Raw genomic sequence first — 214,100 nt, 5'->3', positions numbered from 1 at the left:
CCTCAAGGTGCTCAAGGTAACACGGGTGCCACTGGATCTCAAGGTATTCAAGGTAACACGGGCGCTACCGGTGCCACTGGACCTCAAGGTGTTCAAGGTAACACAGGTGCTACTGGACCTCAAGGTGCTCAAGGACCAACCGGTGCTACTGGTATAGGAGTTACCGGACCTACTGGACCTTCTGGTGGGCCTCCTGGACCTACCGGACCTCAAGGTGCTCAAGGTAACACAGGCGCTACTGGACCTCAAGGTACTCAAGGTAACACAGGCGCTACTGGACCTCAAGGTGTTCAAGGTAACACGGGCGCTACTGGACCTCAAGGTGCTCAAGGTAACACGGGCGCTACTGGACCTCAAGGTGTTCAAGGTAACACGGGCGCTACTGGACCTCAAGGTGCTCAAGGTAACACAGGCGCTACTGGACCTCAAGGTGTTCAAGGTAACACGGGCGCTACTGGACCTCAAGGTGCTCAAGGACCAACCGGTGCTACTGGTATAGGAGTTACCGGACCTACTGGACCTAGCTTCCCAGTAGCGACAATCGTTGTAACAAACAACATCCAACAAACAGTACTCCAATTTAATAACTTTATTTTTAGTACTGCAATTAACGTAAACAATATTATCTTTAACGGCATAAATACAGTTACTGTTATTAACGCTGGTATTTATGTAATTAGCGTATCTATTTCTACAACTGCTCCAGGATGCGCTCCACTTGGAGTAGGAATTTCAATTAACGGGGCAGTTGCTACTGACAACTTCTCTTCAAATCTCATAGGCGACTCACTTTCATTTACTACAATCGAAACATTAGCTGCTGGAGCAAACATTTCTGTCCAATCTACTCTTAACGAGATTACGGTCCCCGCAACAGGAAACACTAACATTCGTCTTACTGTATTTAGAATCGCTTAAATTTCACCATTTATTGTTTATGACAAATAAAAAAAAGAGCGAGAAATTCGCTCTTTTTTTGTTATGTACAGTAATTCATTACTACTCTAGTTCAATCGAAACATTTTTTTGTGGTACAAATGTAGAAATTGCATGTTTATAAATAAGCTGTTGCTTACCTTCTGTTTCCAGTAGGACTGTAAAATTATCAAATCCTTTAATTAATCCACGAAGCTGGAAACCATTTAATAAGTACAGCGTAACGAACGTATTCTCTTTACGGAGTTGATTTAAAAACTGATCTTGAATATTGATTGATTGCTTCATGTCGAATCCTCCTCTTTTTCTCTACTTACTATTATTCGACTTTAGTTGTAACTTTCCTTCTATGTATCGTAAAATTTCTGACGTTTTTTCACCGTCTGTAACATCAAACCATGTGACATCCATCTTATTACGGAACCACGTTAATTGACGCTTTGCATAACGACGTGAATTCGTCTTTAATTGTGATACCGCTTCTTCTAAAGAGACACGATCCTCAAAATGATCATATATCTCTTTATACCCAATCGCTTGAATAGATTGACAATCTCGTATCCCTCTATTATACAATCCTTCTACTTCTTCTAATAAACCTTGGTCCATCATTATATCAACTCGTAAGTTAATGCGATCGTATAGCATTTCTCGATCCATTGTCAAGCCAATCAAGGAAACATCGTATAATAACTCGTTTTCTTGTTTTCCAAGTTGATCACTCATTTTTTCACCCGTCGTGTGGAAGATTTCTAACGCACGAATGACACGTCGCACATTATTTGCATGAATACGCTCCGCGCTTTCTGGATCTACTTCTTGCAATTTTTTATGTACATATTCCACACCACGTTCTAAAGCTAACTTTTCCATTTGTTCTCGGTATGTAGCATCACCAGCATCATCCGTAAACTGATAATCGAATAAAACAGATTGTATATAAAGACCGGTTCCACCAACTATAATTGGCAATTTACCACGCTTTGTAATGTCTCGAATATGTTTACGAACACGTTCTTGAAATTCCGCAACGGAAAATGATTCTTCCGGATCTTTTATATCGACCATATAATGTGGAATTCCATCCATCTCTTCTTTTGTTACCTTTGCAGTACCAATATCCATCGTGCGATAGATCTGCATGGAATCGCCACTTATAATTTCACCGTTCAACGCTTTTGCAAGATCGATACTTAACTTCGTCTTCCCAACAGCAGTGGGTCCAATTATGACAGCAACTTTTTCACGTTGCACTTCTCCCATATCATTCAACTCTCTTTATGTAATGTACTCCATCTATTGATTATACCCAATCTTACCAATTTTAACGACATGATTGCAAGTTCTTTCATTTCGGTAAATGAAATTATAAATAAAAAAAGAACATAGTTTGTCCAATTCTGCATATACATGATAAAAATCGCTCGGAGGGGATGGTTGACTATGAAACAATCCACTATCAATTTTTCAACACTTACAAATGACCTCATTTTGGCTACAGCTACAAAAGAACAAAATTGTTCACAAGACGAATTATACTTCGCCTTAAATTGTTTACTACGTTCTTTTCATTCTACTCTTCAAGAAACAACGTTACATTCAGAAGACACACATACAGAGTATATGCAAACTCAATTTTGCAGCGCATATAAAATTATTACAGGTAAAACAATTTATCCATTTCAATAACCATTCTTTTAGGCGATATTGTTATTACAAAATGATAAAAAGCGGTTGCTTACATATTTTCAAGCAACCGCTTTTTATCATTAATAAAGATAAACTATTTTATAACTTTCACTTTAACGGATTTACGACCCCAACTATCAGCATTGCTATCTGAACCAACTAAAACATCAATACGGTTTCCTTTAATCGCGCCACCAGTATCTCCAGCAATCGCTTCTCCATATCCTTCCACCCACACTTTTGATCCAAGAGGGATTACTTTTGGATCCACAGCAATTACTTTCATATTTGGATTTGCTGTTAAATCATGACCCATCGCAGTTAATACACGACCACCATACGTACCATTCTCACTTGGATGCGCTGTATATGCTGTCGCTTCTACTGTTATTTCGCGTCCACCAGCAGGCTCACTTGTTTCAGTAGATTTCACAACTGGTTTCACAGCTGACTTCTCTTTTGCCACAGGTTTACTTGATTCTACACTCTTAACTGCTTCTTTACTCTTAACTGCCGTATTATTTTTAACCGACGTTTTCACTCTAGCCGGTGCTTCTTCTTGCGTTACCACTTCTTTCGTTTCAATCACAGGTGCCGTTCCTGTTAAAAATGGAACGTGAACATATGCCGCTTTCCCATTATATTCGAATTGTAACCATTCATTTTGAACTTGATTTGTCGTTTCAATCACATCATCTTTATTAAGTTTGCCAATAATTTCAGAGTCAGTATTCGCTCCAGCACGAACATTTAATACGTTCGCCGCTACATAATAAGTACTTTTTGTAAATTCAGCACTTACAAACGCTTCTTTACCATCTAACTTAATTTTTGTCCATCCGTTTTCTGTATTTATCACATCTAATTTATTCCCATTTAACATTTTACCTACAAGCTTTGACTCTACATTTGGGTTTTCTCTAACGTTTAATACATCCGTTGTTACAATCGTTTCCGCTTTCGCAGAACCTACAAAAATCCCAAGACCAAAAACTGCTGCTGTTGCTATACCTAATAATTTTTTCATGAATAGCCTCCATTTGCTTTGTTTTCGTATTTTCATTATAGCAACAGATTTTGGTGATTTTTAGAAATCACACAATTACAAAGCATTCGTAATATACGATTAATGAGCTGTAACATAAATTTCCATATTCATAAAGTGCATTTTCAATAGAATCCCCAATAGTTTTCATATATTTTCCACATAGAAGCATGAGAATTTTTTCCAGAAAAAATTACAGTATTACTGTTTTGTTACAAAAAAATCACGTTTCATTACATCTTTTACCAAAATTCATCATTCTCCAACTATTAACCTACTTTTTTGTAATAAAAAAGGAACAACCCCTATTAGCTGTCCCTTTTATCATTTATTTAACTTTCTTTTTCCAAACACCTATCATAACCGCTGAAACAATCGTTCCAATTAATATAGAGAAAATATATAGCAACGGTTTATTTACTAATGCGATAACAAACAACCCACCATGCGGTGCTGGTAATGTAATTTGGAATAACATAGATAACGCACCCGCAATACTTGAACCAACAACACAACTTACAATTACTCGAACTGGATCTGCAGCTGCAAATGGAATCGCACCTTCTGTAATAAACGAAGCTCCCATAATATAATTTGTTAAGCCAGATTTACGTTCCGCTTCTGTAAACTTCGATTTAAAGAATGTTGTTGCGAATGCAATTGCTAATGGCGGTACCATACCACCAGCCATTACAGCAGAGTGCACTCCAAAATTCTTTGCTTCTATTGCAGCAATACCAAATGTAAATGCCGCTTTATTAATTGGGCCACCCATATCAATTGCCATCATGCCACCTAAAATAAGACCTAATAATATAGCATTCGTTCCACTCAAACCATTTAACCATCCTGTTAACATTTCATTTAATGCTACTACAGGTGGGTTTACTACTTTTTGCATAACAACTCCTGTAATTAACAATCCAAAGACTGGATATAACAAAACAGGTTTAATTCCTTCTAACTGTACTGGTAATCCCGAAAACAATCTTTTCAATCCTAAAACAACATATCCAGCTAAGAAACCAGCAATTAATCCACCTAAAAATCCAGCATTCGCTTGCGCTGCTAAAAATCCACCGACAACACCAGGCATAAAACCAGGTCGATCAGCAATAGAACTTGCAATAAATCCAGCTAAAATAGGTACAAGGAATAAAAAGGCTCCTTTTTCTCCACCGCCAATATTCATTAATATTTCAGCAATAGGACCTTCCGCCTTAATTCCACCGAACATAAATGCTAATGCAATTAAAATCCCGCCACCAACAACGAATGGAAGCATATTACTTACACCGCTCATTAAATGCTTATAAATTCCTAATCCTTTTTCGTTCTCTGTACTTTCTGTCTCCCCATCTTCTTTTATTCCTTTAAAGATTGACGCATCTTGTTTTACAGCTCGATTAAGAAGTGTTTCCGTTTTTCTAATCCCATCAGCGACTGGCACTTGAATGACATGCTTTCCAGCAAAACGGTTCATTTCTACTTGTTTATCTGCCGCAACAATAATCGCTGTTGCGCGTTCAATATCCTCTTTCGTTAAACCGTTCTTTATACCTGTTGACCCATTCGTTTCAACTTTAATTGCAATCCCTAACTCTGCCGCTTTCGCCTTCAAACTATCAGCAGCCATATATGTGTGAGCGATACCAGTCGGACAAGCTGTGACAGCTAATACGTATGGTTCATTCCCTTCTGGCTTTGCCACTTCAACTTCTTCTTCTTTTTCGTTCTCTTTTTCATCAAACAAACGAAGAAGTTCCTCTTCATCTTTCGCTTCTAATAGTTGCTTACGAAACCTTTCATCCATTAATACTGTAGATAGACGCGACAACGTTTCTAAATGAGTATTATTCGCCCCTTCACTCGCAGCAATCATAAAGAATAAATGCGCTGACTGTCCGTCAAGTGATTCATAGTTGATACCGCTTACACTTCTACCAAAACAAATCGCTGGTTGCTTAACAGCTTTCGTCTTCGCATGAGGTATAGCAATACCTTCACCAATTCCAGTCGTACTTTGTGACTCCCGCTTTAAAATAGCTTCTTTAAATTCCACTTTACTATTTAAACGATTTGCGCCGTTTAATTTCTCAACTAATTCATCTATGACAGCTTCTTTATTTGAAGCTGTCAAATTCATAATGACTGTATCCCTTTTTAATAATTCTGTAATTTTCATATGTTGCTTCCCCCTATCGCTTAGCTACAATTACTTGCGACAATAATTCTTCTACTTTTTCCTTTTCACATAAATCAGCTGAAAATGCTGTTGCACTCCCTGTAGCAACGCCATATTGAAATGCCTTTTCAATATCTTTTGTCTGTTCATATTTACCTACAAATCCTGCAACGAGAGAATCTCCGGCCCCAACCGAATTAATTACAACACCTTTCGGAACAGTTGCTTCATATATACCTTCTGCCGTAAATAATAAAGCTCCATCTCCGGCCATTGATACGATAACATGCTCTACACCTTGTTCAACTAATTTTCTTCCATACGGTAAAATATCTTCTACTGTTGAAATCTCTACCCCAAATAACTCACCAAGTTCATGATGATTAGGCTTTATTAAAAATGGCTTATTTTTAATAACATGCTGCAGTGCACTTCCGCTCGCATCTACTACTACGCGAATACCTTTTTCAGCTCCGAACGCTGCGATTGATTCATAAAAAGTAGTTGGGATAGACGCTGGTACGCTTCCAGCTAGTACAATACAATCTCCCTGCTTCATACTTTCAATTTGTTTCATTAATTGTTCAAATTGCTCATTTGTCACAATAGGGCCTTGCCCGTTTAATTCTGTCTCTTCTTGACCTTTTATTTTCACATTAATTCGGGAATCTCCGTCTACTTGAACGAAGTTTGTTGTTACACCTTCCGCCTGTAATACATCTTTAATAAATTGACCAGTAAATCCACCAGTAAATCCAAGCGCTACATTTTCAACACCTAAACGATGAAGAACGCGAGAAACATTAATCCCTTTTCCTCCAGGAAACTTCATATCTTTCTCTGCTCGATTTACTGCGCCTAAATCGAAGGAATTAAGTTGTACTACATAATCAATAGATGGGTTTAAAGTAACTGTATAGATCATTGTTTATCAGCCTCAATTACATTGGTTTGTCTTTTATATTTTTCTAAATCAATTTCTAAATGGTTTGTAATAATATTTGCCTCTTCAACATTGGCAATTTTCGCAAACGCAACTTCTGAAAACTTACTTTCATCAATTAAGAAATATCCTTCGTTGGCTAATGTTAATGCCATTTGTTTTAAAAGCGCCTCTTCTGGATCTGGAGTTGTAAAACCAAGCTGTTCATGTACACCATTCGCTCCTAAAAAACATTTATCAAAACGATACTTCTGCATACTTTCCTGTGCCATAGCACCAATTAAAGCTTTCGTCCTACTCTTCATCATCCCGCCTAGTAAATACGCACGAATATTATTTTCAACTAAAGCTTCAATATGCATAAGTCCATTCGTAACGACTGTAACGTCTTTATTTATTAAAAATGGAATCATTTCAAATGTTGTACTTCCTGCATCTAAATAAATACAATCACCTTGTTCAACAACGCTAGCCGCATACTTGGCAATTTGTTGTTTTATTTGAATGTTTTTGGATGACTTTTCAACCATCGTTGGCTCTTGTCCTTTTCCTGTTAAAACAGCAGCACCACCATGAACTCTTTTTAATAACCTTTGCTTTTCCAATTGTGCTAAATCACGACGAATTGTTGATTCAGAGCTTTCTGTTCTTTCCACTAATTGTTGTAATTTAACAACCTTCTGCTCTTTTACAAGTTGCAATATCATTTGATGACGTTCAGGAGTTAACATTTTATTCACCTCTTCTTTGATTACAGTATAATGAAAACGATCACAAAAATCAACCATAAACATTCACAAATAATCAAAAACAATCAAAAACAGTTATAAACAACAAAAATAAACCCATTTGATATAACAATCAAATGGGTTTATTTACTCGATTCACTTATAAAGAAGCTTTATATATGCTTAAGACATCGTCTTTATTTAATTTTTTAAAGTTACCAAATTCGCCATAAGCCATCGCTTTATCTGCCATTAATTCAATTTCATTTTCCCCAATAGTATAATCAGCTAATGTTACCGGTGCCTCAATTGAAGTCCAAAATTGACGTAACGCCTCAATTCCTTCTAACGCAATTTCTCGATCAGTCTTTCCATCTGTTTCTACATCGAATACACGAATAGCAAACTGTTTAAAACGACTTACATTTTCATCTACAACATGCTTCATCCAGTTCGGGAATAAAATCGCAAGACCTCCTCCATGTGGTATATCATGAACAGCTGAAACTGCATGCTCAATATTATGAGTCGCCCAATCTCCTTTTACTCCCATCGCTAAAATGCCATTTAACGCCATAGTCCCGCAATATAAAATAGTTTCTCTATGCTCATAATTTTCTAAATCACTTAACAGCTTGGGAGCTGTTTCAATTACTGTTTTTAAAACAGATTCACAATAACGATCTTGCAGTTCAGTATTTGTTCCATGATGGAAATATTGCTCTAATACATGTGACATAATATCTACCATACCGTAAATTGTTTGATCCCTCGGTACAGACGCAGTATGAACTGGATCTAAAATCGAAAACTGCGGGAAAGTAACCGGGCTACCCCAGCCATATTTTTCATTCGTTTCCCAGTTTGTAATGACAGAACCAGCATTCATTTCAGATCCTGTTGCCGCAAGCGTAAGCACAGTACCAAATGGTAACGCCTCGCTAGCAAATGCTTTTTTCGTTACAATATCCCACACATCTCCATCGTACTTACTACCAGCTGCAATTGCTTTCGTACAGTCAATTACACTTCCCCCACCAACTGCTAAAATAAATTCAACACCATTATCTTTACAAATTTGAATCCCTTTCTTTACAGTTGATACACGAGGGTTCGGTTCAACACCTGTCAATTCAAATACTTCCGCATTTATATTTTTTAAAATAGAAATTACATTATCATATATACCGTTTCTTTTAATGCTGCCTCCTCCATATACGAGAAGAACTTTTTTACCGAACTGTGGAATTTCAGTTTTTAACTGCTCTAATTGTCCTTTACCAAAAATAAGTTTTGTCGGATTACGAAATACAAAATTTTGCATATCTTTTTACCATCCCTTCTATTTAAAAAGTAACTATACTTTTGTATACCATATTTTTTTCATTTCACAAAAATATTTGCTTAATAAAAAAATCCCAGCCTTTAGGGCTGAGATTTTTTATTGATAATAAGGTGAGATCATTAAGTAAACAATAACACCAGATAAACTTACATATAACCAAATTGGCATCGTCCATCGTACGATTTTACGGTGACGTGTTAATTGATTCGTAAAACCAAATACAAGTGCGAACAATGCAAGTGGTACAATAATTGCCGCAAGGATAATATGTGTAATTAAAATGATGAAATACACATATTTAATGAATCCTTCCCCGCCAAAATGTGTTGCCGGAGCCAAGTAATGATACGATAAATACGACACACAGAATAGCAAGGTCGTTGTGAATGCCGCAAGAATGAAGCCACGGTGCATTTTCACATTCTTTTTAATAATAGAGTATAAAGCTGCTAATAAGAATACGAACGTAAAGCTATTAAAAATTGCATTTAACATTGGTAAAATCGTTACATCAAAATGTAATTCTCCTTCATAGCCAACAGGTCCAAAGAACAAAAATAAAATAATCGCATTTACAATTACAGAAAGCGTTATCACAATAGGAGCATAGCTTTTCTGATTAGTTGATTGATCCACCAAAATGGTCACTCCTCTTCCTTCAAATATGTATACGTAACCTCACTATTTTAACATATTATTCACAGTGTAAATGTGACAATAGTTTGACACAGTAAGACAGAGCAAAGAAAAAAATCCTTCTTAATAAAACTTCTTAAGAAGGATTTTATCGCTTTATTATTTAAATAGCAATGTAATTAGTTTTTGTTGAAAAACGTATTGCTATATGCTTGAAAAATTTCAGACACTTGATATCCCATTAAAGAAATTGCTGTTAATGAAAAGAAACCAATCATAAGAAATCGAAACCACATATAAATCTCCTCCTTGTATTTAGCCTATAAAGCAGTTGCTATATTACAAGTTGAGTGGCACTCTTCATCGTCACTTTCCTTCTTCTTTACAATTGCTGTTATAAATCGAATCATAAAGAAAATAACAAAAGGAAATTGTTCGTAATTTACCTTGGCATAGTTCAGCAGCGGCTCGCGCTGCACATCGAACGGAGATGAGAAGGAATAGAACATACCTTGTTCTTCCATATATACAATTACAATTTTCATACAAAATACTATTCCTAGAAACGAAACAATATCTTGCCATTCTGTCGTATATAACAAGTTATACAGCTCTAATACGTACTCTTCCATCATCATCCCCCCTTCCTTTTTTACCATTTTGCTCGCCTTCGTATAAAAAGTCAAGAAAAAAGTTTATATTCACTATGACAATAGTAATTACTCTTTTCTTTACTTATATATGAATCTTTTCTAGCAATGATTGGATATACCTTTCTTCGAAAACAAAAAATTAAAATTGAACGGGTTCTTTATCCTCACTTTTAGGATTCAAAACCGAACTATTTTTATTTCTATTAAAAATAAAATAAGAAACTATAATAAGAACAGTAACAAGCATCGTTAAAAGTGCTTGTGAACGTAAAGATTCAATTGCAACCATTGCAACTAAAACTGCTATAATAGCGGCAATTGTAACATACGTTACATACGGGAAAAGCCACATTTTCACTTTCAAATTTTGTTGTTCTACTTTCCCCATTTTTTTACGTATCTTTAAATGTGAAACTGCTATAACGAGATAAACTAGTAACGCAATCCCACCAGATGCATTCACTAAAAATAAAAAGACTTTATCTGGAGATATGTAACTAAAAACAACTCCAATATAAGCAAAGAAAGTTCCAAATAAAACTGCCCGAACTGGAACACCACTACTGTTCAATTTTAAAAATGCCTTTGGAGCATCTCCTCTTTCTGCCATCGAAAAAAGCATTCTTGAGTTTGTATATAAACCTGAATTCAAGCAAGAAAGTACAGCTGTTAAAACGATAAAATTCATAATTTGTGCTGCCGCTGGTATTCCTATATGTTCAAGTACCGCTACAAACGGACTTTTTAATATGTTTGCTGAATTCCATGGAAGAAGTGTAACAACTACAGCGATAGATCCAATAAAAAATACGAGAATACGCCAAATTACACTATTTGTTGCTGTTTTTACTGCTTTTACAGGTTCGGCAGATTCACCAGCCGCTACTGCAACAATCTCTGATCCCATAAATGAAAATATAACGACGGTGATTCCAAGCAGCACCGAACTTATACCATTTGGCATAAATCCCCCTTGCCCTACTAAATTTGAAGTGCCAGGTGCTTCCGTTCCTGGTACAAATCCTAAAATCACAGCAAGACCAAGGCATAGGAACAAAACAATACTAATTACTTTAATAAATGAAAACCAATATTCAAACTCTCCAAATGATTTCACTGAAAAAACATTAGTCAACGTTAATAAAATTGTTAATAGTAAGCTTAATAACCATAGTGGGATTTGTGGAATCCAGTATTGAATGATACCAGCCCCTGCTGTAGCTTCTATTGCAATAACAATTACCCAGAAGAACCAATATAGCCACCCAATTGTATAACCCGCCCAGGGACCGATTGCTTCTCGTGCATATGTTGCAAACGAACCACTTGTCGGATTAATAGCTGCCATTTCCCCCAGCATTCTCATAACGAAAATAACTAGAAGTCCTGCTAATGCATATGAAACGATAGAACCTGGCCCTGCTGAATGCACAACCGCACCACTTCCGACAAACAAACCAGCTCCTATTACACCGCCAATTGAGATCATTGTAATGTGGCGTATTTTGAGATCTTTCTTAAGATTTTTATCCAACTCTTGTACATCCCCTTCCAAACTTGATTTTGAAATTTATGTAAGAGTATTATGCGAAAAATCTTGTCCTACACTTTAAAATATATCAAAATATTCTGAATTTAACAATTACAATGCAAGCTCCTACAGAAATTATTACATTAGGTTTAATAATTTTCCATACAAAATTGTTGAGAAAATTATAGATCTATATAACTTTTTGTATAGATTATATTTCGATACTATTTCCACTCAAAAAACAACAATAGATCCCTTTACAACCTATTGTTGTTTTTATTTATGCAAATTAATTTATCGCATTCACATCTAAAGTCTCAAGAAATTCTTTTCCATCTCTTAAATAACTATTCACAAGACTTAAAAGCAACTTCCCACCAACCAACATCGCACGTTCATCAAAATCGAATTGAGGATGATGATGTGGATATGTGGCTCCTATTTCTTCATTACCCGAACCTGTGAAGAAAAATGCTCCTGGCACATGTTCTAAGTAGTATGCAAAATCCTCTCCCCCCATAATCGGTGGTACTTCAATGACCTTTTCTCTTCCAATATCTCGTTTCGCAATCTCCATAAAATGACTCGTTTCATCTAAATGATTTATTAATATCGGATAGCCGCGTTTATATTGAACATTAACTTCAGCATGAAGAGATTGACAAATCCCCTCAACAACTCTTTTAAATTCCTTCTCCATAAATTCTCTCACTTCAGGATCCATCGTCCGAATTGTCCCTGTAAATATAGCAGTATCCGCAATAATATTATCTGCTTGACCAGCATGGAATGTACCAACTGTTAAAACTGCTGATTGAAGTGGATCGACTTTTCTACTCACTAAAAGTTGCAACTGATTAATAACTTGTGTTGCAACGATAATGGCATCTACAGTATGATGCGGCATACCTCCGTGACCGCCTCGCCCTTGAATCTTCACTTCAAAAGTATCAGCTGCCGCCATCATTGCTCCCACTTTCGCACCAACAATTCCTACAGGCATTTGAGAAGATAAATGTGTGCCAAAAACAACATCTACTCCTTCTAAACAACCATCCTCAATCATAGCAATTGCTCCGCCAGGCTCTTTCTCTTCTGCATGTTGATGAATAAGGACTATTTTTCCTGAAAGTTGGTCTCTGTTATCACTTAATATTTTTGCAACTCCTAAAAGTGTTGCTGTATGTCCATCATGGCCACAAGCGTGCATTACGCCAGGAACCTTTGATTTATATGAAACTTTCTTTTCATCTTGAATAGGTAGTGCATCAAAATCAGCACGTAGCGCTATCGTCTTCCCAGGTCTTCCGCCTTCAATTACGCCGATTACCCCTCTTCCCCCAACATCTGTTTTCACATCAATATGAAAACTTTTTAAGATTTCAGCTATTTTTTTCGGTGTTTCTATTTCTTGAAACGATAGCTCTGGGTATTGATGAAAATCTCTTCGCCACGAAATCATTTGGTTATATATACTTTCCAATTCTTTATGCCATGTTTCTATCATAGAAATTCCCCTTTCTTTTTTAACACTTTAAATAAAAGTTACATAATATTCTGTATTTAATCAATAAAAAAGAAAACTTTCTCTGAAAGTCCTCTTACTATTCTAGTAATAGTCTAGTTACTATTTTGCTTCAACACAAATACTGAAAGCTCAGGTACACTCCAAAATCTAACTGGCATTCGGGTTGTCCCAATACCACGATTTACGTATAAATGTAACAGCTTACTCTGCCCTTCTAACTCATACATACCCTCAACATAGCTCTCAGCTAATTTTGTAGTAATTAATGGACCTATAAAAGGAATTTGAACTTGTCCTCCGTGACTATGGCCTGACATTTGAAAATCAACTGGGTAACGAGCTACTTTATCTACAACATCTGGCTCATGTACTAATAGCATATTGAAATCTTGTTGCCTTACATGTTTTAAAGTCGAGTCTATTTGTGGCTTCCCTAATAAAAAATCATCCAAACCTGATATTGTAATATACTTACCATTTTCCGCTTTAATTTTCTGCACTTCATTTACTAACACAGAAAAACCAGCTTCCTCCATATACTTTTTGTAAAATAAACTACCGCCCCCACCTCTATCATGATTCCCAAACACAGCATATTTTCCTAGGGGAGCTTTAATTTTCTGCAAAATAACTTTTGCTTCTTCTCTTTCCGCCTTATAGGATCCAAACTTATCTATTAAATCTCCTGTAAAAACTACTATATCTGGATGTAATTCATTCATCTTCTCCACCAAATTTTCTAGTTGTTTCAATGTAAAATCTGGTCCTAAATGTACATCTGAGAACTGCAATATTTTTTTATTATTAAACTCTTTAGGAATTGTAGGAGCTTCTATTTCATTCCACGTAACTGTTACTAGTCTTCTTTCTATTTCTGTCGCATAGAAGTACAAACTTATTGGTATCATTACTATACTTATGAAACTAATAATACATATCTTTACCATTGATTTTTTTCGTTCTTTTTTTACATGATGCGTATTCATGTTTTCACCTCTAAAATCACTTTAAATCCTCATTGTTACATTAATGTGACAACATGAACAATGTTCGTTATATCCAATTTTACCTCCACTCACTTTGACAAATTTATACAGAAGTCATAACATATTTTTATAATACATAGATTCTTTAAAATGTTTCTTCTATTCATTCCATCATTCTATTAAGGAGAGGTTATTCATGTCTGTATTTACACCAGAAGAAATTACGGAACTTGCTGCTAATTCTGGAAGAAAAAAAGCTCATTTATCATTGCTCCCTATGCTAATTCTCGGTTTTTTTGGTGGTGCTTTCATAGCATTAGGATATTTACTTGATATCCATGTTATTGGAACAATGCCAAAATCTTGGGGATCATTTACTAGTTTTCTAGGTGCTGCCGTATTCCCTATCGGTCTTATACTTGTTATCCTTGCAGGCGGTGAATTAGTAACTGGCAATATGATGACCGTTTCAATGGCGTGGCTTCACAAAAAAATCGACTTATTTCACTTCATACGAAATTTAGTTATTGTTACGTTTAGCAACTTCATAGGTGCTGTATTCGTCGCTTATTTTTTCGGTCACATCGTCGGCTTAACGGAGGGAGCTTTTTTAGCAAAAACAGTTTCTATTGCACAAGCTAAACTACAAGATACACCACTGCAAGCCTTCATTTCTGCAATCGGGTGCAATTGGCTCGTTTGTTTAGCTGTTTGGCTCAGTATGGGAAGTAAAGAATTTATCGGAAAGATTGTCGGTATTTGGTTCCCTGTCATGACTTTTGTTGCGATTGGATTTCAACACGTTGTAGCCAATATGTTTGTCATCCCAGCTGCAATTTTTTCTGGTCATTTAACTTGGGTTGAATATTTTCCAAACTTCATTTTTGTTTTCTTCGGAAACTTAGTAGGGGGCATGTTATTTGTAGCATTACCTTATTTCCTATCTTATAATAAGAAACTACCTTCCAATAAAGAGCAAACTGCATTAAAGAAAAAGTCTGTATCCGCTTAAATTGAATGTCTATAAAGTAGTTCTAAAAAATATTACAAATTTCATTTTTTTTGCGAATATATGTACGTACACTTGTTCTCGAATGTTTTATACGTTATAATAACAACTTAAATAGCATTATTTACATATGAGGTGAAAAACATGAATAAAACAGAATTAATTAAAAACGTAGCACAAAATGCTGAGATTTCTCAAAAAGAAGCTACTGTAGTTGTACAAACTGTAGTAGAATCAATCACTAACGCTTTAGCTGCTGGTGAAAAAGTACAACTTATCGGATTCGGTACATTCGAAGTTCGTGAAAGAGCTGCTCGTACAGGCCGTAACCCACAAACTGGTGAAGAAATGCAAATCGCAGCTTCTAAAGTACCTGCTTTCAAAGCTGGTAAAGAACTAAAAGAAGCTGTAAAATAATGAAAAAATAGCCTTCTCGTTTACGAGAGGGCTATTTTTTTCATTATATAATTAATAAAAATCTGACCATTATGCTGTTTCTTTTGTTCCTTTATGCAAATAAAACCTTTACTTTCAAAGAAAGGTTTTGCTGTAATACTCGCCTCTGTATATATCTCCCTATGCCCCAAGTTTACTGCTTCTTTTTCTAACTTCTGTAGTATGTAGGAAGCTATCCTTTTCCCTTGATAATCTTTATGTGTAAATAAACGATCTACGTAATGCTCATCATTATAATCCCCAAATCCCACTATCACACCGTTATAATCCGCTACATAACTAATATTCTTCTCTAAAGACTTTAACCAGCTTTCTCTCTCTAGTTGATTTGGTGCCCATGCCTGTAGCTGTAACACGTTATAATCTTTTGCATTAATTGTATGAACTGTTTCATAGAATAACTGTAATACTTGTTCTAAATCCTCTTTATGGAATGTTCTAATGATCATATCTTTTAACATATATGAACCTCCTTACTAAACTATCATTTAACTTTTCTACCATCTAGTATTCAATATTTCTGCTTTATTATATCTTTTTTCTTTCTATATAAACAAAAAACAATACTTATTTCAAAGTATTGTTTTTTTGTTTAAAAGCATATGCAATTACTCTATAGATTTTTATTTTTTTAATTTCACTCTTTGCAGTCGTAATGCATTTAATACAACGGATACAGAACTAAATGCCATCGCCGCTCCTGCAACCCAAGGTGCTAAGAAACCTAACGCTGCAATTGGGATCCCTAAGCCGTTATAAGCTAACGCCCAGAATAGGTTTTGCTTAATATTTCTAATCGTCATTTTACTCATAAAAATTGCATCAGCAATGCTATTTAAATCACCACGGATTAACGTAATATCTGCCGCTTCCATCGCTACATCCGTTCCTGTTCCAATTGCCATACCAATGTCTGCTGTAGCAAGAGCAGGAGCATCATTTATTCCATCCCCAACCATCGCTACTTTCTTACCTTGCGCTTGGAGTTTTTTCACTTCTTCTGCTTTTCCTTCTGGTAATACTTCTGCAATTACGTGATCAATACCAACTTGCTTAGCGATTGCCTGAGCAGTTTGTGTATTATCTCCTGTAATCATAACAACGTCTAGACCCATTTTCTTAAGTCTTGCGATAGCTGCTTTTGAAGTATCTTTTACAGTATCTGCAACGGCCACTATACCAGCATATTCTTTATCTATCGCAATAAGCATTGCTGTTTTTCCTTCTCGTTCTAGCTCTTCCATCGATTTAGAAATTTCTTCAATATCAATATCGAATTTCTTCATTAATCGACGTGTACCAATTAATAATTGTTTCCCTTCTACAACTGATTCGATACCGAATCCTGGAATCGCTTCAAAAGTTTCTGAACTTGGGATATCAATTTTCTTTTCTTTAATTCCTTCTACAATCGCTTCTGCAAGTGGATGTTCAGAATTTTTTTCTGCCGCACCTACTAAACGTAGTATTTCTTCTTCATGGAATCCATCTGCTACAATTACATCTGTTAAAACAGGCTTCCCGTTTGTCACAGTACCTGTTTTATCTAGAATAACTGTATCTAATCGGTGCGTTGCTTCTAAATGCTCTCCACCTTTAAATAAAATACCATACTCAGCTGATCTTCCTGATCCAGCCATAATAGATGTAGGTGTCGCAAGACCTAATGCACATGGACAAGCGATAACAAGTACGGCTATCATTTTCTCAAGTGCTCCGCCAAAATCACCAGGTGTAACAAATAGCATCCACACTGCAAATGTGATAATAGCAATCACAACTACAACCGGTACGAAAATACCTGAAATTTGATCTGCTACCCTTTGAATAGGAGCTTTTGAACCTTGCGCCTCTTCTACTACTTTAATAATTTGAGCTAATGCCGTATCTCTTCCTACCTTAGTTGCTTTCACTTTTAAAAAGCCATTTTTATTTATTGTAGAACCGATTACTACATCCCCAATTGTTTTATCAACCGGAATACTCTCGCCTGTTAACATCGATTCATCTATTGCTGACTTTCCTTCTACAATTTCCCCATCTACCGGGATTTTTTCCCCTGGTTTCACATAAACGATATCACCAGCTACCACTTCTTCGATTAAAATCTTTATTTCTGTTCCATCTCGTACAACAGTAGCGGTTTTCGCCTGTAATCCCATTAATTTTTTAATCGCTTCTGACGAGCGTCCTTTTGCTTTCGCCTCAAATAATTTACCTAAAATAATTAACGTAATAAGTACTGCGCTCGTTTCAAAATACAAGTCTGTCATATGTTCCGAAGAACCAATCGACCTAATACTTAAATACACACTGTAGAAATATGCCGCAGACGTTCCAAGTGCCACGAGAACATCCATATTGGCGCTTTTATTACGTAATGCTTTATAAGCCCCAACATAAAACTGCCCACCAATGATAAACTGAACTGGAGTTGCAAGAGCTAGCTGCACCCAAGGATTCATAAGCATATCAGGTAAATAAATAAACGATGTAAATGAGAAGTGACTTACCATTGCCCACAATAACGGGAATGATAAAATAAACGAAATGATAAACTTCTTCTTTTGTCGCTCAATTTCTTGTAAGCGATGATCAGTTGATCCATCTTTCTCATCTGATTTCACTTCCAATTTATATCCTAATTTCGTAATTGCACTCTTCATTTCATTTACATTAATTTCATCAGGATTAAAATCTACTATAGCCGATTCCAAAGCGAAATTTACTGTCGCTCCGTTCACACCTTCTAACTTATTTAAACGCTTTTCTACTCTATTCGCACATGCTGCGCATGTCATCCCTGAAACAGTAAATTCAGCTTTATCACTTACAATTCCATATCCTAACGATTCAACTTTTTCCTTAAATTGTTGTGGATTTGTTTTTTGGGGATCATACATTATTTTTGTTTTTTCAAGTGCAAAATTTACATTTGCATCATGAACACCTTCTACTTTTTTCAGGCCTTTTTCAATTCTATTCGCACATGCCGCACATGTCATTCCTGATATTTGAAGATTGGCCTCTTTTTGCTCATTCATGTCTCTCACCTCTATATACCCTTATGAGGTATAATTATTAGCAAAATAAATCGTACTTCCTATAAAGTACGATTTATTTCCATATCTAAAAATAATTATTGAACATCGTATCCTTGATCTTCAATTACAGCAACGATATCTTTTAACGTTACAACTGATGAGTCGATCGTAACTTCAACAGTTCCTTCTGCTAATTGAACTTTCACTTGTTCAACACCGTTGAGCTCTTTTACACTGCTTTCAATAGAATTTACACAATGTCCACAAGACATACCTTCAACTTGTAATGTTAACTGTTCCATTTAAAATCCTCCTCTTGTTTCTTCAATGTTTGTTAATCACAATTACATCTTACCATACCCCCCTAAGGTAATCAATGGTTTTGTATCACGATTTTTCAATTATTTTCTAAAAGTTTATTTTACATACACTTTTTCACACCAATTCCCCGAAAGCCTATATAAAGGTAAACAAAAAAACAAGCCAGTTACATACTAGCTTGTTTTTACGCTTTTGAAAAACGTTCAAATACTGTCATTAATTCTTCAATTGCTTCGTCACCATTGCCATCTTTAATAGCACCTGAAACACAATGACTTGTATGGTTTTTTAATACACCCATTCCTACTTTTTTCATCGCTGCATTAATTGCTGAAATTTGCACTAAAATATCCACGCAATAACGATCATTTTCAATCATATTTTGAATACCGCGGACTTGCCCTTCAATTCTCTTTAATCTATTTATAATTTGTTCTTTTTCTTTTTCTGATCTATGTGTTACTGCTTCATGATCTTTATGATCCATATTATCACCTTCTCAAAGTTTCTCTTCATCCAATAAAACAATTGCTTTTACGAGTATACCAATTATAGCATTAATTATCTACGTATGATACCCCATATGAGTATATTTCCACTCTATGCCTATTCTTAACAACTTATTAGCTTCTCAGACTCAATTATTATGATACCCTTGCCTTTTTTCAAAAAACAATAATAAGCAGGGATTATTCATCCCCGCTTATTATTCATCCACAAATATAAAAGTCTCAATTTTCATACGTGTAAATTGAGACTTTTTTCTTCCAATATATAATTATTGCTGATCACATACTTTTGTATCATTCACTACTGAAGTTCCTTCAACGGTTACCGTATGAAAACAGTCATTTACACGAACTGTCACGACATTATCTTGCCGATCAATGATATGATATTCATTAAAATTTTTATTCAGAGCACTGCGAATTTGTTCTCCTTCATAAATTGGAATGCCATGTGATAAAACCCAAATAAGCCCAGCGATAGCAAGAATAGTTTTCATACGATCTACCTCCTTGAGAATATAGTGAACTTTTAATCCATGCTTTTTCAGCTCTACTAATCATGAATGGAATGAATCAAGCCTTTTTGGAAATAAGTTCATTTCGTCTATTTTATGTTTATGCTAATTGTGACCGAATTGTGACAACTTTTTGTCTCTTTAGACGAAAAGTTGAAACAAAACTTTCAAAAAGGACAATTCTACTTGCACAAACAAAAGGCTATGGAGAATTTCCCCATAGCCTTTCGTTTGCATTTTATTAGACAATCATTTCGTTATGTTTAATGGTAAGTGTTTCAATTTGAATTGTAGCATGTTCAATATGGAACTCTTGCTTTAACATATCAATAATATTTTGAAGCACTTCTTGATCATTTTGATTTTTATCAATCATTACATGAACACTTAAAGCATCTAATCCTGATGTAATAGTCCAAATATGAAGATCGTGTATATCACGTACACCCTTTACTCCTTTAATAGCTTTCTTAACTTGTTCTATTTCAATTGAAACAGGTGTACCCTCCATAAGTATATGAATGGAATGTTTTGTTACTCCCCACGCACTCTTTAAAATCAATAGAGCTACAACTACTGAAATAATTGGATCTGCAATATACCATGAGAATAATGACATAAGTACACCAGCTACTAATGCGCCAACTGATCCTAAAGCATCCCCAAGAACATGTACATATGCGCTACGTAAATTCACGTTATTTTTTACATCACCTTGTCTCATGAGCGCCCATGCACTAATTAAATTTGCTAGTAAACCAATTGATGCGATTAACATCATTGGACCACTTGCTACAGTTGGTGGTTCAAAAAAACGACCAATTGCTTCCCATACGATAAGCCCTGCTACAACAAATAATGTAATTCCATTAATTAATGCTGCTAATATTTCAAAACGATAATATCCATATGTTTTTGTAGAAGTAACCGTTCTAGCTGCAAGTCCTATTGCAATTAAACTTAATAATAATGAACTTGTATCACTTAACATATGTCCTGAATCAGATAATAAGGCCAAACTATTTGTAACTAGTCCCCCAAAAAATTCAAGGAACATAATAGTTGCTGTAATTACTAAAGCTGTAATTAACCCTTTTCTATTCCCTTTCCTGCTCTCCTCAAAATGATGATGTCCATGCGAATGCCCGTGAGTATGTCCATGATGTTGGTGACCGTGATGATGTCCCATATAAATTCCTCCCTTTAATTTTGTTTTGTCTTTCATAATTCCTCTATTGAATTTTTACTTTATTTATAAATGGCTCTTTTCTTACCTGAATCAAACTTGTTGGACAGCCGTCACTTGCCGCCAACATTGCTTTCAAGAAAGTTTTTGGGATCCCCATTATTCCTTGATTTTTATCTAATGCACTAAATGATTTCCCTCTTCCATCTAATTGATATATATCAGGTGCTATAGAAGTACATAATCCACATGACTCACAATTCTTTTTATTTACGATCGTATAATGTAACAATATAAATCACCTCCGTCACAAACATACAATACACGGGTAGGGTATGTTAAAATGTTTATTTTATACAAATTTCCCTATTCAAATAATAATGGTCTATCGGTTTTAAATCGTTATCCAATTCATAAACCAATGGTGTTCCTGTTGGAATGTTTACATTTTCTATATCTTCATCTGAAATTTGATCTAAATGTTTTACTAAAGCACGTATTGTATTTCCATGGGCTGCAATAATTACTTGTTTACCAGCTTTTACATTAGGAGCTATCTCTTCATTCCAATATGAAACAACTCGTTTCTCTGTATCTTCTAGATCTTCTGTAAGAGGAAACTCATAATCATTTAAATCTCTATATTTCGGATGTGTTGCTTCATATCTTTCGTCATCTTTTGTAAGTGCTGGTGGGCGTACATTTGTTGAACGTCTCCATAAAGTTACTTGTTCATCGCCATATTTTCTCGCTGTTTCTTCCTTGTTTAACCCTTGAAGCGCACCGTAATGACGCTCATTTAATTTCCATGTTTTATGAACAGGTATCCACATCAAATCCATTTCTTCGAGAGTAATCCATAAAGTACGCATCGCTCTTCTCAAAACAGATGTAAATGCTATATCAAATGAGAAACCATTCGCTTTCAGCATTACTCCGGCTTCTCTTGCTTCTTCCAAACCTTTATTGGATAAATCAACATCCGTCCAACCAGTAAACCTATTTTCAACATTCCATTCACTTTGTCCGTGCCGTATTAAAACTAGCTTTACCATACTTATTATCTCCTCTCCTTTTAAAGTTGCATTTTCATAAAGAAGTATCTTTATGAAAATGCATGATTACATATCAAGTTCTTTCTTGTTCATTTCACTACTATGACTAAACGCTAATTCAATTAATCCATTTACGTGAGAGTCATCTAATGAATAAAAAACAAGTTTCCCTTCTTTACGCTTTTTCGCTAATCCTATTGTTTGTAATAGTCTTAAATGATGCGATGCCGTTGCAATACTGCTATGAATAATACTTGCGACATCTCGTACGCAAAGCTCATTTTCCGTATACAGCGCATAAGCAATTTTCAAACGTGTTTCATCTGCAAGTGCCTTAAACATTTTCGCTACACTACTTATATTTTCTTTCTCCAACATGTCACTTGCATGTTTGACTTTTTTCTCATCATGATAACAAAGTTCACAATGTTCTTCACTCATATGTAACACCTCTTATTCAAATATATATTTGATTATGTATGTAGTATACCTTATTAACCAAAAACATTCAAATGTTCATTTGAATGTTTTTGGTTAATATCTTAAATATGTATATATAACAAAAAGAATCCCACATAATATGGAATTCTTTTTTATGCTATTAATTCTTCTATAAATGACTAATGAATCTTAATCCTTTACTTAAAGTAGTCGGCACAACAGATGCATGATTCTCCCCTTCAGCCTCATAGAATTTAATTTTAAACTGATCGTGTTTTACTAGGAGAAGGCGCTCTGATAATTCATTTGCCCCTACAACCATGTGCTCTCGTTCCAATGACCCAACTGTAAGGAATACTCTCGTTTCAACCTTAGCATTGTTTAATTCATTTATAAGATTCTTTTCTTTTTCAAGCACGGATTGGTTATTCCACCAAATAGATGGACTACTTATAAAATAATTTTGAAAGGCATTTACGTTTGTGAATAGTATATGTAAAGCAAATAGACCACCTAAAGAATGTCCAAATAACGTTTGCTTACCTTTATCAATCTCAAATTCTTTTTCAATTTGTGGTTTCAATTCTTCTTCAATAAAAGTAAAGAAGTTATGCGCTCCCCCTGTTTTAGGCCACGGTTTACCGTCCGGTTTTAACGGGGCATCTTCTGAAATTACGCTAGGCGTAAAATCATAGCATCTTTCTTCTCCTGAAAATGCCCCTTCAATTGGATAACCAATAGCTACTATAACGGCTGGTGAAACACCTGTTTTTTCCGCTCTTACCGATTGGATTTTAATCGCTTCGTGGAATGTTTGAAAAAACGCATTTCCATCTAATACGTATATGACAGGATATCCTGACTCTGGTGCTGGTTGCTTCGGCTTCGAAATATGAATTTGATATTCCTTACCATCTAATTTCGAATACATTTTCCACTGTTCTGTATTAGATGTAAAAATCTGCTGTTTTTCAATAGTAGTATTCATCTTATATCCCCCTTCTTAACTCGTTACATATATTTCTACTTTCTCTTCTTGAGATACAACGCTATCGTAGCCGAAACAAACAGGGGACCCGTTATACGGATCAATCATGACACGCGCATCAATATGAAATACTTCTTTTAACACTTCATTTGTAATGATTTCTTCTGGGATACCAGTTGTAACGATTTCCCCTTCCTTCATTGCAATAATTTCATCTGAAAACCTTGCTGCATGGTTAATATCATGTAGTACCATTACGACCGTACAATTATGCTCTTTATTTAACTTCTCCACAATTTGTAATACATCTAATTGATGAGACATATCAAGATATGTCGTTGGTTCATCTAGTAGTAACACTTCTGTCTCTTGTGCTAAAGCCATCGCTAGCCATACCTTCTGTCGTTGACCACCTGATAAATTTGCAATTTGTCTCGTTCGAAATTCAGAAGTTTTCGTTATTTCTAATGCCCAATCAATCATTTCTTTATCTTTTGAAGTTAACTTATTTACGTTATTTCGATGTGGATAGCGTCCATAAGAAATTAACTCTTCTACTTTAAGCTCTCCTGGCGCAATTGGAGTTTGCGGAAGTAAAGCTAACTGCTTCGCAATTTCTTTCGTTGGAATTGTATTTAAATCCTGTCCTTGCAAATATACTTTACCGCTCTTTTGCTTTAAGATTCTTCCCATTGTTTTTAACAATGTCGATTTACCGCACCCGTTTGGCCCTATAATTGTCGTTACTTTTCCTTCTTGTATTTCCACATTTAAATCGCGAAACACTGTAAGCTTCTCATAACTCGTTTCTAAATTTTTTGCACTTAAAATACTCACTTTTATTCCTCCTCTTACGCTTTCGCCTTATAAAGTAAATATAAGAAATACGGTACACCGACAATAGAAATAACGATTCCAACTGGTAACTCTACAGGTGTGAAAACTGTTTTTGCAATAAAATCTGAAGCAATTACAAGGAACATTCCGATTACTCCGCACGTAGGAATGATATACTTATGCTGAATACCGACAAGTCTTTTCGCTATATGCGGTGCCATTAGTCCAATAAAACCAATACTCCCTGACACAGCAACACATGCGCTCACAAGTCCGATACTACTTAATAGTAAAATGGATTTCTCTCGTTCTACTGCAACACCTAAACTTGTAATACTCGTTTCTTCCAATTGAAATAAATCTAATAAATAAGCTTTCTTTTGTATAAGCGGAATTAAAATGATAAGCCACGGTAACATAGCAACAATATACTTCCAATTTGCACTATATATACTTCCAGACACCCAAACTGCAGCCATTTCAAAATCAGTTGACTTCATTTTGAGTGATAAATACATAGAAAAGGCTCCAAATCCTGATCCAATTGCAATCCCTGTTAATAAAAGACGCTGCGAATCTAACTTACCGTTTTTCCAAGAAAACAGATAGATTATGGTGGCTGCACCTAATCCACCAACTAACCCAAACATCGGCATCATCATAATAGAAACCCAGTCTGTGCTCTTTAATTGGCCTTGAAAGAAAAACATAAAAATGACGATTGCTGTTCCTGCCCCGGCATTTACTCCTAAAATACCTGGGTCTGCCAATCCATTCCTCGTAATTCCTTGAATAACGGCACCGGCAACACCAAGGCCTAGTCCTACTAATCCAGCAATTACAATACGCGGAAGACGAAATTCAAATATAACTAAATCATGATCTGGTACTGGATCTATTCTAAGGAGTGTTTTAAATACATCTGTAATCGTAATGTCGAACGTACCATTTGTTAAACTAATATAAATAGCACATAGTATTAAAAATATAACAATCCCCATCGTCATTCCAAAACGTTGACTTGAACTTTTAAGCATGTCTCTCTCCTCCTCTTGTACGGATTAAATAAAGGAAGAAAGGAATTCCAATTAAAGATGTTACGACTCCAATTGGCGTTTCAAATGGATAATTTACAAATCTACTTAAAACGTCACATAATGCTAAGAACACGCCACCAATAACGCCTGCACATGGTAAAATCCACTTATAATCTACTCCAATTATAAAGCGAGTAATGTGCGGAATAATTAAACCTACAAAACCAACTTTCCCCACTAAAGCAACTGCTGTTCCTGTTAAGAAAATAACCGATAAAATTGCCATCGCTTTAACTAGTTTTGTACGCTGCCCTAGGTTAATGGAAACTTCTTCTCCTAAAGAAAGAATAGTAATAGATTTTGATATGAACAGCGCTAAAACTATTCCAATTATCCCAAACGGTATCGTGATTTTAATAATATTCGGGTCCACTTGATCTAATTTTGCATTAAACCAAAAGCTAACATTTTGAGAAATTTGGAAATATGAAGCCATTGCAGCAGATACACTACTTAAAAATGTTCCAATAACTGTTCCGATAATTGCTAACCTAACTGGTGATAAGCCATTTTGAAGGAGCGAACCAAAGCCAAACACGATACCGGCTCCTAGTGCAGAACCAATCATTGAACATAAAATCATACCAATTGATGACATTCCTGGAAGAAAAATCATACAAAGTGTAATAACAAAGGCTGCCCCATCCGTCACACCCATAATAGAAGGGGATGCAAGATAGTTTCTTGTCATCCCCTGCATAAGTGCTCCTGATATGGCTAGAAATGCTCCGACTAAAAGAGCTGCAACTACCCTTGGTAAACGTGAAGTAATAATAATATTATGATTTACATTGCTTGAATCAAAATGAAATAATGCGTTCCACACTGTTTCAGCATCAATACTTTTCGCCCCATACAAAATAGAAAGTATAACTGTAAATAAGATGAGTATGGGTGCTATACATAATATGGTTACTGGTACTGCATTTGTTTTCTGCATATCATTCAACGCACCTTACTTATTGTATTATTTAGATAAATTTTTCACTGCTTCTTTTAAGAATGCTGTTTTACTCCAAGCTGTACCACCTTGTGCCATTGGATCCACAACGTTTACAAATACTTTCTTTTCTTTCGCAGCATTCATACTTTGCCAAATTGGATTGCTTTCAATTTCTTCTAGCACTTTCGGATTTTTATTTTCACTTGCCTCATATTGTAAGAAAATATAATCTGGGTTAAGTTCAGCAAGTTTTTCAAATGAAATTTTCTCTTGCGCTTTTACAGCTTTCAATTGTTCTGGTGCAGTTAGTCCAAGATCTTTATAAATTACAGGGTTGAAGTATACTCCTTCTGGATATAGGAATAATTCGTTTGCTCTTAGTCTAATAACAAGTACTTTTTTATCTTTTAACTTATCTCCTAGTTTTGCTTTTGCTTTTTCAGCATCCGCATTGTAATCTTTAATAATTTTTTCCGCTTTATCTTTTTTACCAGTTAGTTCTCCCATTAACTTTAAGTTATCTTCCCAATCTGTTGAAACATGTGATACTGGGAACGTCGGAGCTACTTTCGTAAACTTTTCAGCTGTTTCTGCTGGGAATTTCGTACTAGATGTAATAACATCTGGTTTTAATTGAAGCAATGTTTCAAAGTTCGGTTGCATCTTTTCACCTACAGATTTTGCACCCTCTAATTCTTTTTCAAGATACTTTGGTAATTTACCGCCTACAGTAATTGCACCAACTGGTTTAATTCCAAGTACTGCCGCATCTTCCATTGACTCTAAACTAGCCGTCGCTATTTTATCTACTCTTGCTGGTACTGTATATTCTTTACCTAAATATGTAATTTTTCTTTTTTCGTCTTTTTTCGTTTCCGTAGCTTTTGTTTGTTGCTTTTGCTCTCCTGAAGTCTTATCCGCACTATTGCACGCTGCTAACCCTACACTTAAAACTGTAACCATCCCTAATGTAAATAACTTCTTGTTCATCTTTATATATCTCCTCTCGAAATCTTTAAGTATATTATTCCAACAACAAAACCTAATTATATGAAACATAATCTTCATCTATATTTCACATCATTAACAAATCTATGTAAAATGAAGATTCATCCTCGTTCACTTCCCCTAGTATGAAATTATTTGCCGTTCCCACCAACGATAACCACCATCAATGATAATGATTATCGTTATTAAGTATATATTTAATATTTAATTATTTCAAGAATGATTTGAAAAATTTTAACAAACTGAACAAAAAAAAGTATCTCCTTTTCTCAGGAAGATACTTCTTTTTTTAGAAATCCATATGTAATTCAACCGGACAATGGTCGGATCCCATTATTTCACTATTAATTTTCGCATCGGTAATTTTATATTTTAGCCTTTCAGAAGTTACAAAGTAGTCTAAGCGCCACCCGATATTTTTCGCTCTTGCTCCCATACGGTATGACCACCATGAATATGCGCCTTCTTGCTCAGGGTATAAAAAGCGATATGTATCAACAAAGCCTTCCTCTAAAATTTTTGTAAACTTCTCTCTTTCTTCATCGGAAAAACCAGGATTTTTCCGATTGCTTTTCGGATTTTTCAAATCGATTTCTTTATGGGAAACATTTAGATCACCACAGAAAATAACTGGTTTCTTTTTATCTAATCGCTTTATATAGGCCCTGAAATCATCTTCCCATTTCATTCTGTAATCTAAACGTTCTAATCCTCGTTTTGAATTTGGTGTATATAGCGTTATCATGTGAAAATCTTCAAATTCTAATGTAATAACGCGTCCTTCTTGATCATGTTCTTCAATCCCTAAACCGTATGTAACAGAAAGCGGTTCTTTTTTCGTGAAAATAGCCGTTCCTGAATAGCCTTTTTTCACAGCATAATTCCAATATGTATAATATCCCTCAGGATTTAAATCAATTTGTCCACTTTGTAATTTAATTTCTTGTAGACAAAATATATCTGCATTGGATTCCTCAAGATATTCTAAAAAACCACCCTTCGCGATAACTGCACGCAAACCATTTACGTTCCATGAAATTAACTTCACTTATAGTCCTCCTCTTGATGTTCACTTTCAAAGTTCATGCTAACACAAAATAGATAACCTATCATAGTTTCATCTTTGTAATCTTGCTCTTACATCCGTAATTGCGTACATACGTACTTTATTCAGGTTATACTAATCTCAGAGGTGACATTCTATGAACAATGAGAAATTACAAAGATACGAATTAACAGATGAGTATTGGCAAGCAATTATTCATAATGACTCTTCCTATGATGACAAATTCTTTTATGCTGTAAAATCGACTCGTATTTTTTGTCGTCCATCATGTAAATCACGAGTACCTAATAAAGATAATGTGAAAATATTTCTTAATGTACAACAAGCGTCACATGAAAATTTTCGTCCATGCAAACGTTGTAAACCAAATGGAGTTACTTTACCTAATGAAGAGTGGATAGATCAAATTACAGAATATATTCAAAAGCATTATTGTGACGCATTAACTCTCGATATCCTCGCAGAAATGTGTCATGGTAGCCCTTATCATTTACAACGCACTTTCAAGAAAATTGTAGGGATTAGTCCAATTGAATATATACAACAATGCAGAATTACAAAAGCGACAAAATACCTTTCGCATACAAATCAATCTATTATGGAAATTAGTATTGCTGTTGGAATAGAAAACCCAGAGTATTTCGCGACTTTATTTAAAAAAAAGATAGGATTTACCCCTACTGAATATCGAAAAAAGAATAGAATAAAAGAGGCATCGGATTATGAAACCATATGAAAATAAAACTATATATTGGACATTATTTGTTCATGAAAATTGGCGTATGCATATTGCAGCTACTTCAAACGGATTATGCTTTATCGGATCGCAAAACGATAATTTTGAAGAACTAAATACGTGGGCTAAAAGAAAACTGCCACAACATACATTCATCCAAAATCCAGATTATCTGCAAACATATACAAAAGAACTTATCGAGTATTTGGAAACCAAACTAGAAACCTTTACAATTCCTATCGATGTTTACGGAACTGCATTTCAATTAGCTGTTTGGAATACGGTACGTGAAATTCCTTATGGAGAGACACATTCTTATTCAGAGATTGCGGAAAAAATTCAAAAACCTAGCGCTGTACGTGCAGTTGGGACTGCCATTGGGGCAAATCCTCTGCTTATCACTATTCCTTGTCACCGCGTTATTGGGAAAAATGGTAAACTTACCGGTTTTAGAGGTGGTTTAGAAATGAAAAAAGAATTGCTCAAATTAGAAGCGCTTCGGGAGGAGTAAATATGACAGAGGGTTGTAATGAAATATTGTCTTTAGTCGTTCCAAAAGAATTTAGTTTTCAAGAAAACTTACGCTATCTATCGCGTTCTAAAAATGAATGTATGTTTCATATTGAAAACAATAAAATCTATAAAGTCATTCCTATTCAAGACGTAAATCCTTTCGTTGAAATTGGTTTGAATGCCGATAGTAATATTCAAATACGTTTTTTAGAAGAATCATACATCTCTGAAAAACGAGTCCGCGATGCTGTAGCTGACTATGTAAAAGAGTGGTTTGATTTAACTACTGATTTAGCACCTTTTTATAAATTAGCAAAACATGATCCGCTCCTTCAAAAACCCCTTGAAAAGTATTATGGGCTTCGCACTATAGGTATTCCAGATTTATTTGAAGCACTGTGCTGGGGGATTTTAGGTCAACAAATCAACCTCACATATGCCTATACTCTAAAAAGAAGATTAGTCGAAAATTTTGGCGATTATGTAGATTGGAACGACAGAAAACATTGGATATTCCCCTCACCTGAAGTAATAGCAAATCTACGTGTAGAAGATCTCGCAATATTAAAAATGACTACAAGAAAATGTGAATACATAATTGACATCGCACAGCTCATTACAGAAGGTAAATTTTCAAAAGAATCTCTATTACAAATACAAGATGTGAAGCAAGCTGAAAAACAATTAACTAGCATTCGCGGTATAGGGCCATGGACGGCTCACTATGTTTTAATGCGCTGCTTACGATTCCCTTCAGCCTTTCCAATTGATGATGTCGGCCTGCATAATGCTATCAAATTTATTACAGGTGCCGAAAAGAAACCTACTAAAAACGAAATAAAAGAATTTGCAGCAAATTGGACGAGTTGGGAATCTTACGCGACTTTTTATTTGTGGCGGGTACTATATTAAAATTTCCTAATAAAAAATAGATAGGCAAACCTATCTATTTTTTTACATGTAAAAACTTCACACATACTGGTTCTGGAACATTTACGTCCGTCTGTACAAGCGTTAACTTACCTGTAGAATCATTCCTAGTAAATAAAGTCAATGTATTAGATTTTTCATTCGCTGCAATTAAAAATCTTTCTGTCGGATCTAAAGAAAAGTCCCGTGGCCAATCCCCTTCTGTCGATACCGTTTCAATAAAAGTGAGCTTCCCATTATGCTCATTTCACTTGAAAAACTACGATACTATTATGTCCTCTGTTTGCTGCATAAACGAATTTGCCATCAGAAGAAATATAAATTGCACTTCCATAACTATCCTCACTATACTCTTTAGGTAATGTCGAGATGTATTGTTTTTCTTTAAAACTGCCACTCTGTGCATCATATTGCAGTACAATAATTTCTGAACTGAATTCTGTCATAACATATGCATACTGCGCACTTGGATGAAATATAAGATGCCTTGGACCACTACCATGTTTTACAGATAACCGTGTAACTTCTATTAGTTCTCCTTCACTTTCTTTATATGTAATCACCTTGTCTATTCCTAAATCAACTGCTACTACATATTTTTCATCAGGAGTAAAATCCATATAATGAGCGTGTGCCTTTTCTTGTCTTTCCTTATTTGGTCCTGCCCCTTTATGTTCTACAATTACCGTAGCAGCATTTAAACTTCCATTATCCTTTTTCACTAAATAGGACTCTACTGTTCCTTTATGATAATTCGCTGCTACTACTATACTATTCTCCTGATTCACACTTACATAGCACGGCGATGCCCCTTCTAAAACTTGCATGTTTATCGAATTTAGATTACCGGATTTATTATGAATGGAAAAACTAGCAATTCCACCTAACCCATTATCTTTCGCAACAGAATAAAGGTACTCGTTGTTATGACTAATCGTTACATATGTCGGACTTCCTATATGAGCTGCTAATTCGATCCCTTTAATTTTCCCGATGTTCGTATCAAGTATAAATTTATAAATCCCCTTACTCTCTGCTTTTGTATATGTCCCTATATAACCATGAAACTGATTTTCACTCATATCATTTCCCCCTTTTACAAACGTCCTGTAACAAGTTTCACTTTGTATTTTTTACTATAAAAAAGAACCAAGTAGCACATTCGTACTACTTGGTTCTCTTTTTAAGCTTGTTCTTCAAATCGTCTTGCGATTTCTACAATAACTTGAACAGCTTTTTCCATAGTATCTACCGAAACATACTCAAATTTACCGTGATAGTTTTCACCACCAGTGAAAATATTTGGCGTCGGTAATCCCATATATGATAATTGTGATCCATCTGTTCCACCACGAATCGGGTGAATGTTCGGTTCGATATTTAAACTTTTCATCGCTTCATATGCAATATCAACAATTTCTCTTACCGGTTCAATTTTTTCAAGCATGTTATAATATTGATCATTCATTTCTAAAACAACCGCATCTTGCCCATACTTCTCTTGCATTTTCTTCACAATATTTTCAACGTTATTTTTACGTGTCTCAAAATTTTCACGATCAAAATCTCGAATAATGTAATACGCTTTACTTTGCTCAACATCACCATTTAAAGAAAGTAAATGATAGAACCCTTCATAACCTTCCGTATATTCTGGTGCATCTTCTACCGGCAGATGTCCATTAAACTCCATAGCAAGTTTAGTTGCGTTACGCATTTTATTTTTCGCTGTTCCAGGATGTGTATTCGTTCCGTTAAACGTTAACTTAGCACCTGCAGCATTAAAACTTTCATACTCTAAACCACCTAATGGACCTCCATCCATCGTGTAAGCAAATGATGCACCAAACGCTTCTACATCAAAATGCGCTGGTCCACGACCAATTTCTTCATCCGGTGTAAATGCTACTCTTATTTTCCCATGCTTAATTTGCGGATTATGTATTAAATAGTTCATTGCAACCATAATTTCTGTAAGACCAGCTTTATCATCTGCTCCTAGAAGTGTTGTACCATCAGTTGTAATAATTGTATGTCCTTTATATGATGGTAATTCTGGGAACTGTTCAGGTGTTAACACAACATTTAATTCTTCATTTAACGTAATCGCATTACCATCAAAATTTTCATGAATTTGTGGTTTTACGTTTTTCCCTGTAAAATCTGTTGCTGTGTCTAAATGAGCTAAAAAGCCGATTACAGGAACATCTTTATCTGTATTTGCAGGTAGTGTTGCCATTACGTAACCATTATCATCCATCGTCACTTCTGATAATCCAATCTCTTTTAACTCTTCCACTAATAACTTACCAAATTCAATTTGTCCAGGTGTTGTTGGTACTGTATGGCTTTCTTCATTTGATTGGGTATCAATTTTTACATATCTCGTAAATCTTTCAATAAGTTCTTGTTTCAAGTTCATTCACTCCCTTTTCTGTTTCTTTCTCCATTATAATCCTTAAAACGAAATATTTTAACTTTTTTGACTGTGAAAATATATATCCATTTACATTTTTAATAAATCATAAAAAGACATAATATTTGTACATTGGAATTCAAACATGTAATATACACCATTATATATTGGGAGGTTTTAAAGATGAGGCTAACTCTCTTTCGCTATTTTCTTTTTTTCCTAGGATTAATTTTCTTTGGACTTGGAAATGCTCTCGCAGTCAAAGTTCAATTCCTCGGTTTACACCCTTGGGAAGTTTTAAATATGGCTCTCTACCAACGATTTGGTTGGACAATTGGTACTTGGAGTGTCATATGTGGATTATGTCTCGTTCTTATCTCTTTACTAGTAGATCGAAAATATATAAACGTGGGTACATTTTTAAACGCACTACTTATCGGTCCTATTATGGACTTTTTCTTACAATCAAAAATCCTTCCAAACGCTAGTGATTATTTATGGATAAACTTACTCATTTTATTTTCTGGTATTGCAATTACAGGAATTGGGGGCGGCATGTACGTTGCGGCTGGCATTGGTGCTGGACCCCGCGATGGATTCATGCTTACCATTTCTGACAAAACTGGGTTATCTATTAGCCGTGCTCGAATCATTGTAGAATGCTTTGTACTAGTCATTGGATACATGCTAGGAGGTCCTGTTTTTATCGTAACTTTTCTATACACTTTTATTCAAAGTCCAATATTCCAACATTCATTTAAGGTATTTCAAAAACTCTTACATACTTTAAATAACAAAAACAAAGAACATATTAGTGAAAATATTTGAAGCTCAACTTAATACAAAAGAGTGTGTTTTAAAAATAATTTTTAAAACACACTCCATATACTCCATTTCATTCTTCTCTCCATAATCTCTCTACATTCATAAATTGCTCTTCTTTAAATTCTAGCTTATATATATCCGGTTTGGATGTATTCATTAAAAATTCAAGTCCATATTGATTATCAAAATAGTTCATCATTAGTGTCATTACAAGCCCATGTGTACCAATTACAATTTTATGTCCTTGAAAATTCATTAATATTTCTTTTAACACTCTCACTACTCTTCTCTGACAATCCGCATATGACTCTCCATCCGTCAGTGCATATTCTGGATTAAAAAACATCGCCTTTACAAGTGGGTACACTTCCTTATCCGATATAATTTTATCTTCATTTGAAAACTTACACTCTTTAAGATTTTCATATACTAATATTTCTTTTTCATGGAGATTCGCTGACTCTTCTATCGTTAACATAGCCCTCTTATACGGACTTGAAATGAAAGTATTAATTCCCTCTGTTTCTAATATCTCAGTTACTCTTTGCGCATCTAAAATTCCCTTCTCAGTTAATCCACGTGTTCTTTCATTTCCTTCTAATTTTGGCGATTCACCATGTCTAACCATATAGATATATGTATTCATAATTCCTCCTTGAAAATATTTATAAGTTAATTACTTACTTTAACCTTTTCCGTATCAAAACTTGAATACAATCAAAATATTAATTTATTCTTTTTTTATGAACTTTGCTGAGCAGTTCGTCTAACCCAATCCGAAACTAAACCCTCAAATAATTCAGGCTGTTCAATTTGTAAATTATGTCCCGCCATATCTAATACCGCTAATGTCGCTCTTGGATAATCTTCAATGATTCCTACAATATCTTGATAACCTACCGATATATCTTGTCTTCCAGCTAATAAAAGAACGGGTTTTTCATATTTTTTATGCTGGAAGTCCAAAGTAAGAGAGTAATTCTTTTGTAATCTATCAATAAACCCATCATTAGCAATATCTATCCCTGGCTTAATTTCTTCTTTGAAACGCTTATATGTATACTCATTCGCAACCACTGCTAACTCACAAAATTCTTCCCTTTCGGTTGAAGTAAGCGCATTTAAAAATTCTTCATCTCTTACAATTACCTGTTTATCTGGGAGAAGCCTTTTTTCTCGTTGCGCTACAACAACAGGACATACTAACAATAATCCATTAACTCTCTCAAACATCTTTGAAAGTATCCCGCTAGCTAAATATCCCCCGTAAGACTCTCCTACTAGTAAAAAATCTTTAGTTGGGATGATTTTCTCAATAAATGCAGTTAACAGTTCTAATATACAATCTGAACTATTTATCCAATCTGGGGCATTCGATTTCCCCATTCCAGGTAAATCAATATAAATTCGTTGATATCCTATAGACTTCTGAAACACTGTTTCCATACATTTCTTCATTAATCTATGGTCAGGAGAACACCCATTTATGATAAGTACTGGCTTTCCTTCTCCAATGATTTCATAGTATACTTCTGCATCCCTAATCCGGCATATCATAAAAAAACCTCCCTATTTTTATATTCACCTTTAAAAACAACCCGCTCAAACTCAAAAGAATACACGTTCTCATTTTACATCTTTTCAGAAGTTAATTTCAAATCTTAATTTTCAGATTACAAACATAAAAAAGCTTCCCTATGAGTGTATCTCCTCCAAGGAAACTTTTTTATATTTTCTTATACTCTATCAAAATTCGAAACTTCTCTAGCTTCATTCTTCTATTTGCATCAATACAATTCTCCAACCATCTGGGTCCTCTATAGTAATCCCCTTTTCTTTCCAATATGGATTTTCTGGTTCTACTTCATCGTACCCCATTGCATGCAGCCTTTTACTCACTTTTTCTATTTCATTATATTCTTTTATATAAAACACAAGTAAATTATCTTTTGTTGGGGCTGGACATGGGCTTCCATCTATATGTCTTGTAAATTCTAAATGATATTCTTCATCCGGTAGACCAAACATGACTCCATCATAACCATCATGATCATAAAACTCACCTATACGTTTTAAACCTAATCCTTCTTCATAGAATGCAATAATCGCTTCAAATTTATCAGTTGGACGTGCTATTCTAAACTTCACCCATTTCATCGTGATTTTCCCTCCATATTAAAAATCAATTACTGTATTACATATTATTGTATATAATCAACACGTTTCTTTAATCCCTCATTAGTATGAGAATAGGTACATACAAAGGTCTTACTTAATACACTTTAATAACGAAAAACTCCCCTCATCTAGAGAGAAGTTCCCATCACTTTATATGCAATTTTACATCTCCGCTTGCAAATCACTAAAAAACCTTTAAAATCTAAAGGATGACTAAATATACAAATTCTATCTGCATTCCTTATAAATTAAAAATTATTGAACTCAATACTTTTTCAATTTTAAGAAGTATTACATTCTTCATTTTTTTCTTATAAGCATGCTTTTTATAAGGAAATCTGATACAATCCTTAAGTAATATTAATATGTATAGATATTACGAATATAGTGCATACTTAAAGAAGGTGATTTTATTGAAAATAAATAAAAATTTACAACTATGTATATTAATTACAACACTAATATGCTATTCAATCTATTTTATGTTTTTCTTTCTGTTCCCTACTCATTTTTCAAATTTCAATGTACGCTTTGCTTCACTCATCGTTGAAGTCATTACATTTATATCGCTAATTTACTCTATATATTCTAAAAAAGTTAGTTCAAATCCTTTTTGGATATGTATTACAATTGCAATGGGCAGTTTTTTATTAGGAAAAATAATATATACAGTTCAACATGAATTTTTCGAATTCCCAATACATAATTTCACTTTTTCAGATATATTTTACATGATATTTCTATTCTTCTTCCTTATTGCTTTTTGTTATAAGATTTTAAAGGAATGTAATAAGTGGGAAAAAGCTTTCTTTATTTGCGATATATGTATAGTACTCGCTTCCATACTCACATTAGAATGGTATTTATTTAATCAACCAGATTTAAGTGTTTTCTCTCTACCAATGGGAGAAATTTTCCTGTCATTTTTATATCCAATTGCAGACCTACTCTTTTTACTACTAGGTGCTAGTCTCATTTTTCGCCCAACTGTTTTTAAGTCGAAATGGAAAATATATATTTTTGTTTTTGTATTAATAAGTTCTGCAGCTTTTAATTATATTTATTTTTATTTAAATACTCATTTATCGCATGACACTGTAGCATTATTACGACTTTTATATAGAATACCACTATTACTTGTTGCAATAGCTGCTTCTATTCCAAGCGGTCTTACGAATAATACAAGTTATTCCATCGTAAACCCTGTACTAGGGAAAAAAGTTTTAGTCACATTTCCCTATCTCGTTGTTGCATTTCTAATTGGCTTTACCCTTAAAGAACAAACAGCTTCTTCCATTCTTATTACAGGAAACTGTATCACTTTTGTTTTCGTACTTATTCGCCATTCTATTGGACGTATGCAAAACAAGTGCTTAACAGAACGGTTACAATTCTTTAATGCACAATTAGAAGAAAAAGTTGCTGTACGAACTTCTGATTTAGTTCAAAAATCAGAGGCCCTATCTCAGAAACAACAAAAATTCGAATCATTATATGAATATCATCCTGATCCCATTTTTACTATTGATTTAAATGGTATTTTCTTAAATGTTAACAAAGCAGGCGGCATGCTACTTGGAGTCGCTACAAGTGAATTATTTGGCAAAACTTGTCTTTCTATTATCTTAGATGAAGATAAGCACAAACTAGCATCCGCATTAGAAAAAGTAAAAAAACAGGAGCCTACTTCTTTACAATTACGTTCTCAATACAATAATGGCTTTACTTATTTTTTATACGTTACAATCGTCCCTATTATGATAGACGGACAAATTTCAGGAAGTTATATTATGGTAAAAGATATTACCGCACTAAAAAAGCAACAAGAAGAAATAAAATATTTAGCATTCCATGATACTGTAACGAAAATTGGGAACCGTGCCTTTTTCCATAAGAAATTAAAAAAAGTTATAAAAAATGCTAAAATAACAGACAGTGAGTTCGCTTTATTATATTTAGATTTAGATCGCTTTAAAGCAATTAACGATACACTTGGACATTCGTCAGGAGATTACATATTAGAAGAAGTATCAAACCGATTCCAATCATGTCTTCCATCACATACTCATCTGTCAAGAATTGGTGGCGATGAATTTACAATCTTAATTGAAGACTATACTGACGAAGATTCCTTATTCCAATTATGTAACCAATTATTTGAATGCATGAAAAAGCCGTTTGTCATACATGAGCATAAATTAACTTTATCACTAAGTATCGGCATCGCTATTTATCCACATTCCGGAATCGATACCGCTACACTTCTGAAAAACGCTAATGTTGCAATGTATGATGCAAAGGCAAAAGAACTTAACTCTGTCTCTATTTATGACGATGTAATCGCTAGAAAGATTGAAAGACGATTACGATTAGAAAAAGATTTACCAAACGCAATACAAAATGAAGAATTGTTCCTTTTGTATCAACCTCAAGTTGATAGTGGATCTAATAAAATTATCGGTGCAGAAGCTTTAATCAGATGGAATCATCCTGAATTAGGTGTTATTTCTCCATACGAGTTTATTCCGATTGCAGAAGAAACACTACAAATTATTCCAATAGGAAAATGGACATTACAGCAGGCTTGTGAGCAAATGAAACGTTGGCACGCACTCGGATATTCGTATTTAAAAATAGGGGTAAATTTATCTGCTAAAGAATTTGAACAAGAGGATTTTGTAAAATCTATTTCTTCTACTTTAGCAACTACAGGCTTACCAGCAAGTTCTCTCGATCTTGAATTAACAGAACGAATTGCAATGATGGATGAGAGAGAAACATTGATAAAACTGCGTACACTAAAAAGTTTAGGGATTCACATTTCAATCGACGACTTTGGTACAGGCTATTCTTCCCTAGCCTACTTACCTTTATATCCAATTGATACGTTAAAAATCCCAAGAGAATTTATTACAATGTCTGAAACATGTGAAGATGGAATGGAAATCATTAAAACGATCATCACATTAGCAAATACATTAGGAATGTCTGTCATTGCTGAAGGTGTAGAAACGAAAGAACACGTAAATTTCCTTCAAAAAAATAAATGTCATTTTATTCAAGGTTACTATTACAGTAAACCTATTCATACTAATGCATTTACTGAGCTATTAGAAATCGGTATTCACCAATAGTACATAGCTAATCGGTATAAGTAATAATGAATTTGAGCAACTATAGTAAAAAGGAAAGAAGATACCTTCTTTCCTTTTGTTTTTCTATTTAAATTTCTATTACTTCACCACTTCATTTATTATATCTATTAATTGATGAATCCCCTCATCATTTGTTTTCTTATATCCATTCATGTTTTGAATATACCTCTCCTTATTTGTATACAACTTATTTACTGCATGTGTAAATGTACTACTGTTTACTCTATCTTGAAGTAAAACTTCTGCATATCCTTGTCGTGCAAAATGGTCAGCATTTAAAACTTGATCCCCTCTACTGGAACCATTAGTTAACGGAATAAGCAACATCGGTTTCTTCAAAAATAACAATTCAGAAATAGCAGTAGAACCCGCTCTGGAAACTACAACACTTGCCATATTCAGTATATGCGGTAACTCTTCCCCTATATATTCAAATTGTATATAACCTTCCATTCCAATAGCTGGGTCCACCTTCCCTTTACCACACATATGAACAATATTAAAATTTAATAATAATGTATCTAAACTTTTCCTTACCATATCATTTATCCACTTAGCACCTTGACTCCCACCCATTATTAACAATACCGGTTTATCTTGCTGAAATTTACAATAGCTTCTTCCTCGTAATACGTTACCTCTCTCAATTTCTTCCCTTACAATTGGCCCTACATAAACCTTCTTCTCAGTACTTACATTACCCCCTGTTTGAGGAAATGTTGTACATAGTTTTTTAGAAAAAGGTAATGCTATTTTATTTGCCAACCCTAACGTACTATCTGGTTCACGTATTATTATAGGTACACGATTTAACCATGCCCCTATAACTACAGGAACTGAAACAAATCCTCCTGCTGAAAAGATAACATCAGGCTTCATCTTCTTAATTAATTGATAACTTTGTAAACAACCGTGTATAATTTTAAAAGGATCTTTAAAGTTCTCCCAATCCCAATATCTCCTAAGCTTCCCCGTCGAAATACTATTGTATTTAACATTTTGAACTAATAATTTTTCAATCCCATTTTGAGATCCAATATACTCAACTCCCCATCCTTTTTCCATAAATTTAGGAATCAATACCATATTAATCATTACGTGTCCGGCTGTACCGCCCCCAGTAAAGAGAATCTTTTTATTCATAACTTATATCCACCTTTATCATTAAAAATCTAGCTTTATATTAATCTTTAACTCAAGTCCTATATCTTGTAAAAGATCTTTGATGAGTTCATAAAAATCATTTCCATACTCACTACACTCATACTGAGCAAAAACTTGAATCATATGCCTAGTTCTAGTCTCTAGTGCTGGCTTTATTCGATCAACCTTCTTTTCTTCCACATACGCTCGATATTGATTTATTGCCTCATAAAGGTGCAACACATGCGCTTCTTCATCTTTCCAATCCAACGTATCAACAATCGAAAGAAATAGCGTACTTTGATTATCTATCGCTTCATAACAATTCATATATTTGTTACATCCTTTTATATTTTTATTGAATGCAGATTTCACTACACTTCGCATATTCAAGTACATCTTTTAATGATTGCTGAAATTGAATTTCTGGGATCCATCCTAAATTTTTTATATCCTCTAATAATAAATTTTCATTTGAGTTACTCCCACTATTCTCTTTTTCTTTTATAGTAAAATTCAGCTGTGTTAATCCTTTAAATTGCTCCAATACATCTAATAAAGAGCGTTTTACTCCTGATCCAATATTATATTGTTTTCCATTTATACCATCACGTAATAACACATGATACGCTTTAACTGCATCACGTACATCTAGAAAGTCTCTACTATCTTTCAAACTGTTTACTTCAATAATCGCTTTACTTCTACCCGATTCTATATCTATCATTTTTTTTGCGAGAATTGAACAAACACCATTCGATACTCCTGGACCAATTAAGTTCGAGGGCTTTGCAATGATAATATTTGAATCCATTAACCCACCCCAAGCCTCTGCAATAATGACTTGCATAGTTTTACTTAAACTATATGGATTTGAAACTTTTATGTTTTTCATACTATCTGCTTGCAATGCAGATCCTATAACTAATGTTTTACAATGCGAGGCTTCCTGCTTAATGGCTTCTAATAAATATAAAGTCCCTATTACGTTAATCTCTATATATTCCAGAGAAGCTGTCCAAGACTCTATGACCGAATTTCTTCCTGCTAAATGCAATACATAGTCTGGCTTTATTTGTTTCATTACCTTCATTACTTCACTCTTATTTGTTAAATCACAAGTAATACCATTTTCGATTTTTTCACTATGTGAACGATTTTGAAACATAGGAATTACATGAAAGCCCTGCTCTAAAAAATATTGGCAAGCATGACGTCCTGTGAAGCCATTTGCACCAGTGATTAAAAGGCTCGCATTTTTTTTCATCGTAAAAACCCTCCTTTTTCTAACATTTGTTTCACCTCATGTTTTGTAAGTAAGTCTTGTTGCGAACTAAAACTATTCACATCCACAAGCGGATAACTAGCATAATATTCTTGAAGTCCTTCTATGGGAATAGTCGGTAGTACCACAAAATAATTTTGATCAAAACTAATACTTGTTTTACTCTCTACCTCAGATAAAAGCATTTCACTTAATTTTTCACCAGGTCTTATCCCTACCTCTTTTATCTTCACGTTTTCTTTTTTTGAATCTTCAATTAATACTTTTGCTAAATCCGTTATTTTACATGCTGGCATTTTCATAACAAAGATTTCTCCTCCTCTTCCTTCAGATGCTGCTTTAAATAACAATCCAACAGCATCTTCAATTGTTAAGAAAAATCTAGTCATATTCTCATCAGTAATCCCCACCTGTGAAGACTTTTTAATTTGCTTTTTAAAGAGCGGTACCACACTTCCACTCGTCCCTAAAACATTTCCACCACGAACACAAATGAATTTGGTTTTCTTCGTTTGCACATTCGCATGAACCATTAACTTTTCACCAAGTGCTTTTGTCATCCCATACGTGTTTGATGGGTCGGCCGCTTTATCAGTTGAAACATATATAACTTTCTCAACTTGCTCCTGGATTGATGCTTCAATTACATTTTGCGTACCATGTATATTTGTTTTTATAGCTTCATAAGGATAATACTCACATACTGGAACATGTTTTAAAGCTGCAAGATGGAATACATAATGTACACCCTGGCACGCATAGACTAGTTGGTCCTTATCACGAATATCTCCAATAATAAATTTTAATCTATCGTCATTTATAAACTGTTGCTGCATTTCAAACTGAACCGTTTCATTCCTTGAAAAAACCCTAATTTCTTTCGGCGATTTTTCTAATAGTTGTTTTATAAGTTCATGTCCCCACGAACCTGTTCCACCAGTAATTAAAATTATTTTATTAAGCATTCCATTTCCTCCTACTGTACATTTCATTAAAAATTGTACTTACCAAAGCTATTGAATTATTTTCAATTGATTCAAATCATAATCGTCGTTTGTTACATTAAATTGACAAAATAAAAAAACAGAAACTATTAAACATAGTTTCTGTTTTTCATTTCACCTCTTAACAGTAAGATTTTTTCATACTGTTTGCACGATAGCTATATTACTTATAAAAAAACACCGCTCATTTATTTCATATACTCGTAATAAAATAAATAGAATGATTCATAACCAATATCATGTTTAAGTTCATGAAAAGGGAGGTAATGGAATGTACCAAAGCAACTCAAATAATACATATAATGAAGCTTCCAAAGCACTTCCTCTCTCCCTATTTGATGTGAAAAGTGAGTTAAAACAAAAATGCACACTCATTCATTCTGAAACCATGTATAAATTAACGAAAGAAGAGCAACTCATCATCGAGAACATAAAAGTACAAACAAAACAACTAAATAAAAATAATGTAACAAGAACACGTGCATACTACCAATTTTACATTCAATATCCAGAAATACATTGGGCACTACTTGGGCATATGGTATCACGTAACGGTGGTTGGAATATGACCGATTTAAAGGGAGATTTATATACGAGAATTTTATCAGAGAAAGATCAAATTACATTTTTTTCTTTTTTAGAAAGGGGAAATTGGCTTATTTTCCAAGATGTATATCCTCAATTTTTGCTATATGAACAAAGTGTAAAAAGATCGCAAAGGCTATTTCACCTTCTCCCTCACCTAAATGTTTCTACATTTATGGAAACGATGTGGAACGATTTTTGGAAAACAGGTAACAAAAAAACATTAGCGATTGCAACTATTATTAATGAACAAAACTACTTAGAAAAAAGAGTTATTCAAAATGCACACTTTAAAAAGACTGTACTAAATAGTATTGGATTTAAACTCTTTGATTTCTTTCAGTTTAATCATATCCTTTTCCCATTCTACGAAAATGATAAGAAACAAAAAGTATTACTATTTGGTGATACAATGAAACATTTTACATCCTTGCATGAACGAATCTTAATTGGAAAAAGATTGTATTCACTATTATTTCGGGACACACATATTTTATCTCAAATAATAAGTTGGGCCGAGCATCATCCACACACAGGCTCAAGGAAAGATTACTGGCCTCATTTATTTTCAAGTGTAAATGAATCTTTTTCCCGTGAGTTTTATAAACGCCGAATAAAGAAATGCCAGTTGCGTAGTGGCGCATATCGTATATACAGCCCTGCACTCATCTATGCATGGCGCGATATGAAACATGAAGAAGATGAAAGTAAAGATTGGTTTACTGATTGGCAAGTTGTAAATTACTTAGTTGATAAGGAGGAAAATATAAGTGGACAAATTTCAGAAGACTACTGCAAAACACTCGAAAAAATTGAACTTGCCATTCTTGCAAAGAAAAATGTCCTCCTCCGAGAGGAAGAATGACTTTCTAGCTATAATAATTACAGTTTTTTTCTCTGCTATTATTGGAACTTGTTTAGATGCTTTCTTTGTTAATAAACAAATATATTCTTTTCCGGTTAGACCCTTCTCATCCACATTTTCAGTTAACATAGCTTTCACGTTACTCGTACTACCGATTTTAACAGCCTCTTTTATTCAAATTTCAAAGAAATTATCTACCATTTCTAGAACTCTATTTATTATTTCAATAGGCGTTTGTGCTAGCATTTTTGAGCAAATTGCTGAGAGGCTAGGCTTATTTGTACATAGTACGGATTGGCAGCATAGTTATTCTTTGTTTGGATATATCATTTTCTTTTCTCTTATTTGGAAATTTTATAATTGGATGCTAAAAATAAAGAGACCGTTTTTATAACGGTCTCTCCTTAAGCATAATCTTCAGTTACTGCTACTGAACGACTTTGAAGGCTTTTTGATCGCAAACGATATGCAACTACTTTCTTCTTATATTGCTTTATTACATCAACGTGTTCCTCGTAGCTATATATAGAAAATCTAATCTCTCTTTTTCCTTTCTTCGTCTCCATGACTATTGGTGTACCATTCCCTTGTGGCGGAAAATAATGTTTATCTAAAAATAAAGCCTCGTTAAATTCATGAATAACTTGAACTTTCATTTCTCCTTCTATACTTTCCCCATCTACTGTTATAGTAGTATTTTCCTCATCAAGTTTTTGATGTAACTCAAATCTACTAATAATTGATTCTACAACAGAAGTTGGCATACTAGAAACTAGTACTTTAAGAGCACCAAAAATAAATAATGTAACTATAAACCATGTTGTCATTTTAATCATCTCCATTACGCTCTAAAATGAGTAGTGTTATACTCCTTATTACGATTCATTCATTTTCAAAATAAAAATTTCATTCCATAAGGTACTAATATACTAATAAGTATCCCTGTTACAATCATCGTTACCGAGCCAATAGTTGCCTCTTTCTCTCCTTCTTTCACTAAGCGACTCACACCAATGATATGTGATGCACAGCCCATCCCAACTCCTTTTCCAATTGTACTTGTTATTCGAAAAAACTTAAGTGCCGTCGGTCCTATGATAGCACCTGTTATTCCTGCAACAACTACAAAACTAGCAGTCATAGATGGAATGCCACCAATTTGATCCGCTAATGAAATGGCAATAGGCATTGTCGCTAATTGTGGTAAAGTTGTTAATATAAGTTCCTTATCTATATTTAAAATTCCACCAATCACTACATTCATACTCGTTAAAGCCACTATACCTATCACTACGCCGATTAGTATCGCTAAAAATTTTTTCATAAGTATCTTTCGCTCTTTAAATAGAGGTATGGCTAACGCTACAATTGCAGGACTCAAAAAGCCTGAAAGAATGTCTCCCCCATTTTCCTTATACTCATGATGAGAAATACCAAATATCAAAAATAAACAAATCATAATTGCTGTAACTGTTAATACCGGTAACGTAAATGGAAACGTAAATTTTTTATATAACTTTGTCGCCAATAAATAAATTACTACAGTAATAATAATTAAGACCATTTGAATCGTGCACCTTGTCGATTTTATTTTTTTGATGTTACTAATAATTGACTTACATACCCTGAAACAATCAATGTTACTAAAGTACTTATAACAACTAGAAAGAACATAATACTACCCTTACTTAAAAGAAATGAGCCGTATTCCATTAACCCCGTCGTCGAAGGAATTAAAAATAAAGGTAAAAATACTATTAGCTTTTCTGCACCTATCTCAAACCATTTTAATGGCACAATGCGAGTGGAAAGAAGCAGAAAAAGAATTAACATTCCTATTAAACTTCCTGGCATAGATAGATGAAATACTTCCTGAATCCATACACCAACCAAACTAAACATATATAGCACTCCTACTTGAAGTAAAAGCGTCAAAAACTTCAATTGCTACTCCCCATTTCAATACCAAATTCCCACAATTTATTATTGAATCTCGTTTAATGTCTCTGCAAACCTTGTAATTCCAAGCTGAATTTGTTCTACATTCGCTCTGCCAAAAGTAAATCGGATATATTCACTTTTCGAACCTAGGACGCTTCCTGGGACAAATGCTACACCATTTTGTATAGATTCGCCTAGTAAATGATATTCATCAAACGTTCCTTGTACTTTGCACCATAAATGTATTCCGCCCTCGGGTATAAAAAATTCAACCTGGTCCCCTAATATTTCTTCAAGCTTTCTAATTAACTCATCTCTTCTTTGCTTCAGTTGTCCACGAAGCATCGTAATATGCGTATGAAAATCCTCTGATTCTAAAAATTGGTTCGCTACCCACTGTGTAAATACACTATGACCGAAATCAACTTGCTGCTTCGCATCTGCCAATCGCTCAATTACGCGCGTGGGGCCAATTACCCAACCAATCCGTAATCCTGATGCAACAATTTTTGATAATGAGCTTACATAAAGAACGTTTCCATTTTGATCCATCGATTTCAATGTTGGATTTACTTCTCCATTAAAAGAAGTCAAACTATACGGATCATCTTCTACAATCGGTATACCAAATTCAGAAGATAATTCTAAAACCTTTTTACGTCTTGCCAATGAAAGTACCGTTCCAGTTGGATTTTGATAATCCGGATTTAAAAACACCATACGAATGCGATGCTTTTTGTGCAAATTGATTAAGTCATCTGGATTCATACCATGCTGATTAACTGGTAAACGGAATATTTTTAAACCTGCTGATTTAAACATCGGAAGTGAATAACAATACGAAGGATCCTCAATTGCAATTGCATCGCCAGGTTTTAACAAACATTGAACGATAAGATTAAGTGCCTGCTGAGCTCCTGATGTAATAAGAATAGAACTTGAATCTGCTTCTATTTGTTTATATTGCTCGACATGTGCCGCAATTGTTTTTCGCAACATTTCATTTCCAAGTGGATGGTCATAACCGAGATTTTCCATAAATGTTTTCTCCGACAAAATTGTTCGAAATCTATCACTCGGAATTAATTCTGGTGACAATTCACCACTCGCTAAATTGATTAAATCATCTTTTTGTGTTTCCGTTCGAATTTGTTGAACGAGTGGTACATTAGGTAAGAACGATCCATCCTCAACATACCTCCCCCAGTTCGGTATTCGTTTATGTGACACACCCCATATGTCTGTATTCACCCGGGTGCCGCTTCCTTTTTGCCGTTCTACTACCCCAAGGGATTTTAATTCCTCATAAGCAGCTACTACCGTACTCCGGTTCACTTGTAACTTCTGTGCTAACATACGCTCAGAAGGTAATTTTCTATCAGAAGGGAATTCACCGGTAGAAATGCCTCTTTCAATGTAATCAGCAATTTGTTTATACACTGGTATCTTATCTGCACGATTCGGTTTCCATTCCATTTAGTTCCCTCCTCTCCAAGCTAGTGTCCTGAATTCATTAACAACAGTATTCACTGTAAAAATGGTATTAATCAAGCGCATGGTTTAAAAATACCTCAACCGTCACATTAAAATTAGTCGGCTGTTCTAAATAAGGCAAATGCCCACTATTCTTCAGCTCAACGAACATCACGTTTCTCAGGTGTTTTTCAAATTCTCTCACATACTTTTCCGGAACAAAATAATCATTCTCTCCTCGTATTATTAATACAGGACATGCAATATTAGAGAGGTATGGTCTTTGATCGTAATCAACTAATTCAGTAAATAGCCTTTGAATGTGCATCGGATGAATAGTTTGTAGGGATTGATGAAATCCTCGGACAATTGCATCATTATCTTCTACTCCCATCGCTCTCAATAACGTATCCGCCCAAGTTTTTCCTTTATCATGCAAGCTAAGTAAATCATATACTTCAAGTCGTTCTTTACGATCTGCCGGTTCTAAATAAGGAAATGCATTTACAACAATTAAGCTAGAAACAAAACTTGGATATTGAATGGCAAAATCGATACCGACTCTAGCCCCTTTTGAAAGACCGCAAATTGTTACTGATTTTAGCTTTAAATGATTACATAACCCATATAAAACATTTGAATATTCTTTAAAAGTAATTTCAATCCCTTCGGATTTCCCATGTCCAGGTAAATCGAGTGAGATTACTTTCCATCTTTCCTTGAAGTATTTTCTTTGGTATAACCAATTATTCGAATTCCCTCCAAGACCATGTAAAAACAATATGACAGGCCCCGATCCTTCTATATTGTAAAAAACCTTTCGATTCTTATATTCAAAATACATAATCATCACCTTCAGATGTAGCATCACATATTTTTATCTTTGAATGAATATATCCAAAACGGTTCTCTTTCTAACCACTCAACTGTGCCTGAAATACCGTCTTCATACTCTCTTTCCAGCTCATCCACTTTAGTTGTAAATTGTGATGCATGTGCTCGTAATGCTTCCAATTTTTTCGGAACATATTTTTTCACTTCATTTTTAAAATCTGGAGGCCCTATTTCGTCTTCATGATTTTTCGAAAAAGCTACAGCATAAAAGGCTGGTCGTTTACTTTCTGAAATATTAGCTAAGGCCTCTACTACTGCTTCCCCTGTTGCATCATGATCTGGATGAACTGCATACCCAGGATAGAAAGAAATAACTACAGAAGGATTCAATTCTTCAATACAGTTTTGAATCAAGCTTCTTAATTTTCCAGGCTCTTCAAATTCAAGAGTTTTATCACGATATCCCATCATACGTAAATCTTTAATCCCTAAAATATTTGTAGCTCGCTTTAACTCTTTCTCTCTAATAGCATATAAAGATTCACGAGTTGCAAAAGGTGGATTCCCCATCGCTCTCCCCATTTCACCAAGTGTTAAGCAAACGTAGGTAAGAGGGACTTTCTGCTCCGTATAAGCCAAAATTGTCCCAGCCACACAATACGACTCATCATCTGGATGCGGGAAAACAACTAAAACATGGCGCTCATTTTTCATCAATGCATTAACTCCTTCATCATATACACACTCTATAAAATAACAACCGCATACCAAGTAACTCCCACAAGAAGCCCTAAAAGAAGAATGGTATAGATAGCAGATAAGTTTTTTACATTCCTCTTTGTAGACTTACCGTAATTCTCTTCTACATTTCGTGCGACTAGTACGGTCCCCAATAGTGATACAACTACAATAATAACAACTAGTGAAATCGCAAAACTCATTGTCTTTCACCTCTCTAAAGCCAGTCTATTTTAAAGCTGGAATAAAATACTACCTTTCTTTTCTTATCATAATAGAAGTTTGTAAAAAACGGACCAACCACTTTTGTGTTTTTTTGCTCATCCACTTTAAAAATAAAAAGCAACTGCTCACTTAGGACCAGTTGCTCTTTTAAGGCTACTTGTATTCATTTTCAATTAAAATTAATTCGATTTAAAAGTTTGGTCTTTTCATAATGAAACATTGATTGAGATAGCTCGAAAATTGTTCCATTTACAAGATAAACTGTATTTTCAATAAGAAGCGCTGGATCATCTTTATTTAGTTCTAAAAGCTGTGCATTTTCTTTATTTATTTTTTCACAACTAATAACTTTATCGGCAAAGCCAATATTTAATCGTAAATCCTCAATGAAATAACTGTATACAGAGCTTAATGCTATTTCTTCATTCAAATAAGGAATGATATCTTTTTTGAAATAACTTACTTCAATTGAAGGCCCTTTTTCAAATTGTGCAACGCAGCACTATATTGAGTATCTTAAAGTTTTTACTAATGATAAATGTTAACAGACTTATTCTTCAATAATGAATTGTGAAATTAGCATTTCTAAATTTTCGACTTTCTTTTTCATTTCATTAGATTTCGTCGTTATTTCTTGAATCAATGTGGCTTGTGCTTGAATTGATTGTACCGTTCGATTCGTTTCTTGTGCGACTTGTGTTGCAGTTTCAGAAACTATTGATAAAGAGGCATTCACTTCTTCTGTCCCAGCAGACATTTCTTCTGTGGCAGCAGACACTTCTTGAATTTGGGACGTTATTCTATTAATATCTTGCATAATAGATGAAAATGCGAGTTCTGCCTTATGTACTGCTTCTTTACCACCACTAGCCTGTTGTTGACCTTTTTTCATTACATGAACTGTATCCTGTGTATCTTGATGTATAAAACGTAATAAATTATTTATATCATTTACAGATGTTTTAGATTTCTCTGCCAGACCTCTTACTTCAGCTGCAACTACCGCAAATCCTTTTCCATTTTCTCCGGCGCGTGCTGCCTCAATTGCTGCATTTAAGGCAAGTAAATTCGTTTGTTCCGCAATATTAGTAATAATATCTAGCGCTTCTTCAATTTGTTGTGTACGCGTAACAAGTCTATCAATGACCTTAGAAGTTTCTTCGACAACTTCATTCACACTATTCATTTGACGAATAGATTGTTTTATAACTTCACTACCAAAATTTGCTTGGTCTATTGTTGCAACAGCAACTTCAGCAACCATCGCTGAAGATTCAGCTACAGTTTGAACTCCAGTTGCAATTTCTTCCATCGAAGTTGAACTTTCTTGAATACTAGTCACTTGTCCCTCTATTTCTTTATTTACTTCAGAAGTAGTTCGAACAACATCGTTTGATATATGTGCTGCCGTTTTTGTCTCTTGTAGCATATTTTCAGTTGAAGTAATTACTTCTTTCGCTGTAACCTTCACCTGACCGATTAATTGTTGCAAGTTATCTAACATACTATTAAAGGATTGTACAATACGGCCTAATTCGTTCTCGGATTTATAAGAAGTTCGAATTGTTAAATCTCCAGCAGATACTCGTTCCATATCTTTTTGTAATAATACAATTGGTTTTTTTATAGTATTTTTTATTATAAAACCAATAAAAATGATTATTATGATGCCAACAAATGAAATAATTACAAATGTTATTATTGTATTTTTCACACTATTGATATTCTCTTTTTGTAGTTGTTCAGCCGCGGTATTATTATGTACAATAAGTTCACGAATAGACTGAATTGTTTTCCCCATATTAGGTTCAATTTCTTTTAAATAATAGCTATACGCTTCTTCATTATTAGTCAGTCCCAAGTCCTGTGCTTTCTTCATTTGTATTCTTAAATCTTTGAATTGACTTTGAAATGCATTATACAAGTCCTTTTCTTTATGAGAACTAATTCTAGTTTCAAATTGTTTTAATAACTCCTCACTTTCTTTCCTAGTCTTATCTATTTCTGTTATTAGTTCTTTCATTCTATTTTCATCTTTCGATATCATAATCTCCATAAAATTCATATTAGCATGGTAAAAATTTGATTCTACAATTCCTATCCATTGAATTGGTAATAGCCTTTCGTCATACATACTAGAAGATGTATTTCCACCTTTTTGAAGCCCTAAAAACCCCAGTGCAGATAACATGATACAAGCCAAACTCGATATAATGACTAATACATTTAATTTCGTTCCAATTTTACTATTTTTAATAAAAAACAACACTTACACCTCATCTATATATTATATTTATACGTTTTATATTACAACATTAATCGACATTTATCGACATTTTTTCGTATCAATCTTATAATTGTATTAAGTTATTATATTAACTATATAAACCTATTCAAAGAACTTTGATTCTCATAATAACAAATACTAAAAGGCTTATGGGAATTCTACAAGACTTTTAATAGAGTTACATTGTTTCTATGAAATTATGTTGAAAATTAAAGTGACTTATTAGTACTTATAACTTCTTGATAGAGAATCGGTAACCACGTCTTCGCTAAATAAGATTTGAAATCATTAACAGACCTCTTCACTTAAAAGGTCTGTTTTTTTATATGTAAGATTTTATTAATCATATGACATAGTGATCAATTAAAACTATTTCTTCTTTCAAATAAAAACATTTGTATTTACTCCACTACTCGGAGAAATTAAAAAAGCATCAAGTTCAAAAACGCCCTCTTTATTAATAAAAGCTATTTCTTAACTTCCTAAAAGTGTTATACACTAAGAAAATAAAAAACAAACTATTCGTTAGCAGGTGAAAAAATATGTATGACATTACAATTATCGGTGCTGGAGTGAGTAGCATTTTTATGGCTTATACATTAGCCATAAGCAACAAAAAGGTTTTAATTCTTGATAAAGGTAAACCGTTAGAACATCGAAATTGCTCTTTAGAACAAGGGGAAATATGTAACTGTACTGCATGTGATAAATATTTCGGGTTTGGTGGTTTAGGAAAATCTGAAGGGAAATTTAATTACACAAACGGTTTTGGAGGCGGACTTGAGCAAAAGGTAGGTAAAGAAGGCTTTATACAACTCATGGATGAAGTAGATGAAATTCTATGTCAGTTTGGCGGAAGTTCAGTTTCAAAATATTCTACAGAAAATCTAAATCTCACTAAGAGAGCTGAAGCGTGTGGTTTACAAATGCTAACAACCGAAGTAAGACATCTTGGTACTACACTTTCCCGTAACATTTTTCAGCAGCTCTATGAATTTTTACTTACGAAAATAGATATCCAATTTCATATAGATGTAGAGCATATCATGAAACAGAAAAATCATTTTAAAATAGATACCAATCAAGGAATAGTTCAATCTAAGCAAATCGTATTTGCAACAGGACGTTCCGGAGCGGATTGGTTAAAAGAAATGTGCACTTCTCTAAATATTTCTCAAGAGCAAACTCGTGTAGATTTAGGTATTAGAGTAGAGATGAAAGAACACCAATTACGTTCTATATTAAAAGATACATTTGAGACAAAACTTTCTTATGAGCATGAACTTTTCACGGCTACTACTTACTGTATGAATCCAAAAGGACGCATTATTCGAAAGTACGAAGACGGCTTGATTATGCCTGACGGTCAAAATTTCCGAGAGCAAGAAACTGGCACTTCTAACTTAAATTTCACTTTATTTATCCCGCGCTATTTTCCAACTCTCAGAGAAGCAAATGTATACGCAAGTTCAATTATTAAAAACATTAACCAAGGACGAGATCGGATTGTTACACAGCGTTTAGAGGACTTAATAAAGAAACAACCTACAGCGGAGAACACCATGAAACATAATCGTATACAGCCTACACTACATGGAGATTATGGAGACTTGAATAAAGAAATTCCTCCATTATATATTGAAGGACTCAAAAAATTTTTATTACGTTTAGAACAATTTATCCAAGAACCTATCGATCAAGATACTTTATTATATGGAATTGATGGCAAGTTTTACGCTCCTACAATAAAAATCAATAACCATTTTGAAACAAGTATAAATGGGCTATTTTTAATTGGAGATTGTTCAGGCGTCACTCATTCATTATCTCAAGCAGCTGCAAGTGGGCTGTATGTTGGAAAATACTTGTCTGATATTTAATTGCTATAATTTAGATACCAATCAAATATTTTGAGTTTCACCAGTACTTTACTTATGTAGTAATAGCATGAATGAAATCATTCCCGCGCTACTGATTAACCCACAAAGAATCGGGATTTTACAAGATACATATTTAATATAACCATGTATGTAAAACTATTGACATTCAATTCTAACAAATTGAATGTCAATAGTTTTAAAAGTCTCTATTCATTTTCACTTTTATTTGTTCGATATTTTGTAACATCGCCGTAGTGTTTAATATGTTAGGATGTCTATAAGTATTTTTTACTACGACTATGACTTTTTCTGCTCTGTTTCTAAAAAAATTAGATGTATGTTACTTCGCTTTAAAATTCTCCATTGTATGTATATGAATACTTCAAAATATTACCTTTAGAAAAATATAATATAAATGGTTCACCACACTCTAATAGTTATAAAAATATAATATATAACATTAGTTAAATAAATTCTATAAAGAAGGTGTAAAAATGAAGAATAAAATAAATTTACAAATGCAAAATATAAGCTTTGTTTTAATAATTGCTTTAGCAGTATGGTTAAAAACATATCTTATTACGCGATTCAGTTTTGATTTAAAAATTGAGTCTTCTACACAAGAACTTATTTTGTTTATTAGCCCTCTCGCTACATCGTTAGCATTTGTTGGATTAGCATTATTTGCAACCGGTGAAAAGAGAAATTATATAGCGCTATGTATTAATCTCTTATTAACAATCGTACTTGTTGGGAATGTAATGTTCTATGATTTTTATAATGATTTCGTTACGTTACCAGTACTTGGACAAACATCAAACTTTGGCCAATTAGGCGGCAGTATTATAGAAATATTGAACTACAAAATTATACTCGCATTCGTAGACATTATTTTCTTCTTTATTTTATTAAAAAAGAAAGCAATAGTCTTTAAAACAGAACGTGTAACTCATTCTGCACGCTTATTATATTTTCTTTTAACGATTGGTGTCTTTTTTGCGAATCTACATCTTGCAGAAAAAGAACGACCTGAATTATTAACGAGATCCTTCGACCGCGTAATGCTTGTGAAAAATTTAGGACTATACACTCATCAAGTATATGATTTAACACTACAAGTAAAAGCAGGATCCCAAAAGGCACTTGCAGATAGTAGTAAATTACAAGAAACTGAAAACTACGTAAAAGCAAACCAAAGTGAACCAAATCCTAATATGTTTGGTGCAGCGAAAGGAAAAAACGTAATTGTCGTTACTCTTGAATCCTTGCAAACCTTTTTAATAGGTGCATCCGTCAATGGCCAAGAAGTTACACCGTTCTTGAATGAATTCATAAATGAAAGCTATTACTTTGATAACTTTTTCCACCAAACTGGGCAAGGAAAAACATCAGATTCTGAATTTCTAATAGATACATCGTTGTATCCATTAAATCGAGGAGCTGTATTCTTCACGCACGGTAACAACGATTATACTGCCACTCCAGAAATTTTACGTCAGCAAGGCTATTTCACTTCTGTATTCCATGCGAATAACGCAACATTTTGGAATCGTAATATCATGTACTCTGCTCTTGGTTATGATCGTTACTATAATGAACTTGATTACAAAATTACACCCGAAACAAATTTAAATTGGGGATTAAAAGATATCGAATACTTTGATCAATCGGTAGATATATTAAAAACTGTTGATCAACCATTTTATGCTCGTTTCCTTACTTTAACAAATCATTATCCATTTACGTATGATGAAGATACAAAATTCATTGAACCATACAACTCTGGTAATGGCGTATTTGATCGTTATATCGTAACAGCACGTTACTTAGACGAATCAATTAAAAAATTTATTGAGCGTCTAAAAGCCGAGGGAATGTATGATGATTCTATTATTGTGTTATATGGTGATCATTATGGCATTTCTGAAAAACATAATCGCGCAATGGCACAGTTTTTAGAAAAAGATCAAATAACAGAATTTGATACTTTAAATTTACAACGCACACCTCTATATATTCATATCCCTGGCCAAACAGAAGGTCAAACTATTTCAAAGCCTACGGGACAAATCGATATGAAACCTACTATTCTAAATTTATTAGGGATTGATACTACTAACGATATCCGTTTTGGCCATGATATGTTTTCAGATGAATATACCGGTTTTGTTGTTTTACGTGATGGTAGCTTTATTACAGACAAGTATGCATACACAAACAATACTTTCTATGACCGCATAACAGGTGAAATTGTAGATTTACCAAAAAAAGAAGCACAAGCACTCATTAACCGTGCACAAAATGAGTTACGAATGTCTGACAAAATTATTGAAGGCGATTTATTACGTTTCTCAGAAAGTAATAAAATTAAAACTGGAGAAGTAAAAACTAAAATTAAAGAAACTGAAAAGTAATCTATATAAGGAAAGGGAGCAACTTATTAAAAGTTGCTCCCTTTTTACTTTCTTATAACACATGGTGCAATTTCATATAAAAAACTGATATATTTTACTTTTATTCTATGCTTGTTTCTAAAGTTACATCTGTATAGGTATTATCATCACCTATATTTAAAATTACTTCACATTGACGTAATCTCAATTCAAAGAGCTTTATAGGATCATGGTAAACTTCAGGGTTTGATTTCATTTTATGCAATTTATCTTGTTTTTCTTTTATTTCTAAATGAGTGTTTTCTATAGCTTGTTCCAACGCACCAAATGGATTTCTAAAGAACATATTAATATCCCGCTCTTGTGTGTTTTCAAACAGCTCAAATTGCAAGAAAAACTTCTTCATAATAGAAGCCGTTACATCGGTATAATCTTCATTTTCTAAATACTGTTTGTATTTGTTATATAGCATAGCTTTATTTTTAGGAAGAACTCCAAATAATTTACCGGCACTTTTCAGTAAAAATTGCGCTGGCGTAAATCGGCGTAAAATATTTACTTCTTCCATTTGTATTCTAGTTGTCATTCTGTCAGTATCTCTGCGCCAGTCATCAATTACTTTAAAGTCACATTCTAACTGTATTCGATTTTCTCCAAATAAAGAATTAAGTCCTTCACTGGTTTCTTCTAAGTACAATTGACTTTGAAGGAGCTCATTATTAGAGGTCGCAATCCAATTTTGCATAGAGCGAGCAAGATTAGGTAATACAGTTTGTTCTAGATATTGTTGCACTCTTCCATTCATCGCTGTGTTTAGTTCAATATCAATGTGACTAAAATCGCTTTCTTCACTAATTAAATCGGAACAACTCTTCAATAGTTTCGGAATATGTTCTGTAAGATCATTAGTAATTTCGTTTTTCATCGTACGATATGATTCTGTAATTAAATGAATTTTTTCCTTCTCAAAAGCAGTAAGGTTATTAATACAACCATTAAGTTTAACTAACATATCTTCATTCCAATTAATAGAATCCACTAGATTTTTTTCCCTCTCGACGCGTTTATCCAAAAGATATGTAATTGTTTTTCGAATGAAAAACAATAGCTTTTCAGTACGTTCTGCATCGATATTTTTATAGTTAAAGTTAAAATGAATAAACTCAGTTAAATCGTTTAGTTGTTTACTATTTGTATATAACGAAGAATAAGGGAAAACCCTTGCATTAGGGAAATATGTGTTAATTCTCACTTGCGTATCTTGTATAACTCTTTTTGCTTCTGCTTCATTGTAAATGTTATCGATTTTATTTAATAAAAAATGCACTTGTAGATTTGGTGTATGTTCTTGGATACTTAATAGAATGTCACGTTCTTTGTCAGTAAAAGGTGAATCCGCATTCAATACGAATAACAATTCATCTACAGAATTTAAATATTCAAACACCTCATCTCTCGCATCATTGTTCCTATTAAAGCTAGGTGTAACAACGAATGTAAGTTTATTTTTACTTAAAAATCTGCATGGTAACTTAAATTCAACACATGCTCTATCTCTATATGTTTGACGGTGTACTGCCATCATGTTATGGAAATCAGAAAAATTCTCAGTTGTTGTAATTTCCGAATCTGTTATAGCGTTAATTTCTGTATAAGCGTCATTTTTAAAAACAACTACATTTGAGATTGAGTTTTCTAATATATTTTCTCCTAAAATAGAGTTAATAAATGACGCTTTTCCGTTTCCTGAAGTTCCAGTTACTAATAGGCGATTTGTTCTTAAATCTGCAAGCTCGCCAACTAACCAGCTAAATCGGTGACCCATTTCTAAATCATATTCTTGTGCCCAGTATGTAATAGATTCAAAAAGATGTAAACTATACTCTAATCCATTCACATGATTAATAGAATATGACAGTAGGTTTTCCGCATCTTTTATATCCGCTGAATCTATTTTAGAAGGGAAAATCTCATCCCATGCCAATACTGCTGCAGATGGAAATACAGCATGAGAGGGATTGACTACCTTTAACCAATTTGTTAACAGATTTGGAATGATATCGTGTAATTGTCTAAGCATATATTGACCTTGAATTAATTCAAAGTATGTTTCTTCGTAAAGAGAAGAAATTTCGTCCCATATATCGGACGAACGTATTTCGATATGTATGAAAAATTCATTTATTGTGTTAAGCCATAATAAGTAATTTTGTTCATCTTTATAGCTGCGCCAAAGTGATGAGACTATTTGCGTAAATTGTACTTGATCTACATTATTTAATGTTATTAATACTTTATAAAAATAATCTGGTGAAATATTTTTAGTAAATCCTTTATCGATATATTCTTTTAGAACCTCAAACCACGGATAAGATTCTGTTCGAATTAACTCGTTCACAGCAAGCTCTACTGCACTATCAAAATCTTGCTGTTCTTCATAAAAGGAACGTGCAATTGTTGTGACGTTTGGATAATCGGGATTTAAAGAAACCGCTTCTTTTATAACAGCGAAAGCTGAATCAAAATTATTTTGCTCGATGTAAAGAGACAGTAATTGCAGTACAATTTCGGTCATCAGTATTTTGTTATCAGTAGTAATGGAAGTATACACATTTTCAGCAACTGATAATTGGTTAAGTTCGAAGTAAGCATCCGCAATATTTTTTTGTGCCCATGGCGCGAATTCATTACTAACTTTCTCCCATTTAAAAATAGCTGCTTCAAAATCTTGATGGTGATAATAAAATTCACCTTGTGCAAAACGAATATAAGATCCATCAGAAATCTCATTTTTTTCTTCGTTTACATAAGCTTCTCCAAGTACTTGAAGAGGTGGGTGCGTTTCATTCTCCATTAGGAATGTTTCATAATACATCTTTTTTATTAATTGTTTTTCTAATCTCATCTTTTCCCCCACTATATCTCAAAAATACATTTTCGAGATATGTCAATACTTTTTTGTATGTATGCTTTTTATCTTAACAAAGAATTCCTTTTGGAAAATTTCATTTTCCTTTCATTTTTCAAGTAAGATTGAATTTTTATGAGAAAAGTTTCAGTTTTTTTTCAATTCCCTTTCAGTTGTGAAACAACATTAAATGTTCCTAATAACCTAATAACACTATAATATTCCACATTATATTATCAGGAAAACTATATATATATTACATTATAAAAACAATCTATAACGAATATATATGCATTGTTTGTTTCACTGATAAATAAAAGAACTCATCACATAATGGTTATTAGATAGACCAATATGCTACGTCCCCTCAGAATTTCGAACATACCACGATAACTTAAACAACAATAATAGTGAACGGCTATCATTACAATATTTTTCTCCAATTGTTTTCCTTGGAAATATTTCAGTAGTTACGTAATTAAATTCCATTAACCTATATAAATAACTAGTCCAAAAAAAATCTATATGCATATCATGTTATAGTAAAGAATTCAGGAAATCCTAAAAAGGAGGCATTTTCATGTTTGAAGATAAATCTAAAATAAATTACCCATATGAATTTACCGAAACTACAACAGTCCCTCTAAAAAATCCTATCAATAAAAATTTCAAAAATAGCTCTGGTACACATACTTTCCCAATTAAAAAACACTATAAAGAACAGGTGCTATATACTGAAAAAATTAATAATAATAAAAATAAATAATCATATAGATTCTTATAACAATTAACAAAGTAAGAATCTATGTTTAGCCGTGCATAGTTACGCTTTTAATAATGTACAACCTTTATTTTAAAATCCACGTACCTTTTAAAAAGTGCTGATATACAGCGCTTTTTTATACATAGATAAATTAAAGTTTCCTTAGTCTAGAAATGCATTACTTGCATTATTAAATATCATGCACTCAAATTTTAATAAAACAACAAAATTACTCCCTCCGAATCTCATTCAACACTTAACTTTACATATGAACAAATAAAAACGTAGAAATTAATTATTTCTACGTTTTTATATTTACCTACAATATCTGTACCGTGATGAAGAACTCCCTCCATCATAGCTACACCCCTGTGACTACGCCATCTACACTATTTAATCTAAATCTTCCCCATTCGTGGAAATAACTTTTTTATACCAATAATAGCTCTTCTTTTTACTTCTTTTTAATGTTCCATTTCCTTTATTGTCCTGGTCAACATAAATAAATCCATACCGCTTGTCCATCTCACCAGATCCTGCACTCACTAAATCTATAGGTGCCCATGTTGTATACCCTAAAATATCTACCCCATCAACCTGAATCGCATCCTTCATCGCTTGGATGTGTTCTCTTAAATAATCAATTCTATAATCATCTTCCGCATAACCATTTTTGTCCACTTCATCCTTTGCCCCTAATCCATTTTCTACAATAAATAATGGCTTCTCATAACGATCGTAGACATGGTTTAGAGTAATTCTGAATCCCAATGGATCAATGGGCCATCCCCATTGGCTGTACTCCAAATAAGGATTTTTGGTGGATGCAAATAAATTCCCTTCTGCATTATCTCCCCCGTCGCTATCTGTTCTTACACAGCGACTGTTATAATAAGAAAGGGAAATAAAATCTACTGTATATTTTGCGAGGAGCTCTTCATCCCCATTCTCCATTATTGGCAGCGTCCCATTACGTTCCATTTCCTTTAGTGCATAGTTTGGATATTTTCCTCTTGCTTGTACATCAACAAAGAAATAACTTTCCCGATCTAATTTTGTTGCTTCCCAAACATCATTTGGATTACAACTATAAGGATATACACTCCCTGCTGCAAACATACAGCCGACTACATTATTTCCATCTATTTCACGAGCCATTTTAGTGGCCTTTGCACTTGCAATAAGTTCATGGTGTGCAGCTTGATATTTTATCTTCTCCTTATTCTCACCTTCTTCAAAATAAATTCCTGCCCCCATGAATGGAGCGTGTAAAATCATATTAATCTCGTTAAACGTTAACCAGTATTTAACTAAGCCCTTATATCTTTTAAAAATAACCTGGCATAGTTGCATATAGAAATCAATCATTTTACGGTTTCTCCAGCCACCGTATTTTTTAATTAGGTGCATCGGACAATCAAAGTGAGTAATGGTTACGAGTGGCTCTATATTATATTTACGGCATTCTTTAAATATATCTTCATAAAATTGAAGCCCCGCTTCATTAGGTTTTTCTTCATCACCTAATGGAAAGATTCTAGTCCAAGCAATACTCATTCGATAAACTTTAAAGCCCATTTCAGCAAATAGCTGAATATCTTCCTTGAAATGATGGTACATATCAATGCCTTTTTTAGCTGGATAATAGTAATTTTCATCAAAATCAAACATTTTCAGCTTTCCTGTAATTACTAAAGATCGAGCTTCTCCTGTTGGGCATACATCGACATTCGAAAGTCCTCTCCCATTTTCGTTATATCCCCCTTCACATTGATTGGCTGCGGTAGCCCCACCCCATAAAAAATCATCACTAAACTTCATCACTCATTCCTCCAATCTCGAAGTATTATTCTTAATAACCGTGTATAGAAAACTTTTCCGCCTAGATTTGGCCGTCTTTGGCATCAAAATATAACTGTAATTAAACTCGCTCCTCTATCCACGTTACCTTCTTTACTCTCCGCGACCTCTAAATAATCTGCGGAATTCGTAATAACTATTGGAGTAACAACACTGTAACCAGCTTGTTCTATTTCTTCAATATTGAAATCTAACAATCGTTGACCTTTCCTTACCTTATCACCTTGTTGTACATAAGTTTTAAATCCTTTACCTTCTAATTGGACTGTGTTTAAACCAACATGAATCAGAATCTGGACTCCATTATCCGATATAATTCCAATCGCATGTAAACTAGGGAATAATGCTGTTACTTCCCCATTAACAGGGGCCTCAACTACCCCTTCTGTAGGTACGATGGCAACTCCATTACCTAATACACCTGATGAAAAAGCCGCATCTTCTATATCTTTTAATTGCAATACTTCACCTTTTATCGGGCTTTCAATTATTTCTTTCTCTAATCTACTTTTCTTTTCATCTTGGCTAACTTCAATTTGAGGCTCATTCACCCCTGCGTAAACAGTCTCTTTATCTTTATAGACAATCATCGTCAATATAAATGCAACTACCATCGAAATTACAATACCGATAACCGCAACAATTAAATTCCCCATTGCTCCATCCGGTTCAATCATTGCAGGTAATTCAAAAATACCCATTCCACCAGCCATAAATTTTCTTAAATTAAAGAATCCATAGAATCCCCCACCGATTCCACCAGCAATACAACTAATAATAAATGGTTTCTTTAAGGGTAATAGAATTCCATAAATAGCTGGTTCTGTTACTCCGAATATACTGGATAAGAAATTTGGTAAAGACATTTCCTTCATTTTCTTGTCTTTTGTTTTAAATAATATCGCTAGGACAACTCCTGCAGTTGCGAAAGTACAAGCAAAGAAAGGCATCATCACATTATCGTATCCCATAGTCATAATGTTATTTAGATATACAGGTATAAATCCCCAGTGTATACCAAAGATTACTAGTATTTGCCACGTAGCTCCAACTATGATACCAGCAAACAAGGGGCTGAAATCTCTAACTGCAAATACAAATTCAGAAACAGCCGTTGAGCCAAATGTTGCAAGTGGTCCAATTACAATAAATGCAACTGGTAATGCAATTAGTAATGTAAGCATTGGAACAAAGAAGAATTTAAGTAAATCTGGTACAAACTTATTACACACTCTTTCGCATTTTGCTGCAAAATATACAGCTAAAATAACAGGAATAACTGTACCTGTATAATTTATTGAAATTAAAGGTATGCCAAAGAAATCAATGTAAATCGGCGATTTAAACATAGAACCTTGAAATAATGTATACATTGCATTAGTACTTGAAGAAACAGCACTAGCTTGTATGCTTGGATAACACATAATAGCCCCTACAACTAAGCCTAACATGGGTTTTAAACCAAACTTTTTAGCTGAAGTATAACCTAAAAACAATGGTAGAAAAGTAAATAAAGCATCACCGATTGCATTAATGACCATTGAACCACCCGAAGTTGAGCTATATAATCCTATAGCAACAAACAGTGCATTTAGTCCTTTCAACATACCACACGCAGCCATAATACCTAATATTGGCTGGAATATACCTGATATGATGTCAATTGCCTTATGTAGTAATTTTTCAGGCTTTTGCTCACCTTGTTGAGTTGCATTCAGTTGATCTACGTCGATCAATGCACTAATATCATCATATACTTGTGGTACATGGTTTCCGATAACAACTTGATATTGACCACCACTTTTCATGACCGTGACAATACCCTCCATATTTTTTAGGGTATCATCATTTGCGATGGACTCGTCCTTCAATTTAAAACGTAGTCGAGTCACACAATGTGTTAAGCTATTTATATTTTCTTTTCCACCTATATTTTCAATAATTTCTTTTGCTAATTCGTTGTATTTCCTCATTTTTCAATCCTCCATTTTTTCTTGTATTTATTTACAGAAATAGTGAAGGTCTGGCCAACTTAATGTTACCATCCAGCTATGTATTGCATGTTTACAGTCATCACCACCTTTCATGTTCTTTTACCTATCTACTCGACTCCCGAACTACCTTTGCTACATGAATAGTCAAATAAATCATTTCATTTGAAGTTAAATAATGTCCGTATTTCTTTTGGATAAATAGTTGAATCTTTGAAACACATTCAAACTCTTTCATATACTTATTTTTAATAATCTCAAATAACTCTTCATCAGATTCATCACTGTATGTGCTATTCGTAATTAGCCGGGAAGCAAAAAACTTTAAATGGCTAATAAAACGATAAAAGGAAACCGATTCTTCTATAATCTCAATACCAAAATGAACCCTTACAATTGTCAGCACTTCTTGAATCAACTGTGTGATCTCATGTACGATTGGCTGTTCTTTATGCAACTGAGCGTTTACAATATGAAAAGCAATAAAACCTGCTTCATCATCAGGTAAACGAATGTGCGTCTCTCTTTCAATAATATCCAGTGCTTTCATTCCAATATTAAATTCATCTTTATAAAATCGTTTTATTTCCCATAGCAGTGCATTTTTAATCTGAATTCCTTCTTTAATCCTTTGAATTGCATTATGCATGTGATCACTCAATGAAATATAAATACCTTCATTGAGTTTTTTACCTAATTTTCTTTGAGCATATCCAATAATTTCATCTGAGAGTTTCATATGCTCAATGGGTATGTTATTTAGCAATTCTTGTAATTTATTAGATATATCTTGATTGGCTATGCGAAAAATTTTGTTTACCTTACTTTCATCAATCACATCACCTTTTGATTTTTGATAGCCTATTCCTTTTCCCATAACAATTATCTCTTTTCCATTTTTATCCTCCGTAATAACGACATTGTTATTTAGATTCCTTTTAACTTCCATATATTTCACTCCAATCAAGGATATTTTAGTATGGATTTATCATATATTATTCCGATATAACATAAAAAAGCCCATCCATTAAAATGCATAGAAGTACCTAAAAACTTCTCTGCACACTAATGAATAGGCTTAGCTTGTATTAAAACAATTACTACCCAATTCCATTGATATACGTACATAATATCCTAAATTTAAAATTTCGTCAACGCCGTTAATGGCACAAATCTACAAAAGGAATACTACCGACAAATCGTCTTAATCTGTACGCCTAAGTTTCTGGAAACCTAAATAACCCCTTATTTTAACCCTGAAATTTTGATGTTGTTGTTTGAAGTGTTGTATTTTCTCCCTATAATGATTTAAAACCTTTGATACTTGTTATACAAATGAAGACAAGAAAAAAATCGTCGCTCTTGCCGAAAAATATGATGTTTACATTGTAGAAGATGATTATTTGGCAGAATTTGATATGGATTCCAAGGCAGATCCATTATTTGCATATGAACCTAACGGTAGAGTTATTTATGTTAAAAGTTTTTCAAAAGTATTTGTACCAGGATTACGCATCGCAACAGTTATACTCCCTGAAGCGATGGTTGATCAATTTGTACAATATAAATTTATTGCTAATTTCAATACATCGACACTATCACAAAGCGCTTTAGAAATATATATATAAAGTGGAATGTTCCATTATCATATTGATAATGGAACAAATTGTACATTAATAAAATGACTATCTTATTAAATGCTTGTTCATCTTATTTACCAAACTATATAAAATTTACTAAGCCAAAAGGTGGTTTGTATCTTACTATTTTCTTACCTTCACATATAAACATTGACAAGTTAATTCATTCGTTAAAAGAAAAACATATTTATGTAGATAATGCATCTAGAATGTATTTAGAAGGAAACAAACACAAAGTAATCCGGATAAGTATCTCTCAAGTAAATAAAGATAAAATAGAATATGGTATTAATCTTAATGTGAAACTCAAAAAGACACCTTAAAATAAAGGTGTCTTTTAACGTTTCGCATTAAAGAGGTTAACCCTACATAACCCTCTTAAACATCTTCTCCAACTCATAAGTAGAATGATGCACAAGAATCGGTCTTCCGTGCGGGCATGTGTAAGGGTTTGTTGTTGTACGAAGTTCTTCAAGTAAAGCGAATATTTGATCGTTCGTTAAATATTGATTTGCTTTAATGGAAGCCTTACAGCTCATCATGATTGCTGCTTCTTCTCGTAGTTTTTTAATATCAACTTTTTTAAGTTTGACAACTTGCTCCATCATTTCATCAATGATTTCTATTTCTTGTCCTTTCGGGAACCACGTTGGGTGCGAGCGGACGATAAAGGATTGATGGCCGAATTGCTCTAAAAATAGTCCGACTTTTTTTAGTTCTTCCAGCTGCTCTTCGACACGTAAAAATTCAGTAAGAGATAAGTCAATACGGTACGGTACAAGTAGTTCTTGTACTTCTTGCGCTACTCTTCCTACTTTATCACGGAAATATTCATAATTGATACGTTCCTGCGCTGCATGCTGATCAATCATATATAACCCATTATCATTTTGAGCGAAAATATATGTTCCGTGCATTTGTCCAATTGGATAAAGCGGCGGTAAATCATTACCGTTCATTTCAATCTCTTTTATTTCGTGAACTTCTTCTTCCAATTCCTCTAATTCAAAATCATCATCGTTGCTAGTCCATTCCTTTTCCTCTCGAACCGTTTCTTCTATTACCGGCTTAGAGGATGGCTGCCAACTTTGCTCTTCTCTTACTAGTGACTGTGGTGGTTGCCATTCTTGCTTCGGCGGTTGCCAAAGTTGTGCTGGTCGTTTCACAGTCGTTGTTTCTTCTTGTTTTTCATCCATACCAGTCGGTAAAACGATGTTAGGCATAGATGATTCTCTCGGTTTTGTATGCTCAAACTTGAACTGTTCTTGCACACTTTCATCTTTTTCTTTTTTCTTCGTTGTTACGCCAGCATCTGGAATAAGCTGTATTTTTTTGAATGCCGATTGCAATGTTTCTTCGATAAGCTTTAGCAATTCTTGTTCTTTACTAAAACGAACTTCTAATTTCGCTGGATGTACGTTAACGTCAACAAGCATTGGGTCCATTTCAATCGATAAGAAACCGATTGGATATCGTCCGACTGGCAGTAATGTATGGTATCCTTGCTGAACTGCTTTCATTAATACGAAATTTCGAACGTAACGACCATTTACGATCGTTGACATATAATTACGAGACGCTCTCGTTACTTCTGGTAATGTTACATACCCTTTAATTGTGAAGTCTAAAGATTCGGCTTCAATTGGAATAAGCTTCTTCGCAACTTGAATGCTGTAAATCGATGCAAGTACTTGTCTTACATCACCGTTTCCTGACGTATGAAGCAATTTCTTTTCATTATGAAACAGTTTTAGCGATACTTCTGGATGAGACATTGCAATACGATACACGATATCTGTAATGTTCCCAAGCTCTGTATGAATCGTTTTCATATATTTAAGGCGCGCTGGTGTATTAAAGAATAAGTTTTGTACTGTAATATCTGTTCCTTTTCGGCTCGCTGTTTTCTCTTGTTTTATAATGTCTCCACCTTTAATCATAAGGTGTGTACCAGGCGCATCACCTGTACTTGTAATTAATTCTAACTCACTTACAGAGGCAATACTCGGCAGGGCCTCTCCGCGGAAACCGAGCGTTCTTATACGAAACAGATCATTTTCATCTTTAATTTTGCTCGTTGCGTGGCGTTCAAATGCAACGATACAATCTTCTTCTGCAATGCCATCTCCATTATCAATGATGCGAATTTTCGATAACCCAGCTTCTTCTAAGTGGATTTCAATAGATGTACTATTCGCATCGATGGAATTTTCCACGAGTTCTTTTACAACTGAGGCAGGGCGCTCTACTACTTCCCCTGCCGCAATTAAGTTAGAGAGTTGATCATCGAGTTTGCGAATTTTCCCCATCTACTTACTCATCCTTTCTTTAACTTTTTTTGTAAACGATACAGTTCGTTCATCGCTTCTAAAGGTGTCATATCTAGTAAATCAATTTTTTTAATTTGCGCAAGTACTGCCGTTTCTTTTTGATCTAACACAAGCTTGTCTTGTTTCTTCGCAGACTGTTCTCCTCCAAAGAAAGATAGTTGCGATTCTTCTTCAGTCTCTTCTTGCTTTTCTTGCTTTTCTTGTATTTCTGCTTGTTCTTCTTTTACAACTACAGGTTCTGGAGCAACTTCTTGCACTTTCACTTCTGTGCGCTTTGGAATAATAATTTCTTCCTGTCCCTCTAGTTGTGCTAACACTTCTTTCGCGCGAGCGATTAAGCTATCTGGAAGCTCAGCAAGTTGCGCAACGTGAATTCCATAACTTTTATCCGCTGCTCCATCTTGAATTTTATGAAGGAAAACTACTTTTCCATTTTCTTCAATAGCTGAAACATGTACATTCTTTAGTTGGTCTAAACTTTCTTCTAACACTGTTAATTCATGATAATGTGTAGAAAATAATGTTTTCGCACCAATTTGGTCATGAATATGTTCAATGATTGCTTGTGCAAGTGCCATACCATCATACGTAGATGTACCGCGTCCAATTTCATCGAATAAAATTAAACTTCTTTCTGATGCATTTGCAATTGCATTTTTCGCTTCTAACATTTCAACCATAAATGTACTTTGACCTGAGATTAAATCATCCGCTGCACCAATTCTCGTAAAGATTTGATCGAAGACGGGTAATACTGCTTCTTTCGCTGGTACAAAGCAACCAATTTGTGACATAACAGTAACAAGTGCTAATTGTCTCATATACGTACTTTTACCAGACATGTTCGGTCCTGTAATTAAAAAGACATCCATCTTCTCCGGCATAATACAATCATTCGGTACATACAATTTCCCGTTCAATACTTTTTCAACGACAGGATGACGACCATCTTTAATAAAGATTTCGCGCTTAGTTGTTAAAACAGGTTTTACAAACTGCTCTTCTTCACTAACTGTCGCAAAGCTTTGCAACACGTCTAGCTCACTAATTACTTTCGCTAAATGCTGTAATTTCGGAATGAATACTTTAACTTCTTCGCGAAGTGCTGTAAATAAATCGTATTCTAATTGTACAATTTTCTCTTCTGCTTCTAAGATTAATGTTTCTTTTTCTTTTAGTTCATCTGTTATGAAGCGCTCTGCATTTGCAAGTGTTTGTTTTCGCTCATAGCGCCCTTCTGGAAGTGCTGCAAGATTCGCCTTCGTCACTTCAATGTAGTAGCCGAAAATACGGTTGTATCCAATTTTTAATGATTTAACCCCTGTAATATCACGCTCTCGTTTTTCAAGCTCAGCGATCCACGTTTTCCCGTTTTTACTAACGTAACGATATTGATCAAGCTTGTCATTATAACCGTCTTTAATAATATCTCCATCTTTAATAGAAAGCGGTGGGTTTTCTTGAATACTTCTTCCTAGTAATTCAGTTAAGCTCTCACATGGATCCGCACCTTGAATTAACCTTGCTGCATAAGCATTATCTAAAAGACTAATCGCTTCTAAAATAGCTGGTACTTGAAGTAAAGAACGTCTTAACTGTAATAAGTCCCGTGCATTTACATTACCAAATGCAACTTTCCCTGCTAAACGCTCTAAATCATATACTTCTTTTAACTTTTCTTTTAAATCTTCACGTAAGAAGTAATCATTTACAAACGTTTCAACCATTTCTAAACGCTCTTCAACTTTTTCTTTCTGAATAAGTGGACGTTCCATCCACTGTTTTAACATACGACCACCCATAGCTGTTTTCGTTTTATCTAATAGCCATAATAATGATCCTGTTTTTTCTTTTGTTCGAAGTGTTTCTGTCAGTTCTAAATTTCGCTTTGAATGCACATCAATTTTCATAAACTGGTTCGTATAATAAATTTCCACTGGTTGCAAGTGATCTAACGAACGTTTTTGTGTTCTTATCACATAGTTAAATAAGCGTCCAATTGCTTTAATTAACTTTGCTTGTGAAACATTTTTCACAAGATGTTCTAACCCTTCCGGAATAGTTGTTGCATCTTCATACGAAATCGTCATTTTTAATGTTTCAGTTAATTTATTTAATTCATCTTTTGAAAATGTAGAATCTACAACAATTTCTTTTGAACCAGTTGCATACACTTCTAATAAAATATCTTCTACTGAACCTGTTAACAACGTCACTGTATTTTGTCCAGTCGTTAAGTCATTACAAGCTAGCGCATAAGATCCATCTTCGAAATGTGTTAATGCTGCTAAGAAGTTATTCTCTTTCTCGTCTATTGTACGCCCTTCCATCATCGTTCCTGGCGTAATTAGTTGTACTACTTCACGACGTACTACACCTTTAGCTGTTTTTGGATCTTCCACTTGCTCACAAACAGCTACTTTATATCCTTTTTCAACAAGTTGTTCAATGTAATTTTTAGCTGCATGATGCGGTACACCGCACATCGGTATACGATCACTACTACCACCATCTCGGCTCGTTAATGTAATTTCAAGTTCATGAGCTGCTTTAACCGCATCTTCAAAGAACATTTCATAAAAATCACCTAATCGGAAAAATAAAAAGGCATCTTGATAGTCTGCCTTAACCTTTAAATATTGCTGTATCATAGGGGTATATTGCGTCATACTTTTCCTCCATAATTCTTACATAGTAATCAATTTTCATATATGTCACACTTCACGGACATCCATATCTCCTATTTCAGGAGTCTTTCCTCATTATAGCACATTTCATAAGGAATCATGTTCATTCAAGCATCACTTATGTAAAGTAAAAAGCTAGGAAGAACTTCTCCCTAGCTTTCTATTACTCTTCTTCTGCATCGACGATAAAGTTCGGATCTAATTCTTCAAACTCATCATCATCGACTTGGAAATCCTCGTCTGATTCTACGCAACCTTCAGGATTTACACTTACACAAATTTTCGTTTCCCCAACTACTTCTGTTACAAATTCACGTTCTACAGTTACAACAATTTTATTACCATTTGGTGATACAAGAGCTTCTAAACAATTTGGTGGCTGAATGACACGAGCAATAATTTCTAAATCATCACCAGAAAAGTTTTTATCACGATATCCAATACTCACTTCATCAGTGTAGTTCACACGTTCTGTTACAACTTCTGTCTTTGTGTTTCCATCAAATGAATACCAAGTGTTCACATCATAGAAACCTTCAATTTCCACATGCTTTCCATTCTTTCTTGCTTCGTACGAGTGGTTAATTACCCAGCACCCTAAAATACTTGTTGGCTCATTATTCGATTCACATGTATGCGTTGACTTTGTATACTTACGTCCTTTTCCAACCACTGCTTTTGTAATAATCTCTCTAAATTCGGACATTCGTAACCCTCCTCAATCACTATTCACTTAATCATATGCGTGACAATAGCGGAATGTGTCATTCTTTTTTCGAGAAGAACTTACGTTTAACCCACTAAAAAAAGAGATGTCAATTCGACATCTCTTTAACAACCACAATTTCCTTTTTTACTTTCTACCGCTGCGCCCGTTTCACCCTTCAATACATCGCCATTAGTTGAAATTAATATTTCATCTGTTACGTTGTTAGAAATCGTATTTGCAACTAGCTGTAGTAAGTCATTTACATATGTTTGTGAAGATTTAAATTCTTGCACAACTGGGATACTATCCAACTTATCTTGCAATGCATCAATTTCAGCTTCTACTTTTTTCAAAGCTTCCCATTTCCCGTAATGCTGCAAGTTTACTGCTTGCTTTTGCAGTGCTTTAATTTCATCAATTGCGCGCTTTACATTTTCATTTTTATGAATTTGTGCTTCTGCTCGCTTAAAGAAGTCGACTTCTTCTGTTTCAGAAATCATTTTTGCTAATTCTTTCGCTTGTTCAACAATTTCATCTTTCGAATATGCTTTCATCTATTATTCCACCTCAATCGGCTCTTCAACTAATTCCCCGTTAAGAGACCAAGTTTTTGCTTCCGTTACTTTTACTTTCACAAGCTGACCAATTAAAGATTTTGAAGCGACGAAGTTTACAAGTTTATTCGTACGAGTATAACCTGCGAGTACTTCTGGATTATTTTTACTTTCCCCATCAACTAACACTTCTACAATTTGACCTTTGTAACGATTATTCTTTTCAATTGCCAACGTATTTACTAGTGTATTTAAGCGTTGAAGACGTTCTTTTTTCACTTCCATCGGTACATTATCTTTCATTTTTGCAGCTGGTGTACCTTCGCGCGGAGAATAAATAAAGGTAAAGGCAGTATCAAATCCTACTTCACGATATAACGACATCGTTTCTTCAAATTGCTCATCTGTTTCATTTGGGAAACCAACGATAATATCAGTTGTGAATACTGCATTTGGAATTGCTTCTTTAATCTTTCTTACAAGTTCTAAATAATGCTCACGTGAATATTTACGCGCCATAATTTTTAACATCTCTGTGCTTCCAGATTGAACTGGTAAGTGAATATGTTCTACTAAGTTTCCAGCTTTTCCAAGCACTTTAATTAAGTGATCATCGAAATCACGTGGATGGCTCGTTGTAAAACGAATACGGGCAATATCAACTTTACGGAGTTCGTCCATTAAATCGCCAAGTCCGTATTCAAAATCTTCAAAGTCTTTACCATATGCATTTACGTTCTGGCCAAGTAATGTAATTTCTTTATAACCATTCGCAGCTAAATGACGAATTTCTTGGATAATGTCTTCTGGACGTCTGCTTCGCTCTTTTCCACGTGTATACGGCACGATACAATATGTACAGAACTTATCACAGCCATACATAATATTTACCCAAGCTTTAATATCACCACGGCGTACTTTCGGAAGGTTTTCAACTACATCCCCTTCTTTTGACCAAACTTCAACTACCGTCTCCTTCGAGAACATTGCATCTTTTAGAATATACGGCAATCTATGAATATTATGCGTTCCAAACACCATATCTACATGCTGATTTTTTTGCATAATTTTATTTACAACAGATTCTTCTTGAGACATACAACCACATACACCAATTAAAAGGTCCGGATTTCTTCTTTTTAATGACTTTAAATGACCTAGTTCACCGAACACTTTATTTTCAGCATTTTCACGAATTGCACAAGTATTTAATAAAACTACATCTGCATCTTCAGTTGAAAAGGTTGGCTCATATCCAAGTGCGGTGAAAATACCCGCCATTACTTCCGTATCATGCTCATTCATTTGACAACCATATGTACGAATATAGAACTTTCTTCCTGTACCAAAATTGCGAAATTCTTCAGGTAAGCCAAAATCCCGTTCAATTTTAACTTCTTCTTTCCCTCGTTTTTTCGCGTCTTTTAAGGAAGGTGGTTGGTATACACTTTCAAAGTATTTACTATAATCTTTCTCTTCTTTTTTCGTAGAGGAATTCGCTTGTTGACTTGCTAATCGTTGTTGCTCGTTCATCGGTAATCTCCTTTCACCCTTAACTATACACACTCTATAGTCCATTTTAATGCGCTTTGACTCACCTCAAAAATGGTTAGATAGCTTGAGAGATAACTTGTCCTTTGAAACTTGAGTAATCAATCTAATCATTCATAAGAATGAAGTCTTCCCCACACAAATAGACATTCCCTTTTCATACTTCTTTTTGTCCTATCCAAAAGCATATTGCTTTATCCCTATAAACATTACCATAGTATGAAGCGTTGCGCCAATTTTAACAAGAAAGAGGCTTTGTCTGATCTTACATTTCATCAGCAATGAACTCGCCATTTTCATACAACGATTTATATATTATTTTACCATTCTGAATTTTCTAAGTAAATAAGACTACCCTATATTTTTTACTCATAAAAAAAGGTTACCAAATGGCAACCTCCTCTTCTTATATTACATAAATTCAGCAACAAGTTCATCAAACATTTTCTGATCCATATTTAAATCAGCTTGCACTAAAGGCTTCTCACTATACCCTTTTACAAGTTCTTGGTATGAAGGTTGCTTTGTATTTTGATAAATTAAACCTGTTACTAACCCGTTCTTTTCCATTAATGTTTGCATAGCCATCATGCGGTTAGATGGATCATATCCTTCTACTGTACTTAGTTTCGTTAAATTCTCTTTAAACCAATCATAAGTATTTACTTTATTGTAAGTAACACATGGACTAAATACATTAATTAATGAAAAGCCTTTATGGTTAATACCAGCTTCAATAATTTGCGTTAATTCTTTTAAATCACTTGAAAAGCTTTGCGCCACAAATGTCGCACCAGCTGTTAAAGCCATTTCCATAACATTTAGTGATGGTTCAATTGAACCTTGTGGTGTACTTTTCGTTTTAAATCCAGCTTCACTACGTGGTGAAGTTTGACCTTTTGTTAATCCGTAAATTTGGTTATCCATTACGATGTACGTAATATCAATGTTACGACGAATAGAATGGATCGTATGTCCCATACCAATCGCAAAACCATCACCGTCACCACCGGATGCAATAACTGTTAAGTCACGATTTGCCATTTTTACACCTTGTGCAATCGGAAGAGCACGTCCGTGAATACTATGCAAACCATATGAATTAATATACCCTGAAATACGACCTGAACAGCCGATACCAGAAATAACAGCTAGCTCATCTGGATTTAAACCAACGTTAGCTGCCGCACGCTGAATCGCAGCCTGCACCGAGAAGTCTCCGCAACCTGGGCACCAGTTTGGTTTTACACTGTTACGAAAGTCCTTAAATGTTGCCATTTAATACAACCCCTTTTTTGCATTCGTTGTAAATCTCTTTCGGCAAGAATGGATTTCCATCGTATTTTAAAAGACTAGAAATTTTCTCACCACTGCCAAGATTCATTTTCATAATGTTAGCAAGCTGACCAGTTGCATTGTTTTCTACTACTACAACACGCTTCGCTTTTTTCACAAGTGGATCGATTTCAGCTGTTGGGAACGGATGAATTAAACGTACATGGGCATGGTTTACTTTCATTCCTTCTTGTTCCAAACGTTGCATTGCCTCTTCGATCGCACCACGAGTTGAGTTAAAGCCAACTAACAATACGTCTGCGTCATCATGCTTAGCATTTTTGTAAATAGGGGTATTAAACTGCAAGTTCGCCATTTTACGGAAACGTTTGTCCATTTGATCTTTACGATTTAACGCTGATTCAGATGGTTTACCCGTTTCATCATGTTCTACACCTGTAACATGGTGAATACCATTTTTCATACCAGGTAAAACACGTGGTGAAATTCCATCTTCTGTTACTTCATAACGCTTGAAGTATGCTTTATTTTCACGTTCTGGTAATTCTACTTCTAAATCAAGCTTACCGCGACGAATTTCAACCTTATCTAACTTAAGTGGCTCTACTGTTTGCTTTCCTAAAGAAAGCTGTAGATCTGTTAAGAAGATAACAGGCACTTGATATTCTTCTGCTAAATTAAATGCTTCTACAATATCATAGAAAGCTTCTTCAACTGTACTTGGCGCCATTACGATCTTTGGAATTTCACCATGCGTTCCGTAAATCATAGCCATTAAGTCAGACTGCTCTTGTTTTGTTGGTAAGCCCGTACTTGGACCACCACGTTGTGTATCAATGATAACTAGCGGTGTTTCAGTAATACCTGCTAAACCTATTGCTTCCATCATTAAAGAAAGACCAGGACCAGCAGATGCTGTTAATGTACGAACACCAGCGTAGTTTGCACCGATTGCCATTGTACAAGCTGCGATTTCATCCTCAGTTTGGATTACTGTCCCGCCGACTTTCGGTAACTTTTTAATTAAGTATTCCATAATTTCAGATGCAGGTGTGATTGGATATGCAGACATAAAGCGAGCACCACCAGCTACTGCACCAAATGCGATTGCGTCGTTTCCAATCATAAACATGCGTTTCTTACCGTCAGCTTTTTCAAGCTGCATCATGTTTACTTTTTCACCAAGCAATTCTTTCATATATTGAGAGCCGCGTTTAATGGCTTCCATATTCTTTTGAACGACTTGCTCTCCTTTACGACCAAAGATTTCTTCAACAACCTCTAAATACGCTGTTTCGTCTAATCCTAATACCGCACTAGATGCCCCAACAGCAACCATGTTTTTCATTAATGATGTGCCTAACTCTGAAGCAATATCTGTAAACGGTATCACATATAGATTTACATCTGTATTATCAGGTATTGTTGGATTAAATTTTGCATCCGCAACTACAATTCCACCCGGACGTAGTTCGTGGAAGTTAAAATCAATTGTTTCTTGATCAAAAGCAATTAAAATATCTAAATCATCTGAGATCGCGCGTACTTCTGTTGTACTTACACGAATTTTATTATTTGTATGGCCGCCTTTAATACGTGATGAGAAGTGGCGGTAACCGTATAGGTAATATCCTAATCGGTTTAATGCAATACAGAAGATTTCCCCTGTACTTTCAATTCCTTCACCTTGTTGGCCTCCAACTTTCCATGAAAGTTGACTAATCATCTCCTACACCCCTTTTGGCTGCATTCATTGTAGTGTATTTTTTTACAGTATTAGTTTAGCATTTTTTATACAAATAAACTACAATGGACGCAAATTATGCCTCTTCTGATTTCCCTGAATCTTTAGTATAAAGCTATTTCGTTTTCCATTCTAGTATTAGGTCTTAAAAAAATCAATAAATTCAAGTGAATTCATTTTAATTTTTCTGAATTTTTAAAATACGATCTTTAGAACGTTACACAGTCAACAAAATTTTTATACAAAAATCGATCTACAGTTGATTCACTATACTTTTTACACAGGTGATTAATTATATTTTCATAATCCCTGTATGCTTCTACACCTACAACAGTTTCTAAAATCCCATCAAAATCAGAACCGAATCCTATATTTTTTTCTCCACCTAATGAACAAATATATTCCACATGTCTTAATATATCTGCTATATTCGCTTGTCTTTCATTCGTTAAAAACTGTGGTACGAATGTAATACCAATAATGCTATTTTTCTTTATGAGAGCTCTTATTTGTTCATCGGTTAAATTGCGTGGATGCCCACAAAGTTGATAACAGTTTGAGTGAGATGCAATTGGGTTTTTAGCTATTTCTATAACATCCCAAAAGCTTCTTTCATTTAAATGAGACACATCGGTCCATAAATCTAACATATTAAGTTCTTGTATAACTTGTCTACCAAATGTAGTTAAGCCTGCACCACGTGTCTCTAGCGCCCCATCAGCTAATAAATTAGCATAGTTCCATGTTAATCCAAAGGAACGTACACCTAAGCGATAAAACAAACGTAATTTCATCGCTTCTTTTCCAATCGCTTCGCATCCTTCTAATGTTAATAACGCTCCAATCTCGTCCTGTTTTAGCATGTTAATATCGTTTTTTGTCTGAATAAACTTCATTCCTGGTAGCGATAGAATTTCACTATGAAAAATATCTATCATTTGCAGTGCAACTTCAAAGCGCTTTTCATACGCTACTGTTTCTGGTATATATATCGCAAAGCATTGTATACTTCCTTTTCTTTTCTTTAATTGTTCAAATGTAATATGTAATTGTGAATCGTTTTGAAAGTCTTTTTTTCCCTTTGCACTCCATAACTGAAAGAGTACATCGCAATGAGCATCAAAAATTTTCATATTCATTCCTCCACTATAAAAACAACCTGTTTGCATACATGCAAACAGGTTGTTTCAACTTAACGAGGTTCTACAATTAATTTTATTGCCGTACGCTCTTCGCCATCGATCATAATATCTGTAAACGCTGGGATACAAATCAGATCCAAACCACTAGGCGCTACAAATCCTCTTGCAATTGCTACTGCCTTTACCGCTTGATTCAATGCACCTGCACCAATAGCTTGAATTTCTGCTGTTCCGCGTTCGCGAATAACACCTGCAAGTGCACCAGCTACAGAATTAGGGACCGACGTTGCTTTAACTTTTAATATTTCCATTCCGCGTTTCCTCCTCGTTTTTATAAAAAGTAATAGCAATTATTTCACTTTAACTTATATTCACGAGGAATGGCACGTATTCCTGCTAAATTTCTGTAATTTTTCTAAAAAATTAAAATATAATGACTTCTCTAACTTTTCGTTAAAAATTACTCAAAAAACGGCTGATCATCATTAATTAAAATGCGTTCAATTTTCTTCGCTTTCCCTGTATTTGGATCCACATCGATTAAAACTGCACTTAATTGCGTTCTGCCATTCGTTACCTCAAAACGTACTGGTAAGTTCGTTAAAAACTTCTTCAATACCGCTTCGCGATCCATACCTAAAATACCATCATACGGTCCTGTCATACCAACATCTGTAATATAAGCTGTTCCGCTTGGTAAGATACGATTATCAGCTGTAGGAACGTGTGTATGTGTACCTACTACAGCTGTAGCACGGCCATCTACGTACCAACCTAACGCCTGCTTCTCACTTGTTGTTTCAGCATGAAAATCAACAAAGATAATATTCGTACGTTTTTTTGCAATATTGATTAATTCATCCACTTTTCGGAATGGACAATCAATTGGAGGTAGGAAAGTACGTCCTTGTAAGTTAATTACTGCAACTTCTGTTCCGTTACAGTTCACAAAGATAAGACCTTTTCCTGGCGTTCCTTCTGGGAAGTTAGCTGGTCTTGCAAGATATTTAGCATCATCAATAAATTCAAATACTTCACGATTATCCCAAGCATGGTTTCCAAGCGTAACTGCCTGTGCCCCGCACTCCAAAAAGTTTCGATATATTTTTTCCGTAATTCCACGTCCACCCGCAGCATTTTCTCCATTAATGATTGTTACTGTAGGTGTATATTTTTTCTTTAATGCCGGTACGTACTGTTGAATCATGTCTCTACCAGGAGATCCTACTACATCCCCAACAAATAATATTCTCATATGTCTTACCCTTTCTATGTACTGCATTTTTTATTACCTTACTCTAACAAGCAATTTCCTTATAATATTAAAAATTTACCTATTATAAGTTTCTTTCACTTGCATACTTCTCATAAATAATTTTATTTTACCCAATTCCAACACAAAAAAATAAAGTGGTGTTTCACCACTTTATTTTGCGTATTCCACTGCACGTGTTTCACGAATAACAGTAACTTTAATATGTCCTGGATAATCCAGTTCACTTTCAATACGTTTTCGAATATCACGAGCTAAACGATGAGCTTCTAAATCATCAATTGTATCTGGTTTTACCAGAATACGAACTTCACGTCCTGCTTGAATTGCGAAAGATTTTTCTACGCCTTCATAAGACTCTGAAATTTCTTCTAACTTTTCAAGACGACGAATGTAGTTCTCAAGTGTTTCACTACGAGCTCCCGGTCTTGCAGCTGATAATGCATCTGCTGCTGCAACTAGAACTGCAATGATAGAAGTTGGTTCTGTGTCACCATGGTGAGATGCGATACTGTTTATTACAACAGGATGCTCTTTATATTTCGTTGCGAGTTCAACACCAATTTCAACGTGGCTACCTTCTACTTCATGATCAATTGCTTTTCCGATATCATGTAATAGACCAGCACGTCTTGCTAGTTTTTCATCCTCACCAAGCTCCGCTGCCATAAGTCCAGTTAAATATGCAACTTCCATAGAGTGTTTTAAGACGTTTTGTCCATAACTTGTACGGTATTTTAAACGACCTAAAATCTTAATTAAATCTGGATGTAAGCCATGAACACCCACTTCAAACGTTGTTTGCTCTCCGACTTCACGAATATACTCGTCCACTTCACGTCTTGATTTTTCGACCATCTCTTCAATACGCGCTGGGTGAATACGTCCGTCCTGTACTAGTTTATCAAGAGCGATACGAGCTGTTTCACGACGAATCGGGTCAAATCCAGATAGAATTACCGCTTCTGGTGTATCATCGATAATAAGGTCAATACCTGTTAACGTTTCTAGCGTACGAATATTACGACCTTCACGTCCGATAATACGTCCCTTCATTTCGTCGTTTGGAAGATTTACAACCGAAACGGTTGTTTCAGCAACATGATCAGCTGCACATCTTTGCATTGCAAGAGATAAAATCTCTTTTGCTTTCTTATCCGCTTCTTCTTTCGCACGAACTTCACTTTCTTTTACCATAACGGCAATTTCATGAGAAACTTCACTTTCTACTTTACCAAGAATAATTGCTTTCGCTTGTTCGCGTGTCAGATTGGAAATGCGCTCTAATTCTGTTTGTTGCTTTTGAACTAACTCTCCCACTTTGCTTTCCAACTCTTCAATCTGTTGTTGTTTCGCTACAAGAGAATCCTCTTTCTTTTCCAACTGTTGCTCGCGCTTATCGAGCGTTTCGTCTTTACGATCAAGGTTCTCTTCTCTTTGCATTAAACGATTTTCTTGTTTTTGTAATTCGCTTCTACGGTCACGAATTTCTAATTCAGCTTCTGTACGAAGTGTATGAATTTCATCCTTTGCTTCTAAAAGCGCTTCTTTCTTAAGTGCTTCTGCTTCACGATTCGCTTCGTCTAGAATACGTTTCGCTTCATTAGTTGCACCATTAATCTTCGCTTCAGCAATAGACTTTCGAACAAAAAAGCCAACAACTGCACCGACTGTTGCAAGCAAAATGGAGATGAGTATCCAAACTGTACTACTCATGATTTCACCTCCCCTTGCTATGAATGAAAAAAGACTGTCGGCATGTACATTGAATAGCAACGTACAGCAAAGACCGTCGTCCCGCTTTTTTAAGGGACTTTCTTCATTTCACAATTAAAATGTCATATTATTATTTCGGCAAGATTTAAGTCTTACTCCGAATATTACTTCTCTTCTTGAGAAGAGTATATCGTATATAAGAAAAAATATACATTCTCATTGTATCTATCGCAATTTTCATTGTCAAGCGTTGTCTACTTTTACTTTCTTTACCTTCAGCCCTGAATCTTATCTGAATTCGAAAAGTAGGTAGCATATTATCCTGGAAAACCTTAGTAAATCCCATTGTCTTCACGTGAAATATATGAATATTCCTCTTTACACATAGCCTTTTGGATAGAATAAATATTTTATCTCCAACTATATACAACGCTTTCATAGCGAATTTAAAAATAAAAGACACGATTCCGTGTCTTTTATTTTTAATCTTGAAGGGTTGAATCTTCCGTGTCTTCAACACCAGAGTCTTCACCAATTCCATGATGTTCACGAACAAAGAAGGCAATTTCCTCTCTTAAATCCGTATTCTCTTTTAAGAATTGCTTTGAATTCTCACGACCTTGTCCTAAGCGTTCTTCATTATAAGAGTACCAAGCACCACTCTTTTGCACGATATCAAGTTCAGAAGCCATATCTAAGATTTCACCTTCTCTTGAAATACCTTCTCCGTACATAATATCAACTTCAGCAACACGGAATGGTGGTGCTACTTTATTTTTAACTACTTTTACTTTCGTTTTATTACCAACGATGTCGTTACCTTGTTTTAACTGCTCAGCACGACGCACTTCAAGACGGACAGTTGAATAGAATTTCAACGCACGACCACCTGGAGTTGTTTCTGGGTTTCCGAACATAACCCCAACTTTTTCACGAATTTGGTTGATAAAGATTGCAATTGTTTTTGATTTGTTGATTGCACCTGAAAGTTTACGAAGTGCTTGTGACATTAAACGTGCTTGTAAACCAACGTGAGAGTCACCCATGTCTCCTTCGATCTCAGCTTTCGGTACAAGAGCTGCTACAGAGTCAATTACGATAATATCAACCGCGCCACTTCGTACAAGTGCTTCTGCGATTTCTAGTCCTTGCTCCCCTGTATCAGGCTGTGATAATAGTAATTCATCGATGTTAACACCTAATTTTTGTGCATAAACAGGATCCATCGCATGCTCCGCATCGATAAATGCTGCTTGTCCACCTTGTCGCTGTACTTCCGCGATTGCATGTAATGAAACTGTTGTTTTACCTGAACTTTCAGGTCCGTAAATTTCAATAATACGGCCACGTGGGTATCCGCCTACCCCTAGTGCCACATCTAGTGCTAAAGAACCACTTGAAATTGTAGAAATTCTACGCTCCGCTTGTTCTCCTAATTTCATAATTGAACCTTTACCGAATTGCTTCTCTATTTGTTTTAACGCCATATCTAATGCCGCTTGACGATCACTCATTCATAATTCCTCCTTAACTGAACTGCTAATCTTATTATACCTATTTTCAATTCAATTTGCCAACAAAAATCGAACATTTATTCGATTTTTTTATTTTATATCGAATCAAACTAGATTTTCCCACAAAAAAAACCAGAAGAAACTTATATCTCTTCTAGTTTTTTGTATAAATGATAAAACCCATATTTTGTAGAGCGTTCTCTAATTTGTTGACGACTTCCACTTAAATTAAGAGGGAAGACTTCAGTCGGTTCATCCTTAATCGCCAATCCAACAAATACTGTTCCTGGTTCTTTATACTCCGAAGCATCAGGTCCTGCCACCCCAGTAAAGCTAATTCCAATATCTGCTTTTAACAGTTTCTTTACATTTTCAGCAAGATAACGAGCACATTGTTTACTAACCGCGCCGTCAGTACGTAACACTTCTTCAGGTACATGTAAAATTTGTTGCTTTACTTCATTTTGATAACAAATGACTCCGCCTTTAAACACAGACGAAACACCCGCATTTTCTGTTACTTGATTTCCAAAGAGACCGCCTGTTAAACTTTCTGCACATGCTAAAGTTAACCCTTTTTGCTTCAATAACTCTATTGCCTTGTAATGAAGAAAATCTTGGTCATATCCGTAGAAAAATTCTCCTACTCTTTCTAAAATCAAATTTTCCACATGTTGAATTAGTTTCTCCGCCTCATTCGCATCATGATGTTTTGCAGTTAAACGTAATGTCACTTCTCCATCATTTGCGAGTGGTGCAATGGTCGGGTTCGTTTGTCCATCAATTAAATCTTGAACTTTTACCTCTAATTGAGATTCCCCAATACCGAAAAAGCGAAGAACGCGAGAATAAATATTTTCCCCTGTTGTAAAGTTACGTAAAAAAGGCTCTACGTACCTTACATACATCGGCTTCATTTCTTTTGGCGGCCCTGGTAATAAAATATAAACTTTTCCGTTTTTATTTAAACCCATGCCAGGTGCCATACCGTGATCATTCGCAAATACAGTCGATCCACTTAGAACGAGCGCCTGCTTTTTATTATTTTCCGTAAATTCACGGCCTGTACGCTTAAAATAATCGCTTATGGACGTTAATGCTGTTTCATCATACACAAGCTCTTCACCTAAGCTAGACGCTATTGTTTCTTTCGTCAAATCGTCTTTTGTCGGCCCTAATCCGCCTGTGAAAATAAGCATATCAGCGCGCTCTTCAGCCAATTCAATTGCCTTTTGTAATCGCTTGTTATTATCACCCACAACAGTATGATAGTACACATTTATTCCAATTGAAGCTAACTTTTCAGATAAAAACTGGGCATTTGTATTTGCAATTTGTCCAAGTAACAGTTCAGTTCCAACCGCAATAATCTCAGCATTCATCCCAATTCCCCCATAAAACTTCTATTTTGAGTTTACAAAAGCAGCCCTATTTTTCCAGAAATAATCCCATCCTGAAATAACAGTGAAGATTAATGCAATCCATATGAAAATATCAGCAACTGGGATATGAATTAAATTTAAAGGTACATCGTGTAATAAATACGCTGCAATCGCAATAATTTGTGTCCATGTCTTAATTTTCCCTAACTGATTTGCTGCCACTACTTCCCCTGTCCCAGCAAGTACGAGGCGTAAACCTGTTACTGCAAACTCACGGCTTATAATTATAATAACGATCCAAGCAGGTACATATTGCATTTCTACCAATGTGATAAGTGCTGCCGAAACAAGTAGTTTATCTGCTAACGGGTCAAGGAACTTCCCTAAATTCGTTACAAGATTATACTTTCTTGCATAATGTCCATCAATCCAATCTGTAGCCGAAGCGATAATAAAGATAAGTGCCCCTACTAAATGTTGAATTGGTAACTCTACATCACCAATTATAAATGAGCCCCATTCAAAGGGCACTAACATAATTACCATAAAAATTGGAATTAAGAAGATTCTAGATATTGTAATTTTATTTGGTAAATTCACAGCTATTCCTCCATCATATCAAAAACATTTGTTCATTGAAAAAAGTCATCGAAGCGATGACTGTTATTGTGCAGGTTGCCCTATCCCTTGGTTTTTAATCAAGAATTTCTGATGATAATTCTCTTCCGGATTCAATGGGAATGTAACGACTTGGCCATTTAATTTAAATTCAACATTCGGTGCACTTCCTATGTTAAGGTTTACCTCTTTCGCTGTTGATAAATCATATTTTTGGGTCTGGCCTGCCTGTAAAGTACCGCTAAAGATATCATTTCCTGCCTCATTTTTAATACCTATATAACTTGCGTCTTTTGTTGTAATTTCCAATTCTAACGCTTTATTATTATGAATTTCCAAAGTAGATGTTATCTTATCGGTTCCAACTAACTTAATTTCATTCTCACCAGCTGGCTGTCCTTTTTGTTCCTCTTTCTTTGGCTCTTCTTTCTTTGGCTCTTCTTTTTTTGGCTCTTCTTTTTTTGGCTCTTCCGCTTTCTCTTCATCTTTCTTCGTATCTAGCGGAGAATTTTTTGCTTTTTGAACCTCAATTTTCTCACTTTGAGCATTTGGAACTTGCCTATCATCTTTTCCAGTTAACGCTTGAATAACAAACCATACTACCACTCCAAATGCAATCACTAATAACGCAATCAAAATTTTCGGCATATGATCTGCAATTGGCCATGATGAAGATTTTTGCATTGTTTCTTGTGTTTTCTGTCCAGTTGATACTTGTGGAACATCGTGTTTTTCAGATTGTGGTATCGTACTCTGATATTCTACAAGCAGTTCCTCTCCATTTAATCCAACCGCATCTGCGTATTGTTTAATGAATGCACGCGCATAAAAAGTTCCTGGCAATACATTATAATTGCCTTCTTCAATCGCTACTAAATGGCGTTTTTGAATTTTTGTAATTTCATGCAGCTGATCAATAGACAAGCCTTTCGCTTCTCTTGCTTCTGTCAGCTTTTGTCCTAATTCCGTCACTACTAACACCTCAATATTTCTTTAAAAGTCAAACATAGAGAAATTATTTTGCGTACCTTGCTCAATTTCATCTACTAAATTATATTGAATTTCTTCATCATAATCGTTACGCAATTCGATAATATAATCAAAATCATCCAATGTGTATTCCGACTGACTCACAAATACATCTGGATGTTCCACAACTTTCGTTGCAGGCAACCTCATGATTTCACGAACAAGCTGCCAATGTCTTTCATTTGCACGCTTTGTTGATACAATTCCATCTAGTATGAAAATATTATCGTCGCTATACTCATCTTCAATCAATTGGCTACGTACAGTTTGCTTAATAAGAGTCGATGATACGAATAGCCATCTCTTATTTGCACAAACACTTGCGGCAACAATGGATTCTGTTTTTCCGACACGAGGCATTCCTCGTATCCCAATTAGCTTATGACCTTCTTTTTTCATTATCTCCGCCATAAAGTCTACAAGTAATCCTAATTCATCACGTACAAATCGAAATGTCTTCTTATCATCTGCATCTCGTTGTATGTACCTACCATGTCTAACTGCTAGCTTATCTCTAAGCTTTGGCGGACGATATTTCGTTACCGTTATATTATCCATCGTATTTAGAATTGATTCAAGTCTAGAGATTTGCTCTTGATTATCACACATAAGCAGAAGTCCACGTCGTGCATTATCTACACCATTAATTGTGACAATATTGATGCCAAGCATACCGATTAACGAAGAAACGTCACCAAGTAAGCCAGGTCGGTTTTTATGTATTTCATATTCAAAATACCATTCAATCATCCAAGATCACTCCCCCACGCTTACTTTACACCTACGTACTATATTATATGATTTCACCTTAATAGGGAAGCTAAATGTATAATCTACCCCTCTTAATTATTATACAAAAAAAGTAGAGAGGAGTTTCTCCTCTCTACTTTTACTTATGTTGTACAAACTTCACCATTAAATTTGCGATTGTATGTTGCTCTTGTTCATCAGCAACTTTCCAAAGCTCAGACAATAATTTTTCTTGATCGTTGCGCGCTTCTACTTCATTAGCTAAATAATCTCCAACACGAAATGCCATATCTGATACGGCACCACCATCAAGCCCTTTCCCCCCCGCTTGTTCTAAACGTTCTCCCAAAAAGCTCTTCCACTGATCAAAATTATCTAACACTGACATGTTTAAGCACCTCACTATTGAGTAATAGAATCATGCTTAATTTGTACATTTTTTTGTTTTTTATGTAAGAAATTTTTAACAATGCCAACCGCCATTGACTCCAATAATTTGCCCCGTAATATAAGAAGCTCCTGGTGAAACAAGGAAGGAGACTGTTTTTGCTACCTCTTCCGGTAGTCCTAGCCTACCTAATGGAATATCTTCAGCAATTTCATTTTTATCATCTGCTGAAAATATATTTAACATTTCTGTTTCGATTGCACCTGGCGCTACCGCATTAACACGTAATCCACTTAAAGAAACTTCTTTCGCTAAAGCTTTCACATATGAATTTTGTGCACCTTTTACCATTGAGTACAGCACCTCACAAGATGCTCCTATTTGCCCCCAAATGGATGAAATAACAACAACATTTCCACTTCTCCGCCCGATCATCGATGGAAGCGCCATCGAAAGAAGTCTATATACACTCTTCACTTGAAGCTCGACCATATAATCTAATTCTTCATTTGTAACATCTGTTACTAATCCAAAAATACTCTTTCCAGCTGCGTATACAATAACATCAATAGGATGTTCTATTTGCGCCCACAATTCCTCTGCTCCATCTCTAGAAGCTAAATTTGCTTGCACAGGAATCACTACATCAAATTCCTTCTGTAACTCCCTTACCTTCTCTTCGCTTTTATTGTAATGAATATAGACTGTATAACCATCCTCGATTAACTGCTTCGAAATAGCAGAGCCAATCCCTCCGCTCCCTCCAGTTACTAATGCATACTTTTTCATAAGTTCCCTCTCTTATCTTTTATGTATAAATAAATAATACCCTCATCTTACCATTTGGCAATAACCAAACGTTAGATGAGGGATATAGATACTGCGTTTTTTATTCAAGTATCACTTTACTTTTTTGGCAACACTTGGCAGACGCTCATTCTTTCTTCAATTAATAATGTTTTTGCTGCTTGTTGTAGGTCTTGAACAGTTAAGCCTTCTAACACTGTAAGAGCATCAAATAAACTAGATTCATTAAACGCATATCGTGTAAACTGATTTGCAATATATTCAGGTGAATTCAATGATCGTAAAAATCCACCTATTTTCTTTTTCTTCACCCGTTCCAACGCAGCCTCATCTAACTGATCATAATTCGTTTGCAGTAAAATACCTTTTAATCGATCTGCCAATTCATCAGGTTGCTTCGTATCTCCACCAACCATCGCAAAACCGAAGTTATTTTCTTCTGTATAGTCATACGAGAACGAATCATCAATAAGACCTTCATTATATAAAGATTCATAATGAACTGACCCTTTTCCAAATAAATAATCTAAAAGTAATGTAAGCGCAATTTCTTGTTTTAAAAGAGCTTGCCCTTTTTCTTGTAAATTCGTTGCTTTAATACCAACTAAACATTTTGGAGTTTGAACAGGCATTGAAATAATCTTTTTCTTTTCATTTACTTCTTCTGGTTCCTCTTCAAAAGAACGAACGATTTCCGGTTGGTTTTCGTAATCTTTTTTCTCTTGATTGTCACGAACTAAATCCATTGTTTTTTCAGGATCAATCGCTCCAACAACAAACAATAACATATTGCTTGGGTGGTAAAAAGTCTCATAACACTCATACAATAGGTCTTTTGTAATTTTACTAATAGACTCAATCGTCCCTGCAATATCAATTTTAATTGGATGCTTCACAAACAAGCTATCGATTAACCCAAAATATAAACGCCAATCTGGATTATCTTGGTACATTTGAATTTCTTGGCCGATAATACCTTTTTCTTTTTCAACCGTTTTTTCCGAGAAATACGGTTCTTGAACAAAATTTAACAACGTATTTAAATTTTGCTCTACATTTGATGTACAAGAAAAGAGGTAAGCCGTTCTCGTAAAGGACGTAAAAGCATTTGCTGAAGCACCTTGTTTACTAAACAATTGAAATGCGTCATGGTCCTCCTTTTCGAACAATTTATGCTCAAGAAAATGAGCAATCCCATCTGGCACACGAGTCATTTCTTCTTTTCCAAGTGGGACAAACGTATTATCAACAGAACCGTACTTCGTCGTAAATGTCGCAAATGTTTTATTGAATCCTTGTTTCGGTAAAATGTATACATCTAATCCATTCGGAAGTTTTTCATAATATAGTGTCTCTTTTAATTGCTCATACACAATCTTCTCCATTTATTCTCCCTCCGTTCCATGTAAAAAGTAAATTGTATCTAATTCAATATTATTAGCAACTTTCACAATTTCTTCTTTCGTCACGCCTTCTATACCCGTTAGCCACTCTTCAACTGGACGCGTACGCTCTGAAATAACGCCATGATAAAGCATTTCAACAAAACCACGTGGTGTATCAACAGCCTCTAAGATTTGATTTTGAATTACACTTTTTGTTTGTTGCATCTCTTCCTCTGAAAAATCACCGTTTTGCATTGCTTTCATCTGTTCTTTAATAATTTCAACCGCTTTTTCAAAGTTCTTCGCTTCAATTCCAGACATAACGAAGAGCAAACCTTTATGACTTTCAAATCTTGATGCTGCATAGTACGCTAAACTATTTTTTTCACGGACGTTTACGAATAACTTTGAATGAGAAAACCCTCCAAATAATCCGTTAAACAATTGCAGTGCAAAATAATCTTCATCTTTATACGTAATGAATGTGCGATAGCCGATATTTAATTTACTTTGCTTTAGTTCTTGTTTTTCAACAATTTCTTTCTCTTCATTATTTCGTTTATGAAGAAGTACATTTCTTTCTTTCACAACACGAGGCGAAATCGAAAAATACTTATTTACAAGCTCCACAGCATCTTCTGAAATGTCACCAATAATATATAAATCCATTTCATCTTCCGCTAACACTTTTTGATAATATTGATACAAACTTTCATTTGTAATAGAAGCAACACTTTCTTTTTTCCCATTTGCACTTAAACGATATGGTTCTACTTTGCACATTTCTTCAATTAAACGCTCGTTTGCATAACGCATTTTATCATCATAAGTAGCCTCAATTCGTTGCAAGAGTGCTCGTTTCTCACTTTCTACAATAGCAGGTAGAAAACCTTCGCCTTCTGTTGCTGGATGTAAAACAATATCAGATAACATAGAAAGCGCTTTTTCAAATAACGGTGGTGCATCGCGTAAATATGTTTCATTTGCGATGTCTACATAAATAGAGATAATATGGTCTTCCCCTTTCTTACTTACATCTACCGCTAAAGAAGATCCATATAATTCTTCTAAATATTGACGAAGGCGAATTACAGAAGGTAGTTTTTCTGTCGCACTTTGCAATACGTATGGCAATAGGGCACGCTCTGTCACCGTCTCCTCATTTAAAGGTGCTTTAAAACGAAATACAAAGGTATTTGTTTTATATTTATCAGTCGGAATAATATGTACTCGCAAGCCACCTAATTCATGTAGTTGCTGTTCCATTAGTTTCATTAATAGCCCTCCTTTACGTATGTAGGAATATTCCTCTTCAATATACAGTTTTTAGAAATAAAAAATCAACTTTTCTTCCTTATTATGCTTACATTTGAGTCTTTCTAAAAACTTTAATATGTAAGGAACATAGTAAATTTCCGTATTAAATATATTCTATGTAAAAAAGCCCGCACTAATGTGCGAGCTTTTCTTATACTTTCTAAATACTCATCGTTTTCCTTTTTCATAAGGCGTTCCTAATGCTTTCGGAGCTTCAGATCGGCCTACAAAACCAACAAGTGCTAATATTGTGAATACATACGGTAATATCGTTAAGAATACACTTGGAATTTCTTTTAATACAGGAATTGTACCACCTGTTATCCCAAGTGATTGAGCAAATCCGAAGAATAGAGCTGCTCCAAGGGCACCTAGTGGATTCCATTTACCGAAAATCATAGCTGCTAATGCTAAGAAACCTTGTCCAGTAATTGTAGCACCTGAGAAGTTACCAGAAATCGACATTGCGAAGACCGCACCACCCACTCCTGCGAACATTCCAGATATACAAACTGCAATATAACGCATTTTATATACATTAATCCCCATCGTATCTGCTGCCATTGGATGTTCACCAACTGCACGAAGACGAAGACCGAACGGCGTTTTATAAATAATGTACCAGACAACAAAAGCTAAAATAATAGCAATATATGATGTTAACGGTACATTTGAGAAAAAGATTTTTCCGATTACCGGAATATCCGAAAGGCCCGGAACATCGATTTTTTCAATGCGGTATTGAATGAAATCAGTTTGTCCTTTGCCAAAGATTTTCTTAATCGCAAATACTGTTAAACCAAGAGCTAAGAAGTTAATCGCTACCCCACTTACTACTTGATCCGCACGGAATGTAATAGATGCTACCGCATGAAGAAGTGCAAATAACCCACTACCAATCGCTGCAAATAATAGTGCAATCCACGGAGTCATCGCTCCCCACGTATCACCCATTAATAACGTTGTAACGATACCAGTAAATGCACCAAATAACATTAAGCCTTCTAATGCTATATTTACAACTCCAGAACGTTCACTGAACACTCCACCTAACGCCGTAAAAATAAGTGGCGCTGCCGTATATAACGTACCAGTCACAAGAATGGCTAAAATATCTATAAAGCTCATTTATTTCCCCTCCTTGCTCATGCGTGTAAGTGCCCAGCGTAAAACATAACTGCAAGCAACAAAGAAAATAATACATGCAATAATAACATTAATTAACTCAGAAGGTACATCTGCTTCAAAATTCATTTGCGGGGCTGCACTTTTCAAACCACCGAACAGTAAAGCCGATAATAATATACCAAACGGATTATTTCCTCCAAGAAGAGCTACCGCAATCCCATCGAATCCAATACCAGTAAACGACGTCATTGCCGTCATACTTTGGAATGTTCCTAGACCTTCCATTGCCCCACCAATTCCAGCAAAAGCACCAGCAATCGTCATTGATAATACAACATTACGAGAGACTTTCATCCCTGCATATTGCGATGCATTTTGGTTAAAACCAACCGATTTTAACTCATATCCTAACGTAGTTCTATCTAGCAAGAACCACATTACAATAGCAATTATAATAGCTACAACAATTCCCCAGTGCAAACGAGATCCATCTGTCAATGAAGATAGCCAATCAGAAGCTAATGAAGCACTCGCTTGTACATCATAAGATTTCTCGTTACCTTCATGTATAAAACGTTTAATAAGGTCATACGTAACATAAAGCGCAATATAGTTCATCATAATTGTTACAATTACTTCATTTACTTTAAGCTTTCCTTTTAAATATCCAGGTATAAAACCCCATAAACCACCAGCAATCGCGGCTACTAAAATAGATAATGGAATATGCAAAAATGCCGGTAACGATACTGCATAACCAAACCAAACAGCGGCAAGCCACCCAACTAATAATTGTCCTTCTACCCCAATGTTAAAAAGACCAGTACGAAATGCAAATGCCACGGAAAGTCCTGCTAGCACAAGCGGAATCATCGTACGTAACGTTTCACCAATTGCTTGCGGATTTCCAACCATTCCTTCCCAAAGCGCTGCATACCCAACAATTGGATCATATCCACTAACTAACATTACAATGGCACCAACAAGTAAACCAAAAATAACGGATAATACAGGAACTAAAATATTAATTGTTCGCTCCGTTAAAAATTTTTTAGCCATTTGTATTCACCTTCTCTTTCTCCGTTCCGCCAGCCATCAACAAACCAAGCTGTTGTTCATTTGTTTCTTTTGCATCGACAATCGCTACAATTTCCCCTTCATATATAACAGCAACTCGATCGCTAACATTTAAAATTTCATCCAGTTCTAACGATAGAAGTAATACCGCTTTCCCCTTATCTCTCTGCTCGATTAACTTCTTATGAATAAATTCAATCGCCCCTACATCTAAACCACGTGTTGGTTGTGCTGCAATTAATAAATCTGGATTTCGATCTACTTCACGTGCAATGATAGCTTTCTGCTGATTTCCACCTGATAGAGCACGCGCTAATGTTTGTTCGCTAGGCGTACGTACATCAAACTGTTCAATAAGAGCCTTTGCTTTCTCTGTGATTTTACTAAAGTTTAAAATCCCCTTCTTTGAAAATGGGTTTTTATAGTACGTTTGCAAAACTATATTGTCTTTAACAGAAAAATCAAGCACTAGCCCGTGTTTATGACGGTCTTCTGGAATATGACCAATTCCTTCCTCTGTAATTCTTCGAACAGGCCAATTCGTTATTTCTTTTCCTTTAATTGCAATAGAACCTGACTCAACTTTTCGTAAACCAGTAATCGCCTCTATTAATTCACTTTGTCCATTTCCATCAATCCCTGCAATCCCAACAATTTCTCCTGCACGAACAGTTAAGTCAAGGCCTTTTACAGCAGGTAATTGGCGTGCATCATGAACGACAATATTCGAAACAGATAGAACCTCTTCTCTCGGTTTAGCCTCTATTTTTTCTGTTTTAAAATTCACTTGACGTCCGACCATTAATTCTGCAAGTTTATGTTCATCCATTTCCGCAACGTCAACTGTACCAATCCCTTTACCTTTACGAATAATTGTACAACGATCGCAAACTTCCATAATTTCTTTCAACTTATGTGTAATAAGAACGATAGATTTCCCTTCTTGTACAAGTTTTTTCATAATTTGAATCAATTCATTAATTTCTTGAGGGGTTAATACCGCAGTAGGTTCATCAAATATTAAAATCTCCGCACCACGATAAAGTGTCTTTAATATTTCAACCCTTTGCTGCATCCCAACCGAAATATCTTCAATCTTTGCATATGGATCAACAGCTAAACCGTACTGTTCAGATAATTGTTTAATTTCTTTTGCAGCCTCTTCAACAGCGATTTTCCCTTTTCTCTTCGGTTCATTTCCAAGAATAATATTCTCTGTAACTGTAAAATTATGAACAAGCATAAAATGTTGATGGACCATCCCAATTCCAAGGTCATTTGCTATATTCGGATTTGTAATTTTTACAGGTTTCCCTTTAATTTTAATCTCTCCCTGTTCTGGTTGATACAAACCGAACAGTACATTCATCAATGTTGATTTCCCTGCACCATTTTCTCCAAGTAAAGCGTGTATCTCTCCCTGTTTTACTTGTAGCGTAATATCATCATTCGCTACAATGCCTGGGAATACTTTTGTAATATTGTTCATCTCAATTACGTATTCCATTTTGTTCCTCCTTCTAGCAGGGAACACTCCCCAATTGCAGTCTATTAAAGGTATTTTTATATATACAAAGGTTAGTTCTAAGAACTAACCTTTGCTATTTCTCTATTATTATTTCTTTAGAGAAGCTTCATATGCTTTATATTCTTCGTCAGTTGCAGGTACTTTAATTTCACCAGCAGTAATTTTCTTCTCAAATTCTTCTACTTTTGTTAAGATTTCTGGATTTACTTTTTTCACATTGTCAGTAGTTTTCGCAATACCAACACCGTCATCTTTTAATCCGAACTCTTCTATTTTACCGCCTTTTAACTTACCATCTTTCGCTTCTTGCGCTACTTTAGCTACTGCAATATCAACACGTTTTACCATAGAAGTTAAAGTTACGTTTTCAGGCATACCTTCTTGGTTTTGGTCACGGTCAACACCGATTACCCAAACGTTTTCACCTTTTTTCTTACGGTTTTTTGCTTCTGTGAATACACCGTTACCAGTTGCACCTGAAGCGTGATAAATTACGTCAACACCTTGACCGTACATTGCTGAAGCTAATACAGATCCTTTTTCTGGCTTATCAAACGCATCAGCATATTGCGATACAATTTCGATATTTGGATTTACTGCTTTTGCACCAGCTTTAAAACCTGATTCAAATTTTGTAATTAATGGACTCTTCACACCACCAACAAAACCTACTTTATTTGATTTTGTTGTCATTGCTGCTACAGCTCCAACTAGGAATGAACCTTCATGGTCTTTAAATGTAATACTTGTTACGTTTGGCTTATCCACAACTGTGTCTACAATCGCAAACTGTTCTTTCGGATACTGTTCAGCTACTTTTGTAATCGATTTTTCCATTAAGTAACCAATACCAAATGTTGTGTTATAATTATCTTTCGCAAATTTCGTTAAATTCGGGATATAGTCTGCATCCTTACTTGATTGCAGGTAACGATATCCTTCATTTTTCTTTAAGTCGTTGTCTTTACCAAATTTCGTTAAACCTTCCCAAGCTGATTGGTTGAATGATTTGTCATCAACGCCCCCAACATCTGTAACCATACCAACCTTAAACTCTTTATCCCCTTTTTTGTCACTATCCGCTTTATCCGAGTTACCACATGCACCTAACACTGTACTTGCTGCTAACGTTAACGATAATAAAAGACCTGTTTTTTTCTTCATACTAGAAACCCCTCCTGAAATGTTTTATCTAATGAATCATACGCTGCTGTCCCTTACTTCTTGCTGTCACCTCCCTAAAAAGGAACTTCCCTACATACGCTTTCTTAATACGTGGAAGCTAAACTTATCAGCTCTAAAGTAATTAATAGAATATAAGATTGGCTCATCATTTTGATCATAGTGCATTTGTTTTAAAACTAGCAGTGCCGTTTCAGGTTCACATTCTAAAATCGGTGAGATTTTCGGATGATAACCAATCGGTTCAATATGAGCAACTGCGTAAGTGATACGCTTATGCGTATTATTATGTATAACTGTAAGCAGTGATTCCTCATTGTACCCCGATAAATCTGGTAATATCTCTTTCGCTAGTTTATCAATGCAATATACAACTGGTTCCCCATCCGCTGTACGAACACGCTCAATCATTACCGCATTAAAACCATCTTCACTATTAAACTTCTCTTTTTCTTCTTCTGTTAAAGTTGTTGTAGATGATGATAAAAAGATTGTTCCTGGTGTTTTCCCCACACTAGAAATCATATCTGTAATACTAGAAAGTTGCTCTATTCCAGAAGAAAATAATGGCTTCGCATTTACAAACGTCCCTACACCATGTCTACGAATAACAACATTTTCTTCTTCTAAAATACGTAGTGCTTCCCTTAAAGTTGCCCTACTTACACCAAGTTCTTTCGCTAGATCGAACTCTGAAGGTAACTTTTGTTTTTCTTTGTAAGCCCCATCTTTAATTTTTCCTTTGATGTGATCAATCACTCGCAAATACAAATGACGACTATCGGATTTTACTGACATAAGACTCCCCCGCATTTCAATTATTCGACCTCTGATGTAAGACTTCTTTTCTCTTTTTTCAACTTACAACATAGTATGAAATACTAACAATAAGCATAATTGTCGAATAAATATTAATAATTTTTCAAGAAGAAATTTTCACTCTTTATTCCATAAAAAAAACTTTGTACCATAAACATTCCTCATATAGAGAAAAAGTTCGGCACAAAGATCCCTTACATCCTTTGTTACACACTTTTCCCCTCATAGTCTAGCAATTCATGGTTGCCAGGTAGAAACTTATGGACCTTATCTCCAAGATTATATGAGGCAGTGATTCTTTTCGAAGTAATCTTACCACTTGCTCCCATATGTGTCAACAGAATTCAACATTTTTCTACATTAAATATCGAACGTTTCGAAAACCAAAACAATAAGCATTCGTATTCTAAAGAGCACCTCGTTATGTAAGCCCTTTCTTTTATGTTGACTATAGTATATAACAAAAACAGCATATAAAAAAGCCTAATTGTAAAAACAATTAGGCTTTTTTTCAAGAACTTTTTTCTTGTACATCTTTAATGAGTACTTCCCTCGGTTTACTACCTTCATAAGGACCTACTACACCATTCATTTCCATGGCATCAATTAAACGAGCCGCTCGCGTATATCCTACTCTAAATCTACGTTGTAACATAGACACAGATGCTGTTTGCATTTCTACGACAAGCTGAATCGCTTCATCGTATAATTCATCTTCTACTTCCCGCTTTGTTTCAGGAACATCTTGCGGAATCATATCCTCTTGATATTGCGCTTTTTGTTGCGCAACAACATATTCTACGACTCTCTCAACTTCATCATCTGATAAAAATGCTCCTTGTACACGAACAGGTTTCGATGCACCAATTGGTATGAACAACATATCTCCACGCCCCAGCAACTTCTCTGCACCACCACCGTCAAGAATCGTTCGAGAGTCTGTTTGGGAAGATACAGCAAATGCAATACGCGATGGAATATTCGCTTTAATAACACCTGTAATAACATCAACTGACGGACGCTGAGTCGCAATAATTAAATGAATACCAGCAGCACGTGCCATTTGAGCTAAACGCATAATCGCATCTTCTACATCAGAAGATGCAACCATCATTAAATCAGCTAACTCGTCCACAATCACTACAATATATGGTAATTCTGGTTGTTTCGCTTCCGATTGGCTATTATGCTCTTTAATATGATCGTTATACCCTTCAATGTTACGCGTACCGCTATGCGCGAATAATTCATAACGACGCTCCATTTCACTCACAACTTTCTTCAAAGCCTGTGACGCTTTTTTCGGATCAGTTACAACTGGCGTTAATAAATGCGGAACACCGTTATATACATTTAACTCTACCATTTTCGGATCAATCATCATTAATTTTACTTCATGCGGTTTCGCACGCATTAAAATACTTACAATAATTCCATTAATACATACACTCTTTCCGCTACCAGTCGCACCAGCTACTAATAAATGGGGCATTTTATTTAAACGTGCCAATACAGCCTCTCCTGTAATATCACGTCCAAGACCAATTAATAACTTCTCTTCTGGGTGGTTATTCGCCTTTGAATCAAGAACTTCTCTGAGCGTTACCATAGAAACTTCTGAATTCGGAACCTCAATCCCAACAGCTGATTTCCCGGGAATAGGTGCTTCAATACGAATGTCTTTCGCTGCTAAAGCAAGCGCTAAATCATCACTTAAACTAACAATTTTGCTTACTTTTACTCCCATATCAGGATACACTTCATACTTCGTAACTGCGGGACCTCTATGTACTTTTGTTACTTTCGCTTTCACACCAAAACTTTGGAATGTACGTTCCAATTTACGAGCATTTTCATAAATTTCCGCATTTTCATTTGTAACTTGCTTATTTTTTGGAAACTTTAATATATCAAGCGAAGGAAGCTTATAATCTTTATTTTCCACATTAGAAAATTGCATAGGAGGTGTTTTCGTTTCACCTTCTAGCGATTCAACTATTTTTTCTCCTCGTTTCTTTTGAGGTTGCTCTTCTGGTGTAGCCGGAACTGCCTCTTCAATAAACGGAGGAGTGATTAAATCATTTTCATTTTCTTTTATCTGCTTTTCCGCCTCTTCACTTACTGGATAATTCTCAGTAAAATTTGAAATAATTGGCGGACCGATTTCTATCTCTTCTACTGGCTCAATAGCCTCTTCTCGTTCGGCAACTCGTTCACGCCTCGTACTTCTTGTTGTTTTTTTCTTTTCAGTTTGCTCAGCGACCCTTTTAGATCTCCAATCTTTATAATCCCCTTGCATTACTTCGAATTGACTTCTAAGAATTCGCCCTACAGGAGCCAGCACTTCTCCAATATGTTTATTTGTTATACACAGTATCCCGAGAATAACTAAAATAATGCCAATGATATATGCTCCTACTTCGTCAAATAAGAAATAACACGTTGCGAACATAAGCGCACCGAACATACCACCACCTAAATGAACACTATCTGGGCCCTTTTTCATTTCAAGGAAGAAGTAATCTTTTGTACTAACAATTACAGAAGTATTTTGCACCGCTCCATCTTTCGTAAGAAGATTAAATAATGTAATATGACTAAACATTAATATTGCTAATACAATTAAATAAACACCTATTAGCCGTTTATTTAAAAGGTTTGGCCATCCACGCTTTATAACAAAAGCAACAGATAAAGCTATTACACCTAAAACACCAATTATGTACCACTCACCAAAGAAGAAGCGAAAAAATAACACAAACGATTTCCCTACTACACCTAGCTGTAAAATCGTAATAATCGAAAGTGCAAAAAGAGTCAACCCGACGATTTCATAATACAAAGTTGGCTTTATCGTACGCCTTGCTTTTGCCTTCGTCCCTCTTTGCTTTTGTTTTGCCATTTCTTCACCTCGTGTTCTAAAAATTAAGTACAACTTCCTAAAAAAAGCTCTACTTATATGTCTTTCTCTCTATTTTTCTGGTCTTTATATCTTCTATTTTTACACTTCTTGTAAAATGTTAAATAAACAGAAGAAAGCAGCCTACTCATGGCTGCTCAACCGTCTTGTTTTTTATATTATACCATAGCTTCTAAACAAAATCCTTCTTTTTGCTAAAAGGTAATTTTCTGTCCAGGCTCAAACTCTAGGTAGTGAGACGGATTCGTACTTAGCACACGTACAATCGAGTAACATTGATTATCCTCCTCAGAGACCATTAATTCCACGCCATTTACATTCACAACTTTTTGACTTTCGCATTGTGAATAATCGGCCGGATATACAAGTTGCTCTGGCATAATTGTATATAAAATCATTGTAGCATTGTCCCTTCTGTCTGATTATCCACACGCGCATCAATTAATTCGTTTAACTTCCGCAGCGCGCCACCAATACCGCCGACATCATCTATAAGACCATACTTCACTGCATCTCCACCTATTACATTCGTCCCAATATCTCGCGTCAAATTCCCTTTTGCAAACATAAGCTCTTTAAAACGATCTTCCGTTACTTTCGAATGCTTTGTCACAAATCGAATGACTCTTTCTTGCATTTTATCCAAATACTCAAATGTTTGCGGCACACCTATAACAAGACCTGTTAAACGAATTGGATGAATTGTCATCGTCGCTGTTTCGGCAATAAATGAATAATCGGTTGAGACCGCAATCGGTACACCAATTGAATGCCCTCCTCCTAAAACAAGAGAGACAGTTGGTTTTGAAAGCGAAGCCACCATTTCAGAAATTGCTAACCCAGCTTCAACGTCACCTCCAACTGTATTTAATATTAAAAGTAAGCCTTCAATTTTCGGATTTTGTTCAATCGCGACAATTTGCGGAATGATGTGCTCATATTTTGTTGTTTTATTTTGTGGCGGCAACTGAATATGACCTTCCACCTGCCCAACAATTGTTAAACAATGAATACGCGATTCATTCATTTGCGGGACATTCGTCTGTCCAAGTTGTTGAATTTTCTCCACTATAGAAGCTTCTTTCGGAATTTCTTTCGGCTCAGCTTCTTTTTCTTCATTTGTATAACGATCACGTTCTGTCATATCGTATCCCCTTTCACTCGTATATAACTATTATTTCTTAAGTTATAAATTTCATTCGATAGGGTTTAAAAAAGAAAAAGATCACCTGTAAAGGTGATCTTCTTTATACTTCCATAATAATCGGTAAAATCATTGGCTTTCTCTTCGTTTCTTCGTACAAGAACTGCCCTAATAATTCACGAATATTTTGTTTTAACATAGACCATTCAATTGAATATTCTTTAATAGATTGTTCAACAATCATACGTACAATATCTGTAGATCGCTCGATCAACGCTTCTGATTCACGTACATATACGAAACCACGTGAAATAATTTCTGGACCAGAGATAATTTTCTTTTCATCTTTACCAAGTGTCACAACAACAACTAAAATTCCATCTTGAGATAACATCTTTCTATCTCGAAGAACAATATTACCAACGTCGCCAACACCTAATCCATCAATTAAAACATTGCCAGCTTGCACTTTACCAACTAAGTTTGCTTCTTCATCGCCAAAAGCAATTACATCGCCTTTTTCTACAATAAAGATATTTTCTCTCGCAATCCCTACATCTTCCGCTAAATATGCATGTGCTTTTTGCATACGGAACTCACCATGTACGGGTACAAAATACTTCGGCTTCATTAAATTTAACATTAGTTTTAACTCTTCTTGGCTACCGTGACCTGAAACGTGTACTTTTCTTTCACCATAATAAATAACCTCAGCCCCAGATCTAAATAACAAGTCAATAATTTTTGATACAGATATTTCATTTCCTGGAATTGGTGAAGCTGCAATAATAACTGTATCACCTTTACGAATTGAAATTTGTTTATGAGCTTGCTTCGCCATTCTAGAAAGGGCTGCCATCGGTTCCCCTTGACTACCTGTCGTTAAAATAGCTACCTTTTTCTCTGGGAAATTGTCTACTTCTTGTAATGAAATAACCATACCTTCTGGAACATCTAAATAACCAAGACGTCTTGCAATGTCTACTACTTTCACCATACTACGTCCTACTACCGCTACTTTTCTTCCTGTTTCAGCAGCCGCATCAAATACTTGTTGAATACGATGTACATTTGATGCAAATGAAGCAACGATAATACGACCTTCTGCACCGTAGAACACTTTAGAAATTTCTACACCAACTTCTTTTTCCGAACCTGTGTAGCCTGGACGCTCAGCGTTTGTACTATCAGATAATAAGCAAAGTACGCCTTCATTTCCGATTTGCGCCATTTTCCCAAGATCTGCTCCATTATTTCCAATTGGAGTTTGATCAAATTTAAAGTCCCCTGTATACACTACAGCACCTTTTGATGTATGGAAACAAACACCAACAGAATCCGGAATACTATGTGTCGTTCCAAAGAATGACACCGTTGTAGTATTAAAATCTACTGTTGAATTTGAATCGATTGTTTTTAAGTCTACACGGCCTAACATGCCCGCTTCGCCAAGTTTTTCTTGTATAAGTCCTACTGTTAATTTCGTTGCATACACTGGAATAGATAATTTACGAAGTACATAAACAATTCCACCAATATGATCTTCATGACCGTGAGTAATAAATAAACCTTTTACTCGCTCTTGATTTTCCACTAAGTATGTAATATCAGGAATAACGATATCAATTCCAAACATTTCATCTCCTGGGAACATTAATCCTGCATCTACAATAAAGATTTCAGAATCAATTTCAACACAGTACATGTTTTTCCCGATTTCACCTACTCCACCAAGAGCAAATACTTTAACAGACTCATTCTCTTTTCTCTTCATGTTGTTGCCTGGTTTAAAAATCTTGCAAACACTGATTTCACTAAAATTGTAGAGACACCAGGGGAAACTCTACAACCACCATATATTCACCGTCCAAGACGAATGTCCTTACCGTTATGCGATATCATGTCCTTGTTTATTTTTTAAACCAGGTTTCACCTCTCTTTCATTATATAAATCAAATATCTTATTCGATATGATATGAAAATTTCATTGAATCATAATTTTTCCCAATTTTGCTAAGCATACCCGTACTAAGCTACTTAGCCATATTATACCTGATACAAGAAATAGAACACAAGTTAAATTATGCGAAAGACAAGAGAAGACATTAAAATGAGGTTATAATTTACGAGGGTGAAATTCATATCATCTTTATTATTTTTCCTACTCCACAAGAGTTTAATGGAAAAATATTCATGCGATTTCTTTGCATGAATATAAAACTATATGCACTGAAAATGTTTCATAATATATTAACTATGCAATCAGTATATAACTAATTAAATGTTATTTCCCCTTCCCCCTACATCCTATTAACTCTAAGGAATGTTACTACAGTTAGTTAAAAAAATAAAAATGACCTAGTTTCACACTAGGTCATTTTTTATTAACGAGGAATGGATTGCATTACAGATTGTAACGTTACTCTTTCTTCTTCTGTTAATGGAAGAAGCGGTAAACGTACAGAACCTACATCTAATCCCACCATTTGTAACGCTGTTTTCACTGGAGTTGGGCTTGGCGCCATAAATAATGAATCCGTTACTCTTACAAGTAATTGATGTAATTTTTGCGCCTTCTCAAATTCTCCTGCTTGGAACGCTGCAATCATTTCTTGCATTTCGTTTCCAATAACATGAGATGCTACTGAAACGATACCTTTCGCCCCAACTGCCATAGCCGGTAACGTTAAACCGTCATCACCGCTGTATACTGCAAAGTCGTCCGCTGTTTTTTCAATGATTTCTGTCATTGTTAACACATCGCCGCCTGCATCTTTAATCGCAACAATGTTTTCGATTTCTGATAAACGAACAACTGTATCAACGGAGATTTGTACAATAGATCGCCCTGGAACGTTATATAGCATAACCGGAAGTGGCGTGCTTTCAGCAATCGTTTTAAAGTGCTGATACATTCCTTCTTGACTCGGTTTGTTATAATACGGCGCCACTAGCATAACTGCATCAACACCAACTTCTGTTGCCTTTTTAGTTAAGTCAACAGAGGCATGTGTATTATTGCTACCTGTTCCAGCGATTACGGGCACCCTTTTATCGACAACAGTTACGACATGGCGATATAACGCTACTTTTTCTTCTGATGTTAATGTAGGAGATTCACCTGTCGTTCCTCCTACCACAATTGCTGTTGTACCGTTATCAATTAAATAATTTACCAATTTCGTTGTCTTTGCAAAATCGATATTCCCGTTTATATCAAACGGTGTTACCATCGCGGTTGCAATTGTCCCAAAATCTATCATGGTCTCACTCCTTATTGTTCCAGTTGCTTTTCTTTTGAAAGCTCAAACGCACTATGTAATGCATTTACAGCCTCCACTAAATCGGTTTCTTTTACAAGAACCCAAATTGTCGTATGACTATCTGCTGATTGCAGAATTTGAATACCTTTTTCCGCTAAAGCTGTAACGATTTTCGCAGTAACCCCTGGGTATCCTGCCATTCCAGCTCCTACAATAGATACTTTTGCACAATGCTCTGTCACAATTGGCTCATATCCAAGGTTCTTTAATAATTCAACTGCACGACTTGATACATTATCACTCACCGTATAAGCTACTCCAGTAGGTGAAATGTTAATTAAATCGACACTTATTCCTTCATTCGCCATTTCTTTAAACACATGCTGTTGCAAATCATATGCCGTTTCTTTTGCAAGCACTTTAATTTGCGTCACATTTGATACGTGAGCGATACCTGTAACAGGTCGTTCTTCTACATCACGGCCTTTTGTAGCACCATCAGATGCTGAAATAAGCGTACCTTCACTATCAGAATACGTAGAACGTACACGAAGCGGCACTTTTGCATGCATCGCAATTTCAACTGCACGTGGATGAACGACTTTTGCACCTTGATATGCCATGTTACAAATTTCGTTATACGTTACCGTTTGAAGATGACGTGCATCTTTTACAATACGAGGATCCGCAGTCATAACACCTTCTACATCTGTGAAGATATCAATAAATTCAGCATGAAGCGCAACACCTAATGCTGAAGCTGAAGTATCGCTACCTCCGCGTCCAAGTGTTGTCGTATCACCTTTTTTCGTTTGTCCTTGGAATCCTGTAACGACGATTACATCTACATTTTCTAACTCTTCATGTATGCGATCGCAATTCATTTCAATAATCTTAGCATTCGTAAAATCATCATTTGTTACAAAACCAGCTTGTGCACCATTTAACGCTGCTGCTTTTATACCGTTCTCATTTAGCATGTTAGAGAAGACGATTGCTGAGATTAATTCTCCGCATGATAATAATAAATCTTGCTCACGATTAGAAATGCGAGATTCCTCTTGATTTACAAGACTTAACAAAGTATCAGTTGCATATGGTTCACCTTTACGGCCCATAGCAGATACGACAATAACTACTTTATAACCAGCAGCTAACGATTTTTTTATATGATGAAGCGCATGCTTACGTCCATTTTCATCGCGTACTGATGTGCCACCAAATTTTTGAACAATTATTTTCATATTTTGCACCTTCTCTTAGCCGTTTACACTAATTGTAATTTTACTAAGCGCTCTGCAATTTGAACAGAATTCCATGCAGCGCCTTTTAATAAGTTATCAGATACGACCCAAAGATGGAATCCTTTATCGTTATTTAAATCTTTACGGATTCTTCCAACGAATACTTCGTTTTTACCTACTGCAGTAGCTGGCATTGGATATAACTGCTCTTCTGGATTATCTTGCAGAACAATACCTTCCGCATTTGCAAGTAAGCTCTTTAATTCTGCTACTGTTACGCCTTCTTTTTCTACTTCGATGTAAACAGACTCAGAATGCCCTGATACAACTGGTAAACGTACACATGTTGCCGCTACTTCTAATTCAGGCATATGCATAATTTTTTTCGTTTCATTAATCATTTTCATTTCTTCAAACGTAAATCCATTATCTTGGAACTTATCAATCTGTGGAATCGCATTAAAAGCAATTTGGTAATGTTTTTTGTCACCTGATACAGGTAAAACATTCGCCTTAACTTCTTCGCCATTTAAGATTGCTTGTGATTGTTCATGAAGTTCTTCAATCGCTGCCGCACCAGCACCTGATACAGCTTGATATGTGGAAACGATTACTCGTTTTAAACCATATTGCTGACGAACTGGCTCAAGAGCTACTACCATTTGAATTGTAGAACAGTTCGGATTTGCAATAATACCATTATGTTCTTTTAAGTCGTTTTCATTTACTTCAGGTACAACAAGTGGCACGTTTTCTGTCATACGGAATGCACTTGTATTATCAACAACAATCGCACCGCGCTTTGCTGCTTCTGGCGCTAATTGTTTCGATACAGATCCACCAGCACTAAATAGTGCGATATCTACTCCTTCAAAACTTTCAGGAGTTGCCTCTTGAACTGTAAATTCTTCGCCTTTAAATACAAGTTTCTTACCTGCAGATCGTTTAGATGAAAGTAACGTTAATTTCCCGATTGGAAATTCTCGTTTCTCTAAAGTATTTAACATTTGTTCACCAACTGCGCCGGTTGCTCCAACTACAGCGACATGAAAAGTTTTTTGCTTTTCCATCACTATGCCCCTTTCTAGATACCAATCCTTCTATAACTTAGAATTAGAAGGAGCATAAAATGCCCCTCCCAATCTTAATAACGTTAATTTTATCATATTCTACAGTAAGAATGATGGTTTCATCAAAAATTGTCCGTTTTTTTTCGTTTTTTAATTCATATATCTGAATTTTTCTACAACAACAGGTTGCAATTGCTTCCCTTGCAATGCTTCTAATACTGTATCTTCAAGTAACTCCATACGAGCTACCATTGAGTTCGGTTTTTTCTCTGGTGCATCTTGGCCGAATGGGACGAAGTAGATGTTTTTTGTAGCCATTAGGCGCATGAGGTTGACGCCAACAGGGTGATGACAATATAAACATTTCTTTTTTCTTCTATTATATACTCATTTCACAGCCTGTAAATTTTTTTCATTTCCAAGCATGTATATCATATTCTTAATTAATACAATAAGCGAATCCAACGGTAAAGATGAAGAATTTATATATCTTATTTATATAATTTATGTTATGGTTCCATATGTTAATTAATTGCAATATTTTTTAAAAGGAGTATACATAATGAAAAAAAAGAAACTAATATGTTTAGCACTTCCAATCATGTTATTAGGGGTAGGTTGTAGTACATCGAAAGACCACCCAAAAGCTAGTGCAACTAAAGAAAGTACAGTTAAAGAGGATACAGTGAAGGAAACTCCAGTTAAGGAGAATTCAATGCAAGTAGCAGTAGATTATAAAACTTCTGTACTTGACTTAAGTAAAGAGTTAGAAAAAGCTATGAATGAACTTTCTACGATAGTTAATAAAGATAGTACTTTAAGTGTTTCAAAAGATAGTTACAAAAACGCACTACTATACTTAAGTAACGTAACGAAGAAGTATGATGATTTGAAACCAAGTCATGATCCAGCCTATAAACAAGAAGAAGCTCATACACTTATTTTAGAATCGATGAAGACTATGCAAGATGCAATCAACATTCAGTATTTTAGCTTAGATAATCTAGCAAGTGAAGAGTTTGCAAAAGGGCTAGATTTAATGAATAAGGCTTCTAACAAGTATATGGAAGCAATGGGTAAACTATAACAAGAGGCATTCAAAGAGATGGAAGAACCATCGAGTATAACATTTTGGAATGGTACATCTACTAAAATAAAGCATCTAATTTTTAATAGAATAGAGTATACACCAGGAGGATAATTAACATGAAGAAATTTATCGTAGCAGGATTAGCATTAGGGCTTTTAGCTGGATGTGGTTCTACAGATAGCAAAAGTGAAGCTAAAGACAATACAGCACAAAGTAGCACAGAAGCTAGCAATAAAAAAACAAGTAAGTATCCTTTCCCTAAAGATGCAACACCAGTTGGAGAAGGACGAATAACAGTTAATACACCAGCAGGAAACTCTGAGAATGGAAATGCACCTGTTTTATTTGCAGATAAAAACACAATCATGGATCAAATTGGTTTAGATTATGCTAACTTCCAAGGTGACAAACAAACATTTGTTTACGTTGATAAAATGTTTAATATGACTACTCAAGTTGGTGAATTAACACAATCAACTTTCTCATTAGAGGAAGATACATTAAAACCAGGAGTACATACAGTTACAGCGGTTCAATTTGAAAATGATGATCCAAAAGGTAAAGTATTAAATTTCATTGAATCTAAATACGAAGTTAAAGAAAAGAAATAATACATACTTAATATATAATTTCTTTTAGGGGGCATCTTCATGAAAGTTGTACGCTCTATATTTAAAGGCTTTCGCTTAATAGGTTTAATTGTAAAGCCGGTACTTAAAGCATTAACTAAAAGTAAATTTTAAATTTCATAAAAATAAAAATCCCCTTCTGCATATGAGTGCACAAGGGGATTTTTCTCTTATTCTATTTATTCTACAGACATTGAGTATAAATATAAAAATAAGAAACGGTGTATATTTACACTAACATTTATAAATATGAAAATCAAGATATAATTACCTACCTATAGAATCAGATAATAATTTTTATTCATATAACTATTCTTTTGTATTATTTCAAATACTCGTACCACCAGCTTCTTTCGTCCATCCAAGCTGTAATTTTATCAAGTTCACCATTTGGTAAAACTTCAGTTTGTAAATATGCTAAACCAGTTAATGGATCAGAGACAACTTTCCCTTTTGTTCCACGCTCATTCATAGCGTTTACGACTTCCTGGACCAATGAAATGCCAAAACCACCAGATTTAACATATTGATAGCCAACATTAGCAATAGCTTGTTCTGGCTGTTTCTCTTCTGTAAACCAAGCTAACGATTTGCTACCAATTAGAGAATTCAAATCACACTTGCCGATACCAGGTACATTACCAGTTTCAGAGTACTGCCAAATATCACAAGGGTATGCTGGTTTATTCCCTCCATAGCGTGGAATCCATACGAAATCACAATTAACATTTGCCATTCCGAATGGAGCATACATATGATGGCCAACATATAAACCAACTTTTTTAGCACCTAATCGGCGTAATTCATTGATAAATGCTTGTGTACCAGCTCGCATATCATTCATTGTTTTAACTTCAACATCCGCCACCCAGACTGTCGCATTCTTATCACCGCGATTCCAGAAATCACGAGCTTCTACTTTTGCATCTTCTATAGAAACAAAACGACAGAATGCATAGTTACCAAACGGAACGTCATGCTGCTTCATAGCTTGTACATAGCCTTTATACAATGGATCTACATAATTTGAACCATCCTGCACACGAGCAATTATAAAGTCTAAATGTTGTTTTGCTATAGGCCAATTAATATTACCATTCCATTTTGAAATATCTACAATATAGCCCATTATTTATCGTCTCCTTCACTATTAACATCATGATCAGACCAAATCCCTAATGCAATACCAACTGACAGTAAATAAGGCGCTAATTCATCTAAAAAGCTTTTAGCCTCTGGCACACCAAATTTCGTAAATAAAAATCCAAGTAAAGAAAAAACCGCAACCCATGTTTTCCAGTTGCGGAATCGTTTTGTGATATTCTCTTTTGACATACTACATGCCACCTTTCATTAGTAATCCTAATAATCCAGCTACAATTGCTCCAATAATGATACGAAGAATCCATGTAGTATTGGCGCTAATTTTATCGAGAAGTTTATTTATACTTACTATATCCTTTTCGTTGACAGTGGTACGCGTCTCTAAATTGCGGATATCACGCTGCATATCCTTTTGATCTGACTTAATTTGTTGGATCTCTTGCTTTAAATCTTGAATTTCTTGCATTGGTTCAGCTCCTTTTCTAAAAATTAAAAAGCCTGCTATAAGCACGCTTTGATTTGTTTTAAAAGTCGTATTTTATTCAGAATAATTTTTTTTTTTAAAATCCCCCTTATAATGTGTTATTGTACCGTGTTATTTGTTATCGTTTAAAGTAGAAAGCGGGTGTGCATATGGAAGGGATAATTTTTCTTCTAATAATCTTCATTGTATGCTTTATATTACTAGTATTCATGAAGATTTTTGGTAGGAAGAAACAAGCTAACAAATCTATTGAAAAAGAATTAAAAAATCATTCCTCAATACAAGAAAATGGTAATCATAACGATTCAGGAACAAATACTAATGATGCTGAAGCTAGCTGGATGAATGCCGTAATGACAACCTCAGTTATTACAGCGTCTATGAAAAGTGATCAGGATCATTCGGAAGGTAATAATCACGATTCGAATTCAGCGAATCATGACAACGCAGATTCACAGGATTAATTTAACTTAGTGATTTAATCGACATCAAGAGTAACGTTTTTTAAATCACTTTTTATTAATCTTAATCCTTTGTTCTTTTACAAAGATAACTTACCCTGCATCAAATCCGCTCGTTAATATTTAGAGCCCATATACATTACACTTACAGTCGCCTTTTCTTTATACTCAGTACATGTTCCTATCGTGTCATCATAAAACCCCGAACATAAACTTTTTCGCCTTTTTCTAAAAATAAAAAAGCATGTTATCGCACACTTCTCTCTAAAAGCCGTATTTTATATAGTTTTACATTCTTAATTTTATTACCACCAAAAATTAATCAACCAATCTTTATGATGATGGATACATCTTAATAAGATCTTAATCCAGCCAAAAAACGATATCCAGAGGATAATAGAAAATGCACTTCCCCAGAGCAAACCTACAAAGAAATTACCTTCTTTCTTCATATTAATTCTCCTATTATTTTCATAAGTGATTTACCGTAGAATATCTTAATGCTGTGTACTAGCGGTGTATTTATTGTGAAATAAAAAAGATATACATGATGTGAATTTATCAAGAAATTTTCAGTACAGCATAACCGTAATTGTTAGCAATATTAAAAGTAACCCCTTCTGTATCCACAATGTCATTAAGTAGCGTAAGTTCCTTTTGGAGAACCCCTTGCCAATGATGACACCTTTGTATCAACATAAGTTTTATCCGTTTTATCAGCTAATTGTGAAGCGACACCACTCACATTATTAGACAAAATCCCAATTTGATTCGTATTTTCAGTTGATTTTGCTAAAGCTGATTCTGCTACTTCTTTTGAAGCAATAATAGACGGAATGTCTTGTTTCCCTAATTCTAATAACTCATCAAACATTTGAAACTCATTTGTAGATTCAATCGAATCATTTGATACAATTGAAGAACGTACTTTAAAACTGAAACCATAAGTGCTTGCACGTTTTTTCGTTCCCTCCTCTACTCGTTCAATAGAAATTTCATCATTAACTTCTCCAGCTCTTACAAGGGTTTGTGTCGTTAATAAAACTTTGATTTTTCCTTTTGCTTTATCTAAAATCTCAATTTCTTTATCTTGAAACACGACGGTTTTATCTGGTTTTTTAAAATAGACAATGATTTTATCTGTATCATTTAAAGGTAATGCTTTTTCATCTTCAGTAATATTAAAGATAAGTTCTGAAATGTTTAAATTGTTTTGGGAAAATTCTATATTAGAATGACTAATAGATTTTAGTGTATCTACATTTCATATGATTGTGGCTTCATTATTTGCTCTCCTTTTAATCAAAATAAAAAGCCTGCTTATGCACGCTTGTCTTGTTTCTTAAATCATAAAATTAGTAACCATATGCACGGTAACACTAGTGCCGCTAGGGAGATTATTAGCAAATATATTCCCACTTGCTTGCACAGTTATTTCGCATGGAGCTGTTACATCTCCAATAGCAATACCCGAAAAGGCAACATCTTGTGGTGGACGAAACCCAACAGGAAGAGTTGCAAATGGTGTAACATTTTTAGGATTTCGTATGGATCCAATTACATTAACGATTTCACCATTTCTTTTATATTTCGGGATTCTATCGGCTACATTTGTAACACCTGTTGTATTTAAAGTTGCCCAGTCGGTATCTACGCTTTGTTTAACTGTACCTTCTACTATAAACTTTTTCGTTTTAACTTGTACTTCATCCATAGTAGAACCATTGAAACCAGTTAAAAGTAAATTTCTAGACTTGTTATCTAACGTTCCGCTCTGGATATAGTTCACATCATTAGTCATTAAGAACCTCATGCTCCCTAATGCATTTGCGACAAGTAAAGGAGCATCATTTCCAGTATGTTCAATACTAAGAGGACCAGACATGCTATCTCCTATTTTACGAACAAGCTGATTTGCATTAATAGATGCTACTAAATCAGTAATTTTTTTATTTGTATCATCGATTATTTTCAGATATCCAACCACACTCTCAAGTGCTTTATCAAAATCAGAAATATAGTTTTCTATCTGAATGTTCCCTTCTCTTGCATCTCTTTTTAAGGAAATCCGAATATCTGGCGTACTCATTCGTTCTGTATTGTTTTTCTCTAAAACAAAATATGCTGTCCAATCGCCCGAAATGGAAACAGATTCATCCGATAATACATATTCAAATACCCCATTGTTTGCATCGATTACTTTAGCATCTTTTCTAATTAGTTCACCAGTATATCGTGTAGCCTCGTATTTAATTGTGTATCCTGTTAAGACAACAATTTTACCGTTTTCTTTTAAATTTACAGTAAGTTTCAAACCATTCTTATCGTTCTGGCGAGATCGAATTGTTTTTGTAAACACTGGATCAGCCAAATCTATATCGATTATTTCATTTCTCATTAATTCATCTCCCTTCTACAGCTTACTTTTAACGTACCTATTTGGTCTTCTAGTGCGCTTTGTTCTACCTCTACGCTTTACATTGCCCTTGAGTTTTAAAGGCTCTAATTCTTCGAGTCTAGCATCTGTTTTTGTTACGTATTCCTGGAAAGCCTTAGTCACTTGTGAAAGCATCCCATATAGACCTACACCTGTTTCTTCAGATTCGTTCGGAATGACTATACCATAATGGGCAGGGATGTCATTTGTCGTTAAAGTGGGTTCTCCTTCTTTACGATCCATCCGCATTTCATATAGTTTCGGCATATCTAATTTGAGGTTATATTGTTTTATATCCCAATCCATTACTTTTTCTAACACATCAAATTTAATATCACGTATGTTCGTTTTATATTTAGCTTGTGAAGATACTTTAAAATCCGCCGCTATTATTCCACCATAGAATGAACCTGTACCAGATTTAACTTGAAGATACCCATTCTCATAATTTGAATTACGTAGCATACAATATTGCATGATAAGATCCGTGTCTCCGCCAGAAGAAGTATCAATAGACAGAAGTCTTTTTCCGTTTTTGTGATAGTAAAATCTTTGTCCAGTAGTGAAATGCATATTTCCATTTGTGGCTTCAGCGATAAAATCATTTTTTGCTTTTGCTGCAAAGTTCGTACCAGCTTGTAGGTTCATATATGACAATTGAGATTCAAGTTGCAAATATTCTTCTGCTTTTAAGACTAAATCTCCATTTTGACCAAATTTAATAACGGAGGGAAAATACAAATCAGTACTACTGCCACCTACATAACCTCGTGTAATTCCTATCCCTGCCCCTTTAGGGTAAATATTTGAATACTGATAAAGTGCAAGTGCTCCTTGTGAAGCTGTATCGTCATTGTCTCCACCTAAAAGTAAAGTGGGTTGTAATTCATTCCTTGAATTTTTGTAATACCCTAAAAACATACGAGTAATATTATTTTCCATAATTCGCATGAATTGTTTGGATATACTTACATAGTTTTTAGAATCATCCGATCTTAAAGTAGTACCACTAATTTCTCCACCCTTAATTAAATCACCAAAAAGCGTACCAGCTGTTATAAAATCAGCAACAATCCGCCCATCATATGTAATGGCAGTTTCATAGGGGCCTTTAACTCCTGTGGAAGAATACCCCAATCCGTTGATATTCCACTGCCAAACTTTTGAAGCGGTCATTTCTGACTTGGTATCCATAATTAAAATACGATCAGGATAAATCCTAACATGTCCGCCAAATCCAGAGTTAATAAGGTTTGTCGCATTTTCCTTTGCTGCATCTAATATAGAACCAGGCATATCCTTTAATTCATCATGCATTTGATCTACTTTACCAGCCATATCAGTAAAGTTTTCTTTAAAGTTACCAGTGGTTAAATTTATATATTCTTTCTTTATTGGATCATATTTATAAGCAATAACCTTTGATTGGATATCAATACCGTCTTCTTTATGTTGAACTGTAACAATGTCCCCCATATATACACGCTGTAAAATAGCATAATCTTTATACTCTTCTGTTTGAGATAGTTCTTGAAACTCAACTTTATATGTTCCTTTTGGTTGATCTACTTTTTGAATTGTGAACATATCTTTAGCGGCTTGTCGTAGTAATCTATACGCCTCTTCTAACGGAACTGCATCTTCATCGTCAGCATTTTCACCAATAGCTGCTTTAATATGTTGAAACTCAACCACTCTAATTTTAGGATGAGGATACTTATTTATAAGTGGGCTATCCACATACCTTTCTGGTAAAAACAGTCCATCGAATCCCTGTGGCATGATTCTAGTAATCGGGCTTTTCCAATCCACATTACCTTCATAGCCTAGTAAATCCTTTTTATGCTGAATAACAACACCACGATCCATACCGCGACTTTTAAGCATTTTAACATCAAAATTATCTCGTTTTAATTCTCCGCCCCACCGATTGATAAAAGAATTATCCAAACTCGTATCTAACATTGCTTCAACTGGATTTTTCCTTACAATACGTGCACTTGCTATTGTTGGAATATCAGAGTAAAAAGTAAAAGGATGTTTATATTGGCATCCTGTTGATAAACGGCTCATTGCAGCATTACCGTTTGTGGTCTGGATGAATATATCTTCTATTAAATTCTCTGTTAGATCATAAAAGATGTGATAGCATTGTACAGTTAGCTCTCCCATACTTGGTTTAGGGTTCACAACACGAAATAACTGATCACCGTCTGGCGTGGGAACTTTAACGATACTCATACCATCAATATCAACTCCGTAAGGAGCAAATAAAGGATAACTAAATGTAAATGAAAATAAACCGTTGAGTTCTTCCTCAACAGTTGCATTGTAAATATTCTTATCCAGAATACCAATCCCATTATGAGTAAAATCAGTCTCATCTGGTTTATATAGTGTAATGTTACTCATTTATATCTCCACCTTGGTTCAACTATGATTTTAGTAACTGATTCAGACCATGAAATTGTATTTGTTCCAGGTTTAAAAAGCGGAAATTCTCCTATCATTTTAGAATTCATTGATGTTGTACCAACATATGCTTCTAACAAATCTGAATCGATGGTGACGGAATAAGCCACTCCTTTTATTCGGAACGATACATCATTAATCGTAATCGTTACATCGCCACCTCCATAAATCACTAGTTTTGGAGCAGATTCTATTGTTCCAGGATTTAAAAGATTTTCTGGTTTTGTTAATACAATTGGCACTGTTGTAACATGTTCAAAAGGATCAAGTGTAAATTCCACTTCAAACTCTCCATGTTCTTCAATATCATTAACGATATCCCCGATTTTTACATGTTTTATTTTCCGGTACACTTCATCATCAGTAAAAAACAGTGTTTCTCCATTAATAAATAATGATTTCACACGTCTTATTAATGGTTTTATGTTTTCATTTTCAAGCAAGTTGAATTTGACTTTAAGAGGGACATCTTTATAAGCCCCTTTCTTTGTAAGTGAACCGTGTCTACCAGGGACAATTATGTGCTCTATTTCTTGTTCGGCGGTTGGAATAACTGGACGGCCTACTATATATACGCCGAAACTACTTACTAATTCATTATCAATTCCCATGTCCAGCAATTTAATTCCTCCCTATCCCTATTTTTGCATTACGTCCCCTTTGAGCAAGAACACTATCAATCTCTTCGCCCATTAGTTTAATATCCCTATCATTCCTTACAACTGGATTATTAATATTGATAATTGTTGGATCTTTTGACATAGTTGCTGCAATACCTTCACCAATTGCTCCTAATGTCTTTTTATTAAGGGGAAGTACTCCTTCTGGTCCCGCTTCACCAGCACCTTGTAAATTCCCACCGTTCATACCGAAGATAGTTGGTCTAGTGAAAATACCACCTTTAGCACGCCATTGAACATTAAGACCAGACGGATACGTAATGTCTTTCCCTAAAACGTTTTTCGTACTAGTTTCCAAACTAAAGTGCGGCATTTTCGGCATTTCAGGTTTAGGAATTTTCAACTTCAAATTATCAAAGAATCCTTTGATTTTATCAATGAATCCCTTCACCTTATCAACGGCTTCCTTTATTGGATCAATAATAAATTTCTTCGCCGCTTCAAACTTTTCTTGTGCTGCGTTTTTTACGGAATCAAATTTTTCTTTAGCTGAGTTATATAAATCCGTAAATTTTTGCTTGGCTTGATTATACGTTTCAGTTACTGGATCAATCACATATTTCTTCACCAAATTCCACGCTGTAAGCGTATAGGATTTTATTTTTTCCCAATTTCCTAATATCCAATTTGCTAAATCATTGAGCTTTTCTTTAGCTGTATTATAAGCTTCCTGGATCGGTTGGATAATATATTGCTTGCATAAAGCCCAGGCAATTTGTGTTGCTAATTTCACCATTTCCCATTTTTCACTTAACCAGCTAACCAATTCGCCAATTTGCTTACTCATCCAGTCGTACATTGCTTTCATGGGATCAATAATATATTTAGATATTAAAGCCCAGGCAATTTGCGCCCCTACCTGTATTAATAACCACCCTGCTTCTAGAATAGTAGAAACCGCGGAAATAATAGGATCTAAGATTATAAGAATAGTATTCCACGTTTCCTGCCAAGCTTGAGACAATGCCCCCCATAATTCGGATGCTGTTGTAACAAGGTTCGACCACCAAGAAGATGCTGTTTCAACAATACCAGACCACAATTCACTAAAAAATTGAGAAAATGGATCGAAGAAACTATGTGCCATTTCTAAAAATGAAGCCCAGGCCTCAGAAAAATAAGAAACTGTAGAAGACCAAGCATCTTCGCAAATTTGAACTATACCAGACCACAATTCACCAAGCCAATCTTTAAATTGTGACCACTTTTCAGAAAGCCAATCAGTTATGGCACCCCAATTTTGTATCGCCCAAATAACACCAGCTATAACAGCTGATATACCAGCAATAACAAGGATAACAGTACCAATTGTTGTACCAAGTGCTATACAGGATATAACAACAGCTGCAATTACGGGGGCTAAAAGACCAAATAGAGCAGTCAAGGCTCCACCGATATATACAAAATTTTGAATTGGTTCTGGTAATTTGGTAAACCATTCAACTACAGATTTAACACCTTCTACTACTGGAGGTAATACAGTTGTTGCAAGTTCAAGCAGTTTTAATCCTAATGGTTCAAAAGCTGCTTGTGTTTCACGTAGCATACTTTGGAAGTTTTGTCCGAAGGATTCTTCTTGGAGCTTTTTCATTTCATCCATACGTCCATTTACATCACCGAGACCACCGTTTACATCAGTAAGTCCTAGTACAGCTTTCGCTCCCATGTCTTCCCAACGAGTGGCGAACAAGCCAACACCAATTTGATTTTGTTTTACTTTGTCGTCCATGCTTCCCAAATCGCCTATTACAGCTTTGAACACATCAGCGGCGGTTGCTTTACCATTGTTAAAAGCTTCCCAAACGCCTTGAGTCTCTTTTGAAAGCCCAGCAAAAGCATCTGCAGTTCCTTTTGAACCGTCCTGTACTTTCTTTCCGAATTCAGCAACTGTGTCATTGATATAATCCAAATTATAAGCGCCGTCACGCGTTCCGTTTGCTAAAATTGTAAACATTTCATCCGCTGTGAATCCAGCCTGTTTGAAGAGCGGAACATATTCTGAAAGGTTGTCAAAAAGCTCGTCTGAATAATTCAATCCTGCTTGTGCACCAGCTGCAAGTAAATCGAATGTTTCTTGTGTAGTTAAATTAAATTGGCTCATTAATTGTCCTGCACCACGAGTTGCTTCGTTTAAATCCACATCATATATTTTAGCAAGTGTTAAAACGTCCTCCGATGCCATTTGTAGTTCTTCATATGGAACATCCCTCATGTTTTGATAGACTTTTATAAGCGCATTATCTACCTCTTCAAGACTTTCACCGAACCCCTTTTTCCATGCATCCTTCGCAATATTACCAAGGTTTTCAGCACCTTTTGCACTTAAACCTAATGAAGCTTGAATTTTCCTTTGAGAATTATCAAAATCTATTGCTATACTTGCAGCTGCCTTACCAAGTTCAATAATTTTTTCAGAAACGCCTTGTAACACTTGAGTAGCTTCTAACAAATTATTTAAATCTAATTTCTTTCCGATCTGTTCCATACCATCGGATGCTTGATTACCACTACGCCCAACACTCTCAAGAGAATTTTCAAATTGCTTTAATGTTGTTTTCGCTTGATTTAATTTTGCTTCAAGTTGCTGTACCTCTGTAGAATTTTCACCATAAACACGCTTTGCTGTGCTTAATTGTTGCTCTAAATTGTGTACAACTCTATCCGTCATTTCCATTTGCTGACGTAATTGTTTTTGTGCCAATTCTAATTTATCAGCTTCACTGGCATTTTGACCTAACTCAGCATTTTGAAGCTTAAACGAACTTGTTAATCTCTTTTGTTCAGCTTCAAGTCTTTTTGCATTCTCTTGTAAATCACCTAAGGTTCCACGTGCTTCTCTAGCTTCAATTGCCTGATCAGAAAGACCTTCATTGACCCTTTTCATCGCATTACTAAGTGAGGTTTCAGCACGTTCAGCATCTAAAAGTTTCCCGTACATTTTATTTAATTGTTCTGCAGTTGTATTTGTATCTTTGGACATTGCTTGATATTCAGAACGTAACATTTCTGTACGCTTTTTAGCGGCTTCCATTTGGATTTCAAGTTTTTTCTTTTCAGCTGCTAGCTTATCCGTCATAGTAGCATCTTGGCCCATTGCGGAAATATGATTCTTATATTCTTTTGCTGCATTATTCATGACCATGTTGATTTGCTTCAATGTCTGAGCATACTGAACTTGACCATCCATTTTGAAATTAAGAACAACATTTCTTTCTTTATTCCCTGTCATATTCTCACCTCATTTCTTAGTAATACGGAGTTTGATCTAATGTATAAATTTGTTTTGGCTGTTCCTCTACCAATGAATCAGGATGGTTATATCTAAGATGCATAATGTATTGCTTTAAGAAATGATTGGGTGTGATCTTCCAAAAATCATTCATACTTAAACCCAGTAATGTGTTACCAACATAAAAATAAAAATCCCAGTCCAATTCGGACTGAGATTCCTTGGTAAACACATTTTTTACTTTTTTTCATCTTTCTTTAACTTCTCCATATCGGAGCTTTGGAAGTTTTGATTGTTAAAAATATCTAATGCTGATTGGAAAACATGCTGCAAATCAGATAGAGGAATAGAAGATTCTACTTCTTGCGGAGTACATTCCGTCCCTGCACTTCTCATCATCCCATAGATCAGCGTATACATGAGTTTTGTTTCTTTAGTTCCTACAACTACCGAACCTGCTTTTAACATGTCATGTAGTTCTTTCTCAAATATATGATACTCTTTCCCGTATGCTTCTTGGATATAAGCAAAAGAAGTCATTGAGAAAATAACAGGGATCTGTACACCCTGTATCTTAATTGTATTTCTATTTATATTAACGTTAACTAAATCACTTAAACGTGCCATTTACATTATCCCCCTACTGTCCTGTACTTGTTCCCAATGTATTTAATTGAGATTCATCACAAATAACTTGTTTCATAAAGTCTTTAATTTTAACGCCTGTTGCGGTATCACGAACTTCTGAAAAATCTACTTCTGTTACATCATTAAACAATAACGGGGTTGCTTCCATTACTAACGATTGGTCTTTAACCTCTGCTTCTTCTGTTGTTGTCGCAAATTTTTCCTCTGCTGGTGTAATTTGAACACGAGGATACCAACGACCCACACGAGAACCGTCAGATAATGGAGCGACAAACCCTAAAGCGAACATTGGAAATTCTTTTACCGTCGCTTTATTAAATACCACGCCTTTTTTCGCAACATATCCATAAATTGCATCTTTAACAACCTGTGGTAATGCTGCAAAACTTAAAGATAATGTGTATTTACTATTTTTACTTGCATTTACAAGTAGTTTATTACTTGCCCATTTTTGAACTGTCGTACTATTTCCTGCAATCCCAAGTTCGGTAATGATGTCCATTATATAAATATCTTTTTCGTATGTTGGAATTGCGAGATTTGTATCTTTTCCGCCAATCATCATTGCAATATATAATGATTCAATACCAACTGGATATAATAATTCCTGCGCTTTTGTTGTCGTTGTCGTTGCCATTTATATCATCCTTCCATCTTATCTATTATTTTTTCTGCTAAAATATCGGCTACTTTGTCACCCTCTGCATCAAATGTGTTTTGAGAGAAATGTAAACCTTTCACACGACCTCTTCCATTCGCTTTTTTATGACCATGTTCAGCTAAATACCAATACCAAGCTTTATCTTCAAATTCCACAGAAACACGATCATTTTTTATAACGACTTTTAAGCTATTTTTTAAATGAGTTCTTTTGTTCTTGTTTGAGCGTTTAATATTTGCTTTTAATTTTGATGCAAAATATTTAGCCGCTTCCTCTAATACATCCATTTCTACTTTCTTATTAACTCTAAGCAACGTATTAATATCTTCTAAAGCATCAGCAAACCCATTATTGTTAGCAGCCATTAATTAATACACCTCACCGATGTTATGAATTGCGTTACAGTGTCATCATTCTCATCATAGGGAATGCCAAAAAATGAAGCATATTCAACTCCATTTTCATTAAAAATTGCTGTTAATGGTTCATAATCTTTCTCAGTGCCATTTGTAATTACTGCAATTTGATATAAAGGCATTGATTTAAGAACTTTAGATGATGCTCGTTTATGCGTTTCATTCACAAATTCATACACAATGTAAGGGTAATCTGTCTTTGTTGGAGCATTATCACGATAAACAGGAATTCCTGACTGTTTCATGAGATTTCTTAATTGCTGAAAATTAATTTGCATATGACAAATTCAACTCCATAATTCGTTCCTCTTCACGAACATAAATTCTTTCGATGTTATAAATCTTATCTTTGATTTTGATACGGTAATCTTTCTGGTTTTCTTCAATTTCTCGATCTAAACGGACTTCAATCTTTTTCATGACTTCATTTCCATCTTGACGGCTAAAATGCTTGTCCGTAACTGTTACACCAATATTGTTATATTTGATGTTTCTCTCAAATGGATATCCCATCACTACACGGTCTGTTTCTGTATCAATTATTTCACCAAGTTTTAATAAATCAGCTAACCATCTTAACTTATTTGTCTGTCTCTTGGGCATTGTAAACCTCCTGAATAAAGAAAGGTGTCATTGCATCAAGTGCCTGTCCTAGTTCCTTTTCAGCAATACGATATTCATAAAAAATACCTGCACACATAATAACAAGATATTCTTCTTGCTTACCTGTTGCATTTTGAACATATCTTTGACCTTGTTTTATATAAAAAGGGAGCATGGATTCTTCCATGCCCTCTTCCCAATGAATATGTTCTTTCAGTTTATTTACTAAAGAATATTCCATATTAAACACCTATCTTTTAAACTTTTTTCAGACCTACTTCATAGCGATAAACAGCTGGTTCAAATGGAGAATATACTAATTGTCCATCTAATAAGTTATAAATTTGGAAGCCGACTTTATTCGTTCCACTAAACTTCTCAATTAATTTTTGTAATTCCATTGCACCAATAACATCTTGAATATGGAATGCTTTGAAATCACCAAAATAGAATACTGGTTTAGTTGGATCAGTACCGTTTGCTGCATCTGTAAAATCTACATTATGCCCTAGTAATTTGTAACCAACACCATCTGGAGCTTGATATAACAATGGACGACCTGTTGTATCTGTCATACCTTCTAAAACTGTTAATGCTGCACGGTTAATTAACCACATTGATTTTTTTAGAACTTCTGTAACTGGTTGTCCTTTTACTTTAACTAACTGTTGGTATAGTTTTTGAGAATAACCTGCTGCATTAATATCAATAACTTCTGATTCGTAATATTTCACAGCTTTTTTAGCTAATGCATCTGGATTTTCATTACTTGCATCATTTCCGTTAAACATATAGTTTGTTTCTTTACGTACATACGCCTTTTTCAACTCATCGATAACAATTTGTTCAATTGGCGCACCTGTCATTTTTAATAACTTTTTAGTTACAGTAGCAAGTGCATCAAATTCTGCTGGGCTTAATAAAATTTCATCAAATTCAATTCCTGTTTCTGCGATTTCATCAGATGCACCACGTTCTTTTTTACGTACATTTGCATCAGCTTTCTTTACAAGAACAGGATATTTTACATCCCCTGCTGTACGATGAACTGAACCATATTTACGTAGTAAATTTTCTTCTTGAGCATAAGTAATGATTTCACTTGCAATAACTTCTGGAATAGTTACTGATCCATTACCTGCTTCAATACCTAAAGCACGTGCTTCTGTTTCTGTGATTCTACCAACTACAAAATTAGCGAATGCTGAACGGATCTCATTCTCTTTTACTTTAGTAGTTTTATGACCACGAGTTGAAAGACCTGAATTAATGGCTGCCATTGCTGCATTTCGTTGTTCTGGTGTTATACCTGTTCGGTTTTCACCCTCTCCATTGTTACCAGAACGCCCTTCATCACCACTTGAACCATCGTCACCAGTTCCACCTTCATCGCCGTTAGAACCAGCTTCTCCTTCACCTGCTCCTTCGTCTCCACCTTCATCATCTAGATTTGCTAACGCATCAGCAACATCTTGTAATTCATTATTAATTTCATCAATTTGTTCTTGAATTGCTGGTAAATCTTCTGCTCGTAATTCTGGATTCTCTACTTGCGTACGGAATTCTGTTAGTCTTTCTTTATTTCGTTTTTGTAGTGCTAATAATAATTGACGGTTCATCTATTTTTCCTCCAATAACTGATCTATTTGTTTTAACATCTTAGTTCTTTGTTCTACTTCACTATCAATTTCTTTACTTCTAAGTGATACTTCTGTATCTTCATAAGCTGGAATTGATACAACGGATACTTCATATAATTCAACTTCATGGATTGTTCTCAATGCTGGTTCAACGGTATAGTCCCATGTCTCTTCTGTTGCACGGAATCCAAATGAACATTGATTAATGTCACCACGTTTCATACTTTTAACTAAATCATTAGCATAAGTTGTATCAGGCATATCCACTTCAAATTTCAATCCATGATTATCTTCTGATAATCGTAAAGTTCCGCTTTTTGTTCTTCCTAAAACATTGTTCCAATCATGATTAATCAAAGCCCTGATATCATTATTTTCTGAAATAGCTTTACTAAAGGCACCTGGAGCAATTATTTCTGTAAACCAATCGCTGATATTAGTTGGTGAATTGAAAATAGCTGCATAACCACTAATTACATTTGGTTCTTCATTAATCGCATCTCTTGTTTGAAAACTGGTGATGTTAAATGTCCGAATTTCCTTTTTCTTTGTCATTTCCATCACCTCCCTTCAAGCTATCATCAGTAGCTTTTTTCTCGCCTATTTTTGATAAGTCATTTGAAATATAGATAGCTTGTGATTCAGGTGTATTTTGTTTAGGGAATCCAAGTATTTCGGCAACATTATCTGGCGAAGTAATACCGGTACGCACAATGTTGTAACCAATATTTGTTTTTGTACTGTAAGTAACAAAATCAAGAATATTAATTTTGAATTTAATACGCTTATCCGAATTTTTTCCGAAAAAAAGAAGACTCAAATGGTCTTCAAAGTTTTTCATTATTGGTCTAACTGCCTTGTTATGCAAATACAACATTGCCTTCTCAATATCTTCTTTAATTAGAGCTGTGTATGTATCCACATTTATTCCTAAAAACTTACCTAAATCTTTTTTATATACATTTAGATAGGCTAGGGTTTTATCATCTTCTATAGGGCTTTTAAGCGTTTCTATCTCATATCCTTTACCCAGAGGAATCATCTTTACAGACCTTGCTTCATCAATTGATTCTAATTGATCTAAAATAGCTTTAATTAATAATGACTGTGCACCATTTTTAGGATTAATATGTGAATCCATTTTCAATAGAAAGGCTAGCAAACCACCTTTTTTATATTTGTCAGTTAAGACCTTTTCAGCACTCATAACACCTTCAAGCGTATCCTTACCTAATTCAAGAATACCTTTCCCTTTTAGATGATCTGAACCGATATTTTTTACATGACGAACCATAAATGAAGGAATCTTCACACCATTAACTCGAAAATGCTCAATTAACTTATCATCTAGTTCAGTATAAACATTTGATGCAAGATGCAATTGATCACCGTCAAGAACTGGGAAAACTTCACCTTGAAGTAAATACACATTTGTCATTAATTTAATGAATTCAGATTGTGTTAAGTAATTGTTAGGATCCCTTAATACTTTAAGAGAAAAATCATTCTTTAATTCTTGACCCTCTTTATCTTCTACAATGATTTCCGCTAACATCATCTGATTACTTATATCCTGTAGTAGTTCATATACATCCGATGATTCTAAAATATTATCAGCATTTGCATAGCTCCCACCATAACGAACAGTGTTGTTAAATATATCATCAAGAAAACCACGTTTTTCAATTTGACGGTACAAATAACTTGAAACCCTACTTCTTATCCCCATATTTTCACCGCCTTTCTATCTATAAATTTCATTAATCAATTCGTCCATTCCCTCTTCTCCTACATCGTCCATAATCATCATAGTTTCTTTATGAGCAACTAAAAAAGCAACAAATCCATCAATCTTCTTTTTGGACTGTCGCTTACTTGGTGCTTTCATTCCGTTAAGATTTGTAACTACTACAACATTAAGTGCGCAATAAACAAATAAAGGATTGTCGGTAATCAAACGCTTTTCATAAATTAGTATTTCTGAATCATCCAGCATTGCATTCATAACGTTTGGATACTGATTTACTGCGATACATTCTAAACCGAGGTTTTCAAGCTTCTCTATTAACTTTTGTGACATCGCTGGATCATAGTTTATTTGTTGTACATCATATAAATTCATACATTCAACGATATATTCCATCACTTGATCTTGGTCAATCATTTTCCCATCACAAAACGTTGCAAAACCACGTTCAACCATATCAGTATATGGAACATTATCTTCTTTTTCTTTAAAATCAATATTTTCATTGGGAAGGAAATACATCTGTTTGACTTTCAAAATTGAATTCCCTTCTTCATCATGTGAAGGGAAGTTTAAACTTACACATGTTAAATCTGTTGTTTTAGATAAATCCAATCCTAAATAACAAGTTTCACCTGTAAGATCACCCAAATATTCCACAAGAACATGCTGTACTTGATCATGCTCAAAATAATTATCAGCACCATTTACGAATACATTTAAATGTTTAGAAAGAAATTCAGCTTTTGAATGTGCGGATTGCTTTGCCTTTTTGAATTCAATTTCAAGTTGTTCCATTGTAACGGAAACACCAATATTCGGGTTAACCATTTCCCAAACTTTACGATCTTCCCAATCATAATTTTTATTTGGCTCCCAAATTGCAACAAACAAAGAATCATCATCATCATTTTCAAGAACAAGTTTCGCATATTTATAAACACGCATACCTACAGATGAAGCACCTTTACCAGCCGTTGAAATATTAAGCATCATTGGTTGCTCACGAGAAATCTGTGCTGACTTCAAATTGTCGTACATATCCATATTTTCTTGTGCATGAAGTTCATCATTCAACACAAAATAAGGGTTCTTCCCTTCAAGACCCTTAGTATTTTTCGTTAATACTTTGAATTTATTTTGATATGCAATTCCATTGATGTTATATCGATACATAGCACCACTTACAGTACCGTTAACACCTTTATAAATTTGCGTGGGACTTGCTAAAGGTTCTGAGTTTTCTATTGCTTGTGCGATTGGTTCGGCTGCATTTTGCGCCTGTTCATAGTCAGATGCCGCACAATAACAATCTGCTCCAAGTTCAAGTTCTCCATACATAGCATAGAGCAATGCACCTGCTGCAATAATTGTTTTTCCGTTCTTCTTTGGTACTTGGACATAGGATTCACGAATAACACGAACGGTCTTACCTTTTTCATTTTTATGATACCAGCCATACATATTCGCAAAAACAAACATTTCCCAAAGCTCTAACTCCATCAATTGACCTGCAAGTGGACCTTTAACATGACGGATGAACGACTGAACGAAATCCAGCATTTCATTTGCTCGATCTACATCAAACCACATATCTTTACGCTTTTTCCACTTCTTATAACGCTCTACAGCAAGAATGATCGATTTAGGATATTTCTTTTTATTACGTATGACGTTATTTGCGTATTTATCAGCATAGTTAACGCCTGGTGTAATAATCATTTAGATTTCCGCCATTTATTCCGATGAGCTGCCAATTCATCTTTTGGTTCACTAGATTGATTATTCTCTGCACTTTTAGGCGTTTTTTGTACACTTTTTCCTTTATTCTTCATTCCTAGAGCATCCAGCATTTTATTCTTTTTATCATTCCAAGTTTCAACTTGTTGGGCAAGCGGATGTTTCATTTCATTTGTTGCTCCTGCCCTGTTCTTATGCGTTTTTATAGCTGCAAAACCATCTAATTTCCATTCATCAAACATAGATTTATAAATGATAAAAGCATCTAAATAATTATCAATTAATGGTTCTAAAGAAGGTGTGAAAAGTTCCTCTTCAGTCAATAATTTTATGATTCTATTTCGCTCTTCATCCCTTGCGACATCTAACATTTCCAGCTTTTTCTTCTTTGACATTCGAGCCATTTTCACACCCCCCTTCATTTTTAAAAAATGGTGCAACTATTGATGTGCCCCCTATGCTACCTATCCTCCCCAGAGGAGAAATTTTAATTTTTGATAGGGGGGCTTCCGAAATAACTTGGAAAAACTTTTTTTGGTTTATCTTCATTTTCTTCGATTGTATGACAAACTGGACAAAGTAATCTCAAGTTATTCTCTTCTAATTTAAGAGTTGGATCTTCTTTGATTGGTATTACATGATGAACATGAGCACGCCTACCAAAGACGAACCTTCCACATCGTTGACAGCAGCCGTTCTCTCTTTCGTATACCTTTGACCTAACATACTTCCATGCATCAGTACGATAAAATGGTTTGTTCTCATGATGATAGATATTCTTCTTGTCCTTCTTTTTCCTTGGTGGCTTATTGCGTTTATGCTCTTCACAATATCTTCCCTTACTTATCTTGTTACGGCAGCCGTTAAAGTCACAGTACTTCATGATAGTAATTCAATGATGTCTTCTTTCTTTTTAACATCGGCTGGAATCTCAATGTCTAACTCATCAGCATACTCACGTAACTCTTTCACAGTCTTGTTACTCAAGATAAGTTCAGTACCTGATTCACCAATTACTTGTCCCTCATTGTTTGCAGTGTAATATCCACCTGTTGCTAATTCTTTATCAGCAATCATACTCTCAGGATTAACAGTTACTTCGAATCCTGGTTCTTCACCAGTCGGAACAAATAGACTCTTCTTCTTTTCATTATCCCAATACTCTGTACCTGATATTGTTTTTCTGATTTCAGTAATCATTTACATTCACTCTCCTGTTTATTTTAAATAGCCTTTTCATATCTTACAAAATAACCCTATTTTTGAAAATTAATTAAATCCATAAAGATTTTATATACTCATAGTGCAATAATAAAAGATAGAAAGGAGGTGACATCGTGCATGCTATTAACAATTTATTCATGCGTTCAGTTCACTTCTTTTATGAACATTTTATCTTATACTTAATCGCCCTAGCTCTTAATGCAACATTCAGTGTTATGCTCATGGATTTTACTCATGATATCCCTACTAGTAAAGGAGCAATTGGCTACCTATTTACTAATCCTGAATATATTATCACCTCAATCCTACTTTCATCTAGTATTGGATTGGTATGGATAATACTTTCGTTTTTACCACTTGCGATTGCTTATGATAGTACAGATAAACTTGCTAAATTGGTTAGAATTTTTCTGGTGGCTATTGGAGTTGCTTTAACAATTACAGGATTCATGTTTATTTGCCGAGCAATCAGCTTTTTCGGTCTCTTAATTATTGGTGGTCTTATGGTATTCTTTGCCCTAAAAGCGATATCAGAAGATTAATAATCATCTTATTCAAAAATACTCAAAAGTAATTTATTCCTTATAATACCTTTTGGGTATTTCTTTTTATCTACCGCCTATGTAATTTTCACATAATAAAGATTTATAGATTAACAATTTGTTCTAGCTCTTATTAATCTAATTCCTTAACTTCCTTCGCTTTGATGAATTGAATCATAAGCAGTAAACAAATTGTCACTCCTACACAATATCCAATGAAGCAACCTAACCAAAACATTCAATCACTCCTTACTTTCCTTAGCTACCTTCAAGAACTCTTTCAATCCATCCACGACTTCTTTGTTATTCTCTACAAGCTCACCTTTAACGTAGATATCTCCATTACTTTTCAAGGATACAATCTCTTGCTCACCAACTTTTAAAATGATACTGTCATGCGTTGTATCTCTTGCCAACTTATTCAATTCTCCATCATGCAACGTTAGATTCATCTCTACACCACCTATGTAATTTGTGCATAATAAAAAGCACTCCATAGGGAATGCTTTAATACATAACTATTAAACTTATAATCCTAACTTTTCACCAAAAATTTCTTTTAAATATTCTTCTAAAATATTCGTGTCAAATTTTCTTTCCGACTTTGTACTATACGGTTCTCCATCTCTAACAATAATTTGTTCTATCATTCCAGAATTTCTTTTAATGTCTAAAGTATTACTTTCTATATTTACACTGATTTCAAAGCACGTATCATCTATAGTGATTGATACCGTTTCCCCAGACATAATAATAAATTGATATTTTGGATTCTTCACAGTTCCAATTTCTTGTTTAATCTCATAGAAAAAATCAAAAAGCTCTTTATGTGCATCTATAATAATTTTTTCATCCAAATCTTCTCCTAGATATACCTTTGCTCGTTTTGCAAATTCAGTTTTAAAACTCATGCTCTCAACAACCCTTCTACAATTAATATTGGAATTATAAACCAATATAATTGTAGCATAAGTAGAATGTGGCTTCCTATTAAAACTATTAATAAAAGAGCAACCATGCATCAGTTGCCCTTTCGTCAAAATCTTATGTTATTACTATAATTACGGTAAATGAATTTTTACACCTCTTTCAATCGCCGATAATACACCACTCTCCTGTAGTTGCTTACCTTTATCTCAGAGTCAGCGATTGAAAGAAGAGCAAAAACTCTTCCTAATAACGGTATCATTCAATCAGTACCATCTGCTGGTTTCGGATTTTATCTGCCATCATTATAGATCGTTTAGACAAAATATAAAGGAATCTTTGTGAGTTGTGTTTTCCGCCACTTCTCACAATACAAATATATCACGTTAACTCCAAAACAACCGGCACATTTACTGCCAAAAAGCGGTCACGACTCTGCCATGTTTTTAATTAATTGTTGCTTTAATTCTGTTTAATAATTTTTGGTATAATTCGTTTTCTGTTGACCACTTAATATGACTAAATTGTCTAGTATCAAAATGAATATCTTTAAAATCGTCATCTTTACATGTCCATATAACAGTCTTACCTAGTCCCATCGCATAACCAGCTTCGAAATAAACTCCACCTCTGTGTCCGGTAAAATCTGCAATTACAAATTTACTTTGTCTTATTTTGACTATAATTTCATCAGTTATGTCATTATTATGTTCCGCTTCTTCAATTCTGATAGGCTGGTATCCTGCCTCTTTTATAGCTTTTGTGATTGCATTCTTATATGGACTATCCATTTTTGGACTAAACGACATCGCGACAAATGCCTGCTTAGTATCCGCTTCTCTTCCTTTTTCTAATTCTGCAATACGATTCCACCCTTTCGCTGTAACTGTAATATGTGCAGGGAAATCTGCTGCCGATAGCTTAGATATCTCAATCAGTTCGTCCTGAAATAGTTGGTTCGCTATATATTTCATTTCCAACAAGTGAACACTCTGTACAAAAAATAGAGATTTATCTGATTCACGAATATATACTGGGTCACCTGGAAATTTGGACAATTTAGCTAAGTTTATTAATGACTCATCCAACCTATCAGAAGCACTATCTGGATATTCACTTAATAGATCCTCTAAAAGATAAATAGGATACGGAAATTCTGAAAGATTTTTATCTGGTCGATTAAGAAAAATCATTATTTTCCCCATCCCTCTAATGGCTCTCTTTCTTAAAATTGCAGAAAGTTTTCTCTTCTGCTCTACATTTAATTCAAATCTCGCTTCTTCAGCCATGGAAAATGTACCACAATTCTCACATTTATATTGCTCTACACGTCCTCCTCCCACTCCCACTAATCGTTGTTCCTCAATAGAGTTTTGACAAACCGGACATCTTTCACTCATCACAATCACTACTTTCTTTTTTATAGCATAATCTTAACATATAAATAATTGACTTACCCATATCTTATATTGTGTGTAACTGACCCTATTGCTGAATCCCTTGCTGTCATTGATTTCATTTAACTTTCCCTTTTGAGTTACACAGTACGAAATTTATGAGTAACTGTATAGATTTAAAAGAAAAAAGCAATGCTTAGATTTTAAATCTAGTCATTGCTTTATCCATAGCATCTTGGTTTACACCTATATAACGTAACGTGACCTTCTCTGACGAGTGATTGAATATCTCCATTAGTAATGCTATGTTTTTCGTTTGCATGTACATGTGATAACCGTACGTCTTTCTTAATGTATGTGTGCCTATTTCATCTAATCCAAACTCTGCTGCCGCTCCGCTTAATATCTTATATGCCATGCTACGACCAATAGGACGATTCTTACCCTGCCTACTTTGTAATAGATACTCATTGTCTTCTCTTTCTTCAATAAACCATTTAAGTTCTCTTTTTAGTGCTGCGGTAATTTGTATTCGTTTCTGTTTCCCTGTTTTCTTTTCCCTCATAGATATATGACTACCTTTAACATCCCCTACTTTTAATTTCAAAATATCGGATATTCTGAGACCTGTATTAATGCCCATAATGAAGAGAATGTAATTACGTAAGCTCTTTTCCTTAAAATACTCTTTTAGCTGCTGTATTTCTTCTGGATCACGTATTGGCTGAACAAAATTCATTATTCATTACCTCCAGTCTCTTCTGTCTCGTAAACTTCTAATCCAAGTGCAAAAGCGAGCTTATAAAATGCTTTAGACTTCCAACGTCGATAAGTACGCTCTGACATTCCGATTTCGTTATAAACCATGTAATCACATACATCCTCTTCTTCTAAATAACGTTTATAAATAATATCCCTTTGGATAATTCCTGCACGTCCGTTTCCTAATCGATTTAGAAATTGATCAATACGTAATGACATCCTTTCAAGCCATTCTTCTCGTTTACTTTGTTGAATATTTGCTATGGCAACATCTTCTAATGGCTTACCAACTGCATGTGTAGGACCGTGTTCACGCATTTCATAAGAAGGAGTGACTTTCATTTCTTTACGCATCATCCCAAATTGCCTATGTATACGTACACTTTCCAACACACCTTCTAATTCCTCTTGTGTTGCCGTTCTATCAATTTTTGGTAAGAAAGATAATTGTTTAGTCATGTAAGACCACTCCTTTTTATTTTTTGATTACTTTTGTCTTAAAGCTCCACGTCTACGTTCATAACGTGGTCCGCGAATCCCCATTAAATCTTCAATTTCACGAGTGCTTAATTTCTCTTTTTGTTTTTTCTTGTTTTTCTTTTTCGCTTGTTTTGATTGCTTATTCCACTCACGCAATTGATCCCTTAGCACCTTCATTTCCCTATCTCCCTTTTCAAAATAAAAAGGACACCTATTCCTAAAACAGCTGTATTGCTGCTCTAAAAATTGGTGTCCTCTAGTTTTCTAGCCGGACTATATTCAGTTTCTTTTCATTTTAAAATACCAGCTTGTACAAAAATGTTTCTCCAAGCATTTTTAACTCTATATTGTTCAAAGAATTTCGCACGTCGAGCAATAGCTTTTCTAGTTTTCCTTTTCTTTAATTTAGACATTTCTCTTAACCTCACTTTCTTCTAAAAGGATTATTTTGTTCAGTTTTATTTACGCGAATAAATTCATAAGATTTACATATTTCAAAAACTTTCCATGTAATTACATATATTTTTCTTTTAAATTTGTTACCTCCGTCATACAATAAAAATGAAATTTCATATTTTTGGAATTTCATTAAACGAATTTTATTAACAGAGCAGGAGGAAAACTCAATGAACAGTCTTTACGACAGAAGACCTAGTAGCACTTTAACTGTAATTATCGGTATCTTTTTAATTCTTATTGCTTACGTAGGTTTGGCTTATACTAGTCTACCATTCAGTTTTACATTTATAGCTCTTGCTGGCGTCATTGCCCTATATTTAAACTATGGTACATACGGAATTAAGTCGGCGTTTAGTCCCCTCCAAAAAGGAGCAATTAAATTTATTTTAATTGGTTACATATGGAATGCAGTCCAAAGCTCACTTGTTGCAGTAGTAATCACATATGGTTTTGACTTTCCGGTTGCTGCTAACGGAGCGACTAATATTTTTGTAGACAACACACCTGCTCAATTCATCTATAACGCTATAGATATTATATTTAGTTTAATCGGTGAAGAATGTTTCGTTTTAATTCCATCTATACTAGCAATTTACTTTTTGAAAAAACATGGAGTAAATGAGAAACGATCAATGATTATTGTTACAATTATTGGAGCATTCTTTTTTGGTTTGGCACATTATTCTACATATAACGGTAACCTCGTTCAAATTTTCTTTGTTATTGGTTTAGCTAGATTGCCACTTAACTGGGTTGCATTTAAAGCTAATTCATTATGGGCCAGTTCTATCACACATATCTTATTTGATTTCACACCATTCATAGCAGCATTATTATTTTCTGTCCTACGCTAAAATGATGATTAAGGAGCACTTTATTAAGTGCTCCTTTCGTATTTCAAATACATACAAAATGAAATTTTTGTTATAAATAATGAACTTTCAAAGCTACTGAATTGTAAATGTAAATACACTACTATATTTCTATAAAGGGGCGTTTTTATATGAATCCATATCAAAGAATACCTTTAATAATTATTATTTTAATACCACTCTTTTTCTTAACTGTCACTCTAGTAACTGGTCGATGGAGTTTCTTTTTTTTGAGCCTACTGCCTAGTTTCATAAGTGGGATAACAGCTTTCATCGCTTTTCAAAGATCAAACCAGTAGACAAAACACTTTGCAAAGAGTGCCTTTACAAGGCGCTCTTTTTTTAACATATACTTACCAAATAGCGTTTTTATTAAAAACTCTTCGTAATTCAATAATTCACAATGAGTGTATTTATATTCTCTTTTCAGTTAAAATAAAAAGCATTCAAATAAACGTTTTAGAAAGGATTATAAATGACACGAATTATACTTTTTGATGGAGACTGCAACTTATGTAATCAAAGTGTTCAATTTATTATTAAAAGAGATCCTAAAGGATATTTTAAATTTGCATCACGCCAAAGTAACATAGGTATTCAGTTATTAAATCAATACAACATTAGTGAAACAATAGATAGCGTGGTATTAATTGATAATAATAAGGCTTATACAGAATCAGATGCCATACTGAATATTTGTAGGCACTTAAAAGGAAGTTGCAAATTATTTTTCATCCTTTTTATAATCCCAAAACCTATTCGGAACCTTTATTACAAAAGAATCGCAGAAAATAGATACAAATGGTTTGGCAAACAAAAACAATGTCTTATCCCTAATCCGGATATCAAAAAAAGATTTTTAGAGTAGTTAAAAATATAAATATTCCCATGAATCTCTCTTTGAGAGATTCTATTTTTTTTCAGCAAAATAACGATTTTGTTAAAAATTTTTCACCTTTTAACTGGACAAGCATATGTTATTGTATGGAGACTCTCCACTCATAGAAAACTACCTTTCTTGTCGAAGAGCATATTATATGTGTGCTCTTTTTCGCTTGTTATGAAATAAAGATTTCGTTCATTTTTTGATACATTTATGAAACATTCATGTGTTATCTTCAGTAAGTCCTTTTAAAAACAGAAAGATTTATTATGTAAAAGACCCTAGTCCCCTCTAGGGTTTTTTACGTTCAAATAAGGATTTTGTTTAATTTCCATTAACCGTTTTATCCACTTTACATATAGTAATATCATCCAAGTGAATACACAGGTCGCTCTGGACCAGCCTCCTTGTGTTCCTTGTGTTCCTTGTGTTCCTGTTATAAAGAATCCGTTTATAAACAGCGGGTTCTTTTATTGTTTCTACATAAAATAACTATTTTGTTTTAATTTCTAAAAACATATTTATGAAAATTACTCATATACTTTTACAGGTGTTGTCATTAGCGTCACGGAGTGCTTTGGTCACGCACTCCTATTTTTTTATACAAAATAACGCTTTTGTTATAATTTATGAACATATTTTAGACCTAAAAATCCTTCCGAATATTTTTAGGATAAATTTACCGGGTGAATTAGCAGAAATTTCGTGTTATTCTGAACGTGTTGAATAACCCAATACATTCAACAATGCTCCTAATTGCATACTTAGTATGCAATTACCTATACAGATACCTTAGCTAATACGTCCCCCTAATCGTCGTTTTTGCTAAGGTATCTTTTTATACGCCCTGTGTGCAGGGCTTTTTTATTTCAGTGATGATGCTCTTTTCCCCATCTAATTATCTATGCTTTCAGTCCACTTTCTTAATAAAATTCAAATTTAATTAAAGTAACTGTGTTTTTCGTTCTTCCATACGAATTACTTTTCCACTTTGATATACAAATGATTGTTCACCAAATCCACCTTGAGGTGGTTCTATTAATTGGACTTGACCATTTTTAACAACATATATTCCGTTTATTTTCAAATCTATTTCAGCTGTCATTTCTACAAGATTTTCTTTTCTAATTCCCACCAAGATCACTCCCATATGTTATAATTACTTTGTCGAATAATTATGTCGGGAGCAATCTCGGCTTTTTTATTTGTCTACAAATATCGCACAACATTTTCTGGAACAAATGATTGTTCAAGTGATAAATGGAGTCGTATTGGAATCGGCTCTTTGCTATCCCTTGCTCGCTTACATATCTCTTCAGCTTCTTCCCAATCAAATTGTTTATCCTCCACTCGCTTATAACGCCAAATCCCAATTGTATAATCCTCAAATAATTCGTAACGCTTATCAGGTGCTGTCGTTGGTTTTAATTCATCAATCGCTTTGGCTTGACGTGGTATTTGTACAACCACATCTGCATACCGTAATTTTGAATTCAAACGTTGAATATGAGCTTTCTTAGGATCAAATGATACAACTGGTTCCACGTCAAAAATTGTTAATTGCTTTGGCACTGTTTTTCCCCTCCAATACCTGCAAACTTGCTATTAAAATCCCTTCAAGCTGCGTTAACTTTAGCTGCTCTAATGTTTGTCCATTAATTTCTGATAATCCTATTCCCAATAATTTACGAATAATCGCTAGTTTTCTACGTTCTACTTCCTGCCGTAACAACATGATTAAGCCTCCTGTTGATGATTGAACTTACGCTCTAAATTTACAAACTTACTAAATTCTTTAATGAATGCGAGTTCAACAACACCAACTGGACCATTTCTCTGCTTCGCTAAAATGATTTCTGTAATGTTTTTATTTTCTGTTTCACGGTCATAGTAATCTTCGCGATACAAGAATGCGATTAAATCCGCATCTTGCTCAATTTGACCATTCTCACGTAAGTCTGAGAGTAACGGTCTTTTATCTTGTCTGCTTTCAACAGCACGACTTAACTGCGATAATGCAACTACACATACATTTAGTTCTCGTGCCATAAGTTTCAACTTGCGACTAATCTCCCCAATCTCCTGCATGCGGTTTCCTCTATGCTTCGGATCACCTACAATAAGCTGCAAGTAATCAATTGCGACTAGCACCTTTTTGTCTGGGTATTTGCGCTTTAGTTTCCTAGTCTTTGCGTAAATCTCTTGCATCGCTACATTTGCTTTATCGTATATTTCTAACGGCAAATCGTTTATTAACCCCATTGCTTGGCTAATCTTTTCCCAATCCTTTAAATTACATAGTTTTTTAGGGTTCTTTAATTTCGTAGCATCTATATTTCCAGTACTTGAGATCATCCGCTTAAGTAGCTGTTCTTCTCCCATCTCTAACGAAAAGACGCCTACTGCTGTATTAGAACTCGCTGCATGATAAGCAACGTTTAATACGAAAGCTGTTTTCCCCATCGAAGGACGTGCACCAACAATGATTAGGTCCCCTTCTTGTAGTCCAGCTGTCATTCTGTTCAAATCATCGTAGCCAGTATTTATTCCCGTTAAATCTCCAACATCAACTTGCATTTTTTTATATAAATCAACGAGCGTTTCCTTTAGGTTAAAATCATCTGAATAACCTGTTTCTTCAATTGCGCTTAATTCATCAATCGATGTACTAATAGCGCTCATATCTCTTTCTTGCTGAAGACGATTATATAAATTACCAGCAACCTCTTGAGCATGTCTCATTTTCCAAGCTTCGATAATTAAACCTTCGTGATACGAAAAGTTTTTCGTCGTTGGAACAACTTCGGTTAAGTTTACAAAGAACGCAATACCACCAATTTGATTCATAAAACTGTCTTCAAATTTCCCCATGAGAGCAACAAGATCTATTGGGACTTCTGCATCCTCAAGTTCTCTCATCGCTTTAAAAATCGCTTGATGTGTTGGATTAGAAAACTGCTTTGGCTTCAGTTGGCAATCTTTAATTAAATCGCCTTCTTGAATAATGCTACCTAAAACACTTTGTTCAGCTTCTGCGTTACGAATCATATCGTTACTCATTGAACCATCCACCCATTCTGTTGATTAAGTACTGCAAGCTCTTCATCCGTTGGAATGTTTTGTTCCCATGATTGTTGCTGCTGTATTACATTTTTAGTAGATTCTGATAAGCCTTTTTGTTGATAAGGGGCTTGCGTCTGTTTCTGCACTTTTGTTAATCGCTGAGCACGAAATGCTTTATCAGCTGCCTCAACATCAGTTACTGTTTTAAAGCCTTTAAGATGCCAATCTCTTAAAATCGTATTAACGTAATTCATATTTCTTGTATTTTTCTCTAAAGCGATTTCCATAGCTTTTACAACAAGTTCTGCATTTAAATCATCTACCCATGCATGAATACCATCTGCGATAAAAGGTGTAATCAATCCGAAGTTTTGTTCGTAAAAAGAAATCGGATTAACCTCAACAACTCCTTCCGCGCTTGCGCGTTTTTCTTGTTGTTGTTCTTGTTGTTGTTCTTTTTCTTTTTCTTCTTCTTTTTCTTTTTCTTCTTCCTTGCTAGGGTCTTGGAAGCCCCTTATAAGTCCCTCCAAACGGACTGATAAATACTCCTTAATACGAGGGATTTTAAAATCTTGCCCTCGTTCTAATTGCAAACAAGTTTCATAGAAATCAACTAAAAAATCCTGGTCCTTCACAGATTGAATCTCTTTTAAGACGCACTTTTCAATGTTTACATTTTTAATCGGATTGAATTTCAACCAGTTGATTAAAAACAACTCTTTTGTTTTTTGGTTGTAATTAATTTTTCCATAGTCAGCAAAACGTTCTAATAGCTTCATAACAGTTTCACGATTGTATCCTGTATCAGTTTCAATAATACGAAGTGGAAGCTCATAGATTCCTGATTGAGACGTCTTACTGTTTGTCATCAAATATAAGTAGAAATACTTTTCCTCCGGTGTAAGATCTAAAACAAATGAATCCTGCCAAAATGAAACATGTACTGGTCTATAAACTGCCATATTATTCATCCTCCCGTTTACATATCGCGAATCCGTCCTCTACTCGTAATAAGCGATAATTCTTGTATCCTATTTTGAGATATTGTTTTACTAAGTAAGTTAGGTGTTGCTCTGATATTGCTTGTTGAAATACTTTAGGGTTCAGCAACACTCTATGTGATGATTTATTTAAAAGCATGCAACACACCCCGTTGTTATACGAATACTAATTTGATATAATTACTCCTAAGATCTTTTGCAAAACCATTTATCTATCACTCTGCTAAGTGATAGATTTTTTTATTTTCTGCGTCTTACTAATGAGGCGTTAACTCCTCTTGCTCTTAAATCTTTAATCACTACACGATAACTCATCGATGCCTCATGTTCTTCTTTTGTATCACGAAGCATTTTAAATTCTTTCATACATCGCTCCAGTTCTTCTTCCCAGCGATTTGATTCTTCGATTGATTCTGCATGAAACATGTTATGAACGCATGCAACCATACAATTATGAAGTTTATCCGCAAATGAAAAATCTCCTGGAAGAACTAGATCATGAAGACAATCGTATTTATCGTTCATGAATTACATCCCCTTTCTAATTGAATTGATGCTGTACGCATCGTTACAACCAGAAAGGAACATTGTAGGGGTATCCTTTCTGGTCATAACGACAAGCACAGTGGCTTGTCCAAATGATTTATATAATGTTATAATTGCTTTACGATGTTTTTCAGAGCTACTGTTGTCTAGGCGGTAGCTTTTTCTTTTGCCCATTTATGTTTCAAAATGAATGATGCTTCAATAATTTTGATTCGAATCCCCACTAACTTCTTCTCTTGCTTTAACTCAACTGTTTTTGAATCCTCACCAAGCATTTGTGCTATTTTAATTTCACCAGTTAGTTTTGCATCATAACGAATTAATTCCTTATATTCTCTTAAACTTGGTTTCTTATAATCTACTGTCATTTTTCTTCCTCCTTTACAGCATTTTTGTTAAAGCCATTAAGCTATCCACCGATTGAATAATAACGTTCTCTGACATAGCCTTTTGCAACCAACTTCTTTGTATTTGTTCCATAATGCCAAAATGAACTTGTTCAAGAGCTTGTACTACACACTGAGTAGCTTGGATTGTATCGAAGATTTCTTTTGCATGAACTGCGTATTCATGTTTCTTCTTTTCATCAAGCTTCCATGATCTTGTTGCAACTTGTAAGTTCATGATTTCCTTCGCTGCCGCAATCCCCTCTTCAGCCTGTTTAATGTAGTTCATCAATTGTAGATTTACATCTTGAGTTAAACGTGGATCTGTAGGTGGTAATCCAACACCATAAATATGTTTAATCGCTTGTTGATTCAACTTTGCTCCTGTTGCATGGCACCAATCCATCGCAAGCTCAAATTCTGGTTTAGAAAGTCCAGATTCAATACGGGTTAATCTTTCATGTGTAATACCAAGGTACTTAGATAACCCTTTCTTCGTTTTCAGCTGAACATTATCACAACATTCTCTAGCATTCTGTAATAATTCCCCTATTGCTGAATTGCAGTATATGCTTGTTCCCATATCTGTTCGCCTCCATATTTAGTTTTCAAATGGTTACAATGAATTTAGTACATATGTAACTTGTCTATTATTCATGTAAAAAGAGAGGAACTATTCCTCAATGTTTTCTTTCACTTGTATTTCTTTGATGATGGCCCAACCAGCCTTGTAATATGCTTGACGGATTTTATCAATATCCTTTTGTGATTTTGGCTCAGGAGCCACAACATGGACTTTCGTTTTTCCAAATTCATAAGTCGCCGCATATTCTTCTTGTTGGCTCATGGTGTCACCTCTTGAAGTGCTTTTTATATGTTTATGCGACGGTTCTGTTGGTACTGCCATGTTAGTTGATGGCATTTTCTCACCCCTTTGTACACTATGGTTTACATTTTAGTTAAAAAAGATCCTCTACCCGCTTATTTAAGCGATTCTAATGGCGGCCCCGACACTAGGTTGTACTTTCAAATTTTCAATATTAGATAAATATGGCCTTGATACCTTCGCCTTTTTAGAAAGTGAGTCTTGTGACATATTCAATTGTTTACGAATTTTTGCTACATGGTTCATTCAATCACCACCTATGTATTCATTTGATTACAAAATAAATTGTACTCCATTGAATACACCGCGTCAACCATGAAGTACATTATTTTTTTAGCTTTTTTGTAAACGATAGATTACAATTGTATTCAAGGAGGGACAAGATATGAAAACATTAGGCATGATAATACGTGAATACCGTCAAGAACGTAACCTTTCATTAAGAGAATTTGCTACACGTTGCCAACTAAGCCATTCTTATATAGATAAATTAGAAAAGGGTATAGACCCTCGAAATGGAAAACCTGTTGAGCCAACATTAGCTGTCATTGAGCAAATTGCTAAAGCTATAAATAAAGATAAGACAAATTTATTAGAGGAAATTGGTTATCTTAATAAACCAAACGATATTAAATTATCTCCTAAAGATGAACGTGATATTGCACGTGACTTAGAAAAAACATTAAAGGATTTAGAAAACAGTGATGAAGCGTTAATGTTTGACGGAGAACCAATAGACGACCATACAAAAGAAATGATTCGTATTTCTCTGGAGAACTCAATGCGCATGGCAAAACAATTAGCAAAACAAAAATTCACTCCAAACAAGTATAAAAAAGATTGAACGGAGCGAGAAATGGAAATTAAAGAATATGCACTCAAAATCGCTGAAAAACATGAAACAACAAATCCATTTGAAATTGCTAGACGAAAAAATATTATAGTGTTGTTTGAAGACCTTGGGAATACTCTTGGTTTTTACAACACATACAAACGCTTCAAATTCATTCATGTTAATAATCAAATCGACGAAACTACTCAACGTTTTGTGTGTGCTCATGAACTTGGACATGCCCTATTACACCCAAAAGCAAATACTCCATTTTTAAGAAATAAAACTCTGTATTCTGTAGATCGGTTAGAGATTGAAGCAAATACATTTGCAGTCGAGCTCTTATTAACTGATGAAATGATTTCTGAATATCAAGATACTAATCTATCAATTCAAGAAGTAGCTGAAATCTATGGGATTCCAGAAAATTTTGCTCGTTTAAAAACCTATTAATATGAATTTAAAATACAACTTTATAAGTTAGGAGTTACATAGATGAAAATATTTTTCTCATTTCTATTTGCAATAGCAATGATAGCCACGTTTATTTTACTAATCACATCATTGGTGTTTCGTTTTAAAAAGAAACCAACCACTAAGAAATATTTTAAGCTTACAGGTATAGCTTTTGTTTTATCTATTATTTCATTAATTGTAGTTAACATGAACATGACACCACAAGAAAAACAAGAAATTCTCGCTAAACAAAAAGCTGAAAAAAAGCTAAAAGCCGAAGAGAAACAAAAGGCTACAGAACAAAAAGAAGCTGAAGACAAGCTAAAAGCCGAGGAGAAACAAAAGGATAAAGAGCAAAAAGAAGCTGAAGACAAGCTAAAAGCCGAAGAGAAACAAAAGGCTAAGGAGCAAAAAGAAACTGAAGACAAGCTAAAAGCCGAAGAGAAACAAAAGGCTAAAGAGCAAAAAGAAGCTGAAGACAAGCTAAAAGCCGAAGAGGAACAAAAAGCTAAAGAGCAAAAAGAAGCTGAGGATAAACAAAAAGCTGAAGAAAAAAAATTAGCCGAGGAACAAAAAAAGGCTGAGGATAAACAAAAAGCTGAAGAAAAAAAATTAGCTGAGGAACAAAAAAAGGCTGAGAATAAACAAAAAACTGAAGAAAAAAAATTAGCTGAGGAACAAAAAAAGGCTGAAGAAAAACAAAAAGAATTTGCCTCCTATGCCCAAAACATCAGAGGCGGCAACTTTATTAAAGATATGAAACTTAGCAATAATGAGGCTGAAATTACATTCCATGATTCATTTTCATCCTATAAATCAGCTAACCCCACTATCTTAAATACAGAAGAACAATATAAACAATATTTTTCAACTGGAGATGCTATTGAGAAAATGTTTGTAAGCGAACCTGCTAGATTACTAAGACAGTTTCCAGATTTAAATACAGTAAAAATAACTCTTCCATTCGATGGGAAAACATATAGCACTAGCTTGGATAGAAATTCTTTGAATACATATCTTGGATTTAAGATTGAAGATTTAAAAGTTGAAGACAAGTCTTGGGTCAAAAAGTTTAACGATCCATACGTATATGATAAGACAAAGCGTAAGGCATTCTTTAAGAAATTTGTTACTGTTCAATAATATTTGCTTTAGAGAATCTATCTTTATCCAATATCACTAATATAATTAAAAATAAAAGGCTGATATCCTCACGCCTTTTATTTCTACACAAAAAAGAACGTATGTTTTGTTTCGGACTTAAAAAATATATATTTATTCGTATTATTTTTTATATAATAAATAATACAAAGGAGGTTCTCCCACTATGAAAACCGCAATCTACCTACGCAAATCCCGGGCTGATCTCGAGGCCGAAGCACGAGGCGAAGGTGAAACTTTAGCAAAGCACCGCTCTACCCTGTTGAAAATTGCCAAGGAAATGAACTTAAATGTTTTAGCTGTCCGTGAGGAAATTGTTTCTGGTGAGAGCTTAGTGAAACGCCCTGAAATGTTAGCGCTACTTGAAGAAATTGAAGACAATAAATATGATGTTGTTCTTTGTATGGATATGGACCGTTTAGGTCGTGGTGGTATGAAAGAGCAAGGAATCATTTTAGAGACGTTTAAACGCTCGAATACAAAGATTATGACACCTAGGAAGACTTATGACCTTAATGATGAGTGGGACGAAGAATACAGCGAATTTGAAGCGTTTATGGCACGTAAGGAGCTAAAGATTATTACGAGGCGTATGCAACGCGGTCGTGTTGCCAGTGTAGAGGCTGGAAATTACCTTGGTACACATGCACCATTCGGATATGATATACACCGTTTAAATAAGCGAGAGCGTACTTTAACAATTAATTCAGAAGAAGCTTCTGTTGTAAGAATGATATTTGATTGGTATGCAAATGAGGATATGGGTGCGAGTGCAATTAGGAACAAGTTAAACAATCTTGGCTATAAGAGTAAGTTAGGGAATGAATGGAATCCTTATAGCATCTTGGATATATTAAAAAACAATGTGTACATCGGAAAAGTAACGTGGCAAAAACGAAAAGAAGTAAAACGTCCTGACGCTGTGAAACGTAGCTGTGCAAGACAAGATAAATCAGATTGGATTATTGCTGATGGTAAACATGATCCTATTATCCCAGAAAGTTTGTTTGAGCAAGTACAAGAAAAATTAAATTCGAGGTACCACGTTCCTTACAATACAAATGGAATTAAAAATCCTCTAGCCGGCATTATTAAATGTAGTAAATGTGGTTATAGTATGGTCCAACGTTATCCGAAAAATCGAAAGGAAACAATGGATTGTAAGCACCGTGGTTGCGAAAACAAATCAAGCTATACTGAATTAATCGAGAAGCGTTTACTCGAGGCATTAAAAGAATGGTACATCAATTATAAAGCTGATTTTGAAAAACATAAGCAAGATGACAAGTTAAAAGAAACACAAGTTATTCAAATGAATGAAGCTGCATTACGCAAGCTTGAAAAAGAATTAGTGGATGTCCAAAAACAAAAAAATAATTTACATGATTTATTAGAACGTGGCGTTTACACAGTCGATATGTTTTTAGAACGCTCAAATGTAGTTTCTGATCGCGTTACTGAAATTACTTCCACGATGGAAAACTTAAAGAAAGAAATTAAAACCGAAATTAAGAAGGAAAAAGTCAAGAAAGATACCATACCTCAAGTGGAGCATGTTCTCGACCTGTACTTTAAAACAGATGATCCCAAAAAGAAAAACAGCCTCCTAAAGTCGGTTTTAGAAAAAGCCGTTTATAAGAAAGAAAAGTGGCAAAGGCTTGATGATTTCGAACTTGTGCTTTACCCTAGGCTCCCTCAAGATGGCGACATATAAGCGTTCGCGCTTTGTCGTCACCTTATTGGTGTAATTAGATTAACCCCATTAAGCCCTAAAGCGTCATTCGTCGAAACAGCTAACACAACAGGCTTTCCATTTCTTAGCGTCGCTTTTGCTGCCATTAGTACTGGAGAATCTGTCATTGCATTTGCAAATTTACTCATAGAATTTCCTGTTAGTGGTGCAATCACCATGCAATCTAGTGGAATTTTAGGTCCTAGTGGTTCTGCGCCAACGATTGAATTAATTGCCTTAAAACCTGTTATTTCTTCAATCTTTTTAATCCACTCTTCTCCTTCTCCAAATCTAGTATTTGTTGATTGAACAGTGTAAGAAACAACGGGACGTACTTCTGCTCCCTCAGCAATTAATTTTTCTAAATGAGGCATCACTTCCTCATACGTACAATGTGAACCTGTAAAACCAAATCCTATTCTTTTCCCTTTTAAATTCATTCCCCATTCTCCTTTCTTGCTATTGCACCTTCTGCTAGTAACTGAGAAAGAACGTTCGCTAAAATTTGTCCGGCTGTTTTCGGAGCAACAATACCCGGCAAACCAGGTGCTAACAACGCCTTGACTCCTCTTTTCTCCGCATATCTAAAATCGGTACCGCCTGGTTTCGAAGCTAAATCAATTACTAACGTATGAGCTGGCATTTTTGAAATAACATTCGCTGTCACAACGAGATGCGGAATTGTGTTAATCACAATATCGATATTACCTACTTCTTTTTCTATGTCTTGCATATGAAAAGGAGAAAACATCATTTCTGTAATACGAGCAATATGTTCCGATCGTCTCGCTCCTACTTTGACATGTGCTCCTAATGATTGAAAGGCTCTTGCTACACTCATACCAGTTCTACCAAACCCTAAAACCATTACATTCGATCCATGGATTGTATAATCAGTATGTTGAATAACCATCATTAGTGTACCTTCTACAGTCGGAATAGAGTTATAAATTGCAACATCATCACGATCAAATAATTTTACAAGTTTTCGATTCGTAGTGGATACAAGATTCTCCAAATAAGGTGTTCCGATACCTGAATATATAGTAAAGTGTTCTGGTGTTTTTTCAATTTGCTCTTGCGTAATAGAAACTTTTTCATTTGAAAAAATAGTATCTACTTCTCCTTTGGCATTCGTCCCTGCAACTGGCAAAATAATGGCATCTAAAGCAGCGAAATTTAAATCCTGTATACTTTCTTTTGCTGCCCCAGTGAAGCCATGATCTAGCTGTTCAAACCCTATTAATGAAAGTTTCGCATCTAGTTCAACTAACTTGCGAATTACTTCTAGCTGCCGTGCATCTCCTCCTATGACAGCGATATGCATCTCAGTCAACATTCCCTAATTCACCTTCTTTTTCTTTCATTTATAAGAAAAATGCCTACTTTTTCTTTTTCCTCCACATCATATGTAATGTACGAGTTTGAGGTGATTGAAAAACAAAAAGCACACATGTTTTATCTGCTCTATATAAAAATAAGAAAAAAGACAACCAAAACGGTCATCTTTCATTCTGACTTTGTATGATTTGTAAAATCGCAAATTACCATATCGTGTCCCACTTTCTTAATTTGGTTCCATTCCACCCTCACTTCTTGTTGTTCTCTTTTAAAGCCTCCCCATTTCCCAAGCGGTATTATAAGAGCTTGTATTCGCCCGTCTCGCTCATTAATTTCTACATCTGCGTGACCTAAAACTCCCATTTTTTCCGCTCTTTCTAAATCCACAATCTCTTTACCACTTAATTCACTTAAACGCATGAAATCTCCCCCTTATCTTTTTATAAAAGCCTCCTATAATAAGTACCTATTCTGCATATATAAAAAAAATAACCGTACCTCATATAAATGAGATACGATTATTCTCGAAAAGGAATGAATCATAAAACCAACTAAAGTTTCATTCCTTTTGGTAATTTTCCATCTGGACTAATAAGTGCCGCAGAGAATTCATCTGTAAACATGTTACGAATTAATTCGTCTACATTTTGTTTTGTTACAGTATTTACACTTTCAATTATTTCATCAAGAGAACGATGTTTACGAAGAAGTAATTCGTTTTTACCGTTACGGCTCATACGACTATTCGTACTTTCTAAACTTAACATTAAGTTTCCTTTTAATTGCTCTTTACTATTAACAAGCTCTTTTTCTGTAATACCTGTATTTTTCAACGTATTTAACGTCTCTTGCATTGTTTCATACAGTGTATCTAATTGTTGGCTACCTGTTCCACCGTAAAGCGTTAACATCCCTGTATCTTCATAAGAAGAGTGATAAGAGAATACTGAGTACGCCAATCCACGTTGCTCACGTACTTCTTGGAATAAACGGCTACTCATACTACCGCCTAAAACATTATTTAATACAATTAAGTTATAAATATCTTCGTGTCCCATTTGCAAGCCTTTATATCCTAAGCATAAATGAGCTTGTTCTGTTTCCTTCTTACGTGATACTTTATTGAAATGGAAAATTGGGCTATGTACTTGTTCACGATTTGTTGTGCCTTCGTAATTACCGAAATATTGCTCTACAATTTGTAAAAATGATTCATCAATATTTCCTGCAATTGATACAACTACATTTTCAGGTGTGTAATGATCTTTTATATATTGACGTAACGTATCACCTGTAAATGTTTCAAGTGTTTCTTCTGTTCCTAAAATAGGATATCCAAGCGGATGCGTTTCATATGTTGCTTTCGTTAACATATCATGTACAATATCATCTGGCGCATCTTCGTACATTTTTATTTCTTCACATACAACATTCTTCTCTTTTTTCAGTTCTTCCTCATCAAATGTTGAATTAAAGAACATGTCTGCTAAAACATCTAACGCGTATTTAGCATGCTCATCTAACACCTTTGCATAGTAACATGTATATTCTTTTGAAGTAAAAGCATTTACTTGTCCGCCAATGCTATCAAATGATTCTGCAATTTCTCGCGCGCTACGTGTTTCTGTCCCTTTAAAGAACATGTGCTCTAAAAAGTGCGAAACCCCATTGTTTTTTTCATTTTCATTTCTTGAACCTGCATGGATCCATATACCAATCGCAACTGAGCGTACAGTTGGAATATTCTCCATAACAATTCTTACACCATTTTTACACGTATATTTTTTAATCAAAAACTTTCCTCCTAATGCCAGTTTCTCTAAATAATTGCTATTATTTAATGATAACAAGTTTAAGGATGAATGTCATGCAAATGTATTTAATCTACACGTTTTTCATCCAGTAATTCTGTTATATTCCCTACTTTATATCCTTGTTCCTTCAAATTTTTAATCATAGTTTCTAATGCTTCCGTTGTAGATGAAGTAGGATGCATTAGCACGATAGCACCTGGATGTATTTTCCGCATTACTCTCTGCAATAGCACGCCTGGTTCTGGTCGCTTCCAATCAATTGTATCTACCGTCCACATAATCGTACCCATTTGAAAATCATCCGCTATCTTTACTACCTCATCCCGAAAACTTCCACTTGGAGGAGCAAACCATCTCACCTTTTGATTCGTAGCTACTTCTATCATTTGATTCGTTTTTTGCAATTGCTCTCGTATTTCCTCCGAAGATAACGTTTTCATATTGGGGTGTGTGTAAGAATGATTTCCTACTTCTTGATTCGCATCTACAATCATCTTTGCAAACCTCAAATTTTCTTTCACCCAACGTCCTTCTAAAAAGAAAGTCGCCTTCACATCATGTTTTTTCAATATCTCTAATATACGAGGCAAATACTCATTGCCCCATGCCACATTAATTGTTAATCCCACCATTTTTTTATTTGGGTGCCCTCGATAAATGGGAGCTGGTGGTAAATCTTTTAGATGGACACTCGGTGATACTTCCTTGAATTTAAGTTGTTGTTGATCAAACTTCTTGAGCGTCTTCATATTATTGTAGGATGCTTCTACATCCACTTGTCTTCCATTATATCCTGGTGTCGCTTTCCAAATCTTATCAATCACCGCATTTTGCGGAACAACCTCATACTGTTTTGCTTGTTTTTGAATTTCTTCATACAAACTATCTTGAGCAAAAACGGAATAAGAGCCTAAACCAACATATAAAGAAAATATTAATATGTATGCAAATATACGAACTTTCATATAAACCCTCCCATTAACTATATAAAAAGAAAACCATTTTCTTCTTATCTTTGTTAATTTGAGCGTTATGATGAAAACTATACCTATACTGACATAAAAATATATGCAAATCATGTTTTTTACATAACAAAAAAAGCCAGTTTAACTGGCTTTTACTTATTGCTGCTCTTGTTTATTTTCTTCTTTCGCAGCTTCTTTTTCTTGCTCTTCTTTTAGCAATACTTTTCTAGATAGGTTCACACGACCTTGCTTGTCAATCTCGATAACTTTAACTGTAATTACATCACCGATTTTCACAACGTCTTCTACTTTACCTACACGCTCAAGTGCCAATTCAGAAATGTGGACTAATCCATCTTTACCGCTGAATAATTCAACGAAAGCACCGAATTTCTCAACACGTTTCACTTTTCCTTCGTAGATTTCACCTACTTGTACTTCACGAACGATATCTTCGATAATTTTCTTAGCTTTGTCATTCATTTCTTGATTTATTGAAGAAATGAATACTGTACCATCTTGCTCGATATCAATTTTAACGCCAGTTTCTTCAATAATTTTATTGATTTGTTTACCGCTCGGCCCAATAACGTCACGGATTTTATCTGGGTTAATTGTCATTGTAATGATCTTTGGAGCATACGCTGATAATTCAGTACGTGGCTCTGCAATAACAGATAACATATGATTTAGAATGTGCACACGACCAACTTTCGCCTGTTGTAATGCCTCTTCTAAAATTTCACGAGATAGACCATCGATTTTAATGTCCATTTGCAGTGCAGTTACACCTTTTGCTGTACCTGCTACTTTAAAGTCCATATCACCTAAATGATCTTCCATACCTTGAATATCAGATAAAATTGTGTAATGCTCACCAGTTTTAACTAGACCCATTGCAATACCTGCAACTGGTGCTTTAAGTGGAACACCAGCATCCATCATTGCTAAAGTACTACCACAAATACTTGCTTGTGAAGTAGAACCATTTGATTCTAAAACTTCAGATACAAGACGTACTGTATATGGGAAATCTTTTTCAGATGGAATTACAGGCTCAAGAGCACGTTCTCCTAGTGCACCGTGACCAATTTCACGACGCCCTGGTCCACGCATCGGTCTTGTTTCACCAACACTAAATGATGGGAAATTGTAATGGTGCATAAAGCGTTTTGATTCTTCTACACCAAGACCATCTAAAATTTGTACATCGCCTAATGCACCTAATGTACAAATACTTAGTGCTTGTGTTTGTCCACGTGTGAATAAACCAGAACCGTGTGTACGAGATAAAATACCAACCTCTGATGCTAATGGACGGATTTCGTCACCTTTACGGCCATCTGGGCGGATTTTTTCAACTGTAATAAGACGACGTACTTCTTCTTTTACAATTTTATATAAAATCTCACTTACTTGTCCTAATGTGTCAGCGTCAGCTTCCTGCGCTTCGTAATGTTCAATTACACGCTTTTTCACTTCGTTAATTGCATCTTCACGTGCATGCTTTTCATGTACTTGAATCGCTGAATGCATATCTTTCTCAGCCATTTCACGTACAGCTTGATTAAGATCAGCGTCAACTTCATAAAGTTTTACTGCTAATTTCTCTTTACCTACAGCTTGTACAATCTCTTCTTGGAATGCAATTAGACGTTTAATTTCGTCATGACCGAACATAATCGCTTCTAACATTGTTTCTTCAGGTACTTGATCTGCTCCTGCTTCAACCATGTTAATTGCATCTTTCGTACCAGCTACAACTAGGTGAATATCACTTTGTTCTTGCTGTTCTACTGTTGGATTAATAACGAACTCGCCATTAATACGACCAACTGTTGCACCAGCGATTGGGCCTTCAAATGGAATATCTGAAATCGATAACGCTAATGAAGAACCAAACATAGCTGCCATTTCAGAAGAACAATCTTGATCAACACTCATTACAATGCTGACAACTTGTACTTCGTTACGGAAACCATCTGCGAAAAGTGGACGAATTGGACGGTCGATTAAACGACTTGCCAAAATTGCTTTTTCACTTGGACGGCCTTCACGCTTAATAAAGCCGCCTGGAATTTTTCCGACTGCATATAAACGCTCTTCATAGTTTACTGTAAGTGGGAAGAAATCTACATTTTTTGGCTCTTTTGATGCAGTTGCTGTAGATAGAACTGCTGTGTCGCCATATCTTACTAATACTGCTCCGTTCGCTTGTTTTGCAAGCTGACTTGTTTCAATTGTTAGCTGACGACCAGCTAAATCTATCGAGAAGACTTGCTTTTCCTGACTCATTTAAGTACCCCTCTCAATTTAAAATATTCAATTCTTCTATGTAAATGGATAGTATATCACAATATTCTTTCCTCTAGTATTGCCGAAAATTTAATAAGCTATAAAGAGTAGAAGATATATTTTTACCTAACAAAAAAGCGGGAATATTCCCGCTTCTTTGACTATCGACGTAAGCCAAGCTTTGTGATTAATTCACGGTAACGTGTGATATCGCTATTACGAAGGTAAGTAAGTAAGTTACGACGTTTACCAACCATCTTTAATAGACCACGACGTGAATGATGATCCTTCTTGTGAGTACGTAAGTGCTCGTTTAGAGTGTTAATTTGCTCCGTTAGGACAGCAATTTGAACCTCTGGAGAACCAGTATCAGTCTCATGAGTTCTAAATTGTGCAATGATTTCATTTTTACGCTCTTGTGTTAAAGCCATCCTATTTCACCTCCTATTAATTAAACCCCCAGTTACCTAGCAAGCGTCGGTGAGTCGCAATGCCAAGCAATGGTTGTCATAAAGTACATAACATAGAATACTACTTTTCATTTGAAAAAGCAAGTATATTCTTTGCGCTTGAAAAATATTCTTGGGCGATTTTCTTATCTTTCGCGATTTGTGCTACTAACTCATCAATACCATTAAACTTTTTTTCTTCTCTTATACGCATATGCCACTCCACCGTGACACTTTGATCGTATATATCTTTATTAAATTCAAATAGATGTACTTCAATAGATAATTGGCGCTCATTCTCTTTAAAAGTTGGTTTATATCCAATATTACATACGCCATCGTGCCATTCATCGTGAACTTTCAATCTCACTGCATATACACCTACAGGTGGGAGTAGATATTCATCACTTAAACCTACATTTGCAGTTGGAAAGCCAATTTGGCGTCCACGCTTATCACCGTGCACAACTGTTCCTTCTACCGTATAAGCTCTCCCTAAAATAGATGGAATCTGCTCCATTTCTCCATTTCGAATTAACTTTCGTAATGAAGTAGAACTTACTTTTTCTTCTTGATATTCAACTTTTTCGATCACGGTCTGTGTAAACTCCCCTCTTGCATGAAATGGTAAAGTCTCCATCTTCCCTTTCCCTAAACGTCCATATGAATAATCAAATCCTGCTACTACATGCTTTACGTTTAAATCAATAATATAATCATCTACAAATTGTTGTGGTAATAATCCTGCAAATGATTCATCAAATTTAATAACATATAATATATCGATTCCTAAACTTTCGACTATTTTTTCTTTATCACGCATTGGTGTAATATACTCCACATGCGCTTCCTTTTTCCCTAAAACAACAGATGGATGAGGATAAAATGTCATAACTGCACTTTTATATCCCCGTTCATCCGCTATTTGCTTCGCAGTTCGAATCACACATTGATGTCCTAAATGAATGCCATCAAAAAATCCTAATGCCATTACAGTAGGTGGTAATTCTAATTTATTTTGTTCATGTGGATGAGTTAAATGAATAAGTTTCACGCTTGAATTCACCTTTTTCTGTAATAATCCTTCCGATAATTCATTATAGCTTTAGTTCTTGATTATTCACAAGTACTTTCATTGGCTTTAGCATACCAGGGTGTTTTGGGTGGTGCTCATAAATCGCTAAGCAACAATCATTTTTATCAAATACTGTAATAAATGGTGCTGTTATTTCTAATTCATTCTTTAAGAACATACCATTTTTTATTTTTTCTGCTTGCTTTTCATCTACAACCATTTTCGGAAACTTACTTAACGCTTCGTCAATTGAAATGAAGATAGACTCTACTGTTCCATTTTGCACGTTTTCTTCAATTTCTTCAAATGATATGCAATCTTCTAGTAAAAATTCACCAGATGCTGTTCTTACAAGATGGGACATGTGTGATGGAAAACCAAGTTTTTCACCAATCATTACTGCTAGCGTTCTTACATATGTTCCTTTACTACACGTTACACGGAAACGGAATGAAATGTTTTCCCCTTCAAAAACTTCACGTTCATCAAGTAATACAAATTCGTGAATTGTAATTGTACGAACTGGACGTTCAACCTCTTGACCTGCTCTAGCATATTCGTATAGTTTTTTCCCGTTTACTTTTACAGCTGAAAACATCGGTGGCATTTGTTCAATTGTTCCTGTTAACTTTGCAAGAACATCTTCTACTTCTTTTCGTGTAATAACACGATCTACATTTTTCGTTTCTACAACTTCACCCGAAGCATCTTCAGTCGTCGTAGAAAATCCTAATGTTACTTCACCTTCATACGTTTTCGTCTCACTTGTTAAAAATTGTGCAATTTTCGTTGCTTTACCAACACAAATCGGTAATACGCCCGTTACATCTGGATCTAATGTTCCCGTATGACCAATTCGTTTCTCACGTAAAATCTTCCTTAATTTAAATACACAATCATGTGACGTCATGCCTTTCGGCTTATGTAATAATACTACACCTTCCATATATGTTCACCTCATCATAATTCTTTCATAATAAATATCCAAAACTTATTTTGCATTGAAAAAATGGATAGACATATGTCTATCCATTATTCTTCACGTTTACCTTCTTTATTAATTTCATGTAAAAGTGTATCAATTCGATGACCATATCCGATAGACTCATCAAATTCAAAAGAAATTTCCGGTGTTTTACGAAGACGAATACGTTGGCCAATTTCTGAACGAATGAAGCCTTTTGCCTTCGCTAAACCTTTTAATGTACTTTCTTTCTGTTCTTCATCACCTAAAACAGAAATATATACTGTAGCAATTTGTAAATCTCCACTCACTTGTACATCTGTTACTGTAACAAATCCGACACGTGGATCTTTAATTTTACGACTGATGATGTCGCCTAATTCTTTTTTCATTTGCTCGCCTACACGGTTTGCACGTAATTTCATAATTCTTCACCTCATTCAGTACCATTCCAATTGTGTTATCGTACGTTCAATTTCAGGAAATGAATCGATGTACTCGAGTACACGATTCATTTCTTTTTCACAGATAACACGATTTGAGGATACGGAAACAATTGCAATTTCTGTACGTTGCCATACATCTTGATGCCCTACTTCTGAAACAGCTACGTTATAACGCTGCTTCACACGAGTTAGCACCCTTTGCAAAATTGCTCGTTTCTCTTTTAAAGAATGCACATCGTAAATCATACACTCGAATGAGAGTGAAGCGATAATCATCGCTTCACTTCTTCCATAATGTACGCTTCAATGATGTCCCCTTCTTTAAGATCATTATATCTCTCAATTGTAATACCACACTCATAGTTTTGTGCAACTTCTTTTACGTCGTCTTTGAAACGTTTTAACGTATCAAGTTGTCCTTCGAAGACTACTACGCCATCACGGATAATACGAACGCCACTATCACGTGTAATTTTACCGTCGATTACGTAACAACCTGCGATTGTTCCAACTTTTGTTACTTTGAACGTTTGACGTACTTCCGCTTGACCGATTACTTTTTCTTCGAATTCTGGATCCAGCATACCTTGCATTGCTGATTCGATTTCTTCGATTACTTTATAGATAATACGGTGTAAACGAACATCAACGTTCTCTAATTCAGCTGTACGCTTCGCATTCACATCAGGGCGTACGTTAAATCCAATTATAATTGCATTAGATGCAGAAGCTAAAATAACATCAGATTCTGTAATCGCACCTACGCCTGTATGGATAATTTTCACTTTTACGCCTTCAACATCAATTTTACGAAGTGATGCTGCCATTGCTTCCACAGAACCTTGTACGTCTGCTTTCACAATTAAGTTAATTTCTTTTACATCGCCCTCTTGGATTTGTTGGAATAAATCTTCAAGGCTTAATTTAGATTTCTCACCACGTTGAGCAAGTAACGCTTCTTGTGCACGTGATTCACCGATTTGACGAGCTTTCTTCTCATCAGCGAATGCCATGAAACGATCTCCCGCTTGTGGTACTTCATTTAAACCTGTAATTTCAACAGGAGTTGATGGACCAGCAACTTTTACACGACGACCAATATCACTTACCATCGCACGAACACGACCGAATGATGTTCCAACAACAATTGGATCTCCAACTCGAAGTGTACCGTTTTGAACAAGTAATGTCGCGATAGTTCCTTTACCTTTATCAAGCTGCGCTTCAATTACAGTACCAGCTGCATAGCGATTTGGATTTGCTTTATATTCTTCTACTTCACTCACAAGAAGAATCATTTCTAGCAAGTTGTCAATTCCCTCGCCTTGAATTGCAGAAATTGGTACGAAAATTGTGTCTCCGCCCCAAGCTTCTGGAACTAATTCATATTCTGTTAATTCTTGCATTACACGATCAGGATTTGCCGCTGGTTTATCCATTTTATTCACAGCAACAATAATTGGTACTCCAGCTGCTTTCGCATGGCTAATTGCTTCAACTGTTTGTGGCATAACACCGTCATCAGCTGCAACAACAAGAATTGTAATATCTGTTACTTGTGCACCACGAGCACGCATTGTTGTAAATGCCGCGTGACCTGGTGTATCTAAGAACGTAATTTTCTTATCATTTACATCAACTTGGTATGCACCGATATGCTGAGTAATTCCACCAGCTTCGCCAGCAGTTACTTTTGAATTACGGATAGAGTCAAGCAATGTTGTTTTACCATGGTCAACGTGTCCCATAATTGTAACAACAGCTGGACGTTCTTGTAAGTTTTCTTCATCATCTTGCTCATCGATGAATGTTTCAAATTCAGTTTCACTTACAACTACTTCTTCTTCTACTTCAATACCGTAATCAGTAGCAATTAACTCAATTGTATCTTTATCTAAGTCTTGGTTAATTGTCGCCATAATTCCTAGCATGAAGAGCTTTTTAATAATTTCAGATGGCTCTTTGCTTAACTTCTTAGCAAGGTCACCTACTGTAAGGCTTCCAGAGAAAGTGATTTTATCTGGTGTTTCTACTATTTGTGTTTGTTGTCTTCCAGCAAAGTTATCTTGACGTTTGTCTTCATTTCCTTTGCCTTTTTTCTTCTTCTTATTATTACTGTTCTTTTTACTGCGAACAACTTTCTCTTCTACTTCAAACTCATCTGCAACAGAAGGTTTTTCTGCTCCAGTGTTATATTGATTATCTAATTTGTTTACTACTTCATCTTCTAACATTGTCATATGATTCGAAACCTCGATATTCATCTCTTTTAGTTTTGTCATAAGATCTTTACTTGAGATATTATTTTTTTTTGCATATTCATGTACTCGAATTTTACTCATACCTTCACCCCCGGTAATTTGTATCGAGCATGCTACGTAGCTTTTTCGCAAAGCCTTCATCTAACACAGCTACAACGACTCGCTCGTCTCTCCCAATCGCATGCCCTAATTGTTGTCGATTTTCGACTTTTCTCATTGGTATGTTGTAGTACGTGGTTTTATCAATGATACGTTTTGTAGTGTTCGCTGACGCATCTTCAGAAAGCAATACTAGCTTTGCTTTGCCACTTCGTACTTCTTTTAAAACGAGTTCTTCACCCGAAATAATTTTTCGAGCGCGGTTTGCTAGTCCTAAAAACGATTTCCAATCGGACACTTACTTCGACTCCTTCTCAACAAGCTCAAGAAGCTCTTCGTACAGAGAACTGTCGATTTTCGCTTTTAGATGATGTTCCAAAATATTTTTCTTTTGGGCTTGAATAATGCATTCTTTATCTTTTGACAAATATGCACCTCGTCCTGATTTTTTTCCTGATAAATCAATAGACACTTCGCCCTCTTTGGAACGAACAATGCGAACGAGCTCTCGTTTTGATTTCATCTCTTGCGTTGCAATACATTTTCGTAACGGAACTTTTCGATTGCTCATACTCATCACCTCTATTCGATTTCGTCTTCAACTGAATCGAATCCGAATGCGATTACGCTATCTTCTTCTGTTACAATACCAAGTTGTTTCGCATCAGACTCACTTTTAATATCAATTTTCCAGCCTGTTAATTTAGCTGCAAGACGTGCATTTTGTCCACGCTTACCAATTGCTAATGAAAGCTGGTGGTCTGGAACAACAACAGTTGTTGCTTTTTCTTCTTCATCTACAAGTACTTTAACAACTTGTGATGGACTTAAAGCATTTGCAACATATTCAACTGGATCATTTGACCAGCGAACGATGTCAATTTTTTCACCTTTTAGTTCATCTACAATGCGTTGTACACGTTGTCCTTTCGGTCCTACACAAGAACCTACTGGATCAACATCGATATTCTCTGCATACACAGAAATTTTCGAACGATCGCCTGCTTCACGCGCTACAGAGCGAATTTCTACAGTTCCATCATAAATTTCTGGAACTTCCATTTCGAATAAACGTTTTAAAAGACCAGGATGTGTACGTGATACGTAAATTTGTGGTCCTTTCGTTGTTTTTTCTACTTTTGTAATAAATACGCGAATACGATCATGTGGTTTATATTGCTCATTTGGCATTTGCTCACTTACAGGTAATAAAGCTTCTACTTTCCCTAAGCTGACATAGATGAAACGAGCATCTTGGCGCTGTACAATACCAACCATAATGTCTTCTTCACGATCACTAAATTCTGAATAAATAACACCACGTTCCGCCTCACGAACTCGTTGTGTTACAACTTGTTTTGCAGTTTGTGCTGCAATACGACCAAAATCTTTTGGCGTTACTTCAATTTCTAGTACGTCGCCATCTTGGTAGTTTGGATTAATTTGTCTTGCCTCTTCTACAGAGATTTCAAGACGTGGATCAAACACATTATCAACAACGTCTTTACGTGCTAAAACTTGAATTGTTCCCACTTCTGGGTTAAAGCTCACACGAACGTTTTGTGCTTGGTTAAAATTGCGTTTATAAGCAGAGATTAATGCTGCTTCAATTGCATCAATAATAATATCTTTGCTAATACCTTTTTCTGACTCTAAAACGAGCAAAGCATCTAACAACTCAGTGCTCATGAAGATCCCCCTTCTTACTAAAACGTAACAGCAAGTCGCGCATTGGCAACTTTATCCATTGGAATTTGGATTTCTTTTTTACGTGTTTTAATTGTTAATAGTAGTGTAATTGTAGTACCGTCGTAGGAAAGTAGCTTTCCTTCAAACATTTTTTCACCATCAATCGGCTCATATGTTTTAATTGCCACTTGTTTCCCTACCGCTTGCTGGAAGTCTTTCTCTTTCTTTAATGGGCGTTCCGCTCCAGGAGATGATACATCCAAAAAGTAAAGATGAGGAATTGGGTCCTCTTTATCTAAAGCTTCGCTTAAACGTTCACTTACCGCACCGCATTCTTCAATGTCGACTCCCTTTTCAGAATCGATGAATACGCGTAAGAACCAGTCTTGTCCTTCTTGCACATACTCTACATCTACAAGTTCAAGATTTAACTCCTCAACGATCGGCTGCGCAAATGCTTCTACAACTTCTGTGACTTTCTTATCCATAAACAGCCTCCTTCCTGCCGTCATGTACCATTTACAAGAAAAGATCCCGTTCATTCAGACGGTCTATCTTCTTCTTTCTCGTTAGCTAACAAAAGCCCCTGCCGTTAAGCAGGGAATATCTGTCTTAGTATTACCAAATTTAAGAAGTAAAACTTGTAACAAAATATGTATATACGACAGAAATATCTTTACTATCCACATAGATAAAATGTAGATAGTAACACGAAAGAGTGGGTTTCCCCACTCTCTTTTTCACAAAATATACATGACATGGTTATCTCGGTTTATAGTATACCATAGCAAATATTGATTTGCAAAGACTTTTCCTTCCTGTTAGAACAGTGATAATTGGTTTTGATCCGGTAAATCTCCTAGACAACCTTGACTATCTAAATACTCAATAATTGTTTTTGAAACCTTACTGCGCTGCTGTAAGTCTTCTTTTGATAGGAAGTCTCCATTTTTACGTGCTTCTACAATACTTAAAGCTGCGTTTGTACCAAGACCAGGCACTGCATTAAATGGAGGAATTAATGAGTCTCCATCAATAATAAATTCTGTTGCATGCGAGCGGTATAAATCAACCTTTTGGAATGAGTATCCACGCTCACACATTTCAAGTGTCATTTCTAGTACAGTTAATAAACTCTTCTCTTTCGGCGCTGCATCCAATCCTTTTTGAGCAATTTCGTCAATTTTTACGCGTATGGATGCTGAACCTTTCGCCATCGCTTCTACATCAAAATCATCTGCACGAACTGTAAAATATGCCGCATAGAATAAAAGTGCAAAATGCACTTTAAAGTACGCGATACGTACAGCCATAAGTACGTAAGCAGCCGCATGGGCTTTAGGGAACATGTATTTAATCTTCTTACATGAATCAATATACCAACCTGGTACATTATTATTTTTCATGTCCTCTTCCCATTCTTCCGGTACACCTTTACCTTTACGAACTGACTCCATGATTTTGAAGGCTAATGATGGATCTAAACCTTGATAAATTAAATATACCATGATGTCATCACGACAACCAATAACCTCACTCAGTGTACATGTACCATTATAAATTAACTCGTTTGCATTACCGAGCCATACGTCAGTACCATGTGATAGTCCAGAGATTTGGACTAACTCTGAGAATGTCGTTGGTTTTGTCTCTTCTAACATTTGTCTTACGAATTTCGTACCAAACTCTGGTATACCAAGTGTACCTGTTTTACAGTTGATTTGTTCTTCCGTTACCCCTAACGATTCTGGACCAGAGAAAATTTTCATCACTTCTGGATCATCCGTTGGTATTGTTTTTGGATCAATACCACTTAAATCTTGTAACATACGAATAACGGTCGGATCGTCGTGTCCAAGTATATCAAGTTTTAATAAATTATCATGAATCGAGTGGAAATCAAAGTGCGTTGTTCTCCACTCAGCCCCTATTGAATCCGCCGGAAACTGTATTGGTGAGAAATCAAATATGTCCATGTAATCTGGTACTACAATAATACCGCCTGGATGCTGTCCAGTTGTACGTTTTACCCCTGTACAACCTGCAACTAACCGATCTATCTCTGCATTTCGAATCGTTAAATTATGATCATTCGCATATCCTTTTACATACCCATAAGCGGTTTTTTCCGCAACTGTACCTATCGTTCCCGCACGGTATACATAATCTTCACCGAACAGTATTTTCGTATAGTTATGGGCACGTGGTTGATATTCCCCGGAGAAGTTCAAATCGATATCGGGCACCTTATCTCCTTTAAATCCAAGGAACGTTTCGAACGGAATATCATGTCCATCTTTTACGTATGACACATTACACGTTGGACATTCTTTATCTGGTAAATCAAAACCAGAACCTACAGAACCGTCATTAAAGAATTCTGATTCCTTACACTTTGGACATACGTAATGCGGTGGTAATGGATTTACTTCTGTAATTTCCATCATCGTTGCAACAAATGATGACCCTACCGATCCACGCGAACCTACTAGATATCCGTCTACTAACGATTTTTTCACAAGCTTATGTGAAATTAAATAAATAACGGCGAATCCATGTCCAATAATACTTTTCAATTCTTTTTCTAAACGAGCCTCTACAATTTCTGGTAGCTCTTCCCCATAAATGCTGCGTGCCATTTTATAACTCATATCACGCGTTTCATCATCGGCACCCTCAATTTTCGGTGTGTATAGATCATCTTTTACTGGATGAACATCACCAATTAATGACGCAACCTTTTGTGTATTCGTTACTACAATTTCTTTCGCTTTGTCTTCACCTAAAAATGAAAAACACTCTAACATCTCATCTGTTGTACGGAAATGTACGGGTGGTAATGAATGGCGATTTAAAGGATTTGCTCCGCCCTGCGAACTTACTAAAATTTTACGATACATTGCATCCTCTGGATCTAAATAATGCACGTTCCCTGTAGCAACAACTGGTTTTTCTAACGTCTCACCTAGTTTTACTAAATTAGAAATAATTGTTTTTAATTGCCCTTCATCTCTAACGAGTTCACGTTCTACTAAATGACGTAACACCTCTGGAGGCATAACCTCAATATAGTCATAAAACTGTGCAATTTCTTCTACTTCTTCAGGTGCTTTTTGCATCATCGCTTCAAACACTTCACCTTTATCACAAGCCGTTCCTACTATAATGCCTTCACGATATTTTTTTAATAGAGATCTTGGCACTCGTGGTACACGATAAAAGTAATTCAGATGAGAATATGAAACAAGTTTATATAAATTTTTCAATCCAACGTCTGATGTGGCAAGTAATGTCATATGACTTGGACGCCCACGTTTATATGCATCCCCTTGCCCCATACTATCGTTTAGTTGATCGTGATATTCAAATCCCTTTTCAATCACATCTTTTAACATTTTCACAAGTAAATATCCCGTTGCTTCTGTATCATAAATCGCACGGTGATGTTGCGTTAATTCAATATCAAGCTTTTTACACATTGTATTTAATCGATGATTTTTCATTTCTGGGAATAAAAACCGTGCAAGTTCTAACGTATCGATAACTGGGTTTTTCGTTTTTTCTAGCCCAGCCTTTTTAAAACCTACGTTAATAAATCCCATATCAAAGCTTGCGTTATGGGCAACAAGTGTATGGTCACCCATCCATTCCTCAAACTTTTTGAACACTTCGTCCACTTCTGGAGCATCAGTTAACATATCATCTGTAATACCTGTTAATTCAATAATTGTTGCAGATAATGGTTGATGTGGATTTGCGAAAGATTCAAAGCGATCAATGATTTCGCCGCCTTTTATCTTTACGGCAGCTAACTCAATGACTGTGTCATACACAGCTGATAAACCTGTCGTCTCAACGTCGAAAACAACATACGTTTCCTCTGCAAGTAAACGATGCGCTTCGTTATATGCAATCGGTACACCATCATTAACTAAATTCGCTTCTACACCATATATAACTTTAACCCCAGCCTTTTTACCCGCAGAATATGCCTCTGGGAAAGACTGCGCAACAGCATGGTCTGTAACAGCAATTGCCTCATGTCCCCATTTACCTGCTTGGGCAACAAGTCTAGAAACAGGAGTAACAGCGTCCATTTGGCTCATCGGTGTGTGCAGATGCAGCTCTACACGTTTTTCACCTTCTGGCGCTTTATCTTTACGAGACGGTCCTGTTATTTCATTTATATCATTTGCAATCATTACTAAATCTCGAACGAATGTATCATTTTGAACAGAACCACGCGCTTTCACCCACATTCCTTTTTTCAAGGATTGCAGCATTGGAATATCTTCTTTGTCACGCGAGAACATTTTGATCATAATTGAATCCGTATAGTCTGTTATTTTTAAAGTTAATAACGTACGGCCACTACGAAGCTCTTTCGTTTCTACATGGAAGACATACCCTTGAACTGTTTTTCTTCTTTCTTCATCTTGAATTTCTCGCATCGGTGTAATCTCTTCATCCGGCTTAATAAGATATCCGAGTACAACCGGCCCTTCATGCACAACGCTACTTTCTTCAGCTTGCTTCTTCGCCATTTCTTCCATAGCTTGTATAACACGTTCACGATCTTCTTGCTGCGTTTGCTCGCGAAACTTTTGCATTTCTTCTGTATTTTGCTGTATATGTGTGTCTAACTGAAAACGTGGGAATCCAAAAGTTTCGTATTGATCCCCTACTGGTTTCGCTACGTTTTTCTTTAAAGCAGTAGATTCCAGCTCATTATTCACATTTATTAGCAACTTCACTCCATTCACCTGCGGAAGCTGCTTCTTTAAGTAAGCAAACATAGGTGAAAATGTAATTCGTTCCGTACAAAGCGGCCAATACGCCCTCACTTCTTCTTCTGTAAATTGTTTATTCTCTGTTTCTAATGCAAATGTTGTTCTTGCAATATGAGAAAATGATTGCTTAAGCTTTGTTTCTAGCAATTCATATAATTCTGTAGGCAAAATACGTGGCACTTGTAAATCAAAATGCCAACTTTTATTCGCTTTATCAATAACGAGCCTTTCAATACCACCACCTTGTAAATATTGATTTATAAGGTCGTCTGGTATTTGCAACTGCTGGAGCAAAATTTGAAATCGCTCTTGTTGTTCATTTGTTAATGACATATGCACTCTCCTTCCATTTGCTATTATAAATTGAATCGTACTACAAAGAAAGATTTCTCCCTTCTTCTTTTACGAAATACGTTTACAAAGAAAGAGAAGGTACCTCATAACGAGGTACCTCTTCTTATTTTAAAATATTAGCAATATATGTTTGAAGTTCTTCTACTTTCACTTCTTCAGACTCGCCTGTAGCACGTACTTTCACTTCTACAATACCTTCATCCGCTTTTTTACCAACTGTAACACGAACTGGAAGGCCGAATAAATCTGCATCTGCAAATTTAACACCTGCACGTTCTGCACGATCATCTAGTAATACTTCGTATCCTTGCTCTTGCAATGAGTTGTAGATGTTTTCACCCATTTCACGTTGTGCATCAGATTTCATATTTACTGGAATTACATGCACATGGAACGGTGCAACAGCCTTTGGCCAAACTAAACCGTTCTCATCATTAAACTGTTCTGCAATTGCTGCCACTGTACGAGATACACCGATACCGTAACAACCCATAATAAGTGGTTTTGTTTTTCCGTTTTCATCTAGGAACGTTGCGTTCATTGCTTCACTATAACGAGTTCCTAATTTGAATACGTGACCTACTTCAATTCCGCGCGCGAAAAGAATTGTTCCATTTCCATCTGGAGATTGGTCTCCTTCTTGAATGAAGCGTAAATCTGTATATTGACTCACTTTAAAGTCACGTTCTGGATTTACATTTACATAATGGAATCCTTCTTCGTTCGCTCCCGAACATCCGTTAACAATTGATGCTACAGCATGGTCAGCGATAATTTCGATATCACCTGTAACACCAATCGGTCCTAAAGAACCAACTTCACAGTTTAATAATTCTTTCACTTCTTCATGAGAAGCAAGCTCAACAACTGAAGCGCCGTATACATTTTTCACTTTTACATCGTTTACTTCATGATCACCACGAACAAGTACAACTACTAATTTCTCATCTACTTTAAATACCATAGACTTAATGCACTTGTCAGCTTCAATGTTTAAGAATGCAGATACTTCTTCAATTGCTTTTTGATCTGGTGTTGCTACCTTTTCAAGTGCCTTTTCTGCTTCATCACTCTTCGTATACGTAGCTACCACAGGAGCCATTTCGATGTTTGCTGCATAATTAGATGTATCAGAGTATGCAATTGTATCTTCACCAACTTCAGATAATACCATAAACTCATGCGTATCTTTTCCGCCCATTGCTCCAGAGTCAGCAATAACTGCACGGAAGTTCAAGCCACAACGAGCAAAAATGTTAGAGTATGCTTTGTATAAACGATCATACACTTCATCTAAGCTCTCTTGCGTAGCATGGAAAGAGTATGCATCTTTCATTAGAAACTCTCTTCCACGTAATAGACCGAAACGAGGTCTTTGTTCGTCACGGAACTTTGTTTGAATTTGGTATAATGTTAACGGTAATTTTTTATATGATTTCACTTCATCACGTACAAGATCAGTAATTACTTCTTCGTGTGTAGCTCCTAATGCAAATTCACGAGCGTTACGATCTTTCATACGCATTAATTCAGATCCGTAAGAATACCAACGCCCTGACTCTTGCCATAATTCCGCAGCTTGCATAGCTGGCATTAATAATTCTACAGCTCCTGCACGCTCCATTTCTTCACGAACAATACGTTCTACTTTGTGTAATACTTTTAAACCAAATGGTAGAAAACTATAAATACCAGAAGCATTTTGACGCATAAACCCTGCGCGAAGTAATAATTGATGACTTTTAATTTCAGCATCAGCTGGAACTTCACGTAACGTAGGACTGAATACCATACTTTGTTTCATTTATTCGCACCTCTTCATTTTACTCTTACACGCAACAAAACCCCTCACCTCGAGTTAGGTGAGGGATTTTATTGTACGAGCTCTATTTCATTATAAACTTCTTCTTATTTTACAAGAAAAACTTACGGATGTCATTCCATGTTACAACTAACATAAGCAACATTAATAATGCAAATCCAATAAAGTGAACCATTCCTTCTTTTTGACGATCAATCGGTTTCCCTCTTAATGCCTCAATTAAGAAGAAGAACAAACGTCCACCGTCTAAAGCTGGAACTGGTAATAAATTAAATAAACCAAGGTTAATACTTAAAACTGCCGCTAAACTTAGTACACGCGTAAATCCATAATCTACAACTTGATCTGTTAAATTATAAATTCCTACTGGACCTGATAACTCATTAATAGAAAATTGACCAGTTACTAATTTCACAAGAGAATCAAAAATTAGTTTCGTCCATTCGTACGTTTGTTCAAACCCTGATTTAATAGAACCCATCACTGTTTTCTCTACAGGAGAGTAAACACCAATTCTACCAACTTCTTCTTTTCCTTCTTTATCAACCGTTGGTGTTACTTTTACATTAAACTGTTCATTATCACGCTTTACCTGTAACGTAATTTCTTTATTCGGGTTTTCACGTACAATTGTTACAACATCTTTCCATGTACTAGTGTTCTTCCCATCAATCGCTTGAATTGTATCATTTTCTTTTAATCCAGCTTGCTGTGCTGCACTATTCTCCATTACTTTTCCGACCATTGGCTTGTCAACAGGAACACCTTGTACAAATCCTAAAATCACAAAAATAACAAATGCTAAAATGAAGTTCATCGCAGGACCCGCAAAAATTGTTAAAGCACGTTGACCCAATTTCTTGGAGCCAAACTGCCTATTATACGGAGCAATTTGAATTTCTTCACCAGCAGTAATGATACGAGCTTTTTCATTCACTCGGAATGTTTGCAGCTCTTCCTCGTACTCTTCATATCCCGAAATTGTAAGATTATGCTCCAAATCAGCTTGTTCGACTTCAATGACGCGAACATTTGGATATTTTTCATGTCCGTCAAAAACTAATTTCACAACTTCTTCTTTTTCATTTATTACAAGTCCAACCTTTTTCCCAGGCTTTAACTCCACAGTGTCCGCATCCTCGCCAGCCATTCTTACATAGCCACCAAGGGGTAGTAAGCGAATCGTATACACCGTTTCATTCTTTTCAAATGAGAATATTTTCGGACCAAAACCAATCGCAAACTCGCGGCATAAAATACCCGCTCTTTTTGCGAAATATAGATGCCCTAGCTCATGGAAAAATACGAGTGCACCGAAAATTAATATAAAGGCAATCGCTGTATTCAATTCCATAACCACCTTTGCTAAATTTGTTCCATCACAAACCGTCTTGTGGCTGCATCAATTTCCTGAATTTCCTCTAAGCTCGGACGTGCAATGACATTGTGATGGTGCATTGCTTTTTCAATGAGGTCTTCCACTGTTAAGAAACCAATTCTCTTTTGTAAAAAGGCTTCAACAGCTATTTCATTTGCCGCGTTCATTACAGCTGGCATGCTTCCACCTGTCTTCCCAGCTTCATACGCAAAACGTAGGCAACGGAAACGTTCTTGATTCATTTTCTCAAAATGCAATGTTCCCATTTCCCATAGATTTAACTGTTTTGTGTCTGAAAGAGGTAATCTATCAGGATATGTAAGCGCGTATTGAATTGGTACTCGCATATCAGGTGAGCCAAGCTGCGCCATTACACTACGATCTTCAAATTCAACCATAGAATGAATAATACTCTCTTTATGTAGAACAACATCGATTTGCTCATAAGGGATACCAAAAAGCCAGTGTGCTTCAATTACTTCTAGTCCCTTATTCATCATTGTAGCAGAATCAATTGTAATTTTCGAACCCATTGACCAGTTTGGATGACGAAGTGCATCTTCTACGGTCACATGATGCAATTCATCTCTCGTTTTATCACGAAAACTTCCGCCTGAAGCCGTTATAATTAGTCGAGAGATTCTTTTTTCATTTTCCCCATTCAAGCATTGAAAAATAGCTGAATGTTCACTATCAACTGGAAGTAACGATACATTATGTTTTCGTGCTGCTTCCATTACAAGATGCCCTGCAGTTACTAACGTTTCTTTGTTTGCAATTCCAATTGTTTTTTTCGCCTCAATTGCACGGAGTGTCGGCAATAAACCTACGCTACCTACAACCGCATTTACTACAACTTCTGTATCTGGGTGTAATGCTACTTCTAATAAGCCTTCACTACCATATACGACCTTTGTATTACCAGAAACAGCTTGTAATTTTAAAACATCTTCCTCTCTTTGCACAGAGACAATTTGCGGAGAAAATTCTTGAATTACCTTTACTGCGTAGTCAACATTTTTCCCTACAGAAAAAGCAACGAGACGGAATTGGTCTGGGTGCGAGCGTAACACATCTAATGTTTGTGTACCGATTGATCCGCTTGCACCTAATAAACTAATGTTTTTCATGACTCCAACCCCTCGTTCATTTATTAATTATATTGTAATAAGAAGTATAGAATTGGTAACACAAATAACCAACTATCTGTTCGATCTAATATACCACCATGTCCAGGTAAAATTGTACCTGAATCCTTTACACCATAATGGCGTTTAAATGCAGATTGCACTAAATCACCAATTTGTCCAAAAATAGAAATGATAATCGTCAGAACGATTAAAATTCCTACATTCGCTTCAACCGGGAAGAACATATTGTAAACAAGTGCAACAACAATTCCACAAACAATACCGCCTAATGAACCTTCAATCGTTTTATTCGGACTAATTTCTGGCCACAATTTTCTTTTTCCAAATGCTTTTCCTATAAAATATGCCCCTGAATCAGTTGCCCATATGACAAATAATGCACAGAACACATATTTAATTCCTAATATTCTCGTTTCATTTAAATATAAGAATCCCATTCCAACATATGTCGTTGCCATAAGTAAAAATGAAGCATTGTCAAAAGTAAATGTATTCTTAGAAAGGACTGTATATGATAAAAGTAATAAAACAATCACAAATGTAATTTCTAATTTACCTAATTCAATCCATGTAAACAGCTCTGATGCACTACTCGGAACTAATATAATCCATAATAATACTGCAGCTAAAACTGTTGGTACCGAAATAAGCGTAAGCTTGTTCATACGAATTAATTCATATAAACCTATAGAAGCAAGTGCATACACTAAAACTGTAAAAGGCACGCCACCGTATATTACGATGGGAATGAATAGCGCGGCAGCAATCACTCCAGTAATAATTCTCTGTTTCACTACCAAACCCTCTCTTTCTACACGCCTCCGAATCTGCGCCCTCTATGCTGAAAGTCTGTAATCGCATTTAGCAAATGTTCCTCGGTAAAATCTGGCCAATACACATCTGTAAACCAAAATTCCGAATAAGCAATTTGCCATAACATGAAATTACTAATACGTAGCTCTCCGCTTGTACGGATTAACAACTCTGGATCAGGTAAAGAACTCGTCATTAAGTACGAAGAAATCATTTCTTCACTTACTTCTTCAGCACGAATTTTCCCTTCCTCACTATCTTTCATCATATGTTGCACAGCAGAAACGATTTCATCTCGACTTCCATAGTTTAACGCGAAATTAAGAATTAATCCCGTATTCTCTTTCGTATCTTCCATGGCCTTTTCCATCGCTCTGCGCGTATGCGTAGGAAGACGATCTTTTTGCCCTATTACTCGGACTTGTACGTTTTCTTCAATCAATTCTGGTAAAAATGTACCTAGAAATTCTTCTGGAAGCTTCATCAAATAATCTACTTCCTTTTTCGGTCTTTTCCAGTTCTCAGTCGAAAAAGCATAAAGAGTTAATACTTTCACACCAAGCTTACTTGCAAATTTTGTTATTTTCTTTACAACTTGCATGCCTTCATGATGTCCAGCAATGCGAGGCATCGCTCTTCTCTTTGCCCATCTTCCATTGCCATCCATAATAATAGCAATATGTTCTGGGATATATCCTTTTTTCACTTCTTCAACGAGATGATCAAACGATGCGTCCTTTTTACTTTTAAAAAAAGGAAAGTTTTTAAACATCATTCATACCCTCCAGCAAGCAGACGTATGCCTAAAAGTGTAAAAAGACCCCCTTAAGAAGAGGGTCATATTTGCGAAGTTATCGCTATTACACTTCCATGATTTCTTTTTCTTTGTTTTTTGCGATTTCGTCAACTTTTGCAATATATTTATCTGTTTCTTTTTGGATATCTTCAGTATATCCTCTTAAATCGTCTTCTGTAATATCGCCAGCTTTTTCAAGCTTCTTAAGATCATCATTACCGTCACGACGTACGTTACGAACAGCAACTTTTGCTTCTTCAGCATATTTTTTCACAACTTTTACAAGATCACGACGACGCTCTTCTGTTAATGCAGGGAATGCAATACGAATTACAGTTCCATCATTAGAAGGATTTAAGCCTAAATCTGCTTTTAAGATTGCTTTTTCAATATCACCGATAGAAGTTTTATCATAAGGTTGAATTACAAGTAAACGTGCTTCTGGAACTGTAATGTTCGCTAATTGCACAACAGGTGTTGGTGCACCATAGTAATCAACTTGTACCTTATCTAATACAGACGAGCTTGCACGACCTGCGCGAACTGTTGCTAATTCACGAGAGTAAGCAGCAACTGCTTTTTCCATTTTTTCATTTGAAGACTTCAATACTTGTTGTCCCATATTTATTTCCCCCTTACAACTGTTCCAATATTTTCGCCTAAAACGGCACGTTTAATGTTACCTTTTTCCATAACCGAGAATACAATTAATGGAATATCATTGTCCATACATAAAGAAGAAGCTGTTGAATCCATTACACCTAAACCTTCTTTTAATACATCTAAGTAAGTAAGTGTTTCGTATTTCGTAGCTGTTGGGTCAAGAGATGGATCTGCATTATATACGCCATCTACGTTGTTTTTCGCCATTAAGATAACATCAGCTTCGATTTCCGCTGCACGTAATGCTGCCGTCGTATCTGTAGAGAAGTAAGGGTTACCTGTACCTGCTGCAAAGATAACAACACGTTTCTTCTCTAAGTGACGAATTGCTTTACGACGAATGTAAGGCTCTGCTACTTGACGCATTTCGATTGAAGTTTGAACACGAGTTTGAATTCCAATGTTCTCTAAGCTATCTTGAAGAGCTAATGAGTTCATAACTGTTGCTAACATACCCATGTAATCTGCTCCAGCACGATCCATTCCCATTTCACTTCCGATTTTTCCACGCCAAATGTTTCCGCCACCAACAACAACAGCAACTTCTACATCAAGTTCTGCAATTTCTTTCACTTGTTCCGCAACTGATTTTATAACAGATGGGTTAATTCCAAATCCTTGTTCGCCAGCTAACGCTTCTCCGCTTAGCTTTAATACGACACGATTATATTTCGGTTTACTCATAATGAACCTCCAATTGCTTACATCTTTATTTTAAAAAAGGGAACACAATGTGTTCCCTAATCTTTATTAGTTGCTACCTTTTACTTGGTTCATTACTTCTTCAGCAAAGTTGTCTTCGCGTTTTTCGATACCTTCACCAACAGCGTAGCGAACGAATCCTTTTAATGTTCCGCCTTTAGACTCAACGAACTGACGAACTTTCATATCAGGATTTTTAACGAATGCTTGGTCAAGTAAGCAAATCTCTTCGAAGAATTTGCCTAGACGGCCTTCAACCATTTTTGCAACGATTTTTTCAGGCTTGCCTTCGTTTAAAGCTTGTTGTGTTAATACTTGACGCTCATGCTCAACTTCTTCAGCAGTTACAGCATCGCGGTCGATGTATTTTGGGTTAACTGCTGCGATGTGCATTGCTACATCTTTAGCAGCAGCTTCGTCAGTAGAACCTTCAAGAACTGTTAATACACCAATACGTCCACCCATGTGTAGGTAAGCGCCGAATGCATCAGCATCAGTTTTTGATACGATTTCGAAACGACGAAGTGTAAGTTTTTCACCAATTTTAGCGATTGCTTCGTTGATGTGCTCTTCTACTGTTTTGCCGCCTTCGATTGTTTGAGCCATAGCTTCTTCAATGTTAGCTGGTTTGTTAGCTAATAAGTGAGCAGCTAATTCTTTAATTAACGCTTGGAAACCTTCGTTTTTCGCAACGAAATCAGTCTCAGAGTTTAATTCTAAGATTAAACCTTCGTTACCGTTTGTTTCGATGAAAGTTAAACCTTCAGCAGCGATGCGGTCTGCTTTTTTAGCAGCTTTTGCAATACCTTTTTCACGTAAGAAGTCAATTGCCTTCTCCATGTCGCCATTAGTTTCAGTTAAAGCTTTTTTGCAGTCCATCATACCTGCGCCTGTTTTTTCACGAAGTTCTTTTACCATTTGTGCAGTGATTGCCATATTTTTCATCCTCCTAAAATATGTATTTATACCTTTTTAAAAAGGTGTTTATACCTTAAAAAAGGTGATAAAAGGCCGAACCCCTTATCACCTTTCCAAATTTGTTACGCAGTAACAGTTTCTTCACCTTGTTTTGCTTCAAGGATCGCGTCTGCCATTTTAGATGTAAGAAGTTTTACAGCACGAATTGCATCATCGTTTGCTGGGATAACGTGATCGATTTCGTCTGGATCACAGTTTGTATCAACGATACCGATGATTGGAATGTGTAATTTGCGTGCTTCAGCAACTGCAATACGCTCTTTACGAGGGTCTACTACGAATAATGCACTTGGAAGACCTTTCATATCTTTAATACCGCCTAAGAATTTCTCAAGACGCTCTAACTCTTTTTTAAGTTGAACAACTTCTTTCTTAGGAAGTACTTCGAAAGTACCATCTTCTTGCATTCTTTCGATGTCTTTAAGGCGCTTGATACGCTTTTGGATTGTTTGGAAGTTTGTTAAAGTTCCACCTAACCAACGTTGGTTAACGAAGTACATACCAGCACGAGTTGCTTCTTCTTTAATAGCTTCTTGTGCTTGTTTTTTAGTACCTACGAATAAAATGTCTCCACCTTCAGCAGCGATGTCACGCATCGTTCTGTAAGCTTCCTCAACTTTTTTCACAGTTTTTTGTAAGTCGATGATGTAGATACCGTTACGCTCTGTGAAAATGTAACGCTTCATTTTTGGGTTCCAACGACGAGTTTGATGTCCGAAATGAACACCAGCTTCAAGCAATTGCTTCATAGAAATTACTGACATAATTTAGTTCCTCCTAAATGGTTTTTGATATCCTCCGTTTACTTCATCTCTAAGCGAAACTACAAACGTAGCACCAACACTTAAATCAGTAAACGTGTGTACTTTGTACTGACACCACTGCTTACTATATCATACTGAAATATTACAATCAAGTCGAAAATGCGAACAATGTAAAACTTTCTTTTTTTCACGCTCGAATTCTAGTATTCCCAACCTTCACTTCCTTTAAGCAAGGAGGTGAAGGCTAATTAATAGTTTTCTAATGAACGTTGTCATGACGCCTTACGTAAGCAAAATCATTCTCTTAAAAAAACAAAAAACTCTCCTCAACCGAGGAGAGTTTTTATATAAATTAGTTTGTTTTTAATTTAGCAAGTTCCTGTAGAAACTTGTCGTTTAGCACTTTAATGTATGTTCCTTTCATACCTAAAGAGCGAGACTCAATAACACCAGCACTTTCTAATTTACGTAGTGCATTTACGATTACAGAACGAGTAATTCCTACACGATCAGCAATTTTACTTGCAACAAGTAAACCTTCTGTTCCATTTAATTCTTCGAAGATATGCTCGATTGCTTCTAACTCACTGTAAGATAATGAGCTAATCGCCATTTGAACAACAGCTTTACTACGTGCTTCCTCTTCGATTTCTTCTGCTTTTTCACGTAAGATTTCCATACCTACTACAGTTGAACTGTATTCAGCAAGGATTAAATCATCGTCTAAGAACTCTTGACCAAGACGAGCTAACACTAATGTGCCTAGACGCTCACCGCCACCAACGATTGGTACGATTGTAGTTAAACCTTGACCGAATAATTCTCTATTTTCTACTGGGAATGCTGTGTAAGCACTGTTTACATCTAAGTTAGAAGATGTTTCTGTAATGTTGAATAAGCTTTGTGTGTATTCTTCCGGGAATTGACGCTCTGCAAGCATTTGTTTCATACGCTCATTCTCAATTTGTTGGTGAATTGCATAACCTAGTAATTTACCACGACGGCTTACTACGAATACGTTCGCTTCGATTACTTCACACATTGTGTCAGACATTTCTCTAAAGTTTACAGGCTTTCCTGCTGCGCTCTGTAATAACGCATTTAATTTTCTCGTTTTTGCTAATAATTCCATTTCAAAAGTTCCTCCTACATATTACTCACATATTTTTTCATCACTTGGAAACTAGGGCGAGTCACCTGATGACACAATTACAAAATAAACTGGCTCACATCTTTATTTTTAGCAATCGTTGCTAATTTCTCCTCAACGTATTGAGGTGTTATCGTTATTTTCTCTAACGTAATTTCAGATGCTTCAAACGATAAATCTTCAAGGAGCTTCTCCATAATCGTATGAAGTCTTCTTGCTCCAATATTATCTGTATCCTGATTAACTTGATAAGCAATCTCAGCAATCTTACGAATAGCTTCGTCTGAAAATTCAATTTCTATACCTTCAGTCGCTAATAAAGCCATATATTGTTTAATTAACGCATTGTCAGGCTCGATTAATATTTTAACAAAATCATCTGTCGATAATTTTGTTAATTCTACTCGAATCGGAAATCTCCCTTGCAGTTCCGGAATTAAATCCGACGGTTTAGACATATGAAACGCTCCAGCTGCAACGAATAAAATATAATCCGTTTTTACTGATCCGTATTTTGTCGCGACATTTGACCCTTCTACAATCGGCAGAATGTCACGTTGCACACCTTCACGTGATACATCTACGCTATTCGACTGCTTACCAGCAATTTTGTCAATTTCATCGATAAAAATAATCCCGAGCTGTTCAGCACGATAAACAGCCTCTTGTGTAACTTCATCCATATCAATTAAGCGCTGTGCTTCCTCATTTGTCAAGAGTTTTCTTGCTTCTTTTACAGAAAGTTTACGTTTTTTTGTTTTTTTCGGCATAAAACTTCCTAATGCATCTTGGAAATTCATTCCCATTTGTTCCATACCAGTTCCTTGTAACATATCGAACATGGAAGACTGTTGCTCAGTCACTTCAATCGATACAATTTCATCTTCAAGAAGTCCTGCAGCAAGCTTTCTTTCCACGTCTTGACGTTTCTTTTCGATTTCAACATCTTCCTGTGTATCAGATGTTTGATTCGAATTTTGAGCACCGCCAAATAGCATTTCTAATGGGTTTTTAAATCCAGATTGTTTCTCCGGACTTGGCACTAAAATTTCAACAAGACGTTGGTTCGCTTGTTCTTCTGCTTTGTCTTGCACTTTAATTACCATTTCTTCTTTCACGATACGAACTGACGTTTCCACAAGGTCACGTACCATTGATTCTACATCTCTACCTACATATCCAACTTCTGTAAATTTCGTAGCTTCAACCTTAATAAAAGGTGCTCCAACGAGTTTCGCCATTCGTCGTGCTACCTCTGTTTTACCAACACCTGTCGGTCCAATCATTAAAATATTTTTAGGTGCAATTTCATCACGTAGATTTTCAGCTAATTTACTTCGACGATATCGATTTCTTAAAGCTACAGCAACCGCTTTCTTCGCATCTTTTTGACCGATAATGTATTGATCTAATTTTTCCACAATTTGACGCGGAGTAAAATGTAAATGCATATAAAATGCCTCCCTTACGATTCTACAATTCTTCCACAATTATATTGTGGTTCGTATAAACACAAATATCGCCAGCAATGTCTAAACTCGCTTTCGCAATTTCCTTCGCTGTTAAATGTTCACTTGCATATTGCTTTAAAGCACGACCTGCAGAAAGCGCATAATTCCCGCCAGATCCAATTGCTAAAATACCATCATCCGGTTCAATCACTTCTCCTGTACCTGAAACAAGAAGCATAGTTGTTTTATCCATGACAATGAGCATCGCTTCTAGCTGACGTAACATTTTGTCGCCACGCCATTGTTTTGCCATCTCAACTGCAGCACGCTGCAAATTGCCATTGTACTCTTCTAATTTCCCTTCAAACATTTCAAAAAGAGTAAATGCATCTGCAACTGAACCTGCAAAACCAGCTAAAACTTTCCCTTGGAAAAGTTTGCGAACTTTGCGAGCTGTATGCTTCATTACAACAGCATTTCCCATCGTCACCTGACCATCTCCAGCCATTGCACATTCTCCATTATGATGAACTGCAAATATCGTTGTAGCGTGGAAATTTCCCATAGAAAAAACTCCTTTATATGTTTTTATAGCTCTTAAAGCAATTTATGCCCGCGGGTGATGCTTCATGTAAACAGAACGCAATCTTTCTTTAGAGACATGCGTATAAATTTGTGTCGTAGACAAATTTTCATGACCTAATAGCTCCTGTACAGTACGTAAATCCGCTCCTTCATCCAACATATGTGTAGCAAATGTATGCCTTAACATATGGGGACTTATCCGCATTGTAAGCGAAGCCTTCTTAATGAGCTCGTTTAAAACATAACGTACACCCCGATCTGTTAACGGCGTACCCTTCGCATTTAAAAATACCATATGAGAATGTTCTTCAGTCTTTTGAATTAACTGTTTTCTCCCGTTCTCGATATAAGTAATTAAAGCATCTTGTGCATAGCTTCCGAACGGAATATATCTTTGTTTTTTCCCTTTTCCCATCACTAAAATTGTTCCTACCGCAAAGTCAATATCAGTAAGCTGTAGGTTAACGCATTCACTTACACGAATCCCAGTTGCATACATTAGCTCTAACAAAGCTTGATTCCTTTGACCTAGTGGCGTCTCTGTATCAGAAACTTCAAATAATTCCTCTAACTCTTCAGCATATAAAAACTTTGGGATGGACAATTCTTTCTTGGGGAGTGACGCAAGTGCAAACGGATTATCTTTTTGATAACCTTCACGCATCAAAAAACGATATAAACTTCGTAAGCTTGATACTTTTCTTGCGACAGATTTACGGGCTAACTTTTCATCGTGCAACGTCGTCAAGTATAAACGAACATCCGCGTATGTAACATCTAAAAAAGAGGATATGCCTTCTCGCTCCATAAATTGCACAAAATGTTCTAAATCATTTTGATAACTTGCAATTGTATATTTTGAATAATTTCTTTCAATTTGTAAATATCCTACGAATAATTGTAACAATTTCTTCACATTCACATAACTCACCTCAATAAAGGCTACTAAATCGTATCACAACTCAGTAGCCTTTGCAAGAAATTTAACTAAATATTTACAAAATTTTGAATTGTTTCTAAAGCGCGTGTAGCATACGCTTCATTTCGCTCTTGTTTCCTTTTAATTTTCTTCTCTAACGGTGCAAATAGACCGAAGTTTGCATTCATTGGTTGGAAGTTTTTCGCATTAGTCGCTGTAATATAATTTGCCATACTTCCCATTGCCGTTACAGATGGTAGTACAACTGGCTCTTCACCTTTTACAAGTCGAGCAGCGTTAATACCTGCCAATAATCCTGATGCTGCTGATTCAACGTATCCCTCTACTCCAGTCATTTGACCGGCGAAGAATAAATCATCGCGTTGTTTATATTGATATGTTGGACGAAGTAAGTTAGGCGAATTAATAAACGTATTACGATGCATTACACCATAACGTACAATTTCTGCGTTTTCTAGTCCGGGAATTAGCTGTAAAACTTCTTTTTGTGGCCCCCACTTTAAATGTGTTTGGAAGCCTACAATATTGTATAACGTTCCTGCTGCATCATCTTGACGTAGCTGAACAACTGCATATGGTGTTTTTCCTGTTTTCGGATCTTCTAATCCAACAGGTTTCATCGGTCCAAATACTAACGTCTGTCTTCCTCTACTCGCCATAACTTCTACTGGCATACAACCTTCAAAGAAAATTTCTTTTTCAAATTCTTTTAAAGGCACTGTCTCAGCAGCAATTAACGCTTCATAAAAGCGATCAAACTCTTCTTCTGTCATTGGACAGTTTAAATATGCAGCTTCACCTTTATCATAACGAGATTTTAAATATACTTTATTCATATCAATGCTGTCTTTCTCAACAATTGGTGCTGCAGCATCATAGAAATAAAAATAATCTTCACCTGTTAATTCTTTTAATTGCGCAGCAAGATCAGGAGACGTAAGTGGACCTGTCGCGATAACAGTAGGTCCTTCTGGAATTTCAGTGATTTCTTCATTCATCACAGTTACGTTTGGATGGTTTTTCACATACTCAGTTACCTTCGCCGCAAATTCATGACGATCTACAGCTAAAGCTCCTCCTGCTGGTACAGAGCACTCATCAGCTGCACGAATAATAACAGAGTCCATTAGGCGCATCTCTTCTTTAATAACACCAACAGCATTTGTTAATGTGTTTGCGCGAAGCGAGTTACTGCATACTAGCTCTGCAAATTTATCTGTGTGATGAGCTGGCGTTTGCCTTACTGGTCTCATTTCATATAATCTTACTTGGACACCACGTTTTGCAATTTGGTAAGCTGCTTCGCTTCCTGCAAGACCTGCGCCAATGACGTTTACTACTTGTGTTGTCATATATATCTCACCTTTCCTTTTCTTCCCGAAAAAAATGTGAGCAGTTACGCTCACATTTGTTGTTCTTCTTCATAATCACACGAAATACATTGTACTTGCACGCCTTTTTTCAACTTCTTCTCTACAAGCATACCTTCGCACTTCGGACATTTACGGCCAATCGGCTTATCCCAAGATACAAAGTCACACTCTGGATACGTACCGCATCCATAGAAAAGACGTTTCTTTTTATTACTTCGACGTTCAATAATTTGTCCTTTATCACACTTCGGACAAGTCACACCGATTTCTTTCACAATCGGCTTTGTATTACGACAATCAGGGAAATTCGAACATGCCATAAACTTCCCGTATTTACCCATTTTAAAGACCATTGGGTGCTCACATAATTCACAGTCTTCCCCAGCTGGTTCATCTTTAATTTCCACTTCACGCATTTCTTTTTCCGCTTTCTCTAAGCGCGGTTCAAATCCTACGTAGAAATCATCAACAATTTTCACCCAATTCGCATTTCCTTCTTCTACTTCATCAAGGCTTTGCTCCATATTGGCAGTAAATTCAATGTTAATAATTTCCGGGAAAAACTCTAAAATAAGTTCGATTACTATTCCACCAAGTTCAGTCGGAACGAAGCGTTTATTATCTAAACCAACGTATCCACGTTTTTGAATCGTTTCAAGTGTCGGTACATATGTAGATGGTCTCCCAATTCCAAGTTCCTCAAGTGTTCTTACTAGACGAGCCTCTGTATAACGTGGCGGAGGTTGTGTGTAATGTTGCTTCGGTTCTATATCTTTTGAAAATACAGTTTCCCCTACTTCTAAAGGTGGCAACATTTTATCTTTTTCTTCCGCACCATCATCTTTCGACTCTACATACACTTTCATAAATCCTGGGAACTTTACAACCGATCCACTTGCACGGAACTGAACATTGTTATTAATGAGTCTCGCTGTAACAGTATCCATTATAGCAGATGCCATTTGACTTGCAACAAATCGCTCCCAAATCAGTTTATACAAACGTAGTTGATCACGACCTAAGAAACTTTTTAGTTCCTCTGGCTTTCTCATTACCGAAGTAGGACGAATCGCCTCATGCGCATCTTGTGCATTCGACTTTTTCGTTTCTTTCTTCTTCTCTGTCCCTATGTATTCCGCACCGAACGACTCTGTAATATAAGTACGAGCCTCTGTTTGAGCAGTTTCTGAGATCCTTGTTGAATCGGTTCTCATATACGTAATAAGACCTACAGTCCCTTGCTTTCCAAGATCTATCCCTTCATACAATTGCTGCGCAAGCATCATTGTTTTCTTTGCTCGCATATTTAATTTACGTGCAGCTTCTTGTTGCAAGGAAGATGTTGTAAACGGTAATGCCGGATTACGCTTTCGCTCTTTTCGCGTTACATTTTCAACCGAAAACGCATTATCTTTCATCTTTTCGATTATTTCGTTCACTTGTTCTTCGTTCGTTAATTGAACTTTTTCACCATCTACACCGTAAAAGCTTGCTTCAAATGTGTCTTTACCTTTCACAAATTCTGTTTTAATTGTCCAGAATTCTTCAGGTTCAAAGTTTTGAATTTCTGTTTCACGTTCGATAATTAGACGAACTGCTACAGATTGTACGCGTCCTGCACTTAATCCCTTTTTTACTTTCTTCCATAATAAAGGACTAATATTGTAACCAACAAGACGATCGAGTATACGCCTTGCTTGTTGCGCATCTACTAAATCCATATTAATTGCCCGAGGATGTTTAAATGATTCTTTTATTGCATCTTTTGTAATCTCATTAAATACCACTCGGCAATCTGATTCAACGTCCACATTTAACGTATTCGCTAAATGCCAAGCAATTGCTTCCCCTTCGCGGTCTGGATCGGCCGCGAGATAGACTTTCTTTGCTTTTTTTGCCGCTGATTTTAAATCTTTTAAAACGGGACCTTTACCACGAATGGTAATATACTTCGGGGTGAAGTTATTCTTTACTTCTATCCCCATTTGGCTTTTAGGTAAATCGCGAACATGTCCCATGGACGCAACGACTTTGTATTTTTTCCCTAAATATTTCTCAATGGTCTTCGCCTTAGAAGGCGACTCCACGATTACGAGGTAATCTGACATGCTAGTGCCTCCTTAAGAGGTGGATTCAAGTCTTCATCAATCTTATTGATTTCTCTTGTTTTTGTCAATCAAGAATGAATATACCATACAGTGACAATCTACCATTTGTCAATAATTGTTTAATAAAAACATAAAAATATAAGGTTAATTTATAATTTCCTCCAGGATATCCTCTGCATTTCGTACTAATTTTGCACCTTGTTGAATAAGATAATTCGTTCCTGATGCACTATCTATAAATATTGGTCCAGGAAGGGCAAATACCTCCCTATTTTGCTCTAATGCGAGGTCTGCAGTAATAAGTGATCCACTTCTCGATTTTGCTTCTACAACTAAAACCCCTTTACTTATTCCACTAATAATTCGATTTCTTTTTGGAAAATACCATTTTTTCGGTGCATAATGCGGAGGATACTCTGTCAATAACAATATATAGTCTTTCCACGTGTCATATAAACGTCTATTCTCTTTCGGATACATATAAGATAATCCATGTCCTAAGATAGCAATAGTCGGGCAATGCTTACTTACTGTAACTTCGTGAGCGATTGTATCTATCCCTCTTGCAAACCCACTAACAATAAGCCATTCCTTTTCAAGTAAAGGGTGTAAAATAAATTTCATACTCTTCTTTCCGTATAAAGACGGATCTCTCGTCCCAACAATCGCTAATTTATTTACTTTACTAAGAAAATCCTTCTCCCCTTTTCCATATAAAACAAAAGGGGGATCTTGTATTTCTCGCAATAATTTTGGATAATCCTCATCCCATATAGTCATATAAAATATTCGATTTTTTTCTAAATAGGAGATATATCGCTGGAGACTTGCATTCTGAAGAAAATTTACTAGTTCTGAAGATTTTTTCGAGGATATTCCAGCGTAATATTCAAATTGCTTTGCACTAAAAGTGTACATCCCATTCAATTCCGGATCAACATATAGTATCCTCTCCATCACTTTCCAATGATCCGCCAACACGTAATGTAGGTGCAATAATCGTTCTCTTTTCATCTTAATTCTCCTTACCCATAATTTTTATTATGTAAACAGGAAAAGTATAAAAAGACACCCTCAAACAAGAAGGTGTCTTTCAAAAAGATTAATAGTTTTTACAAGTTTCAAATAATCCCTTTTCTTTTAAAACAGAGATTAATGTTTCACCCATAACAGCTGGCGTTTCAGCTACTTTAATACCACAAGCTTCCATTGTTTTAATCTTTTCCGCAGCAGTTCCTTTACCGCCAGAAATGATTGCACCGGCATGGCCCATACGTTTGCCTTCAGGCGCAGTTTGGCCACCAATGAAGCCGACAACTGGTTTTGTCATATTAGCTTGTACCCACTCAGCTGCTTCTTCTTCTGCCGTACCGCCGATTTCACCAATCATAATTACAGCATGTGTTTCTTCATCTTCATTAAATGCTTTTAACGCATCAATAAAGTCTGTACCGTTAACAGGGTCCCCACCGATACCTACAGCAGTAGATTGGCCAATACCTTCTTGTGTTAACTGATGTACAGCTTCATACGTTAATGTACCAGAGCGAGATACGATACCCACATGACCTTTTTTATGAATGTATCCTGGCATAATACCAATTTTACATTCATCAGGTGTAATGACACCAGGACAGTTTGGTCCAAGTAAACGTGTATGTTTACCTGCCATATATCTCTTTACATTTACCATATCTAATACAGGGATTCCTTCAGTAATACATACTACTAAATCAATCTTTGCATCAACTGCTTCCATAATTGCATCAGCCGCAAAAGCGGGTGGAACGTATACAACTGAAGCATTTGCGCCTGTTGCTTTCACTGCATCTTCTACAGTATCAAATACTGGTACACCTTCAATATCAGTGCCACCTTTACCTGGCGTTACACCACCGACAATTTTCGTACCGTATTCAATCATTTGTTTTGTGTGGAATAATCCTTGAGAACCTGTAATACCTTGAACAATAACTTTTGTATCTTTATTAACTAATACGCTCATTTTTCTCCCCCGCTTTCTATTAGCCCACTAGTGAAACAATTTTTTGTGCACCGTCTGCCATAGATTCTGCTGCAACAATATTTAAGCCAGACTCATTTAAAATCTTCTTACCTAACTCTACGTTTGTACCTTCAAGACGTACAACTAAAGGTAACTCAAGACCTACTTGCTTCGTTGCTTCAATAACACCTTCTGCAATAACATCACACTTCATAATGCCACCAAAAATGTTAACGAAGATACCTTTTACATTTTTGTCAGAAAGGATAATTTTGAATGCTTCTGTAACTTTTTCAGCTGTTGCGCCGCCACCAACATCTAAGAAGTTAGCTGGGTCACCATGGTAATGTTTAATGATATCCATTGTAGCCATTGCTAAACCTGCACCATTAACCATACAACCGATATTTCCATCTAAAGGAATGTAGTTTAAGTCATATTTAGAAGCTTCAATTTCTTTTGAATCTTCTTCATCAAGATCACGAAGTTCTAAAATGTCTTTATGGCGATATAACGCATTAGAATCGAAGTTTAATTTCGCATCTAAAGCCATAACTTTACCGTCACCTGTTGTAACAAGTGGATTAATCTCAGCGATAGAGCAATCTTTTTCGATAAACGCACTATATAAGCCCATCATAAACTTCACAGCTTGTCCTACCAGCTCTTTTGGAATATTGATGTTAAACGCGATTCGACGTGCTTGGAAACCTTGTAAACCTACTGCTGGATCAATATATTCTTTAAAGATTTTTTCAGGTGTTTTTTCTGCTACTTCTTCAATTTCTGTTCCACCTTCTTCAGATGCCATTAAAACAACTTGAGAAGTTGCACGATCTAACACAAGACCTACATAATATTCTTTTTTAATATCGCAACCTTCTTCGATAAGTAAGCGTTTTACTTCCTTACCTTCAGGACCTGTTTGATGCGTCACAAGTGTAGTTCCTAAAATGCTTTCTGCATATGTACGAACTTCTTCTAAATTTTTCGCAACTTTTACTCCGCCAGCTTTGCCGCGTCCACCAGCGTGAATTTGCGCTTTAACTACACATACTTCTGTTCCTAATTCTTTAGCTGCTTCTACAGCTTCTTCTACTGTAAATGCAACCTTCCCGTTCGGAACGCTAACCCCATAGCTTCTAAGGACTGCCTTACCTTGGTACTCATGGATATTCATGGTCCCATCCTCCCCTGTTTTCCTGTTTTACTCGAAAAGTTTTTTAATGTTTAAAAAACATCACATTGCCATTGTATAAGATGATTGGCACGCTGTCTACAATAAAGTGTCAGAAAACTGAAATCGCTTTATTCTTTTTTGAAAATAATAATGTTCATATACCAAAATAAAAAAATAAGCTGTATATTCACAGCTTATTTTTAAATCATATCTTTAATTGGCGCAAATGATTTCCGATGTTCCTCTAACACTCCATGTGATTCAATCGCTTCTAAATGCTGTTTCGTCCCATATCCCATATGTTGTTCAAATCCATATGCAGGATACTTTTTACCTAACTCTTTCATCATACGATCTCTTGTCACTTTCGCAATAATAGATGCAGCTGAAATAGATATACTTTTCGCATCACCTTTAATGATTGATGTTTGTGGAATTGATGTAGGCAACTTCATCGCATCGATTAATAAATATTCTGGTGTACATGATAAATTGGCAACTGCATCTAACATCGCTTGCTTCGTTGCTTGATAAATATTGATTTCATCAATAATTTGTGGTGATACAATTCCAACTCCAATTGCAATCGCATGCTCTTTAATTTCATCATAAAAACGCTCTCGTTTCGCTTCACTCAACTTTTTCGAGTCATTTAACCCTGGAATATAAAACTCTTCCGGAAGGACAACAGCAGCTGTCACAACAGGTCCAGCTAACGGTCCTCGTCCCACTTCATCAATGCCCGCAATATACGTGATTCCTTTTTCACGCAAAGCATGTTCATACTTAGACATTTCTAGAAATTTCTCTTTTTCCTTGTGTGCTAACTCTTTTTGTTTATACCACTTCAAAATTAATTTTTGAACACCTTTTCTCTCGTCTTTCACTAACATTTGAAAACGTTCATCTTCTTCATTTATAATTTCTTTTAGCAAACATTCGGCTTCTTGTATAGTCATTTTTTGCATCTATCTATACTCCTTTTTAAACGTATCCAAAAAGAAAAGACGCACATACGCACGTCTTATACTTCTTCTACTTTCTCCACATCTTCTACCTGCTCTGCAAACTCTTCTGGTGTTTCAAACGTCATTTTCCCAAGTTTACCACCACGAAGCTCACGAAGTATAAGTTCAGATGTTTTATCATAGTCAATCATGCCGCCGCCCATTAGGCAACCTCTGTTTTTTCCGATTGCATCAAATAACTCCACAATATCTTCTGGAATGTCATTTAAATTATATCGCTCTTTTAATCGTTCTGGATAATGTTTCTCCATAAAACGTAATGCATAAACAGCTACATCTTGTAGATTTAAAATAGAGTCTTTAATTGCACCAGTCGTAGCTAGACGTAAACCAACTAATTGATCTTCAAATTTAGGCCACAAAATACCTGGTGTATCAAGTAACTCCATTTCTTTTCCAACTTTAATCCACTGCTGAGCCGTAGTTACTCCAGGACGATCTCCTGTTTTCGCGATATTTTTCTTCGCTAATTTATTAATCAAAGTAGATTTACCAACATTTGGAATACCTACGATTAAAGCACGAATCGCTCTCGGTCTAATACCTTTAGCAACCATTTTATCGAATTTTTCTTTAACAAGGATTTTACAAGCTGCTGCAATTTCTTTCATACCTTGTCCAGCTTGTGCATTAATTGAAATTGCCTTATGGCCCTTTTCTTTAAAATATGCGATCCATTGTTTCGTTAAACGATCATCTGCCATATCCGCCTTATTTAAAACAACCAACCTCGGTTTATGTGTAATAATTTCATCAATCATCGGATTTCGAGAAGATAAAGGTAATCGAGCATCTACAAGCTCAATTACAACATCGATTAACTTTAATTTTTCTGTTACTTGGCGTCTAGCCTTTGCCATATGTCCTGGGAACCATTGAATTGCCATGTTGCCACCTTCTTTTTCTGTTATTTCACAATACGTGCATCTTTTAACGGCCAATATAACATATTTGCATTACCAATTACTTGGTCCACTGAAATTGTACCAATCGTCCGGCTATCTTTACTAAAACGGCGATTATCACCTAAAACAAATAATTGACCTTCTGGAACAGTTTTCTTTCCAGTCATTTCTTCAAGAGTAAAATCATATGTAAGCGGTCCGTCAGAAATTTGTTTTTTCTGTTTGTCTAAGTACGGCTCCTCATAAGCTTTTCCATTAACGTATAGTTTATCATTACGATATTCGATTTCATCGCCTGGTAGGCCGATAATACGCTTAATATAATCTTTTTCTTCCGTCGCTCGAAATACAATAATATCAAAGCGCTTCGGATCACCTATGTGATAACCTATTTTATTAACAATCATTCGATCACGGTCATGTAAAGTTGGTGACATCGATACACCATCTACGAGAATTGGCGCAAAGAAAAACTGCCTAATAACGCCCGCTAATACAATAGCAATCAAAATTGCTTTGATCCATTCCCAAAGTGAACTCTTTTCTTTCTTCATGCATTTCCCCTCCACAGTTATGTAAGCTGCTCGTATTATATCAAAATTTTATATAGATTGGAAAAAGGGAGCTTGTGTATTTACAAGCTCCCATACATGTCTTATCGAATTTCTTTAATACGTGCTTTTTTACCGCGAAGGTTACGTAAGTAGTATAACTTAGCACGACGTACTTTACCACGGCGAAGTACTTCGATGTTCGCGATTCTTGGCGTGTGAACTGGGAATGTACGCTCAACACCTACGCCGTAAGAAATCTTACGAACTGTGAATGTTTCACTGATTCCGCCACCACGACGTTTGATTACAACACCTTCGAAAAGCTGAATTCTTTCACGAGTTCCCTCAACTACTTTTACGTGTACACGTAAAGTGTCTCCAGGACGGAATGAAGGAAGGTCAGTTTTTAATTGGCCTTTTGTAATTTCTGCGATTAATTGTTGCATATTAAATTCTCTCCTTTAAACAGATGCTCTTATAAAGTCTTAATAAATTACAGCGGAACATCGTTAATACGGCTACTGATTTCAGTAGCACAAATGTTATAATAGCATATTGCTAGGACTGTTGCAATAGAAAATATATCAAGCCCTTATTGGTCTTTTTTAATTTGCTCCAGCCATTTCTCTTCCTGCTTAGATAATTCTCGCTCTTCTAGTAAATCTGGTCTACGCGTATACGTACGACGCAAGGATTCTTTATGGCGCCATTCATCAATGTTTTTATGATTTCCTGACATTAATACATCCGGTACCTTCATACCACGAAAATCAGCAGGACGTGTATAGTGTGGGTGTTCTAACAAACCTGTGCTAAAAGAGTCTTCCACTTGTGACGTTTGATTCCCTAGTACTCCTGGCAGGAGACGTACAACACTATCAGTAATTACCATTGAGGCTAGTTCTCCACCCGTCAATACGTAATCACCAATAGAAATCTCATCTGTTACAAGATGTTCACGAATTCGTTCATCGTACCCTTCATAATGGCCACATACAAAAATAACATGCTCTTCTTCAGCAAGCTCTTCTGCCTTCCTCTGCGTAAAACGCTCTCCTTGTGGACACATTAAGACGATTCTCGGTTTACGGTCTGTTTCCTTCGTTAACTCTTCCACCGCATCAAAGATAGGCTGAGGGGTTAATACCATCCCAGCGCCCCCACCATACGGATAATCATCTACACTATTATGCTTGCTAGTTGTATAATCACGGAAATTGACAACACGAAGCTCTACCGCTTCTTTTTCTTGTGCTTTCTTTAAAATTGAAGACCCAAACACACCCGTAAACATATCTGGAAACAATGTTAAAATGTCAATTTTCATTATAGCAACCCTTCCATTACATGAATGGTTACTAATTTATTCTCAATGTTAACTTGAAGCACAACGTCATCAATATAAGGAATTAAAAGATCTTGACCCTTTGGACGTTTAATCACCCATACATCATTCGCACCAGGAGATAAGATCTCTTTGATCGTTCCTAACGCTTCTCCTTCTTCCGTTACAACACTGCAACCAATAATTTCATGATAGTAGTATTCACCTTCAGCTAGTTCGCCTAACTGCTCTTCTGGTACTTTTATTAAAGAACCTTTCAACTTCTCTACTTCATCTACATTGTTGTATCCTTCAAGTGTTAATAAATCAAATGTCTTATGTTGACGATGAGAAGTTACCTTCACTGGAAGATAGTCTGTACCTTTCTCATTACATATGTATAACGTGTTTCCTACTTTATATCGCTCTTCCGGAAAATCAGTACGAGAAATTACACGAATTTCTCCTCTTACGCCATGAGTATTTACAATTTTCCCTACGTTAAACCATTTTGTCATAAATAGTATGTCACCCCTGGTTTCTATATAAATTAAGCATCTCCATTTCATATATGGAACATGCAACTTCTCTTTAAATGTTAAAAAAGGGAGAGGAATTAACTCCTCGCCCTTTTTACGTTTATTGAATTTCCAGTGTTACTTTTTCATCATTATGATGTCCCACTGAATACAAGAGCATTCGAATTGCTTTCGCAACCTTCCCTTGCTTTCCAATGACTTTTCCAACATCCTCAGGATGTACAGTTAATCGATACTTTATCTCTCCGTTGCAAAGTTCCTGTGTAACTTTTACATCTTCAGGATGATCGACAAGAGGCTTGACAATCGTCTCGACTAACTTCTTCATAGTCATTGCCTCAATTACTTACCTTGTTTAGATAAGTGGAATTTCTCCATGATACCTTGGTTAGAGAATAGGTTACGAACTGTATCAGATGGTTTAGCACCGTTTCCTAACCATTTTAATGCTGCTTCTTCGTTGATCTTAACTTCAGCTGGTTGAGCAACCGGATTGTAAGTACCGATTTCCTCAATGAAACGTCCGTCACGAGGAGAACGAGAATCTGCAACAACTACACGATAGAAAGGAGTTTTTTTAGCTCCCATACGTTTTAAACGAATTTTAACTGCCATTTATAAAGCACCTCCGAATTTATTTCACACAGATAATTATATTAGCAAAAAGACTATTGCTTTGTAAAGTATTTTTTCTTAACAGAGCCATCTTTTTTTCCTTACATGAATGGAAACTTCAATCCACCTAGTCCTTTTTTCTTACCTTTTTGCATTCCAGTCATCGACTTCATCATTTTTTTCATATCATCAAACTGCTTGATTAGACGATTAATTTCTTGTACAGTTGTACCGCTACCTTTGGCAATGCGTTTTTTACGACTAGCATTGATTATTTCCGGTTGTTCTCGCTCTAATTTAGTCATAGAACGAATAATTGCCTCAATATGCCCAATTTGTTTTTCATCAACTTGTGCATTTTTCAGCCCTTTAATTTTATTTGCACCAGGAAGCATTCCTAACAATTCGTCAAGCGGTCCAAGTTGACGCACTTGTCCAAGTTGTTCTAGGAAATCGTCAAGCGTAAACGAAAGCGTACGCATTTTTTGCTCAAGTTCTTTTGCTTTCTCTTCATCAACTGTAGCTTGCGCTTTTTCAATTAATGTTAAGACGTCACCCATCCCTAAAATACGGGATGCCATACGTTCTGGATGGAACGCTTCAATCGCATCTAGCTTTTCACCCATACCAGCAAATTTAATTGGTGTGTTTGTTACAGCCTTAATAGATAATGCCGCACCACCGCGCGTGTCACCATCTAATTTCGTTAATACAACACCTGTTAAACCTAACTGCTCATGGAAACTTTGTGCTACATTTACCGCGTCTTGTCCTGTCATCGCATCGACAACAAGGAAAATTTCATCCGGTTTCGCAACTTCTTTCACTTTCGCTAATTCATCCATTAGTTCTTCATCAATATGCAGGCGACCCGCTGTATCAATTAAAACGTAATCGTGATGATCTTCTTTTGCTTTTGCAATCGCTTGTTTCGCAATTTCAACTGGACTTACTTGATCTCCTAAAGAGAAAACAGGCATGTCCAATTGCTTCCCTAATGTTTCAAGCTGTTTAATCGCTGCTGGACGGTAAATATCTGCTGCAACAAGCATCGGTTTACGATTATACTTTTTACGAAGTAAATTCGCAAGCTTACCTGTTGTCGTTGTTTTACCCGCACCTTGCAGACCAACCATCATAATAACAGTCGGTGGCTTATTAGCAACAGCAATTTTGCTTTGCTCTCCGCCCATAAGTTCTGTAAGTTCTTCCTGTACGATTTTAATTACTTGTTGTCCAGGTGTCAAACTTTTCATTACATCTTGTCCGACAGCACGCTCAGACACACGCTTTATAAAATCTTTTACTACTTTAAAGTTAACATCTGCTTCTAAAAGAGCTAGACGAACTTCTCTCATCATTTCTTTCACATCGGCTTCAGAAACTTTTCCTTTGCCGCGGATTTTTTGCATTGTCTGTTGAAGTCGGTCGGCTAATCCTTCAAATGCCATATTGCCGCCCTCCTAATCTAATTTTTCGATAGCTTCAACAACTTGTTTCATTTCTTCATTCACATGCTCTTCTTCGCTGATTAGCTGTTTTAGCTTTGCAACAAGTCGCTGTCGCTCTTGAAACTTTTGAAGTAATACTAATTTTTCTTCATATTCTTCAAGCATCGCTTCAGTCCGTTTAATGTTATCATACACGGCTTGGCGGCTTACATCAAATTCTTCCGCAATTTCACCAAGAGATAAATCATCTAGATAATAAAGCGACATATAACTTCTTTGTTTTTGCGTTAACAACGATTGATAAAAATCAAATAAATAGTTCATTCTCGTTGTTTTCTCGAGCATGTTGGATCATCCTTTGTTAAGTGATTTCCCTTTACATGAATTAGTTTACATGGAGTATAAAAGAGTGTCAAGTTTTTTTCTTAACATCACATATTTTTTATAGAAAAAGAAGCGGAAATACCGCTTCTTTCACTTACACTTCTTCAGTTTCTACCAAGTTCGCGAATAAGCCATACACATATTGTTCTGGATCAAATTGCTGCAGATCATCCATTTGCTCTCCTAGTCCAACAAACTTCACCGGTACATCCATCTCGTTACGAATTGCTAATACGATACCACCTTTAGCAGTTCCGTCTAACTTCGTTAAAACAATACCAGTAACATTCGTTGCTTCACGGAATGTTTTTGCTTGACTTAATCCATTTTGTCCTGTTGTTGCATCAATAACAAGTAATACTTCATGAGGAGCTCCTGGTACTTCACGCTCAATTACACGCTTCACTTTCTCTAACTCTTTCATTAAGTTGACTTTGTTTTGCAGGCGTCCTGCTGTATCACATAGCAATACATCCACTTTACGAGCCTTCGCTGCCTGTACAGCATCGTACATAACAGCCGCCGGGTCAGACCCTGATCCTTGTTTAATTACTTCTACACCAACACGATCGCCCCATACTTCTAATTGTTCAATCGCTCCAGCACGGAATGTATCTCCTGCCGCCAATAGGACAGACTTTCCTTCCGATTTAAATTTATGTGCAAGCTTACCAATTGTCGTCGTTTTTCCTACACCATTAACACCAACAAATAAAACAACTGTTAATTGATCCTCTTGTATATTAACTTCATTGCTAAAGTCACTATCACCTTTGTAAATTCCCACTAACTTCTCAGAAATCACAGCCTGTACTTCTTTTGGATCTTGAATGTTACGACGTTGCACTTCTTCTTTCAACTGATCAATTAATTCCATTACTGTCGAGACTCCAACATCTGCACTAATTAAAATTTCTTCTAATTCCTCAAAGAAGTCTTCGTCTATTTTACGATAACGATACACTAAATCATTTACTTTATCAGCAAATGAATTTCTTGTTTTTTCCAATCCTTGTTTAAATTTCTCTGTTACTGTATCCGTTTGTTTTGAAATTTTTTCTTTTAATTTTTTAAAAAAGCTCATACTTCCCATCCTTCCTATTTACTTGCTACAAGTTCTTCGCCATCACCTAAACGAACAGAAACAAGCTTAGATACCCCTGATTCTTGCATTGTTACACCGTACAATACATCAGACTCTTCCATTGTACCTTTTCGGTGTGTAATTACAATAAACTGCGTTTCATCACTAAATTTCTTTAAATACTGCGCAAAACGAGCAACATTAGCCTCATCAAGAGCCGCTTCTACTTCATCTAGCACACAGAATGGGACTGGGCGTACTTTTAAAATACCAAATAAGAGCGCAATTGCCGTCAAAGCACGCTCTCCACCTGAAAGTAAACCTAAATTTTGTAGTTTCTTCCCTGGCGGTTGCGCCACAATATCAATACCAGTATTTAATAAATCTTCTGGATTTGTCATTACTAAATCCGCTCTTCCGCCTCCGAATAATTCAGAGAATACAGATTGAAACTCCGTTCGAATTCCTTCAAATGTAGTAGAAAAGCGTTTTTTCATCTCTTCATCCATTTCCGTAATAAGTTGATGTAACGTCGATTTCGCTTCTTCCAGGTCATCTCTTTGCTCTAGTAAGAATGTGTGACGTTCTGCTACACGTTCGTATTCATCAATTGCCCCTAAGTTTACTGCGCCTAGCTCTTCAATGGATAGTTTAATTAATTTCACCTTTTTACGCGCATCTTCTGCAGGCATCGTCATTGTATACTTCAGTTTTGCTGCTTCAAATGAAATAGTATATGTTTCACGTAAATGCTGCAATCTATTTTCCAACTCTACATCAAGTCGGTTAATTTTCACTTCTTGATCTTTCAACATCTCAAGAATATATTTATGTTTACCTATTGTTTCTTTCACACCGCGCTCTAAATGCTCCACTCTCTCTTGCAATGATACGCGTTGTTCACGACGCGAACGAATTAAATCCGAAGTTTGATTACGATCATATGCTTTCTTCTCTATCATATTCGTAATTTGGTCTTCGCCACTTGAATTAGACGTCATCTCTTGTTTTAAGAACGCTAAATCTTCTTTCGTTTTTACAAGTGTCGTATCAGTCTCTTCTTTTTCCTTCGTCAATCGTTCAACTTTTTCTTTTTGATTTGATAAACGTTGTTGTTGTTCAGCTGCTTGTACTTTTAGCTCAGTCATTTCCTTCTGAACTTTTTCTTTTGAAGAATGTTGCTCACTTTTTTGTTTCGTTAATGCGACGATTTTGCCATCTAATTCCGAGATTTCCGCTTGAAGAGTTGCTAAAATCTTTTCTAACTCTCCTTTTCGCCCTTGCATTTTCACTTGATCTTGTAAAAATCCTTCTATCTCTAAATCGTATATAGATAAACGATCGTTAATTCGATGCTCTTCTAATTCTAATCGATTAATTTCTTCTCTTAATTTTTGTTCATCTACACGCTCGGTTTCTACGCCTTGGCGTAGTTCGCGTATTTTCACTTCTTTTTCTTGAATCTCTTGCTTTACTGCTTTAACAAAGTTTTCCAGCTTCGTTGTTTTTTCTTCCATATCAGCTAGCTTTTTAGTCCATTCTTCAAGTTCACGCTGGCGCCCTAATAAAGAAGATTTCGCCTGTTTTACAGCTCCACCAGTCATAGAACCGCCAGGATTTACTACGTCACCTTCAAGCGTTACAATACGATAGCGATATTGTAATTGTTTCGCTAATTCATTTGCACCCCGTAAATCTTTCGCAACAACAACAGTACCTAATAGGCTTGAAACTACATTCTCATATTTATTGTTGTACTGCACAAGTTCTGCCGCCACACCAACAAACGCTGGATGTTGATTCACAATGCGTAATTGTTCAAATGATAACGATCTACTTTTAATAACAGCTTGAGGTAAAAACGTTGCACGACCATGTTTATTTTGCTTTAAAAATGTAATTGCATTACGTGCATGTTCTTCTGTTTGTACTACGATATGTTGCATCGCTGCCCCAAGGGCGATTTCCATTGCAATTTCATATTCTTTCGGCACAGTCAGAAGTTCTGCAACAGCTCCCTCGATACCTTGCAATCTATTTTCTCTAGCCTTTAATACTTCACGTACCCCTTGATAGAAACCAGAATAGTCCTCTTGCATTTCTTCTAGCATTTCTTTTCGAGAACGCGCCTGTTGCACAAATTGATACGCTTGATACAGTTTCGTTTCATTTTCACTATACTGAGACTTACATTTCCCAAGTGCCGTTTCTGTCTTCTGTATGTTAGAAATAATGCCAGCTACTTTCTCCTTCACTTGCTCATAACTTTCTACAAGTTTCGCTTTTTTCGCTGTAATTTCCATACGCATCTGTACATATTTTTCATTTTCTTCATCAAGGCGTTCATTTTTAGAATTTTGCTGTTTAGATTGTTCTTCAATCATAGATAATTCATTACGAAGACTTGCTTGTTGATTTAAAAGTTCAATATAATCACCTTTTAAATTCTCAATCTGTTCCTCTAGATTCACGGCAAAAGTTGCAAGTAGTTGCTCATTATCATGCAATTTCTTCTCCAACTCTTTTACTTGATTCACAAATTGCATTAACGCTTCGGTACTTGTTTCAATTTCGCCATCATAACTTTTAGCTTTCTCTACCAATTCAACAATTAGCTTTTCGAGCTGCGCACAATGCGTCGTCGCATTTTGCTTTCTTTCCTTTAACAACTCACGCTGCCCTTCTAGTTTCTCTAGTTCTTTACTAGAAAGAAGAAGAACTTCTTGTAAGGAGTTTACAGATTCATCAACCGCTTGTAATTGTCCACGTAATTCCTCAAGCTCTTCTTCACTTTTTTGTAAATTCGTCGACATCTTCACTTCTTCATCTTTATTATGCCCAAATTGATTTCGAAGCGCTTCCCATTTTTCATGTAATTCTTCAATTTCATGTACAATAAGCGCCGCTTCTACTTTTTCTAATTCTTCTTTTTTCTCAAGAAAATCTTTCGCTATAGAAGCTTGTCTTTCTAGTGGTTCTACTTGACTACTCAATTCATGTATAATATCTTGCACACGATTTAAGTTTTCTTGTGTTTCTGCTAATTTCCCTTCAGCTTTCTTTTTACGAAGTTTGTATTTCAGCACACCCGCAGCTTCCTCAAATACCCCTCGACGTTCTTCCGATTTACTACTTAAAATCTCTTCGACTTTCCCCTGGCTAATAATTGAAAAAGCTTCTCTTCCCATACCAGAGTCCATAAATAAATCAATAATATCTTTCAATCTACAAGATTGTTTATTAATATAAAAATCACTATCACCCGAACGAGATACACGACGTGTTACACACACCTCGTTATATTCAATCGGTAATCGTTGGTCTTCATTATTTAAAGTTAATGTTACTTCAGCAATATTAACCGCTCTTCTCGTATCACTACCTGCAAAAATAATATCCTCCATTTTCGCACCGCGTAATGACTTTGCAGATTGTTCACCAAGTACCCAGCGAATCGCATCAGTAATATTACTTTTCCCGCTCCCGTTAGGTCCTACTACAGAAGTTACACCTGGAACAAAATCGACAGATACACGCTCAGCAAAAGATTTAAATCCTGCTATTTCTAATCTTTTTAAAAACACGAAAGGCCTTCCTCCTATTCTCCGTTGTTGTAAACATTGTCTGTACGAAAACAAGCTACTATACGGATTTCCCACTCCTTTTATTTATAAACAAAAGGAAAGTTTCATTCTATGCATAAGGAATCCCCCTCATTCAAAGGGGGATTCCTTATAGTTGTTCTTTTAATTTTTTCAATGCTTCTGCAGCAGCTTGTTGCTCTGCTTCTTTTTTCGACTTGCCACTACCAAGACCTAAAGCCACGTTATTTAACGTAACACGTGACACAAATTCTCGGTTATGGGCCGGTCCTTTTTCTTGCAAAATTTGATACTCAACGTTACCACTACCATCACGCTGAATCAATTCTTGCAATTGACTCTTATAATCCATCACATGAGAAAAAGCACCTTCATTAATTTTCGGATATACAACTTCTTTTAAAAATCCCCAAACTGTTTCAAGCCCTTGATCAAGATAAAGGGCACCAATAAACGCTTCAAAGACATCCGCTAATAAAGCTGGTCGTTCACGTCCACCCGTCATTTCCTCACCTTTCCCTAATAAAACAAGGCTACCAAATGACAATTCGTTTGCAAAACGAACAAGAGATGGCTCACATACAATAGCTGCACGTAGTTTTGTTAACTCTCCTTCGCTCATTGTCGGATATTTTTGAAACAGATACTGTGATACAGTGAGTTCCAATACAGCATCACCAAGAAATTCAAGACGCTCATTGTCCTCATGCGGTTTTTTTCGATGCTCATTCACATACGATGAATGCGTAAATGCTTGAATCAATAATTTTTCATCTGAAAACGTAATACCTATCTCTTCTTGAAATACTTTAAACGCTTCACGATATTTTGTTTCATACTTTTTTTCTCTATGTTTTCGGTACGGCATAGGTCCCTCCAGATATAAGCCGAGAAGCCCCGCTAAAAAACGGGACTTCACTTAAGCATTATAGATGACTCTCTATGTAAGTCACAGCATCGCCAACAGTAGCAATCTTTTCAGCATCTTCATCAGAAATTTCCATTTCGAATTCATCTTCCAATTGCATTACAAGTTCTACTACATCTAGGGAGTCTGCGCCTAAATCTTCTTTAAAGCTCGCAGCTGGTACTACTTCAGTTTCTTCTACACCTAAACGATCAACGATGATTTTTGTTACACGCTCTAAAACATCTGCCATTCCATTCACCTCCCCTCAAATATTATATAAAATATTGTCCAAAAAAACTAGGTGAAATCGATTCTTTTATTACATTACCATTCCGCCATCAACATTTAGCGTTTGTCCTGTAATATATTTGCTTTGATCAGAAGCAAAAAACGTTACAGTATTTGCGATATCTTGCGCTTCACCAAACTGAGCTGCAGGAATTAACTTTAACATTTCGGCTTTTATATTTTCATCTAATACATCCGTCATATCAGTCGCAATAAACCCTGGAGCAATTGCATTTACAGTAATATTTCGGCTCGCTAATTCTTTTGCTGATGTTTTTGTTAATCCAATTACACCAGCTTTAGCAGCAACATAGTTTGCTTGTCCTGGGTTTCCTGTTACTCCAACAACAGAAGCGATATTAATAATACGTCCATGACGTTGACGCATCATATAACGAGATACTGCCTTCGTACATAAGAATACACCTTTTAAGTTTGTATTAATAACTGTATCCCATTCTTCTTCTTTCATACGCATTAATAAATTATCTTTTGTTACACCAGCGTTATTTACAAGAATATCTACTTGTCCAAACGTATCTACAGTTTGTTTCACCATATTCGTAACATCTTCAGCATTTGCAACATCTGCTCTTACTGCAATAGCATCTGAACCTAATTTCTTTATTTCATCGACTACTTCATTCGCCTTTTGCTCATTACCAGCATAATTTACTACCACATTTGCCCCTTGTTTCGCTAAATCAATCGCAATCGCACGACCAATTCCACGTGAAGCGCCAGTTACTAATGCTACTTTCCCTTTTAACATCAGTTTTCTCCTCTCAAATTTGAAATGGTATCTTTTAATGTCTCTTCGTCATATATCGCATATGCTTTCACAGAAGAGTCAATCGACTTCATAAGACCAGCAAGTACTTTTCCAGGGCCGATTTCAATAAATGTATCTACCCCTTGATTCACCATATACTCAATGGATGGATACCATAATACAGGCGAATAGAGCTGTTCAATCAGCTTTTCTTTAATATCTGTACCACGTGTAATAACGTCCGCTGTAACATTTGCAATAACAGGAATATTTGTGTCTTGAATTGTAATTTCATTTAAAACACTTTGGAATCTCTCAGCAGCTGGCTTCATAAGTGAGGAATGAAATGGTCCACTTACTTTAAGAGGAATTGCTCTTTTAGCACCATTTTCTTTCGCTCTTTGAGAAGCAAGTTCTACTCCTTGATTTGTTCCAGAAATAACAATTTGCTTCGTGCTATTCATATTAGCAATTTGCACCGCATATCCTTCACTTGTTACTTCTTCTGTAACTTGTTTCAGCATTTCCGGATCAGCACCTAAAATAGCTGCCATCGCACCTTCCCCACCCGGAACTGCTTCTTCCATATATTCCCCACGTTTCCTTACAGCATATACAGCATCTTCAAAAGTTAATGCACCCGCTGCTACAAGAGCGCTATATTCACCTAAACTATGTCCCGCGACAAAATCTGGTGTAATATCATACTCATTCAAAGCTGTTAAAATTGCAAAACTCGTTGTTAATAAAGCAGGTTGCGCATTTGTCGTTAATGTTAGCTTTTCCTGTGGCCCTTCAAAAATCACTTCTGACAGTGAATCTTGCAGCACCTCATCCGCTTTCGCAAACACTTTCGCAACTTCGTTATTATTCTCCGCTAACTGTCTACCCATTCCAACTGCCTGTGAACCTTGGCCCGGAAAAAGAAATGCTAGTTTTCCCATTTCAAATCCTCCTCTTATTGAAGCGGCTCTTTCTCCATTACACTTGAAATTGTAGGAATTACTTCTTTCGCTACCATTTCTCTTGTTTGACGAATCGCACTAAATATCGATTGGTCATTTGAAGAACCATGAGCCTTAATGACAGGAGCTTTTAAGCCAAACAATGCCGCTCCTCCATACTCCGAATAATCCATTTTATCTTTTAATACCATAAGTTTTGGTTTTAATACCGCTGCTGCTAATTTGCTCGTAAACGAACTCATTAATTGCTCTTTTAACATAGAGAATAATGCAAGTGCTGTTCCTTCTAATGATTTTAGAGCTACGTTACCTGTAAAACCATCACATACAACAACATCTGCTACACCTTGCAATAAGTCTCTTGATTCAACGTTTCCAACAAAATTAATTGGTGCATCCTTGAGCATAGCAAAGACTTGTTTTGAAAGCTCGTTTCCTTTGCCATCCTCTGTCCCAACGTTTAAAAGTCCAACGCGAGGATTTTTAATTCCTCTTACCTTCTCTGCATAAACAGAGCCCATTACTGCATATTGATATAAATGAATTGGTTTTGCATCAACGTTTGCTCCAACATCTAACATCACAAAGCCTTCTCCATCAACAGTTGGCATTGTAGGTGATAAAGCTGGTCGTTCAATTCCTTCCATACGACCAACAACAAACAATCCAGCTGCCATTAAAGCTCCTGTACTTCCTGCTGAGATACAAGCATCCGCTACGCCGTTCTTCACTTGCTCTGCTGCTAGTACCATTGAAGCTTGTTTTTTTCGGCGAACCGCTCTTACTGGTTCATCTGTCGATTCGATTTTTTCGTCTGTATGAAGTATAGTAATTCGCTCTTCACTCGTTAAGTATTGACGAATTTCCTCTTCTTTCCCTACTAACGTAATATGTAAATCTGAGTATTCCTTAATAGCTTTCATTGCTCCTAATACTACAGCCTTTGGAGCATGATCGCCGCCCATTGCATCTATTGCGATTTTCATAAGTTGTTACCTTCCTCACTATAATTACTAGATCGATACATTTCAAAAGTGCCTGTAAAAACAAGTTCTTCTCCAACAAAGCTACGCACTTTGACAACCGTCCGTCCTTTATCATTCTCTACATCTTCAACACGTGCTTTTGCAACAACACGTTCTCCTAATTTTACAGGACGAATGTATCGAATGGTAGACTTTGCAGTTAAAGCTAATTCTTCATCAATAACTGCAACAGCTAGTGAGTTTGCTTGCGCAAACAAATGATGCCCACGAGCAATTTGATTTCTTTTAAATACATGTTCTACCTTTACTTCAAAGATAGAAATCGCATGTCTATCTAATTCTATATCGATAATTTCTCCGACAACCTCTTCTAACGGTAAAGATTTCACATCTTCTTCATGTTGTTTTGTAGCCACATGCTTAATTCGTTCTCTTAATTCAGGAATAGATAATTCCATACGATCAAGACGAACAGTTTGTATGCTCACTTGAAATTTTTCCGCTAAATCTTCATCCGTTATAAAAGGATTCGTTTCTATTGTTTGTTGTAATAATTCTTGTCTTTCTTTTTTACTTCTTCTTTTTTTCATACCGCACCATCCATTTTTATGACTAGGTACTAACAGTAGTATATAATCATTAAAAGTAGAATGCAACAAAAACTTTTGCAGACTACTCTTAGTCGAGCTTCTCTCCCTGGAACACACCTGTTCCGTCAAGATAAGTACGCAACGAAGCATACTGATCATTGTGCCAAAACGCTTCTGAATCAACTAGTATCGCCGCATCTTGTCTCGCTGTTTCTAACGCTCGATAATCATGTACCATATCAGCAACCTTAAACTCTGGTAGACCACTTTGCTTACTTCCAAAGAAATCTCCAGGACCTCGTAACTCTAAATCTTTTTCTGACAATACAAATCCATCATTTGTTTCAGTCATAATGCGCATTCTTTCTTTTCCCGTTTCTGATTTCGGGTCCGCAATTAATAAACAATACGATTGTTCACTACCACGCCCAACGCGCCCCCTAAGCTGATGAAGCTGCGATAAACCGAAACGCTCCGCGTCATAAATAACCATAACAGTCGCATTCGGTACATTCACACCTACTTCAACAACTGTTGTCGATACAAGAATTTGCACTTTATTTTCACTAAACTGTCCCATTATCTCTTCTTTTTCTTGAGATGATAGTCTCCCATGCATTAATCCAACTTGGCATTTCCCTTGATAATGATGAGTCAGCATACTATGTAAGTCGATAGCATTTTGTACATCCAACTTCTCAGACTCTTCAATTAGAGGACAAATAACATATGCCTGTCTTCCTTTTTTGATCTCTTTCTCCACAAAACCGAGAACGCGATCTAACATATCATGTTTTGCCCAATACGTTTCGATCACCTTTCTACCAGCTGGCATTTCATCGATAATAGAAACGTCCATCTCTCCAAATGCAGTGATAGCTAACGTACGCGGGATTGGGGTCGCCGTCATAAACAACACATCTGGACTTTCGCCTTTCTCACGTAAAACCCGGCGCTGCGCTACACCAAATCGATGCTGTTCATCCGTAATAACGAGACCTAACCTATGAAATATAACTTCACCTTGAATTAAAGCGTGCGTCCCAACAAGGATATCTACTTCTCCTTGCTCTAATCTCGCCAAAATCTCTCGACGTCTCGCACCTTTAACAGAACTTGTTAGCAGTTCAACCTTCATACCAAAATGTGAAAACGTCTCAGCGAGCGACTGATAATGTTGTTCAGCTAAAATTTCCGTAGGAACCATCATAGCACCTTGATAATGAGCTAATTTCGCTCCATAAAGTGCAATCGCAGCAACAACTGTTTTCCCAGAACCTACATCCCCTTGCAATAATCGATTCATGCGATAGGGAGATGTCATATCTTTCATTATTTCATCTACAACCCGGCTTTGTGCGCCAGTTAACGGAAACGGAAGTGCATCAGTAAACTCTTGCAATTCTACTGATGAAATTTCTTTTTTCGTGCCCTTTGAATTTTCCCTTTCCATTTTCCGTAATGTTTGCATTTTCAACTGGAACAAGAAAAACTCCTCATATACAAAACGGCGCCGTGCTTGCTTTAAGTCTTCCTGTCCCACTGGAAAATGTAACGCTTTGAGTGCTTCATAACGTGGTAATAACTTATACCTACTTAACAAACCGTCAGGTAACACTTCAATTATAGAGTCTCCATATTCCTTTAAAGCCTGGGCAATAAAACGGCGCACCTGCTTTACTGTCAACTTCCCTTTCACTGAATATACTGGCTCTACTTCTTGTTGACGCACAGCCGGTCCAAAATGAAGTTCTGATACAGCGATCGTTTGGCGATGCTGATCCCATTTACCAGTAATCGTTACCGTTTCATCTAGCTTTAACTTTTGTTTATAATAGGGTCTATTAAAACATACGGCTGTAATTAAATAACGCCCGACAAGAACACGAACTGTAAGACGCGACTTTTTCTTTCCATAGTATTGAAGTAAAGGAGCACTATGTACTTTCCCTTCAACCGTCACACGCTCATCATGCTTTACTTCAGCAAGATCTTTCATCGCATAGTCTTCATAACGGTACGGAAAATGTTCTAATAGATGAGAAACTGTATAAATTCCCATCTCGTGTAATAACTCAGATGTTTCTCCTCCGATTCCCTTTACATCCGTAACAGGAACTTGTACAACTTCATTCAAGATTCTCACGCTCCGTCACATTATTTTCTTCGATTCATTCTATTGATTCTCCATTAACATCATTGACATCTGTAATCTCTCTCTTTCACCCTATATATTCTATCATAGGCATTCTAAGAGAAACTACTCTAATCCCTCTATATAAAGTGAAACTATAATCAGTGGGGTTTTGTTCATCCCCCACTGATTATTAGCCCTCACCAATCGGGCTTTTACGGGCAGTTAATCTCCCAACTAACTTCTTTGCTCTAGCCGAATTTAGGGGTGGAAATTTTACTGCCCACAAATAGCGGGACAAAACAAAGATATACAACACGCAAGAAAAGAGCCTCACTATTAGCAGCAAGGCTCTTTTCTATCATCAATATGCTAGCCTTTTGAATAAAAACTAGTAATAAATTTCATATCACTACTTTTCATCCATTAGCAAGTAAGTAATCCATTTATTTTTAAAACGAATCTTTTCTTATTCTACAGAGAAGATGAAAGAATACACCGGTTGGTTCCCTGCATGTACTTCTACTTCTGCATCTTCAAAGTTCTCTTCAACAAACGCAACTAATTCAGCCACTTCTTCGTCTGTTGCATCTTCACCTTGTAGAATCGTTACGATTTCAGAATCCTCATCAATTAGTGCTTCTAGTAATTGCTTCGCAGCTCCTACTTTTTCAGCGTTTGTTGATACGATTTTTCCATCTGCAATACACATGAAATCATCTTTTTGAATTGCCACACCGTCAATTTCCGTATCACGAACAGCATACGTAATTTGACCTGTTTTCACATGAGATAAAGCTTCGTTCATGTTTTCTTTATTCTCTTCTAACGTTCCAACTGGATTAAATGCTAACATTGCAGCCATACCTTGAGGAACTGTTTTCGAACGAACAACAATAACTTCTTGATCTACTACTGAAGCTGCTTGTTCTGCTGCCATTACGATATTTCCGTTATTTGGTAAAATGATGATCTTTTCAGCATTCGCCTCTTCAATCGCCTTCACGATATCCTCCGTACTTGGATTCATCGTTTGGCCACCTTCGATAACTTTCGTTGCGCCAATGCTCTCAAATAAAGTTTTAATACCAGATCCCATAGCTACAGTCACAATACCATACGGTTGTTTCTCTTTTGGTTGATTCGTTTGTTCAGGCACCATAGTAGGTTCATCTAATAAAGCCGTATGCTGTTCACGCATATTTTCTACTTTAATCTTAATTAGACTACCGTAGCGTTGTCCATAGTTCATAGGATCTCCAGGATGTTCCGCATGAATATGAACCTTAACAACCTCATCATCTGATACAACAAGTAGTGAATCTCCGTACACACTAATATCTTCACGGAATTTTTGTTCAGAGAAATTATGTTCCTTCATTTTTTCAGGCTCTAATTTCACCATGAATTCCGTACAATATCCATACTTAATATCTTCTGTACTCAATTGGCTTTGTACACTACGGTGATGTTCTGCGCGTACCATGTCATTCATAGATGGTTGCGTCTGCACATTAGAAGAAATCGTTTCTCCTTTTAAGTCAGCTAAAAATCCTTCATATACAACAACTAGACCTTTACCACCGCTATCTACAACGCCAACTTGTTTTAATACAGGTAATAAATCTGGCGTACGATTTAACGATGCATTCGCTTCTTTTACAACGTCTTCCATAAACAAAACAAAGTCGCGCTGTTTTTTCGCAACTGTCACTGCATATTTACCCGTTTCTCTTGCAACCGTTAAAATCGTTCCTTCAATTGGTTTCATAACCGCTTTATACGCTGCCTCTACTCCAGCCTCTAAAGCTGCAGCAAAATCAACTGTTGTTAATTCTTCTTTTTGTTCAATGGATTTAGAAAAACCACGGAATAACTGAGATAAAATAACCCCAGAGTTACCACGAGCTCCCATTAATAATCCTTTGGCTAAACTTACGCCGACTTTACCAGCATGCTGTGAAGGATTTTCTTTCACTTCACGTGCGCCTGAAGTCATTGATAAGTTCATGTTTGTACCGGTATCGCCATCTGGAACTGGAAATACGTTTAACGCATCAACAAGCTGAACATTATTTGTTAAATTATTTGCTCCTTGAATGATCATTTGTGATAAACGTTTTCCATCAATTTTTTGAATTGACACAGATTTTCCTCCTTAATGCACATTACAAGTTTATTACTTTAACTCCTTGTACGTAGATGTTTACAGAATCTACTGCTAGTCCTACAGTTTGATCTAATGTATATTTCACTTTAGTCTGCACGTTATGTGCTACTTCTGAAATTTTCGTACCATAGCTCACAATAATATACATATCAATATGTACTTCATCTTCATCTTTACGAACAATAACACCTCTAGTGAAGTTTTCTTTTCGTAAAATGTCTGTTAATCCATCTTTTAACTGATTTTTTGATGCCATACCTACGATACCGTAGCAATCTACTGCGGCACCTCCAGCAATTGTCGCAATTACATCTGTACTAATATCAATTTGACCGTACTTCGTTTTAATTTCAATTGACATCTCGTTTCCCCCTTCATAAATGGTGAAAGTGAGCTAGACTACTTTAGTTACTATCATATAATCTTTTTAAAGAAAATTCCATCGTTCTTTCTTTTCACTCTCATATTTTATGTTTTATACTACAACTTTTCTATGATGAGCAAAATAGTCCATTGTTATTATACAACATGTACCACTATAATATGTCAAGCAATTTTTCTTGATTTCAGCTTTTCTTCATTGATATATGGTGTCAAGTAATTTTTCTTGATTTCTTTTTTCTACGGTGTTGCATTCTCTTTTTAGTTGTGTTAAATTATAGTAGTGTTTTTAGCATCGCAAAAAAGACTAACATTGAAAAATTACGTATGGTAAGGTATCAAGGGAGGGAAATATAAATGGCTCGTGTTTGTGCTATCACTGGAAGAAAAGCTCGTTCTGGTAACTCTCGTTCTCACGCAATGAACGCTACAAAACGTAAATGGGGCGCTAACCTTCAAAAAGTTCGCGTACGCATCGACGGAAAAGTTCAACGTGTTTACGTTTCTGCTAGAGCATTAAAATCTGGCAAAATCGAACGTGTTTAATAATAAAAAAAAGAGCCGCTAGGCTCTTTTTTTATTATAACAATGGAAAAAGCACCGGTAATAGGTGCTTTTTTTAGTCTTTTTTGAAGGTATTTAACATCGCACGTACAATTCCACCAAGAAATTTAGGTAACTTAATTGTATAAAATCTCATGGTTTCCCTCCTAATCCCCATTACTCCACTTGTTTACTATATGATGCAAGGAGCAAAATTGTTTCTTCAATCAGTGCTTCTTATCATCATTAATATGCCAGAAGTAAATGAAAAAGTACCTTTTTCCACAATGAGTTCATTACTAATACAAAGTGTCGATCCCCACTCTATTGTCTTGTTAGTAAGAGAGTACTTAAATCCACGTAATGTAATACCTTCAACTGTTTCAGTAACCGGTACAAAGGATACATAAGGAAAATTTTCATTTTCTTCAATTATATGTGTACCAACTTTTTTTACTGTTATTTCATTTTTATTGTCTACAATACACATTTCTATCTCTGCCGCTAAACCTTTTAAAAGCATTTGTATATTTGCCAAACCATGATCAAGTCTTCCACCAGTCGCGCCAAAAATACGAATTAATTTCGGATTTTGTTCTAAAGCCCAGCTAATTGCAATTTCTAAATCTGTTTGATCTTTTTCTCGCGGAACAATATGTAACTCATTTGTTTGCTGCCTCATCCATGCTAACTCATCCTCAGTAACCGAATCGTAATCCCCAAATGCAACAGTCGGAGTAATTCCACTTTTTAACAAACGGTACACTCCCCTATCAACCGCCGCCCACACTACTTCTTCATTTTCATATCGAGAAAAATCTGCGCAGTATTCTACAGGTCCTCCTGCCAAAATATGAACAATCATTTTTTCTTCCCCTTCTATTGTAAAAAGGCAATCTGCCATTCGGTAGATTGCCTTTCTCCTTATTTTTCGCTCTATCCTGTATAAAATAGTGAAGTCTTAATTAACTAGATGCTTCACTAGAATAAAGGCCATTCATTCTTTATCCACGAATTATACGAATTGCTTCACCGCGGTCTTTTTGATTGTATACTGCTGATCCTGCTACAAGAACATTCGCTCCTGCTTCAACACAAAGTCTTGCCGTTTCAGCATTTACACCACCATCAACTTCAATTTCTACTTCTAGATTTCGCTCTTTAACCATTTCTGCAACTTCTTTAATCTTCGGTAATACAGAATGAATAAACTTCTGTCCACCAAATCCAGGATTTACTGTCATTAGTAATACCATATCTATATCTTCTAATACATGTTCAATTACCGATACTGGTGTATGCGGATTTAATACAACCCCTGCTTTAATGCCATGAGATTTAATTAACTGAATTGTACGATGTAGATGAGGACACGCCTCTACATGAACAGTAATAATATCTGCTCCCGCTTTTGCGAAAGTCGGGATATAGTTATCAGGATTTTCAATCATTAAATGTACATCTAATGGTAATGATGTAATCGGACGGATAGCTTCTACAATTAATGGTCCAATCGTAATATTTGGTACGAAATGTCCATCCATTACATCGACGTGAATGTAATCAGCTCCACCTTTTTCTACATCTTTAATTTCTTCCCCTAATTTTGAAAAATCTGCTGATAAAATCGATGGTGCAATTTTAATCATAACTAATACCTCGGCTTTCTCTCTCTAATTTCTTCTACGAATTGTTTGTAATTCTTATAACGATATTCAGTTATCTTTCCTTCTTCAACCGCAGCTTTCACCGCGCATTTCGGCTCAGAAAGATGTGTACACCCTCTAAATTTACAGTATTGGCTCGCTTCTTTCAACTCTGGAAAACAATATGTAAGATCTTCTACCTCTATATCTATGAAATCAAGCGAACTAAAACCAGGTGTATCCGCAACAAGCCCGCTCCCCACTGTAATTAATTCCACGTGTCTTGTCGTATGTTTCCCGCGCCCTAAATGTGAAGAAATATCATTTGTTTTCAATTCTAAATCTGGACGTAAAACGTTTAACATTGAAGATTTTCCAACACCAGATTGTCCTGCAACGACAGAAACACAGCCCTCTAAGAATGGTTTCAAAATATCGATACTTTCCGATGTATTTATAGAAGTAAATAATACATCATAACCTATTTCACGATAATCATTTGCAAAAGCTTCAACAGTTTCCTTCATTTTTTCATCCACTAAATCCATCTTACTAATACAAATAATCGGCTTAATATTATGATATTCAATCTGTACTAAAAATCGATCTAACAGTCCGGGATTAAAATCTGGTTCTACTGCAGAGAAAACGAGAATCGCTTGATCAACATTAGCAATAGGAGGTCTAACAAGTTCGTTTTTTCGATCAAATACTTCTAACACGTATCCTTCACTCGGATTATCTGCTTGAAAAACGACTTGGTCTCCTACAAGTGGCGTAATTTTATTCTTTCTAAATACACCACGCCCGCGACATTGTGTAATTCCTTCTTCATGCTGCACATAATAAAACCCACTTAGAGCTTTTACAATTTTTCCTTCTGGCATATAATTCTCCTTTATTTTGTATAAAGTGAAACTGTAATTAATAATGAATTGACTAGAGTTCTTTAAACAATTATTTAAAAACTAACTAAATATATACCCAGGTAATATATTTAAACTACCATCACATTCAAAATATTATTCACAATAGTATCACCTTTATAGCTTTTGAATCATATATTTTTGCCTGCTATACCATCCATTATTTAGACAGATAACAGGCAAGAGTAATAAAGTGAAACTTTAATCATTGGGGGTTTATCGATCCCCTCTGATTAGTAAAAGTCCTCACCAATCGGGCTTTTACGGGCAATCAATCCTGCCTACCTTCTTTGCTTTACAGCCGGATTTTGAGGCGAGGGTCTTACTACCAACAGATAGCAGGACAAATTCCATCCTCTATAAAACAAGAATGGAATCCATTATTGTTGAGCTGGATATGGTACTTCTTTTTCTATAATCGTTACTCCATCTCGAACAATTTTATAATGTCCCTTTGAACCTTCTTGAATTACAAATTCTAAAGAAATAGTCGCTGACTCAGTAATCGTTCTCGTTTCAACTGGTCTATCCATTTTTTGCTGCATATCTTCTTTATAAATTTCTATTGTTTGCGGTTTTTTCTCACCTGTTGCAGAAGCTTCATATGGGATAGAAATATTATCCACTTTTACTGTTTTCGTCACTTTAGGCTTCGGACCATCAGAGATAACAATCGTTACTTTATCTCCTTCTTTTAAAGGTGTCCCAGGTTTTGGATATTGAGAAATAACAAGTCCCTTTTCGACAGTATCTGAATACTCCCTTTTTATATCAGAAACAAGCTTTCTTTCATTTAAGTAACCTTTTACACTATTTTCAGTCCATCCTGAAAAATCACCTGGCCTAATTTGATAAGGTCCTTTACTTACCCAAATCTTCAGTTCTTGTTCTGCCTCTATAACCATTTGATCAGGCGTTGGTATTTGCTCTACGATTTCACCTTTCGGCTTATCATTTTCAATAAAATTAATGGTAACCTGTTTATATTTTTCTTCTAACTCAGCTCTTATACTCTCGAAATCTTTTCCTGTGAAGTCACTCATTTTACTTTTCTTTTTTCCACCTGATTGATAGATAGTAATTTTAGAGCTTTCTTTCACTACTCTTCCGGCTATTGGATCTGTTTTTATCACTTTTCCCACTTCAACATTATCTGTATATACAATGTTAGGTTCTGTAACTTCAAAGCCTTTTTCAACTAATGTATTTACAGCTGTCGTATACTTCATACCAGCCACATCAGGAACCTTCACATCTTTCGGAATAAAGAAGCCTGGAATAACAGTAAGCGCTAATGTTATCCCTATCGCTAAAAGTAAAAATGTTGTAATTAAAACCTTCAGCCATTTGTTACTGCGTTTTTTCTTCTTAGCTGATTCGGTCTCTTCTTTTCTTGCTTGTTCATCCACTTTACTTCCTTTTAGCACAATTGTTTCATCACTCACATTTTGGAATAATTGTTCTTGTTGAATGATTGGAATCGCTTTCGTTGCTTCCATATCTTCTGGTATGTAAAATGGTTGTTCATTTATTCTTTCTGGATATAGCGCTGTTTCAATATCCCGTTTCATCGCGTTAGCAGATTGATATCGATGGAATGGATCTTTCGCAGTTGCCTTTAATATAATATTTTCAACACTTTGTGGAATATTTTCATTCCATCTTTTTGGAGATGGTATTTCATTTTGTAGATGTTTTAAAGCTATTGCAACAGCAGATTCACCTGAAAACGGTTGTCTTCCTGTTAACAATTCAAACATAACAATCCCAAGTGAATAAATATCTGATTGTTTATTCGCTATACCACCACGTGCTTGTTCCGGTGATAAATAATGTACAGAACCGAGCACCGAATTTGTATGTGTAATTGTTGTTGCACTTGTAGCTGTCGCAATTCCAAAGTCTGTGACTTTTATCACTCCATCATCTCGAATCAAAATATTGTGCGGTTTTATATCACGATGCACAATCTCAAAGTGATGGGCGTGTGCCATGGCGGACGTTAACTGCTCCATTATATCAAGAGCTTCTCCTATCGGTAACATCCCTCGATCAATTATGTATTGCTTCAATGTTCGTCCAGGTACATATTCCATTACAAGATAATATATACCATCCTCTTCCCCAACATCATACATATTCACAATATTTGGATGCGACAACGTTGTAACAGATTGCGCTTCTCGATGGAAACGTTTAATAAACTCTTCGTTATTTGAATAGTCGAGTCTTAATATTTTTACCGCTACATCTCGGCCAAGTATTTCATCATGAGCTAAATATACATTGGCCATCCCTCCACCGCCAATCATTTTCAGCAGCTTATAACGGTCATTTAAGCGTTTTCCAATCAGCACGTTGCACTTCACCTACTTTCGTTTGCCGAATCCGCATAATCAATAATAACGAGAGTGATATTATCTTCTCCACCACGATCATTTGCTAATTGAATGAAATGCTCTCCCTTCGCCTCGAGCTGTTCATTCAATTGTAAAATTTGTTGCATATCAGCCATAGGGACTTTGTTAGACAATCCATCAGAGCAAAGAAGCAATTGATCATCTTCTTCGAGAACTAATGTTTTAACATCTAATCCGACTGTTTCTTCTGTTCCTAACGCTCTTAATAGAACATTCTTTTTCGGGTGATATTCTGCATCTTCTTTTGAAATTTCACCGTGCCTAACAAGTTCATTTACAAGTGAGTGATCTTCCGTTATAAGCGATATTTCTCCCTCTGATACCATATAACAACGACTATCTCCTATATGACCGATTGTTACAAAACTAGGTGTACAAATCGCTACGATAACCGTTGTTCCCATGCCATTACATTCTACATGTTGCTTAGAGTAAGCATATATACGCTCATTAATAATTCCAACGTTAGTATGTAACCACTTTTCTACCTTTTTAGGCTCATTCATATTATGCGTTTGCTTCCAATAATCATGGAATAATTGAATAGCCATCGAGCTAGCTACATCGCCAGCTCGATGACCTCCCATTCCATCTGCTACTACCGCTAAAATATTTCCATCTAAATTGTGAAAAACTCCTGCACTATCTTCATTATGTTGACGAACTTTCCCTTTATCCGATAGAAACACGGCTTTCATCTCGTCACCTCGTCTCTTCTTTGCGCTCCTTTGCACGCAACTGACCGCAGGCTGCATCAATATCATGACCTTGTTCACGGCGAATTGTTACATTCACTCCACGATCTTTTAGCGTCTTTTCAAATAAGAAAATTTGCTCTCGTGGCGTACGTACATAATCACGTTCTGGCACGTAGTTTACCGGAATTAAGTTTACATGACATTTTACACCTTTTAAGAGCGCAGCAAGTTCTTCAGCTTGCTCAACTTGGTCATTTTCTCCTCCAAATAAGCCATATTCAAACGTAATACGACGCCCTGTTCTATTTACATAGTATTTAACAGCTTCCATTAAATCTGGTAGCTTATAAGCACGGTTAATCGGCATTAATTTTGAACGTAACTCTGTATTTGCAGAATGCAATGAAATCGCAAAATTGATTTGCATATCTTCTTCAGCGAACTTATAAATTTTTGGAACAATTCCACTTGTTGAAACTGTCATATGCCTTGCACCAATATGAATTCCTTTTTCATGATTTACAATGCGTAAGAATGACATTAAGTTGTCGTAATTATCAAACGGCTCTCCAATTCCCATAACAACAAGAGAACTTACACGCTCTTCTGTTTCATCAAGCGCACGCTGAACTTCCACTACTTGCGCTACAATTTCTCCAGCTTCTAGGTTTCGTTTTAGTCCACCAAGTGTAGAAGCACAGAACGTACAGCCAATTCGACAACCAACCTGTGTTGTTACACAAATCGAATTTCCATATTCATGTCGCATTAATACCGTTTCAATAGAGTATCCATCGTATAACTGGAATAAGAATTTAATTGTTCCATCCGAAGACGTTTGTTTTACTAATGTATTTAAAGTAGTAATATCAAAGGAATTCGACAATTTATCGCGCAATCCTTTAGAAAGGTTTGACATATCCTCATAATTTTTTACACGTTTTTTATATAACCAATCAAAAATTTGCCCTGCACGGAATTTAGGTTCCCCTTGTTCCTTTAACCAATCTTGCATTTCATGAAGTTGTAAAGAGTAAATTGATGGTTTCTTTGTTTCTAGATTTTTCTTTTGTTTTTTTACAGTTGTTTCCATGATGCTACACCTTCTTTCTTAAACAAGCAATATAAAAGCCATCTGTTGCAAAATAATGCGGTAAAATTTGTACTTGACCTTCATCAATGTACGGACTTAATTTTTCTGGCATACGTTCTTTTATCGTAGTATCCCACTCAAATTCAGGATGCTCTTGTAAAAACCGTTCTATTACTTGTTCATTTTCTATTTTTTCAATTGTACACGTACTATAAACAAGGCGACCACCTTGTTTTAATAATGGTGCTATTTTTTCTAATATCGCAAATTGAATCGTTGATAATCGTTCACTATCGCCCTTATCTTTCCCTAACTTAATATCAGGTTTACGTCTTATAACACCGAATCCTGAACATGGCGCATCTACTAATATTTTATCAAAGGTTTCATTTTCAAAATGCTCTTGAACTTTTCTAGCATCTAATGCCTTTGTTTCTACATTTTCTAGACCAAGTCGATCTGCTTGTTGTCTAATTAAACGCACTTTATGTGCATGTAAATCAAGGGACATTACCTTACCAGTTCCCTTTAATCGCTCTGCAATATGCGTTGTTTTCCCGCCTGGGGCAGCACAACTATCAAGGACTTCATCGCCCTCATTCGGTTCTAAAGCACGTGCCACCAGCATAGAGCTTTCATCTTGAATAGAGAGAAATCCTTTTTTAAACGCTTCTGTATGCGCTACATTCCCTCTTTCAATTTGAATTGCATCATCTGACAAATCGCCACGTTTCGCTTCTATACCCTCGTTTGCTAATAGCCCAATCGCTTCTTCCACCGTAACCTTATCAACATTCACACGTGCTGTCGGTACAGGTGGTAACATATTTACTTCACACATTTTCCCTGCTGTCTCTAAACCGTATTCAGATACCCAGTCTTGTACAAGCCAAGCTGGATGACTCGTTGTAATCGCAAGACGTTCTACCGGATCCTTGATTTCTTCTAACGATGGTACACCTTCTCGCTGAATTGAACGTAATACTCCGTTCACCATGCCTGAAATCCCTTTATGCCCACGACGTTTCGCAATCTCAACAGCTTCATGAATAGCCGCTCTTTCTGGAACTCGGTCTAAATATAACATTTGATATAAAGATAGGCGAAGCAACACTCTTACCCAAGCCTCAACCTTCTTTCTTAAAAATGGTTGTAAATAGTAGTCCAATGTGTCACGACGTTGAATTGTTCCATATACAATTTCAGTTAATAAGCCTATATCTTTTCTATCAATTGCACTTTTTTCAATCAGGTTATTTAAAAGTAAGTTGCTATATGCGCCACTTTTTTCTACTTGAATTAAACCATCAAGAGCTAACTCACGAACATTTTGTCTCATGCATTTTCTCCTAACTTCGTACCAATTTCAGGTTTTGTTCCACGTAAAAACTGTGAACAACTCATGCGCTTTTTACCAGACGGTTGCAATTCAGTAATTTTAACACCTGTCTCATTACCTGTTGCAACAACAAATCCATCTTCTTCATAAGCTACTATTGTACCTGGTTCAGCTTTCTCTGCCATAGAAACTTTCTCTCCCCACCATACTTTTACAACTTGTCCTGCTAAAGTTGTATAAGCAACTGGCCATGGATTCAATCCGCGAATGTGATTGTATACTTCTTCACCTGTTTTTGTCCAATCAATTTTCTCTTGCTCACGTTTTATATTATATGCAAACGTTACTTCATCTTCATTTTGTTTAATTGGTTCTAGCTTACCTTGAATTAATAAAGGTACTGTTTTAGATAGAAGATGTGCACCGGCTTCACTTAACTTATCGAATAACGATCCCGTCGTTTCACGCTCGTCAATTTCCACTTCTACTTGCGTTAAGATATCACCAGCATCTAATTTTTCTACCATATACATAATTGTAATGCCTGTTTTCTCTTTCCCTTCCATGATCGCATAATGAATCGGTGCACCACCGCGAAGCTCTGGAAGTAATGATGCATGGACATTAATACATCCGTACTTTGGTGCTTCTAGAATTTCGTTTGGTACAATCTGACCGAACGCAGCTGTTACAATTAAATCCGCCTCTAGTGCTAATACTTTTTCATATTCGTCTTTTTCACGAATTTTCAGTGGCTGTAGCACCGGAATGCCATGTTTCTCCGCTTCAACTTTAACTGGAGTAGGCGTTAAAACCTTTTTTCTACCCACTGGACGATCAGGTTGTGTTACAACACCCACTACGTCATATCCATCCTCGATAAGACGACGAAGCACCGGTACAGAAAAGTCCGGTGTTCCCATAAATACTACTTTTATCATTCAAAAACCGCTCCTTTTAACACCTATTCTAATTCGTTTTCTTCATAATATCTCGTCACTTTAGATGTAAATAAAACACCATGTAAATGATCGATTTCATGTTGAATCGCACGCGCTAAGAAGTCTTTTGCTTCTAATAAGAATATTTTCCCACGACGATTTTGCGCACGCACTTTAATGTAATCTGCACGCTCCACTTCACCATAAAGTCCCGGAAAGCTTAAGCAGCCTTCGGGACCTACTTGTTCACCACGTTTTTCTAAAATAACCGGATTTATTAATTCTATTTTACCCGTATCATCATCGATATCAACAACAGCAACTTGTAAGCTCACACCTACTTGTGGCGCAGCTAAACCAACGCCGTCTGCAATTAACATTGTTTCATGCATATCTTTTAACAATTTCACTAACTTTTTATCAAAGTTAATTACTCTTTCGCATGGTGTTTCTAATACTTCATTTGGATGCTTTACAATTTCTAAAACTGCCATATTTCCCTCCGCTACATTAACATTGTTGGATTAAAATCAATTGAGATTTGTAGCTCTTTTTGCATTTCTGCTTGATAATGTTCATTTACCATTTTGAGCACGTTCTTTAAGTTTGGTTCCCGTTTGTATTTTATCATGCATTGGTAACGATATCTATCTTTTATCCTTGGAATCGCTGAAGCAACTGGGCCTAACACCATTGTTTGCTGTGAGCAATGCGTTCGTAAATGACCGACAATTTTTTCCGTCACTTGGACTGCCTTTAATAATTCTGGATGAGATACGGTTACAAGCACAACGTAATAATACGGTGGATATTGTCTTGTTCGTCTCATTTGCATTTCATGTTCAAAAAACACATCATATTGCTGATTCTTTGCTAATTCTACACTGTAATGTTCTGGTGTATACGTTTGAATTACAACTTCCCCTGGCAATTCATGCCTTCCAGCACGTCCACTCACTTGCGTCAATAGCTGATAGGTCTTTTCACTCGCTCGAAAATCAGGTAAGTGAAGCATCGTATCTGCCGTTAATACACCTACAAGCGTCACTTTCGGAAAGTCAAGTCCTTTTGCAATCATTTGTGTTCCCAGTAATATATCTGCTTTCTCTTCTCCAAATGCCTTTAATAATTTTTCATGCATTCCTTTGCGGCTTGTTGTATCTACGTCCATTCGAATGACTCGCGCCTGTGGAAATAGTTTTGTGATTTCTTCTTCTACCTTTTGTGTACCAGTACCAAAGAAACGAATATACGTACTATTACAAGCCGGACACTCTGTTGGCATATTTTCCTCATGGCTACAATAATGACATTTTAAACGATGATTCATTTTGTGGTATGTCAACGAAATATCACAATGCGGACATTGTACGACATATCCACAATCACGGCACATCACAAACGTAGAATGCCCCCTTCTATTTAAAAAGAGAACCATCTGTTCTTTCTTTTCTAATCGATCTGCTATTTTCTCATGTAGTGCTTTTGAAAACATTGAGCGATTTCCATCACGAAGTTCTTCACGCATATCCACAATTTCTACGGTCGGCAAAGCTTGTTCATTCATACGTTTCTCCATCGTCAGCAGCTCATAGACACCCTTTTTTGCTCTAGCAAATGATTCAAGTGTTGGGGTTGCACTTCCAAGAACGATTGGGCACTTATGATATTGCCCTCTCCACACCGCTACATCTCTTGCATGATATCTCGGATTATCTTCTTGCTTATAACTCGATTCATGCTCTTCATCTATAATGATAATTCCTAAATTTTCAAAAGGAGCAAAAATAGCTGAGCGTGCACCCACTACAACTTTCACTTCTTTTCTTAAAATCTTTCGCCATTCATCATATTTTTCACCAACTGAAAGTGCACTATGAAGAACCGCAACTTGTGAACCGAACCTACCTTTGAAACGATCTACCATCTGAGGCGTTAACGCGATTTCCGGAACAAGTACAATAGCTTCTTTTCCCTTTTTCAACACCGCTGCTATAGATTGTAAATATACTTCTGTCTTCCCACTTCCTGTAACACCATATAGTAAAAATGGATTATAAGTTTCATTTGCAATTGATGATAAGATCGGTGTAATAACTTGCTTTTGCTCCTCAGTAAGCGGAAATGGTTTCGTTTGTTCAAAATCATCATCGTCATATGGATTCCGATATACTTCCACATACTTTTCTGAGATTAGCCCCTTTTTAACAAGTGCTTTTATTGGAGCATCTGTTATTTGCAACTCTTCTGTTATCACTTTCAACGGTACACTTTTATAATTTTCCACAAAATAATAGAGTACATCTTGTTGTTTTTTACTTTTCAGTTCAAATGCCGCTAATTCTAATTTATCTTCTGGCAACTCCGGCTGTACTACTCTTTGTTTTTTCTTTTGCACTTTATCCTTTACCTGATAAACAACTTCAATCGTGCCATTTTTAATTTCTTGTTGAATAGTGCGGTATAGATGTGGTTGCGTCTCAATCACTTCCCAATCTATCGCCTCTTTGTCTTGAAATAAAAACAGTAGTTCAGGTGCTACTTCTTCTTGTTTACGAAGTTGTATCCGTTTTTTATACGTCGCTTTTATCGCTGTCGGAAGCATCACTTGAAAAGCTGAAATCATATAACATAACGTTTCACTTGTAAGCCAATATCCAAGCCTTAATAATTCCTCATTTAAAACTGGAGTAACATCTAATATTTCATGGAGTGCCTTTAATTTTTTACTTTCTACCTCAGCCGAGTCTTTTATGCCAATAATAAAACCTTGCAATTTTCTTGGACCGAATGGAACTACTACACGCATTCCTGTTTGCACGATATCTTCCCATTTTTTAGGGATGATATAATCAAACGGCCGATCTGTTTGACGTGCTGGTACATCAACAATTACACTTGCAAACTTCATACACAATCATCTTCTAACATCATTTCGATTTGCTT

Annotated in this window: 211 protein-coding genes, 4 pseudogenes and 1 riboswitch (1 of these 216 running past the window's edge); of the genes and pseudogenes, 26 read left to right on the top strand and 189 right to left on the bottom strand. The window is 35.6% G+C overall.

Annotated elements, in window-relative coordinates; all coding sequences use genetic code 11:
• On the top strand, nt 1-918 hold a 918-nt coding region (locus Q3V31_RS08905), incomplete at its 5' end, for a Gly-Xaa-Xaa repeat protein (RefSeq protein ID WP_329764732.1).
• Between the two features lie 81 nt (nt 919-999).
• Here the strand turns inward: Q3V31_RS08905 and hfq are convergent.
• Together hfq and miaA are read right to left on the bottom strand one after the other, a co-directional pair.
• On the bottom strand, nt 1,000-1,224 hold the full coding sequence (hfq, locus tag Q3V31_RS08900; RefSeq protein ID WP_000813896.1) for an RNA chaperone Hfq: 225 nt from the start codon (nt 1,222-1,224) through the stop codon (nt 1,000-1,002).
• 21 nt (nt 1,225-1,245) lie between these two features.
• The gene (gene miaA, locus Q3V31_RS08895) at nt 1,246-2,199 is read right to left on the bottom strand and encodes a tRNA (adenosine(37)-N6)-dimethylallyltransferase MiaA (RefSeq protein ID WP_000504933.1); all 954 of its coding nucleotides are present in this window, start codon (nt 2,197-2,199) and stop codon (nt 1,246-1,248) included.
• 180 nt (nt 2,200-2,379) lie between these two features.
• Between miaA and Q3V31_RS08890 the strand changes: the two genes are divergently transcribed.
• A complete protein-coding gene (locus tag Q3V31_RS08890) occupies nt 2,380-2,625 on the top strand; it encodes a hypothetical protein (protein WP_000814433.1) in 246 nt (81 codons plus the stop codon).
• A gap of 94 nt (nt 2,626-2,719) precedes the next feature.
• Here the strand turns inward: Q3V31_RS08890 and entD are convergent, their stop codons facing one another.
• From entD to Q3V31_RS08840, 10 genes are all read right to left on the bottom strand, one after another.
• Nucleotides 2,720-3,652 carry a cell wall-binding protein EntD gene (entD, locus tag Q3V31_RS08885; protein ID WP_000734638.1) on the bottom strand — a complete coding sequence of 311 codons (933 nt, stop codon included), beginning with the start codon at nt 3,650-3,652 and terminating at the stop codon, nt 2,720-2,722.
• 346 nt (nt 3,653-3,998) lie between these two features.
• A complete protein-coding gene (locus Q3V31_RS08880; RefSeq protein WP_000704648.1) occupies nt 3,999-5,855 on the bottom strand; it encodes a PTS fructose transporter subunit IIABC in 1,857 nt (618 codons plus the stop codon).
• A 13-nt stretch (nt 5,856-5,868) separates the two neighbouring features.
• Nucleotides 5,869-6,780, bottom strand: a complete 912-nt coding sequence (pfkB, locus tag Q3V31_RS08875; protein ID WP_000640825.1) for a 1-phosphofructokinase — start codon at nt 6,778-6,780, stop codon at nt 5,869-5,871.
• Entirely contained in the window at nt 6,777-7,529 is a 753-nt protein-coding gene (locus tag Q3V31_RS08870) for a DeoR/GlpR family DNA-binding transcription regulator (protein ID WP_000957281.1), read from the bottom strand. Before Q3V31_RS08870 ends, pfkB begins: the two co-directional genes overlap by 4 nt.
• A gap of 157 nt (nt 7,530-7,686) precedes the next feature.
• Nucleotides 7,687-8,850 carry an iron-containing alcohol dehydrogenase gene (locus Q3V31_RS08865; RefSeq protein WP_001179110.1) on the bottom strand — a complete coding sequence of 388 codons (1,164 nt, stop codon included), beginning with the start codon at nt 8,848-8,850 and terminating at the stop codon, nt 7,687-7,689.
• Nucleotides 8,851-8,967: 117 nt separating this feature from the next.
• A complete protein-coding gene (locus Q3V31_RS08860; protein ID WP_000228314.1) occupies nt 8,968-9,510 on the bottom strand; it encodes a DUF420 domain-containing protein in 543 nt (180 codons plus the stop codon).
• A 317-nt stretch (nt 9,511-9,827) separates the two neighbouring features.
• The gene (locus Q3V31_RS08855) at nt 9,828-10,166 is read right to left on the bottom strand and encodes a hypothetical protein (RefSeq protein ID WP_002076883.1); all 339 of its coding nucleotides are present in this window, start codon (nt 10,164-10,166) and stop codon (nt 9,828-9,830) included.
• A gap of 133 nt (nt 10,167-10,299) precedes the next feature.
• On the bottom strand, nt 10,300-11,694 hold the full coding sequence (gene gabP / locus Q3V31_RS08850; RefSeq protein WP_000360105.1) for a GABA permease: 1,395 nt from the start codon (nt 11,692-11,694) through the stop codon (nt 10,300-10,302).
• A 286-nt stretch (nt 11,695-11,980) separates the two neighbouring features.
• Complete coding sequence (locus Q3V31_RS08845) at nt 11,981-13,198, bottom strand: M20 metallopeptidase family protein (RefSeq protein ID WP_090813348.1); 1,218 nt, start codon at nt 13,196-13,198, stop codon at nt 11,981-11,983.
• A 113-nt stretch (nt 13,199-13,311) separates the two neighbouring features.
• Nucleotides 13,312-14,205 carry a metallophosphoesterase gene (locus Q3V31_RS08840; protein ID WP_001091714.1) on the bottom strand — a complete coding sequence of 298 codons (894 nt, stop codon included), beginning with the start codon at nt 14,203-14,205 and terminating at the stop codon, nt 13,312-13,314.
• Between the two features lie 196 nt (nt 14,206-14,401).
• Between Q3V31_RS08840 and Q3V31_RS08835 the strand changes: the two genes are divergently transcribed.
• Both Q3V31_RS08835 and Q3V31_RS08830 read left to right on the top strand, forming a co-directional pair.
• The gene (locus Q3V31_RS08835; RefSeq protein WP_000110533.1) at nt 14,402-15,217 is read left to right on the top strand and encodes a formate/nitrite transporter family protein; all 816 of its coding nucleotides are present in this window, start codon (nt 14,402-14,404) and stop codon (nt 15,215-15,217) included.
• 141 nt (nt 15,218-15,358) lie between these two features.
• A complete protein-coding gene (locus tag Q3V31_RS08830; protein ID WP_001043903.1) occupies nt 15,359-15,631 on the top strand; it encodes an HU family DNA-binding protein in 273 nt (90 codons plus the stop codon).
• Between the two features lie 20 nt (nt 15,632-15,651).
• On the opposite strand, the gene Q3V31_RS08825 is transcribed toward Q3V31_RS08830, so the two are convergent.
• The 15 genes from Q3V31_RS08825 to Q3V31_RS08755 form a co-directional block, all read right to left on the bottom strand.
• Nucleotides 15,652-16,131: a GNAT family N-acetyltransferase gene (locus tag Q3V31_RS08825; protein WP_000910304.1), complete on the bottom strand. Its 480-nt coding sequence runs from the start codon at nt 16,129-16,131 to the stop codon at nt 15,652-15,654.
• A 162-nt stretch (nt 16,132-16,293) separates the two neighbouring features.
• On the bottom strand, nt 16,294-18,714 hold the full coding sequence (locus Q3V31_RS08820; RefSeq protein WP_329764614.1) for a heavy metal translocating P-type ATPase: 2,421 nt from the start codon (nt 18,712-18,714) through the stop codon (nt 16,294-16,296).
• A 95-nt stretch (nt 18,715-18,809) separates the two neighbouring features.
• A complete protein-coding gene (copZ, locus tag Q3V31_RS08815) occupies nt 18,810-19,016 on the bottom strand; it encodes a copper chaperone CopZ (protein ID WP_000436980.1) in 207 nt (68 codons plus the stop codon).
• A 203-nt stretch (nt 19,017-19,219) separates the two neighbouring features.
• Nucleotides 19,220-19,522, bottom strand: coding sequence for a metal-sensing transcriptional repressor (locus tag Q3V31_RS08810; RefSeq protein ID WP_000349635.1), 303 nt, complete (start codon nt 19,520-19,522; stop codon nt 19,220-19,222).
• A 291-nt stretch (nt 19,523-19,813) separates the two neighbouring features.
• Entirely contained in the window at nt 19,814-20,041 is a 228-nt protein-coding gene (locus Q3V31_RS08805) for a hypothetical protein (protein WP_000849103.1), read from the bottom strand.
• Nucleotides 20,042-20,300: 259 nt separating this feature from the next.
• A complete protein-coding gene (locus tag Q3V31_RS08800) occupies nt 20,301-21,248 on the bottom strand; it encodes a cation diffusion facilitator family transporter (protein ID WP_000509827.1) in 948 nt (315 codons plus the stop codon).
• A 43-nt stretch (nt 21,249-21,291) separates the two neighbouring features.
• Nucleotides 21,292-21,537, bottom strand: a complete 246-nt coding sequence (locus Q3V31_RS08795; protein WP_000903523.1) for a ferredoxin — start codon at nt 21,535-21,537, stop codon at nt 21,292-21,294.
• A gap of 55 nt (nt 21,538-21,592) precedes the next feature.
• Complete coding sequence (gene gpmA / locus Q3V31_RS08790; protein ID WP_000240142.1) at nt 21,593-22,300, bottom strand: 2,3-diphosphoglycerate-dependent phosphoglycerate mutase; 708 nt, start codon at nt 22,298-22,300, stop codon at nt 21,593-21,595.
• Nucleotides 22,301-22,366: 66 nt separating this feature from the next.
• Nucleotides 22,367-22,741 carry an ArsR/SmtB family transcription factor gene (locus Q3V31_RS08785; protein ID WP_001287980.1) on the bottom strand — a complete coding sequence of 125 codons (375 nt, stop codon included), beginning with the start codon at nt 22,739-22,741 and terminating at the stop codon, nt 22,367-22,369.
• Nucleotides 22,742-22,910: 169 nt separating this feature from the next.
• On the bottom strand, nt 22,911-23,729 hold the full coding sequence (locus Q3V31_RS08780; protein WP_090813345.1) for an alpha/beta hydrolase: 819 nt from the start codon (nt 23,727-23,729) through the stop codon (nt 22,911-22,913).
• Between the two features lie 15 nt (nt 23,730-23,744).
• Nucleotides 23,745-24,566: an ABC transporter ATP-binding protein gene (locus Q3V31_RS08775; RefSeq protein ID WP_000025781.1), complete on the bottom strand. Its 822-nt coding sequence runs from the start codon at nt 24,564-24,566 to the stop codon at nt 23,745-23,747.
• Nucleotides 24,567-24,580: 14 nt separating this feature from the next.
• The gene (locus Q3V31_RS08770) at nt 24,581-25,603 is read right to left on the bottom strand and encodes a FecCD family ABC transporter permease (protein WP_000920469.1); all 1,023 of its coding nucleotides are present in this window, start codon (nt 25,601-25,603) and stop codon (nt 24,581-24,583) included.
• The gene (locus tag Q3V31_RS08765) at nt 25,596-26,603 is read right to left on the bottom strand and encodes a FecCD family ABC transporter permease (protein ID WP_329764554.1); all 1,008 of its coding nucleotides are present in this window, start codon (nt 26,601-26,603) and stop codon (nt 25,596-25,598) included. Before Q3V31_RS08765 ends, Q3V31_RS08770 begins: the two co-directional genes overlap by 8 nt.
• Nucleotides 26,604-26,630: 27 nt before the next feature.
• Nucleotides 26,631-27,596: an iron-hydroxamate ABC transporter substrate-binding protein gene (locus Q3V31_RS08760; RefSeq protein WP_090813344.1), complete on the bottom strand. Its 966-nt coding sequence runs from the start codon at nt 27,594-27,596 to the stop codon at nt 26,631-26,633.
• A gap of 307 nt (nt 27,597-27,903) precedes the next feature.
• Complete coding sequence (locus Q3V31_RS08755; protein ID WP_090813343.1) at nt 27,904-28,662, bottom strand: exodeoxyribonuclease III; 759 nt, start codon at nt 28,660-28,662, stop codon at nt 27,904-27,906.
• Between the two features lie 154 nt (nt 28,663-28,816).
• On the opposite strand from Q3V31_RS08755, the gene Q3V31_RS08750 reads away from it, so the two are divergent.
• The 3 genes from Q3V31_RS08750 to Q3V31_RS08740 are packed head-to-tail and all read left to right on the top strand — an operon-like array spanning nt 28,817 to nt 30,841.
• Entirely contained in the window at nt 28,817-29,416 is a 600-nt protein-coding gene (locus Q3V31_RS08750) for a bifunctional transcriptional activator/DNA repair enzyme AdaA (protein WP_001058397.1), read from the top strand.
• On the top strand, nt 29,403-29,927 hold the full coding sequence (locus Q3V31_RS08745) for a methylated-DNA--[protein]-cysteine S-methyltransferase (protein WP_090813342.1): 525 nt from the start codon (nt 29,403-29,405) through the stop codon (nt 29,925-29,927). Before Q3V31_RS08750 ends, Q3V31_RS08745 begins: the two co-directional genes overlap by 14 nt.
• 2 nt (nt 29,928-29,929) lie before the next feature.
• Nucleotides 29,930-30,841 (top strand): DNA-3-methyladenine glycosylase family protein, encoded by a 912-nt coding sequence (locus Q3V31_RS08740; protein WP_000134657.1) that lies wholly within the window; start codon nt 29,930-29,932, stop codon nt 30,839-30,841.
• A 34-nt stretch (nt 30,842-30,875) separates the two neighbouring features.
• Here the strand turns inward: Q3V31_RS08740 and Q3V31_RS08735 are convergent.
• A pseudogene (locus Q3V31_RS08735) lies at nt 30,876-31,941 on the bottom strand (lactonase family protein).
• A gap of 101 nt (nt 31,942-32,042) precedes the next feature.
• Nucleotides 32,043-33,275 (bottom strand): peptidase T, encoded by a 1,233-nt coding sequence (gene pepT, locus Q3V31_RS08730; protein WP_000807000.1) that lies wholly within the window; start codon nt 33,273-33,275, stop codon nt 32,043-32,045.
• Between the two features lie 183 nt (nt 33,276-33,458).
• On the opposite strand from pepT, the gene Q3V31_RS08725 reads away from it, so the two are divergent.
• Nucleotides 33,459-34,103 carry a YczE/YyaS/YitT family protein gene (locus Q3V31_RS08725; protein ID WP_001241273.1) on the top strand — a complete coding sequence of 215 codons (645 nt, stop codon included), beginning with the start codon at nt 33,459-33,461 and terminating at the stop codon, nt 34,101-34,103.
• A 67-nt stretch (nt 34,104-34,170) separates the two neighbouring features.
• On the opposite strand, the gene Q3V31_RS08720 is transcribed toward Q3V31_RS08725, so the two are convergent.
• The 3 genes from Q3V31_RS08720 to Q3V31_RS08710 all read right to left on the bottom strand — a co-directional run bounded on the left by Q3V31_RS08720 (nt 34,171) and on the right by Q3V31_RS08710 (nt 36,257).
• Complete coding sequence (locus tag Q3V31_RS08720) at nt 34,171-34,746, bottom strand: histidine phosphatase family protein (RefSeq protein WP_001099565.1); 576 nt, start codon at nt 34,744-34,746, stop codon at nt 34,171-34,173.
• A gap of 95 nt (nt 34,747-34,841) precedes the next feature.
• Nucleotides 34,842-35,657: an alpha/beta fold hydrolase gene (locus tag Q3V31_RS08715; protein ID WP_329764548.1), complete on the bottom strand. Its 816-nt coding sequence runs from the start codon at nt 35,655-35,657 to the stop codon at nt 34,842-34,844.
• Between the two features lie 213 nt (nt 35,658-35,870).
• Nucleotides 35,871-36,257, bottom strand: a complete 387-nt coding sequence (locus Q3V31_RS08710; RefSeq protein ID WP_000872329.1) for a VOC family protein — start codon at nt 36,255-36,257, stop codon at nt 35,871-35,873.
• Nucleotides 36,258-36,691: 434 nt separating this feature from the next.
• On the opposite strand from Q3V31_RS08710, the gene Q3V31_RS08705 reads away from it, so the two are divergent.
• Nucleotides 36,692-39,412: a sensor domain-containing protein gene (locus Q3V31_RS08705; protein WP_329764547.1), complete on the top strand. Its 2,721-nt coding sequence runs from the start codon at nt 36,692-36,694 to the stop codon at nt 39,410-39,412.
• A 99-nt stretch (nt 39,413-39,511) separates the two neighbouring features.
• Here the strand turns inward: Q3V31_RS08705 and Q3V31_RS08700 are convergent, their stop codons facing one another.
• Genes Q3V31_RS08700 through Q3V31_RS08685 form a run of 4 tightly spaced genes read right to left on the bottom strand, consistent with a single transcriptional unit; the run spans nt 39,512 to nt 42,826 of the window.
• Complete coding sequence (locus tag Q3V31_RS08700) at nt 39,512-40,576, bottom strand: undecaprenyldiphospho-muramoylpentapeptide beta-N-acetylglucosaminyltransferase (protein ID WP_001035073.1); 1,065 nt, start codon at nt 40,574-40,576, stop codon at nt 39,512-39,514.
• A 21-nt stretch (nt 40,577-40,597) separates the two neighbouring features.
• Entirely contained in the window at nt 40,598-40,906 is a 309-nt protein-coding gene (locus Q3V31_RS08695; RefSeq protein ID WP_000995930.1) for a DUF6572 domain-containing protein, read from the bottom strand.
• A 25-nt stretch (nt 40,907-40,931) separates the two neighbouring features.
• Complete coding sequence (locus tag Q3V31_RS08690; RefSeq protein ID WP_090813339.1) at nt 40,932-41,843, bottom strand: SDR family oxidoreductase; 912 nt, start codon at nt 41,841-41,843, stop codon at nt 40,932-40,934.
• Nucleotides 41,840-42,826, bottom strand: coding sequence for a UDP-N-acetylglucosamine 4,6-dehydratase family protein (locus Q3V31_RS08685; protein ID WP_090813338.1), 987 nt, complete (start codon nt 42,824-42,826; stop codon nt 41,840-41,842). The genes Q3V31_RS08690 and Q3V31_RS08685 overlap by 4 nt, the downstream gene beginning before the upstream one ends.
• Before the next feature lie 310 nt (nt 42,827-43,136).
• Between Q3V31_RS08685 and Q3V31_RS08680 the strand changes: the two genes are divergently transcribed.
• Nucleotides 43,137-44,315, top strand: a complete 1,179-nt coding sequence (locus tag Q3V31_RS08680; RefSeq protein WP_000284923.1) for a DUF2515 domain-containing protein — start codon at nt 43,137-43,139, stop codon at nt 44,313-44,315.
• Nucleotides 44,290-44,709: a CBO0543 family protein gene (locus Q3V31_RS08675; RefSeq protein WP_079999156.1), complete on the top strand. Its 420-nt coding sequence runs from the start codon at nt 44,290-44,292 to the stop codon at nt 44,707-44,709. Before Q3V31_RS08680 ends, Q3V31_RS08675 begins: the two co-directional genes overlap by 26 nt.
• A gap of 10 nt (nt 44,710-44,719) precedes the next feature.
• Here the strand turns inward: Q3V31_RS08675 and Q3V31_RS08670 are convergent, their stop codons facing one another.
• From Q3V31_RS08670 to Q3V31_RS08630, 9 genes and pseudogenes are all read right to left on the bottom strand, one after another.
• Entirely contained in the window at nt 44,720-45,142 is a 423-nt protein-coding gene (locus tag Q3V31_RS08670; protein WP_000214620.1) for a YfmQ family protein, read from the bottom strand.
• 65 nt (nt 45,143-45,207) lie between these two features.
• On the bottom strand, nt 45,208-45,879 hold the full coding sequence (locus tag Q3V31_RS08665; protein ID WP_329764543.1) for an LrgB family protein: 672 nt from the start codon (nt 45,877-45,879) through the stop codon (nt 45,208-45,210).
• Between the two features lie 23 nt (nt 45,880-45,902).
• A complete protein-coding gene (locus Q3V31_RS08660; RefSeq protein ID WP_016130122.1) occupies nt 45,903-46,259 on the bottom strand; it encodes a CidA/LrgA family holin-like protein in 357 nt (118 codons plus the stop codon).
• Nucleotides 46,260-46,298: 39 nt separating this feature from the next.
• Entirely contained in the window at nt 46,299-47,732 is a 1,434-nt protein-coding gene (pdxR, locus tag Q3V31_RS08655) for a MocR-like pyridoxine biosynthesis transcription factor PdxR (RefSeq protein WP_090813337.1), read from the bottom strand.
• Nucleotides 47,733-47,799: 67 nt separating this feature from the next.
• Nucleotides 47,800-48,597 carry an alpha/beta fold hydrolase gene (locus Q3V31_RS08650; RefSeq protein WP_329765189.1) on the bottom strand — a complete coding sequence of 266 codons (798 nt, stop codon included), beginning with the start codon at nt 48,595-48,597 and terminating at the stop codon, nt 47,800-47,802.
• Nucleotides 48,597-49,277, bottom strand: coding sequence for a bacillithiol biosynthesis deacetylase BshB2 (gene bshB2, locus Q3V31_RS08645; RefSeq protein ID WP_000787330.1), 681 nt, complete (start codon nt 49,275-49,277; stop codon nt 48,597-48,599). Before bshB2 ends, Q3V31_RS08650 begins: the two co-directional genes overlap by 1 nt.
• 32 nt (nt 49,278-49,309) lie before the next feature.
• Nucleotides 49,310-49,504, bottom strand: a complete 195-nt coding sequence (locus Q3V31_RS08640; protein WP_000006471.1) for a hypothetical protein — start codon at nt 49,502-49,504, stop codon at nt 49,310-49,312.
• Nucleotides 49,505-49,695: 191 nt separating this feature from the next.
• Nucleotides 49,696-49,998 (bottom strand): annotated as a pseudogene (locus tag Q3V31_RS08635) (UTRA domain-containing protein); the annotation flags it as partial.
• A 78-nt stretch (nt 49,999-50,076) separates the two neighbouring features.
• A complete protein-coding gene (locus tag Q3V31_RS08630; protein ID WP_329764539.1) occupies nt 50,077-51,792 on the bottom strand; it encodes a methyl-accepting chemotaxis protein in 1,716 nt (571 codons plus the stop codon).
• Between the two features lie 563 nt (nt 51,793-52,355).
• On the opposite strand from Q3V31_RS08630, the gene Q3V31_RS08625 reads away from it, so the two are divergent.
• Together Q3V31_RS08625 and Q3V31_RS08620 are read left to right on the top strand one after the other, a co-directional pair.
• On the top strand, nt 52,356-53,693 hold the full coding sequence (locus Q3V31_RS08625) for an NAD(P)/FAD-dependent oxidoreductase (RefSeq protein WP_090813334.1): 1,338 nt from the start codon (nt 52,356-52,358) through the stop codon (nt 53,691-53,693).
• 494 nt (nt 53,694-54,187) lie between these two features.
• Nucleotides 54,188-56,107 (top strand): LTA synthase family protein, encoded by a 1,920-nt coding sequence (locus tag Q3V31_RS08620; protein ID WP_090813333.1) that lies wholly within the window; start codon nt 54,188-54,190, stop codon nt 56,105-56,107.
• A gap of 100 nt (nt 56,108-56,207) precedes the next feature.
• Here Q3V31_RS08620 and Q3V31_RS08615 read toward each other — a convergent pair whose 3' ends face one another.
• Nucleotides 56,208-58,991 carry a dynamin family protein gene (locus tag Q3V31_RS08615; RefSeq protein ID WP_016130125.1) on the bottom strand — a complete coding sequence of 928 codons (2,784 nt, stop codon included), beginning with the start codon at nt 58,989-58,991 and terminating at the stop codon, nt 56,208-56,210.
• Between the two features lie 583 nt (nt 58,992-59,574).
• Here Q3V31_RS08615 and Q3V31_RS08610 point away from each other — a divergent pair.
• Nucleotides 59,575-59,760 carry a hypothetical protein gene (locus Q3V31_RS08610; protein WP_000461141.1) on the top strand — a complete coding sequence of 62 codons (186 nt, stop codon included), beginning with the start codon at nt 59,575-59,577 and terminating at the stop codon, nt 59,758-59,760.
• A 390-nt stretch (nt 59,761-60,150) separates the two neighbouring features.
• On the opposite strand, the gene Q3V31_RS08605 is transcribed toward Q3V31_RS08610, so the two are convergent.
• The 3 genes from Q3V31_RS08605 to licT all read right to left on the bottom strand — a co-directional run bounded on the left by Q3V31_RS08605 (nt 60,151) and on the right by licT (nt 64,557).
• Nucleotides 60,151-61,578 carry a 6-phospho-beta-glucosidase gene (locus tag Q3V31_RS08605; RefSeq protein WP_000672302.1) on the bottom strand — a complete coding sequence of 476 codons (1,428 nt, stop codon included), beginning with the start codon at nt 61,576-61,578 and terminating at the stop codon, nt 60,151-60,153.
• A gap of 83 nt (nt 61,579-61,661) precedes the next feature.
• A complete protein-coding gene (locus Q3V31_RS08600; protein WP_016130126.1) occupies nt 61,662-63,590 on the bottom strand; it encodes a beta-glucoside-specific PTS transporter subunit IIABC in 1,929 nt (642 codons plus the stop codon).
• A 124-nt stretch (nt 63,591-63,714) separates the two neighbouring features.
• Nucleotides 63,715-64,557: a BglG family transcription antiterminator LicT gene (gene licT, locus Q3V31_RS08595; RefSeq protein ID WP_000453251.1), complete on the bottom strand. Its 843-nt coding sequence runs from the start codon at nt 64,555-64,557 to the stop codon at nt 63,715-63,717.
• A 403-nt stretch (nt 64,558-64,960) separates the two neighbouring features.
• Here licT and Q3V31_RS08590 point away from each other — a divergent pair, with 403 nt between their 5' ends.
• Nucleotides 64,961-65,236: an aminotransferase class I/II-fold pyridoxal phosphate-dependent enzyme gene (locus tag Q3V31_RS08590; protein WP_071733445.1), complete on the top strand. Its 276-nt coding sequence runs from the start codon at nt 64,961-64,963 to the stop codon at nt 65,234-65,236.
• Between the two features lie 377 nt (nt 65,237-65,613).
• On the opposite strand, the gene mutL is transcribed toward Q3V31_RS08590, so the two are convergent.
• The 33 genes and pseudogenes from mutL to spoVFB all read right to left on the bottom strand — a co-directional run.
• Nucleotides 65,614-67,557 (bottom strand): DNA mismatch repair endonuclease MutL, encoded by a 1,944-nt coding sequence (mutL, locus tag Q3V31_RS08585; RefSeq protein WP_329764536.1) that lies wholly within the window; start codon nt 67,555-67,557, stop codon nt 65,614-65,616.
• Between the two features lie 8 nt (nt 67,558-67,565).
• A complete protein-coding gene (gene mutS / locus Q3V31_RS08580) occupies nt 67,566-70,247 on the bottom strand; it encodes a DNA mismatch repair protein MutS (RefSeq protein ID WP_016130129.1) in 2,682 nt (893 codons plus the stop codon).
• Nucleotides 70,248-70,428: 181 nt separating this feature from the next.
• Entirely contained in the window at nt 70,429-70,971 is a 543-nt protein-coding gene (gene cotE / locus Q3V31_RS08575; RefSeq protein ID WP_001288802.1) for an outer spore coat protein CotE, read from the bottom strand.
• A gap of 125 nt (nt 70,972-71,096) precedes the next feature.
• Nucleotides 71,097-71,528 carry a YlbF/YmcA family competence regulator gene (locus Q3V31_RS08570; RefSeq protein WP_329764530.1) on the bottom strand — a complete coding sequence of 144 codons (432 nt, stop codon included), beginning with the start codon at nt 71,526-71,528 and terminating at the stop codon, nt 71,097-71,099.
• A 3-nt stretch (nt 71,529-71,531) separates the two neighbouring features.
• Nucleotides 71,532-73,061 carry a tRNA (N6-isopentenyl adenosine(37)-C2)-methylthiotransferase MiaB gene (gene miaB / locus Q3V31_RS08565; RefSeq protein ID WP_329764528.1) on the bottom strand — a complete coding sequence of 510 codons (1,530 nt, stop codon included), beginning with the start codon at nt 73,059-73,061 and terminating at the stop codon, nt 71,532-71,534.
• Nucleotides 73,062-73,490: 429 nt separating this feature from the next.
• Nucleotides 73,491-74,357: a 2-oxoacid:ferredoxin oxidoreductase subunit beta gene (locus Q3V31_RS08560; RefSeq protein WP_000190147.1), complete on the bottom strand. Its 867-nt coding sequence runs from the start codon at nt 74,355-74,357 to the stop codon at nt 73,491-73,493.
• The gene (locus Q3V31_RS08555) at nt 74,344-76,101 is read right to left on the bottom strand and encodes a 2-oxoacid:acceptor oxidoreductase subunit alpha (protein ID WP_000625430.1); all 1,758 of its coding nucleotides are present in this window, start codon (nt 76,099-76,101) and stop codon (nt 74,344-74,346) included. Before Q3V31_RS08555 ends, Q3V31_RS08560 begins: the two co-directional genes overlap by 14 nt.
• Nucleotides 76,102-76,328: 227 nt before the next feature.
• Nucleotides 76,329-77,252: a dipeptidase gene (locus Q3V31_RS08550; RefSeq protein ID WP_000688012.1), complete on the bottom strand. Its 924-nt coding sequence runs from the start codon at nt 77,250-77,252 to the stop codon at nt 76,329-76,331.
• 59 nt (nt 77,253-77,311) lie between these two features.
• A complete protein-coding gene (spoVS, locus tag Q3V31_RS08545) occupies nt 77,312-77,572 on the bottom strand; it encodes a stage V sporulation protein SpoVS (protein ID WP_000404341.1) in 261 nt (86 codons plus the stop codon).
• Nucleotides 77,573-77,721: 149 nt separating this feature from the next.
• Nucleotides 77,722-78,516, bottom strand: a complete 795-nt coding sequence (locus Q3V31_RS08540; RefSeq protein WP_001221088.1) for a TIGR00282 family metallophosphoesterase — start codon at nt 78,514-78,516, stop codon at nt 77,722-77,724.
• Nucleotides 78,517-78,687: 171 nt separating this feature from the next.
• A complete protein-coding gene (gene rny / locus Q3V31_RS08535) occupies nt 78,688-80,250 on the bottom strand; it encodes a ribonuclease Y (RefSeq protein ID WP_000099778.1) in 1,563 nt (520 codons plus the stop codon).
• A gap of 482 nt (nt 80,251-80,732) precedes the next feature.
• On the bottom strand, nt 80,733-81,764 hold the full coding sequence (gene recA, locus Q3V31_RS08530) for a recombinase RecA (protein WP_001283855.1): 1,032 nt from the start codon (nt 81,762-81,764) through the stop codon (nt 80,733-80,735).
• Nucleotides 81,765-81,907: 143 nt separating this feature from the next.
• Nucleotides 81,908-83,146 carry a competence/damage-inducible protein A gene (locus Q3V31_RS08525; RefSeq protein WP_000990702.1) on the bottom strand — a complete coding sequence of 413 codons (1,239 nt, stop codon included), beginning with the start codon at nt 83,144-83,146 and terminating at the stop codon, nt 81,908-81,910.
• Between the two features lie 21 nt (nt 83,147-83,167).
• The gene (gene pgsA, locus Q3V31_RS08520; RefSeq protein WP_001052978.1) at nt 83,168-83,746 is read right to left on the bottom strand and encodes a CDP-diacylglycerol--glycerol-3-phosphate 3-phosphatidyltransferase; all 579 of its coding nucleotides are present in this window, start codon (nt 83,744-83,746) and stop codon (nt 83,168-83,170) included.
• Between the two features lie 63 nt (nt 83,747-83,809).
• On the bottom strand, nt 83,810-84,736 hold the full coding sequence (locus Q3V31_RS08515) for a helix-turn-helix domain-containing protein (RefSeq protein ID WP_000137494.1): 927 nt from the start codon (nt 84,734-84,736) through the stop codon (nt 83,810-83,812).
• 21 nt (nt 84,737-84,757) lie between these two features.
• Nucleotides 84,758-85,543, bottom strand: coding sequence for a DUF3388 domain-containing protein (locus Q3V31_RS08510; RefSeq protein WP_000574107.1), 786 nt, complete (start codon nt 85,541-85,543; stop codon nt 84,758-84,760).
• A gap of 139 nt (nt 85,544-85,682) precedes the next feature.
• A complete protein-coding gene (locus Q3V31_RS08505) occupies nt 85,683-85,931 on the bottom strand; it encodes a DUF3243 domain-containing protein (RefSeq protein ID WP_000114449.1) in 249 nt (82 codons plus the stop codon).
• A 75-nt stretch (nt 85,932-86,006) separates the two neighbouring features.
• Nucleotides 86,007-86,720, bottom strand: a complete 714-nt coding sequence (ymfI, locus tag Q3V31_RS08500; RefSeq protein WP_000759588.1) for an elongation factor P 5-aminopentanone reductase — start codon at nt 86,718-86,720, stop codon at nt 86,007-86,009.
• 116 nt (nt 86,721-86,836) lie between these two features.
• Nucleotides 86,837-88,123 (bottom strand): EF-P 5-aminopentanol modification-associated protein YfmH, encoded by a 1,287-nt coding sequence (gene yfmH, locus Q3V31_RS08495; RefSeq protein ID WP_000411955.1) that lies wholly within the window; start codon nt 88,121-88,123, stop codon nt 86,837-86,839.
• A complete protein-coding gene (yfmF, locus tag Q3V31_RS08490) occupies nt 88,124-89,398 on the bottom strand; it encodes an EF-P 5-aminopentanol modification-associated protein YfmF (RefSeq protein WP_000772408.1) in 1,275 nt (424 codons plus the stop codon). It lies immediately after the preceding gene.
• A 210-nt stretch (nt 89,399-89,608) separates the two neighbouring features.
• Entirely contained in the window at nt 89,609-90,568 is a 960-nt protein-coding gene (locus tag Q3V31_RS08485) for an ABC transporter permease (RefSeq protein WP_000008059.1), read from the bottom strand.
• The gene (locus tag Q3V31_RS08480) at nt 90,569-91,627 is read right to left on the bottom strand and encodes an ABC transporter permease (protein WP_001074493.1); all 1,059 of its coding nucleotides are present in this window, start codon (nt 91,625-91,627) and stop codon (nt 90,569-90,571) included.
• Nucleotides 91,620-93,152: an ABC transporter ATP-binding protein gene (locus tag Q3V31_RS08475; protein ID WP_000456922.1), complete on the bottom strand. Its 1,533-nt coding sequence runs from the start codon at nt 93,150-93,152 to the stop codon at nt 91,620-91,622. Before Q3V31_RS08475 ends, Q3V31_RS08480 begins: the two co-directional genes overlap by 8 nt.
• Nucleotides 93,153-93,260: 108 nt before the next feature.
• Nucleotides 93,261-94,337 (bottom strand): BMP family lipoprotein, encoded by a 1,077-nt coding sequence (locus Q3V31_RS08470; protein WP_000730601.1) that lies wholly within the window; start codon nt 94,335-94,337, stop codon nt 93,261-93,263.
• A gap of 90 nt (nt 94,338-94,427) precedes the next feature.
• Nucleotides 94,428-95,153 carry a GntR family transcriptional regulator gene (locus Q3V31_RS08465; protein WP_000114184.1) on the bottom strand — a complete coding sequence of 242 codons (726 nt, stop codon included), beginning with the start codon at nt 95,151-95,153 and terminating at the stop codon, nt 94,428-94,430.
• Between the two features lie 226 nt (nt 95,154-95,379).
• A riboswitch (purine riboswitch) is annotated at nt 95,380-95,481 on the bottom strand.
• Nucleotides 95,482-95,685: 204 nt separating this feature from the next.
• On the bottom strand, nt 95,686-98,076 hold the full coding sequence (locus Q3V31_RS08460) for a DNA translocase FtsK (RefSeq protein ID WP_001118770.1): 2,391 nt from the start codon (nt 98,074-98,076) through the stop codon (nt 95,686-95,688).
• A 212-nt stretch (nt 98,077-98,288) separates the two neighbouring features.
• Nucleotides 98,289-98,492 carry a YlzJ-like family protein gene (locus tag Q3V31_RS08455; protein WP_000605032.1) on the bottom strand — a complete coding sequence of 68 codons (204 nt, stop codon included), beginning with the start codon at nt 98,490-98,492 and terminating at the stop codon, nt 98,289-98,291.
• Nucleotides 98,489-99,238, bottom strand: coding sequence for a translocation-enhancing protein TepA (gene tepA, locus Q3V31_RS08450; protein ID WP_000139810.1), 750 nt, complete (start codon nt 99,236-99,238; stop codon nt 98,489-98,491). The genes Q3V31_RS08455 and tepA overlap by 4 nt, the downstream gene beginning before the upstream one ends.
• Before the next feature lie 103 nt (nt 99,239-99,341).
• The gene (locus Q3V31_RS08445) at nt 99,342-101,012 is read right to left on the bottom strand and encodes a ribonuclease J (RefSeq protein ID WP_000823078.1); all 1,671 of its coding nucleotides are present in this window, start codon (nt 101,010-101,012) and stop codon (nt 99,342-99,344) included.
• Nucleotides 101,013-101,622: 610 nt separating this feature from the next.
• Nucleotides 101,623-102,501, bottom strand: coding sequence for a 4-hydroxy-tetrahydrodipicolinate synthase (dapA, locus tag Q3V31_RS08440; protein ID WP_329764370.1), 879 nt, complete (start codon nt 102,499-102,501; stop codon nt 101,623-101,625).
• Between the two features lie 11 nt (nt 102,502-102,512).
• On the bottom strand, nt 102,513-103,745 hold the full coding sequence (dapG, locus tag Q3V31_RS08435; protein WP_329764368.1) for an aspartate kinase: 1,233 nt from the start codon (nt 103,743-103,745) through the stop codon (nt 102,513-102,515).
• Between the two features lie 23 nt (nt 103,746-103,768).
• A complete protein-coding gene (gene asd / locus Q3V31_RS08430; protein ID WP_000414857.1) occupies nt 103,769-104,815 on the bottom strand; it encodes an aspartate-semialdehyde dehydrogenase in 1,047 nt (348 codons plus the stop codon).
• A 150-nt stretch (nt 104,816-104,965) separates the two neighbouring features.
• Nucleotides 104,966-105,154, bottom strand: a pseudogene (gene spoVFB / locus Q3V31_RS08425) (dipicolinate synthase subunit B); the annotation flags it as partial.
• A gap of 223 nt (nt 105,155-105,377) precedes the next feature.
• Here spoVFB and Q3V31_RS08420 point away from each other — a divergent pair.
• Both Q3V31_RS08420 and Q3V31_RS08415 read left to right on the top strand, forming a co-directional pair.
• A complete protein-coding gene (locus tag Q3V31_RS08420; protein ID WP_329764365.1) occupies nt 105,378-105,902 on the top strand; it encodes a hypothetical protein in 525 nt (174 codons plus the stop codon).
• Between the two features lie 119 nt (nt 105,903-106,021).
• On the top strand, nt 106,022-106,516 hold the full coding sequence (locus Q3V31_RS08415) for a hypothetical protein (protein ID WP_329764363.1): 495 nt from the start codon (nt 106,022-106,024) through the stop codon (nt 106,514-106,516).
• Nucleotides 106,517-106,856: 340 nt separating this feature from the next.
• Here Q3V31_RS08415 and Q3V31_RS08410 read toward each other — a convergent pair whose 3' ends face one another.
• Genes Q3V31_RS08410 through Q3V31_RS08400 form a run of 3 tightly spaced genes read right to left on the bottom strand, consistent with a single transcriptional unit; the run spans nt 106,857 to nt 108,104 of the window.
• Complete coding sequence (locus Q3V31_RS08410; RefSeq protein WP_329764361.1) at nt 106,857-107,663, bottom strand: GH25 family lysozyme; 807 nt, start codon at nt 107,661-107,663, stop codon at nt 106,857-106,859.
• Entirely contained in the window at nt 107,663-107,869 is a 207-nt protein-coding gene (locus tag Q3V31_RS08405; protein WP_000032303.1) for a hypothetical protein, read from the bottom strand. The genes Q3V31_RS08410 and Q3V31_RS08405 overlap by 1 nt, the downstream gene beginning before the upstream one ends.
• A 1-nt stretch (nt 107,870) precedes the next feature.
• Nucleotides 107,871-108,104, bottom strand: coding sequence for a hemolysin XhlA family protein (locus tag Q3V31_RS08400; RefSeq protein ID WP_001156202.1), 234 nt, complete (start codon nt 108,102-108,104; stop codon nt 107,871-107,873).
• A 167-nt stretch (nt 108,105-108,271) separates the two neighbouring features.
• Here Q3V31_RS08400 and Q3V31_RS08395 point away from each other — a divergent pair, with 167 nt between their 5' ends.
• A complete protein-coding gene (locus tag Q3V31_RS08395) occupies nt 108,272-108,586 on the top strand; it encodes a hypothetical protein (RefSeq protein WP_098388223.1) in 315 nt (104 codons plus the stop codon).
• A 302-nt stretch (nt 108,587-108,888) separates the two neighbouring features.
• On the opposite strand, the gene Q3V31_RS08390 is transcribed toward Q3V31_RS08395, so the two are convergent.
• The 19 genes from Q3V31_RS08390 to Q3V31_RS08300 all read right to left on the bottom strand — a co-directional run bounded on the left by Q3V31_RS08390 (nt 108,889) and on the right by Q3V31_RS08300 (nt 126,056).
• Entirely contained in the window at nt 108,889-109,035 is a 147-nt protein-coding gene (locus tag Q3V31_RS08390; RefSeq protein ID WP_329764358.1) for a hypothetical protein, read from the bottom strand.
• Nucleotides 109,036-109,220: 185 nt separating this feature from the next.
• Nucleotides 109,221-109,826 (bottom strand): BppU family phage baseplate upper protein, encoded by a 606-nt coding sequence (locus Q3V31_RS08385; protein ID WP_329765188.1) that lies wholly within the window; start codon nt 109,824-109,826, stop codon nt 109,221-109,223.
• A 99-nt stretch (nt 109,827-109,925) separates the two neighbouring features.
• Nucleotides 109,926-110,981 carry a BppU family phage baseplate upper protein gene (locus tag Q3V31_RS08380; protein ID WP_329764356.1) on the bottom strand — a complete coding sequence of 352 codons (1,056 nt, stop codon included), beginning with the start codon at nt 110,979-110,981 and terminating at the stop codon, nt 109,926-109,928.
• A 15-nt stretch (nt 110,982-110,996) separates the two neighbouring features.
• Complete coding sequence (locus Q3V31_RS08375) at nt 110,997-113,432, bottom strand: phage tail spike protein (RefSeq protein ID WP_329764354.1); 2,436 nt, start codon at nt 113,430-113,432, stop codon at nt 110,997-110,999.
• Complete coding sequence (locus Q3V31_RS08370; RefSeq protein ID WP_329764353.1) at nt 113,429-114,112, bottom strand: distal tail protein Dit; 684 nt, start codon at nt 114,110-114,112, stop codon at nt 113,429-113,431. The genes Q3V31_RS08375 and Q3V31_RS08370 overlap by 4 nt, the downstream gene beginning before the upstream one ends.
• Nucleotide 114,113: 1 nt before the next feature.
• Nucleotides 114,114-117,401, bottom strand: a complete 3,288-nt coding sequence (locus tag Q3V31_RS08365; RefSeq protein WP_329764351.1) for a phage tail tape measure protein — start codon at nt 117,399-117,401, stop codon at nt 114,114-114,116.
• 237 nt (nt 117,402-117,638) lie between these two features.
• The gene (locus Q3V31_RS08360; protein ID WP_329764349.1) at nt 117,639-118,028 is read right to left on the bottom strand and encodes a hypothetical protein; all 390 of its coding nucleotides are present in this window, start codon (nt 118,026-118,028) and stop codon (nt 117,639-117,641) included.
• 13 nt (nt 118,029-118,041) lie between these two features.
• The gene (locus Q3V31_RS08355; RefSeq protein WP_329764348.1) at nt 118,042-118,686 is read right to left on the bottom strand and encodes a major tail protein; all 645 of its coding nucleotides are present in this window, start codon (nt 118,684-118,686) and stop codon (nt 118,042-118,044) included.
• A 5-nt stretch (nt 118,687-118,691) separates the two neighbouring features.
• Entirely contained in the window at nt 118,692-119,075 is a 384-nt protein-coding gene (locus Q3V31_RS08350; protein ID WP_329764347.1) for an HK97-gp10 family putative phage morphogenesis protein, read from the bottom strand.
• Nucleotides 119,075-119,404, bottom strand: a complete 330-nt coding sequence (locus Q3V31_RS08345; RefSeq protein ID WP_286126118.1) for a hypothetical protein — start codon at nt 119,402-119,404, stop codon at nt 119,075-119,077. The genes Q3V31_RS08350 and Q3V31_RS08345 overlap by 1 nt, the downstream gene beginning before the upstream one ends.
• Nucleotides 119,394-119,729, bottom strand: a complete 336-nt coding sequence (locus Q3V31_RS08340; protein WP_098452958.1) for a hypothetical protein — start codon at nt 119,727-119,729, stop codon at nt 119,394-119,396. The genes Q3V31_RS08345 and Q3V31_RS08340 overlap by 11 nt, the downstream gene beginning before the upstream one ends.
• Nucleotides 119,707-119,970, bottom strand: a complete 264-nt coding sequence (locus Q3V31_RS08335; protein ID WP_098452959.1) for a head-tail connector protein — start codon at nt 119,968-119,970, stop codon at nt 119,707-119,709. The genes Q3V31_RS08340 and Q3V31_RS08335 overlap by 23 nt, the downstream gene beginning before the upstream one ends.
• Nucleotides 119,971-119,986: 16 nt before the next feature.
• Entirely contained in the window at nt 119,987-121,348 is a 1,362-nt protein-coding gene (locus Q3V31_RS08330; RefSeq protein WP_329764343.1) for a phage major capsid protein, read from the bottom strand.
• The gene (locus tag Q3V31_RS08325) at nt 121,349-121,924 is read right to left on the bottom strand and encodes an HK97 family phage prohead protease (protein ID WP_329764342.1); all 576 of its coding nucleotides are present in this window, start codon (nt 121,922-121,924) and stop codon (nt 121,349-121,351) included.
• Complete coding sequence (locus Q3V31_RS08320) at nt 121,893-123,098, bottom strand: phage portal protein (RefSeq protein WP_329764341.1); 1,206 nt, start codon at nt 123,096-123,098, stop codon at nt 121,893-121,895. Before Q3V31_RS08320 ends, Q3V31_RS08325 begins: the two co-directional genes overlap by 32 nt.
• A gap of 15 nt (nt 123,099-123,113) precedes the next feature.
• Entirely contained in the window at nt 123,114-124,838 is a 1,725-nt protein-coding gene (locus Q3V31_RS08315) for a terminase large subunit (RefSeq protein WP_329764339.1), read from the bottom strand.
• Entirely contained in the window at nt 124,835-125,260 is a 426-nt protein-coding gene (locus Q3V31_RS08310; RefSeq protein WP_329764337.1) for a P27 family phage terminase small subunit, read from the bottom strand. Before Q3V31_RS08310 ends, Q3V31_RS08315 begins: the two co-directional genes overlap by 4 nt.
• Before the next feature lie 83 nt (nt 125,261-125,343).
• Entirely contained in the window at nt 125,344-125,739 is a 396-nt protein-coding gene (locus Q3V31_RS08305) for an HNH endonuclease (protein ID WP_002192675.1), read from the bottom strand.
• Nucleotides 125,736-126,056, bottom strand: a complete 321-nt coding sequence (locus Q3V31_RS08300) for a hypothetical protein (protein WP_002192674.1) — start codon at nt 126,054-126,056, stop codon at nt 125,736-125,738. The genes Q3V31_RS08305 and Q3V31_RS08300 overlap by 4 nt, the downstream gene beginning before the upstream one ends.
• Before the next feature lie 137 nt (nt 126,057-126,193).
• On the opposite strand from Q3V31_RS08300, the gene Q3V31_RS08295 reads away from it, so the two are divergent.
• A complete protein-coding gene (locus Q3V31_RS08295) occupies nt 126,194-126,622 on the top strand; it encodes a hypothetical protein (protein ID WP_002192673.1) in 429 nt (142 codons plus the stop codon).
• A gap of 242 nt (nt 126,623-126,864) precedes the next feature.
• Here Q3V31_RS08295 and Q3V31_RS08290 read toward each other — a convergent pair whose 3' ends face one another.
• The 7 genes from Q3V31_RS08290 to Q3V31_RS08260 form a co-directional block, all read right to left on the bottom strand.
• The gene (locus tag Q3V31_RS08290) at nt 126,865-127,074 is read right to left on the bottom strand and encodes a hypothetical protein (protein ID WP_002192671.1); all 210 of its coding nucleotides are present in this window, start codon (nt 127,072-127,074) and stop codon (nt 126,865-126,867) included.
• A 75-nt stretch (nt 127,075-127,149) separates the two neighbouring features.
• The gene (locus Q3V31_RS08285) at nt 127,150-127,533 is read right to left on the bottom strand and encodes a DUF3942 family protein (protein ID WP_002192670.1); all 384 of its coding nucleotides are present in this window, start codon (nt 127,531-127,533) and stop codon (nt 127,150-127,152) included.
• Between the two features lie 462 nt (nt 127,534-127,995).
• Nucleotides 127,996-128,949, bottom strand: a complete 954-nt coding sequence (locus Q3V31_RS08280) for a nucleoside 2-deoxyribosyltransferase (protein WP_002192669.1) — start codon at nt 128,947-128,949, stop codon at nt 127,996-127,998.
• Nucleotides 128,950-129,142: 193 nt separating this feature from the next.
• Nucleotides 129,143-129,685 carry a site-specific integrase gene (locus tag Q3V31_RS08275; protein ID WP_001012113.1) on the bottom strand — a complete coding sequence of 181 codons (543 nt, stop codon included), beginning with the start codon at nt 129,683-129,685 and terminating at the stop codon, nt 129,143-129,145.
• Nucleotides 129,685-130,167 carry an ArpU family phage packaging/lysis transcriptional regulator gene (locus Q3V31_RS08270; RefSeq protein WP_085308781.1) on the bottom strand — a complete coding sequence of 161 codons (483 nt, stop codon included), beginning with the start codon at nt 130,165-130,167 and terminating at the stop codon, nt 129,685-129,687. Before Q3V31_RS08270 ends, Q3V31_RS08275 begins: the two co-directional genes overlap by 1 nt.
• Before the next feature lie 27 nt (nt 130,168-130,194).
• Nucleotides 130,195-130,365: a hypothetical protein gene (locus tag Q3V31_RS08265; protein WP_329764323.1), complete on the bottom strand. Its 171-nt coding sequence runs from the start codon at nt 130,363-130,365 to the stop codon at nt 130,195-130,197.
• 113 nt (nt 130,366-130,478) lie between these two features.
• A complete protein-coding gene (locus Q3V31_RS08260) occupies nt 130,479-130,601 on the bottom strand; it encodes a DUF3983 domain-containing protein (protein WP_329764321.1) in 123 nt (40 codons plus the stop codon).
• 213 nt (nt 130,602-130,814) lie between these two features.
• Between Q3V31_RS08260 and Q3V31_RS08255 the strand changes: the two genes are divergently transcribed.
• Complete coding sequence (locus tag Q3V31_RS08255) at nt 130,815-131,501, top strand: CPBP family glutamic-type intramembrane protease (RefSeq protein ID WP_329764319.1); 687 nt, start codon at nt 130,815-130,817, stop codon at nt 131,499-131,501.
• A gap of 493 nt (nt 131,502-131,994) precedes the next feature.
• Complete coding sequence (locus Q3V31_RS08250; RefSeq protein ID WP_329764317.1) at nt 131,995-132,387, top strand: thiol-disulfide oxidoreductase DCC family protein; 393 nt, start codon at nt 131,995-131,997, stop codon at nt 132,385-132,387.
• Between the two features lie 958 nt (nt 132,388-133,345).
• Here Q3V31_RS08250 and Q3V31_RS08245 read toward each other — a convergent pair.
• From Q3V31_RS08245 to Q3V31_RS08200, 10 genes are all read right to left on the bottom strand, one after another.
• On the bottom strand, nt 133,346-133,537 hold the full coding sequence (locus tag Q3V31_RS08245) for a DUF3954 domain-containing protein (RefSeq protein WP_000512853.1): 192 nt from the start codon (nt 133,535-133,537) through the stop codon (nt 133,346-133,348).
• 74 nt (nt 133,538-133,611) lie between these two features.
• Nucleotides 133,612-133,974, bottom strand: a complete 363-nt coding sequence (locus tag Q3V31_RS08240; protein WP_098987455.1) for a cell division protein SepF — start codon at nt 133,972-133,974, stop codon at nt 133,612-133,614.
• On the bottom strand, nt 133,949-134,137 hold the full coding sequence (locus tag Q3V31_RS08235; protein WP_329764310.1) for a hypothetical protein: 189 nt from the start codon (nt 134,135-134,137) through the stop codon (nt 133,949-133,951). Before Q3V31_RS08235 ends, Q3V31_RS08240 begins: the two co-directional genes overlap by 26 nt.
• A gap of 2 nt (nt 134,138-134,139) precedes the next feature.
• A complete protein-coding gene (gene dnaB / locus Q3V31_RS08230) occupies nt 134,140-135,462 on the bottom strand; it encodes a replicative DNA helicase (RefSeq protein ID WP_329764309.1) in 1,323 nt (440 codons plus the stop codon).
• Nucleotides 135,459-136,427 carry a DnaD domain-containing protein gene (locus tag Q3V31_RS08225; RefSeq protein WP_329764307.1) on the bottom strand — a complete coding sequence of 323 codons (969 nt, stop codon included), beginning with the start codon at nt 136,425-136,427 and terminating at the stop codon, nt 135,459-135,461. Before Q3V31_RS08225 ends, dnaB begins: the two co-directional genes overlap by 4 nt.
• Before the next feature lie 279 nt (nt 136,428-136,706).
• Nucleotides 136,707-136,991, bottom strand: coding sequence for a hypothetical protein (locus tag Q3V31_RS08220; protein ID WP_329764306.1), 285 nt, complete (start codon nt 136,989-136,991; stop codon nt 136,707-136,709).
• A gap of 167 nt (nt 136,992-137,158) precedes the next feature.
• A complete protein-coding gene (locus Q3V31_RS08215) occupies nt 137,159-137,380 on the bottom strand; it encodes an RNA polymerase subunit sigma (RefSeq protein WP_098388202.1) in 222 nt (73 codons plus the stop codon).
• Nucleotides 137,381-137,393: 13 nt separating this feature from the next.
• Entirely contained in the window at nt 137,394-137,981 is a 588-nt protein-coding gene (locus Q3V31_RS08210) for a hypothetical protein (protein WP_016127486.1), read from the bottom strand.
• A gap of 90 nt (nt 137,982-138,071) precedes the next feature.
• The gene (locus Q3V31_RS08205; RefSeq protein WP_097920369.1) at nt 138,072-138,320 is read right to left on the bottom strand and encodes a hypothetical protein; all 249 of its coding nucleotides are present in this window, start codon (nt 138,318-138,320) and stop codon (nt 138,072-138,074) included.
• Nucleotides 138,321-138,383: 63 nt separating this feature from the next.
• Entirely contained in the window at nt 138,384-138,530 is a 147-nt protein-coding gene (locus tag Q3V31_RS08200) for a helix-turn-helix transcriptional regulator (protein WP_329764301.1), read from the bottom strand.
• A gap of 139 nt (nt 138,531-138,669) precedes the next feature.
• Here Q3V31_RS08200 and Q3V31_RS08195 point away from each other — a divergent pair, with 139 nt between their 5' ends.
• The 4 genes from Q3V31_RS08195 (at nt 138,670) to Q3V31_RS08180 (ending at nt 142,447) form a co-directional block, all read left to right on the top strand.
• Entirely contained in the window at nt 138,670-139,128 is a 459-nt protein-coding gene (locus tag Q3V31_RS08195) for a helix-turn-helix domain-containing protein (RefSeq protein WP_071718868.1), read from the top strand.
• A gap of 12 nt (nt 139,129-139,140) precedes the next feature.
• Entirely contained in the window at nt 139,141-139,569 is a 429-nt protein-coding gene (locus Q3V31_RS08190; protein WP_000403108.1) for an ImmA/IrrE family metallo-endopeptidase, read from the top strand.
• Nucleotides 139,570-139,611: 42 nt separating this feature from the next.
• Entirely contained in the window at nt 139,612-140,715 is a 1,104-nt protein-coding gene (locus tag Q3V31_RS08185; RefSeq protein WP_329764298.1) for a hypothetical protein, read from the top strand.
• Between the two features lie 184 nt (nt 140,716-140,899).
• Complete coding sequence (locus Q3V31_RS08180) at nt 140,900-142,447, top strand: recombinase family protein (protein ID WP_329764296.1); 1,548 nt, start codon at nt 140,900-140,902, stop codon at nt 142,445-142,447.
• 32 nt (nt 142,448-142,479) lie between these two features.
• Here the strand turns inward: Q3V31_RS08180 and dpaB are convergent.
• From dpaB to Q3V31_RS07900, 56 genes and pseudogenes are all read right to left on the bottom strand, one after another.
• Nucleotides 142,480-142,905 (bottom strand): annotated as a pseudogene (gene dpaB, locus Q3V31_RS08175) (dipicolinate synthase subunit B); the annotation flags it as partial.
• Entirely contained in the window at nt 142,902-143,804 is a 903-nt protein-coding gene (dpaA, locus tag Q3V31_RS08170; RefSeq protein WP_016130177.1) for a dipicolinic acid synthetase subunit A, read from the bottom strand. The gene dpaA and the pseudogene dpaB, both read right to left, overlap by 4 nt.
• Before the next feature lie 170 nt (nt 143,805-143,974).
• Nucleotides 143,975-144,226 carry a YlmC/YmxH family sporulation protein gene (locus Q3V31_RS08165; RefSeq protein WP_001239742.1) on the bottom strand — a complete coding sequence of 84 codons (252 nt, stop codon included), beginning with the start codon at nt 144,224-144,226 and terminating at the stop codon, nt 143,975-143,977.
• Between the two features lie 131 nt (nt 144,227-144,357).
• A complete protein-coding gene (locus Q3V31_RS08160) occupies nt 144,358-145,599 on the bottom strand; it encodes a M16 family metallopeptidase (protein WP_000593008.1) in 1,242 nt (413 codons plus the stop codon).
• A gap of 86 nt (nt 145,600-145,685) precedes the next feature.
• Nucleotides 145,686-146,585, bottom strand: coding sequence for a polysaccharide deacetylase family protein (locus tag Q3V31_RS08155; protein WP_000868215.1), 900 nt, complete (start codon nt 146,583-146,585; stop codon nt 145,686-145,688).
• 156 nt (nt 146,586-146,741) lie between these two features.
• Nucleotides 146,742-148,880: a polyribonucleotide nucleotidyltransferase gene (gene pnp, locus Q3V31_RS08150; RefSeq protein WP_000076732.1), complete on the bottom strand. Its 2,139-nt coding sequence runs from the start codon at nt 148,878-148,880 to the stop codon at nt 146,742-146,744.
• 161 nt (nt 148,881-149,041) lie between these two features.
• Nucleotides 149,042-149,311: a 30S ribosomal protein S15 gene (gene rpsO, locus Q3V31_RS08145; protein WP_001229392.1), complete on the bottom strand. Its 270-nt coding sequence runs from the start codon at nt 149,309-149,311 to the stop codon at nt 149,042-149,044.
• A 100-nt stretch (nt 149,312-149,411) separates the two neighbouring features.
• Nucleotides 149,412-150,383 (bottom strand): bifunctional riboflavin kinase/FAD synthetase, encoded by a 972-nt coding sequence (ribF, locus tag Q3V31_RS08140; RefSeq protein WP_000766725.1) that lies wholly within the window; start codon nt 150,381-150,383, stop codon nt 149,412-149,414.
• Nucleotides 150,384-150,426: 43 nt separating this feature from the next.
• On the bottom strand, nt 150,427-151,350 hold the full coding sequence (truB, locus tag Q3V31_RS08135) for a tRNA pseudouridine(55) synthase TruB (protein WP_000399333.1): 924 nt from the start codon (nt 151,348-151,350) through the stop codon (nt 150,427-150,429).
• An 86-nt stretch (nt 151,351-151,436) separates the two neighbouring features.
• On the bottom strand, nt 151,437-151,793 hold the full coding sequence (rbfA, locus tag Q3V31_RS08130) for a 30S ribosome-binding factor RbfA (RefSeq protein ID WP_000776443.1): 357 nt from the start codon (nt 151,791-151,793) through the stop codon (nt 151,437-151,439).
• A 15-nt stretch (nt 151,794-151,808) separates the two neighbouring features.
• Entirely contained in the window at nt 151,809-152,090 is a 282-nt protein-coding gene (locus tag Q3V31_RS08125; protein ID WP_000582364.1) for a DUF503 domain-containing protein, read from the bottom strand.
• Nucleotides 152,087-154,156 carry a translation initiation factor IF-2 gene (infB, locus tag Q3V31_RS08120; protein ID WP_000036350.1) on the bottom strand — a complete coding sequence of 690 codons (2,070 nt, stop codon included), beginning with the start codon at nt 154,154-154,156 and terminating at the stop codon, nt 152,087-152,089. The genes Q3V31_RS08125 and infB overlap by 4 nt, the downstream gene beginning before the upstream one ends.
• Before the next feature lie 4 nt (nt 154,157-154,160).
• Nucleotides 154,161-154,472 carry a YlxQ family RNA-binding protein gene (locus Q3V31_RS08115; protein WP_001286519.1) on the bottom strand — a complete coding sequence of 104 codons (312 nt, stop codon included), beginning with the start codon at nt 154,470-154,472 and terminating at the stop codon, nt 154,161-154,163.
• The gene (rnpM, locus tag Q3V31_RS08110) at nt 154,473-154,745 is read right to left on the bottom strand and encodes an RNase P modulator RnpM (protein WP_000071123.1); all 273 of its coding nucleotides are present in this window, start codon (nt 154,743-154,745) and stop codon (nt 154,473-154,475) included.
• A gap of 11 nt (nt 154,746-154,756) precedes the next feature.
• Entirely contained in the window at nt 154,757-155,863 is a 1,107-nt protein-coding gene (gene nusA / locus Q3V31_RS08105; protein ID WP_000102601.1) for a transcription termination factor NusA, read from the bottom strand.
• A gap of 17 nt (nt 155,864-155,880) precedes the next feature.
• A complete protein-coding gene (gene rimP / locus Q3V31_RS08100) occupies nt 155,881-156,351 on the bottom strand; it encodes a ribosome maturation factor RimP (protein ID WP_000359098.1) in 471 nt (156 codons plus the stop codon).
• A gap of 333 nt (nt 156,352-156,684) precedes the next feature.
• Nucleotides 156,685-160,986 carry a PolC-type DNA polymerase III gene (locus Q3V31_RS08095; RefSeq protein ID WP_090813329.1) on the bottom strand — a complete coding sequence of 1,434 codons (4,302 nt, stop codon included), beginning with the start codon at nt 160,984-160,986 and terminating at the stop codon, nt 156,685-156,687.
• A 124-nt stretch (nt 160,987-161,110) separates the two neighbouring features.
• Nucleotides 161,111-162,811 carry a proline--tRNA ligase gene (locus tag Q3V31_RS08090; protein WP_000814329.1) on the bottom strand — a complete coding sequence of 567 codons (1,701 nt, stop codon included), beginning with the start codon at nt 162,809-162,811 and terminating at the stop codon, nt 161,111-161,113.
• A gap of 109 nt (nt 162,812-162,920) precedes the next feature.
• The gene (gene rseP, locus Q3V31_RS08085; protein ID WP_001090226.1) at nt 162,921-164,177 is read right to left on the bottom strand and encodes an RIP metalloprotease RseP; all 1,257 of its coding nucleotides are present in this window, start codon (nt 164,175-164,177) and stop codon (nt 162,921-162,923) included.
• Nucleotides 164,178-164,194: 17 nt separating this feature from the next.
• Nucleotides 164,195-165,337 carry a 1-deoxy-D-xylulose-5-phosphate reductoisomerase gene (dxr, locus tag Q3V31_RS08080; RefSeq protein WP_000790382.1) on the bottom strand — a complete coding sequence of 381 codons (1,143 nt, stop codon included), beginning with the start codon at nt 165,335-165,337 and terminating at the stop codon, nt 164,195-164,197.
• A gap of 23 nt (nt 165,338-165,360) precedes the next feature.
• On the bottom strand, nt 165,361-166,152 hold the full coding sequence (gene cdsA, locus Q3V31_RS08075) for a phosphatidate cytidylyltransferase (RefSeq protein WP_329764226.1): 792 nt from the start codon (nt 166,150-166,152) through the stop codon (nt 165,361-165,363).
• A gap of 17 nt (nt 166,153-166,169) precedes the next feature.
• Complete coding sequence (uppS, locus tag Q3V31_RS08070; RefSeq protein ID WP_000971306.1) at nt 166,170-166,946, bottom strand: undecaprenyl pyrophosphate synthase; 777 nt, start codon at nt 166,944-166,946, stop codon at nt 166,170-166,172.
• An 85-nt stretch (nt 166,947-167,031) separates the two neighbouring features.
• Nucleotides 167,032-167,589 (bottom strand): ribosome recycling factor, encoded by a 558-nt coding sequence (gene frr, locus Q3V31_RS08065; protein ID WP_000531504.1) that lies wholly within the window; start codon nt 167,587-167,589, stop codon nt 167,032-167,034.
• A gap of 2 nt (nt 167,590-167,591) precedes the next feature.
• Nucleotides 167,592-168,314, bottom strand: coding sequence for a UMP kinase (gene pyrH / locus Q3V31_RS08060; protein ID WP_000042666.1), 723 nt, complete (start codon nt 168,312-168,314; stop codon nt 167,592-167,594).
• Between the two features lie 66 nt (nt 168,315-168,380).
• The gene (tsf, locus tag Q3V31_RS08055; protein WP_001018584.1) at nt 168,381-169,268 is read right to left on the bottom strand and encodes a translation elongation factor Ts; all 888 of its coding nucleotides are present in this window, start codon (nt 169,266-169,268) and stop codon (nt 168,381-168,383) included.
• Nucleotides 169,269-169,372: 104 nt separating this feature from the next.
• Nucleotides 169,373-170,074, bottom strand: a complete 702-nt coding sequence (gene rpsB, locus Q3V31_RS08050) for a 30S ribosomal protein S2 (protein WP_000111485.1) — start codon at nt 170,072-170,074, stop codon at nt 169,373-169,375.
• Between the two features lie 352 nt (nt 170,075-170,426).
• A complete protein-coding gene (codY, locus tag Q3V31_RS08045; RefSeq protein WP_000421290.1) occupies nt 170,427-171,206 on the bottom strand; it encodes a GTP-sensing pleiotropic transcriptional regulator CodY in 780 nt (259 codons plus the stop codon).
• A gap of 77 nt (nt 171,207-171,283) precedes the next feature.
• Complete coding sequence (gene hslU / locus Q3V31_RS08040; RefSeq protein WP_000550071.1) at nt 171,284-172,675, bottom strand: ATP-dependent protease ATPase subunit HslU; 1,392 nt, start codon at nt 172,673-172,675, stop codon at nt 171,284-171,286.
• A gap of 22 nt (nt 172,676-172,697) precedes the next feature.
• The gene (gene hslV / locus Q3V31_RS08035; RefSeq protein WP_000526270.1) at nt 172,698-173,240 is read right to left on the bottom strand and encodes an ATP-dependent protease proteolytic subunit HslV; all 543 of its coding nucleotides are present in this window, start codon (nt 173,238-173,240) and stop codon (nt 172,698-172,700) included.
• Nucleotides 173,241-173,282: 42 nt separating this feature from the next.
• Nucleotides 173,283-174,182 carry a tyrosine recombinase XerC gene (gene xerC, locus Q3V31_RS08030; RefSeq protein ID WP_001101232.1) on the bottom strand — a complete coding sequence of 300 codons (900 nt, stop codon included), beginning with the start codon at nt 174,180-174,182 and terminating at the stop codon, nt 173,283-173,285.
• A gap of 65 nt (nt 174,183-174,247) precedes the next feature.
• The gene (gene trmFO, locus Q3V31_RS08025; protein WP_000213005.1) at nt 174,248-175,552 is read right to left on the bottom strand and encodes an FADH(2)-oxidizing methylenetetrahydrofolate--tRNA-(uracil(54)-C(5))-methyltransferase TrmFO; all 1,305 of its coding nucleotides are present in this window, start codon (nt 175,550-175,552) and stop codon (nt 174,248-174,250) included.
• A 50-nt stretch (nt 175,553-175,602) separates the two neighbouring features.
• Nucleotides 175,603-177,681 carry a type I DNA topoisomerase gene (gene topA / locus Q3V31_RS08020; protein ID WP_001286970.1) on the bottom strand — a complete coding sequence of 693 codons (2,079 nt, stop codon included), beginning with the start codon at nt 177,679-177,681 and terminating at the stop codon, nt 175,603-175,605.
• A 144-nt stretch (nt 177,682-177,825) separates the two neighbouring features.
• Entirely contained in the window at nt 177,826-178,695 is an 870-nt protein-coding gene (gene dprA, locus Q3V31_RS08015; protein ID WP_000818054.1) for a DNA-processing protein DprA, read from the bottom strand.
• Nucleotides 178,696-178,783: 88 nt separating this feature from the next.
• Nucleotides 178,784-179,686, bottom strand: a complete 903-nt coding sequence (sucD, locus tag Q3V31_RS08010; RefSeq protein ID WP_000115186.1) for a succinate--CoA ligase subunit alpha — start codon at nt 179,684-179,686, stop codon at nt 178,784-178,786.
• 19 nt (nt 179,687-179,705) lie between these two features.
• The gene (sucC, locus tag Q3V31_RS08005) at nt 179,706-180,866 is read right to left on the bottom strand and encodes an ADP-forming succinate--CoA ligase subunit beta (protein WP_001020797.1); all 1,161 of its coding nucleotides are present in this window, start codon (nt 180,864-180,866) and stop codon (nt 179,706-179,708) included.
• A gap of 200 nt (nt 180,867-181,066) precedes the next feature.
• Entirely contained in the window at nt 181,067-181,834 is a 768-nt protein-coding gene (locus Q3V31_RS08000; protein ID WP_001171124.1) for a ribonuclease HII, read from the bottom strand.
• A gap of 56 nt (nt 181,835-181,890) precedes the next feature.
• Nucleotides 181,891-182,781 (bottom strand): ribosome biogenesis GTPase YlqF, encoded by an 891-nt coding sequence (gene ylqF / locus Q3V31_RS07995; protein WP_001007645.1) that lies wholly within the window; start codon nt 182,779-182,781, stop codon nt 181,891-181,893.
• A 20-nt stretch (nt 182,782-182,801) separates the two neighbouring features.
• The gene (gene lepB / locus Q3V31_RS07990; protein WP_000711850.1) at nt 182,802-183,353 is read right to left on the bottom strand and encodes a signal peptidase I; all 552 of its coding nucleotides are present in this window, start codon (nt 183,351-183,353) and stop codon (nt 182,802-182,804) included.
• 101 nt (nt 183,354-183,454) lie between these two features.
• Nucleotides 183,455-183,799, bottom strand: a complete 345-nt coding sequence (gene rplS, locus Q3V31_RS07985; protein ID WP_001186517.1) for a 50S ribosomal protein L19 — start codon at nt 183,797-183,799, stop codon at nt 183,455-183,457.
• Between the two features lie 146 nt (nt 183,800-183,945).
• Nucleotides 183,946-184,680: a tRNA (guanosine(37)-N1)-methyltransferase TrmD gene (gene trmD, locus Q3V31_RS07980; RefSeq protein ID WP_000686893.1), complete on the bottom strand. Its 735-nt coding sequence runs from the start codon at nt 184,678-184,680 to the stop codon at nt 183,946-183,948.
• Nucleotides 184,680-185,195 carry a ribosome maturation factor RimM gene (gene rimM / locus Q3V31_RS07975; protein ID WP_000170271.1) on the bottom strand — a complete coding sequence of 172 codons (516 nt, stop codon included), beginning with the start codon at nt 185,193-185,195 and terminating at the stop codon, nt 184,680-184,682. Before rimM ends, trmD begins: the two co-directional genes overlap by 1 nt.
• A gap of 121 nt (nt 185,196-185,316) precedes the next feature.
• Nucleotides 185,317-185,544 carry a KH domain-containing protein gene (locus Q3V31_RS07970; protein WP_000737392.1) on the bottom strand — a complete coding sequence of 76 codons (228 nt, stop codon included), beginning with the start codon at nt 185,542-185,544 and terminating at the stop codon, nt 185,317-185,319.
• A 14-nt stretch (nt 185,545-185,558) separates the two neighbouring features.
• Complete coding sequence (gene rpsP / locus Q3V31_RS07965) at nt 185,559-185,831, bottom strand: 30S ribosomal protein S16 (RefSeq protein ID WP_000268750.1); 273 nt, start codon at nt 185,829-185,831, stop codon at nt 185,559-185,561.
• A 101-nt stretch (nt 185,832-185,932) separates the two neighbouring features.
• Nucleotides 185,933-187,282: a signal recognition particle protein gene (ffh, locus tag Q3V31_RS07960; protein ID WP_000863455.1), complete on the bottom strand. Its 1,350-nt coding sequence runs from the start codon at nt 187,280-187,282 to the stop codon at nt 185,933-185,935.
• A gap of 12 nt (nt 187,283-187,294) precedes the next feature.
• Nucleotides 187,295-187,627 (bottom strand): putative DNA-binding protein, encoded by a 333-nt coding sequence (locus tag Q3V31_RS07955; protein WP_000891062.1) that lies wholly within the window; start codon nt 187,625-187,627, stop codon nt 187,295-187,297.
• 133 nt (nt 187,628-187,760) lie between these two features.
• Nucleotides 187,761-188,750, bottom strand: a complete 990-nt coding sequence (ftsY, locus tag Q3V31_RS07950) for a signal recognition particle-docking protein FtsY (protein ID WP_000007653.1) — start codon at nt 188,748-188,750, stop codon at nt 187,761-187,763.
• Between the two features lie 14 nt (nt 188,751-188,764).
• The gene (gene smc, locus Q3V31_RS07945) at nt 188,765-192,334 is read right to left on the bottom strand and encodes a chromosome segregation protein SMC (protein WP_000478958.1); all 3,570 of its coding nucleotides are present in this window, start codon (nt 192,332-192,334) and stop codon (nt 188,765-188,767) included.
• 148 nt (nt 192,335-192,482) lie between these two features.
• Nucleotides 192,483-193,220, bottom strand: a complete 738-nt coding sequence (rncS, locus tag Q3V31_RS07940) for a ribonuclease III (protein WP_001146869.1) — start codon at nt 193,218-193,220, stop codon at nt 192,483-192,485.
• Between the two features lie 58 nt (nt 193,221-193,278).
• Nucleotides 193,279-193,512, bottom strand: a complete 234-nt coding sequence (gene acpP, locus Q3V31_RS07935) for an acyl carrier protein (RefSeq protein WP_000786062.1) — start codon at nt 193,510-193,512, stop codon at nt 193,279-193,281.
• 69 nt (nt 193,513-193,581) lie between these two features.
• Nucleotides 193,582-194,322, bottom strand: a complete 741-nt coding sequence (gene fabG / locus Q3V31_RS07930) for a 3-oxoacyl-[acyl-carrier-protein] reductase (RefSeq protein ID WP_000911778.1) — start codon at nt 194,320-194,322, stop codon at nt 193,582-193,584.
• A complete protein-coding gene (gene fabD / locus Q3V31_RS07925; RefSeq protein WP_000516964.1) occupies nt 194,322-195,266 on the bottom strand; it encodes an ACP S-malonyltransferase in 945 nt (314 codons plus the stop codon). Before fabD ends, fabG begins: the two co-directional genes overlap by 1 nt.
• A gap of 14 nt (nt 195,267-195,280) precedes the next feature.
• Nucleotides 195,281-196,273, bottom strand: coding sequence for a phosphate acyltransferase PlsX (plsX, locus tag Q3V31_RS07920; RefSeq protein WP_000684105.1), 993 nt, complete (start codon nt 196,271-196,273; stop codon nt 195,281-195,283).
• Nucleotides 196,270-196,863: a transcription factor FapR gene (gene fapR / locus Q3V31_RS07915; RefSeq protein ID WP_000747352.1), complete on the bottom strand. Its 594-nt coding sequence runs from the start codon at nt 196,861-196,863 to the stop codon at nt 196,270-196,272. Before fapR ends, plsX begins: the two co-directional genes overlap by 4 nt.
• 88 nt (nt 196,864-196,951) lie before the next feature.
• Nucleotides 196,952-199,000 (bottom strand): ATP-dependent DNA helicase RecG, encoded by a 2,049-nt coding sequence (gene recG / locus Q3V31_RS07910; RefSeq protein WP_090813323.1) that lies wholly within the window; start codon nt 198,998-199,000, stop codon nt 196,952-196,954.
• A gap of 466 nt (nt 199,001-199,466) precedes the next feature.
• Nucleotides 199,467-201,143 carry a DAK2 domain-containing protein gene (locus Q3V31_RS07905; protein WP_000027116.1) on the bottom strand — a complete coding sequence of 559 codons (1,677 nt, stop codon included), beginning with the start codon at nt 201,141-201,143 and terminating at the stop codon, nt 199,467-199,469.
• A 22-nt stretch (nt 201,144-201,165) separates the two neighbouring features.
• A complete protein-coding gene (locus Q3V31_RS07900) occupies nt 201,166-201,528 on the bottom strand; it encodes an Asp23/Gls24 family envelope stress response protein (protein WP_000021109.1) in 363 nt (120 codons plus the stop codon).
• 377 nt (nt 201,529-201,905) lie between these two features.
• Here Q3V31_RS07900 and rpmB point away from each other — a divergent pair, with 377 nt between their 5' ends.
• A complete protein-coding gene (rpmB, locus tag Q3V31_RS07895) occupies nt 201,906-202,094 on the top strand; it encodes a 50S ribosomal protein L28 (protein ID WP_000124776.1) in 189 nt (62 codons plus the stop codon).
• A gap of 73 nt (nt 202,095-202,167) precedes the next feature.
• Here rpmB and spoVM read toward each other — a convergent pair whose 3' ends face one another.
• The 12 genes from spoVM to coaBC form a co-directional block, all read right to left on the bottom strand.
• On the bottom strand, nt 202,168-202,248 hold the full coding sequence (gene spoVM, locus Q3V31_RS07890; protein ID WP_001213599.1) for a stage V sporulation protein SpoVM: 81 nt from the start codon (nt 202,246-202,248) through the stop codon (nt 202,168-202,170).
• Nucleotides 202,249-202,314: 66 nt separating this feature from the next.
• The gene (locus tag Q3V31_RS07885; protein WP_000752661.1) at nt 202,315-202,995 is read right to left on the bottom strand and encodes a thiamine diphosphokinase; all 681 of its coding nucleotides are present in this window, start codon (nt 202,993-202,995) and stop codon (nt 202,315-202,317) included.
• A gap of 100 nt (nt 202,996-203,095) precedes the next feature.
• Nucleotides 203,096-203,740, bottom strand: coding sequence for a ribulose-phosphate 3-epimerase (rpe, locus tag Q3V31_RS07880; protein ID WP_000589964.1), 645 nt, complete (start codon nt 203,738-203,740; stop codon nt 203,096-203,098).
• A 2-nt stretch (nt 203,741-203,742) separates the two neighbouring features.
• The gene (rsgA, locus tag Q3V31_RS07875; RefSeq protein ID WP_001113940.1) at nt 203,743-204,624 is read right to left on the bottom strand and encodes a ribosome small subunit-dependent GTPase A; all 882 of its coding nucleotides are present in this window, start codon (nt 204,622-204,624) and stop codon (nt 203,743-203,745) included.
• A 419-nt stretch (nt 204,625-205,043) separates the two neighbouring features.
• Entirely contained in the window at nt 205,044-207,020 is a 1,977-nt protein-coding gene (pknB, locus tag Q3V31_RS07870) for a Stk1 family PASTA domain-containing Ser/Thr kinase (RefSeq protein WP_000904772.1), read from the bottom strand.
• 8 nt (nt 207,021-207,028) lie between these two features.
• Complete coding sequence (locus tag Q3V31_RS07865; protein WP_000648692.1) at nt 207,029-207,781, bottom strand: Stp1/IreP family PP2C-type Ser/Thr phosphatase; 753 nt, start codon at nt 207,779-207,781, stop codon at nt 207,029-207,031.
• A gap of 4 nt (nt 207,782-207,785) precedes the next feature.
• The gene (gene rlmN / locus Q3V31_RS07860; RefSeq protein WP_000450535.1) at nt 207,786-208,874 is read right to left on the bottom strand and encodes a dual-specificity RNA methyltransferase RlmN; all 1,089 of its coding nucleotides are present in this window, start codon (nt 208,872-208,874) and stop codon (nt 207,786-207,788) included.
• A gap of 4 nt (nt 208,875-208,878) precedes the next feature.
• Nucleotides 208,879-210,213: a 16S rRNA (cytosine(967)-C(5))-methyltransferase RsmB gene (gene rsmB, locus Q3V31_RS07855; RefSeq protein ID WP_001249669.1), complete on the bottom strand. Its 1,335-nt coding sequence runs from the start codon at nt 210,211-210,213 to the stop codon at nt 208,879-208,881.
• Complete coding sequence (fmt, locus tag Q3V31_RS07850; protein ID WP_000598796.1) at nt 210,210-211,154, bottom strand: methionyl-tRNA formyltransferase; 945 nt, start codon at nt 211,152-211,154, stop codon at nt 210,210-210,212. Before fmt ends, rsmB begins: the two co-directional genes overlap by 4 nt.
• 23 nt (nt 211,155-211,177) lie before the next feature.
• The gene (gene def / locus Q3V31_RS07845) at nt 211,178-211,648 is read right to left on the bottom strand and encodes a peptide deformylase (RefSeq protein WP_000279466.1); all 471 of its coding nucleotides are present in this window, start codon (nt 211,646-211,648) and stop codon (nt 211,178-211,180) included.
• 11 nt (nt 211,649-211,659) lie between these two features.
• Nucleotides 211,660-214,065 carry a primosomal protein N' gene (gene priA, locus Q3V31_RS07840; RefSeq protein ID WP_000666703.1) on the bottom strand — a complete coding sequence of 802 codons (2,406 nt, stop codon included), beginning with the start codon at nt 214,063-214,065 and terminating at the stop codon, nt 211,660-211,662.
• Nucleotides 214,062-214,100 carry the 3' end of a bifunctional phosphopantothenoylcysteine decarboxylase/phosphopantothenate--cysteine ligase CoaBC gene (gene coaBC, locus Q3V31_RS07835; RefSeq protein WP_000911741.1) on the bottom strand. It continues 1,167 nt past the right edge of the window, so only the last 39 of its 1,206 coding nucleotides appear in the window; its start codon lies beyond the right edge, outside the window — the gene reads right to left on this strand; it ends in the stop codon at nt 214,062-214,064. Before coaBC ends, priA begins: the two co-directional genes overlap by 4 nt.

Origin of the sequence: Bacillus nitratireducens, from assembly GCF_036320425.1 — a bacterium.
Lineage (GTDB): Bacteria > Bacillota > Bacilli > Bacillales > Bacillaceae_G > Bacillus_A > Bacillus_A nitratireducens.
Note: the sequence above shows the minus strand (reverse complement) of the source record. Positions and strands in the feature narration are given on the sequence as shown.

Excerpts from the sequence above, each read along its gene's own strand:
- Q3V31_RS07955 (WP_000891062.1), bottom strand. The coding sequence starts at position 187,627 with ATGCTCGAGAAAACAACGAGAATGAACTATTTATTTGATTTTTATCAA.
- fapR (WP_000747352.1), bottom strand. The coding sequence starts at position 196,863 with ATGAAAAAAAGAAGAAGTAAAAAAGAAAGACAAGAATTATTACAACAA.
- rbfA (WP_000776443.1), bottom strand. The coding sequence starts at position 151,793 with ATGAAATTACGTGCAAACCGTGTAGGCGAGCAAATGAAAAAAGAATTA.
- Q3V31_RS08475 (WP_000456922.1), bottom strand. The coding sequence starts at position 93,152 with ATGGAATACGTAATTGAGATGAACAATATTACAAAAGTATTCCCAGGC.
- Q3V31_RS08375 (WP_329764354.1), bottom strand. The coding sequence starts at position 113,432 with ATGAGTAACATTACACTATATAAACCAGATGAGACTGATTTTACTCAT.
- Q3V31_RS08765 (WP_329764554.1), bottom strand. The coding sequence starts at position 26,603 with ATGCAGAAAACAAATGCAGTACCAGTAACCATATTATGTATAGCACCC.
- Q3V31_RS08695 (WP_000995930.1), bottom strand. The coding sequence starts at position 40,906 with ATGAATTGTTATGAAGCGATAGATAATCAAAGTACGCTATTTCTTTCG.
- Q3V31_RS08190 (WP_000403108.1), top strand. The coding sequence starts at position 139,141 with ATGGAAATTAAAGAATATGCACTCAAAATCGCTGAAAAACATGAAACA.
- ffh (WP_000863455.1), bottom strand. The coding sequence starts at position 187,282 with ATGGCATTTGAAGGATTAGCCGACCGACTTCAACAGACAATGCAAAAA.
- Q3V31_RS08355 (WP_329764348.1), bottom strand. The coding sequence starts at position 118,686 with ATGGCAACGACAACGACAACAAAAGCGCAGGAATTATTATATCCAGTT.
- Q3V31_RS08255 (WP_329764319.1), top strand. The coding sequence starts at position 130,815 with ATGAACAGTCTTTACGACAGAAGACCTAGTAGCACTTTAACTGTAATT.
- Q3V31_RS08465 (WP_000114184.1), bottom strand. The coding sequence starts at position 95,153 with ATGTCAGTAAAATCCGATAGTCGTCATTTGTATTTGCGAGTGATTGAT.
- asd (WP_000414857.1), bottom strand. The coding sequence starts at position 104,815 with ATGGAAAAGCAAAAAACTTTTCATGTCGCTGTAGTTGGAGCAACCGGC.
- Q3V31_RS08665 (WP_329764543.1), bottom strand. The coding sequence starts at position 45,879 with ATGGTCTTAATTATTATTACTGTAGTAATTTATTTATTGGCGACAAAG.
- rpsO (WP_001229392.1), bottom strand. The coding sequence starts at position 149,311 with ATGGCTTTAACACAAGAGCGTAAAAATGAAATCATTGCACAATTTAGA.
- hslU (WP_000550071.1), bottom strand. The coding sequence starts at position 172,675 with ATGCATTTACATTTTACTCCGCGTCAAATTGTGGAAAAATTAGATCAA.
- topA (WP_001286970.1), bottom strand. The coding sequence starts at position 177,681 with ATGTCAGATTACCTCGTAATCGTGGAGTCGCCTTCTAAGGCGAAGACC.
- Q3V31_RS08310 (WP_329764337.1), bottom strand. The coding sequence starts at position 125,260 with ATGGCTCGAATGTCAAAGAAGAAAAAGCTGGAAATGTTAGATGTCGCA.
- lepB (WP_000711850.1), bottom strand. The coding sequence starts at position 183,353 with ATGAAGAAAGAAAAGAGTTCACTTTGGGAATGGATCAAAGCAATTTTG.
- dpaA (WP_016130177.1), bottom strand. The coding sequence starts at position 143,804 with ATGTTGACTGAGATGCATATCGCTGTCATAGGAGGAGATGCACGGCAG.
- uppS (WP_000971306.1), bottom strand. The coding sequence starts at position 166,946 with ATGATGTTTAAAAACTTTCCTTTTTTTAAAAGTAAAAAGGACGCATCG.
- Q3V31_RS08340 (WP_098452958.1), bottom strand. The coding sequence starts at position 119,729 with ATGCCCAAGAGACAGACAAATAAGTTAAGATGGTTAGCTGATTTATTA.
- dprA (WP_000818054.1), bottom strand. The coding sequence starts at position 178,695 with ATGAAAAGAGAACGATTATTGCACCTACATTACGTGTTGGCGGATCAT.
- hslV (WP_000526270.1), bottom strand. The coding sequence starts at position 173,240 with ATGGGAAATTTCCACGCTACAACGATATTTGCAGTTCATCATAATGGA.
- Q3V31_RS08865 (WP_001179110.1), bottom strand. The coding sequence starts at position 8,850 with ATGCAAAATTTTGTATTTCGTAATCCGACAAAACTTATTTTTGGTAAA.
- cotE (WP_001288802.1), bottom strand. The coding sequence starts at position 70,971 with ATGTCCGAATTTAGAGAGATTATTACAAAAGCAGTGGTTGGAAAAGGA.
- Q3V31_RS08720 (WP_001099565.1), bottom strand. The coding sequence starts at position 34,746 with ATGAATACATATATCTATATGGTTAGACATGGTGAATCGCCAAAATTA.
- Q3V31_RS08620 (WP_090813333.1), top strand. The coding sequence starts at position 54,188 with ATGAAGAATAAAATAAATTTACAAATGCAAAATATAAGCTTTGTTTTA.
- ylqF (WP_001007645.1), bottom strand. The coding sequence starts at position 182,781 with ATGGCAATTCAATGGTTCCCAGGACATATGGCAAAGGCTAGACGCCAA.
- Q3V31_RS08290 (WP_002192671.1), bottom strand. The coding sequence starts at position 127,074 with ATGAATCTAACGTTGCATGATGGAGAATTGAATAAGTTGGCAAGAGAT.
- dnaB (WP_329764309.1), bottom strand. The coding sequence starts at position 135,462 with ATGAGTAACGATATGATTCGTAACGCAGAAGCTGAACAAAGTGTTTTA.
- sucC (WP_001020797.1), bottom strand. The coding sequence starts at position 180,866 with ATGAATATCCATGAGTACCAAGGTAAGGCAGTCCTTAGAAGCTATGGG.
- Q3V31_RS08270 (WP_085308781.1), bottom strand. The coding sequence starts at position 130,167 with ATGACTAAACAATTATCTTTCTTACCAAAAATTGATAGAACGGCAACA.
- Q3V31_RS08330 (WP_329764343.1), bottom strand. The coding sequence starts at position 121,348 with ATGAACCGTCAATTATTATTAGCACTACAAAAACGAAATAAAGAAAGA.
- rlmN (WP_000450535.1), bottom strand. The coding sequence starts at position 208,874 with ATGGAAACAACTGTAAAAAAACAAAAGAAAAATCTAGAAACAAAGAAA.
- Q3V31_RS08825 (WP_000910304.1), bottom strand. The coding sequence starts at position 16,131 with ATGTTAAAAGATATGATCATTAGAACATTCCATAAAGAGGATTTAGAA.
- rplS (WP_001186517.1), bottom strand. The coding sequence starts at position 183,799 with ATGCAACAATTAATCGCAGAAATTACAAAAGGCCAATTAAAAACTGAC.
- Q3V31_RS08315 (WP_329764339.1), bottom strand. The coding sequence starts at position 124,838 with ATGATTATTACACCAGGCGTTAACTATGCTGATAAATACGCAAATAAC.
- hfq (WP_000813896.1), bottom strand. The coding sequence starts at position 1,224 with ATGAAGCAATCAATCAATATTCAAGATCAGTTTTTAAATCAACTCCGT.
- Q3V31_RS08395 (WP_098388223.1), top strand. The coding sequence starts at position 108,272 with ATGGAAGGGATAATTTTTCTTCTAATAATCTTCATTGTATGCTTTATA.
- pdxR (WP_090813337.1), bottom strand. The coding sequence starts at position 47,732 with ATGGAATGGAAACCGAATCGTGCAGATAAGATACCAGTGTATAAACAA.
- dxr (WP_000790382.1), bottom strand. The coding sequence starts at position 165,337 with ATGAAAAACATTAGTTTATTAGGTGCAAGCGGATCAATCGGTACACAA.
- Q3V31_RS07865 (WP_000648692.1), bottom strand. The coding sequence starts at position 207,781 with ATGAAAGCCGTGTTTCTATCGGATAAAGGGAAAGTTCGTCAACATAAT.
- Q3V31_RS08555 (WP_000625430.1), bottom strand. The coding sequence starts at position 76,101 with ATGATTAGTCAACTTTCATGGAAAGTTGGAGGCCAACAAGGTGAAGGA.
- miaA (WP_000504933.1), bottom strand. The coding sequence starts at position 2,199 with ATGGGAGAAGTGCAACGTGAAAAAGTTGCTGTCATAATTGGACCCACT.
- Q3V31_RS08445 (WP_000823078.1), bottom strand. The coding sequence starts at position 101,012 with ATGAAGAGAAAAGAGAATGAGTCTGTTAAAGTATTTGCTCTTGGTGGA.
- spoVS (WP_000404341.1), bottom strand. The coding sequence starts at position 77,572 with ATGGAAATATTAAAAGTTAAAGCAACGTCGGTCCCTAATTCTGTAGCT.
- rimP (WP_000359098.1), bottom strand. The coding sequence starts at position 156,351 with ATGGATAAGAAAGTCACAGAAGTTGTAGAAGCATTTGCGCAGCCGATC.
- trmD (WP_000686893.1), bottom strand. The coding sequence starts at position 184,680 with ATGAAAATTGACATTTTAACATTGTTTCCAGATATGTTTACGGGTGTG.
- acpP (WP_000786062.1), bottom strand. The coding sequence starts at position 193,512 with ATGGCAGATGTTTTAGAGCGTGTAACAAAAATCATCGTTGATCGTTTA.
- Q3V31_RS08510 (WP_000574107.1), bottom strand. The coding sequence starts at position 85,543 with ATGATTGAATGGTATTTTGAATATGAAATACATAAAAACCGACCTGGC.
- Q3V31_RS08690 (WP_090813339.1), bottom strand. The coding sequence starts at position 41,843 with ATGAAAAAAAATGCGAGCCTTTTAATCACTGGTGCAAATGGCTTCACA.
- rimM (WP_000170271.1), bottom strand. The coding sequence starts at position 185,195 with ATGACAAAATGGTTTAACGTAGGGAAAATTGTAAATACTCATGGCGTA.
- tepA (WP_000139810.1), bottom strand. The coding sequence starts at position 99,238 with ATGACAGAACGTGATCGTTATACAAATGAAGAAAAAGAAGCTGAGCCG.
- infB (WP_000036350.1), bottom strand. The coding sequence starts at position 154,156 with ATGAGTAAAATTCGAGTACATGAATATGCAAAAAAAAATAATATCTCA.
- Q3V31_RS07900 (WP_000021109.1), bottom strand. The coding sequence starts at position 201,528 with ATGTCAATTGAAATTAAAACGAAGTACGGTCAAATTGATATTAGTACA.
- Q3V31_RS08285 (WP_002192670.1), bottom strand. The coding sequence starts at position 127,533 with ATGAGTTTTAAAACTGAATTTGCAAAACGAGCAAAGGTATATCTAGGA.
- codY (WP_000421290.1), bottom strand. The coding sequence starts at position 171,206 with ATGGAATTATTAGCAAAAACGAGAAAATTAAATGCGTTATTACAGAGC.
- Q3V31_RS08480 (WP_001074493.1), bottom strand. The coding sequence starts at position 91,627 with ATGGCTAAAAAATTTTTAACGGAGCGAACAATTAATATTTTAGTTCCT.
- mutS (WP_016130129.1), bottom strand. The coding sequence starts at position 70,247 with ATGACGCAATATACCCCTATGATACAGCAATATTTAAAGGTTAAGGCA.
- Q3V31_RS08390 (WP_329764358.1), bottom strand. The coding sequence starts at position 109,035 with ATGAAGAAAGAAGGTAATTTCTTTGTAGGTTTGCTCTGGGGAAGTGCA.
- Q3V31_RS08725 (WP_001241273.1), top strand. The coding sequence starts at position 33,459 with ATGAGGCTAACTCTCTTTCGCTATTTTCTTTTTTTCCTAGGATTAATT.
- Q3V31_RS08610 (WP_000461141.1), top strand. The coding sequence starts at position 59,575 with ATGTTTGAAGATAAATCTAAAATAAATTACCCATATGAATTTACCGAA.
- entD (WP_000734638.1), bottom strand. The coding sequence starts at position 3,652 with ATGAAAAAATTATTAGGTATAGCAACAGCAGCAGTTTTTGGTCTTGGG.
- Q3V31_RS08235 (WP_329764310.1), bottom strand. The coding sequence starts at position 134,137 with ATGTTGTTACGGCAGGAAGTAGAACGTAGAAAACTAGCGATTATTCGT.
- copZ (WP_000436980.1), bottom strand. The coding sequence starts at position 19,016 with ATGGAACAGTTAACATTACAAGTTGAAGGTATGTCTTGTGGACATTGT.
- frr (WP_000531504.1), bottom strand. The coding sequence starts at position 167,589 with ATGGGACAACAAGTATTGAAGTCTTCAAATGAAAAAATGGAAAAAGCA.
- trmFO (WP_000213005.1), bottom strand. The coding sequence starts at position 175,552 with ATGACAACACAAGTAGTAAACGTCATTGGCGCAGGTCTTGCAGGAAGC.
- Q3V31_RS08785 (WP_001287980.1), bottom strand. The coding sequence starts at position 22,741 with ATGAGTGAAGAACATTGTGAACTTTGTTATCATGATGAGAAAAAAGTC.
- Q3V31_RS08680 (WP_000284923.1), top strand. The coding sequence starts at position 43,137 with ATGTACCAAAGCAACTCAAATAATACATATAATGAAGCTTCCAAAGCA.
- Q3V31_RS08830 (WP_001043903.1), top strand. The coding sequence starts at position 15,359 with ATGAATAAAACAGAATTAATTAAAAACGTAGCACAAAATGCTGAGATT.
- rsgA (WP_001113940.1), bottom strand. The coding sequence starts at position 204,624 with ATGCCAGAAGGAAAAATTGTAAAAGCTCTAAGTGGGTTTTATTATGTG.
- dapG (WP_329764368.1), bottom strand. The coding sequence starts at position 103,745 with ATGAAAATAATTGTTCAAAAATTTGGTGGCACATCAGTACGCGATGAA.
- Q3V31_RS08740 (WP_000134657.1), top strand. The coding sequence starts at position 29,930 with ATGACAGAGGGTTGTAATGAAATATTGTCTTTAGTCGTTCCAAAAGAA.
- Q3V31_RS08325 (WP_329764342.1), bottom strand. The coding sequence starts at position 121,924 with ATGACAAAGAAAAAGGAAATTCGGACATTTAACATCACCAGTTTTCAA.
- Q3V31_RS08760 (WP_090813344.1), bottom strand. The coding sequence starts at position 27,596 with ATGAACAAGAAGTTATTTACATTAGGGATGGTTACAGTTTTAAGTGTA.
- Q3V31_RS08675 (WP_079999156.1), top strand. The coding sequence starts at position 44,290 with ATGTCCTCCTCCGAGAGGAAGAATGACTTTCTAGCTATAATAATTACA.
- Q3V31_RS08305 (WP_002192675.1), bottom strand. The coding sequence starts at position 125,739 with ATGAAGTACTGTGACTTTAACGGCTGCCGTAACAAGATAAGTAAGGGA.
- Q3V31_RS08215 (WP_098388202.1), bottom strand. The coding sequence starts at position 137,380 with ATGACAGTAGATTATAAGAAACCAAGTTTAAGAGAATATAAGGAATTA.
- Q3V31_RS08300 (WP_002192674.1), bottom strand. The coding sequence starts at position 126,056 with ATGATTACTGAAATCAGAAAAACAATATCAGGTACAGAGTATTGGGAT.
- Q3V31_RS08415 (WP_329764363.1), top strand. The coding sequence starts at position 106,022 with ATGAAGAAATTTATCGTAGCAGGATTAGCATTAGGGCTTTTAGCTGGA.
- Q3V31_RS08275 (WP_001012113.1), bottom strand. The coding sequence starts at position 129,685 with ATGAATTTTGTTCAGCCAATACGTGATCCAGAAGAAATACAGCAGCTA.
- Q3V31_RS08600 (WP_016130126.1), bottom strand. The coding sequence starts at position 63,590 with ATGAGGAAATACAACGAATTAGCAAAAGAAATTATTGAAAATATAGGT.
- rpe (WP_000589964.1), bottom strand. The coding sequence starts at position 203,740 with ATGATTAAAATTGCACCATCGATTTTATCAGCAGATTTTTCAAAATTA.
- Q3V31_RS07970 (WP_000737392.1), bottom strand. The coding sequence starts at position 185,544 with ATGAAGAAGTTAGTCGAGACGATTGTCAAGCCTCTTGTCGATCATCCT.
- Q3V31_RS08220 (WP_329764306.1), bottom strand. The coding sequence starts at position 136,991 with ATGAACGATAAATACGATTGTCTTCATGATCTAGTTCTTCCAGGAGAT.
- Q3V31_RS08770 (WP_000920469.1), bottom strand. The coding sequence starts at position 25,603 with ATGCTTAAAAGTTCAAGTCAACGTTTTGGAATGACGATGGGGATTGTT.
- Q3V31_RS08405 (WP_000032303.1), bottom strand. The coding sequence starts at position 107,869 with ATGTCAAAAGAGAATATCACAAAACGATTCCGCAACTGGAAAACATGG.
- fabD (WP_000516964.1), bottom strand. The coding sequence starts at position 195,266 with ATGGGAAAACTAGCATTTCTTTTTCCGGGCCAAGGTTCACAGGCAGTT.
- Q3V31_RS08360 (WP_329764349.1), bottom strand. The coding sequence starts at position 118,028 with ATGGCACGTTTAAGTGATTTAGTTAACGTTAATATAAATAGAAATACA.
- Q3V31_RS08195 (WP_071718868.1), top strand. The coding sequence starts at position 138,670 with ATGAAAACATTAGGCATGATAATACGTGAATACCGTCAAGAACGTAAC.
- truB (WP_000399333.1), bottom strand. The coding sequence starts at position 151,350 with ATGGAAGGTGTAGTATTATTACATAAGCCGAAAGGCATGACGTCACAT.
- spoVM (WP_001213599.1), bottom strand. The coding sequence starts at position 202,248 with ATGAGATTTTATACAATTAAGTTACCTAAATTTCTTGGTGGAATTGTA.
- Q3V31_RS08420 (WP_329764365.1), top strand. The coding sequence starts at position 105,378 with ATGAAAAAAAAGAAACTAATATGTTTAGCACTTCCAATCATGTTATTA.
- Q3V31_RS08625 (WP_090813334.1), top strand. The coding sequence starts at position 52,356 with ATGTATGACATTACAATTATCGGTGCTGGAGTGAGTAGCATTTTTATG.
- Q3V31_RS08870 (WP_000957281.1), bottom strand. The coding sequence starts at position 7,529 with ATGTTAACTCCTGAACGTCATCAAATGATATTGCAACTTGTAAAAGAG.
- Q3V31_RS08540 (WP_001221088.1), bottom strand. The coding sequence starts at position 78,516 with ATGAGAATATTATTTGTTGGGGATGTAGTAGGATCTCCTGGTAGAGAC.
- Q3V31_RS08180 (WP_329764296.1), top strand. The coding sequence starts at position 140,900 with ATGAAAACCGCAATCTACCTACGCAAATCCCGGGCTGATCTCGAGGCC.
- Q3V31_RS08560 (WP_000190147.1), bottom strand. The coding sequence starts at position 74,357 with ATGGCAACATTTAAGGACTTTCGTAACAGTGTAAAACCAAACTGGTGC.
- rpmB (WP_000124776.1), top strand. The coding sequence starts at position 201,906 with ATGGCTCGTGTTTGTGCTATCACTGGAAGAAAAGCTCGTTCTGGTAAC.
- Q3V31_RS08820 (WP_329764614.1), bottom strand. The coding sequence starts at position 18,714 with ATGAATGAGCAAAAAGAGGCCAATCTTCAAATATCAGGAATGACATGT.
- Q3V31_RS08210 (WP_016127486.1), bottom strand. The coding sequence starts at position 137,981 with ATGGGAACAAGCATATACTGCAATTCAGCAATAGGGGAATTATTACAG.
- licT (WP_000453251.1), bottom strand. The coding sequence starts at position 64,557 with ATGGAAGTTAAAAGGAATCTAAATAACAATGTCGTTATTACGGAGGAT.
- ftsY (WP_000007653.1), bottom strand. The coding sequence starts at position 188,750 with ATGAGCTTTTTTAAAAAATTAAAAGAAAAAATTTCAAAACAAACGGAT.
- Q3V31_RS08800 (WP_000509827.1), bottom strand. The coding sequence starts at position 21,248 with ATGGGACATCATCACGGTCACCAACATCATGGACATACTCACGGGCAT.
- rsmB (WP_001249669.1), bottom strand. The coding sequence starts at position 210,213 with ATGAGACAAAATGTTCGTGAGTTAGCTCTTGATGGTTTAATTCAAGTA.
- Q3V31_RS08855 (WP_002076883.1), bottom strand. The coding sequence starts at position 10,166 with ATGGTAAAAAAGGAAGGGGGGATGATGATGGAAGAGTACGTATTAGAG.
- rncS (WP_001146869.1), bottom strand. The coding sequence starts at position 193,220 with ATGCCGTACCGAAAACATAGAGAAAAAAAGTATGAAACAAAATATCGT.
- fmt (WP_000598796.1), bottom strand. The coding sequence starts at position 211,154 with ATGATAAAAGTAGTATTTATGGGAACACCGGACTTTTCTGTACCGGTG.
- Q3V31_RS08350 (WP_329764347.1), bottom strand. The coding sequence starts at position 119,075 with ATGGCTGCTAACAATAATGGGTTTGCTGATGCTTTAGAAGATATTAAT.
- Q3V31_RS08460 (WP_001118770.1), bottom strand. The coding sequence starts at position 98,076 with ATGGCAAAACAAAAGCAAAGAGGGACGAAGGCAAAAGCAAGGCGTACG.
- yfmH (WP_000411955.1), bottom strand. The coding sequence starts at position 88,123 with ATGGAGAAGATTGTGTATGAGCAATTAAAAGAGACACTATATTATGAA.
- Q3V31_RS08550 (WP_000688012.1), bottom strand. The coding sequence starts at position 77,252 with ATGAAAATTTTTGATGCTCATTGCGATGTACTCTTTCAGTTATGGAGT.
- Q3V31_RS08200 (WP_329764301.1), bottom strand. The coding sequence starts at position 138,530 with ATGAACCATGTAGCAAAAATTCGTAAACAATTGAATATGTCACAAGAC.
- Q3V31_RS08455 (WP_000605032.1), bottom strand. The coding sequence starts at position 98,492 with ATGATTTTATATACAATTATGCCAGAGCAACTTGTATATCCGGCCGAT.
- def (WP_000279466.1), bottom strand. The coding sequence starts at position 211,648 with ATGGCAGTTTTAGAAATTGTAAAGCATCCAAATGAAGTATTAGAAACA.
- Q3V31_RS08410 (WP_329764361.1), bottom strand. The coding sequence starts at position 107,663 with ATGGGCTATATTGTAGATATTTCAAAATGGAATGGTAATATTAATTGG.
- Q3V31_RS08845 (WP_090813348.1), bottom strand. The coding sequence starts at position 13,198 with ATGATAGAAACATGGCATAAAGAATTGGAAAGTATATATAACCAAATG.
- Q3V31_RS08750 (WP_001058397.1), top strand. The coding sequence starts at position 28,817 with ATGAACAATGAGAAATTACAAAGATACGAATTAACAGATGAGTATTGG.
- Q3V31_RS08710 (WP_000872329.1), bottom strand. The coding sequence starts at position 36,257 with ATGAAATGGGTGAAGTTTAGAATAGCACGTCCAACTGATAAATTTGAA.
- Q3V31_RS08890 (WP_000814433.1), top strand. The coding sequence starts at position 2,380 with ATGAAACAATCCACTATCAATTTTTCAACACTTACAAATGACCTCATT.
- rny (WP_000099778.1), bottom strand. The coding sequence starts at position 80,250 with ATGAGTAGTACAGTTTGGATACTCATCTCCATTTTGCTTGCAACAGTC.
- rnpM (WP_000071123.1), bottom strand. The coding sequence starts at position 154,745 with ATGAGCAATCGAAAAGTTCCGTTACGAAAATGTATTGCAACGCAAGAG.
- Q3V31_RS07885 (WP_000752661.1), bottom strand. The coding sequence starts at position 202,995 with ATGGCAGATTGCCTTTTTACAATAGAAGGGGAAGAAAAAATGATTGTT.
- Q3V31_RS08320 (WP_329764341.1), bottom strand. The coding sequence starts at position 123,098 with ATGGGGATAAGAAGTAGGGTTTCAAGTTATTTGTACCGTCAAATTGAA.
- Q3V31_RS08810 (WP_000349635.1), bottom strand. The coding sequence starts at position 19,522 with ATGGATCATAAAGATCATGAAGCAGTAACACATAGATCAGAAAAAGAA.
- miaB (WP_329764528.1), bottom strand. The coding sequence starts at position 73,061 with ATGAACGAGCAACAACGATTAGCAAGTCAACAAGCGAATTCCTCTACG.
- pfkB (WP_000640825.1), bottom strand. The coding sequence starts at position 6,780 with ATGATCTATACAGTTACTTTAAACCCATCTATTGATTATGTAGTACAA.
- Q3V31_RS08335 (WP_098452959.1), bottom strand. The coding sequence starts at position 119,970 with ATGGAATATTCTTTAGTAAATAAACTGAAAGAACATATTCATTGGGAA.
- tsf (WP_001018584.1), bottom strand. The coding sequence starts at position 169,268 with ATGGCAATCACTGCACAAATGGTAAAAGAACTTCGTGAAAAAACAGGC.
- rpsP (WP_000268750.1), bottom strand. The coding sequence starts at position 185,831 with ATGGCAGTTAAAATTCGTTTAAAACGTATGGGAGCTAAAAAAACTCCT.
- mutL (WP_329764536.1), bottom strand. The coding sequence starts at position 67,557 with ATGGGGAAAATTCGCAAACTCGATGATCAACTCTCTAACTTAATTGCG.
- plsX (WP_000684105.1), bottom strand. The coding sequence starts at position 196,273 with ATGAAAATCGCAATAGATGCAATGGGCGGCGATCATGCTCCAAAGGCT.
- Q3V31_RS08205 (WP_097920369.1), bottom strand. The coding sequence starts at position 138,320 with ATGCCATCAACTAACATGGCAGTACCAACAGAACCGTCGCATAAACAT.
- Q3V31_RS08265 (WP_329764323.1), bottom strand. The coding sequence starts at position 130,365 with ATGAAGGTGCTAAGGGATCAATTGCGTGAGTGGAATAAGCAATCAAAA.
- Q3V31_RS08380 (WP_329764356.1), bottom strand. The coding sequence starts at position 110,981 with ATGAGAAATGAAATAATCGATATAGATTTGGCTGATCCAGTGTTTACA.
- Q3V31_RS08365 (WP_329764351.1), bottom strand. The coding sequence starts at position 117,401 with ATGACAGGGAATAAAGAAAGAAATGTTGTTCTTAATTTCAAAATGGAT.
- bshB2 (WP_000787330.1), bottom strand. The coding sequence starts at position 49,277 with ATGAAAAATGAGCGCCATGTTTTAGTTGTTTTCCCGCATCCAGATGAT.
- Q3V31_RS08835 (WP_000110533.1), top strand. The coding sequence starts at position 14,402 with ATGTCTGTATTTACACCAGAAGAAATTACGGAACTTGCTGCTAATTCT.
- Q3V31_RS08840 (WP_001091714.1), bottom strand. The coding sequence starts at position 14,205 with ATGAATACGCATCATGTAAAAAAAGAACGAAAAAAATCAATGGTAAAG.
- Q3V31_RS08470 (WP_000730601.1), bottom strand. The coding sequence starts at position 94,337 with ATGAAGAAAAAAACAGGTCTTTTATTATCGTTAACGTTAGCAGCAAGT.
- Q3V31_RS08715 (WP_329764548.1), bottom strand. The coding sequence starts at position 35,657 with ATGATATGCCGGATTAGGGATGCAGAAGTATACTATGAAATCATTGGA.
- Q3V31_RS08165 (WP_001239742.1), bottom strand. The coding sequence starts at position 144,226 with ATGCGTTTAAGTGAATTAAGTGGTAAAGAGATTGTGGATTTAGAAAGA.
- Q3V31_RS08400 (WP_001156202.1), bottom strand. The coding sequence starts at position 108,104 with ATGCAAGAAATTCAAGATTTAAAGCAAGAGATCCAACAAATTAAGTCA.
- recA (WP_001283855.1), bottom strand. The coding sequence starts at position 81,764 with ATGAGTGATCGTCAAGCGGCATTAGATATGGCGTTAAAACAAATAGAG.
- Q3V31_RS08280 (WP_002192669.1), bottom strand. The coding sequence starts at position 128,949 with ATGAGTGAAAGATGTCCGGTTTGTCAAAACTCTATTGAGGAACAACGA.
- Q3V31_RS08780 (WP_090813345.1), bottom strand. The coding sequence starts at position 23,729 with ATGAATACTACTATTGAAAAACAGCAGATTTTTACATCTAATACAGAA.
- Q3V31_RS08505 (WP_000114449.1), bottom strand. The coding sequence starts at position 85,931 with ATGTCAGTGTTAGATAATTTTGATCAGTGGAAGAGCTTTTTGGGAGAA.
- Q3V31_RS08095 (WP_090813329.1), bottom strand. The coding sequence starts at position 160,986 with ATGTCATTAACAAATGAACAACAAGAGCGATTTCAAATTTTGCTCCAG.
- Q3V31_RS08880 (WP_000704648.1), bottom strand. The coding sequence starts at position 5,855 with ATGAAAATTACAGAATTATTAAAAAGGGATACAGTCATTATGAATTTG.
- Q3V31_RS08090 (WP_000814329.1), bottom strand. The coding sequence starts at position 162,811 with ATGAAACAAAGTATGGTATTCAGTCCTACGTTACGTGAAGTTCCAGCT.
- Q3V31_RS08525 (WP_000990702.1), bottom strand. The coding sequence starts at position 83,146 with ATGAATGCTGAGATTATTGCGGTTGGAACTGAACTGTTACTTGGACAA.
- Q3V31_RS08805 (WP_000849103.1), bottom strand. The coding sequence starts at position 20,041 with ATGAAAACTATTCTTGCTATCGCTGGGCTTATTTGGGTTTTATCACAT.
- pnp (WP_000076732.1), bottom strand. The coding sequence starts at position 148,880 with ATGAGTCAGGAAAAGCAAGTCTTCTCGATAGATTTAGCTGGTCGTCAG.
- nusA (WP_000102601.1), bottom strand. The coding sequence starts at position 155,863 with ATGAGCACTGAGTTGTTAGATGCTTTGCTCGTTTTAGAGTCAGAAAAA.
- Q3V31_RS08745 (WP_090813342.1), top strand. The coding sequence starts at position 29,403 with ATGAAACCATATGAAAATAAAACTATATATTGGACATTATTTGTTCAT.
- Q3V31_RS08605 (WP_000672302.1), bottom strand. The coding sequence starts at position 61,578 with ATGAAGTTTAGTGATGATTTTTTATGGGGTGGGGCTACCGCAGCCAAT.
- Q3V31_RS08640 (WP_000006471.1), bottom strand. The coding sequence starts at position 49,504 with ATGAGTTTTGCGATTTCACTAGTTGTTATTATTGTAGTTGTATCACTA.
- Q3V31_RS08155 (WP_000868215.1), bottom strand. The coding sequence starts at position 146,585 with ATGAAAGTTCGTATATTTGCATACATATTAATATTTTCTTTATATGTT.
- Q3V31_RS08615 (WP_016130125.1), bottom strand. The coding sequence starts at position 58,991 with ATGAGATTAGAAAAACAATTAATAAAAAAGATGTATTATGAAACATTC.
- priA (WP_000666703.1), bottom strand. The coding sequence starts at position 214,065 with ATGAAGTTTGCAAGTGTAATTGTTGATGTACCAGCACGTCAAACAGAT.
- sucD (WP_000115186.1), bottom strand. The coding sequence starts at position 179,686 with ATGAGCGTATTAGTTAATAAAGATACAAAAGTTATTGTTCAAGGTATT.
- rpsB (WP_000111485.1), bottom strand. The coding sequence starts at position 170,074 with ATGTCAGTAATTTCTATGAAGCAATTGCTTGAAGCTGGTGTTCATTTC.
- ymfI (WP_000759588.1), bottom strand. The coding sequence starts at position 86,720 with ATGAAAAAGTATGCATTAGTAACTGGAGGGAGCGGAGGGATTGGCTCT.
- yfmF (WP_000772408.1), bottom strand. The coding sequence starts at position 89,398 with ATGAAACTAATGGAACAGCAACTACATGAATTAGGTGGCTTGCGAGTA.
- Q3V31_RS08000 (WP_001171124.1), bottom strand. The coding sequence starts at position 181,834 with ATGCAAAAAATGACTATACAAGAAGCCGAATGTTTGCTAAAAGAAATT.
- Q3V31_RS08485 (WP_000008059.1), bottom strand. The coding sequence starts at position 90,568 with ATGAGCTTTATAGATATTTTAGCCATTCTTGTGACTGGTACGTTATAT.
- Q3V31_RS08225 (WP_329764307.1), bottom strand. The coding sequence starts at position 136,427 with ATGGCAGTTTATAGACCAGTACATGTTTCATTTTGGCAGGATTCATTT.
- Q3V31_RS08650 (WP_329765189.1), bottom strand. The coding sequence starts at position 48,597 with ATGCTACATCTGAAGGTGATGATTATGTATTTTGAATATAAGAATCGA.
- gpmA (WP_000240142.1), bottom strand. The coding sequence starts at position 22,300 with ATGGTAAAGCTAGTTTTAATACGGCACGGACAAAGTGAATGGAATGTT.
- Q3V31_RS08570 (WP_329764530.1), bottom strand. The coding sequence starts at position 71,528 with ATGAAAGCATATTCGAAAGATGAAATTGTTGAACAAGCGAAAGAATTA.
- Q3V31_RS08125 (WP_000582364.1), bottom strand. The coding sequence starts at position 152,090 with ATGATTATCGCTTCACTCTCATTCGAGTGTATGATTTACGATGTGCAT.
- Q3V31_RS08670 (WP_000214620.1), bottom strand. The coding sequence starts at position 45,142 with ATGACAACATGGTTTATAGTTACATTATTTATTTTTGGTGCTCTTAAA.
- Q3V31_RS08685 (WP_090813338.1), bottom strand. The coding sequence starts at position 42,826 with ATGCTTAATAAAATAATTTTAATTACTGGTGGAACAGGTTCGTGGGGA.
- Q3V31_RS08260 (WP_329764321.1), bottom strand. The coding sequence starts at position 130,601 with ATGTCTAAATTAAAGAAAAGGAAAACTAGAAAAGCTATTGCTCGACGT.
- Q3V31_RS08250 (WP_329764317.1), top strand. The coding sequence starts at position 131,995 with ATGACACGAATTATACTTTTTGATGGAGACTGCAACTTATGTAATCAA.
- pyrH (WP_000042666.1), bottom strand. The coding sequence starts at position 168,314 with ATGAGTAAACCGAAATATAATCGTGTCGTATTAAAGCTAAGCGGAGAA.
- Q3V31_RS08185 (WP_329764298.1), top strand. The coding sequence starts at position 139,612 with ATGAAAATATTTTTCTCATTTCTATTTGCAATAGCAATGATAGCCACG.
- fabG (WP_000911778.1), bottom strand. The coding sequence starts at position 194,322 with ATGTTAAAAGGGAAAGTAGCATTAGTAACTGGCGCTTCACGTGGAATT.
- Q3V31_RS08700 (WP_001035073.1), bottom strand. The coding sequence starts at position 40,576 with ATGAATAAAAAGATTCTCTTTACTGGGGGCGGTACAGCCGGACACGTA.
- dapA (WP_329764370.1), bottom strand. The coding sequence starts at position 102,501 with ATGATAGATTTTGGGACAATTGCAACCGCGATGGTAACACCGTTTGAT.
- Q3V31_RS08345 (WP_286126118.1), bottom strand. The coding sequence starts at position 119,404 with ATGCAAATTAATTTTCAGCAATTAAGAAATCTCATGAAACAGTCAGGA.